The 227,754-nt window shown below is 67.9% G+C and carries 221 protein-coding genes, 2 pseudogenes and 2 riboswitches (2 of these 225 cut by a window edge); of the genes and pseudogenes, 105 read left to right on the plus strand and 118 right to left on the minus strand.

Annotation, left to right across the window (positions count from 1 at the left end; all coding sequences use genetic code 11):
- Nucleotides 1-412, plus strand: partial view of a class I SAM-dependent methyltransferase gene (locus tag W7S_RS12345; protein WP_014711602.1) — the 3' end only. 512 nt of this gene lie to the left of the window's left edge; the window shows 412 of its 924 coding nt (coding positions 513-924); its start codon lies beyond the left edge, outside the window; its stop codon occupies nucleotides 410-412.
- A gap of 18 nt (nucleotides 413-430) precedes the next feature.
- Here the strand turns inward: W7S_RS12345 and zwf are convergent, their stop codons facing one another.
- Nucleotides 431-1,930: a glucose-6-phosphate dehydrogenase gene (gene zwf / locus W7S_RS12350; RefSeq protein WP_008256619.1), complete on the minus strand. Its 1,500-nt coding sequence runs from the start codon at nucleotides 1,928-1,930 to the stop codon at nucleotides 431-433.
- Nucleotides 1,931-2,071: 141 nt separating this feature from the next.
- Between zwf and W7S_RS27160 the strand changes: the two genes are divergently transcribed.
- Entirely contained in the window at nucleotides 2,072-2,242 is a 171-nt protein-coding gene (locus W7S_RS27160; RefSeq protein WP_008256621.1) for a hypothetical protein, read from the plus strand.
- Between the two features lie 4 nt (nucleotides 2,243-2,246).
- Here W7S_RS27160 and W7S_RS12355 read toward each other — a convergent pair whose 3' ends face one another.
- The 3 genes from W7S_RS12355 to hrpA form a co-directional block, all read right to left on the minus strand.
- Entirely contained in the window at nucleotides 2,247-3,224 is a 978-nt protein-coding gene (locus W7S_RS12355; RefSeq protein WP_008256623.1) for a hypothetical protein, read from the minus strand.
- A gap of 96 nt (nucleotides 3,225-3,320) precedes the next feature.
- Entirely contained in the window at nucleotides 3,321-4,823 is a 1,503-nt protein-coding gene (locus W7S_RS12360) for an FAD-dependent monooxygenase (protein ID WP_036428870.1), read from the minus strand.
- A 117-nt stretch (nucleotides 4,824-4,940) separates the two neighbouring features.
- The gene (gene hrpA, locus W7S_RS12365; protein WP_014711603.1) at nucleotides 4,941-8,858 is read right to left on the minus strand and encodes an ATP-dependent RNA helicase HrpA; all 3,918 of its coding nucleotides are present in this window, start codon (nucleotides 8,856-8,858) and stop codon (nucleotides 4,941-4,943) included.
- A gap of 138 nt (nucleotides 8,859-8,996) precedes the next feature.
- Between hrpA and W7S_RS12370 the strand changes: the two genes are divergently transcribed.
- The 3 genes from W7S_RS12370 to W7S_RS12380 all read left to right on the plus strand — a co-directional run bounded on the left by W7S_RS12370 (nucleotide 8,997) and on the right by W7S_RS12380 (nucleotide 11,582).
- A complete protein-coding gene (locus W7S_RS12370; RefSeq protein WP_014711604.1) occupies nucleotides 8,997-10,019 on the plus strand; it encodes a YhjD/YihY/BrkB family envelope integrity protein in 1,023 nt (340 codons plus the stop codon).
- Between the two features lie 59 nt (nucleotides 10,020-10,078).
- Entirely contained in the window at nucleotides 10,079-10,852 is a 774-nt protein-coding gene (locus tag W7S_RS12375) for an enoyl-CoA hydratase/isomerase family protein (protein ID WP_008256631.1), read from the plus strand.
- A gap of 67 nt (nucleotides 10,853-10,919) precedes the next feature.
- Nucleotides 10,920-11,582, plus strand: coding sequence for a cutinase family protein (locus W7S_RS12380; RefSeq protein ID WP_162839936.1), 663 nt, complete (start codon nucleotides 10,920-10,922; stop codon nucleotides 11,580-11,582).
- Nucleotides 11,583-11,589: 7 nt separating this feature from the next.
- Here W7S_RS12380 and W7S_RS12385 read toward each other — a convergent pair whose 3' ends face one another.
- Nucleotides 11,590-12,264, minus strand: coding sequence for a hypothetical protein (locus W7S_RS12385; protein WP_008256633.1), 675 nt, complete (start codon nucleotides 12,262-12,264; stop codon nucleotides 11,590-11,592).
- Between the two features lie 26 nt (nucleotides 12,265-12,290).
- Nucleotides 12,291-12,848, minus strand: coding sequence for a general stress protein CsbD (locus tag W7S_RS12390; RefSeq protein ID WP_008256634.1), 558 nt, complete (start codon nucleotides 12,846-12,848; stop codon nucleotides 12,291-12,293).
- Between the two features lie 319 nt (nucleotides 12,849-13,167).
- On the opposite strand from W7S_RS12390, the gene W7S_RS12395 reads away from it, so the two are divergent.
- From W7S_RS12395 to W7S_RS12415, 6 genes are all read left to right on the plus strand, one after another.
- Entirely contained in the window at nucleotides 13,168-14,184 is a 1,017-nt protein-coding gene (locus W7S_RS12395) for a zinc-dependent alcohol dehydrogenase family protein (RefSeq protein WP_008256635.1), read from the plus strand.
- A gap of 45 nt (nucleotides 14,185-14,229) precedes the next feature.
- On the plus strand, nucleotides 14,230-14,484 hold the full coding sequence (locus tag W7S_RS12400; protein WP_008256637.1) for a hypothetical protein: 255 nt from the start codon (nucleotides 14,230-14,232) through the stop codon (nucleotides 14,482-14,484).
- A 219-nt stretch (nucleotides 14,485-14,703) separates the two neighbouring features.
- On the plus strand, nucleotides 14,704-15,192 hold the full coding sequence (locus tag W7S_RS12405) for a hypothetical protein (RefSeq protein WP_008256638.1): 489 nt from the start codon (nucleotides 14,704-14,706) through the stop codon (nucleotides 15,190-15,192).
- A gap of 14 nt (nucleotides 15,193-15,206) precedes the next feature.
- On the plus strand, nucleotides 15,207-16,442 hold the full coding sequence (locus tag W7S_RS12410) for a zinc-dependent alcohol dehydrogenase (RefSeq protein ID WP_014711605.1): 1,236 nt from the start codon (nucleotides 15,207-15,209) through the stop codon (nucleotides 16,440-16,442).
- Entirely contained in the window at nucleotides 16,417-16,665 is a 249-nt protein-coding gene (locus W7S_RS27555) for a DUF6480 family protein (RefSeq protein WP_101930839.1), read from the plus strand. The genes W7S_RS12410 and W7S_RS27555 overlap by 26 nt, the downstream gene beginning before the upstream one ends.
- 96 nt (nucleotides 16,666-16,761) lie before the next feature.
- Nucleotides 16,762-17,013 (plus strand): hypothetical protein, encoded by a 252-nt coding sequence (locus W7S_RS12415; RefSeq protein WP_014711606.1) that lies wholly within the window; start codon nucleotides 16,762-16,764, stop codon nucleotides 17,011-17,013.
- Nucleotides 17,014-17,021: 8 nt separating this feature from the next.
- Here the strand turns inward: W7S_RS12415 and W7S_RS12420 are convergent, their stop codons facing one another.
- Both W7S_RS12420 and W7S_RS12425 read right to left on the minus strand, forming a co-directional pair.
- Nucleotides 17,022-17,867 (minus strand): MOSC domain-containing protein, encoded by an 846-nt coding sequence (locus W7S_RS12420; protein WP_014711607.1) that lies wholly within the window; start codon nucleotides 17,865-17,867, stop codon nucleotides 17,022-17,024.
- 89 nt (nucleotides 17,868-17,956) lie between these two features.
- On the minus strand, nucleotides 17,957-19,354 hold the full coding sequence (locus tag W7S_RS12425) for a PPE domain-containing protein (protein ID WP_014711608.1): 1,398 nt from the start codon (nucleotides 19,352-19,354) through the stop codon (nucleotides 17,957-17,959).
- 463 nt (nucleotides 19,355-19,817) lie between these two features.
- Between W7S_RS12425 and W7S_RS12430 the strand changes: the two genes are divergently transcribed.
- Nucleotides 19,818-20,999 carry a glycosyltransferase gene (locus tag W7S_RS12430; protein ID WP_036428872.1) on the plus strand — a complete coding sequence of 394 codons (1,182 nt, stop codon included), beginning with the start codon at nucleotides 19,818-19,820 and terminating at the stop codon, nucleotides 20,997-20,999.
- Nucleotides 21,000-21,090: 91 nt separating this feature from the next.
- Complete coding sequence (locus W7S_RS12435; protein ID WP_369751750.1) at nucleotides 21,091-22,101, plus strand: class I SAM-dependent methyltransferase; 1,011 nt, start codon at nucleotides 21,091-21,093, stop codon at nucleotides 22,099-22,101.
- An 11-nt stretch (nucleotides 22,102-22,112) separates the two neighbouring features.
- Here the strand turns inward: W7S_RS12435 and W7S_RS12440 are convergent, their stop codons facing one another.
- Nucleotides 22,113-23,600, minus strand: coding sequence for an FAD-dependent oxidoreductase (locus W7S_RS12440; RefSeq protein WP_014711610.1), 1,488 nt, complete (start codon nucleotides 23,598-23,600; stop codon nucleotides 22,113-22,115).
- A gap of 61 nt (nucleotides 23,601-23,661) precedes the next feature.
- The gene (locus W7S_RS12445; RefSeq protein WP_014711611.1) at nucleotides 23,662-24,414 is read right to left on the minus strand and encodes a hypothetical protein; all 753 of its coding nucleotides are present in this window, start codon (nucleotides 24,412-24,414) and stop codon (nucleotides 23,662-23,664) included.
- A 159-nt stretch (nucleotides 24,415-24,573) separates the two neighbouring features.
- Between W7S_RS12445 and W7S_RS12450 the strand changes: the two genes are divergently transcribed.
- The 3 genes from W7S_RS12450 to katG all read left to right on the plus strand — a co-directional run bounded on the left by W7S_RS12450 (nucleotide 24,574) and on the right by katG (nucleotide 28,643).
- Entirely contained in the window at nucleotides 24,574-25,800 is a 1,227-nt protein-coding gene (locus W7S_RS12450) for an Ig-like domain-containing protein (protein WP_050989416.1), read from the plus strand.
- A gap of 111 nt (nucleotides 25,801-25,911) precedes the next feature.
- On the plus strand, nucleotides 25,912-26,352 hold the full coding sequence (locus tag W7S_RS12455) for a Fur family transcriptional regulator (protein WP_014711613.1): 441 nt from the start codon (nucleotides 25,912-25,914) through the stop codon (nucleotides 26,350-26,352).
- 50 nt (nucleotides 26,353-26,402) lie between these two features.
- Entirely contained in the window at nucleotides 26,403-28,643 is a 2,241-nt protein-coding gene (katG, locus tag W7S_RS12460) for a catalase/peroxidase HPI (RefSeq protein WP_014711614.1), read from the plus strand.
- 60 nt (nucleotides 28,644-28,703) lie between these two features.
- Here the strand turns inward: katG and W7S_RS12465 are convergent, their stop codons facing one another.
- On the minus strand, nucleotides 28,704-29,501 hold the full coding sequence (locus W7S_RS12465; RefSeq protein ID WP_041297836.1) for a DUF1906 domain-containing protein: 798 nt from the start codon (nucleotides 29,499-29,501) through the stop codon (nucleotides 28,704-28,706).
- Nucleotides 29,502-29,791: 290 nt separating this feature from the next.
- Here W7S_RS12465 and W7S_RS12470 point away from each other — a divergent pair, with 290 nt between their 5' ends.
- From W7S_RS12470 to W7S_RS12480, 3 genes are read left to right on the plus strand one after another with little or no spacing between them, the layout of a single operon-like run.
- The gene (locus W7S_RS12470) at nucleotides 29,792-31,042 is read left to right on the plus strand and encodes a glycosyltransferase family 4 protein (RefSeq protein WP_014711616.1); all 1,251 of its coding nucleotides are present in this window, start codon (nucleotides 29,792-29,794) and stop codon (nucleotides 31,040-31,042) included.
- Complete coding sequence (locus W7S_RS12475) at nucleotides 31,036-31,794, plus strand: class I SAM-dependent methyltransferase (protein ID WP_014711617.1); 759 nt, start codon at nucleotides 31,036-31,038, stop codon at nucleotides 31,792-31,794. The genes W7S_RS12470 and W7S_RS12475 overlap by 7 nt, the downstream gene beginning before the upstream one ends.
- A complete protein-coding gene (locus tag W7S_RS12480) occupies nucleotides 31,781-32,857 on the plus strand; it encodes a prenyltransferase (protein WP_014711618.1) in 1,077 nt (358 codons plus the stop codon). The genes W7S_RS12475 and W7S_RS12480 overlap by 14 nt, the downstream gene beginning before the upstream one ends.
- A 14-nt stretch (nucleotides 32,858-32,871) precedes the next feature.
- Here the strand turns inward: W7S_RS12480 and W7S_RS12485 are convergent, their stop codons facing one another.
- A complete protein-coding gene (locus tag W7S_RS12485) occupies nucleotides 32,872-33,534 on the minus strand; it encodes a class I SAM-dependent methyltransferase (RefSeq protein WP_014711619.1) in 663 nt (220 codons plus the stop codon).
- Between the two features lie 119 nt (nucleotides 33,535-33,653).
- Between W7S_RS12485 and W7S_RS12490 the strand changes: the two genes are divergently transcribed.
- The 4 genes from W7S_RS12490 (at nucleotide 33,654) to W7S_RS12505 (ending at nucleotide 36,839) form a co-directional block, all read left to right on the plus strand.
- Nucleotides 33,654-34,337: a cutinase family protein gene (locus tag W7S_RS12490; protein ID WP_232527320.1), complete on the plus strand. Its 684-nt coding sequence runs from the start codon at nucleotides 33,654-33,656 to the stop codon at nucleotides 34,335-34,337.
- 118 nt (nucleotides 34,338-34,455) lie between these two features.
- Nucleotides 34,456-35,028 (plus strand): TetR/AcrR family transcriptional regulator, encoded by a 573-nt coding sequence (locus tag W7S_RS12495; protein ID WP_008256689.1) that lies wholly within the window; start codon nucleotides 34,456-34,458, stop codon nucleotides 35,026-35,028.
- Between the two features lie 134 nt (nucleotides 35,029-35,162).
- Complete coding sequence (locus W7S_RS12500) at nucleotides 35,163-35,801, plus strand: carboxymuconolactone decarboxylase family protein (RefSeq protein ID WP_008256696.1); 639 nt, start codon at nucleotides 35,163-35,165, stop codon at nucleotides 35,799-35,801.
- A gap of 738 nt (nucleotides 35,802-36,539) precedes the next feature.
- On the plus strand, nucleotides 36,540-36,839 hold the full coding sequence (locus tag W7S_RS12505; protein WP_008256699.1) for a PE family protein: 300 nt from the start codon (nucleotides 36,540-36,542) through the stop codon (nucleotides 36,837-36,839).
- Nucleotides 36,840-37,179: 340 nt separating this feature from the next.
- On the opposite strand, the gene W7S_RS26920 is transcribed toward W7S_RS12505, so the two are convergent.
- A complete protein-coding gene (locus W7S_RS26920) occupies nucleotides 37,180-37,386 on the minus strand; it encodes a hypothetical protein (protein ID WP_131810880.1) in 207 nt (68 codons plus the stop codon).
- Between the two features lie 252 nt (nucleotides 37,387-37,638).
- Here W7S_RS26920 and W7S_RS12510 point away from each other — a divergent pair, with 252 nt between their 5' ends.
- On the plus strand, nucleotides 37,639-38,487 hold the full coding sequence (locus tag W7S_RS12510; protein ID WP_008256701.1) for a family 16 glycosylhydrolase: 849 nt from the start codon (nucleotides 37,639-37,641) through the stop codon (nucleotides 38,485-38,487).
- Between the two features lie 10 nt (nucleotides 38,488-38,497).
- Here the strand turns inward: W7S_RS12510 and W7S_RS12515 are convergent, their stop codons facing one another.
- Complete coding sequence (locus W7S_RS12515) at nucleotides 38,498-39,286, minus strand: SAM-dependent methyltransferase (protein ID WP_008256704.1); 789 nt, start codon at nucleotides 39,284-39,286, stop codon at nucleotides 38,498-38,500.
- A gap of 146 nt (nucleotides 39,287-39,432) precedes the next feature.
- On the opposite strand from W7S_RS12515, the gene W7S_RS12520 reads away from it, so the two are divergent.
- Nucleotides 39,433-40,167, plus strand: coding sequence for a hypothetical protein (locus tag W7S_RS12520; RefSeq protein ID WP_008256706.1), 735 nt, complete (start codon nucleotides 39,433-39,435; stop codon nucleotides 40,165-40,167).
- On the opposite strand, the gene W7S_RS26925 is transcribed toward W7S_RS12520, so the two are convergent.
- The 7 genes from W7S_RS26925 to W7S_RS12550 all read right to left on the minus strand — a co-directional run bounded on the left by W7S_RS26925 (nucleotide 40,140) and on the right by W7S_RS12550 (nucleotide 45,682).
- On the minus strand, nucleotides 40,140-40,412 hold the full coding sequence (locus W7S_RS26925; RefSeq protein ID WP_136244639.1) for a hypothetical protein: 273 nt from the start codon (nucleotides 40,410-40,412) through the stop codon (nucleotides 40,140-40,142). The two genes, W7S_RS12520 and W7S_RS26925, sit on opposite strands and share 28 nt — an antisense overlap.
- A gap of 358 nt (nucleotides 40,413-40,770) precedes the next feature.
- Nucleotides 40,771-41,130 (minus strand): hypothetical protein, encoded by a 360-nt coding sequence (locus W7S_RS12525; protein ID WP_232518772.1) that lies wholly within the window; start codon nucleotides 41,128-41,130, stop codon nucleotides 40,771-40,773.
- A complete protein-coding gene (locus tag W7S_RS12530) occupies nucleotides 41,130-41,447 on the minus strand; it encodes a hypothetical protein (protein ID WP_008256710.1) in 318 nt (105 codons plus the stop codon). Before W7S_RS12530 ends, W7S_RS12525 begins: the two co-directional genes overlap by 1 nt.
- 4 nt (nucleotides 41,448-41,451) lie before the next feature.
- Nucleotides 41,452-42,282: a phage major capsid protein gene (locus W7S_RS12535; RefSeq protein ID WP_008256712.1), complete on the minus strand. Its 831-nt coding sequence runs from the start codon at nucleotides 42,280-42,282 to the stop codon at nucleotides 41,452-41,454.
- A 136-nt stretch (nucleotides 42,283-42,418) separates the two neighbouring features.
- A complete protein-coding gene (locus W7S_RS12540; protein ID WP_008256715.1) occupies nucleotides 42,419-42,853 on the minus strand; it encodes a hypothetical protein in 435 nt (144 codons plus the stop codon).
- Nucleotides 42,854-42,875: 22 nt separating this feature from the next.
- Nucleotides 42,876-44,213 carry a phage portal protein gene (locus tag W7S_RS12545; RefSeq protein ID WP_008256717.1) on the minus strand — a complete coding sequence of 446 codons (1,338 nt, stop codon included), beginning with the start codon at nucleotides 44,211-44,213 and terminating at the stop codon, nucleotides 42,876-42,878.
- On the minus strand, nucleotides 44,210-45,682 hold the full coding sequence (locus W7S_RS12550; protein WP_008256721.1) for a terminase large subunit domain-containing protein: 1,473 nt from the start codon (nucleotides 45,680-45,682) through the stop codon (nucleotides 44,210-44,212). The genes W7S_RS12545 and W7S_RS12550 overlap by 4 nt, the downstream gene beginning before the upstream one ends.
- A 17-nt stretch (nucleotides 45,683-45,699) precedes the next feature.
- Here W7S_RS12550 and W7S_RS12555 point away from each other — a divergent pair, with 17 nt between their 5' ends.
- On the plus strand, nucleotides 45,700-46,290 hold the full coding sequence (locus W7S_RS12555) for a hypothetical protein (RefSeq protein ID WP_008256723.1): 591 nt from the start codon (nucleotides 45,700-45,702) through the stop codon (nucleotides 46,288-46,290).
- A 189-nt stretch (nucleotides 46,291-46,479) separates the two neighbouring features.
- Complete coding sequence (locus tag W7S_RS27710) at nucleotides 46,480-46,605, plus strand: hypothetical protein (protein WP_255348946.1); 126 nt, start codon at nucleotides 46,480-46,482, stop codon at nucleotides 46,603-46,605.
- A gap of 18 nt (nucleotides 46,606-46,623) precedes the next feature.
- Here the strand turns inward: W7S_RS27710 and W7S_RS27850 are convergent.
- The 11 genes and pseudogenes from W7S_RS27850 to W7S_RS12600 all read right to left on the minus strand — a co-directional run.
- Nucleotides 46,624-46,845: pseudogene (locus W7S_RS27850) on the minus strand (hypothetical protein); the annotation flags it as partial.
- Between the two features lie 27 nt (nucleotides 46,846-46,872).
- Nucleotides 46,873-47,058 (minus strand): hypothetical protein, encoded by a 186-nt coding sequence (locus tag W7S_RS12560; RefSeq protein WP_136244640.1) that lies wholly within the window; start codon nucleotides 47,056-47,058, stop codon nucleotides 46,873-46,875.
- A gap of 180 nt (nucleotides 47,059-47,238) precedes the next feature.
- Nucleotides 47,239-47,487: a hypothetical protein gene (locus tag W7S_RS12565; RefSeq protein WP_008256727.1), complete on the minus strand. Its 249-nt coding sequence runs from the start codon at nucleotides 47,485-47,487 to the stop codon at nucleotides 47,239-47,241.
- Nucleotides 47,488-47,499: 12 nt separating this feature from the next.
- On the minus strand, nucleotides 47,500-48,225 hold the full coding sequence (locus tag W7S_RS26930) for a helix-turn-helix domain-containing protein (RefSeq protein ID WP_136244641.1): 726 nt from the start codon (nucleotides 48,223-48,225) through the stop codon (nucleotides 47,500-47,502).
- The gene (locus tag W7S_RS12570) at nucleotides 48,222-48,419 is read right to left on the minus strand and encodes an AlpA family transcriptional regulator (protein WP_008256729.1); all 198 of its coding nucleotides are present in this window, start codon (nucleotides 48,417-48,419) and stop codon (nucleotides 48,222-48,224) included. The genes W7S_RS26930 and W7S_RS12570 overlap by 4 nt, the downstream gene beginning before the upstream one ends.
- A gap of 244 nt (nucleotides 48,420-48,663) precedes the next feature.
- Nucleotides 48,664-50,082, minus strand: coding sequence for a recombinase family protein (locus W7S_RS12575; protein WP_008256731.1), 1,419 nt, complete (start codon nucleotides 50,080-50,082; stop codon nucleotides 48,664-48,666).
- 178 nt (nucleotides 50,083-50,260) lie between these two features.
- Nucleotides 50,261-51,715, minus strand: a complete 1,455-nt coding sequence (locus tag W7S_RS12580; protein ID WP_008256733.1) for an aldehyde dehydrogenase — start codon at nucleotides 51,713-51,715, stop codon at nucleotides 50,261-50,263.
- Between the two features lie 111 nt (nucleotides 51,716-51,826).
- Nucleotides 51,827-52,237: a VOC family protein gene (locus W7S_RS12585; protein ID WP_008256735.1), complete on the minus strand. Its 411-nt coding sequence runs from the start codon at nucleotides 52,235-52,237 to the stop codon at nucleotides 51,827-51,829.
- 4 nt (nucleotides 52,238-52,241) lie between these two features.
- The gene (locus W7S_RS12590; protein ID WP_014711621.1) at nucleotides 52,242-52,694 is read right to left on the minus strand and encodes a helix-turn-helix transcriptional regulator; all 453 of its coding nucleotides are present in this window, start codon (nucleotides 52,692-52,694) and stop codon (nucleotides 52,242-52,244) included.
- A gap of 67 nt (nucleotides 52,695-52,761) precedes the next feature.
- A complete protein-coding gene (locus tag W7S_RS12595; RefSeq protein WP_014711622.1) occupies nucleotides 52,762-53,616 on the minus strand; it encodes a lysophospholipid acyltransferase family protein in 855 nt (284 codons plus the stop codon).
- Complete coding sequence (locus W7S_RS12600) at nucleotides 53,609-54,427, minus strand: class I SAM-dependent methyltransferase (RefSeq protein WP_014711623.1); 819 nt, start codon at nucleotides 54,425-54,427, stop codon at nucleotides 53,609-53,611. Before W7S_RS12600 ends, W7S_RS12595 begins: the two co-directional genes overlap by 8 nt.
- A 77-nt stretch (nucleotides 54,428-54,504) precedes the next feature.
- Here W7S_RS12600 and W7S_RS12605 point away from each other — a divergent pair, with 77 nt between their 5' ends.
- Complete coding sequence (locus tag W7S_RS12605) at nucleotides 54,505-55,074, plus strand: TetR/AcrR family transcriptional regulator (protein WP_008256739.1); 570 nt, start codon at nucleotides 54,505-54,507, stop codon at nucleotides 55,072-55,074.
- Nucleotides 55,075-55,122: 48 nt separating this feature from the next.
- Here W7S_RS12605 and W7S_RS12610 read toward each other — a convergent pair whose 3' ends face one another.
- Together W7S_RS12610 and W7S_RS12615 are read right to left on the minus strand one after the other, a co-directional pair.
- Nucleotides 55,123-56,025, minus strand: a complete 903-nt coding sequence (locus W7S_RS12610) for an NAD(P)-dependent oxidoreductase (RefSeq protein WP_014711624.1) — start codon at nucleotides 56,023-56,025, stop codon at nucleotides 55,123-55,125.
- A 62-nt stretch (nucleotides 56,026-56,087) separates the two neighbouring features.
- On the minus strand, nucleotides 56,088-57,272 hold the full coding sequence (locus tag W7S_RS12615; RefSeq protein ID WP_014711625.1) for an acyl-CoA dehydrogenase family protein: 1,185 nt from the start codon (nucleotides 57,270-57,272) through the stop codon (nucleotides 56,088-56,090).
- Between the two features lie 76 nt (nucleotides 57,273-57,348).
- On the opposite strand from W7S_RS12615, the gene W7S_RS12620 reads away from it, so the two are divergent.
- Nucleotides 57,349-57,729, plus strand: coding sequence for an NYN domain-containing protein (locus tag W7S_RS12620; protein ID WP_041298227.1), 381 nt, complete (start codon nucleotides 57,349-57,351; stop codon nucleotides 57,727-57,729).
- Nucleotides 57,726-58,691, plus strand: coding sequence for a nitronate monooxygenase family protein (locus W7S_RS12625; RefSeq protein ID WP_014711627.1), 966 nt, complete (start codon nucleotides 57,726-57,728; stop codon nucleotides 58,689-58,691). Before W7S_RS12620 ends, W7S_RS12625 begins: the two co-directional genes overlap by 4 nt.
- 12 nt (nucleotides 58,692-58,703) lie before the next feature.
- Here the strand turns inward: W7S_RS12625 and tpx are convergent, their stop codons facing one another.
- Complete coding sequence (gene tpx, locus W7S_RS12630; protein ID WP_008256756.1) at nucleotides 58,704-59,198, minus strand: thiol peroxidase; 495 nt, start codon at nucleotides 59,196-59,198, stop codon at nucleotides 58,704-58,706.
- A gap of 121 nt (nucleotides 59,199-59,319) precedes the next feature.
- On the opposite strand from tpx, the gene W7S_RS12635 reads away from it, so the two are divergent.
- Both W7S_RS12635 and W7S_RS12640 read left to right on the plus strand, forming a co-directional pair.
- Nucleotides 59,320-60,270 carry a GlxA family transcriptional regulator gene (locus W7S_RS12635; RefSeq protein WP_014711628.1) on the plus strand — a complete coding sequence of 317 codons (951 nt, stop codon included), beginning with the start codon at nucleotides 59,320-59,322 and terminating at the stop codon, nucleotides 60,268-60,270.
- A gap of 18 nt (nucleotides 60,271-60,288) precedes the next feature.
- Nucleotides 60,289-61,032, plus strand: coding sequence for a DJ-1/PfpI family protein (locus W7S_RS12640; RefSeq protein ID WP_008256759.1), 744 nt, complete (start codon nucleotides 60,289-60,291; stop codon nucleotides 61,030-61,032).
- Here W7S_RS12640 and W7S_RS12645 read toward each other — a convergent pair whose 3' ends face one another.
- On the minus strand, nucleotides 61,033-61,509 hold the full coding sequence (locus W7S_RS12645; protein WP_014711629.1) for a nuclear transport factor 2 family protein: 477 nt from the start codon (nucleotides 61,507-61,509) through the stop codon (nucleotides 61,033-61,035).
- A 59-nt stretch (nucleotides 61,510-61,568) separates the two neighbouring features.
- Here W7S_RS12645 and W7S_RS12650 point away from each other — a divergent pair, with 59 nt between their 5' ends.
- Nucleotides 61,569-62,339 carry an SDR family oxidoreductase gene (locus W7S_RS12650; protein WP_014711630.1) on the plus strand — a complete coding sequence of 257 codons (771 nt, stop codon included), beginning with the start codon at nucleotides 61,569-61,571 and terminating at the stop codon, nucleotides 62,337-62,339.
- Between the two features lie 7 nt (nucleotides 62,340-62,346).
- On the opposite strand, the gene W7S_RS12655 is transcribed toward W7S_RS12650, so the two are convergent.
- From W7S_RS12655 to W7S_RS12665, 3 genes are all read right to left on the minus strand, one after another.
- A complete protein-coding gene (locus W7S_RS12655; RefSeq protein WP_014711631.1) occupies nucleotides 62,347-63,024 on the minus strand; it encodes a hypothetical protein in 678 nt (225 codons plus the stop codon).
- A 134-nt stretch (nucleotides 63,025-63,158) separates the two neighbouring features.
- Nucleotides 63,159-64,391: an EstA family serine hydrolase gene (locus tag W7S_RS12660; RefSeq protein ID WP_014711632.1), complete on the minus strand. Its 1,233-nt coding sequence runs from the start codon at nucleotides 64,389-64,391 to the stop codon at nucleotides 63,159-63,161.
- 64 nt (nucleotides 64,392-64,455) lie between these two features.
- On the minus strand, nucleotides 64,456-66,300 hold the full coding sequence (locus W7S_RS12665; RefSeq protein WP_014711633.1) for a fatty acyl-AMP ligase: 1,845 nt from the start codon (nucleotides 66,298-66,300) through the stop codon (nucleotides 64,456-64,458).
- Nucleotides 66,301-66,499: 199 nt separating this feature from the next.
- On the opposite strand from W7S_RS12665, the gene W7S_RS12670 reads away from it, so the two are divergent.
- Nucleotides 66,500-66,964: an SRPBCC family protein gene (locus tag W7S_RS12670; protein WP_014711634.1), complete on the plus strand. Its 465-nt coding sequence runs from the start codon at nucleotides 66,500-66,502 to the stop codon at nucleotides 66,962-66,964.
- 58 nt (nucleotides 66,965-67,022) lie between these two features.
- Here the strand turns inward: W7S_RS12670 and W7S_RS12675 are convergent, their stop codons facing one another.
- The 4 genes from W7S_RS12675 to W7S_RS12690 all read right to left on the minus strand — a co-directional run bounded on the left by W7S_RS12675 (nucleotide 67,023) and on the right by W7S_RS12690 (nucleotide 72,230).
- Nucleotides 67,023-68,186 carry an LLM class flavin-dependent oxidoreductase gene (locus W7S_RS12675; protein ID WP_008256770.1) on the minus strand — a complete coding sequence of 388 codons (1,164 nt, stop codon included), beginning with the start codon at nucleotides 68,184-68,186 and terminating at the stop codon, nucleotides 67,023-67,025.
- A 168-nt stretch (nucleotides 68,187-68,354) separates the two neighbouring features.
- Entirely contained in the window at nucleotides 68,355-68,675 is a 321-nt protein-coding gene (locus tag W7S_RS27170; RefSeq protein WP_041298229.1) for a hypothetical protein, read from the minus strand.
- A 415-nt stretch (nucleotides 68,676-69,090) separates the two neighbouring features.
- Nucleotides 69,091-71,379 (minus strand): isocitrate lyase ICL2, encoded by a 2,289-nt coding sequence (aceA, locus tag W7S_RS12685; RefSeq protein ID WP_008256786.1) that lies wholly within the window; start codon nucleotides 71,377-71,379, stop codon nucleotides 69,091-69,093.
- Nucleotides 71,380-71,516: 137 nt separating this feature from the next.
- Nucleotides 71,517-72,230 (minus strand): MBL fold metallo-hydrolase, encoded by a 714-nt coding sequence (locus W7S_RS12690; RefSeq protein WP_014711636.1) that lies wholly within the window; start codon nucleotides 72,228-72,230, stop codon nucleotides 71,517-71,519.
- Between the two features lie 90 nt (nucleotides 72,231-72,320).
- Between W7S_RS12690 and W7S_RS12695 the strand changes: the two genes are divergently transcribed.
- From W7S_RS12695 to W7S_RS12710, 4 genes are all read left to right on the plus strand, one after another.
- Nucleotides 72,321-72,647 (plus strand): helix-turn-helix transcriptional regulator, encoded by a 327-nt coding sequence (locus W7S_RS12695; RefSeq protein WP_008256790.1) that lies wholly within the window; start codon nucleotides 72,321-72,323, stop codon nucleotides 72,645-72,647.
- Nucleotides 72,644-73,060 (plus strand): SRPBCC domain-containing protein, encoded by a 417-nt coding sequence (locus W7S_RS12700; RefSeq protein WP_014711637.1) that lies wholly within the window; start codon nucleotides 72,644-72,646, stop codon nucleotides 73,058-73,060. Before W7S_RS12695 ends, W7S_RS12700 begins: the two co-directional genes overlap by 4 nt.
- Before the next feature lie 36 nt (nucleotides 73,061-73,096).
- Entirely contained in the window at nucleotides 73,097-73,543 is a 447-nt protein-coding gene (locus tag W7S_RS12705; RefSeq protein ID WP_008256794.1) for an SRPBCC family protein, read from the plus strand.
- A 61-nt stretch (nucleotides 73,544-73,604) separates the two neighbouring features.
- The gene (locus W7S_RS12710) at nucleotides 73,605-74,222 is read left to right on the plus strand and encodes a YbhB/YbcL family Raf kinase inhibitor-like protein (protein WP_050989383.1); all 618 of its coding nucleotides are present in this window, start codon (nucleotides 73,605-73,607) and stop codon (nucleotides 74,220-74,222) included.
- Nucleotides 74,223-74,232: 10 nt separating this feature from the next.
- On the opposite strand, the gene W7S_RS12715 is transcribed toward W7S_RS12710, so the two are convergent.
- Nucleotides 74,233-75,801, minus strand: a complete 1,569-nt coding sequence (locus W7S_RS12715; protein WP_014711638.1) for an NAD(P)/FAD-dependent oxidoreductase — start codon at nucleotides 75,799-75,801, stop codon at nucleotides 74,233-74,235.
- Between the two features lie 103 nt (nucleotides 75,802-75,904).
- On the opposite strand from W7S_RS12715, the gene W7S_RS12720 reads away from it, so the two are divergent.
- From W7S_RS12720 to W7S_RS12750, 7 genes and pseudogenes are all read left to right on the plus strand, one after another.
- Complete coding sequence (locus tag W7S_RS12720) at nucleotides 75,905-76,504, plus strand: TetR/AcrR family transcriptional regulator (protein ID WP_008256801.1); 600 nt, start codon at nucleotides 75,905-75,907, stop codon at nucleotides 76,502-76,504.
- A gap of 191 nt (nucleotides 76,505-76,695) precedes the next feature.
- On the plus strand, nucleotides 76,696-77,088 hold the full coding sequence (locus W7S_RS12725; protein WP_014711639.1) for a tautomerase family protein: 393 nt from the start codon (nucleotides 76,696-76,698) through the stop codon (nucleotides 77,086-77,088).
- Nucleotides 77,089-77,096: 8 nt separating this feature from the next.
- Nucleotides 77,097-78,068 carry a nitronate monooxygenase family protein gene (locus tag W7S_RS12730; protein ID WP_193375028.1) on the plus strand — a complete coding sequence of 324 codons (972 nt, stop codon included), beginning with the start codon at nucleotides 77,097-77,099 and terminating at the stop codon, nucleotides 78,066-78,068.
- 104 nt (nucleotides 78,069-78,172) lie between these two features.
- A complete protein-coding gene (locus W7S_RS12735) occupies nucleotides 78,173-78,802 on the plus strand; it encodes a nitroreductase family protein (protein ID WP_008256807.1) in 630 nt (209 codons plus the stop codon).
- Entirely contained in the window at nucleotides 78,802-79,296 is a 495-nt protein-coding gene (locus tag W7S_RS12740) for an SRPBCC family protein (protein WP_014711641.1), read from the plus strand. The genes W7S_RS12735 and W7S_RS12740 overlap by 1 nt, the downstream gene beginning before the upstream one ends.
- A 227-nt stretch (nucleotides 79,297-79,523) precedes the next feature.
- Nucleotides 79,524-79,970 (plus strand): annotated as a pseudogene (locus W7S_RS27855) (hypothetical protein); the annotation flags it as partial.
- A gap of 136 nt (nucleotides 79,971-80,106) precedes the next feature.
- Entirely contained in the window at nucleotides 80,107-81,069 is a 963-nt protein-coding gene (locus tag W7S_RS12750; RefSeq protein ID WP_041297838.1) for an FAD-dependent oxidoreductase, read from the plus strand.
- A gap of 2 nt (nucleotides 81,070-81,071) precedes the next feature.
- Here the strand turns inward: W7S_RS12750 and W7S_RS12755 are convergent, their stop codons facing one another.
- Nucleotides 81,072-81,461: a phage holin family protein gene (locus W7S_RS12755; protein WP_008256813.1), complete on the minus strand. Its 390-nt coding sequence runs from the start codon at nucleotides 81,459-81,461 to the stop codon at nucleotides 81,072-81,074.
- A 215-nt stretch (nucleotides 81,462-81,676) separates the two neighbouring features.
- On the opposite strand from W7S_RS12755, the gene W7S_RS12760 reads away from it, so the two are divergent.
- The gene (locus tag W7S_RS12760) at nucleotides 81,677-83,071 is read left to right on the plus strand and encodes an HNH endonuclease signature motif containing protein (protein ID WP_014711644.1); all 1,395 of its coding nucleotides are present in this window, start codon (nucleotides 81,677-81,679) and stop codon (nucleotides 83,069-83,071) included.
- 74 nt (nucleotides 83,072-83,145) lie between these two features.
- Here the strand turns inward: W7S_RS12760 and W7S_RS12765 are convergent, their stop codons facing one another.
- Entirely contained in the window at nucleotides 83,146-84,213 is a 1,068-nt protein-coding gene (locus W7S_RS12765; protein WP_008256820.1) for an amidohydrolase family protein, read from the minus strand.
- Here W7S_RS12765 and W7S_RS12770 point away from each other — a divergent pair.
- Nucleotides 84,212-85,564 (plus strand): MFS transporter, encoded by a 1,353-nt coding sequence (locus W7S_RS12770; RefSeq protein ID WP_238535849.1) that lies wholly within the window; start codon nucleotides 84,212-84,214, stop codon nucleotides 85,562-85,564. The genes W7S_RS12765 and W7S_RS12770 overlap by 2 nt on opposite strands.
- Nucleotides 85,565-85,566: 2 nt before the next feature.
- Here W7S_RS12770 and W7S_RS12775 read toward each other — a convergent pair whose 3' ends face one another.
- Nucleotides 85,567-86,862, minus strand: coding sequence for a competence/damage-inducible protein A (locus W7S_RS12775; RefSeq protein ID WP_041297839.1), 1,296 nt, complete (start codon nucleotides 86,860-86,862; stop codon nucleotides 85,567-85,569).
- A gap of 34 nt (nucleotides 86,863-86,896) precedes the next feature.
- On the opposite strand from W7S_RS12775, the gene W7S_RS12780 reads away from it, so the two are divergent.
- Nucleotides 86,897-87,391: a macro domain-containing protein gene (locus tag W7S_RS12780; RefSeq protein ID WP_179300176.1), complete on the plus strand. Its 495-nt coding sequence runs from the start codon at nucleotides 86,897-86,899 to the stop codon at nucleotides 87,389-87,391.
- Here the strand turns inward: W7S_RS12780 and W7S_RS12785 are convergent.
- Nucleotides 87,388-87,693: an MTH1187 family thiamine-binding protein gene (locus W7S_RS12785; protein WP_008256827.1), complete on the minus strand. Its 306-nt coding sequence runs from the start codon at nucleotides 87,691-87,693 to the stop codon at nucleotides 87,388-87,390. The genes W7S_RS12780 and W7S_RS12785 overlap by 4 nt on opposite strands.
- Nucleotides 87,694-87,745: 52 nt before the next feature.
- Here W7S_RS12785 and dtd point away from each other — a divergent pair, with 52 nt between their 5' ends.
- Both dtd and W7S_RS12795 read left to right on the plus strand, forming a co-directional pair.
- Nucleotides 87,746-88,177: a D-aminoacyl-tRNA deacylase gene (gene dtd, locus W7S_RS12790; protein WP_014711648.1), complete on the plus strand. Its 432-nt coding sequence runs from the start codon at nucleotides 87,746-87,748 to the stop codon at nucleotides 88,175-88,177.
- A gap of 17 nt (nucleotides 88,178-88,194) precedes the next feature.
- Nucleotides 88,195-89,106 carry a class I SAM-dependent methyltransferase gene (locus W7S_RS12795; RefSeq protein ID WP_014711649.1) on the plus strand — a complete coding sequence of 304 codons (912 nt, stop codon included), beginning with the start codon at nucleotides 88,195-88,197 and terminating at the stop codon, nucleotides 89,104-89,106.
- 4 nt (nucleotides 89,107-89,110) lie between these two features.
- Here the strand turns inward: W7S_RS12795 and W7S_RS12800 are convergent, their stop codons facing one another.
- Complete coding sequence (locus W7S_RS12800) at nucleotides 89,111-90,136, minus strand: alcohol dehydrogenase catalytic domain-containing protein (protein WP_014711650.1); 1,026 nt, start codon at nucleotides 90,134-90,136, stop codon at nucleotides 89,111-89,113.
- A 22-nt stretch (nucleotides 90,137-90,158) separates the two neighbouring features.
- Complete coding sequence (locus W7S_RS12805) at nucleotides 90,159-92,096, minus strand: NAD(P)/FAD-dependent oxidoreductase (protein ID WP_014711651.1); 1,938 nt, start codon at nucleotides 92,094-92,096, stop codon at nucleotides 90,159-90,161.
- 253 nt (nucleotides 92,097-92,349) lie between these two features.
- Between W7S_RS12805 and W7S_RS12810 the strand changes: the two genes are divergently transcribed.
- Entirely contained in the window at nucleotides 92,350-93,480 is a 1,131-nt protein-coding gene (locus W7S_RS12810; protein WP_008256833.1) for a nitronate monooxygenase, read from the plus strand.
- Between the two features lie 26 nt (nucleotides 93,481-93,506).
- On the opposite strand, the gene W7S_RS12815 is transcribed toward W7S_RS12810, so the two are convergent.
- The 3 genes from W7S_RS12815 to W7S_RS12825 all read right to left on the minus strand — a co-directional run bounded on the left by W7S_RS12815 (nucleotide 93,507) and on the right by W7S_RS12825 (nucleotide 94,513).
- Nucleotides 93,507-93,728: a hypothetical protein gene (locus W7S_RS12815; protein WP_008256834.1), complete on the minus strand. Its 222-nt coding sequence runs from the start codon at nucleotides 93,726-93,728 to the stop codon at nucleotides 93,507-93,509.
- A gap of 78 nt (nucleotides 93,729-93,806) precedes the next feature.
- Nucleotides 93,807-94,097 (minus strand): hypothetical protein, encoded by a 291-nt coding sequence (locus W7S_RS12820; protein ID WP_014711652.1) that lies wholly within the window; start codon nucleotides 94,095-94,097, stop codon nucleotides 93,807-93,809.
- 11 nt (nucleotides 94,098-94,108) lie between these two features.
- On the minus strand, nucleotides 94,109-94,513 hold the full coding sequence (locus W7S_RS12825) for a hypothetical protein (RefSeq protein ID WP_008256836.1): 405 nt from the start codon (nucleotides 94,511-94,513) through the stop codon (nucleotides 94,109-94,111).
- Nucleotides 94,514-94,758: 245 nt separating this feature from the next.
- Between W7S_RS12825 and W7S_RS12830 the strand changes: the two genes are divergently transcribed.
- The 3 genes from W7S_RS12830 to W7S_RS12840 are packed head-to-tail and all read left to right on the plus strand — an operon-like array spanning nucleotide 94,759 to nucleotide 97,641.
- Nucleotides 94,759-96,045, plus strand: a complete 1,287-nt coding sequence (locus W7S_RS12830) for a cytochrome P450 (RefSeq protein ID WP_008256837.1) — start codon at nucleotides 94,759-94,761, stop codon at nucleotides 96,043-96,045.
- Between the two features lie 9 nt (nucleotides 96,046-96,054).
- On the plus strand, nucleotides 96,055-97,068 hold the full coding sequence (locus tag W7S_RS12835) for an alcohol dehydrogenase (protein WP_014711653.1): 1,014 nt from the start codon (nucleotides 96,055-96,057) through the stop codon (nucleotides 97,066-97,068).
- Between the two features lie 12 nt (nucleotides 97,069-97,080).
- The gene (locus tag W7S_RS12840) at nucleotides 97,081-97,641 is read left to right on the plus strand and encodes a YceI family protein (protein WP_014711654.1); all 561 of its coding nucleotides are present in this window, start codon (nucleotides 97,081-97,083) and stop codon (nucleotides 97,639-97,641) included.
- Between the two features lie 19 nt (nucleotides 97,642-97,660).
- Here W7S_RS12840 and W7S_RS12845 read toward each other — a convergent pair whose 3' ends face one another.
- The gene (locus W7S_RS12845) at nucleotides 97,661-98,797 is read right to left on the minus strand and encodes a hypothetical protein (protein ID WP_041297840.1); all 1,137 of its coding nucleotides are present in this window, start codon (nucleotides 98,795-98,797) and stop codon (nucleotides 97,661-97,663) included.
- A 630-nt stretch (nucleotides 98,798-99,427) separates the two neighbouring features.
- On the opposite strand from W7S_RS12845, the gene ag85B reads away from it, so the two are divergent.
- From ag85B to W7S_RS12885, 8 genes are all read left to right on the plus strand, one after another.
- Nucleotides 99,428-100,420, plus strand: a complete 993-nt coding sequence (ag85B, locus tag W7S_RS12850) for a diacylglycerol acyltransferase/mycolyltransferase Ag85B (RefSeq protein WP_014711656.1) — start codon at nucleotides 99,428-99,430, stop codon at nucleotides 100,418-100,420.
- 143 nt (nucleotides 100,421-100,563) lie between these two features.
- On the plus strand, nucleotides 100,564-101,094 hold the full coding sequence (locus W7S_RS12855) for a chorismate mutase (protein WP_041297841.1): 531 nt from the start codon (nucleotides 100,564-100,566) through the stop codon (nucleotides 101,092-101,094).
- Between the two features lie 105 nt (nucleotides 101,095-101,199).
- A complete protein-coding gene (gene rpfC / locus W7S_RS12860) occupies nucleotides 101,200-101,637 on the plus strand; it encodes a resuscitation-promoting factor RpfC (protein ID WP_014380156.1) in 438 nt (145 codons plus the stop codon).
- Between the two features lie 35 nt (nucleotides 101,638-101,672).
- Nucleotides 101,673-102,152, plus strand: a complete 480-nt coding sequence (locus tag W7S_RS12865) for an SRPBCC family protein (RefSeq protein ID WP_170320593.1) — start codon at nucleotides 101,673-101,675, stop codon at nucleotides 102,150-102,152.
- On the plus strand, nucleotides 102,149-102,979 hold the full coding sequence (locus W7S_RS12870) for an SDR family oxidoreductase (RefSeq protein WP_014711658.1): 831 nt from the start codon (nucleotides 102,149-102,151) through the stop codon (nucleotides 102,977-102,979). Before W7S_RS12865 ends, W7S_RS12870 begins: the two co-directional genes overlap by 4 nt.
- 12 nt (nucleotides 102,980-102,991) lie before the next feature.
- Complete coding sequence (locus W7S_RS12875; RefSeq protein ID WP_008256850.1) at nucleotides 102,992-103,414, plus strand: lipoprotein LpqH; 423 nt, start codon at nucleotides 102,992-102,994, stop codon at nucleotides 103,412-103,414.
- A gap of 55 nt (nucleotides 103,415-103,469) precedes the next feature.
- A complete protein-coding gene (locus W7S_RS12880; protein ID WP_014711659.1) occupies nucleotides 103,470-104,792 on the plus strand; it encodes a cytochrome P450 in 1,323 nt (440 codons plus the stop codon).
- 85 nt (nucleotides 104,793-104,877) lie between these two features.
- On the plus strand, nucleotides 104,878-105,321 hold the full coding sequence (locus W7S_RS12885; RefSeq protein WP_014384726.1) for a nuclear transport factor 2 family protein: 444 nt from the start codon (nucleotides 104,878-104,880) through the stop codon (nucleotides 105,319-105,321).
- A 412-nt stretch (nucleotides 105,322-105,733) separates the two neighbouring features.
- Here W7S_RS12885 and W7S_RS12890 read toward each other — a convergent pair whose 3' ends face one another.
- The 6 genes from W7S_RS12890 to bfr form a co-directional block, all read right to left on the minus strand.
- Complete coding sequence (locus tag W7S_RS12890) at nucleotides 105,734-106,849, minus strand: amidohydrolase family protein (RefSeq protein ID WP_014711660.1); 1,116 nt, start codon at nucleotides 106,847-106,849, stop codon at nucleotides 105,734-105,736.
- Between the two features lie 10 nt (nucleotides 106,850-106,859).
- Nucleotides 106,860-108,212 carry a glutamine synthetase family protein gene (locus W7S_RS12895; protein ID WP_014711661.1) on the minus strand — a complete coding sequence of 451 codons (1,353 nt, stop codon included), beginning with the start codon at nucleotides 108,210-108,212 and terminating at the stop codon, nucleotides 106,860-106,862.
- Nucleotides 108,213-108,269: 57 nt separating this feature from the next.
- Complete coding sequence (locus W7S_RS12900) at nucleotides 108,270-109,151, minus strand: TIGR03854 family LLM class F420-dependent oxidoreductase (protein WP_014711662.1); 882 nt, start codon at nucleotides 109,149-109,151, stop codon at nucleotides 108,270-108,272.
- A 110-nt stretch (nucleotides 109,152-109,261) separates the two neighbouring features.
- A complete protein-coding gene (locus tag W7S_RS12905) occupies nucleotides 109,262-109,756 on the minus strand; it encodes a carboxymuconolactone decarboxylase family protein (protein ID WP_009953008.1) in 495 nt (164 codons plus the stop codon).
- Between the two features lie 65 nt (nucleotides 109,757-109,821).
- On the minus strand, nucleotides 109,822-111,894 hold the full coding sequence (locus tag W7S_RS12910; protein WP_193375024.1) for an MDR family MFS transporter: 2,073 nt from the start codon (nucleotides 111,892-111,894) through the stop codon (nucleotides 109,822-109,824).
- 37 nt (nucleotides 111,895-111,931) lie between these two features.
- Nucleotides 111,932-112,411 (minus strand): bacterioferritin, encoded by a 480-nt coding sequence (gene bfr / locus W7S_RS12915; RefSeq protein ID WP_008256872.1) that lies wholly within the window; start codon nucleotides 112,409-112,411, stop codon nucleotides 111,932-111,934.
- A 339-nt stretch (nucleotides 112,412-112,750) separates the two neighbouring features.
- On the opposite strand from bfr, the gene W7S_RS12920 reads away from it, so the two are divergent.
- Nucleotides 112,751-112,936 carry a bacterioferritin-associated ferredoxin gene (locus W7S_RS12920; RefSeq protein WP_008256874.1) on the plus strand — a complete coding sequence of 62 codons (186 nt, stop codon included), beginning with the start codon at nucleotides 112,751-112,753 and terminating at the stop codon, nucleotides 112,934-112,936.
- A 15-nt stretch (nucleotides 112,937-112,951) separates the two neighbouring features.
- Here W7S_RS12920 and W7S_RS12925 read toward each other — a convergent pair whose 3' ends face one another.
- Genes W7S_RS12925 through W7S_RS12940 form a run of 4 tightly spaced genes read right to left on the minus strand, consistent with a single transcriptional unit; the run spans nucleotide 112,952 to nucleotide 115,846 of the window.
- Nucleotides 112,952-113,701, minus strand: a complete 750-nt coding sequence (locus W7S_RS12925; RefSeq protein ID WP_014711664.1) for an enoyl-CoA hydratase/isomerase family protein — start codon at nucleotides 113,699-113,701, stop codon at nucleotides 112,952-112,954.
- 18 nt (nucleotides 113,702-113,719) lie between these two features.
- Complete coding sequence (locus W7S_RS12930; RefSeq protein WP_009953013.1) at nucleotides 113,720-114,163, minus strand: TIGR03618 family F420-dependent PPOX class oxidoreductase; 444 nt, start codon at nucleotides 114,161-114,163, stop codon at nucleotides 113,720-113,722.
- A gap of 9 nt (nucleotides 114,164-114,172) precedes the next feature.
- Nucleotides 114,173-114,874, minus strand: a complete 702-nt coding sequence (locus W7S_RS12935; protein ID WP_014711665.1) for an EthD domain-containing protein — start codon at nucleotides 114,872-114,874, stop codon at nucleotides 114,173-114,175.
- Nucleotides 114,875-114,910: 36 nt separating this feature from the next.
- Nucleotides 114,911-115,846: a hydrogen peroxide-inducible genes activator gene (locus tag W7S_RS12940; protein WP_014711666.1), complete on the minus strand. Its 936-nt coding sequence runs from the start codon at nucleotides 115,844-115,846 to the stop codon at nucleotides 114,911-114,913.
- Between the two features lie 101 nt (nucleotides 115,847-115,947).
- On the opposite strand from W7S_RS12940, the gene W7S_RS12945 reads away from it, so the two are divergent.
- The 3 genes from W7S_RS12945 to W7S_RS12955 are packed head-to-tail and all read left to right on the plus strand — an operon-like array spanning nucleotide 115,948 to nucleotide 118,449.
- Nucleotides 115,948-116,535 carry a peroxiredoxin gene (locus W7S_RS12945; RefSeq protein ID WP_008256883.1) on the plus strand — a complete coding sequence of 196 codons (588 nt, stop codon included), beginning with the start codon at nucleotides 115,948-115,950 and terminating at the stop codon, nucleotides 116,533-116,535.
- 38 nt (nucleotides 116,536-116,573) lie between these two features.
- Nucleotides 116,574-117,110: an alkyl hydroperoxide reductase gene (locus W7S_RS12950; protein WP_014711667.1), complete on the plus strand. Its 537-nt coding sequence runs from the start codon at nucleotides 116,574-116,576 to the stop codon at nucleotides 117,108-117,110.
- Between the two features lie 10 nt (nucleotides 117,111-117,120).
- The gene (locus W7S_RS12955; protein WP_041297842.1) at nucleotides 117,121-118,449 is read left to right on the plus strand and encodes an alpha-amylase family glycosyl hydrolase; all 1,329 of its coding nucleotides are present in this window, start codon (nucleotides 117,121-117,123) and stop codon (nucleotides 118,447-118,449) included.
- Here W7S_RS12955 and W7S_RS12960 read toward each other — a convergent pair.
- A complete protein-coding gene (locus tag W7S_RS12960; protein WP_014711669.1) occupies nucleotides 118,446-118,883 on the minus strand; it encodes a DUF1810 domain-containing protein in 438 nt (145 codons plus the stop codon). The two genes, W7S_RS12955 and W7S_RS12960, sit on opposite strands and share 4 nt — an antisense overlap.
- Nucleotides 118,884-118,902: 19 nt before the next feature.
- Here W7S_RS12960 and W7S_RS12965 point away from each other — a divergent pair, with 19 nt between their 5' ends.
- The 7 genes from W7S_RS12965 (at nucleotide 118,903) to W7S_RS12995 (ending at nucleotide 126,036) form a co-directional block, all read left to right on the plus strand.
- Entirely contained in the window at nucleotides 118,903-120,162 is a 1,260-nt protein-coding gene (locus W7S_RS12965) for an alpha-hydroxy acid oxidase (protein ID WP_050989384.1), read from the plus strand.
- A 93-nt stretch (nucleotides 120,163-120,255) separates the two neighbouring features.
- The gene (lon, locus tag W7S_RS12970) at nucleotides 120,256-122,577 is read left to right on the plus strand and encodes an endopeptidase La (protein ID WP_008256893.1); all 2,322 of its coding nucleotides are present in this window, start codon (nucleotides 120,256-120,258) and stop codon (nucleotides 122,575-122,577) included.
- Nucleotides 122,578-122,626: 49 nt separating this feature from the next.
- Complete coding sequence (locus W7S_RS12975) at nucleotides 122,627-123,016, plus strand: nitroreductase family deazaflavin-dependent oxidoreductase (protein ID WP_014711671.1); 390 nt, start codon at nucleotides 122,627-122,629, stop codon at nucleotides 123,014-123,016.
- 7 nt (nucleotides 123,017-123,023) lie between these two features.
- Nucleotides 123,024-123,356, plus strand: coding sequence for a TfoX/Sxy family protein (locus W7S_RS12980; RefSeq protein ID WP_008256899.1), 333 nt, complete (start codon nucleotides 123,024-123,026; stop codon nucleotides 123,354-123,356).
- Between the two features lie 43 nt (nucleotides 123,357-123,399).
- Complete coding sequence (locus W7S_RS12985) at nucleotides 123,400-124,026, plus strand: hypothetical protein (RefSeq protein WP_014711672.1); 627 nt, start codon at nucleotides 123,400-123,402, stop codon at nucleotides 124,024-124,026.
- 6 nt (nucleotides 124,027-124,032) lie between these two features.
- Nucleotides 124,033-124,758, plus strand: a complete 726-nt coding sequence (locus W7S_RS12990) for a DUF72 domain-containing protein (protein ID WP_014711673.1) — start codon at nucleotides 124,033-124,035, stop codon at nucleotides 124,756-124,758.
- 45 nt (nucleotides 124,759-124,803) lie between these two features.
- Nucleotides 124,804-126,036 carry an NAD(P)/FAD-dependent oxidoreductase gene (locus W7S_RS12995; protein WP_008256905.1) on the plus strand — a complete coding sequence of 411 codons (1,233 nt, stop codon included), beginning with the start codon at nucleotides 124,804-124,806 and terminating at the stop codon, nucleotides 126,034-126,036.
- Here the strand turns inward: W7S_RS12995 and W7S_RS13000 are convergent.
- The 3 genes from W7S_RS13000 to W7S_RS13010 all read right to left on the minus strand — a co-directional run bounded on the left by W7S_RS13000 (nucleotide 126,010) and on the right by W7S_RS13010 (nucleotide 132,268).
- Nucleotides 126,010-128,169 carry an NAD-dependent epimerase/dehydratase family protein gene (locus tag W7S_RS13000; protein ID WP_014711674.1) on the minus strand — a complete coding sequence of 720 codons (2,160 nt, stop codon included), beginning with the start codon at nucleotides 128,167-128,169 and terminating at the stop codon, nucleotides 126,010-126,012. The two genes, W7S_RS12995 and W7S_RS13000, sit on opposite strands and share 27 nt — an antisense overlap.
- Before the next feature lie 112 nt (nucleotides 128,170-128,281).
- Complete coding sequence (locus W7S_RS13005) at nucleotides 128,282-129,766, minus strand: acetyl-CoA acetyltransferase (protein WP_014711675.1); 1,485 nt, start codon at nucleotides 129,764-129,766, stop codon at nucleotides 128,282-128,284.
- 93 nt (nucleotides 129,767-129,859) lie between these two features.
- Nucleotides 129,860-132,268 carry a CoA transferase gene (locus W7S_RS13010; protein ID WP_041297844.1) on the minus strand — a complete coding sequence of 803 codons (2,409 nt, stop codon included), beginning with the start codon at nucleotides 132,266-132,268 and terminating at the stop codon, nucleotides 129,860-129,862.
- Nucleotides 132,269-132,463: 195 nt separating this feature from the next.
- Between W7S_RS13010 and W7S_RS13015 the strand changes: the two genes are divergently transcribed.
- The 4 genes from W7S_RS13015 to W7S_RS13030 all read left to right on the plus strand — a co-directional run bounded on the left by W7S_RS13015 (nucleotide 132,464) and on the right by W7S_RS13030 (nucleotide 137,575).
- On the plus strand, nucleotides 132,464-133,387 hold the full coding sequence (locus W7S_RS13015; protein WP_008256912.1) for an undecaprenyl-diphosphate phosphatase: 924 nt from the start codon (nucleotides 132,464-132,466) through the stop codon (nucleotides 133,385-133,387).
- 101 nt (nucleotides 133,388-133,488) lie between these two features.
- Nucleotides 133,489-134,352 (plus strand): SDR family oxidoreductase, encoded by an 864-nt coding sequence (locus W7S_RS13020; protein WP_014711677.1) that lies wholly within the window; start codon nucleotides 133,489-133,491, stop codon nucleotides 134,350-134,352.
- Between the two features lie 30 nt (nucleotides 134,353-134,382).
- Complete coding sequence (locus W7S_RS13025; RefSeq protein WP_041297845.1) at nucleotides 134,383-136,755, plus strand: phosphoketolase; 2,373 nt, start codon at nucleotides 134,383-134,385, stop codon at nucleotides 136,753-136,755.
- A 61-nt stretch (nucleotides 136,756-136,816) separates the two neighbouring features.
- Nucleotides 136,817-137,575: a CPBP family intramembrane glutamic endopeptidase gene (locus W7S_RS13030; protein ID WP_041297846.1), complete on the plus strand. Its 759-nt coding sequence runs from the start codon at nucleotides 136,817-136,819 to the stop codon at nucleotides 137,573-137,575.
- A gap of 6 nt (nucleotides 137,576-137,581) precedes the next feature.
- On the opposite strand, the gene W7S_RS13035 is transcribed toward W7S_RS13030, so the two are convergent.
- The 5 genes from W7S_RS13035 to W7S_RS13055 all read right to left on the minus strand — a co-directional run bounded on the left by W7S_RS13035 (nucleotide 137,582) and on the right by W7S_RS13055 (nucleotide 142,258).
- The gene (locus W7S_RS13035) at nucleotides 137,582-138,610 is read right to left on the minus strand and encodes a zinc-binding alcohol dehydrogenase family protein (RefSeq protein ID WP_014711680.1); all 1,029 of its coding nucleotides are present in this window, start codon (nucleotides 138,608-138,610) and stop codon (nucleotides 137,582-137,584) included.
- 47 nt (nucleotides 138,611-138,657) lie between these two features.
- A complete protein-coding gene (locus W7S_RS13040) occupies nucleotides 138,658-138,957 on the minus strand; it encodes a GlsB/YeaQ/YmgE family stress response membrane protein (protein WP_008256923.1) in 300 nt (99 codons plus the stop codon).
- Between the two features lie 131 nt (nucleotides 138,958-139,088).
- Entirely contained in the window at nucleotides 139,089-140,207 is a 1,119-nt protein-coding gene (locus tag W7S_RS13045) for an alanine and proline-rich secreted protein Apa (protein WP_014711681.1), read from the minus strand.
- A gap of 140 nt (nucleotides 140,208-140,347) precedes the next feature.
- A complete protein-coding gene (locus W7S_RS13050; protein WP_014711682.1) occupies nucleotides 140,348-141,451 on the minus strand; it encodes a sulfate/molybdate ABC transporter ATP-binding protein in 1,104 nt (367 codons plus the stop codon).
- Nucleotides 141,452-141,460: 9 nt separating this feature from the next.
- Entirely contained in the window at nucleotides 141,461-142,258 is a 798-nt protein-coding gene (locus W7S_RS13055; RefSeq protein ID WP_170320594.1) for an ABC transporter permease, read from the minus strand.
- A gap of 228 nt (nucleotides 142,259-142,486) precedes the next feature.
- On the opposite strand from W7S_RS13055, the gene W7S_RS13060 reads away from it, so the two are divergent.
- Nucleotides 142,487-143,149, plus strand: coding sequence for a DUF2510 domain-containing protein (locus tag W7S_RS13060; RefSeq protein WP_008256930.1), 663 nt, complete (start codon nucleotides 142,487-142,489; stop codon nucleotides 143,147-143,149).
- A 36-nt stretch (nucleotides 143,150-143,185) separates the two neighbouring features.
- On the opposite strand, the gene modA is transcribed toward W7S_RS13060, so the two are convergent.
- Complete coding sequence (modA, locus tag W7S_RS13065; protein WP_008256932.1) at nucleotides 143,186-143,959, minus strand: molybdate ABC transporter substrate-binding protein; 774 nt, start codon at nucleotides 143,957-143,959, stop codon at nucleotides 143,186-143,188.
- Between the two features lie 187 nt (nucleotides 143,960-144,146).
- Here modA and W7S_RS13070 point away from each other — a divergent pair, with 187 nt between their 5' ends.
- The 4 genes from W7S_RS13070 to W7S_RS13085 all read left to right on the plus strand — a co-directional run bounded on the left by W7S_RS13070 (nucleotide 144,147) and on the right by W7S_RS13085 (nucleotide 147,867).
- Complete coding sequence (locus W7S_RS13070) at nucleotides 144,147-144,824, plus strand: SDR family oxidoreductase (protein WP_008256934.1); 678 nt, start codon at nucleotides 144,147-144,149, stop codon at nucleotides 144,822-144,824.
- A 57-nt stretch (nucleotides 144,825-144,881) separates the two neighbouring features.
- Nucleotides 144,882-145,805, plus strand: coding sequence for an LLM class F420-dependent oxidoreductase (locus W7S_RS13075; protein WP_172417579.1), 924 nt, complete (start codon nucleotides 144,882-144,884; stop codon nucleotides 145,803-145,805).
- A 99-nt stretch (nucleotides 145,806-145,904) separates the two neighbouring features.
- Entirely contained in the window at nucleotides 145,905-146,285 is a 381-nt protein-coding gene (locus tag W7S_RS13080; RefSeq protein WP_014711684.1) for a DUF4189 domain-containing protein, read from the plus strand.
- Between the two features lie 196 nt (nucleotides 146,286-146,481).
- A complete protein-coding gene (locus W7S_RS13085) occupies nucleotides 146,482-147,867 on the plus strand; it encodes an NAD(P)/FAD-dependent oxidoreductase (protein ID WP_008256938.1) in 1,386 nt (461 codons plus the stop codon).
- 50 nt (nucleotides 147,868-147,917) lie between these two features.
- Here W7S_RS13085 and W7S_RS13090 read toward each other — a convergent pair whose 3' ends face one another.
- A complete protein-coding gene (locus W7S_RS13090; RefSeq protein ID WP_008256940.1) occupies nucleotides 147,918-148,340 on the minus strand; it encodes a PaaI family thioesterase in 423 nt (140 codons plus the stop codon).
- A gap of 337 nt (nucleotides 148,341-148,677) precedes the next feature.
- Between W7S_RS13090 and W7S_RS13095 the strand changes: the two genes are divergently transcribed.
- From W7S_RS13095 to mbtN, 7 genes are all read left to right on the plus strand, one after another.
- Entirely contained in the window at nucleotides 148,678-149,097 is a 420-nt protein-coding gene (locus W7S_RS13095) for a BlaI/MecI/CopY family transcriptional regulator (protein ID WP_008256945.1), read from the plus strand.
- A 14-nt stretch (nucleotides 149,098-149,111) separates the two neighbouring features.
- Nucleotides 149,112-150,062 carry a M56 family metallopeptidase gene (locus tag W7S_RS13100; protein WP_008256947.1) on the plus strand — a complete coding sequence of 317 codons (951 nt, stop codon included), beginning with the start codon at nucleotides 149,112-149,114 and terminating at the stop codon, nucleotides 150,060-150,062.
- Between the two features lie 101 nt (nucleotides 150,063-150,163).
- Nucleotides 150,164-151,633: an NADP-dependent phosphogluconate dehydrogenase gene (gene gndA / locus W7S_RS13105; RefSeq protein WP_014711685.1), complete on the plus strand. Its 1,470-nt coding sequence runs from the start codon at nucleotides 150,164-150,166 to the stop codon at nucleotides 151,631-151,633.
- Between the two features lie 39 nt (nucleotides 151,634-151,672).
- Complete coding sequence (locus W7S_RS13110) at nucleotides 151,673-153,109, plus strand: GuaB1 family IMP dehydrogenase-related protein (protein WP_014384754.1); 1,437 nt, start codon at nucleotides 151,673-151,675, stop codon at nucleotides 153,107-153,109.
- A 54-nt stretch (nucleotides 153,110-153,163) separates the two neighbouring features.
- Nucleotides 153,164-153,418: an acyl carrier protein gene (locus W7S_RS13115; protein ID WP_008256950.1), complete on the plus strand. Its 255-nt coding sequence runs from the start codon at nucleotides 153,164-153,166 to the stop codon at nucleotides 153,416-153,418.
- Nucleotides 153,411-154,979: a long-chain-fatty acid--ACP ligase MbtM gene (gene mbtM, locus W7S_RS13120; protein ID WP_014711686.1), complete on the plus strand. Its 1,569-nt coding sequence runs from the start codon at nucleotides 153,411-153,413 to the stop codon at nucleotides 154,977-154,979. The genes W7S_RS13115 and mbtM overlap by 8 nt, the downstream gene beginning before the upstream one ends.
- Complete coding sequence (gene mbtN / locus W7S_RS13125) at nucleotides 154,980-156,155, plus strand: mycobactin biosynthesis acyl-ACP dehydrogenase MbtN (protein ID WP_014384755.1); 1,176 nt, start codon at nucleotides 154,980-154,982, stop codon at nucleotides 156,153-156,155.
- Here the strand turns inward: mbtN and W7S_RS13130 are convergent.
- The gene (locus W7S_RS13130) at nucleotides 156,122-156,745 is read right to left on the minus strand and encodes a GNAT family N-acetyltransferase (RefSeq protein ID WP_008256958.1); all 624 of its coding nucleotides are present in this window, start codon (nucleotides 156,743-156,745) and stop codon (nucleotides 156,122-156,124) included. The two genes, mbtN and W7S_RS13130, sit on opposite strands and share 34 nt — an antisense overlap.
- 311 nt (nucleotides 156,746-157,056) lie before the next feature.
- On the opposite strand from W7S_RS13130, the gene W7S_RS13135 reads away from it, so the two are divergent.
- The 7 genes from W7S_RS13135 (at nucleotide 157,057) to W7S_RS13165 (ending at nucleotide 167,205) form a co-directional block, all read left to right on the plus strand.
- Nucleotides 157,057-158,427, plus strand: a complete 1,371-nt coding sequence (locus W7S_RS13135) for a hemolysin family protein (RefSeq protein WP_009954823.1) — start codon at nucleotides 157,057-157,059, stop codon at nucleotides 158,425-158,427.
- Nucleotides 158,424-159,464 carry a hemolysin family protein gene (locus W7S_RS13140; RefSeq protein WP_008256962.1) on the plus strand — a complete coding sequence of 347 codons (1,041 nt, stop codon included), beginning with the start codon at nucleotides 158,424-158,426 and terminating at the stop codon, nucleotides 159,462-159,464. Before W7S_RS13135 ends, W7S_RS13140 begins: the two co-directional genes overlap by 4 nt.
- Nucleotides 159,465-159,776: 312 nt before the next feature.
- The gene (locus W7S_RS13145; protein ID WP_008256964.1) at nucleotides 159,777-161,972 is read left to right on the plus strand and encodes a malate synthase G; all 2,196 of its coding nucleotides are present in this window, start codon (nucleotides 159,777-159,779) and stop codon (nucleotides 161,970-161,972) included.
- A gap of 103 nt (nucleotides 161,973-162,075) precedes the next feature.
- Nucleotides 162,076-164,184, plus strand: coding sequence for a substrate-binding domain-containing protein (locus W7S_RS13150; RefSeq protein ID WP_014384757.1), 2,109 nt, complete (start codon nucleotides 162,076-162,078; stop codon nucleotides 164,182-164,184).
- A 350-nt stretch (nucleotides 164,185-164,534) separates the two neighbouring features.
- On the plus strand, nucleotides 164,535-165,425 hold the full coding sequence (locus tag W7S_RS13155; RefSeq protein ID WP_008256968.1) for an oxygenase MpaB family protein: 891 nt from the start codon (nucleotides 164,535-164,537) through the stop codon (nucleotides 165,423-165,425).
- Nucleotides 165,426-165,456: 31 nt separating this feature from the next.
- Entirely contained in the window at nucleotides 165,457-166,440 is a 984-nt protein-coding gene (locus W7S_RS13160) for an oxygenase MpaB family protein (protein ID WP_008256970.1), read from the plus strand.
- A gap of 120 nt (nucleotides 166,441-166,560) precedes the next feature.
- Entirely contained in the window at nucleotides 166,561-167,205 is a 645-nt protein-coding gene (locus W7S_RS13165) for a TetR/AcrR family transcriptional regulator (RefSeq protein WP_014711687.1), read from the plus strand.
- A gap of 20 nt (nucleotides 167,206-167,225) precedes the next feature.
- Here W7S_RS13165 and gcvP read toward each other — a convergent pair whose 3' ends face one another.
- The 12 genes from gcvP to W7S_RS13225 form a co-directional block, all read right to left on the minus strand.
- Complete coding sequence (gene gcvP, locus W7S_RS13170) at nucleotides 167,226-170,051, minus strand: aminomethyl-transferring glycine dehydrogenase (RefSeq protein ID WP_014711688.1); 2,826 nt, start codon at nucleotides 170,049-170,051, stop codon at nucleotides 167,226-167,228.
- A 179-nt stretch (nucleotides 170,052-170,230) separates the two neighbouring features.
- Nucleotides 170,231-170,328: riboswitch (glycine riboswitch) on the minus strand.
- A 59-nt stretch (nucleotides 170,329-170,387) separates the two neighbouring features.
- A complete protein-coding gene (locus tag W7S_RS13175) occupies nucleotides 170,388-171,017 on the minus strand; it encodes a MerR family transcriptional regulator (protein WP_008256979.1) in 630 nt (209 codons plus the stop codon).
- Nucleotides 171,018-171,272: 255 nt separating this feature from the next.
- Nucleotides 171,273-171,767, minus strand: a complete 495-nt coding sequence (locus W7S_RS13180; protein ID WP_008256980.1) for a bifunctional nuclease family protein — start codon at nucleotides 171,765-171,767, stop codon at nucleotides 171,273-171,275.
- A gap of 111 nt (nucleotides 171,768-171,878) precedes the next feature.
- Nucleotides 171,879-172,628, minus strand: coding sequence for a MerR family transcriptional regulator (locus W7S_RS13185; RefSeq protein WP_014711689.1), 750 nt, complete (start codon nucleotides 172,626-172,628; stop codon nucleotides 171,879-171,881).
- Nucleotides 172,628-173,101 (minus strand): glycogen accumulation regulator GarA, encoded by a 474-nt coding sequence (garA, locus tag W7S_RS13190; protein ID WP_014382626.1) that lies wholly within the window; start codon nucleotides 173,099-173,101, stop codon nucleotides 172,628-172,630. The genes W7S_RS13185 and garA overlap by 1 nt, the downstream gene beginning before the upstream one ends.
- Nucleotides 173,102-173,339: 238 nt before the next feature.
- A complete protein-coding gene (gene gcvH, locus W7S_RS13195) occupies nucleotides 173,340-173,738 on the minus strand; it encodes a glycine cleavage system protein GcvH (protein ID WP_008256987.1) in 399 nt (132 codons plus the stop codon).
- A 27-nt stretch (nucleotides 173,739-173,765) separates the two neighbouring features.
- The gene (locus W7S_RS13200; protein WP_369751751.1) at nucleotides 173,766-174,470 is read right to left on the minus strand and encodes a DUF881 domain-containing protein; all 705 of its coding nucleotides are present in this window, start codon (nucleotides 174,468-174,470) and stop codon (nucleotides 173,766-173,768) included.
- 132 nt (nucleotides 174,471-174,602) lie between these two features.
- Nucleotides 174,603-174,935, minus strand: a complete 333-nt coding sequence (locus W7S_RS13205; RefSeq protein ID WP_008256991.1) for a small basic family protein — start codon at nucleotides 174,933-174,935, stop codon at nucleotides 174,603-174,605.
- Nucleotides 174,936-174,987: 52 nt separating this feature from the next.
- Nucleotides 174,988-175,899, minus strand: a complete 912-nt coding sequence (locus W7S_RS13210) for a DUF881 domain-containing protein (protein ID WP_014711691.1) — start codon at nucleotides 175,897-175,899, stop codon at nucleotides 174,988-174,990.
- On the minus strand, nucleotides 175,892-176,521 hold the full coding sequence (locus W7S_RS13215) for a CDP-alcohol phosphatidyltransferase family protein (RefSeq protein ID WP_014711692.1): 630 nt from the start codon (nucleotides 176,519-176,521) through the stop codon (nucleotides 175,892-175,894). Before W7S_RS13215 ends, W7S_RS13210 begins: the two co-directional genes overlap by 8 nt.
- A gap of 94 nt (nucleotides 176,522-176,615) precedes the next feature.
- On the minus strand, nucleotides 176,616-178,940 hold the full coding sequence (gene secA2 / locus W7S_RS13220) for an accessory Sec system translocase SecA2 (protein ID WP_009957618.1): 2,325 nt from the start codon (nucleotides 178,938-178,940) through the stop codon (nucleotides 176,616-176,618).
- 37 nt (nucleotides 178,941-178,977) lie between these two features.
- Complete coding sequence (locus tag W7S_RS13225; RefSeq protein ID WP_014711693.1) at nucleotides 178,978-180,621, minus strand: acetolactate synthase; 1,644 nt, start codon at nucleotides 180,619-180,621, stop codon at nucleotides 178,978-178,980.
- Between the two features lie 87 nt (nucleotides 180,622-180,708).
- Between W7S_RS13225 and W7S_RS13230 the strand changes: the two genes are divergently transcribed.
- Entirely contained in the window at nucleotides 180,709-182,628 is a 1,920-nt protein-coding gene (locus W7S_RS13230; protein WP_014711694.1) for an ABC transporter ATP-binding protein/permease, read from the plus strand.
- Nucleotides 182,629-182,687: 59 nt separating this feature from the next.
- On the opposite strand, the gene W7S_RS13235 is transcribed toward W7S_RS13230, so the two are convergent.
- From W7S_RS13235 to W7S_RS13245, 3 genes are all read right to left on the minus strand, one after another.
- On the minus strand, nucleotides 182,688-184,181 hold the full coding sequence (locus W7S_RS13235; protein ID WP_014711695.1) for an FAD-binding protein: 1,494 nt from the start codon (nucleotides 184,179-184,181) through the stop codon (nucleotides 182,688-182,690).
- Between the two features lie 49 nt (nucleotides 184,182-184,230).
- On the minus strand, nucleotides 184,231-184,734 hold the full coding sequence (locus W7S_RS13240; RefSeq protein ID WP_014711696.1) for a VOC family protein: 504 nt from the start codon (nucleotides 184,732-184,734) through the stop codon (nucleotides 184,231-184,233).
- Between the two features lie 138 nt (nucleotides 184,735-184,872).
- Entirely contained in the window at nucleotides 184,873-185,556 is a 684-nt protein-coding gene (locus W7S_RS13245; protein WP_198346937.1) for a TetR/AcrR family transcriptional regulator, read from the minus strand.
- A 121-nt stretch (nucleotides 185,557-185,677) separates the two neighbouring features.
- Here W7S_RS13245 and W7S_RS13250 point away from each other — a divergent pair, with 121 nt between their 5' ends.
- Complete coding sequence (locus W7S_RS13250) at nucleotides 185,678-186,124, plus strand: nitroreductase/quinone reductase family protein (RefSeq protein WP_014711698.1); 447 nt, start codon at nucleotides 185,678-185,680, stop codon at nucleotides 186,122-186,124.
- 18 nt (nucleotides 186,125-186,142) lie between these two features.
- Here W7S_RS13250 and W7S_RS13255 read toward each other — a convergent pair whose 3' ends face one another.
- The 22 genes from W7S_RS13255 to W7S_RS13360 form a co-directional block, all read right to left on the minus strand.
- Nucleotides 186,143-186,820: a hypothetical protein gene (locus W7S_RS13255; RefSeq protein ID WP_014711699.1), complete on the minus strand. Its 678-nt coding sequence runs from the start codon at nucleotides 186,818-186,820 to the stop codon at nucleotides 186,143-186,145.
- Between the two features lie 94 nt (nucleotides 186,821-186,914).
- Nucleotides 186,915-187,850 carry a sterol desaturase family protein gene (locus tag W7S_RS13260; RefSeq protein WP_041297847.1) on the minus strand — a complete coding sequence of 312 codons (936 nt, stop codon included), beginning with the start codon at nucleotides 187,848-187,850 and terminating at the stop codon, nucleotides 186,915-186,917.
- A 31-nt stretch (nucleotides 187,851-187,881) separates the two neighbouring features.
- Nucleotides 187,882-188,598 carry an MgtC/SapB family protein gene (locus tag W7S_RS13265; RefSeq protein ID WP_008257013.1) on the minus strand — a complete coding sequence of 239 codons (717 nt, stop codon included), beginning with the start codon at nucleotides 188,596-188,598 and terminating at the stop codon, nucleotides 187,882-187,884.
- Between the two features lie 123 nt (nucleotides 188,599-188,721).
- Entirely contained in the window at nucleotides 188,722-189,039 is a 318-nt protein-coding gene (locus W7S_RS13270; protein ID WP_008257015.1) for a DUF732 domain-containing protein, read from the minus strand.
- Nucleotides 189,036-190,427 (minus strand): PPE family protein, encoded by a 1,392-nt coding sequence (locus W7S_RS13275; protein ID WP_020822608.1) that lies wholly within the window; start codon nucleotides 190,425-190,427, stop codon nucleotides 189,036-189,038. Before W7S_RS13275 ends, W7S_RS13270 begins: the two co-directional genes overlap by 4 nt.
- Nucleotides 190,428-190,592: 165 nt before the next feature.
- Nucleotides 190,593-191,837: a PPE family protein gene (locus W7S_RS13280; RefSeq protein ID WP_041297848.1), complete on the minus strand. Its 1,245-nt coding sequence runs from the start codon at nucleotides 191,835-191,837 to the stop codon at nucleotides 190,593-190,595.
- A gap of 287 nt (nucleotides 191,838-192,124) precedes the next feature.
- The gene (locus W7S_RS13285; protein ID WP_014711703.1) at nucleotides 192,125-192,448 is read right to left on the minus strand and encodes a DUF732 domain-containing protein; all 324 of its coding nucleotides are present in this window, start codon (nucleotides 192,446-192,448) and stop codon (nucleotides 192,125-192,127) included.
- Between the two features lie 61 nt (nucleotides 192,449-192,509).
- Complete coding sequence (locus W7S_RS13290) at nucleotides 192,510-192,836, minus strand: DUF732 domain-containing protein (RefSeq protein WP_081490105.1); 327 nt, start codon at nucleotides 192,834-192,836, stop codon at nucleotides 192,510-192,512.
- 56 nt (nucleotides 192,837-192,892) lie between these two features.
- The gene (locus W7S_RS13295; protein WP_014711705.1) at nucleotides 192,893-194,296 is read right to left on the minus strand and encodes a PPE family protein; all 1,404 of its coding nucleotides are present in this window, start codon (nucleotides 194,294-194,296) and stop codon (nucleotides 192,893-192,895) included.
- Between the two features lie 67 nt (nucleotides 194,297-194,363).
- A complete protein-coding gene (locus tag W7S_RS13300) occupies nucleotides 194,364-195,623 on the minus strand; it encodes a PPE family protein (protein ID WP_014711706.1) in 1,260 nt (419 codons plus the stop codon).
- 795 nt (nucleotides 195,624-196,418) lie between these two features.
- Entirely contained in the window at nucleotides 196,419-197,588 is a 1,170-nt protein-coding gene (locus W7S_RS13305) for a PPE family protein (protein ID WP_014711707.1), read from the minus strand.
- A 426-nt stretch (nucleotides 197,589-198,014) separates the two neighbouring features.
- Nucleotides 198,015-198,189, minus strand: a riboswitch (M-box (ykoK) riboswitch).
- Between the two features lie 84 nt (nucleotides 198,190-198,273).
- A complete protein-coding gene (gene eccA5, locus W7S_RS13310; RefSeq protein ID WP_008257033.1) occupies nucleotides 198,274-200,103 on the minus strand; it encodes a type VII secretion system ESX-5 AAA family ATPase EccA5 in 1,830 nt (609 codons plus the stop codon).
- Nucleotides 200,100-201,299: a type VII secretion protein EccE gene (gene eccE, locus W7S_RS13315; RefSeq protein ID WP_014380194.1), complete on the minus strand. Its 1,200-nt coding sequence runs from the start codon at nucleotides 201,297-201,299 to the stop codon at nucleotides 200,100-200,102. Before eccE ends, eccA5 begins: the two co-directional genes overlap by 4 nt.
- 19 nt (nucleotides 201,300-201,318) lie before the next feature.
- Nucleotides 201,319-203,142 carry a type VII secretion-associated serine protease mycosin gene (locus W7S_RS13320; protein ID WP_008257037.1) on the minus strand — a complete coding sequence of 608 codons (1,824 nt, stop codon included), beginning with the start codon at nucleotides 203,140-203,142 and terminating at the stop codon, nucleotides 201,319-201,321.
- Nucleotides 203,120-204,631 (minus strand): type VII secretion integral membrane protein EccD, encoded by a 1,512-nt coding sequence (gene eccD, locus W7S_RS13325; protein WP_008257040.1) that lies wholly within the window; start codon nucleotides 204,629-204,631, stop codon nucleotides 203,120-203,122. The genes W7S_RS13320 and eccD overlap by 23 nt, the downstream gene beginning before the upstream one ends.
- Before the next feature lie 267 nt (nucleotides 204,632-204,898).
- Nucleotides 204,899-205,801: an ESX secretion-associated protein EspG gene (locus W7S_RS13330; RefSeq protein WP_008257042.1), complete on the minus strand. Its 903-nt coding sequence runs from the start codon at nucleotides 205,799-205,801 to the stop codon at nucleotides 204,899-204,901.
- Nucleotides 205,802-205,908: 107 nt separating this feature from the next.
- Nucleotides 205,909-206,193: a WXG100 family type VII secretion target gene (locus W7S_RS13335; RefSeq protein ID WP_008254256.1), complete on the minus strand. Its 285-nt coding sequence runs from the start codon at nucleotides 206,191-206,193 to the stop codon at nucleotides 205,909-205,911.
- A 41-nt stretch (nucleotides 206,194-206,234) separates the two neighbouring features.
- Nucleotides 206,235-206,531, minus strand: coding sequence for a WXG100 family type VII secretion target (locus W7S_RS13340; protein ID WP_003874404.1), 297 nt, complete (start codon nucleotides 206,529-206,531; stop codon nucleotides 206,235-206,237).
- Between the two features lie 318 nt (nucleotides 206,532-206,849).
- A complete protein-coding gene (locus W7S_RS13345; protein ID WP_008257045.1) occupies nucleotides 206,850-207,149 on the minus strand; it encodes a PE family protein in 300 nt (99 codons plus the stop codon).
- A gap of 332 nt (nucleotides 207,150-207,481) precedes the next feature.
- Nucleotides 207,482-208,669 (minus strand): PPE family protein, encoded by a 1,188-nt coding sequence (locus tag W7S_RS13350; RefSeq protein ID WP_008257048.1) that lies wholly within the window; start codon nucleotides 208,667-208,669, stop codon nucleotides 207,482-207,484.
- Nucleotides 208,670-208,828: 159 nt separating this feature from the next.
- On the minus strand, nucleotides 208,829-210,055 hold the full coding sequence (locus tag W7S_RS13355) for a PPE family protein (RefSeq protein ID WP_008257050.1): 1,227 nt from the start codon (nucleotides 210,053-210,055) through the stop codon (nucleotides 208,829-208,831).
- Between the two features lie 475 nt (nucleotides 210,056-210,530).
- The gene (locus W7S_RS13360; RefSeq protein WP_008257052.1) at nucleotides 210,531-210,725 is read right to left on the minus strand and encodes a ferredoxin; all 195 of its coding nucleotides are present in this window, start codon (nucleotides 210,723-210,725) and stop codon (nucleotides 210,531-210,533) included.
- A 215-nt stretch (nucleotides 210,726-210,940) separates the two neighbouring features.
- On the opposite strand from W7S_RS13360, the gene W7S_RS13365 reads away from it, so the two are divergent.
- On the plus strand, nucleotides 210,941-212,104 hold the full coding sequence (locus W7S_RS13365) for a cytochrome P450 (protein ID WP_008257053.1): 1,164 nt from the start codon (nucleotides 210,941-210,943) through the stop codon (nucleotides 212,102-212,104).
- 59 nt (nucleotides 212,105-212,163) lie between these two features.
- Here the strand turns inward: W7S_RS13365 and W7S_RS13370 are convergent, their stop codons facing one another.
- Nucleotides 212,164-216,327 carry a type VII secretion protein EccC gene (locus W7S_RS13370; protein ID WP_009954152.1) on the minus strand — a complete coding sequence of 1,388 codons (4,164 nt, stop codon included), beginning with the start codon at nucleotides 216,325-216,327 and terminating at the stop codon, nucleotides 212,164-212,166.
- Entirely contained in the window at nucleotides 216,324-217,841 is a 1,518-nt protein-coding gene (gene eccB, locus W7S_RS13375; RefSeq protein ID WP_009954151.1) for a type VII secretion protein EccB, read from the minus strand. Before eccB ends, W7S_RS13370 begins: the two co-directional genes overlap by 4 nt.
- A 414-nt stretch (nucleotides 217,842-218,255) precedes the next feature.
- On the opposite strand from eccB, the gene malQ reads away from it, so the two are divergent.
- The 5 genes from malQ to W7S_RS13400 all read left to right on the plus strand — a co-directional run bounded on the left by malQ (nucleotide 218,256) and on the right by W7S_RS13400 (nucleotide 224,248).
- A complete protein-coding gene (malQ, locus tag W7S_RS13380) occupies nucleotides 218,256-220,439 on the plus strand; it encodes a 4-alpha-glucanotransferase (RefSeq protein WP_014711708.1) in 2,184 nt (727 codons plus the stop codon).
- Nucleotides 220,440-220,474: 35 nt separating this feature from the next.
- Nucleotides 220,475-221,356, plus strand: a complete 882-nt coding sequence (locus W7S_RS13385) for an LLM class F420-dependent oxidoreductase (protein WP_041297849.1) — start codon at nucleotides 220,475-220,477, stop codon at nucleotides 221,354-221,356.
- A gap of 4 nt (nucleotides 221,357-221,360) precedes the next feature.
- A complete protein-coding gene (locus tag W7S_RS13390) occupies nucleotides 221,361-221,831 on the plus strand; it encodes a nuclear transport factor 2 family protein (RefSeq protein ID WP_014384787.1) in 471 nt (156 codons plus the stop codon).
- A gap of 266 nt (nucleotides 221,832-222,097) precedes the next feature.
- Complete coding sequence (locus tag W7S_RS13395; protein WP_008257065.1) at nucleotides 222,098-223,873, plus strand: molybdopterin-dependent oxidoreductase; 1,776 nt, start codon at nucleotides 222,098-222,100, stop codon at nucleotides 223,871-223,873.
- A gap of 93 nt (nucleotides 223,874-223,966) precedes the next feature.
- The gene (locus W7S_RS13400) at nucleotides 223,967-224,248 is read left to right on the plus strand and encodes a LapA family protein (RefSeq protein WP_008257067.1); all 282 of its coding nucleotides are present in this window, start codon (nucleotides 223,967-223,969) and stop codon (nucleotides 224,246-224,248) included.
- 4 nt (nucleotides 224,249-224,252) lie between these two features.
- On the opposite strand, the gene W7S_RS13405 is transcribed toward W7S_RS13400, so the two are convergent.
- Together W7S_RS13405 and W7S_RS13410 are read right to left on the minus strand one after the other, a co-directional pair.
- A complete protein-coding gene (locus tag W7S_RS13405) occupies nucleotides 224,253-224,681 on the minus strand; it encodes an SRPBCC family protein (RefSeq protein ID WP_014382645.1) in 429 nt (142 codons plus the stop codon).
- 106 nt (nucleotides 224,682-224,787) lie between these two features.
- A complete protein-coding gene (locus W7S_RS13410; protein WP_008257070.1) occupies nucleotides 224,788-225,345 on the minus strand; it encodes a hypothetical protein in 558 nt (185 codons plus the stop codon).
- 225 nt (nucleotides 225,346-225,570) lie between these two features.
- On the opposite strand from W7S_RS13410, the gene W7S_RS13415 reads away from it, so the two are divergent.
- Nucleotides 225,571-227,259: a DUF4407 domain-containing protein gene (locus tag W7S_RS13415; protein ID WP_014711711.1), complete on the plus strand. Its 1,689-nt coding sequence runs from the start codon at nucleotides 225,571-225,573 to the stop codon at nucleotides 227,257-227,259.
- Between the two features lie 23 nt (nucleotides 227,260-227,282).
- Here W7S_RS13415 and W7S_RS13420 read toward each other — a convergent pair whose 3' ends face one another.
- Nucleotides 227,283-227,754, minus strand: partial view of an SAM-dependent methyltransferase gene (locus W7S_RS13420; RefSeq protein WP_008257074.1) — the 3' portion only. 353 nt of this gene lie beyond the right edge of the window; 472 of the gene's 825 nt are visible here — the last part of the coding sequence; the start codon falls outside the window, past its right edge; it ends in the stop codon at nucleotides 227,283-227,285.

A 227,754-nucleotide genomic window follows, 5' to 3' on the forward strand; every position in this document is an offset into this window, starting at 1 on the left:
GCGCGGCAGCGGTTTTGACGCCGACTCTCCAACCGCCTGGATCGCCGAGGGCCTACTGCCCTACCTACCGCCGGAAGCCCAAGACAGGTTGCTGGACAACATCACCGCGCTCAGCGCCCCGGGTAGCCGGCTGGCCACCGAGAACATCACCGACATGAGCGTGTTCACCGACGAGCGGGCCCGGGCGATGCGCAACAACTGGCGCCAGCACGGCCTCGACATCGACATCGCCGAACTCGTCTGGCTCGGGGAGCGCCGTCCGGCCGCCGAGCACCTGTCCGCGACCGGCTGGAACGTCACGCACTACCCCACCGAACAGGTGTATGCCGACTACGGTTTCGCGATGCCCGACAACGAAATCCTCAAGCGATTCCGTCACGCCATCAGTTACCTCAGCGCCGAGCTGAGCTGAGTTGATCCGGCGCCCGCGTCAGGGTCTGGCGTGGCGCCACTCCCGCTCGAACGGCAACCGCCAGGCGTTCGGCGCGATCAACTGGTGAATGGCGTTGGGCCCCCAGGTTCCCGGCTGGTACAGCTTGACCGCGGGTGGATCGGTGAGGAGCTCTTCCGAACGCTCCCATAAGGATTCGATGCCTTCCGCGGTATTGAACAGGGTGTGGTCGCCCCGCATCGCGTCGAGGATGAGCCGTTCGTAGGCCTCCAGCACATCGACGACCGTCTCGATCTCCTGCGAGGAGAATTGCATGGACAGCTTGTCCAGCTTCATGCCGGGGCCGGGCCGCTTGCCATAGAACGACAAAGACACCTTCGAGTTGTCGGCGAGGTCGAACGTGAGGTGATCGGGACCTTGGGTACCCACACCGGATCCGGGTGGGAACATCGTGCGCGGGGCCTCCTTGAACGCGATGGAGATGATGCGGATGCCCTCGGCCATCTTCTTTCCTGTCCGCAGGTAGATGGGCACCCCGGCCCACCTCCAGTTGTCGATGCCGACCCGGAGGGCGATGAACGTCTCGGTGTCGGAATCCCTTGCCACCCCGGCTTCGTCGCGGTACCCCTGGTACTGGCCGCGCACCACATTCGAGGGCTTGACCGGCAGCATCGACCGGAACACCTTGTTCTTCTCTTCGCTGATGGCAAAGGGTTCGAGCGCCGTCGGCGGCTCCATCACCACGAACGCCATCACCTGGAACAAGTGGGTGACCACCATGTCCTTGTATGCGCCGGTCTCTTCGTAGAAGCTCGCCCGTTGATCCAGGCCCAGCGCCTCGGGGATATCGATTTGGATGTGGTCGATGAAGTTGCGGTTCCAGATCGGTTCGAACAGACCATTGGCGAAGCGGAACGCCAAGATGTTCTGGGCGGCCTCTTTGCCCAAGAAGTGGTCGATGCGGAAAATCTGGGATTCCTCGAAGGTTTCGTGTACGAAGTCGTTGAGCGCCACCGCGCTGGCCAGATCGGTGCCGAATGGTTTCTCCATCACGACCCGTGAGCGGTCGACCAATTTCGCGTCGCGCAGCATGGTGATCACCGCGCGCGCCGCCTTAGGCGGCACCGACAGGTAATGCAGCCGCCGGGCGTTGGGGCCCAGGTTGGCTTCGGCCTCCGCCACGGCGGTGGCCAGCGCTTCGGGTCCGGCGCCCTGCGGGACGTAGGTCATGATCCTCGCGAAGTTCGCCCATTGGTCGGGTGTGAGCTTGTGCGTCCCGAACGAATCGATCGCGTTCTTGGCGAGCTCGCGAAATTCGTCGTCGGTCAAGTCTTCCAGCGAGGTGGCGACGATCTGAATGTTGGGTGCCAGCTCGGACTGGTCCAAGTAGGCCAGGCCGGGGATCAGCTTTCGCTTGGCGAGATCCCCCGTCGCGCCGAACAGGACGATGACGTGGGGGTCCAACGGATCGGGGTGGTGGCGACGCGGGCGTGCGTCGGGCGCGGGGTACGAGATGGTCTGAGGTTTTGCGGTGGCCACTCCTGCGATACTTCCACCGCCGCGGCGCTCTGTCGCCCCTGTTCTTCGGTTGCGGCCGGTTAGCGATCGCTCGATCGGGTATGGGATAGCGGCGGCCCCGGCATCGGGGTTCGCCGCCCCACCAAGCCAACGGAAAGCGACATGACAAAGCCCGACAAAGACCCATTGAGCCGCGCTCAGGAGCTGGAGAACATCGTCGATCGGCTCGAGGAGAAGGTCGCCGGGGACCGCGAAGCCGAAGACGTCCCCGGCAAGCCCAGCGAGCGGGAGCATGCCGCCGTCCGAGGCTCGGACAACGAGCCGCCGGACTAGCGAGTCATCCGCTCGGCAGATCTATGGCGTGAGCCTTCAGCGCCGCCAGCGTTTCCGGTGCCGGCCACTCGTTGGCTCGGTATCGCGCCGGGGTGATCCCCGCGACGGGCAGGATGCCCACCACGTCGACGACCGTGGCGAACGGCACGGTGAACTTGTCCGACACGTTCGACGGGTCGCCGACGAGGAACGTCACGTAATCGGTGTGGGGCAGCTCCCAAGCCGGGCCCTGCCCCCACGCCGTCGTGGTGCGCCGCCCCCACGGCGTGTCGATCACCTGGGCCTCGCCGACGTATTGCGGGAACAGTTCGCGCTCGTAATGCTGCCGCAGGTAGTCGGTCTGGTGTTGGTATTCCCTTGCGGCCAAGAGGCTTCGAGCCGCCAGGCCGTACCCGCGCAGCGGGTGCGGGCCGGCCTGATCGAACGGCACGATGATGGCGCCCGCAATGGTGTAGCCCTGCGGCGAGACAGGTTGTTCGGCCTCGAGGTACAGCTGCTCGGCGGCCTCGAAGAGTTCGGCCACCTGGCCGGGGGCGTCGGTGCCCAGCACCAGCGACCCGTCCCCGGGGAAGAACACCAGCGGTCGTGGACCGCCCGCTACCGCCAGCGAACCCAGCCACCCGGTGGCCAGAATCATCGAGTCGACATAGCTGGCACCGTCGGCGTCCTTCAACAGATACTTCTCGCCCGGTGTGAAGACCTGCTGACGCGCGGTCAGATTCTCCCGGGCCACGGCGAATGCCTGGTCGCCGGTAATGCCCCAGGCGCCGGTTTCGGCCGGCGTCACCATGGCCCGAACCGTGGGAAGGTCCACGACGACCATCTCGTTGATGTGCGGGAACACCGGACGGACCCAGGGCTGCGCCCCGTTGTTGACCAGCTGATTGGCGTAGCTTTGCGGCCGCAGCACCGGCCTCAGCAGGGGTTGGGCTTCGCCCCAATCCAGCGGCGGTGTCGACGATTGGTCGCTTGCCATGTCCACGGTGCGTGCTTCCTGCTCATGATCAGGGAACACGCACGATACACCGTGCGCCCCCCAAAACAAGTCACCCGATCGGTGGCCCGCGACCGGCGCCAATCACCCGGCCGGTGGCCCGAACCAGGCGGTGAGGGCATCACGCAGCGCCGGGTCGGTTCCCTCGCCGGTCCAGGCAACATATCCGTCCGGACGGATCAACACCGCTGTTGGGGCGCTCACCGTCCCCAGTGCCGGAAGTTCCCAATCCCCTTCGTGTTTCGCGTCGACCACACGCACCCGTCCCGCCCACGACGCGATGTCGATGCGCCCGGCCGAGCCGAAGTTGAGCAGGACGGGCCGGCCGTCCCGCAGGAGGGCAAACACCCGCAGCGGGCCGTCGGCGGTGATCAGGTCCAGGTCGGGCATGCGGCGCCCCAGCAGCGGGTGCCCGTCCCCGAGGTCGTAGCCGATGCCCAGCCCGGACATCATCGCGGCGAACCGTTTGCGAGGCTCCTCCATGCCCAGCAGCTCGCCCATCGTTTCTCGCAGCGCCTCGGTGCCGTCGTCCGCACGAAGAAGCGCCAGCTGCGCGATCGAGTTGCGCAGCACTCGCGCGGCGATCGGGTGCCGTTCGGCGTGATAGGTGTCGAGGAGGCTGTCGCGTGACGTGTTGTTGACCACCTGGGCCAGCTTCCATCCCAGATTCACGGCATCCTGGACGCCGGTGTTCAGACCCTGCCCGCCCACCGGGTGATGGACGTGCGCGGCGTCGCCGGCGACCAGCACCCGTCGGACGCGATAGGACGCGGCCTGCCGGGCGGCATCGGTGAAGCGGGAAATCCAACGGGGACTGTGGATTCCGTAATCCGTCCCGTAGACGGCGACGAGTGCCCGGCTCGCATCGTGCACCGTGGGTTCGCCGGAGGTTCGAAGGCGCTCCTCGGTGACCATGATCCGCACCGGCCCGCCCTCCTCGGTGGTGGACAAAGCATGGACTCCGAGCGCGTCGCGGCGGATACCCCACGGCGGCGGCTGGTCATCTTCGTAGTCCATGTCCGCCTCGGCGAGCAGATAGCTCGTCGTGGCATCCCACCCCGGAAATTCGATGCCGGCTGCCTTGCGGACCACGCTGCGTCCGCCGTCGCACCCGACGAGATAGCCCGCCCGCATCACCCGGCCATCGGACAGGCCGACGTCGACGCCGCTGTCGTCCTGGGCGAGGGTGGCCACCTCTGTGCCGCGATAGATGCGCACGCCGAGTTCGCCGACCCACTCGGCCAGGGTTCGTTCGATCTGGTTCTGCCACAGCGCCAGCCCGTACGGGTGGCGGGTGGGAAAGTCGCTGATGTCCAGCCGAATCTGGGCGAAACCCGCCACCTGCGCCACCTGTCCCTGCGACAAGAATCGATCGGCGATGCCGCGCTGATCGAGGACTTCGATGGTGCGGGCGTGCAGACCCCCGGCGCGCGATCCGATCAAATCCTGGTTGGCGCGCCGCTCGACGATCGCGACGTCGACGCCGGCCAAACCCAATTCGCCGGCGAGCATCAGCCCCGTGGGGCCACCTCCGGCGATGAGCACCGCATGCTCGACCTTCCTGCCCGAGCTCTGCGAAACAACCACGTCGATACCCCCCCGCTCTCCCGAATTTTGGTTTCGGACAGCGATTTTGCGACATCACCCCGGTCTTGCGGCAAGCCCCGGGGTGCGCTATAGGTTGAAAGTGGCGGGGAAAAACATTCAGCGACGATCGCGCACGGCGTCCATGGCGCGGTAGATCCGCTGCTCGCTGACCGGGCGCGGCGTGCCGAGCTGCTGGGCCCACAGGCTCACCCTGAGTTCCTCGATCTGGCGGGCGATATCGAGGACGTCGGGGGCCGTCCTCGCCGTTCGTGGCAGCTCACGCAGCAGTTCGTCGTAGGCGTCCTGCACGGCGTGCACCCGGTCCATCCGCTCCCGGTCGGCCTGGGCGCCGCGCGCCAGCCCGTCGAGCCGGCGACGGATCGCGAGCAGATAGCGGGTGAGATCGGCGAGGTGCGCCCGGCCGGTCGCGGTGACGAAGCCCGGCGGCAAGAGCCGGTCGAGCTGGGCGCGCACGTCCGCGATCGCCTCGGAGTGCGCGGGCGGCGGGTTGGCGGGCAGCAGGAGTCGCACGTCGTGGGCGGCGGCGAGCACCCGCTCGACCGCGCGGGCAATCTCGGCGGCCGTGGGCGCCAAGGTCTTTCCCAGGCGTTCTTGCAACGCGACGAACTCCCCCCGCGTCCACACCGGCGTCGGCATGAACGCGTCGGCCGCGGCGTCGGCACAGTCCTCCAGCAGCGCGGACAGGTCGCCGTCGGGGTTGGTGCCCAGCGTCAGACGGGTGCGCGGGTCAAGTTGTCGCGCAATGGCTTTCACCGGGGACGCAACGCTGAGTCGGACCAATCGCCGAAGGCCGGGACCGATCGCCCGGTACTGTTCGTCCGGCGCCGCCAACACGCGTAGGTCGACGGCGCCGCCGGTGTCGACGAACGCCGGAAACCCTCGCACGGTGCGCCCCTGCACGGCGCGTTCGATGACGCGCGGCAGTTCGTCGAGATCGTCGGGCCAGTCGCGCAACCAAGTGCGCTCGAGCTCGCCCGCGACCGCGTGCGCCACCGCGCGGCGGGCCGGCGTCATGAGTCGTTCCTGCAGCTCCTGCAGATCCTTGCCGCTGGCGACCTCGGCGCCGTCAGGGGACTCCACCGCGAACGTCACCCGCAGGTGCGGCGGCAGCTTGTCCAGGTCGAACGCCTCGACGGGCACCAAAACCCCGGTGCGACGGCGTAATTCGCGCTGCAACGCCGACAGCAGCGGCTCGCCGGCCGGCTCGATTGCGGCCAGCACCGCGCGTGCCGTGTCGGGGACGGGAACGAAGTTGCGGCGCAGGTCTTTCGGCAGTGAGCGGATGAGCGCGGTGACCAGTTCCTCGCGCAGCGCGGGCACCTGCCAGGCGAACTCGTCACCCCCCAGGCGCGCCAGCACGTCGATCGGGACGTGCACCGTGACCCCGTCGTCGGCGGCCCCCGGCTCGAACCGGTAGGTCAGCGGCAGCGCGGCGTCGCCCGTCCGCCACGTGGTAGGCCGATCGGTGGCGGCGTTGTCGTCGGTGCGCAGCAGGTCGGCGCGGGTGAACGTCAGCAGGTCGGGTGTCTTGTGCCGCTGGCGTTTCCACCACGCGTCGAAATGCCGCGCCGAGACCACCTCGGTGGGAATGCGGGCGTCGTAGAGCGCGTAGACGTCGTCGTCGCCGACCAGCAGGTCGCGGCGGCGGGCACGCTCCTCGAGCTCCTCGAGCTCGGCGCGCAGCCGGGCGTTGTCGCGAAAGAAGTGATGCCGGGTCTGCCACTCCCCTTCGACCAGGGCGTGCCGGATGAACAGCTCGCGCGCCACCACCGGCTCGATGCGGGCGTATCCGACGCGGCGGCGCGCCACCAGCGGCAGGCCATACAGCGTCACCCGCTCGTAGGCCATCACCTCGCCGCGCTTGGCGTCCCAATGCGGCTCGCTGTAGGTGCGGTGCACCAGGTCGCCGGCCACCCGCTCGACCACCTCCGGCTGGATGCGCGCGGCCGTGCGCCCATACAGCCGGCTGGTCTCGACCAGCTCCGCCACGACGACCCAGCGCGGCGGCCGTTTGGTGAGCACCGAGCCGGGCGCCAGCACGAAGTTCGCGTTACGCGCTCCCAGGTACTCGCGCGTGTCCTCGCGGCGCATGCCCACATGCGACAGCAACCCGGCGACCAGCGCCGCGTGCACGCGGGCCGGACCGGCGGGTTCGCCGGCGGTGTCTTCGACGACGCCCAGGTCGCCGGCGATGCTGCGTAGCTGGCCGACCAGGTCCTGCCACTCGCGGATGCGCAGGTAGTGCAGGAATTCGGACCGGCACATCCGTCGAAACGCGCTGCCGGATAACGACTTCCGTTGTTCGCGGAGATAGTGCCACAAGTTGAGGTACGACATGAAGTCGGAGTGTTCGTCGGCGAAGCGGGCATGCTTTTCGCGGGCGGCTTCCTCGCGATCGCTCGGCCGTTCCCGCGGGTCCGGGATGCTCAGCGCCGCGGCCAACACCAGCATCTCCCGCACGCATCCTTCGGTCTCGGCCTGCAGGATCATCCGGCCCAGCCGTGGGTCGACCGGCAGCCGGGCAAGGCGGCGGCCGAGCTCGGTGATCGCGCCCTGGCCGTCGAACGCGCCGAGCTCGACCAGCAACTGGACGCCGTCGCGGACGCTGCGCCGGTCCGGCGGATCGAGGAACGGGAACTTTTCGATATCGCCGATTTGCAGCGCCGCCATCTGCAGCAGCACGGCGGCGAGGTTCGTCCGCAGGATCTCGGGCTCGGTGTAGCGCGGCCGGGCCGCGAAGTCCTGCTCGGAGTACAACCGGATGCACACGCCGGGCGCGACCCGGCCGCACCGGCCGGCCCGTTGGGCGGCGGAGGCCTGCGAGATGGGCTCGATAGGCAGCCGCTGCACCTTCAGGCGGCGGCTGTAGCGCGAGATCCGGGCGTTGCCAGGGTCGATGACGTAGCGGATTCCCGGCACGGTCAACGACGTCTCGGCGACGTTGGTCGCGAGCACGACGCGACGCCCGGTATGCGGCGCGAACACCTTTTGTTGCTCGGCGGTGGGCAGCCGGGCATACAGCGGAAGCACTTCGGTGTGGCCCGGGCCGTTCGTCAAAAACGTCAAAGCCTCCGCGGTGTCACGGATCTCGCGCTCTCCCGAGAGAAAGACGAGGACGTCGCCGGGCGGCTCGGCTTCGAGTTCACGGATGGCGTCGACGATAGCCTCGATCTCGTCGCGGGTCTCGGTGCGGACGATCTCGTGGTCCGGATCGTCGGGATCGTCCGTGGATGCGGAAGGCACGGCGACCTCCAGTGGCCGATAGCGGATTTCCACCGGGTACGTCCGCCCGGACACCTCGATGATCGGCGCATTCTCGAAATGCGCGGCGAAGCGCTGCGGCTCGATGGTCGCCGACGTGACGATCACCCTCAAATCGGGCCGGCGCGGCAACAACTCGCGCAGATAGCCGAGCAGAAAATCGATGTTGAGGCTGCGCTCGTGTGCCTCGTCGAGGATCAGGGTGTCGTAGCGCAGCAGGCGGCGGTCGCGCTGGATCTCGGCGAGCAGGATTCCGTCGGTCATCAGCTTGATCAGGGTGCGGTCGCTGACCCGGTCGGTGAACCGCACGCTGTAGCCGACGGCCTCGCCCAGCGGGCTTGCCAGCTCGTCGGCGATGCGCTGGGCGACGGTGCGCGCGGCCAGCCGGCGGGGCTGGGTATGCCCGATGGTTCCGCGGATGCCGCGGCCCGCCTCCAGGCAGATCTTGGGCAGCTGCGTGGTTTTGCCCGACCCGGTCTCCCCGGCGATCACCACCACCTGATTCCCGCGGATCGCGTCGGCGATTTCCTGCCGCCGTGCGCTGACCGGCAGGTCGGGGTAGGTGATCGTCGGGACGGCGGCCTGGCGGGCCGCGACCAGCGGCCGCGCCGCCGCGACCTCGTCGGCGAGCCGCCGCAGCTTCTCGGGCGTGGCGGCGCGGAGGTTCTTCAGGCGCCTGCCGATGCGGGCGGCGTCGCGCAACGTCAGGCCGTCGAGTTGGTTGCGCAACTGCGCTGCAGACGGTTCGGCCACCCCGCACAGAATAGGCACCCGCCGCCGGTGGCGTCCCAAGCCCGGGTCGTCCAGCGCGGTTCACGGCGGCCCAATTCGGGTATGACCTGGCGAGCGCATCGAACGGGATGCGGGCTTGTGCGGGGGACGTGATCGGCGATGGTCGGTTGGTTAGACGAGCTGCAGCGACGGAATCGAACCGTGGGCGTGATCGTCGCCGTCATCTACAAATACAACGACGATCAGGGCGGCTACCTCGCCGCGCTGATCACCTACTACGCGCTGGTGTCCCTGTTTCCGCTGCTGCTGCTGTTGACCACCGCGCTGGGGGTCGTGCTGGCCGGCCGGCCCGATCTGCAGGCACAGGTGCTGCACAGCACGCTGAGCCAGTTCCCGGTCCTGGGCAGCCAGTTGCACCACCCCGAGGGGCTCAGCGGAGGCGCCGTCGGCGTGATCGTGGGCCTGCTCGGAGCGCTCTACGGCGGTCTGGGTGTGGGACAGGCGCTGCAGAACGCGATGGATTCCGTCTGGGCGGTGCCGAAACACAAGCGGCCCAACCCCATTCGGTCACGCCTGCGCAGCTTGCTGTTGCTGTTGGTGCTCGGCTCGGCGGCCATCGCGGCCACCGTGTTGGCCGCGGTCGGTCACGCCGCCGGCGCCGTCGGCATTCTCGAAACCACCGGTCTCGCGCTCGCCGCCGTCGCGATCAACGCGTTGATCTGCCTGGTTGCTTTTCGCGTGACAACCGCGCGGGCACTGACGTACCGGCAGGTGTTGCCCGGGGCGGTCGCCGCGGCCTTCATCTGGCAGATGCTGCAGTGGTTCGGGGCGGGCTATGTCGCGCACACCGTGAAACGGGCCAGCGCCACCAACAGTGTGTTCGCACTGGTGTTGGGGGCGTTGGCCTTTCTGTTCCTCGCCTCGGTGGCGCTGGTGTTGTGCGCCGAGGTCAACGTCGTCTTGGTGGAAAAGCTGTACCCGCGCGCCCTGCTCAGCGCGTTCAGCGACGACGCGGACCTCACGCCGGCCGACCGCAGGACCTACACCAAGAAAGTCAAGGCCGAACGCGTCAAGGCCTTCGAGCGTGTCAGCGTGCGGTTCGACGACGTCAGGCGTCTCCCCGCGAAAGCCGTTGGGCGCCTTAGGGTTTCCGACGACCCTCGCCGCTCCCGCACGCCGTGAGGTAGGTTCGCCCCCGGCTTATTGGTGGGTCCTCGCGCCCGGCGCAATACTCTGCAGGCATGAGTCTGGTCACCTATGAGCTGCAAGATCACGTCGCCACCATCACTCTGAATCGCCCCGAGGCGCGCAACGCCATCAACGGCGCGCTGCGCCAGGACCTCAACGCCGCATGGGATCGATTCCGCGACGACCTGGACGCCTGGGTCGGGATCCTGACCGCCAACGGCAGCGTGTTCTGCGCGGGCGGCGACCTCAAGGACGGCGAAGGCTCCGTCGGCACGTTCGGCGGCACCTTCTGGGAGAAACCGACGATCAACTCGTTCGAATCCGGCATGGAACTGTTCAAGCCGACCATCGCTGCCGTGCACGGTCCCTGCATCGGCTACGGGGTTACCGGGGTGTTGTTCTGCGACTTCGTCATCGCCAGTACCGAGGCCACGTTCTGTTTCCCCGAGGTCTCGATCGGGGTGCCCACCATCGTCGGGGCGATCCGGCTGCCGCAGCGGGTGGGCTGGGCCAACGCCATGGAACTGCTGTTGACCGGCAAGCCGATGAGCGCCGAGCGCGCCAAAGAGGTCGGCCTGGTCTGGAAGCTCGTCGAGCCCGACCGACTGCAGGCCGAGGCGCAGGCCTGGGCCCGCACCCTGACCGAGGCCGCCCCGTTGGCCCAGCGGGCGACCAAGGAGGTGGCCTGGCGGACCGCGGACATGGGCTGGATCGAGTCGGTGCGCTTCGGCGAGACGATGCGCAAGGTTGCCGGCGCGACCGAAGACGTGGCCGAGGGTATCCGGGCCTGGAGCGAGAAGCGCAAGCCGCAGTGGCGTGGCCGTTGACGTGCCACCGATGTCGCCGAACCGGCCACCGCCACCGTCGTCTTGGAGCATGTGTCAGGATTCGGGGATGAATGCACGCAGACTTGCTCGCTTCGTTGGTATCTCGACTGTGACGGCGTGGGCGCTGCTGAATGCACCCATCGGCGCCCCGACCGCCGCCGCCGATCCATGCTCGGACGTCTCGGTGGTCTTCGCCCGCGGCACCCACCAGGAGCCCGGCCTCGGCAACATCGGCCAGGCGTTCGTCGACTCGCTCACGTCACAGCTCGGCGGGCGATCCGTCGACGTCTACGCCGTCAACTACCCGGCCAACGACGACTACCACAACAGCGCGAACGCAGGCGCGGACGACGCGGCCACCCACATCCAGGACACCGTGTCCAGCTGCCCGAACTCGCGGATCGTGCTCGGCGGGTACTCGCAGGGCTCGACGGTGATCGACCTCGCCACCAACGCGCTGCCCGCCTCGGCGGCCGACCACGTCGCCGCCGTCGCCCTCTTCGGCGAGCCGTCCAGCGGCTTCTCCACCATGTTGTGGGGCGGCCAGCCGCTCCCCACGATCAACCCGGCGTACGGCGCCAAGACCATCAGCCTGTGCGCCCCCGACGACCCGATCTGCTCGGGTGGCGGCAACATCATCGCGCACGTCTCCTACATCGACGCCGGGATGACGGCCCAGGCCGCGACGTTCGCGGCCGACAAGGTCAACCAAGCCGCGCCCCGCGTCTGAGGCAGGTTCAGTCGTTCGCGCGCCGCTCTTGGCGTTCTTGCTTTTCGGCGGCCGCCAAATCCGCGACGCGATCCGCTTCGGCGCGCTTGTCGGCGGCCTCGCCTAGCTTGTCCTCGGCCTCATCGAGTTTGGCGGCGGAAGCCTTGGACGCGGCCCGCTCGGCGGCCTGAGTCCTGTTCTCCACCTGTCGTTTTGCCGATTCGACCGCGTCCTTCTGCTTGGCGGCCGCCTCGTCGACGCGCTGCTTTGCCGAGGCGCTGGCCTTCTGCGCCGACTGTGCCGCCTGCCGCTTGCGGTCCCCGGCGGCGTTGCGGGCCTCCGCGATCTCCTGAGCTGTTGCCGCCTGCGCTTGCTGGCGTTCCTCGATCGCCTCGTCGCGCGCACCCGCCAACTCCGCGTCGGCCTGCTTTTTCCTGGTCGCCGCCGTCGCGTCCAGCTGTGCGGCACGTCCGAGCGCGTCGCTGCGTTCCACGAGCGCCGTCCCCCGCTCGACCAGCCGGGGATCGCCGAGCGCATTCCCGATAGTGCTGTCAAGCATCCCGAGCGAGCGCTCATAGAGCAGCCGCGCACGCGCTTCCGCTGGGATTCGGGTAACGACCCGATCTTCGATCAACTGCAGTGGGAACCGGGCGAGTTGGTAGTGAAACCGCAGAACCGCCAACGGGGCGTCGGATATTTTCATCGTTTTCTCCTGTACGTGGCCCGCCCTCAGGGCAGGTCGGCTTCGTCGGACACGTTCTGGGCATGGTGGCGAAGGCGATCGGCCTCCGCCTTTTCGTTGGCGGCCACCTGCACCGAGGTTTGGTGCTGCGCGGCGGCATCGACGACGTCCTCCGTCGCGTCACCGATTTCCTCGCGTTCGTCGGCCTTGGCCCGTTGGATTTGCTGTTGTGCGTCGAGCTCAGCCCGCGTTTGTTCCGTTGCGGCGGTCTGCTGCGCCGCGCGCTCGGCCGCGCGCTTCTGCGCGGCTTGTCGGGCTTCGATCGAATCCTCCGTAGCCACCGCGCTGGCGTTCGCCGCCAGGCGCTGTCGGGCGCCATCCGCCTTGGCTTCGGCCGCGTCATCCCGCGCTTGCTTGGCCTGGGCCTCGGCGACGGCCTCGGTTGCGTTCGCTTCTTTGCGCTCGTGCGCCTGGGTTTGCTCGAGCTGCCCTTCGGCGGTCAGCGAATCATTGCCCGTCACGGCGCCGACGACCTCTTTGGCTTTGCCCTTGACCGAATCGATCAGGCCCCTACGCGCCTCGTCTGCCTTGTCGTGCTTACTCATCGAAATTCTCCTTGCGGCGTTGGCCAAGAACGTTCGTTCACGCAGGGGGATTCCACGGACTCGGTCGCTCAAACACGACGTGAACCGCGTCACTGATCGCCAGGACGTAATCGCCGCGGTCGGCGGGCGTGAATTAACAACTGCCGCAACATCGTTCGTGGCGGAGGCGCCTTGCCATGCGCGAAAGAGCGGCAGGGCGATACTCTTGCCGGCAGGGCCGTCGCGTCCGACTCGACGGATGGGCACGTCAAATGGCGTCGAGGCGCGGTTGAAACCCATCGATTTGGGTAGGGTCGGCTGGCACGGGAGGGAAGGCATCATGCGAGGAGCCGTCATTTACGGCGCCGGCGACGTCCGTTTCGAGGACATCGCGGACCCCGAGATCGTCGCCCCCACCGACGCCATCGTCCGCACCACCGCCACGTGCGTGTGCGGCTCGGATCTCTGGGATTACCGCGGCATCAACCCCGTTCCCGAGCCCAAGCCGTTCGGTCACGAATACTGCGGCGTCGTCGAAGCCGTTGGCAGCGAGGTCACCTCGGTCAAGCCCGGCCAGTTCGTCATCGGATCCTTCTTCGCTTCCGACGGCACCTGCCCGAACTGCCGCAACGGAGTTCAAACGTCGTGTGTGCACGGGGTACTGATGAGCGGTTGCCAGGCGGAGGTGATCCGCATCCCGTGGGCGGACGGCAGCCTGGTGGCCCTCCCCGGCCAACCCGACGGCGAATCGATTCCGGACCTGCTGACCCTGTCGGACGTGATGGGGACCGGATGGTTTGCCGCCGAAGCGGCCAACGTCGCTCCCGGCATGACGGTGGCCGTCGTGGGGGACGGCGCGGTCGGCTTGTGCGCGGTGCTCGCCGCCCGCGAAAAGGGCGCCGAGCGGATCATCGCGATGAGCCGCCACGAGCCCCGGCAGAAGCTGGCGCGCGAGTTCGGCGCCACCGACATCGTCACCGAGCGCGGCGACGACGGTGTGGCCGTCATCAAGGACATGACCGAAGGCGTCGGCGCCGACGCCGTGCTCGAATGCGTGGGTACCGGCCAATCCATGCAGCAAGCCATCCAATCCGCCCGCCCAGGCGCCTTCGTCGGGTTCGTGGGGGTCCCCCACGACGTCAGCATCACCGGCGAGCAACTCTTCAGGAGTCAGGTCGGGCTCCGCGGCGGCCCCGCCCCGGTCCGGCACTTCCTGCCCGACCTGATCGAGTCGGTGCTCGACGGGCGAATCAATCCCGGCAAGGTCTTCGACCTGCATCTGCCGCTTGAACAAGTCGCCGAGGCCTACCGGGCCATGGATGAGCGGCGCGCCATCAAGGCCTTCCTGCAGCCCTGACCGGGCCCCGGCCGCGGCGGGCGGACATCGGCTACGGTCGACGGTATGTCCAAAGCCTCCGGTAACGACCGCATCGACGACGTCACCCCGGGCGACATCATCGCCGTTGACCGCGGCTCCGGCGCACAGCCCTACAAGGTCGTGTTCAAGGACCCCACCGATGCGGGATTTCTCGTCACGCTGGAAAGCGACCGCGGGGAGACCTTTCAGCTCGACCTGGCCACCGGCACCACGGTGGAGAGGTCCCTCGAGGCGAAGTGGGAATCCGCGCAAAGTCCCACACCGAACTCCGAAAACTGACGACGCCGGCGATTCCGGCTCCATGAACGCGGCGGACCGCCAAAAGCCGTGGCCCGCAGCCTATTCGGTGACCGACCCGCCCGTCGGCCGCACCTTGTAGACGGCATCACCGGACGGCGATCCGGTGTATGGGCCCTTCGCGTCACCGGCCCCGCGCCCGCGGTCGGTTTGGGCGGCCCGTGGGCGGGTACCGCAATCCCCCGACGGAGGGAGCGCGCGGTGAGTTATCTCGGCTTCGCGAAAAACCAAGTGTTGGGCGCGGTGAACAGGGTGATCGACAAGGTGCCGCGACGCGCCAAGGCGCAAACGGTCACGATCGCGTGCCCCGTCGAGCGGATCGAACGTTTCTGGCGCGACCCCGACCAGTTGTCGGTGGTGCTCGGCGACATCGCCGACGTCGAATCCGACGGACGGAATCGCTATCGCTGGCGGTCATCGGCGGCGCCTGACGTGACCTGGGATTCCACGCTGGTCGAGGAATCCGGCGGAATCCGCTTCGTCGGCAACGGGAACCAGATCGTCGTCAAATACCGGCCCGCCCCGCGCGAGCTGGGCACCGAGGTCACGCTGTGCGTCCAGGCGCCCGCGCCCGCGTTGCTGTCCGGCGCGGCGGCCTTCAAGGTCCTCTACCGGCTGCGCGCCTTGATGCAGACCGGCGAGGTGCCGACCATCCAGTCCAACCCCAGCGCACGCGAGTCCGCGCGCTAAGCGAAAGGCCCAACATGCGAGCACTGTGCTGGAACGGGGTCAACGATCTCTCGGTGGAGACGGTCGATGACCCGAAGATCCTGAATCCGCACGACGCGATCGTCGAAGTCCGCCTCACCACGACCTGCGGATCGGATCTGCACTTCATCGACGGCTACCTGCCGGGCATGCGGGCCGGCGACATCTTCGGCCACGAATTCATGGGCGTGGTGGCGGAAACGGGCGCCGAGGTGCGCGACACCAAGGTGGGCGACCGTGTGGTGGTCCCGTCGTTCATCGCCTGCAACCGCTGCTGGTATTGCGATCACGAGTTGTATTCGTGTTGCGACACCACCAATCCCAACGCCGAGCTGCAGCAGCCGTTGCTGGGCTATCCCTCCGGCGGCATCTACGGATACACCCATCCGTTCGGGGGCTACGCCGGATCCCACGCCCAATACGTCCGGGTGCCGTTCGCCGACGCGAATTGCTTTGTGATTCCCGCTGACATCGCCGACGAGCAGGCGCTGTTCTTGTCCGACGCGGTGCCGACGGGTTTCATGGGCGCCGATTTCTGTGACATCGTCGGTGGCGACACGGTCGCGGTCTGGGGAGCCGGCGGGGTGGGCTTGATGGCGGCCCGCAGCGCGCTGCTGTTGGGCGCCGAGCGGGCCATCATCGTCGACCGCATACCCGAGCGGCTGGCCCTGGCGCGCAACGCCTTTGGCTTGGAAACGATCGACTATACCGCGGTCGACAGCGTGCACGAGACGCTTCGGGAGATGACCGGTGGCCGCGGCCCCGATGCGTGCATCGACGCCGTCGGCATGGAAGGTCACGGCACCGGCGTGCAGCAACTCTACGACCGGGCCAAGCAACTGCTGCGCATGGAGACCGACCGCGCTACCGCGCTACGCCAGGCGATCCTGGCCTGCCGCAAGGGCGGAGTCGTGTCGGTGCTCGGGGTGTACGGGCTGACCGACAAATTCCCGACGGGTGTCCTGACCAACAAAGGCCTGACGCTGAAGACGGCGCAGCAACACGGACAACGCTACATAACCCGGCTTTTCGATTATGTCGAGCAGGGCGACCTCGACCCGGCGAAACTGATCACCCACGACGTGCCGCTCGAGGAGGGCGTGCGGGCCTACGACTTGTTCAAGAACAAGAAAGACAAGTGCATCCGGGTCGCGATGCGGCCGGGCGTATCGACCGTCACCGGCGGCGAAAGGAGCGCTGTCCACCATGACCGCGCAACCTCCCGATCCTGACCCCGCACGAACCCCCGGGCTCGAGCCGGGAGGAGGAACCGCACCGGGCGCTACTCCCCCGGCCGCGCCCCAAACATCCGGTGTGTCCGAGCCGCAACCGCCGAACACCCGGCGATTCACGCCCAGCTGGGTGCTCACAGTGATCGCCGTCGGCATCTTCGTCGTGGCGTTCATCGCGGTAGCGGTGCTGCTGGTGATGAAAATGGTTGGGGCGACAGGCTAGCGGATCGGAAACGATGACGACATTTTCTGATTACCTCGGCCCCGGAGTGGGCATAGCCACATGCATGATCGACGGTTCGTCACAGCTGGACGGCTCATGACCATCGGGGCCGACGACGTTCGTCGGCTACTCGCCAGCCAAGAGCAGGACGCCGCACTCGTGGTGGTCGAGGGGCGCGCCGCGGTCGTCACGCCGGAAGACCTGAACTCTGCCGAATATCGAGGCGCCCTGCAGGTCGCCACCCGCCAGGAATTGGTGCAGCGCATCGGGCGCGCGGAGCTATCCGACCGTGAGCTGGCCGAGCAGGGCGAAGACCTCGACACGGCGGTGCGCAATCTGGGCGGCTGATGCCACGGCTACGGCCGGATGCCGACCGGATCACCCACGCGGATAACGCCTTTGGTCACCACGGAGAGGTAGGCCCCCGCGCAGGCCTGCGCCCCGTGACCGCCCGTGTTCAACCGGTTTTCCTTCGCGGGGATGCGAAGCGCTTGCGGGGCACGCGGCAGGGGGCCGTGTTCGAGCGTGGGAACCACGCACCGTGACGTGGCGGTCAGCACCCGCAGCCGCGCCTCACCGACGGTGATATCGCTTCCGACCCAATCGTTTTCGGCGTACGGGGGATAGTCCGGTGGTGTCGCGATCACCAGATTCGGCCGGTACCGCAGCGCCTCCACCCCGATGTGCTCGAGGGTCGCCGTGGTGATCGCGTGCAGCGAGGCTTCGTCGGTGAACGAGTCCCCCGGGGTGGCCTGGGCGATCCGCAGAATACGGCCGTCGACCTCGGCGTCGAGACCGAGTTCGAGCAGTTGCTCCGGATCGGGGCGAACCAGCGTGGCCCCCTCGGGCCGCTGGGCCACGAGTTGGACCCGTCGTCCGGTCAATCGGGAGATCAGCTCGTCGACAACGGGGTCGTCGAAGGCCACGTCCGTCCCGTCGGGCAGCCTGATGCTCACGCCGTCGGCGCCCGCGCGGGCGGTGCACGTCAAGAGGTCCCGCCAGAGCCGCGGATTCTTGGCGCTGGCCACATGGCCGGTCTCGCCGTCCACGAGCGCGAGCCGCCGGTCGCCTTCGGCGCCGCGCTCGTCGACCGCCAGGGCATCCACCGTTTCGCCGAGCATCGACTTCACCGGGTAGCGAAGCAGCGCCTCCACGCGCATCTGCACGGCACCGGGGCCGTTGCCGGTCGACGACGTGTCCATAGGCACCTTCACTCGAGCGTCACTGCCCACTGTGCCCCAAATCGCAGGGCGTCACCACTTCTCACAACGGCGGCAACGGAACCGCTGGGTCAGCCGGGGAGCAGCCGCTTCTTCTGCTCCTCGAATTCCTGCTGCGTGAGGATTCCGGCGTCGCGCAGCGATGCCAGCTCGCGCAGCTCGGCGGCGATGCTCGTGATCGGTCCCCCCGCCGACACCTGCGGGGTCGTTGCGGACTCGTCCGCCTTGTCCTTCTTGTTCGGGTCGCGCTTGTTCGGGTCGCGCGGGGATCTCGCCGTCTCGGCCCGGCTTCGCTCGCGACCCAACGCGCTCGTGCCGGCCATCGCGCGCCCGGCCATGCTCGCCACCGCCATCTCGCCGAACAGGCTCCCGGTGCCGCTGGGGGCGACTGCGGCCGCGGCTTCCGCGGCGGCGCCGACGCTGGTCGCCGGCAGCGCCAGCGCGGCCGGTCTGATCGCCGGGGCGGCGGCTGTCCACCCGGGCGGTACCGATAGGCCGCCGACGGTGTTGGCCTCCCCCAGCCCCGCTGACGCGAGAGTTCCGAATCCACCGGCCGGGTTAGTGATGACGGGGAATGGCGATGGCGGCACCGCGCCCGTCCCCGGGAACGACTGCACCCCGGCCCAGCCGCTGACGATGTCATCGGTGTGGAAACCGGTCAGGGCACCGGCGATGTCGTAGGGAAGGGCAATCGTAGCCGCGGGTGCGTCGACGAAAAACGTGACCAAGCTGCCCGGTGCGTCCAGAAAATACGTGATGAGATCGGCACCCACGTCCAGGGCTTCCACCGGCGACGGGTCGGCGGCCAAGGCGTTCGGTGCCAGGGACGCTCGGCTCAGCATGTTGGGCACCGCCGAGAGTGATTGCTGCGTAACGGCATTGCGTGTGCTCCCGGCGGCCGTGCCGGTGGCCTGGGCCACGGCTCCGGATTGGTCGGCGCCGGAGTTGGTGGTCTGATCGGGCTCGGCAAACGGTGTCAGCCTGGTCGCCGACGCCGTGGAACCCGCGTAGCCGAACATCGCCGCGGTATCGCGCGCCCACATCTCCGCATACTCGGTCTCGGTCGTGGCGATCGCCGGCGTGTTCTGGCCGAGGAAGTTCGTCGCGACGAGGGACGCCAGCAGGGTGCGGTTCGCAGTGATCACCGGGGGCGGCACCGTCTCGGCGAAGGCCGTCTCGTAGGCGAAGGCCGCGGCCCGGGCCTGGGTGGCGGCTTCTTCGGCCTGGGCGCCGGTGGTCCGCATCCACTCGAGATAAGGGGTGATCGCCGCGGTCATGGCGGCAGCCGACGGGCCGACCCACGGGCCGGAGGTGAGGGCAGTGATCTCCGCCTGGTACGAGTCCGCCGTCGACTGCAGCGCGGCGGCCAATTCGTCCCAGGCCATGGCGGCGGCCAGCATGGGTCCCGACCCCGGACCGGCGTACATCCGCGCGGAGTTGACCTCCGGCGGTAGTACTGCGAAGTCCACGTTCTCCTCCGATCGCTTTCATGGCCGCGAGGGCGTCGACGGCTCCGGTGCGCGTCGTATGGGGGTAGCCAGCCGAACAGCAAACAAATCGCATTCCTTCGGGCAGCGCCGGTACCGCGAAGGAAGGCGACCTAACGAGACCGTCCCGACTGCTGAGGGATCGGTCTCACACCTTCGCAAGTGTGGCCCAACGTTAACGAATACAGCGAAATTGTTGCGATGGGTTAACGATAGGTTACCGGCACATGACACAGGAAACTCACAAGGGTTTGGCGCGCGCCGCGCAAATCGTTTCGGCGCGTGGTCGGTGGGGCCGCAAGGGCGTCGCCGCATCGATTCGGGCACGGGGGCGTCCGCCGGGCACCGACAAAAGGCGTGGTCAGGTTGGGCTTCTCGCGCCCAGAAGGTTGGGCGCCGCCGGCTCTGCTTGGATTTGTGGCACCACCGCGAGTGAGGTCCGTTAATGAAATGTGTGCTGGCCGCCTACGGCAGCCGCGGCGACGTCGAACCCTGTGCCGCCGTCGCGCGGGAGCTGCAACGCCGGGGCCACGACGTCGTGATCGCGGTGCCGCCCGACAAGCTCGCCTTGGCCGAATCGGCCGGGCTTGCCGCGGTCGCCTACGGGCCCGACAGCCGCGAGCAGCTCGACACCGCCACCGACTTCATCCGCAACGTGCAGGATCCGATCAGCGCTTTGCCGCACCTCATGGAGCGCGTCACCAACATCTGGGCCGCAAAGAGCGAGACGCTGGCCCGCCTGGCGACCGATGCCGGCCTGCTGGTGGCCGGGATGAACGAGCAAAGGCTCGCCGCCAACGTCGCCGAGCGCTTCGGCATTCCGCTGGCCGCGCTGCACTTCTTCCCGGCGGCCGCCCTGGAACTCGGCTGGTTGCAGTCCCAGGTCACCAGCGCGGCCGAGAACGCGCAACGCCAAGCGCTCGGTTTGCCCGCGCAGGCCGTGGCGTCCACGGGGCCGACGCTGGAGATTCAGGCCTATGACGCGTTGTGCGTGCCCGAGCTGGCAAAGCAATGGGCAACCCCGCAGTACCGACGGCCCTTCGTCGGTTCGCTGACGCTGGGCATGCCGGGCGAGGCCGACGACGAAGTGTTGTCCTGGATCGCCACGGGGACGCCGCCCATCTACTTCGGGTTCGGCAGCACCCCCGTCACCTTTCCCGCCGAGACGGTCGCCGTCATCAGCGCGGCCTGCGCCCGGTTGGGCGAGCGGGCGTTGATCTGTAGCGGCCCAAACGATTTCACCGGCCTCCCGCCGGAAGATCACGTCAAGATCGTGACGGAGGTGAATCACGCCGCCGTGTTTCCGGCCTGCCGCGCGATCGCGCACCACGGCGGGGCCGGCACCACCGCCGCGGGCCTGCGGGCCGGAGTGCCCATGCTGATTCTGTGGCTCTGGCTCGATCAGCCGATGTGGGCCGAGGCCGTCGGCGCGTTGGAAGTCGGCGTGGCGCGGGCGTTCTCGGCGTCCACGTTGGACTCACTGGTCGCGGACCTGCGCTCGGTCCTGGATGCCCGCTACCTCAAACGGGCGCGCGAGGTCGCCACCCAAGTGACCGAGCCCGCCCAGAGCGTCGCCCGCGCCGCCGATCTCCTCGAAGACGCTGCCCGCACGGCGCGGCGGGACTGATAGGCGCACCGGCTTGGCGGTGGTGCAAAGCCGATCGGTCGTGTAGAAGGTTCTGGTGCACGAACCGCCGGAGGGATCATTCGACCCGTCGATGCTGCGCGAGGCGCTCATCCGGCGGATGTATCGGCGATCGTCGGCCGAGGGCCAGCTCCGGGTGCCGGCCGTGCCGGGCCTGATCGACGAGTACGTGCAATTGTGCGCCAACGTGTGCGCCACGCTGGGTGTCTGGTACACCCCCGAACAGTCCGCACAGCTGCGGGCCGCGCTGGAAACCGAGTTGGCGAAGGCGTTCAAGGCATCCCCGCGGTCCGACGTGGTCATCTCGTACCACTCCCCGTTCGGGTCGGCCGGTGTGAACTTCCGCGTCCAGGCCGACGCGCGGACGATCGAGGCCGACTACGAGCAGTGGGTTGCCGTGCGCCCGCCGCCGCTGTTCGGCACCGAACCGGACGCGCGCGTGCTGGACCTCGCCGCGCAGGCGGCCGATCCCCCCGCCTTTCGGGTGCTCGACGTCGGCGCGGGAACCGGACGCAACGCCCTGGCCCTGGCCCGCCGCGGCCACCAGGTCGATGCGGTGGAGATGACGGCGAAGTTCGCCGACGTCATCCGCGCGGAAGCCGACCGTGAAGCGTTGCGCGTGAACGTCATCCAAAGCGACGTGTTCACCGCCATGGAGGGTGCGCACGCCCGGTACCACCTGATGGTGCTCTCGGAGGTGGTGCCCGACTTCCGGACTCCGCACGAATTGCGCGGGATGTTCGAACTCGCCGCCGAATGTCTGGCCCCCGGCGGGCGCCTGGTCTTCAACACCTTCCTGGCCCGCAACGGCTACGTGCCCGACGACGCCGCGGTGCAACTCGGCCAACAGTGCAACAGCATGATCTTCACCCGGGAAGAGGTGAAGGGCGCGGCGGTGGGCCTGCCGCTCGAGCCCGTCGCCGACGACTCCGCCTACGAGTACGAGAAGGCGCGGTTGCCCGCCGAGGCGTGGCCGCCCACGGCGTGGTTCGAGGGGTGGGCCACCGGCATCGACGTGTTCGACGTCGAGCGAGACGACTGCCCGATCGAGCTGCGCTGGCTCGTCTTTGAGAAGGCGGGCTGAGCTCAGGCGGTCTACGCGGTCAGATCGCGCGTCGCCGGCCCCTCCAACAAGGTGCCGTCGGGCGCGAAGCGCGACCCGTGCAGCGGGCATTCCCACGCCTTGTCGGCGTCGTTCCAATTCACGATCCCGCCGAGGTGCGGGCACACCGGCGAGACGCGATGCTCCGTGCCGTCGACGCGGCAGCGGGCCTCGAGGTGCCATGGCGGGCCGCTCACCACGCCGCCCTCCCCGTCGGGGCTGCGACGGCCGATGCGTGCCGCCGGGGTGATCCAGCCCTTGGTCAAATTGAAGCCGACCTCGAGGTTGGCCTGCAGCGCCGTCGCCAGGCCGGTCAGCTCGTGCGGACTCCAGCTGGCGAACGCGCGCGCCCAATCCATCCGCCCACCCAGCATCCGGCTCGACAGCGCCAAGGCCGCCGCGGCGCCATTGGTCATGCCCCACTTGTTGAAACCCGTTGCAACAAAGATGTTTTCATTGTTCGGCAGGATGGGGCCCACATACGGCAGGTGGTCGATCGGCGTGTAGTCCTGCGCGGACCAGAAATGGGTCTGCACGGCGCCCGGAAAGTGCTTGCGCGTCCATGTCGCCAGCTCATCGAGCGCTTCGGACGGGCTCTTCTCGCGGCCCACGGTGTGGCCCGCCCCACCGACGATCAGCCTTTCCCCATCCGCGACCGGCGCGTAGCGCACCGAACGTGTCGGCGAATCGGTAGTGATCATCATCGGCCGGGTGATGTTGCCGGGAACCTTGAAGGCCAGGCAGTAGGACCGGCTGGGCTTGACCCGCGCGAAGTAGCCGCCGCGATCCAGGATCGGGATCCCGGTGGCGAGCACCAGCTGGCCGGCCTGAAGTTCGACGTCCTGCTGGGCGGCGTCGTTGACGTGCACGCGCACGCCCTTGCCGCGCGTGGAGACTCGTCGCACCCGGGTGCCCTCGACCAGCCGCCCACCCCGGTTGAGCAACTCGACGGCCAACGAGTCGAGGAAGGGCATCGGATCGAACTGGGCCTGGTCGGGCAGCCGCACGCCGCCGTGATAGTCGAACGGCACGTCAGCATCGTCTTCCCACACCGCCGGCAGGCCGGCCGCCTGACACGCCTTGAGTTCGGCGCGCGCCGACGGCACGCCGCGGGCCGACTGGGCGTAGGTGTAGGCGTCCTCGCGCTGCACCGCCACCCCGTGCGCCTCGCAGTGGCCCAGCACCCATTCCTGTCCCTCGCGATTGCCGTCGACGTACGCCCGGGCCACATCCCTGCCATGCCGCGGCAGTACCTTCGAGAGCTGACTGCCTTGCAGCAGGCTGATTTTGGCGGTCGTGTTCCCGGTCGCGCAGGCACCCACCGTGCGCGCCTCCAGCACCAGCACGTCCTTGCCCGCGCGGGCCAGCAGAACCGCCGTCATCAGCCCGGTGATGCCGGCGCCCACGACGATGACATCGGCGGATGCGGGGCCCCGGTCAAGCGGGCTTGCCGCCCACGGGCGTTCGGTTCGGTCGGTCATCCACAAAGAAGTCACGGCTGTGCTGATACCCCAACCCGGCACGAAGAAACGCCGCGCGGGTTCACGCCCGCTTCAGCCGGGCTTTCGCCTCAGTGAGCGAGTCGGCGGCGGCTCGGCTGGCTTCCTTGGCCCGCTCGTAATTGTGTTCGGCGCTACCAAGTTCGCGCTCGGCCGCCCGCAGCGCCCGCGCCGCCTCGTCACGGCGGCGCCGGGCCTCGTCGCGCTGGGCTTCCCGCTCGGACAACCTGTCGTCGGCTTCGGCTTTGGCCCGCTCGGCTTCGGCGACCGCCGCGCGGAGCTTCTCGACGCGCCCGCGATGGGGTTTCTCGGGCGCCGATTCCGGCGCCGCCTCCCCGAGGGCGCCGAAGCCCGACCACTGCTCGGGCCGCGTCAGTCGGCCCAGCCGCGCCCTCACCTGCGGGTCGGCGACGGCGGCTTGCAGGGTGCTGGTCAGATCCTCGCGCACGGACGCCGACGGCTGCTTCACCTCGGCGGCCCGCAACGCGTCGCGAGTGAGTTCGTCGATGAGCTTGTGTTGCTCGACCGACAGGTCGCGGATGCGCGCGCCGTCCATCGCGGCGTGCGCCGCCCGCAACCGCTCACCGAGGTCGGCCAGGCGCTCGCGGGTGTCCTTGCGCCGCAGGGCCAGCCGGTTGACGATCCACGCCGCCGTCGTCGGCTTGGTGGCCGCCGAAATGCGTTCGGCGGCGGCGTCGTCACCGCGCTTCCTGGCCGCGGCCGTCAGCCGGGCGCGTTCGGCGGTGAACTCCTTGGGCGGCACGCCATAAAGATCGTCGAGTTCCTCGTCGGCCATGAAGCCATGATCTCTCGCGGGCCGGGCGTCGGCATGATTCTTTGCGCCGGGCGTGTACCCACGGCGAGGGTCCGGCGATCTCCTCGCCCGCAATGCGCGTTCGGCCCAGGACACCTGCACGTTTACGGGCAGGGCGTCGCGGGTTATCAGGTGCACACCATGACAATCCCTTGGCCCCGCCGGCTCCTGCTGGCCGTGTTCGTCGTTGTCGGCGTGGTCGGCGCGATCCAGATCGCATCGCGGGATCATCACTCCGAAACCGCGGCGACGACGCCCGGGCCCGCGCACGTGACGTTCACCCCCGCCCCCGACGCACACGACGTCGACCCCGTCGCTCCCGTGATGGTCAAAGCCGAGGTGGGCACCCTGGCCGGGGTCGACATGGTCAACGAGACCGGTACGTCGGTCCAGGGCGTCATGACCCCGGACAACCTGGTGTGGAAGCCCACCGTCCCGTTGGGCTACGGGCGCACCTACACACTGACGGTCACCAGTCGCGGCACCAACGGTGTTGCGGCCAAACAAGTCTCGACGTTCACGACGTTGCGACCGTCCAACCAGACCAAGGTGTCGTTCACCACCACCGCGGAGGCGCCGCTGCGCGACGGCGGCACCTACGGCGTCGGAACGGTCATCGTCGCGCACTTCGACGAGCAGATCGCCGACCGGGCGGCCGCCGAGCGACGCCTGGCCGTGACCACCACCCCGAAGGTCGAGGGCTCATGGTTCTGGGTCGACGGCCAGAACGCGCACTGGCGCCCGGAGCACTACTACGCCCCGGGCACGCAGATCACGGCCGAGGCGCAAATCTATGGAATCGCTTTGGGCGACGGGCTATTCGGGCAAGACGACAGTCGGGTCTCGTTCCGGATCGGGGATGCGCACGTCTCCATCGCCGACGACGCCACCAAACAGATCAGCGTCTTCAACAACGGAGCGCTCGTGCGCACGATGCCCACCAGCATGGGAATGGGCGGCACCGAAGATGTCGGCGGCCGCAAGATCTCGCTGTGGACCCCGCCGGGCGTGTACACCGTGCTCGACAAGGGCAATCCGGTCGTCATGGACTCCTCGACCTTCGGGTTGCCCAAGAACTCCCGGCTCGGGTATCGCGAAACCATCAACTACGCCACCAAGATCAGCACAGACGGCATCTACCTGCACGAGCTCGAAGCGACGGTGTGGGCCCAGGGGCACCGCGACACGTCGCACGGGTGCTTGAACCTCAACGCCGACAACGCGAAATGGTTCTACGACTTTTCGGTGCCCGGCGACGTGGTCGAGGTCCGCAACAGTGGCGGGCCGCCGCTGGCGCTGGAGCAGAACGGCGACTGGACGCTGAGCTGGGACCAGTGGCGCGAGGGCAGCGCGCTCAAGCCCACCTGATATTCGCGCGACGTGATCCAGACGTGACGCAGCCCATTCGTTACCCGGAATTGTGCCCCACTTCACAGGAAACTCTTGACTCGTTCCAGATAAGTGCGTCATATTGGTGCGGTGTCATCGACGGCCGATTACGCGGACAGGTTGCGGATGGCCGATCTGCGGGTCACCCGCCCCAGGGTTGCCGTGCTGGAGGTCGTGGACGCCAACCCGCACGCCGACACCGAGACGATCTTCTCGGCGGTCCGGGTGGGCCTGCCCGATGTGTCCCGACAGGCGGTGTACGACGTACTCAACGCGCTGACCGCGGTCGGCCTGGTCCGGCGCATCCAGCCGTTGGGCATGGTCGCGCGCTACGAGTCGCGGGTCGGCGACAACCACCACCACGTCGTCTGCCGGTCCTGCGGGATCATCGGCGACGTCGACTGCGCCGTCGGCGAGGCACCGTGCCTGACACCGTCGGACGACGACAACGTTCTTGATGGCTTCGTTCTCGACGAGGCCGAAGTCATCTACTGGGGCCTGTGCGCCGATTGCTCGACTGCAGGCTCCTAGATCACAGCCCGTGATCGCAGCCCGATTCACCCACCCTCGAAAGGAATGCTGTGTCATCTGATACATCCAGTAGCCGCCCACCCCAACCAGACAGCGGGACGGCTAGCAAGAGCGAAAGCGAGAACCCAGCAATCCCTTCACCCAAGCCGAAGGCGCATGCCCCGCTGACCAACCGGGACTGGTGGCCCGACCAGGTCGACGTCTCGTCGCTGCACCCGCACTCGCCGCTGTCCAACCCGCTCGGCGACGACTTCGATTACGCCGCGGAGTTCGCCAAGCTCGACGTCGAGGCGCTCAAGGCCGACATGATCTCGCTGATGACCACGTCGCAGGACTGGTGGCCCGCCGACTACGGCCACTACGGCGGCCTGTTCATCCGGATGAGCTGGCACGCCGCGGGCACCTACCGCATCCACGACGGCCGCGGCGGCGCCGGCCAGGGCATGCAGCGCTTCGCCCCGCTGAACAGCTGGCCGGACAACGCGAGCCTGGACAAGGCCCGACGGCTGCTTTGGCCGATTAAGAAGAAGTACGGCAACAAGATCTCCTGGGCCGACCTGATCACCTACGCGGGCAACGTGGCCCTGGAGTCGATGGGCTTCAAGACCTTTGGCTTCGGCTTCGGCCGCGAGGACGTCTGGGAGCCCGAAGAGATCCTCTGGGGAGAAGAGGAGGAATGGCTGGGCACCGACAAGCGCTACTCGGGTGAGCGCGAGCTCGCGCAGCCCTACGGCGCGACGACCATGGGCCTGATCTACGTCAACCCCGAAGGCCCGGAGGGCAAGCCCGATCCGATCGCCGCGGCGATCGACATCCGCGAGACGTTCGGCCGGATGGCGATGAACGACGAGGAGACCGCCGCGCTGATCGTCGGCGGGCACAGCTTCGGCAAGACCCACGGCGCCGGTGACGCCGACCTGGTGGGCCCCGAGCCGGAGGGCGCCCCGATCGAACAGCAGGGGCTGGGCTGGAAGAGCTCGTACGGCACCGGTTCGGGCAAGGATGCGATCACCAGCGGCCTCGAGGTGGTCTGGACGCCCACCCCGACGAAGTGGGACAACAGCTTCCTGGAGACGTTGTACGGCTACGAATGGGAGCTGACCAAGAGCCCTGCCGGGGCGTGGCAGTTCACCGCCAAGGACGGCGCGGGTGCGGGCACGATCCCCGACCCGTTCGGCGGTGCCGGGCGGGCCCCGACGATGCTGGTGACCGACATCTCGTTGCGGGAGTCTCCGATCTACGCCGATATCACGCGGCGCTGGTTGGACCACCCCGAGGAGCTGGCCGACGCGTTCGCCAAGGCGTGGTACAAGCTGTTGCACCGCGACATGGGCCCGATCAGCCGTTACCTGGGCCCGTGGGTCGCCGAGCCGCAGCTGTGGCAGGACCCGGTCCCGGCCGTCGACCACGAGCTGGTCGACGACAACGACGTCGCGGCGCTGAAGAAGAAGGTGCTCGACTCCGGGTTGTCCATCCCGCAGTTGGTCAAGACGGCCTGGTCGGCGGCGGCGAGCTATCGCAACACCGACAAGCGCGGCGGAGCGAACGGTGGCCGGCTGCGCCTGCAGCCGCAGCGCAGCTGGGAGGTCAACGAGCCCTCCGAGCTCGACAAGGTGCTGCCGGTGCTGGAAAAGATCCAGCAGGACTTCAACGCCTCGGCATCCGGTGGCAAGAAGATCTCGCTGGCCGACCTGATCGTGCTGGCGGGCTCGGCGGCCGTCGAGAAGGCGGCCAAGGACGCCGGCTACGAGATCTCGGTTCACTTCGCGCCGGGCCGCACCGACGCCTCGCAGGAGAGCACGGACGTGGAGTCGTTCGCGGTGCTCGAACCGCGGGCCGACGGATTCCGCAACTACATCCGGCCGGGTGAGAAGGCGCCGCTCGAGCAGCTACTGATCGAGCGGGCGTACCTGCTCGGCGTGACCGGTCCGGAGATGACGGTGCTCGTCGGCGGGCTGCGTGCCCTCGGTGCTAACCACGGCAGCAGCAAGCACGGGGTCTTCACCGACAGGCCGGGCGCGTTGACCAACGACTTCTTCGTCAACCTGCTCGACATGGGCACCGAGTGGAAGGCGTCGGAGACCGCGGAGAACGTCTACGAGGGACGCGACCGGGCTTCCGGCGCGCTCAAGTGGACCGCGACCGCGAATGACCTTGTCTTCGGCTCCAACTCGGTGCTGCGTGGACTGGTCGAGGTCTACGCCCAGGATGACGCCCACGGGAAGTTCGTGGAGGACTTCGTCGCGGCGTGGGTGAAGGTCATGAACAGCGACCGGTTCGACCTCAAGTAACACCCGGATAGCGAGCGACACCCCGCGGGCCATCGGCTCGCGGGGTGTCGTGCGTTCGGATCAGCGCGGCAGATCCCATTGCCCGTAGTCGGGCGCGAGGACGTCGTCGACGTCCACGTTGATCCCGCCGAGCAGCGGGCCCGGGTTCGACGGGCTGTTGACGACGGCCTGGTAGAGCACCGCCGCCGGTTCGCGCTCCCCGTGCGACCACGACCGCGTCTGCCACGCCCACCGGTGTCCCGGCGTGCTGGAGTTCCCGATGACGCCGTCGCGGATGGCCCACCCGCATGCCCTGGCGTGCCCGTAGATGCCGGTGCGGCCGACGCCCAGCACCGAGTTGATCCCTCGAAACCAGTCGACGGCAACGCCATTCCAGGTGTTCTCGTCGATGTCGTCGTCGATGCTGAAGAAGATCGGCGCCGAATCCGGTCCCCCGGCCGCGGTGTGCAGGCGCATCGCCGTCTGGGCGTCGGCGACGCCCCCGTCGTGCCCGCGGGTGCAGTCCGACGGGTCGGGCCAACCCGGCTTGCCGTACTGGAAGTTGCTGACGATCTGCAGGCCCGCCGCGCGCAGCGAGTCCGCATACGGGCGGGTGATGGGCTTCGCTTCGAAGTTCGCGCCAGGCCGCGACTCCGACACGTAATTGACCACGCCGCCGTATCCCGCGGCCTTGATCTCGTCCGGCGCGATCCTCTTCTCGGCGAAATCGATCAGCGTCAGTCCGGCGGCCGCCGCCGTCGGTCCCTCGGCCATCGCGGCCGCCAGGCTGAGGATGGTCGGGGCGAACGCGTACCTCAGGACGTCGCGTCTGGAGACAGATCGCGGCGCGTGTCCCGCCGGTGCAGCCGAATCCCGCACCGCGCGATGGTAACAAAGGCCGCGGGCCGCTCATTTTCGCCGGTCAGCACCGGCAGGCCCCCGGCCGGAAAGCCGGCGGCCCTCCGCCAGTGGCATGATCTTTGCGTGTCGGACATCCCGGGGGCCGTCTCCGCGCGAGACGGAGGATTTCGGGCTCGTTGCGCTCGCTTAGGTGATCGAACTATAGTCTGGACACATGTCCAGTTTGCTGTCACGGAGTTCGGGAGCCCGTTGACCGCGATGGATTCGGCGCCTTTCCGCGGTCATTCTCCAGCAAAGAAGAGTTGAGTATGCGAATTGCCCTGCTGTCCTACCGTAGTAAGACCCATTGCGGCGGACAGGGCGTCTACGTGCGCCATCTCAGCCACGGTCTGGTGGAACTCGGTCACGACGTCGAGGTGTTTTCCGGGCAGCCGTATCCCGACCTGCTCGACCCTCGGGTCCGGCTCACCGAGGTTCCAAGCCTTGATCTGTATCGGGAACCCGACCCTTTCCGGGTGCCGCGGCCGAGCGAAATTCGCGACTCCATCGACCTTTTGGAATTGCTGACCACGTGGACCGCAGGCTTTCCCGAACCGCGGACGTTCACGATGCGGGCCGCGCGGTTATTGGCCGAGCGGGCAGCCGATTTCGACGTCGTGCACGACAACCAGAGCCTGGGCACCGGGCTGCTCACCATCGCGGGCGCGGGACTGCCGGTGGTGGCCACCGTGCACCACCCGATCACCCGCGATCGGGTGCTGGATCTGGCCGCGGCGCGATGGTGGCGAAAACCGTTGGTGCGCCGCTGGTATGGGTTTTTGGACATGCAGCAGGAGGTCGCCCGCCACATCCCCGACCTGTTGACGGTCTCGTCGTCCTCGGCCGCCGACATCATCAGCGACTTCGGCGTCTCGCCGGACCAGCTGCACGTGGTGCCGCTCGGGGTGAACACCGAGCTGTTCAAACCGGGCTCCGGCCGGCGAGAACCGGGTCGCATCATCGCGATCGCCAGCGCCGACACCCCGCTCAAGGGCGTCCGTACCCTGTTGCAGGCGGTGGCCAGGCTGCGCACCGTTCGTGATCTCGAGTTACGGCTCGTCGCCAAGGTCGAACCCAACGGCCCGACCCACAAGCTCATTGCCGAACTCGGGATCTCCGACATCGTGCACATCACCAGCGGGCTCTCGGATGCCGAGCTCGCGGCGTTGTTCGCGTCCGCGGAGGTGGCGTGCATTCCGTCGCTCTACGAAGGGTTTTCGCTGCCGGCCGTGGAAGCCATGGCCAGCGGCACCCCGATCGTCGCCAGCCGGGTGGGCGCGCTGCCGGAAGTCCTTGGGACGGACGGCGCTTGCGCCGAGCTGGTGCCGCCCGCCGACGTGGACGCACTGACCCACGCGCTCGCCGAACTCCTGGATTCTCCGGAAAAGCGCCGCCACCTCGGCAGGGCGGGACGAACACGCGCAGTCGACGTGTTCAGCTGGGAAGCCGTCGCCGCCCAGACCGTCCGGGTCTACGAGCGGGCGATTGCCCGTACCGCGCGGGGCCAGGCGACATGCTGACAGTCGATTTCGACCGCCTCGGGATCGGGCCGTCGAGCAAGGTCATCGACGTGGGCTGCGGCGCGGGCCGGCACGCGTTCGAAGCGTATCGACGCGGCGCCGACGTCGTCGCCTTCGACCGCGACGAGGACGAATTACGGTCGGTCGACACCATTTTGCGCGCGATGGCCGACAACGGCGAGGCGCCCGCCGGAGCGTCGGCGAAGGTGGTGGTCGGGGATGCGCTCACATTGCCCTACGCCGATCAGACATTCGACTGTGTCATCGCCTCGGAGATTCTGGAGCACATACCGCAAGACGACATCGCCATCGCCGAACTGATCAGGGTGCTCAAAGTCGGTGGCACGCTGGCGGTCAGTGTGCCGCGCTGGCTGCCCGAACGCCTGTGCTGGTTGCTGTCCGACGAATACCACGCCAACGAGGGCGGCCACGTCCGCATCTACCGGGCCAACGAATTGCGCGGCAAGATCCTCGATGGCGGAATGGAATTGACACATACCCATCACGCGCATGCGCTGCACTCGCCGTTCTGGTGGCTGAAATGCGCTGTGGGCGTCTCTAACACCGACCACCGCGCGGTGACCGCCTACCACAAACTTCTGGTGTGGGATCTGATGCAGCGACCCAAGATCACCCAGCTTGCCGAGTCACTGCTCAATCCGCTGGTCGGCAAGAGCGTGGCGATGTACTTCGTCAAACAGCAGGACGCCGATAGCCAAGCGAGCGCGGGATATTCAGTTGCATCGGTCTAAGCTGCCCGCGGTCGCCGGGGTGCTCACTCCCGAACAATGCCGACAGACCGCGCTGTCGATTGCCGCCGCACAGGAATCCTCGGGCGCCATCCCCTGGTTCGAGGGCGGCCACACCGACCCGTGGGATCACGTGGAGTGCGCGATGGCGCTCACCACCGCCGGACTGCTGGAGCCCGCACGGGCGGCCTTCGACTGGAGCCGCCGCACTCAGCGGTCCGACGGCTCCTGGCCCATCCAGTTTCGGGCGGGTGTGATCGAAGACGCCAATAGCGACAGCAACTTCTGCGCCTACATCGCCGCCGGTGTCTGGCACCACGTACTGGTCACGGGCGACGCCTCGTTCGCGGCCGACATGTGGCCGGCGGTGCGCAAGGCTATCGATTTCGTCATCGACATGCAGGTCGGCAACGGTGAAATCGCTTGGGCGCGAAGCGAGGCCGGTCTGCTGCCGGAAGCCTTGCTGACCGGGTGCTCCAGCGTGTTTCACAGCATCCGCTGCGCGCTCGCGCTGGCGGCCTTCGTCGAGGACCCGCAGCCCGAGTGGGAATTGGCGGTGGGCAGATTGGGCCACGCCATCACCGACCATCCGGAGGCGTTCACCGAAAAAGAGCGCTACTCGATGGACTGGTACTACCCCATCCTCGGCAGTGCCTTGCGGGGTCCGGCGGCGGACGCGCGCATCAAGCAGCGCTGGGACGACTTCGTCGTCGACGGTCTGGGCATCCGATGCGTCGGCGATCGCCCCTGGGTGACCGGCGCCGAGACCTGCGAGCTCGTGATGGCGCTGGATGCCCTCGGCCAGCGCTCCGAGGCTCACCGCCAGTTCGCCGCGATGCAGCACCTTCGCGAAAGCGACGGATCCTATTGGACGGGCCTGGTTTTCGCGGACGGGAAACGGTGGCCCGAGGAGCGCACCACCTGGACCGGCGCCGCGATGATCCTGGCGGCGGACGCCCTGTCGAATGTGACCGCCGGCGCGGGCATCTTCCGCGGCGACGCGCTGCCGATGGGCCTGCAGACCGACTTCGACTGCGAATGCGTCGCAACCGGGCCCGGCCGGTAGCGGGAGACTGTCCGCTACATCGGTTCCCCGGGCTGGCCGCTGACGCGTTCGAGCACGCGTAGCGATCCGGTGGCCGATACCTCCCGGAACTTCTCGGAATCGATTGCGCGACAGTAGATGTAGTACGGAGGCCGCCCACCGTCCTTGGGGTCGGGAAAGACGTCGTGGATGACCAGCGCCCCACCGGCGGCCACCCACTTGGCCCATCCGTCGAAGTCCTGGTTGGCGGCGTCCTCGCTGTGGCCGCCGTCGATGAACAGGAACTGCAGCGGCGCCCGCCATGCCCGCGCCACCAGTGGCGACTTGCCGACAATCGTGACGACGTGGTCGTCCAGCTGGGCGGTGTCGAGGGTGCGGCGAAACGTCGGCAGGGTGTCGAACAAGCCCGTGACCTCGTCGACCAGCGAGGCGTCGTGGAATTCCCAGCCCGCCTGATGTTCCTCGGAGCCGTGGTGGTGGTCGATCGTGTAGAGCACGCTCGCGGTTTGCTGCGCCGCCGCGCCCAGCAACAGGGTGGATTTGCCGCAGTACGTGCCGATCTCGACGCCGGTGCCGCCGCCGAGATAGCGCAGCGCGGCGTCGTACAGCGCGCGCCCCTCGTCGGCCGGCATGAAACCCTGTACCCGTTCGGCCAGGGCGAACAAGCGCTCGGGCGCACCCGCGTCGACGTGATCCATCAGCTGAACCTATCGCCTGGATCGGCGCCACCGTTACCGTGGTCGATGTTCGCGCTGAGCGATCACGCGAGGTCTGCGTGCAGGCCGGCCAGCGGGCCCGGCGGGATCGCTTTACCATCATGGGCGTGCGCGCCTTGCCTATCCGTAAATTCGCTGCCGTCGGCCTTGCCGCGGCGACCACCGCGGCCACCCTGGTGCTGGTCACCGCGGCCCTTCCGCCCGCGGCGCCATCGGCCGCCGCGGCCTGCCCGCCGGTGCAGGTCGTGTTCGCCCGCGGCCGCAACGAATCGCCCGGACCGGGCGTGCTGGGCAACGCGTTCATCAGCGCCCTGCGATCCAAGGTGAACAGGACCGTCGACGCCTATGCCGTGCGGTACCCCGCCGACACCGAGGTCGCGCAGGGTGCCAACGACATGAGCCACCACATCCAGGACATGGTCAACAGTTGCCCCGACACCCGGCTTGTGCTGGGCGGCTACTCGCTGGGCGCGGCGGTCACCGACGTCGTGCTCGCGGCGCCCGTCGGCGCGTTCGGTTTCGACAGCCCCCTGCCGCCGGGTGTCGACCAGCACATCGCCGCGGTCGCGTTGTTCGGCAACGGAAGTCAGTGGGTGGGTCCGATCACCAACTTCAACCCGACCTATAACGACCGGACCATCGAGTTGTGCCACGGCGCCGACCCGATCTGCAACCCGGCCGACCCGAACACGTGGAAGCAGAACTGGCCACAGCATCTCGCCGGCGCGTACATCGACGCGGGCATGGCCAACCAGGCCGCCGACTTCGTCGCCGGCAAGCTCTGAGCCAGGCGCGCAACAGGCAACGCGACAACCGCACGTCAGGAGACCGACGATTCCCGCCGTACGTCAGCAAAGCGATAACGCGCGGCGCCGCCATGCGCGGCGAAATGCCGACCGCAGCGTGTCCGACGCGCGCTGGCGAGACATTCTCAAGGGCGCCGCGCAAGTGTTCCGCCGGCAGGGGTTCGCCCGGGCGCGCCTCGAAGATGTCGCCAGCGAGGTGGGCATCAACCGTGCGTCGCTCTACTACTACGTCGGCACCAAAGAGGAATTGCTGGTCGCGCTCGTCGAGCAGCCGGCTTACGAGATGACCCGGCACTGCCGGGATGCGCTCGAGTCAGACGGGCCGCCCGCGGAAAAGTTGCGTCGCGCCCTGGGTGCCTACATCGGGGACCTTGTCACCCATCCTGAGCTCTTTGTGCTGTTCGCTGAAAGTCAGTACATCGCAACCATTCCCGAAGCACAAGGCATAGTCGAAAACGCCGACGTGTATGGCAAGACGCTGCTGGCGATCATCGAAGAAGGTGTCGCGGGCGGGGCTTTCCGTTCGGATCTGGACCCGCGGCTGGTGATGCTTGGTGTTCTGGGCATGTACAACTGGATTCACCGTTGGTATGTGCCCGAAGGTCGTAGCTCGCTGACCGAGATCGGCGATAACTTCGCGGACATGGTGCTCGCCGGCTTGCGCCCCTGATCGCGGAATGGACGGATCCCTCATCCGCGCTGGCCGTGAGCTGCGTCGGCGCCGCGGTGGAACTTAAGATTGATCGGCATCCTACGCAGACTGTCGTGTTGCCCGATCTGTGCCGCGACCTGAAAGGAGACGCAATGCCGCGTCTGAAGCCGATCCCGCGGAGTGAAATCAGCGACGAATTCACACTGAAGATGTACGACTTCATGTTCGGCGAGCGTGATCCTGTGCGCGAGCCGGGTGCGGTTGGTGGCACGCTCGGCAACTGGTGGACTGTGATGGCCCAGTCCCCCGCCGCCCTGCGCCACGCCGTCCGTGGCTTCCGCCTCTACCGCGAAGAGGTGTCCATCCGGGCCGATCACCGCGAGCTGGGCCAAGTCCGTGCGGGCTGGGTGGTCGGTAGCCAGTTCGTCTTCTCGCAGCACTGCAAAGCGGGCCGGTCGGCGGGTTTGTCTGAGGAGAAGATCGCGGCCATACCGTCCTGGCAGACCGCCGACTGCTTTGACGAGACCGAACGGCTGCTGCTGGCCTATACGGATTGCCTTGCGGGACAGCACGGTCGCGTTCCCGAGCGGTTGATAACCCAGTTGCGGGCGGTTTTCAGCGACGCCGAGATCCTCGAATTCACCTACACCACAACGATGTACGTGATGCACGCAATCATGTCCCGGGCATTGCGGCTAGAATTCGACGACGTCGACGACCCGACTGTCGAGGTCGATGATCCCGAAGGCGGCGGCGTGCTCGACATCGGCGCCGCGACGTCCGGGGCATGACTGACGATCGCTGAGAAATGATCGGCGGGGGCGCAGCGAACTGCTAGACGGTTTCGCGAGCGCGGCCGGGCGGCTCGATGGCCGCCCGGCGCCGCACTCGCAGCCCCGCATGGCCGAGAACAGGCTGACCCCGATTTCGCCGACGGCGGACAGCCAGGATAACCAGGTGACGTTGATCCGCGGTCCCGACGTAAAGCTGTCTTGGAAATCGGGGAGGAAGGTGGGCAACGCGCGCGTAGACAAACAAGGTCGCAGTGCCGAACCCCTCCATCGCCGACGCTACCGAACGCAGTGTTGTCACCGCATTCCAGTTCTCGGCCATCGGCTTCTCCCAACTAGCGGCTACTACGAACTGTAGTAGTTCTCGGAGCGTGTAAATGCCCCCCGGCGGCGCACCGCGTATGGCCGCCGTCGCGCTTAGGTCGACGAACCCTCGAAAGTCGCGCGGGTCAATGTCTGAACAACTATTCAAATAGGACACATATGTTCAGCGACAGTATATGTTTTCGCGCCGTGAACATATATTCCCATAGCAAATTCACCAGCTCCCGCCGTTGAGTTTATCGAACCATAGTCGGGCCAATTAAAATCAATGAGAGCGTGTACGAAAGGCAAAGTTCAGCCCTTTTTTAAGGCAGCGGACGCGTTGAACGTGTCGCTTCGCGATAAATACCGTCTCGGGGCAACCGGACACGTCGGCGTGTTCGTCCGGGGTCCAGTCCACTGAAGGGAAGTCAGATGTCGTCCGTATCTTCTGCTCCAGACAAGCTGTCGGCCGCGGCCGCAAACCTGCAATCGATCGGCGCGGCACTGAACGCCGAGAACACCGCCGCGGCGGCCCCGACGGTCGCGGTCGTTCCGGCCGCGGCAGATGAGGTTTCAATGTTGACCGCGGTGCGATTTGCGGCTCATGCTCAACGGTTTCAGGAACTGAGTGCGCGCGCGGCCGCGATCCAAGACCTGATGGTGGTGATGCTGGCCGCCAGCGCCGGCTCTTATGCGGCGACCGAGGCGGCCAACGCGTCGTCGGCGGAGTGAGCGTTCGGGCGTCCGGGGATCAGAACAGCGGACTGCTGCCGTCGCGGCGGCCAAGAACATTCGGTAACAGGGGCGCGCAAAACGCATTGGCGAGTGCCAAACTACGCTCAAATCAATCGACGACTATACCTCGCAATACATGATAATCGACAACGCTATTGTTTACGTCACGACATTCGTGAAAGGTTTGGGGCCCGCGGCCGCGGCGACCAAGCGATCGAGGACAAGAGGGTGATGCGCTGGACTCCGTCGCCGCCGCCCAGGGCGTATCTGCGGCGGGCCATGGGTAGCCGCGTGGGGTGCGCGTGATTTCCAGGCACCCAGCCAACCCGAAAAGGGATCAGGCCGGGGTGTTTGTGCTCGAGTAGGCCTTGAAATTGCGGATCAAGGGAATAACCGCATTGCCCGAGACCGCTGCGCGCTGACGGGTCCGAAACGAAGGATGGCGACGCATCGCCTCGCTACGTTCGCGTTCACGACGTTGGGCGGCGGCCCATACCGGGTGGGACTGAAGGAAAATAACCGTGCCTTCTTGGGTATTCGCCACGATCGTCACTCCTCTCAGACCACCCGCAAAGCTAGGACAGTGGTTATTGGATCGTGATCCCAGAATGCCCGCCGAATCCTGAGACCAAACCATCCCCCGAGATGAGAATTGGCCGTGAATTCCCAAATCTCATCCGGGTGCCCCTGCCGTGCCGCCGTCCGTGCACGGCCGACCGCGATTCGAACCGTAGCGGCAGGCTCCGACAATTCCCGTTTACCGTCGCGCACCGCCGGCTGCTAGGGTCCCTTGCTTATGCCGGAGATCGATCGCCGCCGCATGATTTTGACAACCGGGATCGGCGTGCTGGCAGCCGCGCTGCCGGCCCCGAAAACCTGGGCCTACCCGGCCGGACGGGATGAACCCGCCGGTCGGATACCGGCGCCCGCCGCGCCCAGCGGCCAGTCCGGGACCTACATATTCGCCGACGAATTCGACGGCCCTGCCGGTTCTGCACCCGATGCGTCCAAGTGGGTGGTTGCGAAAGCCCGCGAGACGATCAAGGACCCAACCTATTGGGAGCGACCCGAGAACATCGGCCAGTACCGCGATGATCGCCGGAACGTGTTCCTGGACGGCAAGTCCAATCTGGTCCTGCGCGCCGCCAAGGACGGACCCACTTACTACAGCGGCAAGGTTCAGAGCACCTGGCGCGGCGGGGTCGGCCACACCTGGGAAGCCCGGATCAAGCTGAACTGCCTGACCGCGGGCGCCTGGCCCGCCTACTGGCTGGGCAATGACGACCAGGGCGAAATCGATGTGATGGAGTGGTACGGCAACGGCAACTGGCCCTCGGCCACCACCGTCCACGCCAAAGCCAACGGCGGCGAGTGGAAGACCCACAACATCGCGGTGGACAGCGCATGGCACACCTGGCGATGCCAGTGGGACGAGGCCGGCATCCGGTTCTGGAAGGACTACGCCGACGGCGCGCAGCCCTACTTCGACGTACCGGCCAGTGCCCTGCCCGATTGGCCGTTCAACGGGGCGGGTTACACGACGTATCCGGTCTTCAACCTGGCGGTGGCCGGCTCGGGTGGCGGTGACCCCGGCCCCGGCACCTACCCCGCCGACATGCTCATCGACTGGATCCGCGTCTGGTAGACCGGCGCGCTCAGTGCGTCAGCAGGGCGGTCGCGCTCCAGGCCCGGCCACCCGGACGGCGGGGATCCGGCTGCGGCAGCCACGCGAGCGGGCGCATCACCAGCGGTAAGCGACGCATGCGGTGGGCGGCCAGATACAGCGCTTGCACGTCGACGGTGCGCCAGCCGAGGCTTTCGAAGTAGGCCAGCCCGTTCTCGGGTGCGAACTTGAACGGCGCGTTCTGCAACATGCCGGCCATCTTCTTGTTCATCAGCTTCTTCAAACCGGGCCCGGCGAAGTCGAGCATCCACCAGTGGACCTCGGGCCGCTTGATCGCCGCGGAAAGGGCGGTCACGTCACCGTCGTCCAGATACATGAGCAGGCCCTCGGTCAGCACCAGCGCCTTGCTTGCACCGTCGAGCGCCTCGTTCAGGAAGTCGTCGCGGGCCCGCGGGTCGGCGAGGTCGACGGCGGTGCGGGTCAACCGGCAGCGCGGCACCTGCTCGGCGAGCACCTGCGTTTTCTCGGAGAGCAGCTTCGGCAGATCCGCTTCCACCCACACGAAGTCGGGGGGAAGGTCCAGCCGATACGGCCTGGTGTCCAGCCCGGCGGCCAGATTCAGCACCCGGTCGCATCCGTCGGCGATCGCGTCGGCGATGGCGTCATCGATGATCTTGGTCCGCGCGACCAGCCACCAACCGCTGCGACTCGTGCGGGGCACGTTGTCGACGATCGCGCGGCCGTGCTCACCGGCCAGGAGTCCGGCAAACGGGTCGCTGAACAACGCGTCGGGGCGGGCCGATTCGGTGGCCCGGTGCAAGGCCGTCCACCGGATCGTCGGTAATCCGATACAGCCGCGCGATGAAGGGCTCAAAATCCCAAATGACAGCAGTGTGATTCACGCGTACCCTGGAAACCTTCGCCCGGTGCAATGCACCAGGGTGGAGTAACAGGAAGCACGACTACATGCAGATCCACCAACTATTCGTCGAGACACTCCGCGACATACGACAGAAGCTCGACAGCAACCCAACCGAGTATCAGCTGTTGAAGGTGTCGAGTCTGCTGCGGCAGATCCTATTGGAAAACTTGCTAGAAGATGCGAGCACGGCCACCTCCATGGAGGCCAAGTTCAAAGTCGTACTGCCGAAGCCGTATGTGCCCTCAGCCCAGTTAGACGCGGCGTGGGTGGCGATGCATGCAGTTCATCCCGAAGTCAAGCGCGTGAACGTTGGTGTGGGGATGCGTGGCGGCCTAATGAGTGGCGTGGCGTCCGAACCGGGCGACCAGGTGCTCGAACTCTTGCGGAAGGACTTTCTCGCCCACCCCATCGGTCTCACGCTGAGTGACGTTCAGTACTCCGTTGAGAGCGTGCTGCGCGTAGCAGCGAACAGCCTTGGTGGCACCCACAACGACGGTAAGCCCAACCGCAACAAAGAGGCTGAGGAACTGCGCAAGTACATGGAAAGCGGAGGAGCGCACTGGTTCGGCAGGTCTATGCCTTCGGCATTTGTGTTTGAGATTGCATGCTGCACTCTGCGTGCGTGTGAGCCACTGGCGGATGAACTTGAGCGTCTCGGGCTGTACTCACCAGCAGTGAGCGAGTGGGCATGGGACGGCAGCGGCACGGCGACATCAGGACTTTTCAGTGGAATGTCAGCGGGCACAAACCTTTACGTGGAATGTCTTCCCGTACCGTGACGAAAGCCGCCCGCCTCGTCGTGGAAGTCCTGGTAGGCGCAGGCACTTTTGATTGGGTACTCGTCGCGCTCTACTGGCGTAAGTCCGAAAATTCCTGACAGTATCGCCAACTGGTCAGGCGCGAGGTCGGGTGCGAGATCAGCCTGAGCCTGAGCCAGCGCCTCACTCTCGGGCGACAGCGGATAGAGCGGGACGGGGCCGCTTGTGTAGCGGTGGTCGTTGGGGTCTTCATCGGTGAACATCATGGGCCCTCACGATAGTAGGTTGAATATCGTTGCGTGACACCGCGATTAATACCGTCAAAGCCTGATCTCCGTCTACGCGGCGCTAGGACAGTGAAACGACGAAACCCCCCGGCAAGCCGAGGGGTTTCGGTGCGCACGAGAGACGGCGCGCAACGCCGGGTCAACACCAAGCCCGGCAAGTGTGGGTGGCCCCGCCCGTAACGCTGCCCATCCAAACAGCTAGGCGGGGCCGTTGGCGGCTTTAGGAGACCGCCCACTACTGAGCTGGCAGGGTGCATTTCCCTCGCGACAGGCGCGGCTCAGTGTGTTGATTGGTGCCGTTCGCTTTGGTGACAGCCATGCCACGAACGGCAAGTATTCAGTTAGCGATGTACGAGACCCAGCGGTAGCGCAGCGGTCGCCCCGAAAGGCTATGGGTGTCCGGCCATAGGCTTGGTCCGATCACCTTCAACCGCTGCCCGCCAATGGCGAGAATGTCGTTCGGCTGCAGCGTGATACCGGAAGCAATCGGGTACCCGACCATGCCCGCTGTGCTGACTACGTCGCCCCGTAGGCTGGCGTCCTGGGTGACGCTGCGGGTGGATCCGCTGTCGCCGCCGATGATTACATCGATGGTTCCGATTGGCGTTTCATCGACGCGGACGACGTTGCCGTCCTGGTCGATTGGGTCGCCGTGTGCGTCGCGGGCGTATGGACGAAACACAGTGCCGCTACTCATTATTGAGCCCTGATGCGATAACGATTGAGTACAAGGGTCTCAGCCAGCGACCAGCCGACGAACGCCGTCGCGTATGAAACCTGAGACGGACCCTCGACTTCTGAGTACCGAAGCCCGGTCGCGTTGGTGATCAGGCGGGCACTCGCGGTCAGGATCACCGACGCGATGTCCTCGTTCGGGCCTGCGTCGGTGAATCCCTGCCCACGGGTGTACGACTTCGCAAGGGAAGTGATCACCTGGATTACCGACGCGGCCTGAGCTGAGTCGACGGTGCGACCGAGGAACGCGCCCAGTGCTGTTGCGTCAGGCGCACTCATGGGGCTACGCCGCGTCGTAGAGACGAACCACGCCAGCCGGGTTGGCGAAACCAAAGCCGACGCGGGCGGTAGCTCGAACCTGCACCGCGTCCTCAGCGAACGCGGCTTCAGTCGAGCGGGTCACGGTGGTGCCGGTGCGCTGAACCACAAGGATCTGAGACGCGTCTACACCCCAGGCGTTCCCGCTGGCTACATCGACGCTCACGAGGACAGGCACGCCCGCCAGGGTGATTCCGTCCCCGACGTTGTCGAGCAGGCCCATGTTGGAGCCGGTCTGCTGCTTGGCCTTCGCCAGGGTCAGAGCCACGTCCGGCGACAAGACGAAGTGAGTCAGGTTGGCACCGTGCGCCTGGGCGGCGAACTTGGCGTCATGGAATGGGTCCAGCGAGGTCAGGGTAACGGTGCCGGTGTCGACAACCTGAATGCCGGAAAGCGAGAGAAGCCCGCTCGGGCCGTTGGTGGTCGTGTTCGAGAAGAACGCCGCGTCGATACCCTTCGCGACGGAGCGACCGAGGCGCTGCCCAACCTGATCGGCGACGGCGGGGTTAGTGTCCGCTGCAGCCTCATTCGAGATCTGAGTGCGACCGGCCACCTTCTTCGGAGTGATTACCAGCTCGTCAGTATCTGGGTCAGTCAGGGCGATAGTCGTGTTCTCGGCGTACCAAGCGACACTCGGATCGGCGGTCAACATCGGGAAGCGGATCGACTCGTTAGCGGTCGAGATCACCGTTCCGGCCTGGAAGGCGATACTCTTCGCGGCGACCACCGTGTCGATGAGCTTGCCGTAATCCTCAGGCGTCCACGCCTGGGCTAGGTTGCTGTCAAGAACAGCCATGATTGAAATCCTCTGGTGTATAGCGGTTTACGCGAACCGCCACCAGGGCGAATCATGGGAATGAGCACCAGGCTCGAAAGTTGAATAGCGTTGGCCACCAGGGCCGTTAGCTACTCTAATGGTATCACGGGACGGCTTATCGCAGCAGCGACGAGAAGTCCATCGGGCCAAAGCTGTTGCCGCGCTGCCCCTGTCCTACAGAGCCATTCGGCTTACGCGGCTTAGCCATGTGAGGCTTCGCGGCCACGAGGGCGTCCACGGCTTCGGCCAGCTTGTCGTCGTCCAGAAGATCTGGGTCATACGCGAGATCGGTTGCGTCGGCCAGCTTGTCGAGCGCGGATACCTTGAGGGCGAACAGTTCGCGGCTGAGTTCATCCACGCGGGCCTCTGCGGTCTTGGCGCGGTCGCGTAAGTTCTTGGCTTCGCGGCGAACCTTGGCCAGTGCTTCGGATTCCTGCTCGCCGTCTGTATCGCTCTCTACGGGCCCGGAGTCGTCCTCGGGTGTGGTGACTTCGGTCGGGTCTAGTTCGTCGTCGTGCGTGGCTTCTGGACCGGTGTCTGTGCCGCTCATGGCTCTCCTGTGGATTTGGGGGTTAGTAATTGTCCGCGCCCGAAAGGACTCGGCCCAGGGTGATGTCGCGGGCGTCGTTGGCTTCGGCCCTGATGTTCGCCAGCTCCTGCTCTACCTCGTCGTCGGACATCCCAAGCCCAGCGAGGATGGTGCGGCGACTCAACAGCCGTGAGCTGAACGCCTTTGTCGCAGCGTCCATCTCCTGAGCAACCGAACGAGTCGCGGCGCTGCTCCACTTCACCCTCAGCGGAAGCGTTGTCGGGTCGGTGCCGGGGTTATCGATGGCAATCAGAAGTCGACCCACCGTCTCCCAGGCCCTGCCAAACCGTTGTTGCTTCTGCTCACAGCGCGCCGTAAGTGAAGCTTCGCTCGCCCTCAGGCCATCGGCGCTGGGAACCTGACTGGCCGACAGCGGGTTTAGGTAATGGCTCGGTAGCGCAGACACAGCGGCGATCTGTGAAATAATCACCCGCACACCATCTTCGAACGCGCTTAGGTCAGCCGATGGCAAGGCTCCGAACTTGGTTTCGGGGTTCTCCGAAATCATGGTCTGCACCACGTCGATGTCATCGATGGGCGACACCAGGTCGACAACCGGCTGACCATCGTCGCTCAGAACAGGATCGCCGTTAGCATCAACTCGATTGCGCTCAACTAGCTCCAGGCCCGAGATCCAACGCCTACCTTTGCCAGCGGCCTCGGCTCCCACCATCATCGAAACCAACAGGTGGTTGAGCGCGTCGACCAAAGGCAGCAGATCACGGATCTCGCTGTGGCCGTTCTCGATTGGGACCAATGGAGGAACACCAAGGGGATTCGCCACAACATCCACTAAGCCAAACCCGGCAATCGGCGAGTCCGGCGACGGCGCTGAATAGTGCCGAATCTCCTGCGGTAGATACAAATAGGCTTCGGTTGTCGACTTGGTGTTGAACCTCTTCACCCCAGCGATAACGGACCTATCCGCAGGATCCCTCAGGACGTGGCACTGGCGCGGGCTCTCCACCGAGGCTACCGGCCTGCCGTCCTTCGTCCAGACCAACACGTAACCACAGGAGTACAGCAACGAGTCGGCCATGGCCTGCGCGGCAAGCTGATCAAGGTCTGTCTGAGTGAACAGATCCCACGCCCGAGGATCTGAATAGCCGACAATGCGCAGCCGCTCGACAATCGAATTTATCTGCAGTGCAGGTATATTCGAGGCCAGACGAGGCAGTCGGTTCCCGAGGGCCTTTCGGCTCTCGGGGCTAATCCAGGCTAGCTGCTGTTCGCCGCGCGCATACCGCTCAAGCTCGGTGTACCTTCCCTGCGGCGCGTCCAGCGCCTGTAGTGCCTCTTCCAAAAGATCGTTGTCGGTCAACGTGTTCCAATCGCTCGGTATTTCCGTTTCTGAGTGCCCAGCCAGGCGCAACGACTCGCGCACATGAGTAGGGCCGCCGCCGCGTCGACCTTGCCTGCTCCCCTGCGGCGGGAAGTCTTACCAATCCGAAGCCCACCGTTCGACTCGATGACCGTCGAGGCCAGCACATGGGCCGTCAGCGTCGGGTCACCGGAGTGAGTGAACTTGCCAGCCGTGGCCCAACTGAATAGCTCCGTCGTGGCCTTTGTCGTGCGGCTCGGACTCCACGGGAACTCAGAGACCTTTAACCCTTCTGACGACAGGATCTGCAATGTCCGTCCCCATCGAAACGGATCCGCTACAAGCTCTTTCACCCGCCAGCGGTTTCGTGCCTGGCGTATCGCGTTCTCCACGTCCAGCACCGGAATCCTGTACTCAGGGGTGCCGTCGTTGGCCCAGATCGCCAGGAGGTCATAGTGCGGCGTCTCCCCGATCTGCCCGACCACCAGGGCAGTTGCATCCGCATCCTTCCCGCCCCAACTGCCATCGAGGCCGATGACCACCTCAGCACCATCTGGAATCATGCGGCGATCCTCCAAGCCCTCCCACACCTCAGGCGCAATGAACGGAGACGTGTTCTCCGAAACCACCTGGCACAACCGCGACCGACGGAAATTGCCCTCAGTCGTCTGAGCCAGGAGGGCCCGCATGGAATCACGGGTCAGGAAGTCATCGAGACTCGGGCAGGCAATCTCCCAGCAGTGCTCGCAGGACGCCGGGTGATGCTGAAAATCGTCGGCGCTGAACTCCACCCACGCGAACGTTCGATCCTCAGGATGCTCCTGAGCATGCTTACGCAGATCAAGCAGAACCGAACTAGAGCTGTTCGGGGGTGTACCAATACCTATGGCCGTAGCACCCTGCTGCTTGCCCATGCCCAGCAGCAAGGTCTGCCACGTTTCCGGCGAGATCACCCCGACCTCATCGGCCAAGGCCAGCGTCCACGTGCCCAAGCCCTCTAGACGCTTGGCCTCGGCAGGTAGTGCCGTCAGGGTGCTCCCCTTGCTGGGAATCTTGATGTGGTCCCGGTAGACCTGGCAACGCGACGCCAGAGCCGGATTCAGCTCGACCATGCGAACGGCGGGCCTGAGCGTGAGACCGGCCTGACGCTCGTCCACGGCGACAATGGGAATCTCATTACCGTCTGGACCCAAGAACAGCTCATAGATCCCCAGAGCGGCCATCAGAGCTGTCTTGCCCGTACCGCGAGGACACATGATTCCCGCTACCGACGGGCGCGGGTTTGGATCCAGAATGGGACGCAGCATCTCAATCTGCCAGTCGCGCAACACGAATGGGGCACCCGAGCCCTTGCCCTTGGGCACGATCAAGTACTTCGCGCAAAACTCCGCAAAGCGCGCAGCGCCGACCGCCTCGGAAGCGAACGGCAACGGACTCGTGTCAGCTGCCCGCTTGGGTCCAGCAGCCATGAGATACTCCAATAACTATGGCGGATTGGGCGACCTGGGCACAGATTGCAGGTGTCGGCGGCCTGATCCTCGGCCTGTACAACGCGGGTCGCGGTATTCGCGAACCCGTGCGACTGCATCAACGTGAGCTACGTAAGCAACTGCGTGAGTGGATCTATGACGCCAACAAGGTGCTTAACGATGCCGATAGCCGCGTATTTGGGTACAAGGCGCTTGAGCCGTCGCACTGCCCCGACGCAATCGAACAAGCCGACAGTGAACTACGCAAATTCGAGTCGAACCTTCGGTCTCCCGGCGATGACCTGATAGTGGCTTACCGGGGCGTTCTCATGGGTGTGCGAATCGGGTGGTCCACCGTTGACCAGACTCCCGACGAAGAACGCCGTAGGACAACAATGTTCTGGACCACCAAGTTCGGCACGCAGGAATACACCAGCTACCCCAGTCACGCGGATTACATCCGCACCCTGCGAAGTGCAGTCAAAACGGGTGACGACATCACCGCCATAATCAATCGCATCGACAACGGGTCGTACTTCACCTACCTGCGTTACCGGACGCGACCCAAGGTATGGCAAACGATGTCGCGCCAACTGAAGCGGAAGTAATCGTCCCCGCGCTTTGCATGGTGTGTCCGGCAGGCGGTCGGCCCGGCCCCAACGCCCCGGTCGGCACATCTGCGCAGGTCAGCCGGTTTCGTGGTCGCGGCAAACGCGTTGGTTGCTGCCGTCGAGGTCGTTGGAACCGTGAGTTGTTGAGCTGCGGTGATGGGCCGCTGATCATGGACTCGTTGCGACGTGGGCGGTTCGTTGTTTGCGGGCGTTGATGGCGGCGTGCACGGCCTGGCGCTCGGCGTCGGCGCAGTGGTGCTGGCGTTGACCGTTGTGGAACCTGCACAGCACACGACAGTTGAGCGGTTCTAGTGCCAGCGTGGGATCTTCAGCTAGCGGGATGATGTGGTCGACTGTCAGGTCTGTTGTGGTCCCGCATTTTTCACAGAATGGTGATGTCTTGCGGAGTCGTGCCGAAAGTCGATCCCATGCCGAAGTGCGGTGTCGTTCTACCCGGCTGAGCGTGGTTGTCCGCTTGGGTTGGCAGTCGGCGCAGCGGGACGTACCGGGCTCGGCGTCCTCGCCGCATACGAGGCATGGCTTGGAAAGCATCAACACACCGGGATTGGTTGGATGTGCCTAGAGGCCTATTGCGGCGAGTTCCTGCGTCAGCTCAGTGATGGTTGCCTCACGGGCGGCGATGGTGGCGTCGGCTTCGGCGAGGAGCTGCCGAAGGTGGCGTGTCCTGATCTGTTCCTCGCGGAGCAGTTCTGCCGGATCGGTGGTTGGCTCGCTGGCGACGTACGGGAATGGTGTTGCGGCCATGTGCATCTCCTGGGATCGAGTAACTTCGGGGTCGAGTTGGTGCGCTGCACGCGGCTTGGACTTCACGTGATCCTGCGCTACTTAGCTGATGACAGTGCGTGCCGTTGCAGTGACAGCACCTGACGCGTATCCAGCGGCCACGCGTATCGATGAGTTCTGCGGCGCCATAGGCCCATTCGCTCACGCGTGCACCGGCTCATACAGGCGGTGATAGATGTCATCGAGCCACTTACGTGCGTCCTCGACCATGTAGCGCCATTCGTCGCTTAGATCCATGCCTTCGGGTGGCGTGGGCGGGATGTATTCCACACCAAGCCATTCGGCAACGGCCAGGGTGTCTCCGACCTGCCAGCATCGACGCAGCATCGCGATGGCCTTGTCTCGCGTGTACGGCAGCAGGCTGTACTTGCGGTAAGGGTTGTCACTCATCGCTTCTCACTCTCAGAACGGAGGTTCATCCTGTGTCCAGTGCTGCCCACTCGGTTCGTTCCAAACGGATTCGGCGGCTCCGACACTGGCCAGTGCGGGCTCGCGTACCCTGCCGCATGCGCGCCCGTGCCACTTGCAATCTGTGCAGTCGTCAGGCAGGAACTCATCAGGCGAGTCGTGGAACATCTGTGTTGTCACAATCCTAAGCGGCATCGACGGCGGTGAAACGGGCTCGAAGGAGTGTTCGCCAGCCGTTTCGCCGGGAGGATTTGATGTAAACGGATTTGTTAGAGGATCTGGTGAAGGATCTGATAGTGGGCGAGATTTCGCCGGTAGGTCTACGGAATCCTGCCGGTAGGTTGGCGAGATTTCGCCGGTAGCTTGCGGGATTTCGCCGGTAGGTACCTCGTTGGAATCGACCAACCGGCGAGATTCTGCCGGTAGCTCTGGCATGCCAAGCCCGTAGACAGTTGCGAACCCTTGGCCCTGGCCATTGCCGTGGCCGCGTGGACCCTTGACGAGATAACCATTCTCGGTCAGCCACTTCAGGTAGTCCCGTACTGAACGCGCCGACAGGCCCGTGTCGTCTGCCAGCCTCTGCTCGCCAGGGTGCGCATTGTTGCCGTACTCGTCGGTGTAGTTGAAGACGGCCAACAGCACTCGATACGCGCCGTTGCTCATGTCATGTCCACGCAGGCCCTTTAGGTAAGTCAGCTTGCTAAACACGTTGCTGCTCAACGGATTCCTCGCGTTGTTTCGGCGATGGCCCGTGCCACATGCGCATCGAGGTCGGACTGGTAGTAGTAGACCTTGCCGTGCCGCTTATGGCTGACGGGCGGGCGATCCTCGGATCGCAGCCGGTACAGGTGTGCAGGGCTATAGCCCAGGTAATCGGCAGCCTGCGGGAGGCTCAGCAACGTATCGGCGCTCATATCTGCTCCATGCGGGAAGGTTCGACCACGCGCGAATTATGTTGGTGCGCTGCGAATGCTGGTCAGGCTTCGAGGAGACGGCCCAATGGGCAATGTCCCTCTGTAGCTAACTATAGCAGGCCTTTGCCGATTTCCGAGTCGTCGCACGTCAAAAGCCTAAGAACGATTGCCAACCGTCTACCGGGAGAAAGCGGCGTGGGGTCTGCCGGGAGTCGCTATGTTGTCGAAATCTGCCTGACGAGCACTAGGTTCTAACTGGTGGAGGGATGACCACGAAGGGATCCTCAACGTCATCCGTTTTGATCGCGCGAAAGCGGTCACCGACGGTGACCTCATTCCGCCGCACAGCGAACTCAATACCGGCGTCGGTCAGCATCTTGCGCCGTTCGTCTACCGATGACTCGTCCCACGCCTGCGCCCACGTTCGGCCGGTGCCGACCTGTCCCCAATGCCCTTCAACCTGGGGCAGTGCGCTTAACCTGCCCAGCTCGGCCTCAACAGCCGCTAGCTGCTTCTCTAGGCGTTGCTTGGCTACCTCGGGCAGGTTTGTGGTGAGGCGTTCCGACAGTGCGTCGTAGCGGGCGACAGCGTCTTGCAGCGCGGTTGTGTGGTCCTCGCCCGGTATCCATTCCCGGCGCGTGATCTCGTCGTCGCCTTTGGCCAGCATCAGCGCCTGCTCGGCCAGCCGCTCCAACTGGTCGGCGCGCATGGCCGGGCGGTGATCGCACTTCGCACGGTAGTAGTAGCGGCGTCGCTTATCGCGGCCACGGCTGGACTCGTAACCCATCGCGGCACCACACTCGGCGCACCGCGCCAGCCCCGACAGCGGTGAGGCGTTCCTGCGGCTGCCCGCACCGTTGCCAGGAACTAGCGCGGCCTGCAACCGATGGAAGGTTTCAGCGTCGAGTAACTCGGGGCCGAACATGACCGGCTGGCCGTCGTCACCCAAAATCACCTCACCCTTGTGGACACGGTGCCCGCGCAACGCCGGAGAGCGCAGCATGTGACGCATAGAGCTGACTTGCCACTTGCCGCCCTTCGGGGCCGGTACGCCAGCGGAGTTCAATTCGCGGCAAACAGAGGCCATCGTGCTGCCGTCGAGTATGCGGCCAACGATCGTGTTCACCACGGCTGCCTTATCGGGGTCCGCGTCCAGCTTGCAACCCTTGCCATTCCTCACCACCCTGTAGCCGTAGGGTGGGTTCCCACCGGGCCAGCGACCCACCTGGCGAAGGTGGGCTTGTGATCCCGACTGTCTGGCCTGGATGGCTTCTAGTTCCATCTGGGCCATCCCGGCAAGGATCTGCGCGACCATCAGCCCCACAGTGCTCGACAGATCTAACGATTCTGTGATCGACACGACCGTCTTGGCGTTCGTCTTGGCCCACTGGAACAGGTCATTGAGGCCGAACATGTTGCGGGCGAGCCTGTCGAGTTTCCACGCCACTACCCCGTCGAACTCGGGATAGCGGTTCTTGAGCCAGTCGCCGAACTGTGGTGTATCGAACGGGGACAGCTTCCCAGACACGTCGATGTCTTCGGCCCACCCCACGATGGTGTGGCCGTGGACTGTGGCCCACTGAGTGATGATCTCGCGCTGGCGCTCGACACTGGTGGACTCATCCGTGAAGACCGACAGCCTGGTACGGGCAAGGAATCGCATGTGACCAGCGTAGACATGTGTCGGAATTAGCGCAATGTGGTCCACCGGGCCGTATCCGAGACATGGGTGATCGCGTGCGCTGGGCCAGCCATACGTTGCGTTATAGCACCTCGTTGCCGCCCTACTGATCGGCCCCGCCCGCGCGTCGGATTGCCCGCGGCGGGGCCCGGACTGGGATCTACAGCTGCGCCCAGACCGACTTCGTCTTCAGGTAGATCTCCAGGCCCTCTTTGCCGAACTCGTGGCCCCAGCCGGACTGCTTGTAGCCGCCGAAGGGCACATCGTGGTCGAAGACCAACTGGCAGTTGACCTGAACGCTGCCGGCCTGCAGCCGCCTCATGATGCGGTGGGCCCGGCCGAGGTTCTCCGTCCACGCGGTGGCCGCCAGGCCGTAGGTGGTGTCGTTGGCCAGGGCCACGGCCTCGTCCTCGTCGTCGAACGGCAGGATGGTGACCACCGGCCCGAAGATCTCCTGCTGGTACAGGCGCATACCCGGGTCCACGTTGGTCAGCACCGTCGGGTGGACGAAGTAGCCCTTGCGGTCCAGGCGGTGGCCGCCGGTGACCACTTCCACGCCGTCCTTCTTGCCTTCGTCGATGAATCCCATCACCCGGTTCAGCTGCTTCTGACTGATCAGCGGGCCACTGACGCAGCCCTCTTCGCTCGGGGCGCCCAGCTTGAACGAATTCGCCATCATCGCAATGCCTTCCACGACCCGGTCGTAGACCCCGCGCTGGGCGAAGATGCGCGACCCGCACACGCAGCCCTGGCCGGAGTGCACGAAGATGCCCAGCGACGCCATCATGATCGCGTTGTCCAGGTTGGCGTCGTCGAAGATCAGCACCGGCGATTTCCCGCCGAGTTCGAGCGTGACCTTCTTCAGGTTGTCCGCCGAAGCACGCACGATCTCCTTACCGACCTCGGTCGAACCGGTGAAGGCGACCTTCTCGACGTCGGGGTGCGCGGTGATCGCGGCGCCCGCGGTGTGGCCGTAACCGGTCAGCAGGTTGACGACGCCCTCGGGAACGCCGGCCTCGTGGATGAGCTTGTCCAACAACAGTGCCGACAGCGGCGTCTCCTCGGCGGGCTTGACGAGCAGGCTGCCGCCCGCGGCCAGGGCCGGCGCGAGTTTCGCGCTGGCGTTGAAGATCGGGCCGTTCCACGGGAAGATCAGCCCCACCACGCTGTAGGGCTCTTTGAGCGTGTAGGCGTGCATATTGACGTAGTTGTCGGTCGCGATGCCGTCGGTCTTGACGTCGTAGGCGACGCCGTTGATCTTCGAACACCAACCGGCGTAGTAGCGGAAGAACTCCGAACAGGTGGACATCTGTAACTGGGCCTGCATCAAGGGCATTCCCGTGTTCAGGGAGTCGAGTTGGGCGAACTCTTCGGCGTGTTCGTCGATCAAATCCCCAATCCGCCACAAGATCTTGGCCCGCTCGCGGCCGGGAAGCTCGGACCAGACACCCGACTCGAACGACGCCTTCGCCCGCGCGGCGGCCTCGTTGACCGCTTCCTGCCCGCAATCGGTGAACTCGGTGATCGTCTCCTCGGTCGCGGGATCGATGACCGTGATGACGTCACCCGTTCCGGGTCGCTTTCGAAGGTCGTCCAGTACCGCCTGCACCGTCATCTGATCCCTTTCGTCTTGCCAGTCGTCGCAACCAGCGCCGAATGCGCTCAGTGCTGAGCACTTGCTTAGCATTCTGCACACGGCTGGTCAAGCATTCGCAGGCGGATGGCCTCAGCGCAGTTCTTGGATACGAATGAGGTTGCCCGCCGGATCGCGGACGGCGCAGTCGCGAAGGCCGTACGGCTGGTCGGTGGGCTCCTGAACGATCTCGACGTCATTGCCCTGCAGCCGTTCGAAGGTGCCGTCTAAATCCTTGGTGGCCAGCAACAGTGTGGCGTAGCTGCCCTTGGCCATCATCTCGGCGATGGTGCGGCGCTCGTCGTCGGTGAGGCCCGGGTTGGCGGCCGGGGGGTTCAAGACGATGGAGGTGTCCGGCTGGTTCGGCGGGCCGACCGTGATCCAGCGCATCGCGCCCTTGCCGACGTCGAGGCGGACTTCGAAGCCGAGAACGTCGCGATAGAAGGCGAGTGAGGCTTCCGGATCGTCATGGGGAAGGAAGCTCGAGTGAATGGTGATGTTCATGCGGTCAGGCTAGGTCCGGCCCGGCGACGGGTGCTTCTCGATTCCTGATCGGTCTCGACACCTGTTTGGCCACGCATGGTGGTATGCCGGCCAGCGCATCGGTTGACTGCCGGCGATAGGTGCTGGGTGGTACACCCACCAATTCGGTGAACCGGCTACTGAAGGTGCCCAATGACGAGCAGCCGACCGCGAAGCAGACCTCGGTGACGCTCAGGTCGCCGCGGCGAAGCAGTGCCATCGCGCGCTCGATGCGTCGCGTCATCAAGTAGGAGTATGGCGATTCGCCGTAGGCAGAACGGAATTCGCGGCTGAGGTGGCCGGTGGACATGTGCGCGTCACGGGCCAGCGCTTCGACGTTCAACGGCTGCGTGTAGTCGCGGTCGATTCGGTCCCGGACGCGGCGCAACAGAACAAGGGTCCGCAGCCGCTGCGCCGTCGCGTCCGCTCTGCCGGTCACCCGCTCGATGCTGCCACCCCGGGCCGCAAATCGCCTAAATCCGTGCGTATCTGACCGTGTGTCGGGCTCAGGCCGTCGCGGCGCGGTGCCATGCCAGCGGGTTGAGCCCGCGGTAGGGATCCTTTTCCCGCAACCGGAGCAGCTCGGACAGTATGGTTTCCAGCTGCCGTCGGGTCCGCTCCTTGACGATGTCCACCCACTGCTCGTTCTCGACCCCCAGCGGTGTCGTCGTGTCGATCGGGGCGCCGAACCGCAAATACATCCGCTGCGGCCGCGGGATGAGTGTGGGGCCGATCCCCCGCAACAGCGGCATAGCCATGTCCGGGCGGCCATTCAATCGTCGACTCAGCGCCGCACTGAACTTCGCGTACGCGCTGTCGCGCGTGGTCCAACTGCGATAGACATCGTCGCCCCCAACCAGCCCGACCGGCACGATCGGGTAGCCGTTCGCCACCGAAACGCGAGCGAATCCGGAGCGTCCTTGCCAGCGCAGCGCGTACTCCTCACCCTTGAATTTCGCAATCTCGCGTCCGCCGCCGGGAAACACCAGGATGGTTTCGTCGTGGCGCATCAGCTCGCGGACGGTCTCGGGGGCGCCGATGACGCCACCGAACGCCGCCATCAGATCGGCGGGCAACCCCCGCAGCCGCCCGAAGTTCCGGTCGGCCAGCGGCCGCACCCGCGTTCCAACGCTGCGCCGAACCATGTCTGGGATCAGAAAGACCTCGGAGCCGAACTGAGTGTGGTTACCCACCAACAGGAATCGCCCGTCGGGCGGCAGATTCTCCAGGCCGTCGACGTACGGCCGGGACAGGTCCAGAACGGGTTGCAGCCGTTCGGTCACCACATCAAGCGCCCGGCGCAGCGACCGGACGCGGCTACTGGGTTGCATGATGCCGACCAGATCAGTTTCGTCACTCATGGTCGGCGGGTCCGTCCGGACGCGAGAACACAACGGCGTTCGACGGCATCCCAAGACGCCGCGGCGACGGCAGGACCTCGACCCGTATCCCCGGGCCGGCGGCGTGGCCGAGGGCCTCGAGCGCCGATGTGCTGTACGCCCGCAACGCGCTGATGAACCCGTCGTGCACGGACGGCGGTATCCAGGACCACGGCAATAGCGCGAGGTTCACCGGCAGCGCCATCACCGGAAACATCAAGGTGGCCAACGGCGTTCGCCTCTTGAGGTCAATGACCAAGAACCGCTTCCCGACCCGGGTGGCCTCGGCGATTGCGCGACAGGCGATCGCGGGCGGCAAGTGGTGAAAGGCCAACGCAAACACCACCAGGTCATAGCTGTCGTCCGGGGCATCAATGGCGGTTGCATCGATCACCTTGGCGTGCGCCCGAGGGTGAGTGCCGAGCTCGCTCGCGGTGATGTTGGCGACCGAGGTGGAGTCCACATCGGAGACTGTGACCGTGGCCGTGGGGTGCAGTTCGAGGATCTTGGCGGACAGCTTGCCGTGACCCGCACCCAACTCCAAAACACGGGGGTTGGGGATGTCGCCGACAACGTCCAACGCGAGCCGGGCGAAAGTCTCGTGCTGGTTGGTCAGGGTGCCGATGCGATCCAGCATCCCGATGACCTTCTGTTTGACCTCGTCGGAGACGTCGTCGCGGTCGAGGTACTCCAGTGCATCGGTCTCGAACCGACGATCCAGCCACGATGCGTCCGGGCCGCCCCGCGGCATTGTCGCAACAGCAGTCTGGTCGAGCGTCTTGGCCGTGCCCATCACAACGTCTCCTTCGGTTTACCTTGTGCTCCCACCACCCTAACAAACGAACCAGTTCGTCCGCCTATGATGACCGTGTGAGGACGACCACTGAGCTGCGCGGCGAAATCCTCGCCGCTGCGCGCGCGGAATTCGCGCAGTATGGGTTGGCGGGCGCGCGCATCGACCGCATCGCGCGGGCTGCGAGTGCGAGCAAAGAACGCCTGTACGCGCACTTCGGCGACAAGGAAACGCTCTTTCGCGGTGTGGTAGCGGCAGACGGCGCGGAGTTCTTCCGCGCGGTGGAGTTGCGTCCCGATGCCGTGCCCGAGTTCGTCGGTGACATCTTCGATCTCGCCCAGAACCGGCCGGAGCATCTGCGCATGATCACCTGGGCGCAGCTGGAGGGCTTCCCCCTCGACAAGCCGGAGTTCGAGGGCGAATCCCCGCCCGATGCGGCCATCGCCGCGCTGGAGCAGGCCCGGGTCGACGGCCACGTCGATCCGTGGTGGGACCCTCGCCAACTGCTGGTACTGCTATTCGGAATCGGGCTCTCGTGGGCCCACTGGCCCGACCCCGACGCGGCGACCACGGATGCGGACGTCATCGCAGAGCGCCGCGCGGCCGCGGTGGAGGCGGCGGCCCGCATCGTCAGCGCGCGAGCTTAGCCCGGCCGTCGACGAATACGTCGTCGAATAGTGGTGTGCTGCAACCTATTAAACGCCGACAAGTTCCGGGTGGAACTTGGCCGCCATGCGGCGAATTCCCTCCCGCCAGTCGACCGTGGTGCCCCCGATGAGCTCGTGCATCCGGTCGACGGTGGTGGGGTTGCCGCGCAGCGCTTGGTCGCTGGGCTCGAAGATCGGCGCTCTGCCGACCAGCGAGCCGAGGTAGTCACACCACTCCTGCAGGCTGACGGTCTGGTCACCGCACCAGTTGACGGTGGTAGCCGGGACCGACGCGACCTGAAGCAGCTTGGGGATGGTGGCGATGATGTCGTCCTCGTGAATCGGGTTGTAGCGGGCGGGTTCGCCGGGCGGGACCGGGATCGGGATGCCGGCCAGCATCATCTCCATGTGGTAGAACGGCCACCCGCCGTTGTCGCCGTAGGGGACGTTGAGCCGGGCGATCGTGGTGGGCAGTCCGATGACACGGGCCACCGAACGGGCGACCACCTCCCCGGCGATCTTGGAGATGGAATAGGTGGGAAACAGCGGCTTGTGGTTGTCCCCCAGGGCGGAGCGCTCGCTGCGGGGGTCGTCGTCCGGGGGGTCGTAGACGGCGGCCGACGAACAATGCAGGAACGCCTTCGCCTCGCGGCAGTGGGCCATGAGCATTCCCACAGACTCCGCGTTGGCCGCCAGATCCTTGTCCCAGCTGCCGCTCTTGGCCACCGCCAAGTTGAGGACGTAATCGAAATCCTTTGGGACACCGCTGAAGTCGCCGGAGGCCAAATTCACTGTCTCGCATCGAATTCCGGCCGCTTCGAGGCCTTGCCGCGCGGCGGGATCGGTGAAGCGGGCGATTCCCCACACTTCGTTGTCGGCCGCGAGCGCCCGGGCGATGGGGGTCGCGATTTGACCGGTCGGACCGGTGATCAGGATCTTCGAGCCGCGCATGGGCGCAATGCTAGCGAGGAGCCGTTGGGCCGTCAGTGGATCCGTCAACGTTGGCCGGCGGATCACAGCCCGGGCTGGTCGTCGATGATGCCCAGCCATATCTGCGCGGCGTCGATGGCCACCTTCTCGCTGATGAAGGCGTGCTGGGTTCCGGTGTAGATGTCACGGAAGGCGCGCTCGAGCCGGCTGCCCTCCCGGATCGAGGTGGTCCCGGCGACGAGATGGGCCCACTCGGCGCAGCTTCGGGCGGTGTCGGTGGCGAAGACGGCGGCCACCCGCATGTCGGCGCGCAGGGCCGGTGTCAGCTCATCCCCCGAGGCCACCGCCGCCTCGGCGGTGGTGAACGCGTCGAGCACCAGCAGCCGGGCCGCACGCCACGCCGCGCGGTGATGCGCCAGCCCCTTCTGGAAGGTCGGGCGGCTGGCCAGCGACGCCATGTCACTCATCCGGAATTTCGTCGCGGCCAGCTCCTGAACGTCGTCGAGCATGCTCTTGGCGACGCCCAGGGCCCACGACGCGTGCCCGGCCGCGGTGACGGGCATCAGGCCCATCCGGGTGGCCGGCGACGTTCCCCGGTGCGGCCGCCGGGTGAACAGTTCGAACGTGCGGCCTGCCGGGACGAACACGTCGGTGGCGCTGTAGTCGTAGGACCCGGTTCCCTTGAGCCCCTGGACATACCAGCCGTCGTCGAAGCTGATCTCGGAGCGGGGAATGACGGCGACCCGCATCTCGGGGAAACCTTCACTGATCCAGCGCATCTCGCCGTTGTCCATCGGCAGGAATCCGGCGGCAACGTAGTGCGAGTGCCCGATTCCCGAACCGAAGTTCCACGCCCCGGTGACGACGTAGCCGCCGTCGACGGCGGTTCCCTGTCCGTTGGGAAAGAATTGACCGCCCATGGTGACGCGGTTGTCGTGTGCGGTGAACACCTCGGCGAAGCCCTCGTCCGGCAGGTATGCGGCGGCGGCGAAGGACGACGGCAGATTGGCGATCCCCACCCAGCCGAACGAGCCGTCCTGCCAAGCCATTTCGATCCAGGTTTCGATCATCTCGGTGAAGGACGGCTCGACGCCGCCGGCGGCGACGGGGTTGAACGCCGACATCAGCCCGCTGGCCCACATCTCGTCGACGATCGCCGGAGTCAGGGTGCGCATGCGTTCGGATTCGGGGGCCTGGGCAGCCACCAGCTCGCGCATGCCGCGCGCGAGCGAGACGACCCGGTCTTCGGTGTCGGCGATCGACGTCATGGGGGTGACCGTATCAACCGGCCATGGCTTTGAGAACGAAATCGGCCGTCGCGGCACGTCGTTTACGGTGTGGGTTGTGCGCTGGATCGTCGACGGCATGAATGTGATCGGAAGCCGCCCCGACGGTTGGTGGAAGGACCGCGAGGGTGCGATGGTCGCATTGGTGGAGCGCCTGGATCGATGGGCCTCGAGTCAAGGAGAAACGGTGACAGTGGTTTTTGAGCGACCGCCGTCGACGGCGATCGCGTCGTCGGCGGTCGAGATTGCCCACGCCCCCAGGGCGGCCGCGAACTCGGCCGACGACGAGATCGTCCGGCTGGTCGCGGCCGACGCCGCGCCTCGCGACATTCGGGTGGTGACATCCGACCGCGCGCTGACCGAGCGGGTGCGAAGCCTGGGGGCGTCCGTCCATCGGTCGGAAAGCTTTCGTGACCTTGTCGATCCGCGGGACCGATGACCGCCGGCGCGCCGGGTCCCGTACCCAACCGGGTCTGCGCGCTCGCGCGCATCGACATCCCGATCATGCAGGCCCCGATGACCTACATCGCCGGCGCCCAGCTGGCCGCGGCGGTGTCGAACGCCGGGGGCCTCGGCATCATCGAGACCACCTCGGATCAAGGCCGAGCCGACCTGCGGCGGGTGCGCGACCTGACGGACGGCGCCGTGGGCGCCAACATCGCGCTGCTGTTCAACCGTGATCCCGCCATGCTGGATTTACTTGTCGCCAACGGCATTCGGTTCGTGACCACCTCGGCCGGGGACCCCGCGCTGTTCACCGATCGGTTGCACGACGCGGGCATCACGGTCTTCCACGTGGTGGGCACGTTGGCCGCGGCCCGCAAGGCCGTCGACGCCGGGGTGGACGGGCTCGTGGTCGAAGGCGTGGAGGGCGGCGGGTTCAAGAACCGCTTCGGCGCCTCCACCATGGTGCTGCTGCCGTTGGTGGCGGCCCACGTCGACGTCCCGATCGTGGCCGCCGGCGGGATCTGCGACGCCCGATCGATGGCGGCCGCTTTCGTCCTGGGCGCCGAGGCGGTGCAGATGGGCACGCGGTTACTCGCCTCGGCGGATTCGCCCGTGCACGGCAATCTCAAGCAAGCGGTCGTCGACGCCGACGAGACGGGCACGGTAATGCTCCCCCTCGACGGCAAACGGATGATGCGGGTCATCCGCACGCCCGCGGCCGAGCGGCTGGACGCCGCGACGTCTGCCGGCGAGGGCGCCGCGGCGCTGCAACGCGTGCAGCGGCTCTATTTCGACGGCGACCTGGACGCCAGCGTCGCCAACACCGGCCAGGTGGCGGGTCGTATCGACGACCTGCCCCCGGCCGCCGACATCATCGATCAGATGTGGAAAGGCTGCCGCGAGGTGCTGGCCGCCACCGCCGACCGCCTCGGGACGGTCGGCGGTGGCGCCTAGCGTTCCAGAAGGTCAGCCCGCCGCGGCCAGCGCCGCGTCGTAGTTGGGCTCCTGCGCGATCTCGGGCACCAGTTCGGTGTAGGCGACGTTGCCGTCGGCGCCGATCACCACGATGGCCCGCGCGAGCAGCCCCGCCATCGGGCCGTCGGTGAGGGTCACCCCGTAGTCCTCGCCGAAGCTGTCCCGGAACGCCGACGCGGTCTTGACGTTCTCGATGCCCTCGGCGCCACAGAATCGCGCCTGGGCGAACGGCAGATCCTTCGAGACGTTCACCACGGTCGCCCCGGCCCCGGCGGCGCGCTCGTTGAAGGTCCGCACGCTGGTCGCGCACACCGGCGTGTCGATGGACGGAAAGATGTTGAGCACCACGGGCTTACCGGCGAACTGCTCGCTGCTGACCGCGGCCAGATCGCCGCCGACCAGACTGAAGCCTGGGGCTTTGGATCCGACGGCAGGCAGCTCGCCGACTGTGTTGATCGGGTTTCCACGCAACGTTATCTGTGCCATGCGCACAGTCTGCCAACACTGCCGCGAGCGCAATGGGGCAGGGTGGGCGCAGGCCCGCGTGTCCTAATTAGTGGGGTGCATGGCGTAGACGCCACACCGTCGCGTGTCCAACACTGGGTTCATGCCTCGCAAGGTGGTGATCGCCGGTTATCCCGGCGTGCAGGCGCTCGATGTGATCGGGCCGCATGACGTCTTCACGACCGCGTCGCTGTTGACGGGCGGCAGCTACGGCGTCACCGTCGCCTCGGTCGACGCCCAACCGGTGTCGACGGGTACCGGGCTGGCCTTCGTCGCGGCGCCGTTGCCGGACCCGGGCGACTCGATCGACACGGTCGTGCTGCCCGGTGGCGGCGGCATCGACGCGGCGCGCGCCGATGCCGAGCTCGTCGCCTGGGTCAAGGCCGTCGCCGGACATGCCCGGCGCATGGTGACGGTGTGCACCGGCGCTTTCCTGGCCGCCCAGGCGGGGGTGCTGGACGGGCAGCGGGTGACCACCCACTGGGCCTTCGCCGAGCGGTTGGCGAGCGAGTTCCCCGCCATCGAGGTCGACCCCGACCCGATCTTCGTCCGGAGCTCCGAGACCGTGTGGACCGCGGCGGGGGTCACGGCGGGCATCGACCTTGCGCTCGCGCTGATCGAGGAGGACCACGGCACCGAGGTCGCGCAGACGGTGGCTCGTTGGCTCGTGCTGCATCTGCGCCGCCCCGGCGGGCAGACGCAGTTCGCGGCGCCGGTGTGGATGCCGCGGGCCCGCCGCGACTCGATCCGCGAGGTGCAGGAGACCATCGAGGCCGAACCGGGCGGTTCGCACAGCGTCGACGACCTGGCCCGACGGGCGGCGATGAGCCCGCGCCACTTCACCCGGGTGTTCACCGCCGAAATCGGCGAGGCGCCCGGCCAGTACGTCGAGCGCATCCGCACCGAGGCCGCGCGCCGGCAGTTGGAGGAGACCGACGACACCGTCGTCGCGATCGCCGCCCGATGCGGCTTCGGAACCGCGGAGACGATGCGCCGCAATTTCCTTCGCCGCGTGGGCATTTCGCCCGACCAGTACCGCAAGGCCTTCGCTTAGCCGGAAAGGACGGCACTCATGACCCAAATCGCCTTCGTGGCCTACCCGGGATTCACCGCGCTGGACATGATCGGCCCCTACGAGGTGCTGCGCAACCTGCCGGGCGCGCAGGTGCGGTTCGTCTGGCACGAGGCCGGACCGATCACCGCCGACTCCGGCGTGCTGGTCATCGGCGCCACGCACACCCTGGCCGAAACACCCTCTCCCGACGTGATTCTCGTCCCCGGAGGTCCCTCGACCCCGGTCCATGCCCGCGATGACGCGCTGCTCGACTGGCTGCGCCGCGCGCACCAAACCGCGAGCTGGACGGCGTCGGTGTGTTCGGGCTCGGTCATCCTGGCCGCCGCGGGCCTGCTCGACGGGCGGCGGGCGACGTCGCACTGGCTGACGATTCCCGCGCTGAAGGCCTTCGGCGCCATCCCCGTGGCCGACGAACGGATCGTGCACTCCGACGACATCGTCACCAGCGCGGGTGTGTCCGCCGGCCTCGACCTCGCGCTGTGGCTGGCCGGACAGATCGGTGGCGAAAACCGCGCCAAGGCAATCCAACTCGCGCTCGAATACGACCCGCAGCCGCCGTTCGACTCGGGCCACATGTCGAAGGCGTCTGCGACCACGAAGGCCGCGGCGACGGCGCTGCTGTCCAAGGACAGCGTGAAGCCCGCCAACGTCAAGGCCACGACGTTGCTGGCCTGGGAGCAGGCGCTGGGTAGGGTCCGGTCGCGGCGGCGCAGGCGCCAGCGGGATCTGTCGCCGGCCTAATTAGGCGCCCGGCTGCAGGATCTCGGTCGTGGCGAGCTGCCCGCCGGCCTGAATCCAGGCCGCGACGACGCCGGGCGCATCACGGTCGGGGTTGTAGATGTCCTCCTCGCTGGAGAACAGGCCGTCCCCGGCATAGACCAGCCGGGTCCAGTTGGGGAACCAGAACGGTTCGCCGTCCGGATCGGTGGGATGGTCCAGCAGGTTCTTGATCATGACGACGACGGCGTCGTTGTCCTCGTCGTGGGCGATCCAGTCGTTGGGAAAGCGCATGTGCGGGAACGGCGCCATCACCGCGACGATCCAGTCCCGTACCGCCTCGCGCCCGTGGAAGACGCCGTAGTGATGCTCGGTGTAGACGACGTCTTCGGTGAACAGATCCGCGAAGGGGCGCCAGTCGCCCGACCCGCTGCACCCCTCGACGACCTTGGTGTAGTTCTCGACGGCTTTGTCGATTTCTGCCCTGGTGAATTTGCCCATAGCGGACACACTAGAACGTGTTTCGGTTTCGGGTTGCCCGTTGCGAATAGGGTTATCGAATGAACGTGTGGGACCTGTTCGACTTGCGCGGCAAGCGCGCGTTGGTGACCGGGGCGTCCAGCGGCATCGGCAAGAAGGTGGCCCAGGCGTATCTGCAAGCCGGTGCCCAGGTGGCCCTTGCGGCACGGAATATCGAAGCCTTGCAACGCGTCGCCGCCGAGCTGGCCGCGAACGGGGAAGGCGACGTGGTGCCGATCCGTTGCGACGTGACCCAACCGGACCAGGTGGGCACCATGCTGGACCGGGTGACCGCGGAGTTGGGCGGCATCGACATTGCAGTGTGCAACGCCGGGATCATCGCCGCCACCCCGATGCTGGAGATGTCGCCGGAGGAGTTCCAGCGCATCCAGGACACCAACGTGACCGGAGTCTTTCTCACCGCCCAGGCCGCGGCCCGGGCGATGGTCCGCCAGGGACGCGGTGGCGCCATCATCACCACCGCCTCGATGTCCGGCCACATCATCAACGTCCCGCAGCAGGTCGGCCACTACTGCGCCTCCAAGGCGGCCGTCATCCACCTGACCAAGGCGATGGCAGTCGAATTCGCGCCCCACAACATTCGGGTCAACAGCGTCAGCCCCGGCTACATCCTCACCGAGCTCGTCAAGCCCCTCGAGGAGTATCACCGCCTGTGGGAGCCCAAGATCCCGCTCGGCCGCATCGGCCGGCCCGAGGAACTCATCGGCCTCTACCTGTATCTGGCCAGCGAGGCGTCCAGCTACATGACCGGTTCGGACCTCGTGATCGACGGCGGATACAGCTGCCCGTAGCGCTTCGTCACCGCTCGATCTCGCCGGAGATCCCGCGTTCGATCTTCGCCTGCGCAGTCGACGGCAACACCAAAAGGCCATCGAGTTCGCTGCGGGCAACCTCGTAGGCGCGCTGACGTTCGTGCGCCGCCGCCGCGGGGTCGGCGGCCACCCGAAGCAGACTCTGCGCGCGGGCAATCCGTTGCTGATCCGCCTGGGAAAAATCGTTGCGGCGTCGGCGCATCGCTTCGGCCTCCGCGGCGTTGAACGCGGTCGCGTAATCCTCGACGGCTGCCATGTATTGGGCGGCGGCTTCCCGATCGTCGAGCAGATCTTCGGCCTTGGCGGGCCGCAGGAAGTCGGCGCGGAGTTTGGCCTTGTGGAACGCGACCGTGAGCGCATCACGCATGTCGGTCATGAGCGGAAAGTCCAGCAGCTTGGCGACGTCGAGTTCGTACTCGAGCCAACGATCATCGGTGCGGTTGTGCTCGTCGAGGACGCGCCGGATCGCGCGCCACTGGGCCGCGTGGTTGTTCACGGCGGCCCCGCCGGCGGGCGCGTCGGGCAGTGGTGCCCGGTCGGCTTCCCGCGGCTGCTCGTCGGCGCGCCGCCGGTAGGCGCCGAACGCGCGCGCCGCGGCCACGATCGCGCCCGTCAGCGGCAGGATCACGATCAGCAGCTCCGCCAACCGGAATAGCAAGCCCACATGGCCAGGATGCCATCAGGACGGTCGGTGTTCGGTCACTCTGCGGGCGCACGCGCCGCCGAGCGTGGGGACTACGGACGAATCCGGTGCGGTTCGCGTCCCTGGGGCCCACACTCGACGCCGCACGAATCCGGTCAACTCTGTGGGCGCGCCCCGAGCACATCGCGAAACAACGCCTGCCGCAACGCGAGTTCACGGGGGTCGCTCCACAGGTGAAACCCGAGCCGGTTCATGACGTAGGCGAAGCCGATGCCGGTGTCGGGGTCCGCACATCCGAAGGAGCCGCCGAAGCCGGGGGTACCGAAGGCCTTGTCCGATGAACCGAATGTGAAGTGCGGCACCGGCTTACAGAAGCCAAGCGAATACGCCACGTCTACGTGCATCACCTTGTCGCGCACGCCCTGACTCGGCGAGATCGCCGGCGCCGCCAGGGACTCGAGCGTGGCGGCGCTCAGCCCCACCTCGGCGCCTCCGGCGGCGGCGCTGCCGTACATGCGCGCCACCGATCTGGCGGTTCCGATGCCGTTGACCGACGGGATCTCGACCGCCCGGACGTCGTCGCGGTTGTAGTCGCCGTTGAACGCGTTGACCCCCCGTGGGACTCCGACGGTGCGCGCCGTCAGGCCGACGGGATTGAGCGAGGCGCCGACGAACCCGGGGGGCATCACACCCAGGTGCAGAAGTGTTTCCGCCCGCACCCAATTGTGGACGTGGGCGACTCGCGTGCGGTCGACCGAGTCCGGCAGGCCGATGTGCAGGTCGAGTCCTGAAGGCGTGACGATCTCGTCGGCCAGGAACCGGCCCAGGGTGCGGCCGGCGGGGTCGGTGCGGCGGATCAATTCGGATTCGTACCAGCCCAGCGTGATCGCGTGGTATCCGTGCCGGGTGCCCGGTCGCCACGCCGGTGTCTGGGCGGCCAGGATCGGCGACAGCCGCTCCGGGTCGGCCACGTCGGCCAGCGTCGGCTTCGGTTTGAGCGCACACAGTCCGGCCTGATGTCCCAGCAGTTGGCGGACCGTGACATCCGCCTTTCCCGATTGGGCGAATTCCGGCCAGTAATCGGCGACCTTGGCGTCATAGGAGATGAGTCCACGGGACACCGCCACCGCCACGACGAGGGCGGCCACCCCTTTGGTCGTGGAGAACATGTTCACCATCGTGTCGGGCCGCCACGGATCCTTGGTCAATCCGTTCCGGTACCCGCCCCATAGGTCGACCACCTTGGCGCCGTCGCGGTAGACGGCGACGGCCGCGCCGACTTCCGCGCCGCCGCGAAGAGTCGCGCGGAAAGCGTCGGCCACCTTGCCGTAGCCGGCATCCACGTCGCCGCCGATCAAGTCCGGCGACACCGTCATCTTGAGAACCATCTGGCGCCTCCGAGTGGAGACTAGCCAGCCTGGTCCGTACGCGAGGCCGGTTTGGGCGCCCCGGTCAGTGGGCGCCGAGGCCGCCGCCGAGGTATTCGGCGCGGCATGCCCGACGGGCCAGCTTGCCGCTGGTGGTCCGCGGGATGGCGCCGGCCGGTAGCAGGCGCACGTCCGAGACCGCCAGGCCGTGTCGCCGCGAGACCGCTTCGTGGATCGCCTCGATCGCCGGCTGTGGGTCCTGACGGCTGGTGCCGGCGGCACGTTCGGCGACGACGACGAGCCGGTCGGTGCCCGGGTTGTTTTCGGCCGGTACGGAAAACGCCGTCACGTAGCCGCGCCGAATCATCGGGGACGCCTCGGCGACGGTGGCCTCGATGTCGTGCGGATAGTGGTTGCGGCCCTCGATCGTGATGAGGTCCGCCATCCGCCCCGTCACGTACAGCTCGCCGCCGAGGTACACGCCCAGATCGCCGGTGCGCAACCACGAGCGTTGGAGATCGGCGCCGTCGGCATGGCTGCCGTCGGTCCGTCGCGATCGCAGTTCGGCGCCGAACGCCAGCCGAGTCGCCTCGGGCAGGCCCCAGTACCCGCGACCAATGTTGTTGCCCTGCAACCAGATTTCGCCCACCTGACCGTCGGGCAATTCGGCTGCGTTGCCGGGGTCGACGATCACGGCCCATTCGCTGCGTGCCACCTGGCCACAGGACACCTGAGCGACGGCGTTGGGAGCGTCGGCGGGAACGCGTACCGCGTGCCCGGCGCCCAGTTGTTCGCGGTCGAAGTACACCGCCGTCGCTTCCGCCGTTGGGGCGATGGTCGCGACGAGCAGCGTCCCCTCGGCGATGCCGTAGGACGGTTTGAACGCGGTGCGGGGCAACCCGTATGGCGCGAACGCCTTGTTGAAGGTCCTGATCGCGTCGATGCTGACCGGTTCGGAGCCGATGATCATCACCACGTTGCGCAGATCGATGTCCTCGCCGCCGGTGGGCAGCCCACGCTGCGCCGCCCACTCGTAGGCGAAGTTCGGCGCGGCGGTGACGACGTTGCCCTGCCGCGAGCCGTCGGACAGCGCCTGGATCCACCGCAATGGCCGGCGCACGAACGCGGCCGGAGACATCAGCGTGGAATGGCCGCCGTAGACGGCGGGAAAGCCGATCATCGACAAACCCATGTCGTGGTAGAGCGGTAACCAGCTGACGCCGTGCGTGTTTCGGTCCAAGAGGTCGATCGACAGGATCATCTGCACCAGGTTGGTGCCGACGGCGCGGTGGGTGATCTCCACGCCGACCGGCGGCCGGGTGGATCCCGACGTGTACTGCAGGTGCGACACGTCGTCCATGCCGAGCTCGGTCGCCTCGAACGACTCGCCGGCCGAATCGGGGATCTGGTCGATGGCGATCACTTCCGCCCGGCCCAGGTGGGGGTGGTCGGCCAGGAATTTCGCGACCGCGCCGTGCGCGGCGGTGGTTGTGAGCAGGGCCGTGGGCTCCGAGTCGCGCAACGCGGTATCCAGGCGCTCGGCGTGCCCGGGCAACTCCGGGGCGAACAGCGGGACCGCGATGGCTCCGGCCTTGACCGCCGCGTAGAACCCGGCGACGTAGTCGATGCCCTGCGGCGCGAGGACCGCGACGCGCTCGCCGCGGCTCGCGACTTGCTGGATGCGCGCGCCGATGGCTTCCAGCCGGACACCGAACTGGGTCCAGGTCACCTCGTCGGCCTTGCCATCCCCCGGGCCGCTGTAATCGAGGTAGCGATAGGCGACGGCGTCACCGACGTTGGCGATGTTGCGGTCGATCAGGGATATCAGGTTGACGCCGGGTGGCAGCGCGATACCCCCGTCGCCGTCCAGGCAGTCCTCGATTCGGAGCAGCCCGGGGACACCGGCGTCGCGCCGGGAACCGTGATCCATGCCGCCAGTCTAGGCAAGCCGATCAGGCGGGCCCTACGCCGACGAATCGGGAAACGCCAAGAGCGGCGGCCGCATTCGCTCATTCCGTGAGGTGTAGGTGGCCCCGTGGCCGGGTCCTGGTCGGGCGGGCGGTAGCCTACCGGCGAGCGGCGTCCAGGACCGTCGAAGGCCGTAGGGTTTGCTATCACCAGGAGTTGTCATGTCGGGCCGGAAGTTCTCCTTCGAAATCACCCGTACCAGCAGCGCTCCCGCCGAGACGCTGTTTCGGCTCGTCGCTGATGGCGCTAACTGGTCGCAGTGGGCCAAGCCGATCGTGTTGCGCTCGAGTTGGGCCCGCGAGGGCGATCCCGCACCGGGCGGGGTCGGGGCCATCCGCAAGGTGGGCATGTGGCCCGTCTTCGTGCAGGAGGAGACCGTCGCGTACGAACCGGATCGCCGCCACGCCTACAAGCTGGTGGGGCCGCCTACCCCGGCCAAGGACTACGCCGGCGAGGTGGTCTTCACGCCGAATGCGGCCGGCGGCACGGACATCCGCTGGACCGGCTCATTCACCGAGGGCGTTCGCGGAACCGGCCCGGTGATGCGCGCCGCGATGGGCGGGGCGGTGCGGTTCTTCTCCGGCCGCTTGGTGAAGGCGGCCGAGCGCGAGTCGACCGGGCGTTAGTCAGCGCGAAATATGCGGTCCGCGAAGCACACTCGCGGGCGGTTGGGTCGGTAAGCCGTTACTTGGACTCGACCTCGTCCTGATACTTCTTGGTCATGTGCGCGACCGCATCGAGCTGCGACTGCGCCAGGCTCTCCCGCGCCTGCCCGGCGCGCGCCGCCGCGTCCAGCGTCGGCTGAGCCTGGCCCTGAAAGTGCGGCATCACTTCGGCGGCGAACAATTCGGCGGATCGCCTGGTGGCGGCCGGATTCGCCCACTCGTGACCCATCTGCAGCATGCAACCGAACCCGCCGGACTGATCCCACAGCCTTTGCACCTGCTCGCGCGCCCGCTCGGGCGTGCCGATCACGCCCGCGCCGTTGTCGTTGATGACGTCGATCATCTCGTCGAGCTGTTCTCCCGGCATCGTCATCTGCGGGAACGCGGCCACCTTCTGGAAGTACCGGAACCATGGCTCGATGCCGAACTTGACCTCTTCGCGGGCCTGCTTTTCTGTCTCGGCGAGATGGAACAGGCCGACCAGGCTCCAGTTGCGGCGATCGACCTGCGCGCCGAAGGTCGCCGCGCGCTCCTCGACGATGTCCCAGTGGTACGACAGCGCGTTGAAGCCCTCGACGGTCAGCGTCGCCCCGATGGACAGCAGCCCGATGCCGTGCTTGCCGGCCAGCCGCGCCCCCGTCGGCGACGCGACCGCGGCGACCGACAGCGGGATCCCGCCATCGGAGTACGGGGCGAGCTGCAACCTGGCGTCGAACAGCTGATGGGTTGCCGTTTTGGCGCTGACCGTCTCCCCCGCCAGCAGCCGCACGACGATGTCGAGGTTCGTTTCCAGCAACTCGCGCGTGTCGGTGGGGGTGAGTCCGATCATCGACGAGTCGCTGGGCAGCGAGCCCGGTCCGACACCGCCGATGATGCGGCCGTGGGTGAGATGGTCCAGCAGCATCAGCCGATCCGCGACCCACAGCGGATTGTGATACGAGAGGGAAATCACCCCGGTGCCGAACCGGATTCGTTTTGCACGTTCGGCGGCGGCGGCGATGAAAATCTCCGGGGAGCTGATGATTTCGCTTCCTGCGGAATGGTGCTCGCCCAACCAGACTTCGTCAAAGCCAAGGGCGTCGAGATGCTCGATGAACGAGAGATCACGCTGCAGGGCCAGTGTCGGATTGGTGCCCGCGCGATGAAAGGGGGCGATGAAGTATCCAAACCTGAGCTTGCCCATGGGATCCCTTTGCAGTCGAGTCCCCCGAACCATAGCTCAACGGGCGCTGCGGGAACCCAGAAAAAACTTGAGAGTTATCAGCCGGTGGGGCCAGGTAACCATGGCCCCACCGGCTAGCGAAACAAGTTTGGGACTTCGAACTAGAACGGGCTCAACGCCAGTGGCTGATCACGGGTAGCCGCCGCAGACGTTGCCGACGCACCCGCCGCCGCCGCCCGGGCCACCGCCGCCACCGCCGACGCCGGGGATGCTGCCGCCGCCGCCACCGGGACCGCCGCCGCCGGTCGGGCCGCCGGGCACGCCGCCGCCACCGGGACCGCCGCCGCCCTCACCGGGCGCAGTGGAGGGCGCGACGCTCGACGAGGGCGTGGTCGTCGGTGTGGTGGTGCTGCTCGGGCCCTCTTTATGACCGCCGCCGCAGCCGACCGCCAGTACGAGCATGGCCGCGCCGCCGAAAAGGGCGACCGTTGTCCTCGGTCCAGATCCCATCAGATCCCCCAATCTCCACTTGCGCCACACCGCGGCGCCCACTGTTTCTTACCCAGGGGCGTCGGCGCGCAAACTACTTCCGGCGCCGAGATTGCGACGGGAAAGGGTGGCCGTCACGCGGGTGGGGCGCCGCCGGGAAAGTGGAGCGTGCGCGATCCCGTGGGCGTAGCCGCAGCGGCACAAGGGAATCTGGCGAACGCGGGAACATGACCATCGAGGCCTTTAAAAGCCGATGGCCCATCTCGGGCCTATGGACCATCGGCGAAACAAATCGTATCCGGGTGCGGGCCTTCCCGTGGGCGAAATGTCTGACTCGTAAATTAGAAAATTCCTTATATTCACTAAGTAGACCGTCCTCCGATCGGGCGTTGGCGGCCGCGCAAGCCTGTGACCAGGGCCGCAGCCGAAACCGCGGCTACCCCTCCTTGGTGATCAGCTTGCGCAGCGCCACGCGGTCGGGCTTGAGCAGTTCGGCGATGCGGGGCTGATTCACCTCGGCGACGATGATCTCGCCGACCTCCTGGTAGACCTCGCTGAAGATGCCGTGGGATTTCATCTTCGAGGTCTGATAGAGGTTGTCCTCGGTCGGCGTCACATAGATCACCCCGTCGGCCTTGAAGCGGTGCACCAGCCAGAGGTGGATCAAGGTCATCAGCCGCTTCTGCCGGAGCTTCTCCGCGAAGGTGTTCTGGTCGCGCACCTGAAGGATGCTGCGGCCGTGCCGGTCCTTGATCGGGTCGACGACCACGTTGGCCAGCTGCTCGTCGTCGTTGCCGTAGATGCCGAGTTCGAGCACGTCCGAGCCGGCCCGGCGGGGCCGCAGTTGCACCCGCAGTTTCTCGCCGAGGTCGTAGTTCTCGCTCCACATCGCCAGCCACTCCTCGAGCAGCTTCTTCGGCACCTCGGTCTGCACCAGGTGCTGGTGCTGGGTCGAGCCTTCGCCCATCGACTTGGTGGTGGCGGTGCGGCCCGAGGAGGCCGTGAGCGCGGCGTCGCTGCGCGGTCCCCCGACGAGGGTTTGCGGTGTGCGGTAAGGAGATTCGACCAGGCGCATCTTGCGCTGCAGCCGGGCCAGCGCCAACATGCCGTCCTGTTGCAGCGAGGTGGCGAACTCCTCGGCGGCGACGCCGTCGATCTGGTGTCCGCCGTAGGTGATGAAGTTGAAGACGAAACCCATCTTGCCCAGTTCCTCGGGGAACTGCTTCATCTGCTCGTCGGTCATGCCGGTGGTGTCCCAGTTGAACGACGGGGACAGGTTGTAGGCCAGCATCTGGTCGGGGAACTTGGCGTGGATGGCGTCGGCGAACTGCCGGGCGTCGTCCAGGTCGGCGGTCTTGGTCTCCATCCACAAGAGGTCGGCGAATGGCGCGGCCGCCAGCGATTTGGCGATGGCGTACGGGATGCCGCCGCGGATCTGGTAGTAGCCCTCGGGCGTCTTCGAGAGTTCGCAGTCCCAACCGGGGTCGACGCCCAACTCCTTCGCCTTGGCCCTGGCCGAGTAGAGCGAGGCGGTCGCGGCGAACTCCCGCCACTCCTCGGCGCTCATATCGGCCGGTTCGCCCTCGCTGGCGGCGAACGCGAGCACATCGGCGACGGCCTCGCCGTAGGTCATCAGGCCGGCGTCGTCCTCCCAGGCCGCCACGAACCGCGACTCGACTTGGTCGAACAGGTCGTCGATCGACTGTTGACCGTCCTCCCGCCAGGCGTTGACGGCGTCGGAGACCAGGCCCTGGATCCCTTGGCGCTCAAGCCAAGCTGTGGCCTCGGCGTACTCCCCTTCGGGCAGCGCGTACAGCAGGTGGCCGTTGAGGTCTTTGACGCCCAGCTCGTAGAAGCGACGCACCAACGCCAGGAAGCACGACTTGTAGGACGGGATCTTGAGGTTGGTGGCTCCGAGCAGGAACGGCTGGTCACGCTCGTCGGCCCGGCTGTCCAGCAGGTTGGCGGCCTCGGCGTCGGTGCGCGCGACGATGATGCCCGGCACCTTCATGATGTCGAGCTGGAAGCGAGCGGTGTTGAGCCGTTTGATCTGTTCGTCGGACGGCACCAACACCTTGCCGCCCTGATGGCCGCACTTCTTGGTGCCGGGGCGCTGGTCCTCGATGTGGTAGCCGGGCACGCCGACCTCGACGAACCGGCGGATCAGGTTGCGCACGTGCGGGTCACCGCCGTGGCCGGTGTCCGCGTCGGCGATGATGAACGGCCGGTAGTCGTAGACCGGGGCCGCGGCGCGCTGCTTTTCGCTCATCTGCAGGCGCTGGTATTGCTGGTTGCGGTCGGCGGTCAGCAGGGCGCGCACCAGCACCGCGGCGTCGTCGGGCACCTGGCTCAGCGGGTAGCTGGCGAGGTCGGGTCCGGGATCTTCGGTGGTGGACCCCTTGGCCGAGGTGGCCCAGCCGCCCAGATAGATCCCCTCGATGCCCATCCGCTTCATCGCGACCGCCTGGCCGGGCGAGTACGGGCCGAACGTCGTGATGCTCTTCTTCTGGGCGAACAGCTCGCGCAACCGCTCGTAGAAGGCCGCCGCCGCGTTTCGTGCCACGGTGTAGTCGGTCGGGATGGTGCCGCGCTGCTCGGCTACCTGGCGGGCGGTGTACAGGCGGGTGATCCGGGAAAAGCGCGGATCGTCGAAGTATTGCTGCGTGGCAGCGACCTCGTCGTCGAACGATGGCCGGACTTGTGTGTCCTTGTCGATGATCGCCATGTCTTACGCCCCTCTCCGGCACGACTCCACTGAACGTGAGTCTATCCCCGCGGAGGGCGGTTCAATCAGGAGTCGAAAGACTCGGCTGAAACGGTCGCAAAACCACTGGGGCGCAGCGCATTTCGATGGTCCACCGATCACGGGACGCCTCCGCGCCGGGCAAGCCAGTCCCGCTGACGGGCCACGAATGCGGCGTCGACGACCTTGCCGTGGCCCGGGACGTAGATGGCGTCGGGTCCGCCGACAGCGAGCAGTCGCCCGAGGGTAGCCGGCCAGGCCGCCAGGTCGGAATCGGCGTCGATCGCCGGGTCGGCGGACTCCTCGACCAGGTCACCTGTGAACACCACCATCCTGTCGCCGGCGTTGGTCGCGGGCGCGATCACCACCAGGTCGGAGGCGGTGTGGCCGCGCCCGAGGTGCGTGATCGTCACCGTCCGGTCCCCCAGATCGACGCTGGCGTCGTAGACCCCGCGGCGCGGAGGGCGTAACGCGGCGATCGCCGCGTCCACCTCGGTGGCGTCGGCGCCGTACCGCAGCGCCTCGGCGCGGATCTGGTCGGTCGCCGAGCTGAGGTGCCCGGCGACCTCGGGCGCGCAGTAGATCTTCGCGCGGCCGAAGAACGATGAGCCCAGCACGTGGTCGAAGTGCTTGTGCGTCAACACGATATGGCTCACCGGCAGCCCGGCAAGCCGTCGGACGTCGGCGTCGATGGCGGCGGCCTCGGCCAGCGTGGTACCCGAGTCGACGAGCAGCGTTCCGGTGCGGCCGCGCACCAGGCCGATCGTGACGTCGCAGAACGGGAGCCGGCAGCGGTGCACGCCGCTGGCCAGCGTTTCCCAGCCGAAATGCACACCAGCAACGTAGCGGCCACGCGTGGGCTGCGCCGGCGGTGGCCGGGACAATGTGTCGGAAATAGTTGACATGTCGGGATTGTTCGACATATGTTGTCGATCGTGACTGGCGTCGATCGCGTCTTTCTCGCCTTGGCCAACCCGGTGCGGCGTGAACTGCTGGAGATCCTGTTCCGGCAACCATTGTCGGCCGGGGAACTCAGCGAGCGGTTCGAACTCAGCCGGCCCGCGGTCGCCGAGCATCTCAAGGTGTTGCGTGACGCGAAGCTGGTGGCCGACGAGCCGCGGGGGCGCCATCGGATCTATCACCTGACCGCGGAGCCCCTCGCGGAGCTGGGTGAGTGGCTTCATCCGTTCGAGAAGTTCTGGCGTGCCCGGCTTGCCCGGCTCGCCGAGGTGGCAGAGGAGCTGGAATGACCGCAACGTCACGGTTCGCGACGATCCGGGTGGATCAATTCGTCGCGGCGCCACCGGAGAAGGTGTGGCGGTTGCTCACCGAACCCGCACTGATGAAACTCTGGTGGGCCGAGGGGCAGGTGGCCGCGGTGGTGGGACACACGTTCACGCTCGACATGCCGGGCTATGGCCAGCAGCCCTGCACGGTGCTCGAGGTCGACGCGCCGCACCGCTTCGTCTATACGTTCACCGCCGCCTGGACGCTGACCTGGCGGCTGGAAGCCGAAGGCGCCGGCACGCGAGTGTTCTTGGAGCACAGCGGCTTTGACCTCGACGACGGCCGTATGGCGCAGGCCTTTGAACGCATGGGACCCGGCTGGCGCGACGTGGTCCTCCCCCGGCTCACGCGGGCTGTCGCTCACGTGAGCCCCTAGGGTTTCGAGCCACGTCGCACCGGCTATCTCCCCGAGATGGCTATCACCGATTCCCGCGAAGTCGTCATCGAAGCGACGCCCGACGAAATCCTGGATGTGCTGTTCGACCTCGAGTCGTTGACCGAGTGGTCGTCGGCGCACAAAAAGGTCGAGGTGCTCGAGCGGGACGACCAAAACCACCCGACCAGATCCAGACAGGTGGTCAAACTCGTCGGCGTCAGCGACGAACAGGAGCTCGCCTACACCGTTCACGACGATGGCGTCGGCTGGACCCTGATCAGCTCCAAACAGCAACGCGCTCAGGAGGGCCGGTACACGTTGACTCCCGAGGGGGACTCGACCCGGGTCCGCTTCGACCTCACCGTCGACCTGGTGGCGCCCGTTCCCGGATTCCTGGTCAAGAGGGGTGCCAAAGCCCTCATGGACACGGCCACCGAGGGATTGCGCAAGCGGGTGCTGGAAGTCGAGAAGCGCGCCAAGTAGCCGCGGCCTCGCCCCGAAACGGGTGCTTCCGCGGCGCGCCCGCGCGGGTCAGACTGTTTTCATGGACTCGTCTTTCATGGACTCGTCGCACGTGTTTCGCCGAACCGCAGCGCTCATCGCAGCAGCGGTGCTGCTGGGGCCGCTGACCGGCTGCGGCGGAACTGGGGATAGCCACCCGACGTCATCTCCGGCGCCGAAGGTCACGACGCTGGGCAAGACGGCGCCCAAGGCGCCCGCCGGAGGCCCATTGGCGATCAGCAGCCCGGCCTTCGCCGACGGTGCGCCGATTCCGGTGCAGTACACCTGCAAGGGCGCCGACGTCGCACCGCCGTTGGTGTGGTCGGCGCCGCTGGGTGCGGCCCTCGTCGTCGACGACCCCGACGCCCCGGCCGGGTTGTACGTCCACTGGGTGGTGATCGGAATCGCCCCCGGACCCGGCAGCACGGCCGAGGGCCAAACCCCCGCCGGCGCAACCACTCTGCCGAACACGGCCGGCCAGTCGGCGTATCAGGGTCCCTGTCCCCCGAACGGAACAGGCACGCATCGTTACCGGTTCACCCTCTATCAGCTTCCCAATGACTACCAGCTGCCCGGCGGCCTGGCGGGCGTGCAGGCCGCGCAGACGATCGCCGGCGCCGCGACCGCACAGGCGCAGCTCGTCGGCGCGTTCGGCGGCTGATCGGCTCGCCTCAGGACGCGTCGTCGAGCACCTGGTAGCCGGCGTTGTACCCCGGGGTGAAGGTGATGCCCGGTCCGCCATGGCAGCCGGCGCCGGCGAGGTAGAGACCGTCGATCGGAATGGGTAGATCGAGGAAGCCGCGCGGTCCGGGTCGGTTGGGCCCCATCAGGTCTGGGTGCAAAAGCCCGTGGCAGAAGTCGCCGTCGGGCGCACCGAACATGGTGTTCATGTGGTAAGGCGCGAACGTGATGTGGCGTATCACGATGTCCTTGAAGTTCGGTGCCAACCTGGTGATCTTGTCGATAACCCGTTGCGCCATCTCATTTTTGAGGCGCCCGTGCTGACCGCGGTCGGATTCGACCGGAAACGCGTAGGCGAACGCGCTCGCCGCGTGCTTGCCCGGCGGCGCCATGGCGGGGTCGTGGACCGACGGGATCTGCATGCCCATCGACGGATTGTCCGGGACGATGCCCCGCCGGCAGTTCTCCCAGTGCAGCTGTTGGGATTCGGGCGACCCGAAGATGCCGATGGACTGTTGCATGCCGTCGTCGTTGAGAAACTCGTACGGCGGGGCGAATTCGGGCAGCCCGTCCAGGGCGAAATGGATCTGCACGAACGAGGCGCGGTGGTCGCGGCCGGATACCCGCGAGACGAGCTCCGCGGGAACGTGTTCGGGTGCGATGAGGTCGGTGAGGGTGACATCGGGTGACAGGTTGGACACCACGATCGGCGCCGAGATCGTCGACCCGTCGCGCAGCCGCACGCCGGTCACCTTCTGCCGGTCGACGAGGATCTGCTCGGCCTTGGTGCGGAAGCGGATCTCGCCGCCGTGGGAGACGAAGAGCTCGCGCAGGTGCTCGGTGAGGGCGCCAATGCCGCCCTTGAGCTTGGTCATCATCGCGGTGCTGCCGTCGGGCACCGCCAGCGCGAACGCCAAACATGTTGCGCTGCCCGGTGTATACGGACCGCGGTAGGTCGAGTTGACGGCCAGGAACGCCAGCATCCCGCGCATGACCGCGTGCTTTTCCCGGTCGGGCAGATAGCGGTCGATCACGTCCATCGCCGAGCCGAAGAGCATGTCGTGAATGGCACGGCGTTCGGCGTCGTTGGTCGCGCAGGCATACATTTCGTCCAGGGTCTTCGGCCGTTGGCGGACGTCGAAGCGGCCGAGCGCCCTCGCCGGTGCCTGGCTCCAGCCGATCAGGTCGGCCATGCCCGTGACGGCCTCGACTCCGTGTTTCTCGCCCAGATGCGTCATCAGTCGCATCGGGTCGCGATAGAAGATCATCGGCTCTTCGCCGTGGTCGCCGATGTTTGTCGACATCACCTCGGGCTCCACCGCCGGCAGCGTGTCGAGGCCGAGGTCTTTGGTGAGCTGGCTTGCCATCGGGAACTGCACCGACCCGGCGATCTCGTATCGGAAGCCATCGATCAATTCGACCGTCGCGGCCATGCCGCCCGCATAGGTATTGGCCTCCAGGCACACGGTGCGCAGTCCCGCGCGTTGCAGGATCGCCGCCGCGGTCAGCCCGTTGTGTCCCGCCCCCACCACGATCGCGTCGTAATGATTTGTGCTCATGGTTCTCGCCTCCGTCGGGTACCCCGTGCAGAATATGTCAGTACTGACATAATTGGAAGATGTCAGTAGTGACCACTTCGGCTGGGATACCATCTCCCCTGAGATGACCGCCCCGGGCAACCGTCATGAACAACGACGACGATCGACGCATGAGGCCCTACGTCGCGCGGCGTTGAAGAGCTTCGCGCGCAAGGGCTTTGCGAATGTCACCGTCACCGAGTTGGCGCGCGAGGCCGGCGTCACCGAGCGCACCTTCTTCCGGCACTTCCCCACCAAGGAAGCCGTCCTGTTCCAGGATTACGAGACGCAGCTGGAATGGCTGGCCGAGGCGCTCGCGCAACGCCCGTCGTCGGAGTCGTTGTTCGATGCGGTGCTGGCGAGTGTTTCGGCGTTCCCGCACGACCTCGAGGTGGTTCGCCAGGCGGCGACGGCGCGCGCGGAGCTGATCAGCGCCGAGCGGATCGCGGGCCACCTGCGAGTGGTGCAGTCCTCGTTCGCCGGCGTGCTCGCCGACTTCGTCAGGAAGCGCAATCCGGATACGGCGGACATCGACCTGGCGGCCGAGGTCGCGGGTTCTGCGCTGGCCGCGGCCTTGGTTGCGGCAGTGGAGAATTGGGGCCGCAAGGGTTGTGCGGGCGACCTCGGCGCAGACGTGGCCGCAAGCCTGGATCTGGTGCGCTCCGGTCTGGCGCGGCTCGCCTGAGCGACCTTAGCAGTTCCCGCGCGCTATTCCCCGCCTCGACAAAGCGGCGCGGCACGGCGTAGCGACCGCTTCGAAGACGCGAGTTCATGAGCGCTGTGTCGCAGCACGCATCTCACGAGGGATTTCCACGGGCCTACCGTCTGTTGGAGTAGACGTCGAGATCCACGATCCACTCCGGCGATGGAGGACACATGCCGCTGTTGTACATCGACCTGATCGAGGGCCGCTCGCCGTCGGAGGTTCGGGCGCTGCTGGACGCGATCCACGAGACCGTGGTCGAAGCGTTCGGTGTTCCCGAGCGTGATCGCTATCAGGTGGTCCGCACTCATCCGGCCCACGAGGTCATCGCGCTGGACACCGGTCTCGGCATCGACCGCTCGGCGCGGCAGGTCATCCTGCACGTGGTCAGCAGGCGACGTCCGCGCGAACTCAAGCAGAAGTTCTACGAACTGCTGGCGTCCCGCCTCGCCGACCGGTGCGGACTCGACCCGGCGGACTTGATCGTCTCGGTCACCGAAAACAACGATGAGGACTGGTCTTTCGGCCACGGCCGCGCACAATTCCTCACCGGTGAGCTGAAGTGAGCGACACCGTGCCGTTGCGGACCCGCCTGACGGAATTCTTCGGTATCGAGCAGCCCGTCCTGCTCGCGCCGATGGCCCTGGTCTCCGGGGGTCGGCTCGCTGCGGCGGTGACCGGGGCGGGCGGCCTGGGCCTGCTCGGCGGGGGCTACGGCGATCCCGAATGGCTGCAGCGCGAATTCGACAACGCCAACAGCGCCCGGATCGGATGCGGGTTCATCACCTGGAGCCTGGCGGGCAACCCGCGGGCGCTCGACATCGCGCTCGCCCACCAACCCGCGGCGATCATGTTGTCTTTCGGCGACTTACGGCCGTTCGCCGATCGCATCCACGCGGCCGGCGTCCCGCTCATCGCTCAGGTGCAAAACCTCGACCAGGCGCGCCGGGCCGTGGACGCCGGGGCGGAGGTCATCGTCGCGCAGGGCAGCGAAGCCGGCGGACATGGAATGAGCGGGCGGACGACGTTCACGTTGGTGCCCGAGGTGGTCGATTTCGTGGCCGAGCGCTCACCCAACACGCTGGTGGCGGCCGCCGGAGGCGTCGTCGACGGCCGCGGATTGGCGGCCGCGCTGGCGCTGGGCGCCGACGGCGCGGTCGTGGGTAGCAGGTTGTGGGCGTCGCCGGAGGCATTGGTGTCACCGCGTGCGCAGCGGCGGGCCGTTGCGGCCTGTGGCGACGACACCGTGCGCACCCGGGTCTATGACGTTGTGCGCCGCCTCGATTGGCCCGCCGGATACGACGCGCGGGCGCTGGGCAACGCGTTCCTCGACACCTGGCACGGTCGCGAACCCGAGCTGTCGGCCCAGCTGCCCCAAGCCGTCGCCGACTACGAAAAAGCCGTTGCCGCAGAGGATTTCAATACCGCGGCCATCCTGACCGGCGAAGGCGTGGGACGCGTTCGCGACGTCCGTCCCGCCGCTGACATCGTCGCCGACATGGTCGCCGAGGCCGCACACATCCTCAATCGGCGGGCGAGGGCCTAGACAGCCGAGCTCGGGGTCTGGTTTGCTCAGCTCGATACCTCAACTTCACGTCGCGATGATGGGCCGCACCATTAACCACCCCCGCCGACACATCTAAGGATCCCATGGACATCGCCACCGTCGACGAACTGCTGAGCACCACCCGGTCGGTGCGTAAACGGCTCGACCTCACCCGGCCGGTCGGCCGCGACGTGATCCTGGAGTGCATCCAGCTGGCGATGCAGGCGCCGACGGCGAGCAACACGCAGGACTGGCGCTGGCTGGTGATCACGGACCCCGACAAACGCGCGGCCATCGCCGAGATCTACCGCAGCATCGGCGCGCAGTACCTGGCGTACGCGGCCGACAACGCGACGGATCCGCAGACGCAGCGGGTGTACCAGAGCGCGATGAGCCTGACCGAAACGCTCGGGCAAGTCCCGGTGCACGTCATCCCCTGCCTCAACCAGCGCATCGACACCGCGGAACCGGGCATCGCTGCCGCGGCGTGGGCGTCGATCATCCCGGCCGGCTGGAGCTTTCTGCTGGCGCTCCGCTCGCGCGGGCTGGGATCGGTGTGGACGACGATGCACCTGTTCAAGGAGCGCGAGGTGGCCGAGCTGCTGGGCATCCCACCCACCGTCACGCAGGCCGCGCTGTTCCCCGTCGCGTACACGATCGGCACCGACTTCCGGCCGGCCGCACGCCCGCCGGCGGCGACCATCACGTTCTGGGATGGCTGGGGAGAAGGCTGATGCAGTCCTACACCGTGCGATTCCACATCGACGCTCCGCCGCGGAAGGTCTGGCGGGCGCTGCATCCGCCGGCCCCGCCGAACGCCCCGCGCCCCCGGGTGCTCGAGTGGCCGACCGGCAGCATGGAAATTCTCAACGAGGGCAACGAGGCCGGTGAGGGCCTGGTCCGCACATGCGTCTTCGAAGTGCCCAAATACCTGCTCACCGGCGGCCGGGCGCGTTCCTGGGAAACCGTGACCGAAGCCGAGCTCGACAAGCTGTCGCGTTACGTGGCCGTCGGCGCGCCGCTGTGGTCGCGCGCCGAGGGGTATCACCAGCTCGAGGAGCAGCCCGACGGCACCACCGTGCTGACGTTCCACGAGACGTATCGCGCCTACAACCCCGTGCTGCGCTTCCTCCTCGAACGCCCGGTCTACGCGAAAATTTCCCGTGACAACCTCGAGACGTACGAGCATGCGCTCGCCCGCGCGGGCCGGGTCCGGCGTCTCGTCTAGCCGTTCTTTGCTGCCGGGTTCATTTCACAACGACATGAATTAGGTACTTGGCCCCGGTACCCTCGATTTCTATGGGTGGAGTAGCTACTGCGGCGCGACTGGCCGCCGCGGGTTTGATTGTCGCGGGGTGGGCCACGTCGACGGTCGTTGCCAGCGCCGATCCAGACGAGACACGGGGGCCCGCCCCGGGCCCCGCGGCCTCGCCAGCACCGGCCGCGTCGCCGGCACCGGCACCAGCGCCTTCGGCAGCACCCGCACCGGCCGCGTCGCCCGGGGCCTCGCCGGCACCCGCCCCGGCGGCGTCGCCCGGGGCTTCGCCGGCACCCGCCCCGCCGGGGCCGAAGACCAGCATCGACAAGGACGGCATTTACGCCGTGGGGACCGACATCGTCCCGGGCATCTACAGCTCCGGTGGCCCCGTCGGCAACGGCACGTGCTACTGGAAACGGACCGGCAACCCCGACGGCGCGCTCATCGACAACGCCATGACCAAGAAGGCGCAGGTCGTGCAGATCGACCCGGGTGACAAAGCCTTCAAGACCTCGGGCTGCCAACCCTGGCAGCTGACCCCGGACGCCGTTCCGCCGTCACAAACGCCGCCCGCGGGCGTGCAGGGCACGCTCGGCATCCTCAACGGTCTGTTGGGCGGAAACGCACAGCGGCCTCCGCAACCGTCGCCCGCTCCGCAAGCGCCCGCACCTGCACCGGCGCCGGCCTCGCAAGCGCCGGCGGCCCCGCAAGCCCCGGCAGCCGCGCCCGCAACTCCGGTAGCCCCACAAGCCGCGCATTCCTGATCGGCCCGCCGGCGCCGTGGCCAGTACGCACCAGATCGTCGTGGTAGGGGCTGGCGTCAGCGGGTTGACGTCGGCCATCTGCCTGGCCGAGGCGGGCTGGCCGGTGCGGGTCTGGGCGGACACGATGCCCAAGCGAACGACTTCGGCGGTGGCGGGCGCCGTGTGGGCGCCCCCGCGGCCCGCGGAACGCGCCGGCGCGACGCTGCGCTGGACCGAGCACTCTTTACAGGTGTTCCGTGATCTTGCCCGCGATCCCGACTCGGGTGTGTTGCTGGCGCCGGCGCTGGCCGTCGGCGAGCTGACCGCGACCGAGGCGATGTCAACGGCGGCCGCGCTGATACCCGACCTGCGGCCCGCCGACCCGGCCGACGTTCCGCCGGGTTTCGGCACCGGATTTCGCGCCACCGTGCCGATGATCGACATGCCGCACTACCTCGACTATCTGACCCGACGGCTCGCGGCGGCCGGCTGCGAGATCGAAGAACACCCCGTTCGATCCCTGGCCGAGGCCGCCGACACCGCTGACATCGTCGTCAACTGCACTGGTCTCGCCGCGGGCGCGCTCATCGACGACCACACCGTGCGGCCGCTCTTCGGCCAGCACGTGGTGCTGACCAATCCCGGTCTGCAGCAACTGTTTCTGGAATTGAACGACGGCCCCGAGTGGACCTGTTTCTTCCCGCATCCACAACGGGTGGTGTGCGGCGGAATCAGCATCCCCGGTCGCTGGGACACGACCGCGGAACCCGACGTGACAGAACGCATCCTGCAGCGCTGCCGACGAATCGAGCCGCGACTCGGTGACGCCGAGGTGATCGAGGTCATCACCGGACTGCGTCCCGACCGTCCGTCGGTGCGCGTGGAGGCCGAACCGCTTGGGCGGGCGCGTTGCATCCACAACTACGGTCACAGCAGCAACGGCGTCACCCTGTCCTGGGGCTGCGCGCGTGACGTGGTGGCCCTGGCCGGCGGCCGCTGATCTCAGGCGCCGGTGCGGCGAATTATCAAGGACAGCAACCAACTGACGATCGACAAGACGATCGCCGCCCAGATGGCGGTCCACCAAAAGTGGTCGATCTGCAGCCCCCAGTGCGTGGTGTGCTCGGTGATCCACGCCGTGATCCAGAGCATCAGCGCATTGATGACGACATGGAACAGACCGAGCGTCACGATGTAGAGCGGGATCGACAGGATCTGGACTATCGGCTTGATGAATGCGTTGACCAGACCGAAGATCACGGCGACGACGAAGATGATGCCGACCCGTTCCAGCCTCGTGCTGCCGCCCACGAAACTCAGGCCGTGCACGAAAAGGGTGACGATCCACAACGCAAAGCCGGTCAGCGCGGCGCGCACCAAAAATGGGCCCATGCGCCTAGATCCTGCCATCCGATCGGCCGGGAAGGTAAGCAAATCGGCGCGGGCGAGTTCCGACCGGGTGACCGGCTGCGACCGTCGGTTCTCGCGCCTACACGCGGGCGCGGTTTCGGATATCGGAAACGGATATTGAATTCCCTTGTGTCACTGTGGTTTCTGTGGTCACAATGCGGGGTTTTGTGTCGGTGGCGCTTCGTAATGTCTGCGGTATGGGTTCGGGCGGCATCATCGATCGGGACGCGATCAGCGCGGCCTTCGACGCGCTCGATGCCGCGATCGAGAGTGTGGGGGCACTGAGTTTCGATGCGCTGGCTCCTCGGGAGTGCCTGGCGCTGTTGGAGCGCTGCGAAACCGTGCGCCGCCGGCTGCCGGTCCCTGAGCATGCGTTGATCAATCACCTGGCACGCCAAGCCAGCATCCAAGAACTCGGCGCCAAACTCGACCACGCGATCGCCGACCGGCTGCGGATCAGCCGCGCCGAAGCCGCCCGGCGGGTCAAAGACGCCGCCGATCTGGGCCCGCGCCACGGCCTGACCGGTGAACCCTTGCCCCCGGTGTTGGCGGCCACCGCCGCCGCCCAGGCCCGCGGTGAGCTGGGTGCTGCCCATGTGGCGGTGATCCGCAGATTCTTTCGCCGGCTGCCGGGCTGGATCGATCCGGTGACCCGCGAGCGGGTCGAGGCGGAGCTGGCCGGTCACGCCGCGTATCACCGGCCCGACGAACTCGACGGCCTGGCCCACGTCCTGGAAGATTGCCTCAATCCCGACGGTCTCTTCACCGATGAGGACCGGGCCCGTAGCCGCGGGGTGACCCTGGGGCGCCAACGACCCGACGGCATGTCGGAGTTGCGGGGCCTGATCACCCCCGAGCTACGGGCCACCTTCGAGGCCGTGGAGGCCAAACTCGGTGCCCCGGGCATGTGCAACCCGCTTGATGAGATGCCGTGTGTGGATGGCGCGCCCAGCCAGGCCGCTATCGACGGTGATACGCGCTCGGCTGCTCAGCGCAACCACGACGCCCTGCTGGCGGCGCTGCGCGCGATGCTGGCCTCCGGGGAGTTGGGTCAGCACAACGGGTTGCCGGCCTCCATCATCGTCACCACCACCCTGGCCGAGTTGGAGGCCGCCGCCGGGCGGGCCCTGACCGGTGGGGGCACCATCGTGCCGATGAGTGAGGTGATCCGCCTGGCCCGCCATGCGCATCATTACCTGGCCATCTTCGATAAGGGCAAGGCCCTGGCGTTGTACCACACCAAGCGGCTGGCTTCGCCGGGGCAGCGAATCGTCTTGTATGCCAAGGACCGCGGCTGCACCGCCCCGGGCTGCACGGTGTCGGGCTATTACTGCGAAGTCCACCACGTCACCGACTACAGCAAGTGTCACAGCACCGACGTCAACGACCTCACCTTCGCCTGCGGCCCGCATCACCGCATGCTCGACCCCGGCGGCTGGACCACCCGCAAGAACACGCGCGGCGACACCGAATGGAAATCCCCACCCCACCTCGAGCGTGGCCAACCCCGCACCAACACCTACCACCACCCCGAAAAACTCCTCCACCACGAACACGACGACGAAGAAGCCGACAATCCGGGGGCGGCATAACACTTTTCGCGATCGCCGCTAGATCCGATGGCGCCGACCCGCTTCGCCCGGCTGCGCCGCGCTCGCGATCGCCGCTAGTTCAGGTTGTAGAAGCGCTGCGCGTTGCGCCCGCCGATCTTCTCGCGGGCCTCCTCGCTGATATCGGCGCGAGTGCGCAGGTGCTTGGTGCTTTCCGGCCACTCGCCGTCCCAGTGCGGATAGTCGCTGGCGAACATGATGAAATCGGCGCCCAGCACGTCGATCACCCCGGGCAGGATCGGCTCCTCCGGTTCACACGTCACCCAGATGTTTCCGGCGGCCAGATACTCGTGCGGATCGCGACGCCAGCCGCGCTCCACCCAGTCGCCACGCTTCTCGTAATGCTCGTGCAGCCGATCGATAAAAAACGGAACCCAGCCCGCACCCGCCTCGAGGAAGGCCACCCGCAACTCCGGATGACGCTCGAAGACGCCGCCGGAAACCATCGCGGTCATCGCCGTCATCTGGTCGAACGGGAAGCTGATGCAGTGCACCTGAATGTAATTCGTGAAACGGTCTACCCCGATCTTGGGCAGATGAATGCCGGGCGCCCCATGCACCCCCAGCGGCATCCCGAGTTCGACGGCGGCGGCATAGAACGGGTCGAGGTCGGGGTGGTCGAGGTTGCGTGTCTTGAGCGCCGGCGGCACCAAAGTCGCCACCAGCCCAAGGTCTTTGGCTTCGGTCATGACATCGATCGCCAGCCGGCCATGTTCTATCGGAGCCACCGCGACGCCGCGGAGCCGCCCACCCGAAGCGGCGCAGTAATCGGCGATCCACTCGTTGTAGAGGCGAGCGAATCCGGCCGCGAATTCGGGGTCCTCGAGACTCGGCGCGCACAGTCCAAGGCTGGGATAGAGCACCATCGTGTCGATGTGATCGCGGTCGGCGTCACCCAGCACGCCTTCGGCCGACCGGCAGTTGATATCGGCCGCGCTACTGATCCCGTGTTCGGGCGGGCAGCCCGCGCCCGGGCCGCGGTCCTCGGGGTAGTTGCGTCCTTCAAGGGTCAACCCGAGCCGCCCATGCCTGCCGGGTCTGACGTGCTCCGGCCACCGCTGCATCGCTTCGACTGCCAGTGACGAATTTTCGGCGACATGGCCGTCGGCGTCGATGATCCGCATGCATCCGGAACTTACTCCCGCACGACGGGCGGCGAAACAGGTCGCGCCGAAGCCCTCGGTACGCCACGATGCTGACGTGACTACACAGAGCCCTCGACAGAAGTTGACCGCCGACCAGCGAAACTCCTTCATCGCCGCCCTGTTGGGCTGGACGATGGACGCCTTCGACTACTTCATCGTGGTGCTCGTCTACGCCGACATCGCAAAGACGTTCCACCACAGCAAGGCCGAGGTCGCGTTCGTCACCACCGCCACCCTGATCATGCGTCCCGTCGGCGCATTGCTGTTCGGGCTGTGGGCCGACCGCGTCGGCCGGCGGCTCCCCCTGATGGTCGACGTCATGTTCTACTCCGTGGTCGGGTTCCTGTGCGCCTTCGCACCCAACTTCACCGTGCTGGTGATCCTGCGCCTGCTGTACGGCATCGGCATGGGCGGGGAATGGGGGCTCGGTGCCGCGCTGGCCATGGAGAAGGTTCCGGTCCAGCGACGCGGGTTCTTCTCCGGGCTGCTGCAGGAGGGTTACGCGTTCGGCTACCTGCTGGCCAGCGTCGCCGCCCTGGTGGTGATGGATTGGCTCGAGCTCTCGTGGCGCTGGTTGTTCGGCCTGAGCATCGTTCCCGCACTGATCAGCTTGATCATTCGCTACCGGGTGGAGGAATCCGAGGTGTGGGAGGCCGCCCAAGACCGGATGAGGCTCACCAGCACCAGAATCCGCGACGTGCTGCGCAGCGGCGCGATCATCCGGCGCTTCATCTACCTCGCGTTGCTGATGACGGCATTCAACTGGATGAGCCACGGCACGCAGGACGTCTACCCCACCTTCCTCGGCGCGCACGCCAACCAAGGCGCCGGGTTGTCGAGCACGACGGTCAGGTGGATCGTGGTGGCCTACAACGTCGGCGCCATCATCGGAGGGCTCGTCTTCGGAACGCTGTCGCAACGACTGAGTAGGCGCTACACGGTCGTCTTCTGTGCAATTCTGGCGCTGCCGATCGTGCCGCTGTTCGCATACTCACGCGGCGCGGCCATGCTGTGCCTGGGCTCGTTCTTGATGCAGCTCTTCGTGCAGGGCGCGTGGGGCGTGATTCCAGCCCACCTCACGGAGATGTCGCCGGACGCCATTCGCGGCCTCTACCCCGGTGTGACCTACCAACTCGGAAACCTGTTGGCGGCGTTCAACTTACCGATTCAGGAACGTCTCGCCGAATCCCACGGCTACCCGTTCGCCTTGGCGGCCACGATCGTGCCGGTGCTGGCCGCGGTGGTGGTCCTGACGCTGATCGGAAAGGACGCGACGGGAATCCGCTTCGGCACGACGGAAAGTTCTTTTCTCGCAACGGAAGCGACGTAAAGCTAGCCGGGGTCGGCCAGCAGGCGCCGCAGCAGGTGCATGGCCACCGTCGTCGAGCGTTCCCGGATATCGGACCGGTTGCCCGGAAGGCGCAGGGTGCGAGTGTCCGTGCGGCCGCCCGCCGCCTTCACGCTGAAGCAGACCGTCCCGACCGGCTTGTCTTCCGTGCCCCCGCCCGGTCCGGCGATGCCGGTGATCGCGACCGCGGTGTCGGCGCCGAAGCGTTGCAGCGCGCCCGCGGCCATGGCCTCGGCCACCGGCTCCGACACCGCGCCGTGCGCCTCGATCAGCGCCGGGTCGACGCCGAGCACCTCCGCTTTCGCCTCGTTCGAATAGGACACCACCCCGCCGGCCACGTAGTCCGACGACCCAGGCCGATCGGTCAGCCGCGCCGCCAGCAGTCCCGCGGTGCACGACTCCGCCGTCGCGATCCGGTGCCCGGTGAGAAGCTGCGCGACCAGATCGTCGACACGCGAGCCGTCTTCGGAGTACAGCTGATGCCCGTGCCTCTCGCGCAGCAGCTTCGTCAGTTGCGTGTACGCGTCGGCGGAGTCCGGCTCGTAGCGGGTGACCATTTCGATCTCCCCGCGCCGCAGGCAGGTGGTGATCTCGAGCCGGTCGAATCCGGGCACGGTCTTTTCGGCGTCGCGCAGCGTCTCGGCCAGCCCCGACTCGGGCAGGCCGAACATCCGCAGCATCTCCTGCCGATAAATGGTCCGGCCGGCGATCGCGTCCTGCGCCGCCGGTGTTTGGATGGCCGTGTGCCACATCGGCTGCAGCTCGCGCGGGGGTCCGGGGAGCACGATCACCGCGGGCTTGCCCGGCACCACGACGCCGGGCGCGGTGCCGACCGGGTCGAGCACCTGCGCCCCAGCCGGGATCATGGCCTGCTTGCGGTTGGCGGCCCGCAGCGACTCGAAAGTGCCGGGGTCCAAGGCGGATTGGAAAGCGGGATTGCGCCCCATCAGCTTCTTGAGGATGTTCGCGATCTTCTCTTCGACCTCGGCGTCCAACACCAGCTCGCGCCCGCAGAAGCGCGCCACCACCTCGACGGTCATGTCGTCGGCCGTGGGCCCCAGGCCGCCGCTGGTGACGATCAGGTCCACGCCTTGATCGGCGAGAAACCGCAGCTGGGCTTCGATGTCGGCGGGCCGGTCGCCGCAGATCGTGATGTGCGCGAGCTCGACACCAAGCTCCAGGAGGCGATCGGCGATCCAGGGGCCGTTGGCGTCTTGGACGCGTCCGGTGAGGACCTCGGTTCCGGTGACAACGATGCCTGCACGTGCGCTCACCGCCATGAGCCTACGCATGGGCCTGCGGGACAATGAGCCGATGATCGAGTTAGAGGTGCTTGCGGCCGACGTGACCAAGCTCGACGTGGACGCGATCGCCAACGCCGCCAACACGCAGCTGCGGCACGGTGGCGGCGTCGCCGCGGCCATCTCGCGCGCGGGCGGGCCCGACGTGCAGCGCGAATCGACCGAGAAGGCGCCGATCGGACTCGGCGAAGCGATCGAGACCACCGCCGGCGACATGCCCGCGCGCTACGTCATCCACGCGGCGACCATGGAACTCGGTGGGCCAACCTCGGCCGAGATCATCGGCGCCGCCACGGCTTCGACATTGCGCAAGGCCGACGAACTCGGCTGCCGCACGCTGGGGCTGGTGGCCTTCGGCACCGGTGTCGGCGGTTTCCCGCTCGACCAGGCCGCCCGGCTGATGGTCGACGCCGTCCGGCGGCACCAGCCTGGCTCGCTGCGCAAGGTGGTGTTCGCCGTGCACGGCGACGCGGCGGAGCAAGCGTTTCGGGCCGCGCTGCGGGCCTAGCTCTCGGAGAGGTAGCGCTCGACGGAGGCGACCTTCTGCGTCATCGCGTCGTTGGCCCCGGTGCGCCAATCGGCCTTGATCACCGTGCTCACCCGCGGCGCCCGGGCCGCCACGGCCTCGACGGCGCGCTGCACCACCGCCATGACCTGCTCCCACGTGTCGCCCTCGATCACCGTGAACATCGAGTCGGTCTTGTTGGGCAGGCCGGACTCGCGAACCACCCGAACCGCCTCGGCGACGATCTCGCCGACACCCTCGCCCACCCCCATCGGGGTGACGGAAAACGCGACGAGCACGGACACCCTGTCGAGCGTACCCACCCCCGCCCCGGCCGGTCTGGCACCATCGAGGCCCATGCGGGTGTTGGTGCAACGGGTCTCGTCGGCGACGGTGTCGATCGACGGCGCGGTGGTGGGAGCGATCCGACCGGATGGCCAGGGGCTGTTGGCATTCGTCGGCGTCACCCACACCGACGATCGCGACAAGGCGCGCCGGCTCGCCGAAAAGCTCTGGAACCTAAGGATTCTCGCCGAGGAGCGGTCCGCGGCCGACGCAAGAGCCCCCATCCTGGTCATCAGTCAGTTCACCCTGTACGCCGACACCGCCAAGGGCCGCCGCCCGTCGTGGAATGCGGCCGCGCCCGGGCCGGTGGCCGAGCCGCTGGTGGCGGAGTTCGCCGCGACGCTGGAGCGGCTGGGCGCCGAGGTACAGACCGGGGTGTTCGGCGCGAACATGCAGGTCGAGTTGGTCAACGACGGCCCGGTCACGGTGCTGCTCGAACTCTGAAGGGTACGTTGGCCCCCGTGGGCACGACACCTGAATTCGGATCGCTCCGCTCCGACGACGACAACTGGGACATCGTCAGCAGCGTCGGCTACACCGCGCTGCTCGTGGCGGGATGGCGTGCGCTGCACGCCGTGAGCGCGCAGCCGCTGGTGCGCGACGAATACGCGAAGGTCTTCATCGCCGCCTCGCGGGACCCGTATCTGGCGGGGGTCCTCGCGAACCCGGGCAGCACCGAGGACGAGACGGCCTTTCCGCGGCTGTATGGCGTGCAGACCCGGTTCTTCGACGACTTCTTCGTCGCCGCCTGCCAGGCGGGCATACGCCAGGCGGTGATCGTCGCCGCCGGCCTGGATTCGCGGGCGTTCCGCCTTGAATGGCCCGACGGCACAAGGGTCTTCGAGGTCGACCTGCCGAAGGTCCTGGAGTTCAAGGGGCGTGTGCTCGACGAGCAGGGTGCCGCGCCGAAGGCGAACCGGATCGAGGTCGCCGCCGACCTGCGCACCGACTGGTCGCGGCCCTTGGAGGCGGCCGGGTTCGACGTCGAGAGCCCGAGCGCCTGGTCGGTGGAGGGGTTGCTGCCCTACCTGACCGACGAGGCGCAACACGCGCTGTTCACCCGGATCAGCGGGCTCAGCGCGCCGGGCAGCCGGATCGCGATCGGCGCGCTGGGGTCGCGGCTGGACCATGACCAGCTCCACGCCTTGGAGGCGGATCACCCCGGGGTCAACGTGTCGGGCAACGTTGACTTTTCGGCCCTGACGTACGAACCGCAGTCCGATCCCGCGGAGTGGCTGACCGCGCACGGGTGGGCCGTCGAACCCGTCCGCAACACGCTCGAATTGCAGGCCGGTTACGGCATGACCCCACCGGAGGTCGACGTCAAGATCGACAGTTTCATGCGGTCCCAATACATCACGGCCACCCGGTGAAGGCCTAGGGCTGCAACAGGATCTTCACATCGTCGCCGGAGCGCGATTCCGCGGTCGCATAGCCCTTGGCCGCGTCGTCCAAAGGCATTGTCGTGGTGAAGATGCCGTCGACATCGAGGCGGCCGGACTGCAGCAGCGGGATCAATTCCGGCCACGTTCGCTGCACCGGCGCGGTGGTCATCCGCAACGTGATGCTGCGGATCAGGCAGCCCAGCGCGTTGAGCGGAAACGGATTCATGTCGTGCACACCGACGACCGAGACGGTTCCGCCCGCCCGGACGGCGTTGAGCGCCTCGGTCAGGGATGCGTCGGTGGCGACGGCGTCGATCACCGCGTCGACGCCGCGGCCGCCGGTGGCGGCGAGGATCTCCTCGAGCGCCGGCGCCTTCACGGGTGTCGCCCCCCACTGCGCGGCGCGCTGTAGCCGGCCGTCGACCTGATCGACGGCGAAAACCGTTGCCGCGCCCTGAAAAAGCGCGCTGCGCAGCGAGCACAGGCCGACCGCTCCGAGGCCGATCACCGCAACGGTCCCGCCGAACGGAATGTCGGCGCGCTGTGCCGCGGCCCAGCCGGTGGCGAGATTGTCGGTGAGTAGCAGCGCCTGCTCGGTGCTGATGCCCTCGGGCACCTTCAGGAGCTGGAAATCGGCGGCGGGCACCGCGAGCAGATCGGCCTGCGCGCCACCGAGCACTCCGCCGCCGAAGATCTGAAAGCCGGAGTGGCACATGACCGGATCGCGGGTGGCGCACCCCGCGCACGCGCCGCAGCCGGCGACCGACGACACCATGACCTGATCGCCGACCTTGACGTTGCGCACCTGGGGCCCGGCGTCCACCACCGTGCCGATGGCTTCGTGGCCGAGGGCGATGGGATCGGGCATCGGGAAGTCGGCCTCGTAGAAGTGCAGATCCGAGCCGCAGATTCCGGCGGCGGTCACCTCGACGATCGCTCCGTCCGGGCCCGGCAGCGTTGGGTCGGGGCGGGTGTCGACCCGGATGCTGCGGGGCCCATCGACGACTACCGTGCGCATATCGGTGTGCTCACTTCCCTTGTCACACTTGATCTTTCTGGCGCACTACAAATTGTGACCAGTCTGGTTCACGCACCGCCGACCAGTACTCGTTGAGGCGCCACGGGCTGACGGTGTGAATCTCGCCGTCGGCGTTTTTGAAATACGAGTGCTTCACCGCCGGGTGTGACCACACCATCTTTTTGATCTGGGTCTGCGTCCGCCGGTGCCAGTCCGTGGCGGCGTCGGGTTTCGGCTCAACGGAATGCACGTCGGCCTCGGCCAGGCGCGCCAGGCACTGGTCGATGTAGCGCATCTGCAGTTCGGACTGGAAGATCAGGCTCCCCCCGTGGGCCAGGTGGGTTCCGGGCCCGTAGACGATGAAGAAGTTCGGGAACTGCGGGACGGTGATCCCGAGGTAGGCATACGGCCTGCTCCCCCACATCTCGTGCAGGTCAACGCCGTTGCGGCCGGTGATCTTCAGCGGCCACAGCACGTCGGTGTGCCGGAACCCCGTTGCGTAGACGATGACATCGACGTCGTGCGTCACTCCGTCCTCGGTGACGATGCCCTGCGGCGTGATCCGCTCGATGGCTGTGCGCACCAATTCGACGTTGTCGCGCTGCAGCGTTTTTAGCCAGCTGCCGTTGTCCTGCAGGGTGCGCTTGCCGCAGGCGGGATAGTCCGGCATCACCTGGGCCAACAACGGCGAGTCTTCGCCGACCTGGCTGGTGATCCACTGGGAGAACATCATGTGCGCGCCGGCGTTGATGTCGCTGACGGCGTGGTCCTGATCGGCGTAGTTCGGATCGCCTTCGGCGGCGTCGAGGCCCTTGTCCGAGCCGGGCCACAGCACCAGGAAGCGGTACCACCGGCCGTAGAACGGCAGGTGGCGCATCGCCCAGCGCACACCGTCGCCGACCTCGTCGTGATACATCGGGTTCGGGAACATCCACTGCGCGGTCCGCTGGAACACCGTCAGGCGCTCGACCTCCTCGGCGATGGCGGGCGCGATCTGGAACCCGCTGGCGCCGGCGCCGACGAGCGCGACCCGCTTGCCTTCGAGGTCCACCGAGTGATCCCAGGCCGCCGAGTGAAACGACGGGCCCCGGAAATTCTGTGCTCCGGCGAATTCGGGAATGTTGGGCCTGTTCAGCTGGCCCACCGCCGTGATGAGCGCGCGTGCGCGCAGGGTCGACGTGCGGCCGTCGGCTGATCGCAGCGACACGGTCCAGGTGCCGTCGTCGTCGTCCCATTTGGCCGCGAGAACCTCGGTCTGCCAACGTATCCGGTCGGCCAGGTCGTGTTCGTCGATGACCTTGGTGAAATAGTCCTGCAGCTCGTATTGCTCGGCGAAGAAATGGGTCCAGTCGTTGTTGGGTTCGAAGCTGTAGCAATAGAAATGGTTCGCGACGTCGACCCGGGCGCCGGGATAGCGGTTCTCCCACCATGTTCCGCCCGGGCCGGCGTTCTTCTCGACGATGGTGAACGGAATGTTGGCCTGCTTGAGGCGCACGCCGGCAAGGATGCCGGATTCGCCGCACCCGACGACCAGAACCGGAAGCTGCGCCGCGCGCTCGGCCGGCAACGCGGCCGGCCGCCGGGGGTCGACCCCTTCGAGGTCCAGCTCTTCGGACACCAGGGACAGATAGTCGTCGGGAACGTGCTCACACGCCGCCCAATCCATCATTTCCCTGATGAGCTCCGGGCTCAGCGGCGCCGGTTCGGGGCAGCCGCGATCCCGATACTCGGTGATCACCGTCAGCGCCTCGGCGCGGGCCCGCGCCTTGTCCTCCTCCGACATGAACCCCTGGACCTCGTTGAGGAAGATGCCCATCTGCTTGTAGTCGCGGATGAATCGGGGGTCGCCGGTGATGTGGACGAGGGAGAGCAGCAGCGTCGGGACGCTGACATCCTCTAGGGCGGCGGCGATCTCGGGCGTGGATGTGGTGAAGGGATCGCCGGCGTAGCGGCTGCGCATCAAGGCGGATCCTCTCGGTGGTTTGGAAGCCAATTACGCTACGCGTAGTTTCGTAATTGGCAGCACTACGCTACCCGGTCGCTCCGTGCGGGATCAAGGGATCGAAGGCGGTGGCGGGCCGAACGGCGTCGCGGCCGGCTCGGCGGCGACGGGCCGTAGTGATGGGGCGCAGCTCAGGACCCGCTGGCCACGTCAGTGACGTCCGTACTAAACTAGAACACGTTCCAATTCGGCGAGCATCCCAGGAGTTGTAATGCACACCCCTATTTGCGACGAACTCGGCATCGAGTTCCCGATCTTCGCCTTCACCCACTGCCGCGACGTCGTCGTGGCGGTCAGCAAGGCTGGGGGGTTCGGCGTGCTCGGGGCCGTCGGCTTCACGCCTGAGCAGCTCGAGATCGAGCTCAACTGGATCGACGAGAACATCGGCGACCACCCCTACGGCGTCGACATCGTCATCCCCAACAAGTACGAGGGCATGGACTCGCACCTGTCCGCGGAGGAGCTGGCCGAGACGCTGCGCAAGATGGTGCCCCAGGAGCACCTTGACTTCGGGAAGAAGATCCTCGCCGACCACGGCGTGCCGGTCGAGGACAGCGACGGCGACACCCTGCAGCTGCTCGGCTGGACCGAGGCGACGGCCACACCCCAGGTCGAGGTCGCGCTCAAGCACCCGAAGGTGAAGATGATCGCCAACGCGCTGGGCACCCCACCGGCCGACATGATCAAGCACATCCACGAGGCCGGACTCAAGGTGGCCGCGCTGTGCGGCTCCCCCTCGCAGGCCCGCAAGCACGCGGACGCGGGCGTCGACATCATCATCGCGCAGGGCGGCGAGGCCGGCGGGCACTGCGGCGAGGTGGGCTCGATCGTGCTGTGGCCGCAGGTCGTCAAGGAGGTCGCCCCGGTTCCGGTGCTGGCCGCCGGCGGCATCGGCAGCGGTGAGCAGATCGCGGCCGCGCTGGCGCTGGGCGCGCAGGGCGCGTGGACCGGATCGCAGTGGCTGATGGTCGAGGAATCCTCGAACACCCCGGTCCAGCAGGAGGCCTACGTCAAGGCCGGCAGCCGCGACACCGTCCGCAGCCGGTCGTTCACCGGCAAGCCGGCCCGCATGCTGCGCAACGACTGGACCGAGGCGTGGGAGGCCCCGGAGAACCCGAAGCCCCTCGGAATGCCGTTGCAATACATGGTGTCCGGCATGGCGGTTCGTGCCACGAACAGGTACCCGAACGAATCCGTCGATGTCGCGTTCAACCCGGTCGGTCAGGTCGTCGGGCAGTTCACCAAGGTGGAGAAGACGTCGACGGTCATCGAGCGCTGGGTGCAGGAGTACCTGGAAGCGACCAACAGGCTCGACGAGCTCAACGAGGCCGCCTCCGTCTGACGGCGGGGCTTGCCCGGCCGGCGGGGCTAGACGTCGTCAACGTCCTGCCGGCCGGTGAACACTTCCTTCGTCCGGTCCAGGGCGTACGTGCCGATGTCGATGGAATTCTGAACGATTCCGCTGGCACCGCCGGCGAGGTCACCCCGGATGATGTCGCTGGCGTGCTCGACGATGTCGGAGGCTTTCTCGACGGCGTTGGTCGCGATGTCCCTCGCCGCGTCGACCGCATCTTTGGGATTGAAGGCCATCTCGAGTCTCCTTTGTCGCAGGTTCGTTGCCCTGAACTCTAGACGGGACGAGGCCCCATTTCTCGGCGGCGGTGGGCTTCAGTAGTGCACGAGGGTGCGCCAGTAGTCTTCGGGAATTTCGGCCCCCGAGCGCAGTATTCGGGCCAGACCGATGGCCATCGCGATGCCCAGCAGCCCCAACCACAGCCCTGCCACCGCGATGACGCCCCACAACGCGGCGGTAACCGCGGGCCACGGCGAAAACACGGCCAGCACGGGCGCGAAGAAGAATCCGGTGCCGATGTACCACGCCGACCCGGCGCGATCCGAGGCCAGGACGAAACGCAGCCAGCGGGGCACGGGCGACGCGCCTTGCTCACCACGCTTCATCGTCGTACCGATCAGTCGGAGGGCGGGAAAAACCCTGCGCCGGTAAACCATCCGGGCTGCCACCCCTGCTCCCCCAGGCACAGCATCGGAAGCCCGTCCGGAGTCTGCGCCGCCGCCTGCGAGCCCGGGCATTTCGCGCCGGTCTGCTGGACCCCGTAGAGCGGATAGGAAGCGACCCAGTAACCGGTGGTGGCCGCCGGGAACTGGTTCGGCGGCGGGAAATGACAGGCCTCGGCCTGGCCGCTGGGCCCTCGTCCGAAGATGAAGCGCTCGTAGTTGTCGCACGGGGCGCCCAGCGAAGCTTGATAATTCATGCCCGGGACGTCGCCGTCGTAATGCGGGTCGGCGGCCGCGCATGGCGCCATGCCGATCGTGATGCCCGCTATCGAAGCGGCGCTCAGCAATTCCCGAATCATGTTCCACCCCGCCTGTCGTCGCCGGTGACCTGCACCAAAGCATATCGGTCGGGCCGCGGGCCACAAGACGATTTCGGCGCTCGGCCGCGATCCTCGCCGCCGCACGACCGTGGCCGACAAAGCGCACCCGCGGAACACGTTCCAATTTGCCCTCGACGATCTTGCGTCAATGCTTCCCAACCGTGGTCCGGCAATGGTTTCCTTGCACAAGGACGCCTAGACGACTTCGTATCGAGGAGTGCGCCATGTCAACCGTCGAGCCCAGCACCAAGCCGGTCCCCAATCTGCCTCCAGGCTTCGACTTCACCGATCCGGACATCCACGCCGAGCGATTGCCGGTCGAAGAACTGGCCGAGCTGCGCCGCACGGCGCCGATCTGGTGGAACGAACAACCGATCGGTGCCGGCGGGTTCGACGACGGCGGCTTCTGGGTGGTGTCCAAGCACAAGGACGTCAAAGAGGTCTCGCTGCGCAGTGACGTGTTCTCCAGCCTGCAGAAGACCGCGCTGCCGCGCTACAAGGACGGCACGGTCGGCGAGCAGATCGAGCGCGGCAAGTTCGTCCTGCTCAACATGGATGCCCCGCAGCACACCCGGCTGCGCAAGATCATTTCGCGGGCGTTCACGCCCCGGGCCATCGAGCGCCTGCGCGAAGACCTCGCCGAGCGGGCCCGCCACATCGTCGAGCAAGCGGCCGCCGAGGGCCGCGGCGACTTCGTCGAGCAGGTGTCGTGCGAACTGCCGCTGCAGGCCATCGCCGGGTTGATGGGCGTGCCGCAGGAAGAACGCAAGAAACTGTTCCACTGGTCCAACGAGATGGTCGGCGACCAGGACCCCGAATTCGCCAACAACGACGCCATCACCGCCTCGGTCGAACTCATCATGTACGGCATGCAGATGGCGGCCGAGCGGACGAAGAATCCGGGGGAAGACCTCGTCACCAAGCTGGTCCAGGCCGACATCGACGGGCACAAGCTTTCCGACGATGAATTCGGCTTTTTCGTGATCCTGTTGGCGGTGGCCGGAAACGAGACCACCCGCAACTCCATCACCCAGGGCATGATGGCCTTCACCGACTTTCCCGACCAATGGGAGCTGTTCAAGAAGGAGCGCCCCGGCACCGCCGCCGACGAGATCGTCCGGTGGGCCACCCCGGTCACCTCGTTTCAGCGCACCGCGCTCGAGGACTACGAACTGTCCGGTGTGCAGATCAAAAAGGGTCAGCGGGTCGTAATGGTCTACCGCTCAGCCAATTTCGACGAGGACGTCTTCGACGATCCGTTCACGTTCAACATCTTGCGCGATCCCAACCCGCACGTCGGGTTCGGCGGAACCGGCGCCCACTACTGCATCGGGGCGAACCTGGCACGCATGACGATCGACCTGATGTTCAACGCGATCGCCGACGGCATCCCCGACCTCGAGTCCATCGGCAAGCCCGAACGTCTGCGGTCGGGCTGGCTCAACGGGATCAAGCACTGGCAGGTGGACTACCACACCGATGGCAAAGCGAAAGCCCCTGCCGCGCACTAAGCTAAGCCGATGCCCAAACATCAAGCTGTCCGGATCCAGTCCGCAGGCGGCCCCCTAGAGCTGGCCGAAGTCGAAACCCAATCACCCGGCCGCGACGAGGTACGACTGACGGTCGGCGCGTGCGGGATCTGTGGCACCGACGCGCATTTCGTCAACGGGGGGTTCCCGGGCATCTCGTGGCCCCTGACGCCCGGACATGAGATCGCGGGCAAGGTCGCCGAAGTCGGTGACGGCGTGCAGGATTTCGCGATCGGCGATCGCGTCGCGGTCGGTTGGTTCGGCGGATGCTGCTACCACTGCGATCAATGTCGCAAGGGCCTCTTCATTCACTGCGCGAACGGGAAGGTGCCGAGCTGGCAGTATCCCGGCGGATACGCGGAATCGGTGACCGTCCCGGTGAGCGCCCTGGCCCGGATACCGGCCGAGCTCTCCGACGCCGAAGCCGCTCCCATGGGGTGCGCCGGCGTCACCACCTACAACGCGTTGCGTCACACGAAAGCGTTGCCCGGCGATCGCGTGGCGATACTGGGCGTCGGTGGCCTGGGGCACCTCGGCGTGCAGTTCGCCCGGGCGATGGGCTTCGAGACCATCGCGATCAACCGCGGCAGCGGCAAGGCCGATGACGCCCGAAAACTGGGCGCCCATCACTACATCGATTCCACCACCAACGATCCCGCCGAAGCGCTGAAGGACTTGGGCGGCGCGACCGTCGTCCTGGCCACCGCGGGCAATTCGGAGGCGATGGCCGCCACCGTCGGCGGCATCGTCCCGCGGGGTGAACTGGTCACCATCGGCGTCACGCCCGAGCCGCTGCCGATCAGCCCCGTACAGCTGATCACCCCCGGCGTCAGCATCGTCGGGCATCCCTCCGGTACGGCCAAAGATGTCGAGGACACCATGCATTTCGCGGTCCTGTCCGGCGTTCGGGCGTGGATCGAGGAGTTGCCGCTGGCGCAGGCGGCCGAGGGCTATGCGGCGCTGGAACAGGGGCGGGCGCATTACCGCACCGTCTTGACCATGTGACAGCGTCGGCCCGTGACTTCTGAGAAGGGCGCGACGTGGACGATCGGCCCGCCCGACGGTGAACTGTTGCTCCACACCGGTGTTGCCGGGCGAGCGGCGCGGATGGGCCACCGCCTCACCATCGTGATGTCGCGCTGGCGTGCCACCGTGAATTGGGCGGGTTCGCGACCCGTCAGCGCCGAACTTGCGGTCGACGTCGGTTCCTTCGCCGTGGTGAACGCCGAGGGCGGCATCAAAGGGCTGTCCGCGACCGAGAAGGCGCAGGTGCGCTCCAATGCATTGAAGTCGTTGGACGCCAAGCGATTTCCCGAGATTCGCTACAGTGCGGATGTCATCGAGCGGGTCGGCGACGGGTACCGGCTCACCGGCGCGCTCGAGATCCATGGCACCTCGCGAGACCATGTCGTCGACGTCCGCACCGAAGATCTCGGAAACGCGTGGCGCATATCGGGTGAAACCGCCGTCCGGCAAACCGATTACGGCGTCAAGCCCTACTCGCTGCTGATGGGCTCGGTCCAGGTCGCCGACGACGTGTCATTGACGTTTACCGCGGTTCACGCCAAGGACGGGTGAACAAAATTTCCGGGCGAGATCAGGGCTGCCCGCCCGCCGCGCGCGGCGCCGAATCGGCCGCGTCGCCCGCGTCCCCGGGGATGTGCTCGAGCACGCGGGTCAAGTAGGGCTGCCCGTTACCCGGATCCGGCTGCCGATCGCCACCGACGCCCGGTTGCTCTTCCGGCGCGGCCGGCTCGGCAGCGGACTCGCCGGCGGCGGGCGGCTGGGTGGGTCGCTTGACTGGTGGGGGCGCAGGAAGCGGCGCGACGGCCTTGGCCGCCTCGGCGGCCTGGGGCGTGGACGGGTGGGTGGTGTGCTTGGACGCGGGCGCGCTGGCCGGCCCCACGTGGATCCCCACCGCCAGCGACACCGAGCCGACGAACGTGACCGCACCGGCGGCCAACGCCGTGAGGGCCCCGGCGTACGACAGGTGCCGCTGTCGTGCCGGCGCTGAGGAAATGGGTTCGCTGTGGTGCGCCACCAGCTGTTCGTCGGTGAACTCGGTGCTGCGGGCCGCGGACAGCGCCGCGCCCCGTGCGATCGTCACCTGGGCCATCGATTGCACGAAAACCGGTACCGGCAAGGCCTTTTCGAGTTGCCAGGAGAAACCGTCGATGTCGCGATGTGCGCCGACGACGACAACCCCGCCGGGTTGCCATCCGTCGCGGTCGAACATGCCGGTCAGCCACCGGGTCAAGCCGTCGAGGCCGCCGCGCACCTGCTTGGTCGCCGTCTGGGTCTCGCCGTCCTGGGTGTCGACCATGACGGCGGTCGTGGCGTCATGGTCGAGAATGCAGACCGCGGTCTGTTCGTAACCGATGACGGGTGCGATGGCCTGCGCCAGGGTCTCAATGGCCTCGAGGAACCGGACCGGCACGACGTTGTCGAAACCCGCGTCGGTCAACGCCTCCAGCACCAGTGCCGCCTGAGCGGCTGCGTCGTCGTTCCAGGTCACCCCGATGACGCGCAATCGTTGATCGCTCGCGGCCGCCACCGTGTCGACCCGCAAGACCTCGTCGACGACTTGCTCCGCGGTGTTCACGGCGCGGACACCCCGGCCGGCGCGCAGCGCCAACTCCTGGTGATCCAGGATGGTGCCGTCTGCGCCGTGTCCCTCAGCGAGGACCCAGCCGACGGCGGTCGGCGTCACTGACAGGCCAAGTACCGTGTCCAAATCTATGCCCCAATCGGTCCCGCGCCTCGGCTCCCAGACGCACCGAAGCGCACCATCAAACCGCTGGTGCGGAGGTTCGTGAGGGCCGGAACAGACACGGGATAGCGTGGTCTTCATCGGCTTGCTTCGACAGAGCCTACGCGGTCGGCGCAAACCGGGCGGCGCCGGTCCACATCGCCTCGCGACACGCCGATAATCCCAATTGGGTTGATCGGAAGGGGACGCCGCGCCGTTCTCATCGGATATGCACACAATTCCGGTGTCGCTGTGCACCCGATGCCCGATTCAGACGGTCGACGGCGCGACACGCACCGCCGCTGACCGTCCGCCGAAAGCGCATCTGGGTCGATCGGGCGCGCGCTGTGTCTATCGCGCGGTCTCAAGGGCTTTCGGCGCCGCGCACACCGGTGACCCGCCGCCGGCCGGCGACTTTTGCGGCGGCTCGGTTAGGCGGACGCCGAGCGGGTACTCGCCGATGGTCGCCGCCCGGATCCCCGGGTGGCGAAATTGCGAGGTAAAAGCGATACGAAACCGAGACGCGTCCGCGTCCCAATCGACATTTGACGGACTTACACGGTAAATTCCTGTGAGACCGCGATCACATTCGATCACATCCGACAAGGGGCAGGTATGACAGATCTGAGCGAGAAGGTCCGGGCCTGGGGGCGCCGACTTGTGGTCGGTGCAGCCGCGGCTGCAACGCTGCCGGGCCTGATCGGTATTGCCGGCGGCGCGGCGACCGCGAATGCGTTTTCGCGTCCGGGCCTGCCCGTCGAGTACCTGCAAGTGCCGTCCGCGGGAATGGGTCGCGACATCAAGGTCCAGTTCCAAAGCGGTGGCAACGGCTCCCCCGCGGTCTATCTGCTGGACGGGCTGCGGGCTCAAGACGACTACAACGGCTGGGACATCAACACCCCGGCGTTCGAGTGGTACTACCAGTCGGGTCTGTCGGTCATCATGCCGGTCGGCGGTCAGTCCAGCTTCTACGCCGACTGGTACCAGCCCGCGTGCGGGAAGGCCGGCTGCTCGACCTATAAGTGGGAGACCTTCCTGACCAGCGAACTGCCGCAGTACCTGGCCTCGAACAAGGGCGTCAAGTCCACCGGCAGCGCCGCGGTCGGCATCTCGATGTCCGGCTCCTCGGCGATGATCCTGGCCGTGAACCACCCCAACCAGTTCATCTACGCCGGATCGCTCTCCGCGCTGCTGGACCCGTCCCAGGGCATGGGCCCCTCGCTGATCGGCTTGGCGATGGGAGATGCCGGCGGTTACAAGGCGGACGCCATGTGGGGCCCGTCGAGCGACCCGGCCTGGCAGCGCAACGACCCCAGCCTGCAAATCCCGGCGCTGGTCGGTAACAACACCCGGCTCTGGGTGTACTGCGGTAACGGGACACCGTCGGAGCTGGGCGGGGCGAACATGCCTGCCGAGTTCCTGGAGAACTTCGTGCGCAGCAGCAACCTGAAGTTCCAGGACGCGTACAACGCGGCCGGCGGCCACAACGCCGTGTTCAACTTCAACGCCAACGGAACACACAGCTGGGAGTACTGGGGAGCCCAGCTCAACGCCATGAAGCCCGACCTGCAGAGCGCGCTGGGCGCTTCCTCGGGCGGCGGCGGATAACCCATTCACCTGACGCCACTACTGCGCTTGACGACACGTCAGGCGCAGTAGTGCGTTAAGGGGCGGCGATTCACGCCAGAATCGTCGCTATGCCCCGCAGCGCGCGCCCGCACCGCGTCCGTCTCGTTCCCCTGTGTGTCGGCATGGTCGGCGTCCTGGCGGTGTGGGCGGCGCCGGCCCGCGCCGACGACGCGAATCCGCTGACCCCGTTGGTCGACGCCGCCGCGCAACGGCTACAGGTTGCCGACCCGGTGGCCGCCTATAAATGGAACACCCACGGGGCAATTGAGGACCCCGTTCGCGTCCGGCAGGAATTGGCAAAGCTCGGCGACGACGCCGCCGCCGCACGCATCGACCGCAACTACACCACCCGGGTCTTCGGTGACCAGATCAACGCGACCGAGGCCATCGAATACGGCCGGTTCGCGGATTGGAAACTCAATCCGGGTGACGCCCCGGCCGACTCCCCGGACCTCGCGGCCTCGCGGTCGACGATCGACGGCCTCAACCAGGCGATGCTGGCGCAGATATCGGCCAACTGGGACGTGCTGCACTCGCCGGCGTGCGCGGGCCAGCTCGACGCCGCCAGGGGCGCCGTCGTCGCGAGTCGTCGGCTTGACGGCCTCTACCGACGCGCCCTCTGGTCAGCGACGCAATCGTATTGCCAGCAATAATTTAATTTTTCCTCACCATTTCCTAACCGTCGAATTTGGCCTGGCGATAACGCGATTTCCGCAGATAGAAGGCATATCTCGCACCATTTTCGAATAGGTAACGCTTTGGCCACACGCGCCGAAAACCTTGACATGAAGAATCTCTGCAAGCTTCTCGTCAAGTCCATAGCGGTCGGCGGGTTCGTTGCAGCATCGATGGCTTCGTCCACGGGTGTGGTGAGCGCGGACGCCGCTCCCAACTGGGACGCGATCGCTCAATGCGAATCCGGCGGCAACTGGCACGCCAACACCGGAAACGGCAATTACGGTGGACTGCAATTCAAGCCGGCCACCTGGGCGCGTTACGGCGGCGTCGGCAACCCGGCGGCCGCCTCCAGGGAGCAGCAAATCGCCGTGGCCAACCGGGTTTTCGCGGAAGAGGGCGTGGAGCCCTGGCCGAAGTGCGGCGCGCAGTCCGGCCTGCCGATCGGTTGGTACTCGCACCCGGCGCAGGGCATCAAGCAGATCATCAACGGGTTGATCCAGGCGGCCGTCCCGCACTGATGACACGCCCGCGTGGTCTATGACCCGGCACGAAGCTGTGTTTGGATCAGCCCATGGAAGGTTCGGCGACTGTTCACATGGCGGCGCCCGCGGCCAAGATCTGGGATCTCATCGCGGACGTGCGCAACACCGGACGGTTTTCCCCGGAAGTTTTCGAGGCCGAGTGGCTGGGCGATGCGACCGGCCCGGCCCTTGGCGCGAAATTCCGCGGCCACGTCCGGCGCAATGAAATGGGACCCGTGTATTGGACGACCTGCAAGGTCACCGCGTGCGATCCGGGCCGCGAATTCGGCTTCACCGTGCTGCTCGGTGATCGGGAGGTCAACAACTGGCACTACCGCTTGGCGCCCAGCGGCGGCGGGACCGACGTCACCGAGTCGTTTCGGCTCAACCCCGCGCCCTGGCTGGGCGTGTACTGGTTGTTCGGCGGATTTCTGCGCAAGCGCCGCAACATCCGCGACATGACCAAGACGCTGAACCGCATCAAAGACGTGGTCGAGGCCGACGCGTCGTGAAATCGGTCTTCATTACCGGCGCCGGCAGCGGCATGGGCCGCGAAGGCGCAAAGCTGTTCCACGCCAAGGGCTGGCGGGTGGGCGCGGTGGACCGCAACGACGACGGCCTGACCACGCTGCAGCAAGAATTGGGCGGCGACCGGCTGTGGACCCGCGCCGTCGACGTGACGGACAAGGCGGCCCTGGACGGCGCCCTGGCCGACTTCTGCTCCGGCAACGCCGGCGGCCTCGACATGATGTGGAACAACGCCGGCGTCGGCGAATCCGGGTGGTTCGAGGACGTGCCGTATGACGCCGCGATGCGCCTCGTCGATGTGAACTACAAAGCGGTGCTGACCGGCGCCTACGGCGCGCTGCCTTACCTGAAGAAAACCCCCGGCAGCCTGATGTTTTCGACGTCGTCCTCGTCCGCGACTTACGGCATGCCCCGCCTCGCGGTCTACTCGTCGACCAAGCACGCGGTCAAGGGCCTGACCGAGGCGCTCAGCGTGGAATGGCAGCGGCACGGGGTGCGCGTCGCCGACGTGCTGCCCGGTCTGATCGACACCGCCATCCTCACCACGACGACCAACCACTCCGGCGACGCCGCCGCGCCGAGAACCGCCGAGGAGTTGCGCGCCACCGCCCCCAAAAGAGGCCCGCTGCGGCTGATGCCGGCCAGCAGCGTCGCCGAAACCGCGTGGCAGGCCTACCACCATCAGAAGCGGCTGCATTGGTATGTGCCCAAAAGCATTCGCCTGATTGACTTCTTCAAGGGCCTGAGCCCCGAACTCGTGCGACGCAGTATCGTCAAGGCCCTACCCGCGCTAGCGCCGAAGCGGCAGTAAGGAGGTCGGCTGGTGCAAAACCGCTTGCCCACAGTCGCTTTGATCCTGGCGGCGGTCGTCGTCGGCGTGGCGGGGTGCAGCGCGGCGCAGACGACGCCCCGCCGCGCCGCCCGCCTGACCATCGACGGCGCCACACATACGACACGTCCCCCCGCGTGCCGGCAAGACCAGATGTACCGGACCATCAAGATTCCGGACCACGACGGCGGCGTCGAGGCGGTGATGCTGCTCAGTGGCTACCGGGTCATGCCGCAGTGGGTGAAGATCCGCAACGTCGACGGCTTCACCGGCAGCTTTTGGCAAGGCGGCGTGGGAGACGCGCATGTCGACCTCGCCCATGACGCGTACACCATCACCGGCAGCGCGTACGGCATCAACAGCAGCAATCCCAACAAGGTGGTGACCACCGAATTCAAAATCGTCGCGGAGTGCTGACTCCCCCGATGCGCGCGGCCTACGCTCGTAGCGACACCTGAGCGAGGGAGGGCCGGTGAAGGAACGACTGCACTGGTTCGCGATGCACGGCTTCATCCGCGGCGCCGCGGCGTACGGCGCGCGCCGGGGTGACGTCCAGGCCCGGTTGATCGCCGATCCGGCGGTGGCGGCCGATCCGGTGCGCTTCTACGACGAGGTCCGGGCCCGGGGCAAACTGGTGAAGGGTCGCGTCGCCTACCTGACCGCCGATCACGCGCTGGCCCACGAGCTGTTGCGGTCCGACGACTTCCGGGTGGTGATCTTCGGATCGAATCTGCCCGCGCCCTTGCGATGGCTCGAGCGCCGCACCCGCGACGACCTCCTGCACCCCCTGCGTGCCCCTTCCTTGCTGGCCGTCGAGCCCCCCGACCACACCCGCTACCGCAAGACCGTGTCGGCGGTGTTCACGCCCAGGGCGGTCGCCGCCCTGCGTGAGCGCGTCGAGCGGACGGCCGCCGACTTGCTGGAGCAGTTGACCGGTGAGTCCGGCGTCGTCGACATCGTCGGGCGCTACTGCGCGCAACTTCCGGTCTCGATCATCAGCGAGATCCTCGGCGTTCCCGAGTCGGACCGGCCGCGGGTCCTGGAATTCGGTGAGCTGGCCGCGCCGAGCCTGGATATCGGGTTGCCGTGGCGGCAGTACCGCAGCGTGCAGGACGGGATCGCTGGCTTCAGTTCCTGGCTCGCCGAACACCTGCAGCGGCTGCGCCGGGAACCCAGCGACAACGTGATGAGCCAGCTGATCCAGACCGCCGAAAGTGGCTCCGCGGAGACCTATCTCAACGAAAACGAGCTTCAGGCGATCGCCGGACTGGTGTTGGCGGCGGGCTTTGAGACCACCGTGAACCTGCTCGGCAACGGGATTCGCACGCTGTTGGACGCGCCCGAGCACCTCGACGCGCTACGGCGACGACCGGAGCTGTGGCCCAACGCCGTCGAGGAGATCCTGCGGCTGGAATCGCCGGTGCAGCTGACCGCCCGGATGGCGCGGGGCGATGTCGAGATCGCGGGGCACCAGGTCGCCCGAGGCGACCTGGTGCTGGTGTACCTGGCCGCCGCCAACCGGGATCCGGTGGTGTTCAGCGACCCACACCGCTTCGACATCGAAAGACCAAACGCCGGGCGGCATCTCGCCTTTTCCGGTGGCCGGCACTTCTGTCTCGGGGCGGCGTTGGCACGCGCCGAGGGCGAAGTCGGGCTGCGGACGTTCTTCGACCGCTTCCCCGAGGTGCGCGCGGCGGGCGCCGGCAGCCGGCGCGAGACCCGCGTGCTGCGGGGATGGTCGTCGCTGCCGGTGGCGCTCGGGCCGGCCCGGTCGATGGCCGCCGCCGAAAGCTGACCGATCGCGATTGCGGCGCGAACGGCCGCAGCAGTTGACACCGGCGCGGCAACCGAGTTTATTTGCCGGTATGACAGAGGTATCTATGATCGCGGTCGAGGATGTCGTCCGTGGGCTGTGGCAGGCCCTTTCGCGCCGCGACTGGGAGGCGATCCCGACATTCTTGTCCGACGACTGCCTCTACGTCGACATGCCGGTTCCGGCCTTGTCGGCCCGCGGCCCCGAGGGCATCGTCAAACGACTCAAGATGGGTCTGGAACACCTGGCGGGCTACGAGAACCACACCGGCGTGCTGGTGTCCAACGGTTCCGACGTGCTCTACGAGCACTCGGAGACATGGACATTCGCGACCGGCGAACAGGGCGTGTTGCGGTTCGTGACCGTCCACAAAGTCGTCGACGGCAAGATCACCGTCTGGAAAGACTATTGGGACATGAACAGCCTCGTCGCGTTCGCTCCCCCGAACCACTTCGAGGGCTTGGCGAACGGCGATGTGAGCTGGGTGTTTGACGCGTCAGCATTGGTCTGAATCACACGTTCGCGAATTGCGCCGCCGCGCAACGTAATGCGCCGGCTTGGCACGCGCTGCCGTGGAATGCCGGCATGGCCACCCCTCATAGACCATTCCGGCACTCCCTCGGCACAACGGCGATAGGGCTTGGCTACAACCCGCCCTGGTGCGGATATGACACGTAGTCACCAGAACTGGTGGCGTGGCGACCCCCACTGCGTGACGCGTAGGGCGGAGGCGCCGAAGCGGCGACGGTAACGATGGCTGCGTCGACGAACGCAGCGCGGGACAACATGTGCCCAAACCTCCTTGTTGCCTCAGTTTGGTGACGTTGCCCGATTCGTCTCCCGAAGCCTATGCGCCCCGGCGGCGGGTTACATCGGAATTTGTGAAAAATGTCGTGGCCGCGCTTTCGCGGCCGATGACCGGGCTACGCGAGGTCGTAGATCCTGCGGGCGTTCTCGCGGGCGATGAGATCGACCACCCGGATGGCGTCGCCCTCGCCCCAGTCGCCGCGGTCGACGAATTCGCGTAGCACCCGGTGCAGGCCCCGGCGCCACAGGACCGCCCCGAGAAAATGCAGTTCCGCGGGACCGAAACCGTCCGACGAGTAGAGGATCTTGGAAAAGGGCGCCAGCTCCAGCAGCCGCCCAAGGAACGCCGGCGACCGCGCCCCCAAGTGGTTCACGCTCAGTCCGCCGTCGAGGTAGACGTTGTTGAACGCCTGCGCCAGATAACCGGCCTCACGCTCGTAGGGGTAACAGTGCAACAGCACGATCGGGACGTCGGCCGACCGGCGCAGAAAGTCAAGCAGCAGGAGCGGATTGGCCTTGTGCAGGTCGCAGTCCCGATCGCCGAACCCGACGTGGAATTGCAATGGCTTGCCGAGTCGCAACGCCTGATGCAATCCGAACCGCAGCAGGATCCGGTCCCGCAATCGCGTCCCGCCGCGCTCGCGCCACCGGTCGGCGGCCTCGGCGACCTCCGTCGTCGACGGCTCGCTGAGGTCACCCTCGAAACCGCCCCGGTAGGCCAGGATCGATTTGGTGCCCACGGCGTCGGTCGCGCGCCGATGCAGGATCTCCTCGAACGCCGCCGCATAGTCACCCGCGGCTTGGGCGGCCTGTTCGGCCACCTCCTCGAGACGCACGATTTCGTGCGCACGGCCGCCCGACAACCGGGCGATCTGCCCGACGCCGGCGACCCCGCCACCGCCGATCCCGGTGTCCACCAGCCAGTCCCCGACGCCGGCGGCCGATAGGAACACGCGAGCCAGTTCGTCTTCGGCGAACTGGCGACGACGGTCCCAATAGGCCTGCGGGTCGACGTGCTCGGGTAGGCCGAGGGCGGGGGCGCAGTGCGCGCGCACTGCGAACCCGAGTTGGGAGTCGAAACCCGAATCGGCGATGAGCTCGGTGTTGGCCTCGTTGAGTGCGTTCTCGAATCGCCGTCGGTCGCCGGCCGCCAACCAACAACCGTGGACGTGCTGATCGATCAGCGACACCGCGCCGATGTGCTCGGCCAGGTCGCGGGTGTCGGCGCTCATCACCGGCCCGTCACAGACTCCAGGCCATGCGGAATCGGTCCGCCAGCTGCTCGGGGCCCAGATCGCCGTAGCGTTCGTGTTCCAGTCGGCGAACCGCGACCACCATGTCGACCGCCGGATCGCCCAGGATGCACCGCATGCGCTCCGAAGCGTCCAGCGCCGCAATCGCCTCGGCCTGCGAATCGGTCAGGCGCACCACGCCGTCACGCGCGCGGTCGGCATCGGAGCGGGCCGCCGGGTCGACCGTGACCTCCGGCGGCAGCGGGGCCCCGGATTTGATGCCGTCCAGCGCGAGCCCCAGGATGGCCGCCGATGCCAGGTACGGATTGGCCGACGGGTCGACGATCTTGACCTCGACGTTTCCGCCGCGCGGGCTGGCGGGTCCGCCGGTGACGAATCGCACTGCGGCCTCGCGGTTTTCGGTGCCCCAGCACGCGTAGGCGCCGGCCCAATTGCCGGGCCGCATCCGCAGACCCGAGACGACCGATCCGCACAGCACGCCCTGGGCTTCCCGCAGACCACCAACCACGCCCGCCACCGCGCTCTCCCCCGCCGGCGTCATGCCCGCGGCGCCCGCGCCGTCACAGAACAGCGGTCCTTCCGGCGTCGTCAGCGAAAAATGTTGGTGCGCACCGGATCCGACGGCACCGGCGAACGGGGCGGGTGACAAGCTGATGCGCAGGCCGTGGCGGCGCGCCGCGCGGCCGATGATGAGCCGCATCAGTATCAGCTGATCGGCGGCGGCGACCGGCGGTTGCGGCGGCAGCGAGATCTCGAACTGGTTGGCGCCATACTCGGGGTGGAATTGTTCGATCGCGACGCCGGCTCCCGTCGCCGACCCGATCACCTCCCGGATGAACGCTTCACGCTCCAGCACGCCGGCGAGGCCGTACGGGGCCCACACCGCCGACGGCAACCGGCCGCCGTCCGGCGCGACCAACAGGAATTCGATTTCGTGCCCGACGGCCGCCTCGATGCCGGCGTCGTCGAGCGCCGTTTCTATGCGCCGCAGCGTTCCCCGGCCGCACGTGGGGACCGGCGTGCCGTCCTGGGAGAAAAACGCGGCGGGCGCCCACGCCAGGCCGTCGCCCACGATGCGCAACGCGGACAGGTCGATCCGGAGCCGCTGGTCCCCCACCACGCCGACGTCGGCGGTGAAGGCGATGCCGGTCTGGTCGATGGCGAACGCGTGCCAGGAGGGGCTGGCGCCCAAGCCGGGATCGGCGAAGGTGTTCGTCTGGCGGATCGGAACGGCCTTGGCCAGGGTGAGCCCGGCGGAATTGACGACGGTGCCGATGACCGTGTCGACGCCCTCGCCCTCCAGCTGGGCAATCGCCGCGGCGGCAAGCGGTGTGCCGGTCATGGCAGTCATTCTGCAGCCTCGTGGTGGTGCGGTCGGGTAATCGTCCCGCGTGGCCGGTCAGTTCTGGCGGCCGACGAGTTCGTAGACGAAGCGATCGAGGAATCCGTCCACGGGGGCCCGACCGGCCGGCCGGATGACGAATTTCGTCAACCCGGCCTCCAGGTACGCGTCCAGTTGGCGGTGCAGCTGAGCCCACCCGGCGGCGATCAGCTCGCCGGGGTCGAGGTCCGGTCGGCGCTTGCGGACCGCCGCGGCCAATTCCGCGGGCAGCTCGCCCTCGGTGACGGCCAGCGAGATCCCGAAGTGGTCGGGTTCGATGTGCCGGCCGGCCCGCTCCGCGGCCCGTTCGATCGCCTCGCGCCCGGTCCTGGCCTCCGCCGGGGTGAGGAAGCTGCCCAGCCAGCCGTCGCCGAGCGCTCCGATACGCCGAAACGCGGCGGGCGCCGAGCCGCCCAACCAGATGTCCAGCGGCGGCACCGGTTTCGGGGCGATCGCCGCGCCGGTGACGGTGAAGTATTGGCCCGTGAACGTGGCCGAATCCCCTTCCAGGGCCGCGCGCAGCACCCGTAGCGACTCGTCGAAGACCGCCGCCCGCTGACCGTCGGGAACCACGAACACCTCGCGCTCGGCCGGTATCGCCGATCGCAAGCCGAACACCGGAAGGACCCGCTTCGGGGCGACGGCCGCCAGCGACGCGAGCTGCTTGGCCACCAGCACCGGATGCCGGCCCGGCAGCACCGCCACCGAGGTGCCCACCTTCAGCCGGCTCGTCCGGGCGAGCGCGTACGCCATCCCGACCGTGGGATCGACGGCCGGCGAGTACACCAGCTCGGAAAACCACAGCGAATCCACGCCGTTGGCCTCGAGGTGGTCGACGATGGCGGCCAGCTGATGTGGGGCGGTGTCCGCGCCCAGCCCGACGCCGAAGCGAACCTTCACCCGAGCCTCCTCCTGCGTGGTCTCACCCGTCGCGCAACGCCGCGGCGCCCCGTTTTGTGCCCGCGGCGCGCGTCATCGCCTGCTGCCCGGAGTTCGGAGGGCGCAAACGGCTATGCGCGGCTGGGAATGGTGAGCTTGCAGGCCTGGCCGATGTCGAGGGTCCGCAACACCCGGCCCATGCCCACCCACAGCGCGCAGGACAGCGCCAGGTCGGCCAGCAGCTCGTCGGAGAAGTGTTCGGCGCAGCGCGTCCAGAAGTCTTCGTCGTCGCGCAGGCCGGTGTGGTCGGTGGCGAAGCGGTCGGCGAACTCGGCCGCCAGCCGCTCCTGGTCGCTGTAGCCGGGCCAGGTGCGCCATTCGTGGACGTGGTCGTACAGCTCCTCGTCGACACCCGCGGCGGGTCCGTCCTCGTCGCGGGTGTTGACGCAGACGACGCATTCGTTGCGGTGAGCGATCACGGCGCGCGCCAATTCGCGCGTGCGTAACGGCAACCGGTTCTTGGTGTAGACCGCCTGGCTGAAGGCACCGAGCGCGCCGCCGATGTCCGGAGACTTCACAAACCAGCCGGCCAGGTCGTCGTCAGCAAATGTTCCGATTCGGCTCATGGCGTGATGGTACGCCCGCCTAAGGACCTGGGTCGCGGTTGTCGCGAAACGGGTGGAGCCACCGGCTAGCGAGCGGCCGGACCGATCGCCGCGGTTGGCGTTTCCTCATGCCAATCACGTTGGGCGAGAACCCGATGCGCCACACGTTCGAGCGCGGCCTGCACCGCGCGGCGGTCCGGGCGGCCCTCGAAGCCCGGCGAGCGGGCGAGCTTGTCCACGAGCCAGGCCACCAGCAGCGAGTGCACGTAGCCGACTTGCTGGGCCCCGGCCGGGGTGAGCGACAGTTGTTCGCCGTCGCTTCGCGCGTAACCGCCGGCGGCCAGGCGCGCGAAGGTGGGCTCGAGAACCTCGAACGGTATCCGGTGATAGTCGGCCATGTCGGTGAGACGGGCGGTCCCGTACATCTGCGTGTAGCGATTGATGCGCAGGACCCCCCACAGCCCGGCCACGTCGAGCCGGCAATCGGGCCGCATGGCGATGCTGCGCAACCGCATGCCGGTTTCGCCGCGCAACATCCGTGCGATCGCGTTCTCCAGCATCTGGTCCGGCGTCTCGGAGGTCGGCATGCCGAACGCGTCGCCGAGATCGACTGTGCTGGCGTGGATATCCCGCAGCGGGACCTCGCGCAGGAACAGCGCCAGGACGAAACCGACCACGGCCACCGGCGCCGCCCACAAGAAAACCTCGGTCAGCGAATCGGCGTAGGCCGCGACGATGGGCGCGGCCACATCGTGCGGCTGCCGGTGCAGGGCCCCGGGCGAGCTGACCGCGTCGGGCGGCGCGCCGCTGGCCGCCAGGGCCGGACCGATGCGGCGGTCGAGGAAGTTCACGAACAGCGAGCCGAATATCGCCGCCCCGAAAGAACTTCCGATGGTGCGAAAGAACGTCACACCCGACGTGGCGACGCCGAGGTCTTCGAAATTCGACGTGTTCTGCACGATCAGAACCAGCACCTGCATGGACAATCCGATCCCGGCGCCCAGGATGACCAGGTACAGCGACTGGATCAGGGCGGACGTCGACGGCTCCATGCGCGACATCAGCAAAAACGCCAGCGCCATCAGCGCGGTGCCGGTCACCGGGAAAACCTTGTAGCGGCCGGTGCGGCCGACCAGGGTTCCGCTGCCGGTCGAGGTGATCAGCATCCCGACCACCATGGGCAGCGTGCGCAGACCCGAGGTCGTCGCCGAGACCCCGTTGACGTACTGCATATAGGTCGGCAGGAACGTCAGCGCGCCCAGCATCGCAAAACCCACGACGAAGGACAGCACGCAGCACACGGCGAACACCGGACTGGCGAACAACCGGATGGGCAGGATCGGCTCGGCGGCGCGACGTTCCACCACCACGAAAACGCCCAGCGCCACCGCGGCGCCGACGAACAAGCCGATGATCGTCGGCGACCCCCACGCATACAGCGTCCCGCCCCAGCTGGTGGCGAGCGTCAGGCCCGCCGCGCCCAGGCCGACGAATACGATTCCGGAGTAGTCGATGATCGGCTTGGCGGACGCGCCCAGCGCTGGAATCGCCGCGGCGGCAACGAAAATGACGACCACGGAGATCGGCACGTTGACCCAGAACGCCCACCGCCAGGTCAGGTAATCGGTGAAGTAGCCGCCCAGCAACGGCCCGATCACCGTGGTGACGCCGAAGACCGCCCCGAGGATGCCCTGGTACCGGCCCCGCTCGCGCAGCGGGACGACCTCGCCGATCAGCGCGCTGGCGGTGACGGTGATGGCACCGCCGCCGATCCCTTGCAGCGCACGCGCTCCCACCAGCATGGCCATCGACTGGGACAGCCCACACAACGCCGATCCGACGACGAAGAAGACGATCGCCGCCTGGAACACCCGCTTGCGCCCGTAGGAGTCCCCGAGCTTGCCGGCCAGCGCGGTGACGACGGTCGATGCGAGCAGATAGCTGGTGACGACCCAGGACTGATGGCCGGCGTCGCCCAGGTTGGCGACGATCGTCGGCAGCGCGGTGGCGACGATGGTCTGGTCCAACGCCGCGAGCAGCATCCCCAGGACGATCGCGACGAAGATCAGGTTGCGCCGTTGCGGGCTGATCAGCTCGCCGCTGGGCGCGGAATTCGCCGCCGGGGTCGCCTGGGTCACCGCTGCTCTCGGGCTCGTCATGCCGGCCCGACGTTACCTACCTTGCCCGCCGCCCGCGTCAGCTGGGTGGCCGCGAGACGCACTGCGCCGAGTACAGCTCCACGCCCAGCTTGTCCATCAACTCCAGCTGCGTCTCGAGGTAGTCGATGTGCTTTTCCTCGTCGGCGACGATGTCCTCGAACAGGGTGGCGGTGGTGGAATCCTGCTTGTCCCGGCATAAGACGATGGCCGGCTTGAGGCGGTCCATCACCTCGTATTCGATGGCGAGGTCGGCCTCGAATTGCTCGCGCAAGGTCTGGCCGATGCGCAGCGAGAAGAGGCGCTGGTAGTTCGGCAACCCGTCGAGCAACAGGATGCGGTCGGTGATCGCCTCGGCGTGTCGCATCTCGTCGAAGGACTCCGCGCGGGTGTGCTCAGCTAACTCGGTGAAACCCCAGTTGTCCTGCATCTTGGAGTGCAGGAAGTATTGGTTGATCGCGGTGAGCTCGCTGGTCAACTGCTCGTTGAGCAGACGCAAAACTTCCGGATCCCCTTGCATTTTCACTCCTACGGTGTCTGCTGCTGGCATGTTCGGCCGCGATCCGTGCGCTGGGCTGGAGCGCACAAACCCGGCCTGTAGCAGCACTTTGCCACGGCCGCCGCAAATGTTCTAGCAAGGTTTGGCTGCACTCAGTGCGTTGTCGAGCTAGTCTAAGCACCCGGTTGTTAGGTTAGACTGCACTAAGCAGGTTAGGTTAGACTCCACTAATATGCGGCTTGTTCGTTTCGCACCTCCGGCCGGGGCCCCGAGTCCCCGGGAGGTCAGGCGCGGGAGCGGCATCGGGTCGCTCGAAGGACCCGTCGACGAAGGGGACGCCCACATGCGGGAGGTGCGCTGATGTACGTGTGCCTGTGCGTCGGGGCGACCAGCCAGACCGTGTGCGACGTCGTCGCGCAGGGCGCGTCGACCTCCAAGGAAATCGCCGCGGCATGCGGGGCGGGCGGTGACTGCGGTCGCTGCCGGCGCACCCTGCGCGCGATCCTCGCCGACGCGGCGAAGTTAGAGACAGCGCCGTCGGCCTGACGCCGGAACGCCGTTTCAGCCCTTGTTGAAATCAGCCAGCGCCGCGGCGTTGGCCTGCGCGCCCATGAGCTCGGCGAAGTGCGCGTGTTCCCGCGCGGTGGCCGCCGTGATCTCGGGGCGGACCGGCTCCATCATCGTGTGTTTGACGGCCATCAAGCTCGAGATCGGCCGGGAGGCAAGGATTTCGGCGTGGTGGCGGGCCTGCGGGAGCAGCTCGTCCGGTTGGCACACCCGCCAGACGAGGCCCATCCGCAGCGCCTCGTCGGCGTCGACCCATTCGGACGACATCAACAGCCACGCGGCGTTCTGCCGGCCCACCAGCTGCGGCAGCAGATAGGACGACGCCGCTTCCGGGGCTACGCCCAGGCTGGTGAACGGGCACTTCAACCGGGCCGTCGACGACATGAACGCCAGATCGGCATAGCCCAGAATCGTGGCGCCGATCCCCACGCCGACACCGTTCACCGCGCAGATCAGCGGCTTGGGAAAGGCGCTGAGCGCGTTGATGAGTCCGATGAAGCCATGCTTGCCCGGAGTGAAGCCGGGGTCGGTGATGCGCGCCTGCATCTCGCCCAGGTCGGTACCGGCGCTGAATCCGCGACCCGCTCCGGTCAGCAGGACCACGGCCACCTCGGGATCGTCGGCGGCGGCCAGCAGCGCCTCGGCGGTGGCGTCATAGAGGGCTTCGTTGAAGGCGTTGAGCGCCTCCGGGCGGTTCAGCGTGAGGGTGCGCACCCGCTTGTCGTCATCGATCTGCAGCGTCACCCCCGCAGCGTAGCGAGGCTAGCCGTTGCTGTAGACGCGGGTCGGAGCGATCAGCACCACGGCGCGCCCCTCGGAAGCCATCACCCGGTCGTACTCGTCCCAGTTGTCGTGGGTACCGCCCGCCGCAACGAACACATCGCGCAGCAGGACTCGCAACCGATCGGGATCGGTCAGCCACGGCTGGGTGTCGTCGGGGCCGACCAGCTCCGCGCGGCCCTCGACCGTCGCCCACTGCCACCCGTTACGGAAGGTGATGGCCAACTGCGGCCGGGCCCGCAGGTTGGCCAGTTTGACTCTTCCGTAGGTGGTAAACCCCAGCACCGGTTGACCATTCGCCGGGTGCGACAACAGGCCCACGTTGACCAGTGACGCCTGCACGGTCCCGTCAGCCCGGACGGTCGATACCACCGCCAATCCGTTCTCCGCCGCGGCCAATGCCACGGCGTCGCGCAGTGTCGTCATCTGGTGTCCTCAGTCCGTGAACGGCGTGCTGATGACGTAGCGGCTCGTCGGCACGGTGTCGATGTTCTCGTTGGCGCCAAAGGCCGTCGTGCTGGCCACCATTCGTCCTAACCGGTGTTGGAGATCGTTGTCGTCGGCGGCTCCGAAAAATGCCTGAAGATCGGTGATCGCCTCCGCGGGAAACAACTCCTCGACGATGCCGGCGATTCCCGGCGCGTCTTCGGTGAGCGCGCGCACCACCCAATTCTGGGTGTAGCCGAACGTCGACTGTGTCTCGATGGCTACCGGTGTATGGTCGCGTTGCCAACGGGTCAGCCACGTCGCCTGGTCCATGCCCGCGGGCCGGCGCAGCAACGCGATGTTGGCCAAACCCGGTGTGCGGGAACCGGACTCGACGACGGGCGCGCTCAGCGGGACCGATTCCGTCACCAGGTACGCGGCGAGCTGCTCACACTCCTTTGCCAGCAGCTCGAGCGCGGACGTCATCTGCTCGCCGTAGCACTGCTGGGTCCACATGCTCACCACCGCGGCGACCGGTGGGTCCAGCGTCGTGAGCGTCATCAACGACTGGCGCACGGCGTCGTCGCGGACGTTGACCGACAATCCGGGCACACCCAGCTCCAGCAGCGCATCGGCGACCGGCCCCCGCTGCCGGGCGCACCAATCGTCGTCGGAGTCGGCGCGCATGAGCACCGCGATTACCTTTTCCATAGGCCGAACCTACCGGTGCGGGCCCGCCGGATAGGCCTACTTCACCAGGCGCACCTGATGCTGGCTGCTGATCAGCTTCCCGATGAGCCCGGCCAGCTGACGGTAGGACTCGTCGCGCCCGCTCGACGAGCGGTAGACCAAGCCGATTCGCCGGCCCGGGCGCGGCGCCGCGAACTGCGCCAGGCCCAGGCGGCTTCTCGAGGCCTCGACGGGCACCGCGCTCTGCGGAATCAGCGTGACGCCCAACCCGCCCGTCACGCATTGCACCGCTGTCGCCAGTGAGGCCGCCCGTGTGTTGGCCAGCTCCGCCCGGACCCCGGCCTTGCGGCAGACATCCAGCGCCTGATCGCGCAGGCAGTGCCCCTCGTCCAGCAGGAGCAGCGGCAGGTCGGCCAGCGCCGTCGCCGGAACCCGGCGCTTGCCCGCCAGCGGATGGCCGGGGGGCAGGGCGAGGACGAAATCCTCGTCGTAGATGGGGATCGCGCTGACCCCGGCGCCCTCGGCGGGCAGGGCGATCAATGCCGCATCCAATGCCCCTTCGCGCAAGACCGCCAACAACCGCTCGGTCTGGTCTTCGGTCACCCGCAGGGCCAGCCCCGGAAGCTGCTCGGCCACGCCGGCCAGCACGGTCGGCAGCACGTAGGGCGCCACCGTGGGAATCAGGCCCAGCCTCATGCCGGCCCGCAACGGATCCGAGGCGCCCGCCGCCGCGGCGGTGAAGGCGTCGGTCGCCTCGACGACGGCCTGGGCGCGCGGCAACAGCTCCGTACCCTGGGGTGTCAAGAAGACACGCCGTGTCGAGCGCTCGACGAGACGGGTGCCCAGGCCCGCCTCCAGCGCCGAGAGTGCCTGCGACAACGTCGACTGGCTGACGCCGAGAGCCGTTGCGGCACCACTGAATTGATGCTTCTCGGCCACCGCCACGAAGGCGCGCAGGCCGGCGATCGTGGGCTGATAACTCTTATCGGTCATACCTATAAGTGTAGTGGGAAATATCACCTTTACTTCAACCAGGGTACGCGGCAACATGGTGGAAGAAAGCTAATCTTGAGTAAATCCAGATAAGGAGCGATATGCCTCTGCTGACCATCGGCGACCAGTTCCCCGCCTACGAGCTCACCGCGTTGATCGCCGGCGATCTGTCCAAGGTCGACGCCAAGCAGCCCGGCGACTACTTCACCACCATCACCAATGAGGACCACGCCGGCAAATGGCGCGTGGTGTTCTTCTGGCCGAAGGACTTCACCTTCGTGTGCCCGACCGAGATTGCCGCCTTCGGCAAGCTCAACGACGAATTCGCCGACCGCGACGCGCAGGTTCTGGGTGTGTCGATCGACAGCGAGTTCGTCCACTTCAATTGGCGCGCTCAGCACGAGGACCTCAAAAAGCTGCCCTTCCCGATGCTCTCGGACATCAAGCGGGAGCTGAGCCTGGCCACCGGCGTGCTCAACGCCGACGGCGTGGCCGACCGGGCGACCTTCCTCGTCGACCCCAACAACGAGATCCAGTTCGTCTCGGTCACCGCGGGTTCGGTGGGCCGCAACGTCGAGGAAGTGCTGCGCGTGCTGGACGCGCTGCAGTCCGACGAGCTGTGCGCGTGCAACTGGCGCAAGGGCGACCCGACGCTCGACGCCACCGAGCTGCTCAAGCAGTCGGCCTGATCCGGGGCTGATCCCGTAGGGTCTGAACAGGAGGCGAGATGAGCGTAGACAACCTCAAGGAAGCGCTGCCGGAGTACGCCAAGGACCTCAAGCTCAACCTGGGTTCGATCACCCGCACGACCGAGCTCAACGAGGAGCAGCTGTGGGGCACGCTGTTGGCGAGCGCCGCGGCGACCCGGAACACGCAGGTGCTCAGCGAGATTGGCGCGGAGGCGGCCGATATTCTGTCCGCCGAGGCGTACAACGCGGCGCTGGGAGCCGCATCGGTCATGGCCATGAACAATGTGTTCTACCGTGGCCGGGGCTTCCTCGACGGCAAGTACGACGACCTGCGCGCGGGATTGCGGATGAACATCATCGCCAATCCCGGTGTGGAAAAGGCGAACTTCGAGCTGTGGTGCTTCGCAGTGTCGTCGATCAACGGATGCCCGGATTGCGTGGCGGCCCACGAGCACACGCTGCGCGAGGCCGGTGTCAGCCGCGAAACCATCCAGGAGGCGCTGAAGGCCGCGGCGATCGTTTCCGGCGTGGCCCAAGCGATCGCCGCTTCCCAGACGCTGGCGACCGTCGGCTGATCGCGCCGTCGTGACCAGCGCCGTGTCCGGACCCGACTGGGTCCAGCACGCCATCTGGTGGCAGGTCTACCCGCTGGGGTTCGTGGGCGCGTTCCCCGTACCGCAGTCAAACGAGCCGCCGCAACCGCATCAACACCGGTTGCGGCGGCTCGTCGACTGGTTGGACCACGCCATCGAACTCGGGGCGTCCGGCATCGCGCTGGGCCCGATCTTCGCCTCGCGCACACACGGTTACGACACCACCGACCACTACCGCATCGATCCCCGGCTCGGCGACGACGCCGATTTCGACCACCTCGTCGCCGAGGCGCACCGACGTGGCCTGCGCGTCCTGCTCGACGGCGTGTTCAACCACGTCGGCGTGGATTTTCCGCGCCACCGCGAGGCGGCCGAGGACGACGCCGCCGCGCGCTGGTTCCGCGGACGTCCCGGGCGCTTTCACACGTTCGAAGGCCACGACGGGCTGATCACCCTCAACCACGACAACCCCGCCGTCGCCGACTACACCGTCGAGGTGATGGCGCACTGGTTGGGCCGCGGCGCCGACGGCTGGCGCCTCGACGCGGCTTACGCCGTGCCACAACACTTCTGGGCCTCGACCCTGCCCCGGGTGCGCGAGCGCTATCCGGACGCCTGGTTCGTCGGCGAACTCATCCACGGCGACTACGCCGCGGTCGTCGAGGCCGCCACCTTCGACTCGGCCACCCAATACGAGCTGTGGAAGGCGATCTGGAGCAGCCTCAACGACGGCAATTTCTTCGAGCTGGACTGGGCGCTGCAGCGCCACAACGACTTTCTGAGCCGCTTCCCGCCCCTGACCTTCATCGGCAATCACGACGTCACCCGCATCGCCAGCCAGCTGGACAACCCCGCGCACGTGGCCCACGCGCTGGTGCTGCTGCTCACCATCGGCGGGGTGCCGAGCGTCTACGCCGGCGACGAACTCGGGTTCCGCGGCGTCAAGGAAGAACGGTTCGGCGGCGACGACGCCGTGCGCCCCGAATTCGGCTCTCCCCCACTGCAACTGGATGACTTCGGCGTCCAGACCTGGGGGCTGCACCAGTACCTGGTCGGGCTGCGACGGCGCCACCCCTGGCTGCACGCGGCGTCCACCACCGCGTTACGGCTGGAAAACCGGCACTACGTCTACGAGGCGCGCAACGGCGACGACGCCTTGCTGGTGGTACTCAACATCGACGACGAACCGCTGCACGTGTCGCTGCCGGAGCTGGGCACGGGGCGCGCGCAGGTCATCGGCGGATCGGCGGCCCCGCCGCCGGAGGTCGTCGACGCAGTTACGGTCGAGCCGCACGGGTGGCGGATCCTAAGCTCGGTCTAGGGCCCGGTCAGCCGGTCCAGCGTCGGCTCGTCGTACCGGCCGCCGTAGTACTTGTCGAGCACCGCGACGAAGTCCTCGTCGTCCTCGGTGGCGTGGGCGAACAGGGTCATCGACGAGCACAGTTTGAGGTCGTCCGGCGAGCCGAAGATCTGCCCGATCGAGCGCCCCTGCACCGCGGTGACCAGTCGCGCGCACTCGCGCAACCGCGGCCCCAGCAGCTCATGACGCAGGTACGCCCGCGCCTCGTCCAGCGAGGAGATGCCGTAATGGACCGCGGTCGGGCTGCCGCCCAGGCCGCGCAGTTGGGGGAAGACGAACCACATCCAGTGGCTGCGCTTTCGTCCGGCCCGCAGCTCGTCGAGGACGTCGCCGTATACCGGCTCCTGCGCGTCCACGAAACGCTGGAGATCGAACGGGTCGCCTGCAGATGTCACCTGACTACGGTTGCACATTATGGAACTCGAAAGACGGAAGGCCGTTCGCCGACGAGTACCCAAAGTGCGCGATCTCGCCCCGCTCATGCAGTTCAAGCGGCCCGAGCTGAACGCGACCAAGCGGCGGCTCGACGCCGCCTACACCATCGAAGACCTGCGGCGCATCGCCAAGCGGCGCACCCCGAAGGCCGCGTTCGACTACACCGATGGCGCGGCCGAAGACGAGCTGTCCATCGAACGCGCCCGACAAGCCTTCCGCGACATCGAATTTCATCCGACGATCCTGCGCGACGTCTCCCAAGTGTCCGCGGGGTGGGATGTGCTAGGCCAGCCGGTCGTGCTGCCGTTCGGGATCGCGCCGACCGGATTCACCAGGCTGATGCACACCGAGGGCGAGATCGCGGGCGCGCAGGCGGCGGCCAGGGCGGGGATCCCGTTTTCGCTGTCCACGCTGGGTACCTGCGCGATCGAGGACCTCGTCACGGCCGTGCCCCGAGGCCGAAAGTGGTTTCAGCTCTACATGTGGCGGGACCGCGAACGCTCGATGGAGCTGGTCAGACGCGCCGCCGAGGCCGGCTTCGATACCCTGCTGGTCACCGTCGACGTCCCGGTCTCCGGCGCACGGCTGCGCGACAACCGCAACGGCATGACGATCCCGCCCACGCTGACGCTGCGCACCGTGTTGGACGCGGTGCCCCACCCGAAGTGGTGGTTCGACCTGTTGACCACCGAACCCCTGGCGTTCGCGTCGCTGGACCGCTGGCCCGGCACGGTCGCCGAATACCTGAGCACGATGTTCGATCCCAGCCTGACCTTCGATGACCTGGAGTGGATCAAGGAGCAGTGGCCGGGCAAGCTCGTCGTCAAAGGGATTCAGACGCTTGACGATGCCCGCGCGGTCGTCGACCGCGGTGTCGACGGGATCGTGTTGTCCAATCACGGTGGGCGCCAACTGGATCGGGCCCCGGTGCCGTTTCACCTGCTGCCGACAGTGGCGCGCGACCTGGGTCAGCACACCGAGATCCTGGTGGACACCGGCATCATGTCGGGCGCCGACATCGTCGCGGCGATCGCGCTGGGCGCCCGGTGCACGCTGGTCGGTCGGGCCTACCTCTACGGCCTGATGGCCGGCGGTGCGGCGGGGGTGAGCCGCGCGATCGACATCCTCGCCGAGGGCGTGATCCGCACGATGCGCCTGCTCGGCGTCACGTGCCTCGAGGAGCTATCGCCGCAGCACGTCACGCAGCTGCGGCGCCTGGGGCCCGTGCCGCCGGTGTGAGGCCGGCCGCACCCCCGCGATGGCCGGGACGCGCGGGAACAAACCGGCGCCCGGCTGGGTTAAGCGCATCAGACTCAACTTTTGGAGGATTTGATGGCTGAAGCCAAGTCGGTGCCGGTGCTGTTTGTCACCGACACCATCGTGCTGCCCGGAATGGTGGTGCCGATCGCGCTGGACGACGCGGCCCGCGCGGCGATCGACGCCGCCCAGGCCAGCGAGTCGGGACAGCTGCTGATCGCCCCCCGGCTCGAGGACCGGTATCCGTCGCACGGTGTGATCGCGAAGATCCTGCAGGTCGGGCGCATCGCCGGTGGCGGCACCGCCGCGGTGGTGCGCGGCGAGCGCAGGGCACAGATCGGGGCGGGCGCATCCGGCCCCGGGGCGGCGCTGTGGGTCGAGGTGACCGAGGTCCCCGAGGCCGAGGCGACCGACGAGGTCAAGGCGCTGACCGCGGAGTACAAGAAGCTGCTGCTGGCCATGCTGCAACGACGCGAGGCCTGGGAGATCATCGATTACGTCAACCGGCTGTCCGATCCGTCGGCGCTGGCCGACACCTCGGGGTACGCGTCCTACCTGAGCAACGCGCAGAAGCGCCAGCTGCTGGAGACGGTCGACGTCGCCGAGCGGCTGCGCGTGCTGATCGACTGGACCAGCGACCACCTCGCCGAGGTCGAGGTCAGCGACAAGATCGCCGAGGACGTGCGCGAGGGCATGGAGAAGACGCAGAAGGAGTTCCTGCTGCGTCAGCAGCTGGCCGCCATCCGCAAGGAGCTCGGTGAAGGTGAGCCCGACGGGTCCGATGATTATCGGGCCCGCGTCGAGGCCGCCGAGCTGCCCGAGAAGGTGCGCGAGGCCGCGCTGCGCGAGGTCGGCAAGCTGGAACGCTCCAGCGACCAGAGCCCGGAGAGTGGCTGGATTCGCACCTGGCTGGACACCGTGCTCGACCTGCCGTGGAACGTCAAGACCGAGGACTCCACCGACCTCAAGGCGGCGCGGGAAGTCCTGGACGCCGATCACCACGGGCTGGACGACGTCAAGGATCGCATCGTCGAATACCTGGCCGTCCGGGCGCGCCGCGCCCAACGCGGGCTGCAGGTCGTCGGCGGCCGCGGCTCCGGTGCGGTGATGGTGCTGGCCGGTCCCCCGGGCGTCGGCAAGACGTCGCTGGGCGAGAGCGTGGCCCGGGCGTTGGGCCGCAAGTTCGTGCGCGTCGCCCTGGGCGGTGTGCGCGACGAGGCCGAGATCCGCGGGCACCGGCGCACCTATGTCGGCGCGCTACCGGGCCGCATCGTGCGTGCGATCGGTGAGGCGGGATCGATGAATCCCGTTGTGCTGCTGGACGAAATCGACAAGGTCGGTTCCGACTACCGCGGCGACCCGAGCGCGGCGCTGCTCGAGGTGCTGGACCCGGCGCAGAACCACACCTTCCGGGATCACTACCTGGATCTGGACCTCGACCTGTCCGATGTGGTGTTTTTGGCGACGGCCAACGTGATCGAGAACATCCCGTCGGCCCTGCTGGACCGCATGGAGCTGGTGGCCATCGACGGCTACACCGAGGACGACAAGGTCGCCATCGCGCGGGACTACCTGCTGCCCCGGCAGCGGGACCGCGCGGCGCTGACCGAGGACGAGGTGGCGGTGAGCGACGCGGCGCTGCGCAAGATCGCCGCCGACTACACCCGCGAGCCCGGTGTGCGACAGTTCGAACGGCTGCTGGCCAAGGCGCTGCGCAAGGCGACCACCAAGCTGGTTGACGATCCGCGACCGATCACCATCGACGAGCCGGATCTGGTTGACTACCTGGGCCGTCCGCGGTTCATGCCGGAATCGGCCGAACGCACGGCGGTGCCCGGTGTGGCCACCGGCCTGGCCGTCACCGGCCTCGGTGGCGACGTGCTCTACATCGAGGCCGGCTCCACCGACGGTGACCCGGGCCTGCAACTGACGGGTCAACTGGGCGACGTGATGAAGGAGTCGGCGCAGATCGCGCTGTCCTACGTGCGCTCGCACGCCGCCGAGCTCGGTGTGGATCCCAAGACGCTGGACCGGCGCATCCACGTCCACGTGCCCGCGGGGGCGGTGCCCAAGGACGGCCCGTCGGCCGGTGTCACCATGGTGACCGCCCTGGTCTCGATGGCCACCGGACGCCAGGTCCGCTCCGACGTCGGCATGACCGGAGAGGTCACGCTGAACGGCCGGGTGCTGCCCATCGGCGGGGTGAAGCAAAAGCTGCTGGCCGCCCAACGTGCCGGGCTGTCAACGGTTTTCATTCCGCAGCGCAACGAGCCGGATCTCGATGACGTGCCCACCGAGGTGCTCGAGGCGCTGGACGTGCGGCCCATGACCGACGTCGCCGAGATCGTGGCCCAGGCGCTCGAACCGGCGGCCTCGGCCGCCACGGCCGCGGCCTGATCGGGGCGCCGGGCGTGACCCGGGGCTTTCCCCGCGGTCACGCCCGGCGTTGAATGAAGCCGTGACTCTCAAACGACAAGTGGTCCACCGTGTTCAACGCCTGCTGGTCAACCCGGTCGGCCGGCAGCTGCCGATGACCATGCTCGAGACCACGGGACGCAAGAGCGGGCAGCCGCGGCGCACCGCGGTGGGCGGGCGCGTGGTGGACAACCAGTTCTGGATGGTCTCCGAACACGGCGAGCACTCGGATTACATCCGCAATATCAAGGCCAATCCGGCTGTGCGGGTGCGCGTCGGCGGCACGTGGCGCAACGGCACCGCCCACCTCCTGCCCGACGACGATGCGGTGCAGCGCCTGGGCAACCTGCCGCGGCTGAACAGCGCGATGGTGCGCCTGATGGGCAGCGACCTGCTCACCGTCCGGGTCGATCTGGACTGACCCGCGGATGGCCTACGACGAAGACCTGGCCAACCGGGTCCGCGAACTTCTCGGAGGCCAGCCGGGCATCGACGAAAAGCGCATGTTCGGCGGCCTGGCGTTCCTGGTCAACGGCAACATGTCGGTGGCCGTCAGTGGCCAGGGTGGACTGTTGGTGCGGGTGCCGCGCGAGGACACCGACAAACTCGCCGGGCGCGCGCACGTCAGCCCCATGGTGATGGCCGGGCGGGAGGCCCGGGGCTGGCTGCGCGTCGAGCCCGCCGGCGTGCAAACCAAACGCCAGCTTCATAGTTGGGTCAAACGCGGGGTCGACCACGCGCGCAGCCTGCCGCCCAAATAGCGGGCGCGGTTTGCCGTGGCGGCGTGGGGGTACGCGGTGCGGTATGGACAAGCGGGTGCGACGACTGCTCGACGTGGCCGGCACGACCTACGCGGCGCAGGCGCGCATCACGCTGAGCGACAAGCCGATGCCGCTGTTCCAGCTTTTGGTGCTGTGCATGCTGGCCAGCAAGCCGATCGATGCGACCATCGCCACGGCCGCCGCGCGCGAACTCTTCAAGGCGGGCCTGCGGACCCCCGAGGCCGTGCTGGCCTCGGACCGGCAAACCATGATCGACGCCTTTGGGCGCGCGCACTACGTGCGTTACGACGAGAGCTCGGCCACCCGGCTCACCGATATGGCCGAACGACTTCGCGACGACTACTCCGGCGACATGCGCGAATTGGCCGATCGCAGCGGGCATGACGTGGCCGCGGCGAAACGGATGCTCAAGCAGTTCAAGGGAATCGGCGACACGGGCGCCGACATCTACCTGCGCGAGGTGCAGGACGTGTGGACCTGGGTGCGGCCGTATTTCGATGACCGCGCCACCGGGACCGCCAAGCGGTTTGGCCTGCCCGCCGAACCGAAGAAGCTGGGAAGCCTTGCGCCGCAGGCCAATGCGCGACTGGCCGCCGCGTTGGTCAGGGCGTCGTTGGACGCCGATGTGCGTCAGCGGGTGGCCGGCTGAGCCGCGGTGGCCATACGAATCGGTACCTCGGGGTGGTCGTACAACCACTGGATCAATGTGCTGTATCCGCCGGGAACGCCGTCGGCGCGCCGGCTCGCCCGCTACGTCGAGGCGTTCGACACCGTCGAACTGAACGCGAGTTTCTACCGGTGGCCCAAGCATTCGACGTTCGAGGGTTGGCGCGATCAGCTGCCGGACGGCTTCACCATGTCGGTCAAGGCGCATCGCGGCTTGACGCACTACCGCCGGCTGGCCTCCCCCGAACCGTGGATCGAACGATTCGAACGCTGCTGGCAGCTGCTGGGTGATCGCCACGGCGTGCTGCTGGTGCAGCTGCACCCCGAACAGCAGCGCGATGACGCGCGCCTGGATTCGTTCCTGCAACTCATGCCCACGTCGATCCGCGTCGCCGTCGAACTGCGGCACCCGTCGTGGAATGACCCCGCGGTGTTCGAGCTGCTGGAACGCCATCGCGCCGCGTATGTGGTGATGAGTGGGCTGGGGCTCGAGTGCATTCCCCGCGCGACGACCGATCTGGTGTACATCCGGATGCACGGGCCGGATCCCGAGGCGAACTACGCCGGTTCCTACACCGCCGACGATCTGCGCCGCTGGGCCGAGCGGCTCACCGCTTGGGACGGTGAAGGGAAAGACGTGTGGATGTATTTCAACAACGACCTGGGCGGGCACGCGGTCCGCAACGCTCTCGACCTGCGCGAGCTGTTGGGCTGAGCGCCCGCGAGTAGGCTGAAAATTCCACAGAACGGAGCCCCATCCATGGCCAACTCGACCAGCTTCGTCATCATCGGTGGCGGACTCGCGGCCGCTAAAGCCGTAGAAGCATTGCGCGACAACGATTTTGATGGGCACATCATTGTGTTCGCCGACGAGGAACATCTGCCCTACGAGCGGCCGCCGCTGTCGAAGGAGTATCTGGCCGGCAAAAAGTCGCTGACCGATTTCACCGTGCAGAACTCCGACTGGTACCGCGACCACAACGTCGACCTACGGCTCAACACGCGGGTGGCCTCCCTGGACGCCGCCGGCCACACCGTCGGGCTGCCCGACGGCACCACCGTCGGCTACGACAAGCTGTTGCTGGCCACGGGATCGGCCTCGCGCCGGCCCCCGATACCGGGGTCGGACTCCGCCGGTGTGCATTACCTACGCACCTACGAAGACGCCGTGGCATTGAACGACGTTCTGTCCGAAGGCGCTTCGCTCGCGATCGTGGGCGCCGGGTGGATCGGGCTGGAAGTGGCCGCGGGTGCGCGCCAGCGAGGTGTGAACGTCACCGTGGTGGAAACCGCCAGGCAGCCGCTGCTGGCCGCGCTGGGCGAGACCGTCGGCGAGGTGTTCGCCACCCTGCACCGCGAGCACGGCGTGGATCTTCGCCTCGAAACGCAGGTCGAGGAGATCACAACGGCCGACGGCTCGGCCACCGGCCTGCGGATGCGGGACGGATCGACGGTGGCCGCCGACGCCGTGCTGGTGGCCGTCGGCGCCAAGCCCAACGTCGAACTCGCCGAGCAGGCCGGGCTCTCCCTGGGCGACGGCGGGGTGCTCGTCGACGCCTCGTTGCGCACCAGCGATCCCGACATCTATGCGGTCGGCGACATCGCCGCCGCCGAACACCCGCTGTTGGGCACCCGCATCCGCACCGAGCACTGGGCCAACGCGCTCAAGCAGCCCGCCGTGGCGGTGGCCGGGATGCTGGGCACACCAGGCGAATACGCGGAGCTGCCCTATTTCTTCACCGATCAATACGACCTCGGGATGGAGTACGTCGGACACGCCCCCAGCTTCGAGCGGGTGGTGTTTCGCGGCGACGTCGCCGGTCGGGAGTTCGTCGCGTTCTGGCTCGACGGCGACCACCGGGTGCTGGCCGGAATGAACGTCAACATCTGGGATGTGCTCGACGACGTCAAAGCGCTGATCCGGTCGAAGGCCGCCGTCGACCCCGACAAGCTGGCCGACCCGCGCTCACCCCTGGGCGAGCTGCTCGGCTGAGCCATCCTCGGCGGTGGTCCCGGCGCCCGGGCCGTCGGGGCTGTGCGGGACCGGCGCCCAGGCCCCGTCGATAACGTCGGGTGGGAACTGCGCCTGCAGGCGTTCGCGTTCGGTGCGGCGGCGTTTGATCCGCAGCCGTGCGTCGCCCGGCATCGTGACCAGTTCATTGCACGTCAGGTAGTACATGTCGTCGACGGCGTCGATCAGGTCCGCCTCGACGCGCAGAGATCCCAACGCGCGCAACGTCATCCGCAGCTCGTGCGTGAACCGCATCGTGGTGTCGTGGGCCAGCTCCCGCGAACCGCGCGCGTTGGCGGTGAGCCGCTCGGCCAATGTGGCGGGCGTGGGCTCGGGGGGTGCGGCCGCCGCCGCGGCGGTCAGCAACATCGTCGGGTCGTCGGCGAAGGTCGTGCTGGCCAGTTCGGCCTCGCCCGGACCGCGGTGCCCGATGCGTGCGACGACCGCGTCCAGGGTGGCAGCGGTCTTGGGCGACAGCGCACGAATGCTCGCGAGGTTGCCCTCGGCGGCCAGCGCGCGCAACGGCGGGTCGGCCCGCAGCGCCGACGCCAGCTCGGCGGTCTCCGCCGCGACGAGTCCGCTGTCGGTGATCATGCTGATCCCGGGCACGCTGTGCCCCGCCTGGCTGCGCGGCAGCGCCGCGGCGGTGACGCCGGTGTCGATCAACCAGAGCGCGTTGAGGATCCAGCCCTGGTGGATGCGGTCGCGCAACAGCCGCAGCCGCACTTCCAGGGCCGCTTCGGGCAGCAACGCCAGTTGGGCGGCATCGAGGTGCTCGGCTTCCGCGGCGGCGCAATACGCCCGGGTGTCGGCCCGCAGGTGACGCAGGAGCGCGACCGACCGCCCCGCGGCGACGGCCTTGGCGACCGAGCCGAGCGCCCCGGCCGTCCAGGCCGGCTCGCCGAACGGCAGCGGATCGCCGACCTGGGGCTGGCCGACGAGGGCGTTGCGGGCGACGGCGTCCTCGTCCCAACCGGGCAGCTGGCTGGCCGCGACCATGTTGACCGACACGCCGACGTAGGCGCGGTGGCCGAACACCGCGATGGCCCTGCTGCCCCATTCGGCATCGGCGACGCCGCCGAGGGCGAGCGCCTGTCCCAACACCCGGCTCGCGGTGCGCAGCCCGCTCAATTGGACGTCCAGCGTGATCGGGGTGAGCGGTCCGGGCAGCGCCTCGGCCAGTGCGGCGCCGCTGAAAACCGGGAACCGCGAATCGATCTGGTCGTCGAATTCGCCCTCCATGCCTTCCGGCGCGGCGGTGCGCACGTCGTCACCGGCCGGTCGCCGAGATTGCGGCAGCACCTCGACGGGCAGCGCGAGCCGTCCGCCCTGGTTGATCGCGCCGGCGGTGTCCAGCCGGCGCCCGACGAGTCCCCGCGCGGTGTCGGCGACGGCGTCCAGCGCGTGCCAGCCGTATGAGAACATCCAGTCCTCTTGTGCCGCAGCGACATCGAACTCCGGCGTCAGCTGGGCCCAATTGCGCACCCGATGCGGCCGGATGCGCGGGTCGGCGGCTCGCAATACGCGCCAGGCGGTGACCATGTTGACGGTGTCCGGGCTGGCGAGGTCCACCACACCGGTGCGGTCGGTGTCCATCGCCAGGACCAAAAAGCGCATCAGGTCGTCGAGGTGCAGCACGCGCATGGGCTGCGCGGACACCTTGCTGCGCAACAGCGTGGCCACGGTGCGGCACACCATCCAGTCGAGCTGGCGCCCGACCGGTGGCGCGATCCGGATGACCGCGGTGGGTCCCCAGCTCGAGGACACCAGGTCCTCGGCCGGCCGATACAACTCGGGCCGTCCCGCGGCCTGCGACACGAACACCAGGCGGGAGCCGGCGCGCGCGGCCGCATCGGTGACCCGCGCCAGCCCGTCCATGCCGGCGCTGCCGGGCGCGGTGGGGTCGATGGGTGCCAGGTGGATGACCGCGTCGGCCTCGTCGGTGAGCTCCCGCAAGACGCGGTCGCGCAGCGATGCGCAAACAAATTCGACGTTGCGGTCGAGGCAGGGATGCGGGAGCTCAGCAATGCCGGTGACCGTGTGCCCGGCAGCGATGAGCTGCCCAGCGACCAGGCGCCCGACTGCGCCGGTGGCGTCGGTAACCAGGATGTGCACCTGGGCTCACCTCCCCCAACCCTCAGCACTCAACAATAGGCAAGTCGGCATAGGCTACGCGACCGTTACCCAGGATCGGCGCCGCTGACCTGGCGCCATACGGGTGACGGGGCTACCGCAGAGTCGCGCTGCCGTCCGCGGCGACGGCGACCTTGGCGCCACCGAGATCTTCACGCACCGAGGCCTGCACCGCGTCGGCGTCGGTGACCACGGCCAGCGCGCGCGACCCGTCGGGGGTGCGCACCGCCAGAAAGGCCTTTTCCGGCCGTCCCTCGCGGTCATACGGCGTCGTCCACGCCTCGAGGGTGCCCACGCCTTCCCATTCCACCACCGCGTCGGTCGTCGGCTCCGCGTCGACCTCTGGTTGCGTGTCCTCCCAACGGAATTCGGCCGGCGGTTCGGTGCCGTAGACACCGAAGCTGTGTTTGGTCAGGTAGCCGCCGTTGGCGGTGATCAGACCGCGCCGGCCCGGATTGGCCACCAGCAACTCCGCCATGGTGGCTATCGAATGCATCACGTAGTTGCTCCACGGGCCGCCGGCGAACGTCAGTCCGCCGGTCACGGTCAGCGGGCGGGCGGGGTCGTCGACGCTCAGCCCGAGTTCGGCCGCCGCGACTTGCACCGCGGAGGGAAAGCACGAGTACAGGTCGACGTAATCGATGTCGTCGATGCCCAGGCCGGCCAGCTCGAGCGTCCGCGCGCCGGCGATCCGGATGGCCGTGGACCGGTGCAGTTCGTGGCGCTCGGCGATGGACGGCGTGTCGTGCGCGTCGGTGCCCGCGTGCGGGTACACCCAGCGTTCGGCGGGGATCTTCAGCCTCCTGGCCTGCTCGACCGAGGTCAGAACGAGCGCCGCGCCCTGGTCGACCATGTTGTTGGAGTTCATCAACTTGGTGTAGGGCCAGCTGATCATCCGGTTCCGCGGGCCCACCCGGCGGATGTCGTCGGCACTGGACGGCGTGCGGATCCACGCGTGCGGGTTGTCCACCGCCACCGCGTTGAACCGCGCCCACAGCTCCCCGATCCGCCGGAGGTGATCGTCGATCGACTCGCCGCGCGCCACCCGCAGCGCCTGCTCGAACAAGGGGTAGACGTAGGCCGGGCGGTCCAGGGAAATCCTGATCTCGGCGTCGCCGGCCATCGGGACGTCGTCGCCGCTCACCTCGGCCATCGGGACCGAGCGGTCCTGTTCGGTCCACACCAGCTTGCCGCCCTGGGCCCGCAGACCGCGCCTGGTGCGCCAGGTTTCGGCGCCGGCCAGCAGCACGACGCCAGCGCGGCCGCCCTGGATGTCCAGGCAGGCCTGGTTGAGCAGCGATTGCGGCACATTGCCGCCGACCGGGCTGTACAGCGTGGTGAAATCCGAGGCGCCGATGCGCTGGCCCAATAACAGCCCGGGATCGCGATACTGGGCCGACAGGATGTTGACCACCCGGATCGAGTCGACCGCCTCGATCACCGCGGCGTCGGCGGCCCGCTCGACCGCGGCGACCATCAGGTCCATCGGTTCGACGGACCGCGTGGCCGGATCGATCTCGTTGCGGTGGTTGACCTGGCCATAGCCGATCAAAACCGGGGTCCTGGGGTCAGCGGTCATGCGTCGAACCTATCGGACCCCCGGCGTGCGGCTCGCCGCACAGTGGGGCGCGAGGGCGCGGCCGGCCGCACATTCGGGCGATCGCGGGGCGGCTCAGGCGTCGGCGGCCGGGCCGAACAGCACGCGGTCGTCGATCAGCCGCTGGATGTCGGTGGTGTTCATTCCCAGCACGTTTCGGCAGATCTCGACGGTGTCCTGCCCGGGCTGAGGCGCCGGGGCCCGCCGGGCCGACGGAATGTGGCGGTAGGGCGCCGGTCCCGTCTCGGCGGGCAGCGGGTTCTCGATCAGCGGATGAGCCATGGCGCTGTAGACGTTTCGCGCGATCAGCTGAGGGTCCTCGAGTATGTCGGGCGGACGGTTCATCGGCCCGGCCGGAACACCCGCCGACTGCAGCAGTTCGGCGGCCCGCAGCGGGGTGCGGGTGCGGGTCCACGCCGAGACCCGTTCCACCAATTCGTCCCGATTGTCCAGCCGCGCTTCGCCGGTGGCGAAGCGCGGGTCGTCCGCCCATTCGGGATGGTCGAAAACCGAAGCGGCGCGCCGCCATTCGTCGTCCGTTCGGATCGAGATGACGCACCATTCGTCGTCACCGGCGCAGGGATAGACCGCGTGCAGGCTGGTGTCCTGGCGGATCCGGTCGATGCCCGCGGCCAGCGCGGCTTGCGTGACATACAGGGTGTCGAGCTGGTTGACCACGACTTCGGCCTGCGAGATGTGGACGTGGGCTCCGTTGCCCGTCCGGTCGCGGTGGATCAGCGCGGCCAGCGCGGCGATCGCGGTGACCCGGCCGACCACGTGGTCGGGGAACACCGTCGTCGCGTCGTAAAACGCGTGCCGCGCCGCCTCGGTCCCCTCCCCCGGGCCGTCGCTTGTCCAGAGCCGGGTGACGCCGGTCGTGGCCCGCACGAGCGGGCCGTACCCCAGCCGCGCGCTCCACGGCCCCGTGTCGCCGAACGCGCTGCTCTCGGCGAGCACGATCCGCGGGTTGAGGGCGCGCAGCTCGTCGTAGGAAAACCCCAGTGCGGTAAGGGTTCCCGGCTTGAAGTTGGCGAAGACCGCGTCGGCCTCGGCGACGAGCCGGCCGAAGATCTTCTTGCCCTCGGCGCTGCGCAGGTCCAGCCCCAAACCGCGGTTGTTGCGGTGCGTCCAGGCGAAGGACTCGCTCATGGCCTCGCCGACGCGGGCCTGCCGCAATCCGTCGGGGTAATCGGCGCTCTCGATTTTGATCACGTCGGCGCCCAGGTCACCGAACAGCCGGCTCAGCTCACCGCCGGCGACGATGATGCCCAGATCCAAAATCCGCAGTCCCGCAAAGGGATAGTCGCCGAGACGGCCCGACGCCGACGGCACCACCGACGGATTGCCGCGCCAGTACGGTTCGTCGTGGCCCGCGGCGGGCACCGGCGTGCGGAAACCCGCGCGCCGGCCGTCGACCACGAAATACCCGGTCGGCACGGCGGTCCGCACGCCCGGGGCGAGCTCGGCCTCGGTGATCGCGCCGACCGCCTGGAAGTGATCCGAACCCAGAATCCGCGCCGGCGTCAGCACCGCGGCGATGGGCACCCCGTGCGCCTGTCCGGCGGCCACCAGATCCTTCATGCTCTGTCCGGCGAAGAGCTTCTCCAGCAGCTCGCTGATCTGCGGCCACACCGCGAATCGCGCGCCGATCACGTCGTATTTGGGATCTTGGAAGTCTTCCGGCTCCCCCAGCCAGCGCCGCAGGCCGCGCCACTGCCGGGGCGCCATCACGCACAGCCGGACGTAGCCGTCCCGGCAGGGGTAGATCGGGTAGGCGTCCTGGTTCTTCGGACGGCCCCGCCACCGCCCGGTGCGCCGGACGCCGGCGGCGGCCTGCCCGTGCGCGCCGAAGGCCGGGTCGAGGGCCATGACGACCGCGTCGAACCACGAGAAGTCGATGTAATCGCCGGTGCCGCAACGCAATCGGTTGTAGTACGCCGCGAGCGCGGCCCACGCCGCCTGGACGGCCGCGGTGGCCGACGCGATGCCGTCCGGCGGCAGCACCGGGGTGCCGGTGGTGGGGCCGGACCGCGACAGCGCGCCGCACATCGCGTACAGCACCGGATCCGTGGCGCGCCACGAGGACCGCGGGCCGGTCGCGCCGAAGTCGGTGATCGACAGCACCACCAGGTGCGGGTAGCGGGCGGCGAGCTCCTCGCCGGAGGTTCCGAACATGGCGCCGCGCTCGTCGGCGCCGGTGTCCACGACGATGTCGGCGTCGGCGGCCAAATCGAGGAAGCGGGCGCAGTCCTCGTCGTCGAACGGGTCGAGCACCGCGCTGCGCTTGTTGGCGTTGTGCACGGCGAACGGGATGCTGGCGCCGCGCAGCGTCGGCAGCGCGTCACGCGCCAGGCAGCCGCCCGGCGGTTCCACCTTCAACACGTCGGCGCCCAGATCGGCGAACAGACGGGTCACCACGTCGGCGACCCCGCCCGACAAGTCGAGGACTCGCACGGCATCGAGCAACCCGTCGACCATCTGCACACCGTACCTGCCTGGTCAGGGCGCTGCACGGCGGGCGCTCGCCCGCCTGACGGGGCGAGCATGCGGCCAAAATGCCGGGTGGGCAAGCGGATTCGGCGCTCATCCCCTCGGGTCGGCCCGAACGGCCACTCGGGGACTCGCGTGGGCTATCCTCACAGGCCGACCGCGACCCGTCGTCCGATGGAGGCACCCACTATGACCGCGCACTTGAGCTACGTCGAGGCCGTGGTGGTCGGCGCGTTCCAGGGCGTCACCGAGCTGTTCCCGGTCTCGAGCCTGGGGCACGCGGTGTTGGTGCCGGCACTCGTCGGCGGGCGGTGGGCGCAGGACCTCAGCGTCTCGGCCCCCCACTCGCCCTACCTCGCCTTCATCGTCGGCCTTCACGTCGCCACCGCCGCCGCCCTGCTGCTGTTCTTCTGGCGCGACTGGCTGCGCATCCTGTCGGGGTTCTTCTCGTCGCTGCGGTATCGCCGCATTCAGACGCCCGACGAGCGGCTGGCGTGGCTGATCGTGGTGGGCACCATCCCGGTGGGCCTGGCCGGCCTGGCGCTCGAGCAGCTTTTTCGGACGACGCTCGGCAAACCGATCCCGGCGGCGACGTTCCTGTTGCTCAACGGCATCGCCCTGTACGTGGGCGAGGTGCTGCGCCGCCGCATCGCGCCCGCGCCCGCGCCGGGACAGCCGGCACCGTCCGATGCGGAGCTCGAACACGGCGACGAGGCCTCGGATCAGCGGCTGGCCCAGCTCCCGCTGCCGCGCGGCCTGGTGATCGGGGCCGCGCAGATCCTGGCCCTGTTCCCCGGTATCAGCCGGTCGGGGATCACGATCGTCGCCGGCCTGTGGCGCGGCCTGTCGCACGAGGACGCCGCGCGCTTCTCCTTCCTGCTCGCGACGCCGATCATCCTGGCCGCCGGGGTGTACAAGATCCCGGAGCTCTTCGGGCCGCTGGGCGCCGGCATCGGCGGCCAGGTGCTGGCGGGCAGCGTCGCCTCGTTCGTCTGCGCCTACCTGGCCGTGCGCTTCCTCACCCGCTATTTCCAGACCCGGACGCTGACCCCGTTCGCGATCTACTGTGCGCTGGCCGGCGCCGCCAGCCTGGTGTGGCTGGCCGTGCGCTGAACCTCGCCCGGTCCGACCGGCTGTTGCGCGGCCGGACTTCGAGTGCTGTGCTTACCGGATTGTCTAGTTGACACCCGTCAAGAATCTGGAAGGCACCGAACATGGCAGACACGGGTTCCCTCGGCCTCAAGGCCGTCCGCGGAAAAGTTCGCGACAAGGTGGTAGTCATCACCGGCGGAGCGCGGGGAATCGGGCTGGCCACCGCGACCGCGCTGCATAACCTGGGCGCCAAGGTCGCCATCGGCGACATCGACGAGGTGCGGGTGAAGGAGTCGGGCGCCGACCTGGGCCTCGACGTGTACGGAAAACTCGACGTCACCGACCCGCAGTCGTTCGCCGATTTCCTCGACCAGGTCGAACGCCGGCTCGGCCCGATCGACGTGCTGATCAACAACGCCGGCATCATGCCGGTCGGCCGCATCGTCGACGAACCGGACGCGGTCACCCGGCGGATTCTGGACATCAACGTCTACGGCGTGATCCTGGGCAGCAAGCTGGCGGCCCAGCGCATGGTGCCCCGCGGCACAGGCCACGTCATCAACGTCGCCTCGCTGGCCGGGGAGCTCTACATCGTCGGGCTGGCGACCTACTGCGCCAGCAAGCATGCGGTGGTCGCGTTCACCGACTCGGCGCGGCTGGAGTACCGCTCGGCCGGGGTGAAGTTCTCCGCGGTGTTGCCGACGTTCGTCAACACCGAGCTCACCGCGGGCACCAAGGGGGCCAAGGGGTTCCGCAACGCCGAGCCCGCCGAGATCGCCGACGCCATCGTCAAGCTGGTGGCCCACCCCAAGCCGCGGGTGCGGATCACCAAGGCCGCGGGGGCGATGGTGGTGTCCCAGAAATTCTGGCCGCGCCGCATCGCCGAGGGCCTCAACCGGATGCTCGGCGGCGATCACGTCTTCACCGACGACGTCGACGTCGAAAAGCGGCAGGCGTACGAAGCCCGCGCCCGCGGCGAGGAGTAGCGGGAGGGATCGGTGGGAACAATCGGTGAGATGACCCACGCAACCGCGCTCTCCGACGACGAACTCGCGCTGATCGACAAGTACTGGCGTGCCGCCAATTATCTGTCGGTCGGGCAGATCTACCTGCTGGACAACCCGCTGCTCACCGAGCCGCTGACCATCGATCACGTCAAACCGCGGTTGCTGGGTCACTGGGGCACCACCCCCGGGCTCAATCTCGTCTACGCGCACCTGAACCGGGTCATCCGCCACCGCGACGCCGACGTCATCTACGTGACCGGGCCGGGGCACGGCGGACCGGGGCTGGTCGCCAACGCCTACCTCGAAGGCACCTACAGCGAGGTCTACACGGGCATAGAGGAGGACACCGAGGGCCTGCGCAAGCTGTTCCGGCAGTTCTCCTTCCCCGGCGGGATCCCCAGCCACGTCGCCGCCCAGACGCCGGGATCCATCCACGAGGGCGGCGAGCTCGGCTACGCGCTGGTGCACGCCTACGGCGCCGCCCTGGACAACCCGTATCTGGTGGTGGCCTGCGTCGTCGGTGACGGCGAGGCCGAAACCGGGCCGCTGGCCGCCAGCTGGCACTCCAACAAGTTCCTCAACCCCGTCACCGACGGCGCCGTGCTGCCGATCCTGGCGCTCAACGGCTACAAGATCGCCAACCCGACGGTGCTGGCCCGCATCCCGCACGCCGAACTGGAATCGCTGCTGCGCGGCTACGGGTACCGCCCGATCACGGTCGCCGGTGACGACCCGGCCGATGTGCATCGGCAACTTGCCGCCGCCCTCGACGACGCCTTCGACGACATCGCCGCCATCCAGGGTGCGGCCCGCGGCGGCAACGGGGTCGAGCGGCCCGTGTGGCCGATGATCGTGCTGCGTACCCCTAAGGGCTGGACCGGGCCAAAGATGGTGGACGGCAAGAAGGTTGAGGGCACCTGGCGCTCGCACCAGGTGCCGCTGGCCGCGACGCGCGACAACCCCGAACACCGTGCCCAGCTCGAAGAGTGGCTGCGCAGCTATGGGCCCGGGGAGCTTTTCGACGAAAACGGCCGGCTGCGGCCGGAGCTGCGGGCGCTGGCGCCCAGCGGGGATCGCCGGATGAGCGCCAACCCCCACGCCAACGGCGGGGTGTTGCTGCACGACCTCGACCTGCCCGACTTCCACGACTACGCCGTCGCCGTCGAGCGACCGGCGGCCGTCACGCACGAGGCGACCCGGGTGCTGGGCGGGTTCCTGCGCGACGTGATCGCCCGCAACAAGGACCGATTCCGGCTCATGGGGCCCGACGAGACGGCCTCCAACCGGCTCGACGCCGTCTACGGATCGACCGACAAGGTGTGGCTGTCCGAGATCGAGCCCGACGACGAGCACCTGGCGCCCGACGGCCGCGTCATGGAGGTGCTGTCCGAGCACCTGTGCCAGGGCTGGCTGGAAGGCTACCTGCTGACGGGGCGGCACGGCCTGTTCAACTGCTACGAGGCGTTCGTGCACATCGTCGACTCGATGCTGAACCAGCACGCGAAATGGCTTGCCACCAGCCGGGAATTGCCGTGGCGGCGGCCGATCGCGTCGCTGAACTACCTGCTGAGCTCGCACGTGTGGCGCCAAGACCACAACGGGGCGTCCCACCAGGACCCGGGGTTCATCGACCTCGTCGCCAACAAGCGACCCGAGCTCACGCGGGTGTACCTGCCGCCGGACGGCAACACGCTGCTGTCGGTGGCCGATCACTGCCTGCGCAGCCGCGACTACATCAACGTCATCGTCGCCGGCAAGCAGCCCGCGCTGGCCTATCTCGACATGGATGAGGCCATCGCGCACTGCACCCGCGGCCTGGGCATCTGGGAGTGGGCGAGCACCGCCCAATCTGTGGGCGACGACCCCGACGTGGTGCTGGCGTGCGCCGGGGACATCCCGACGCTCGAGACGCTGGCCGCCGCCGACATCCTGCGTTCCGAGCTGCCGGAGCTGGCCGTCCGGGTGGTCAACGTCGTCGACCTGATGCGGCTGCAGCCCGACACCGAGCACCCGCATGGCCTGCCGGACCGCGAATTCGACGCGTTGTTCACCCCGGACAGGCCGGTGATCTTCGCCTACCACGGCTATCCGTGGCTGATCCACCGGCTGACCTACAGCCGCACCAACCACGCGCATATGCACGTGCGCGGCTTCAAGGAACGCGGCACCACGACGACGCCCTTCGACATGGTGATGCTCAACGATTTGGACCGCTTCCATCTGGTCATGGATGTCATCGACCGGGTCGACGGATTGGCCAGCCGCGCCGCCATGCTGCGGCAGCGCATGGTCGACGCCCGCCTGGCCGCGCGGATGTACACCCGCGAGCACGGGGAGGACGACCCGAAGATTTCGGGGTGGACCTGGGAGCCGAGTGACTGAGATTCGCGTGACGGCAATCGCATTGGCCCGTCGCGCCGTGGGCCGCCGGTAGACTGGCCGGATGCATGAGGCCGGCACAGTCGACGTTCACCCTGTGGCGTCCGAGCTTTCGGCGCTGCACCGGTTCCGCATCCACCTGGACATCGCCGTCGTCGTGGTGGTTCTGGTCCTGACGGATTTGATCGCGCATTTCACCACGCCGTGGGCGAGCGTCGGCACGGTCCCGGCCGCCGCCGTCGGGCTGGTCATCTTGATGCGGTGCCGCGGTTTGGGCTGGGCGGATCTCGGCCTCGGCCGCGAGCACTGGAAGCCGGGACTGGGCTATGCGCTGGCGGCCGTGGCGGTGGTGGCCTCGGTGATCGCGGTCGGCGTGCTGCTGCCGGCGACCCGGCCGATGTTCCTGAACAACCGCTACGCCACGATCTCGGGCGCGATGGTCGCCTCGATGGTCATCATCCCGCTGCAGACCGTCATCCCCGAAGAGCTGGCGTTTCGGGGCGTCCTGCACGGCGCGCTCAACCGGGCGTGGGGTTTTCGCGGGGTCGCGCTGGCGGGCTCGCTGCTGTTCGGGCTGTGGCACGTGGCCACGTCGTTCGGACTGACCAGCAGCAACGTGGGCTTCACCCGGCTGTTCGGCGGCGGGATCGTGGGAATGCTGACGGGGGTGGCCGGCGCCGTGGTGGCGACGGGAGCCGCGGGGTTCGTCTTCAGCTGGCTGCGCCGGCGCAGCGGCAGCCTGATCGCGCCGATCGCCTTGCACTGGTCCCTGAATGGGCTCGGTGCGCTCGCCGCCGCGTTCGTGTGGCACCTGTCCACCTGAGAACGGTCACACCAGCAGCACCGCCGCGCCCGCGATGCGCCCGGCGCTCAGATCCGTCAACGCCCGATCGGCTTGTCCGAGAGGATATTCGGGCGTGGTCACCTCGATGTGGTGCTCGCCCGCGAAATCGAGGAAGGCCCGCGCGTCGGCCCGGGTGTTGGAGGTGACCGACCGGACCTGGCGTTCCTGAAACAGGTGACGCTGGTAGTTCAACGCCGGGATATCCGACAGGTGGATCCCGGCGATCGCCAGCGTGCCACCGCGATCCAGCGCCTGCAGCGCGGGCAGCACCAGATCACCGACCGGGGCGAACAGGATCGCGGCGTCCAGCGGCGCCGGGGGCGGATCCGCCGCGTCCTGCGCGGAGGCGGCGCCGAGTTCCAACGCCAGCTCGCGGGCCCGGGCTCCGCGCGTCATTACGTGCACCTCTGCGCCCTGCGCGAGGGCGACCTGCGCGGTGATGTGCGCGCTGCCGCCGAAACCGTAGAGGCCTAGCCGTCCGCCGGGCGGCAGCTCGGCGCGAAGCAGCGAGCGGTAACCGATGATGCCCGCGCACAACAACGGGGCGAGTTCGCTGTCGCTGTACCCGCCGGGCAGGGGGTGCGCGAAAGCGGCCGGGACGGTGGCGAATTCGGCGTAGCCGCCGTCGGCGTCCCAGCCGGTGTAGCGGGATTTCGGGCACAGGTTCTCGTCGCCGCGGCGGCAGTACTTGCACACGCCACAGGTGTGGCGCAGCCAGGCGATACCCACCCGGTCCCCCACCCGGAACTTGTCGCCGGCCTCGGCGCCTAGTTCGACGACCTCCCCCACCACCTCGTGCCCGGGCGTGACCCGTTCGCGGTGGACGGGAAGGTCGCCTTCGGTGACGTGCAGGTCGGTCCGGCACACCCCGCACGCGCGCACGGCCACCAGCAGTTCGGACGGGCCCGGCCGCGGCACCTCGGTGGTGACCTGCTCGAGCGGGCCGGTATCCATCGGCCCGGGTCGACGAACGCGCCAGGCGCGCATTGCCGTGGTGGTCACCGGTGATGCCATCGCTCCATCATGCCGCTAACCACCACGGCCGCAACGGGTTCGGCCTGCTAGGTCCTGCGTACCATGCCGACGATCCAGAGCAGGAGCAACGAGCCGAGCAGGGCGGTGAAGAAGGTGAAGAAGTAGCCGCCGCTGGCGGTGTCGACGAAGAAGCTCAGGATGAAACCGCCGACCAGCGCGCCCACGATGCCGATCACGATGTCCATCAGGATCCCGGCTCCGCTACCGCGGATGATCTTGCTGGCGATCGCACCGGCGATACCACCGATGATGATGTAACCGATCCAGCCGACGCTGGTGAGCGTGCTTGATCGAGCGAGGAATTCCGTAGCTGCCATGATGTCCATTGCGGGTCTCCTTGCAATCGCTGGCAAAGCCCAGCGCTTTGCTGGGCCGTCACTTCGGTATACCCAGTTTGGGTCACGAAACGAGTGCCGAATCGGAGACGGTTGACCAACCGATTTTCCGTCGGCCTATGTCAGGCCGAGCGAGTTTGCTGCGGTGCCGGCGCGGGGGTGGGGCTGACCTCCACGGCCGGCGCCTGGCCCGGGACCGGTGCCGGTGCCCCCGGAGCCGCCGGCGCTGCGGGAGCCCCCGGTGCGGGTGCCGGCGGGGGCGCCCCAGGAACCGCCGGTGCCGGCGCGGGCGCACCCGGAGCCGGCGGGGCTCCCGGAGCCGCTGGCGGAGCCGCCGGCGGTGTCCAGGCCTGGATCGACTCGGTGAGCGCCTTGGCCGCGCCCCGGTCCACCGGGTCGTTGGAGGTTCCGAGCCACACCACAAACCAGCGTTGCGCGTTCCCGCCGTTGGCCGAGCCGATCACGCCCGTCCAGATCTGGCCGTTCGGCTTGGAGGCATCACTGAATTTGACCTCGTAGTACGACCCGCTCCCGGTGCTGCCGTTGGCGCCGGCGAGCGGGGTGCTCTCCTGGTTGATCCGCGTTCCGGGATAGGGCATGAAGAACTCACCCATGTCCGAACCCAGCCGCACCGCGGCCTTGGCGTTGTCGGCTTCCGCACTGGCGTAAAGCTTTTGGTCGAGGCGGCCCATCACGATGCGGGTGTCGTTGGCAACCTGCGGCGGTTGGTCGGGCATCGGTGGCGGGCCGGTCACCTTGCTCAGCAGCGCCGAGCCGTAGTCCAGGTGGGAGGCGTCCGACTCGACCCAGCCGGCGGGCAGGACGTAGCTGAATCCACCCACGGCGTTGTTGATCCGCCCCGCGTTCGGGTCGACGGGCGGCGGTGGCGGCGCGTTGGGGTCGACGGGCGGTGGTGGGGGCGCGTTGGGGTCGACGGGCGGTGGCGGTGCCCCGTTGGGGGCCACGGCCGGTGGGACCGCGTTGGGATCACCCGGTGCCGGTTGCCCATTCGGCGCCGGAGCCGCAGGTGGCGCCGGCGCGGCGGGAGCGGCCGGAGCCGCGGGTGGCGCCGGCGCGGCCGGAGCGGCCGGGCTCGGCGGGACGGGGGTCGGGACTTCGGGATCGGCGCTCGAGGTCGCCGGCAACGCGATGGCGAGTGCGCTGGCACCACTCATCGTGGTGATCGCCAGCGTCGTCCACAGTCCTTTGCGGCGTGTCGAAATCGGTTCCACCTGCTCCATGGCGACGAACCTACCGTGTTACGGCTGTGACGCAAGGAGCTTTGCGGACTATCGCAGCGCAGTTGTGTCGATGTTGCCAATGTGCAACCTGCCGACTGCCCCGCGGACGGCGGACGCCGCCGGGCACTCCGCCGGTGGGCTCAGTGCGCGGCCGGATACAGCGTCACCTCATGGGCTTTCACGGAGAACCACACCCGGTCCCCCGGTGCCAGCCGCAACTCCGCGGCGGCGTCCGCGGTGATCTCGGCGGCCAGGCCGGGGGCGCCATCGGGTTGCTGGGCGCCGCGCACCAGCACCGCCGACCCGCGGACATCCATCTCGGCCACGGTGACTTCCACGGCGTTGCGGGGGCTGCCGTGCGGCCGGTCGCGATAGACGGCGACCACCGTGGGCGGGAACACCGCGATCGCATGCTGCTCCGGTGAGACCAGTTCGCCCCGCTCGGGTGCGGCGGCGTACCAGCGGTCGCCGCCGTGCGCGACCAGCGAGCCGTCGCGGTCGACCGTCCCATTGACCAGGTTGACACCGGCGATGCGGGCCGCGAAATGGCTGCGCGGCGCGGTGAGCACGTCGGGCACCGGCCCGATTTCGGCGACCTTGCCGGATTCGAGCACCAGCACCCGATCGGCCAACGTGAACACGTCGAGCAGGTCGTGGGTGACCAGGATCGCGGCGCAGCCGCTGCGGGTGACGACCGCGCGCAGCACCGCCCGGATCGCCGCGGCCGCGGCGACGTCGAGCCCGGCCAGGGGCTCATCGAGCAGCAACACGTCGGGTTCGGCCGCCAGCGCCCTAGCAATGGCGACCCGCTGAGCCTGCCCGCCGGAGAGCTGTCGCGGTTTGCGGTCGGCGAGCCGCTCGGCGTCCACCTCGCGCAGCCAGCGGGCCGCCGTCGCTTTCTGCGTCGCGCGGCCCGGACGCAGGCTCGCGCGACGATTGTGCGGTCCGAACGCGACGTTGGCGGCAACCGTCATGTGGGGGAACAGCAATGCGTCTTGCAGCAGCAGCCCCACTCGGCGGTCGTGCGTCGGGACGTCGATCCCGGCCGCGGTGTCGGTCAAGACCCGATCGCCCAGCCGCACCGTCCCGTGGTCGGGTCGAAGGAGGCCCGCGATGACATGCAGGACAGTCGATTTGCCCGCGCCGTTGGGCCCGAGCACCGCAAGCACCTCCCCCGCGGACACCGAGAACTCCACATCCACATGGCGGTCGGCGACGACCGCGCGCAGCTGCAATTCGCTCATGGCCCGGCCCTACCTCGCGTCCGCCCCGGTCAGCCGGCGTGTGCCCAGCCCCACCACCACCAGGGCCGCCACCACGACCAGCAGGAGCGACAACGCCACGGCCGCGTCGGCGTCAGTCACCCGCTGCAAATAGATCTCCAGCGGCAGCGTGCGGGTCACCCCCTGCCGCGAGCCGGCGAAGGTCAGGGTGGCGCCGAACTCCCCCAGCGAGCGGGCGAACGCCAGCACCGCGCCCGAAGCGACGCCCGGCGCCAACAGCGGCAAGGTGACGCGCCACCAGACCGCGCTGGGCCGCGCCCCGAGCGTCGCGGCCACCACCTCCAAGTCGGCCCCCGCGGTACGCGCCGCGCCCTCGAGGGAAATCACCAGGAACGGCAGCGAGACGAACGTCTGCGCCAGCACCACGGCGGTCGTGCTGAACGCGATGCTGATGCCCGCGGCCTGCAGGTACTGGCCGAGCAGTCCGAGCCGCCCGAACGCATAGAGCAAGGCGATGCCCCCGACGACGGGGGGCAGCACCAGCGGCAGCAGGATCAACGGCCGCAGCAACCGCACCAGTCGCGCCGTGCTGCGCGCCAGCACCAGCGCCATCGGCACGCCCAGCGCCACGCACAACACCGTGCTGGCGGTCGCGGTCCGAAGGCTGAGCGCCAGCGCGGTGCGCGACGAGGGGCTCGTGATCAGCGACCAGAAATGCGGCCAGTCGACCTTCACCGCGACGGCCAGCAATGGCAGCCCCACGAAGACGGTCCCGACGGCCGCGGGCAGGTACACCCAGCGGGGCAGATCCGTGCTGTGCGCGCTAATACCTAGCCTCCTGCCGACGGCCACCTTGACAAGTCCGCGGAACCCGCTCACCCGCTCCTCGCATTACACCGGAACGGCGTGCGCGGCGCGCCGCAGTGGGGCGGGACCCGCCGACGCCGGCGGTAAGTGGTGGCCCGGTGACTGGTGGTCAGCCGGTGCGCGAGAATGGTTTTGCGCGGCCATCGCCGCGGGTAGCCGGAAGGTCACCGTCAGGACGAAGGTGCTTGGATGCCATCTGAACAGGCGCCGCCCCCGCCCAAATCGGCGCCGGGCTGGTACCCCGATCCCGCCGGGGTAGGCCATGGGCTGCAACGGTATTTCGACGGGACCAATTGGACCAGCGAATGGGCCTTCGCCACGGAACCGCCCAAGAAGGGCCTTTCCGGGAAGGTGGCCCTGGCGCTGTCTGTACTCACCGTGCTGGTTCTCCTCGTGATCGTCGGCAAAAGCTGGGGATTCGAACGAAACGACAGCCAACTGCCCTCGTCCGCACCGTCGACACCGACCGAGGCGGCGCCGTCGACGCCGGCCGGTCCCAAGAAGCCCGACGGCGTCACCTTCACGACCACTCAAGGCCCGGACGGCGAAATCGTCGACGCTCGATTCGCCATTCGGGACAACTACACCGAGCTGCTGATCAAAGACGGTGCGCGGCTGGACACCATCGACATTCTCAGGTACGCCCGAGCGACCTACCCCGATGCTTCCGCGGTGAACGTTCAGGGCACGTTCCCGATGACCGACCCGTACGGCAACACCTCGACCCAGGTCGCCATCGACCTCACCTACTCGCGGGCGACGTTGAACAAGATCAACTTCGACGGCGTGACCAAGAACAGCATCTGGGAGATCCGCGATTCCGGCTCGATTCTTCCGGCCTTCCAGCCCTAGCCGAGGGCGTTCGCCGCGTTGCGGTGAGGACGAAGGTCAGGGCTTGGCGAAGCCGGCCTGGGCCAGGATCTGCTGGCCGGCCGCGGAGGTCACCAGGTCGACGAACTTCCGCGCCTGGGTGGGATGGGCGGCCTTGTTCAGCACCGCGATGGGATAGACGTTCACCGCGCCGGCGGCCTCGGGGAAGGTCACGGTCGCGACCCTGCTCCCGGCCGTCTTGGCGTCGGTGACGTAGACCAGCGCGGCGTCGGCCTGGCCGCTGGTGACCTTGTTGAGGGCGTCCGTCACGCTGAGTTCCTCGCTGACCGGGTTGAGGCGCACCCCGGTGCTGTCTTCGACGCGATGGGTGGCCGACCCGCACGGCACCGGCCGCTGGCAGGTCACCACGTTCAGCCCGGGCTTGGCCAGATCGGCGAAGGATCCGATCTGCTTCGGGTTGCCCGGCGCGGTGACGATGACCAGTGTGTTCGACGCGAAGGTCCGCGGGGCGCCGCTGAGCAGGCCCGCCTTGTTGACCGTGTCCATCTGCGCGGTGTCGGCCGACGCGAAGACGTCGGCGGTCGCGCCCTGCGTCAACTGGGTGGCCAGCTCGGAGGAGCCGGCGAACTCGAATTCGACGCCGCTGCCCGGGTTTTCGGCCGTGAACTGCTGGCCCAGCCGGGTGAACACCGGCTTGAGCGACGCGGCGGCGAACACCATCACTTTCCCGGACGCCTGCGGCGACTGCGCCGGCGGCCGCGTGGACCCACACCCGACCACCGCCAGCAACACCGCCGAAAACAACCCGGTCAGGAACCCGATCCGACACATGGATGCACCCTAGCCCGCCGACGATGCGGACCCCCTGGCGGCCGAATCGCCGCAAAAAGTGACGCACAAATAGTTACCCAAATGATCCGCGCGTCGCGGCGGCAAAAATTTCGCCAGCTAGCTACTGTCCAGTAACATATACGGGGATTGACGCCATAACGCGCTGAGGTCCCAGGCAGAGGAGGTCATGGCAGTGGAGGTACTGGTTACCGGCGGAGACACGGAGCTGGGACGCGCGGTGGCCGAGGGCTTCCGCGACGACGGCCACAAAGTGACCCTCGTGGGCGCGCGCAAGAGCGATCTGGAGATCGCCGCCAAGGAGCTCGAGGTGGAGGCGATCGTCTGCGACACCACCGACCCGGCCAGCCTCGAAGAGGCTCGCCCGCTGTTCCCCCACCACCTGGACACCATCGTCAACGTGCCGGCGCCCACCTGGGAGGCCGGCGACCCGCGCACCTACTCGATCGCCGACACCGCCAACGCGTGGCGCAAAGCGCTTGACGCGACGGTGCTTTCGGCGGTGCTGACGCTGCAGACCGTGGGCGATCATCTGCGCTCGGGCGGGTCGATCATCAGCGTGGTACCCGAGAACCCGCCGGCGGGCAGCGCCGACGCCGCAATCAAAGCGACGCTGGCGAATTGGACCGCCGGGCAGGCGAGCGTCTTCGGCACCCGTGGAATCACCGTCAACGCCGTCGCCAGTGGGCGCAGCGCCCAGGCGGGCTACGACGGTCTCACCCGCACCCCCGCCCCGGTGGCCGCCGAGGTCGCCCGCCTGGCGCTGTTCTTGACCACATCGGCGGCACGCCACATCACCGGTCAGACGTTGCACGTGAGCCACGGCGCGCTGGCTCAGTTCGCCTGAGGCGTAACCCGCGCCCGTCGCAAACCCTTCTCCCGTGCCCGGCCGATCGCTACGGTGATCAGCGTGGCTATTCGACTTGGTTTGCAGATTCCCAACTTTTCCTACGGCACCGGGGTAGACCAACTCTTCCCCACCGTCATCGCCCAAGCGCGCGAGGCCGAATCCGCCGGATTCGACTCGGTTTTCGTGATGGACCACTTCTACCAACTGCCGATGCTGGGATCGCCCGATCAGCCGATGCTGGAGGCCTACACGGCGCTGGGGGCGCTGGCCACCGCCACCGAGCGGGTGCAGCTCGGCACCTTGGTGACCGGCAATACGTATCGCAACCCCACCCTGCTGGCGAAGATCATCACCACGCTGGACGTGGTGAGCCAGGGCCGCGCGATTTTGGGTATCGGCACCGGGTGGTTCCAACTCGAGCACGACCAGTTGGGATTCGAATTCGGCACCTTCACCGACAGATTCAACCGGCTCGACGAAGCCCTGGAGATCATCCTGCCGATGATCAAGGGCGAGCAGGCGACCTTCTCGGGCAAGTGGTATCGCGCCAGCGAGGCGTTCGCCAATCCCCGCTTCCGAAACCACATTCCGCTGATGATCGGCGGAAGCGGCGAGAAGAAGACAATCCCGCTCGCCGCGCGGCATTTCGACCACCTCAACGTGATCGCGGGCTTCGACGAGCTGCCCGGCAAGCTGGAGGTGGTGCGGCGCTCCTGCGAGGAGGTGGGCCGCGACCCGGCCACGCTGGAGACCAGCACGCTGACCACGGTGCTGATCGACGAAAACGCGGGACTGGACCAGATTCCCGCGGAGATGAAGCAGCGCATGGTGGTCGGCACCCCGGACTCGGTCGCCGATCAGATCAAGACCAAGGTGATCGACGCGGGCATCGACGGCGTGATCATCAACCTGCCGTTCTACACCCCGGGCGTCGTCGAGGCGGCCGGCGCGGCGCTGCGCCCGCTCGTCGGGCTCTAGGCCCTACGCGGCTCGCGAATTCGTCGTGGCGCGGTAATACTTCCCGAATAGCGTTTACCTGCACCACAGTCGCGCAGCGCAGAAGAAGCCGGGGAGGCCATGAAGAAACGAGCATGGGCCGCGCTTGCCGTCGGCGTGACGTTGGCCCCGGCCCCCCTCGCGCATGCTGACGACAACTGGATCGCCATGGCGATATCGGACTCCACCGGGCACATCAGCATCGCCGATGGCGCGGCCAGCCAGGGCGCAGCCGAAAAGGCGGCCATGGATACGTGCCGCAAGAGCATCAGCGACTGTCGTCTGCTGGCCAGCGGCCAGGGCGGCTGCATGGCGCTCGCCTTGAACGGCGCCAAATCCCGATATTTCGGGGGCTGGGGTCCGACCCGCGAGGACGCCGAGGCGGCGGCGCTGGCGCGCGCACCCGGCGGAATGGTCCAGGCCGGCCACGACCACTGCGCGGGAGAAGGCGCCCCTCAGTGACGGCCACGCGATGCGCGGCGCTGCTGTCTCTGCGGGATTGATAACTTCACCACAGTGCCGGTCGACGACCAGGCGTGATGCGCACGGTGTGGTTGATTACACATGTTGCGAGTTAGGTTGCGGGGTATCCGCCTGACTAGCGTGGTTGCTAGTTGCAATCGCGCGTCCAAAAGCCTTCGTCAGGAGCAGCGGAAACATGAGCCCCCAGCCAGGTAACGCAGCTGGACCGAAGCGTCGCCACCAGGTCGTCATCATCGGGTCGGGCTTCGGGGGGCTCAACGCTGCCAAGAAACTCAAGCACGCCAACGTCGACATCAAACTGATCGCCCGCACCACGCACCACCTCTTCCAGCCGCTGCTGTACCAGGTGGCGACGGGCATCGTGTCCGAAGGCGACATCGCCCCGCCCACCCGGGTCGTGCTGCGCCGGCAGCGCAACGTCCAGGTGTTGCTCGGCGACGTCACGCACATCGACCTGGCGGGCAAGTTCGTCGTGTCGGATCTGCTCGGCCACACCTACGAAACCCCTTACGACAGCTTGATTGTCGCCGCGGGCGCGGGCCAGTCGTATTTCGGCAACGACCATTTCGCCGAGTTCGCCCCGGGCATGAAGTCGATCGACGACGCGCTCGAGGTCCGCGGGCGGATCCTGAGCGCCTTCGAACAGGCCGAACGGTCCCGTGATCCGGAGCGACGTGCCAAGCTGTTGACCTTCACCGTGATCGGGGCGGGACCCACCGGCGTCGAAATGGCCGGGCAGATCGCGGAATTGGCGACCTACACGCTCAAAGGCTCGTTCCGCCACATCGACTCCACCAAGGCGCGCGTGATCCTGCTCGACGCCGCCCCGGCGGTGCTGCCGCCCTTCGGTGACAAGCTGGGCCAGCGGGCCGCCGACCGGCTGGAAAAGATGGGCGTGGAGATTCAGCTGGGCGCCATGGTCACCGACGTCGACCGCAACGGCATCACCGTCAAGGACTCCGACGGCACCGTCCGGCGCATCGAATCCGCTTGCAAGGTATGGTCCGCCGGCGTTTCGGCCAGCCCGCTGGGCCGCGACCTCGCCGACCAGTCGACGGTCGAACTCGACCGGGCCGGTCGGGTCAAGGTGCTGCCCGACCTGTCCGTGCCGGGCCACCCCGACGTGTTCGTCATCGGCGACCTGGCCGCGGTCGAAGGCGTGCCGGGAGTCGCCCAGGGCGCCATCCAGGGCGCCAAGTACGTGGCCAGCACGATCAAGGCCGAGCTCGACGGCGCCAACCCGGCCGAGCGGGAACCGTTCCAGTACTTCGACAAGGGGTCGATGGCCACGGTGTCGCGGTTTTCCGCGGTGGCCAAGATCGGGCCCGTCGAATTCAGCGGCCTATTCGCCTGGTTCGCGTGGCTGGTGCTGCACCTGGTCTACCTGGTCGGGTTCAAGACCAAGATCAGCACGCTGCTGTCGTGGACGGTGACGTTCCTGAGCACGCGACGGGGCCAGCTCACCATCACCGAGCAGCAGGCGTTCGCCCGCACCCGGCTCGAACAGCTGGCGGTGCTCGCGGCGGAGACCAAGCGCCCCGTCGCCAGGCGGGCGAGCTAGCGAAACTCGTTGCCCTGCAGCGGGATTCGACGCAACCGGGCGTCCTCTGCTCAGCCCTCGCGAAGCTCGAGATTCTGCAGGCGCACCTGGCCCCGGGCGACCACGCGGTCGTCGTCGTCGGTGATGGTGACCAACCACAACTGCTGGCTCCGGCCCCGGTGGATCGGTTCGACCCTGCCGTACACCATGCCCGAGCCGATCGAGCGCAGGAAGTCGGTGTTGTTGTTGACTCCCACGACATTTCCGCCGCCGCGGGTGGCCAGCCAGGTATAGGCCGCCACGCTGGCCATGCTTTCGATCATCGAGCAGTAGACGCCGCCGTGCACCAGCCCCATCGGCTGCAACAGCTTGGGCGTCACCTCGAGTTGGGCGCGGGCGCCGTCGGGGCTGAGTTCGGTGAACTGCAAGCCGATCTCGCGGTCGAACGGCGCGGAGAAATGCGGCGGGATGATCGTTTCCTGCGGCTCTGGCACGTCCCTGTGTCTACACCATCGCGTGCGGGACGGGTTTGGCGGCAGCACAACTCGCGGGACACACCCCGAAAACGGCTGAGCCCCGTGCACAGGGCACGGGGCTCGCCGATCGAGTAAGACCGGGGGTCACTGCAGCCCTCAGGACTCTCACGCGGTCCGCTTATCGCTCGACTCGATTAGCATAGGCAAGGCTGCCCTAACTTTGCAAGGGGTATGGTTCGACTTGTTCGCGACGGGGCGTGCGCGGTGGCCGGCACAGAGATTTGTCAGCTTTCCGTACGACGGTCGGTAGTAAGCGGGAGTAGTCTGGTTTCGACGCTCAGGAGATGAACGAACTATGGCCAAACTGACACGGCTGGGGGATCTGGAACGGGCCGTCATGGACCATCTGTGGTCCGCGCCCGAGCCTCAGACGGTGCGCCAGGTCCATGAGGCATTGTCGGCGCAGCGCGACCTCGCCTACACCACGATCATGACCGTGCTGCAGCGGCTGGCCAAGAAGAACCTGGTCTCCCAGATCCGCGACGACCGGGCACACCGGTACGCCCCCGTGCACGGCCGCGACGAACTCGTCGCCGGCCTCATGGTGGACGCGCTGGCCCAGGCCGAGGATTCCGGCGGCCGGCAGGCCGCGCTGGTGCACTTCGTCGAGCGCGTCGGCGCCGACGAGGCCGAGGCGCTGCGGCGCGCGCTCGCCGAACTGGAAGCCAATCAACGCAACAACTCGCCATCTGCTGGCGCAGGCCCGGAGGGCTGAGAGACACTAACAGTGTGTCCGCGCTGGCTTTCACCATTCTCGCGGTGCTACTGACCGGTCCCGTGCCGGCCATGTTGGCACGCGCGCGGTGGCCGCTGCGCGCCCCCAGAGCCGCCATGGTGTTGTGGCAGGCCGTCGCGCTGGCCGCGGTCCTGTCGGCGTTTAGCGCCGGGATCGCGATCGCCACCCGGCTGCTCATGCCCGGTCCCGACGGGCGACCCACGACCAGCATCGTCGGCGCCGCCGACCGGCTCGGGTGGCCGCTGTGGGCGGCATACATCGGGGTTTTCGCGTTAACCGTGCTGGTCGGCGCCCGATTGATGGTCGCCCTCGCCCGAGTGGCCATCGCCAATCGGAAGCGGCGGGCCCACCACCGGATGGTCGTCGACCTGGTCGGGGTCGGCCACGACGCGGCGCTGTCGCAGTCCTGCACCCGCACGCGCGATCTGCGCGTGCTGGATGTCCCGCAACCGCTCGCCTACTGCCTGCCGGGCGTGCGCAGCCGGGTGGTGGTCAGCGAGGGAACGCTGAGCACGCTCGCCGACGCCGAGGTCGCGGCCATCCTCACCCACGAGCGCGCCCACCTGCGGGCGCGGCACGACCTGGTGCTGGAGGCGTTCACCGCGGTGCACGCGGCCTTCCCGCGGCTGGTCCGCAGCGCCAACGCGCTCGGTGCCGTCCAGCTGCTGGTCGAGTTGCTCGCCGACGACGCCGCGGTGCGTGCCGCCGGCCGCGCTCCCCTGGCCCGGGCGCTGGTCGCCTGCGCCTCGGGGCGGGCGCCGTCGGGCGCGCTGGCGGCGAGCGGTCCCAGCACGGTGCTGCGCGTGCGCCGGCTGGGCGGGCGCGGCAACAGCGCCGCGCTGGCGGCGGCCGCCTACCTCGCCGCGGCGGCGGTGTTCGTGGTGCCCACCATCGCGCTGGCCGTGCCCTGGCTCACCGAGCTGGAACGCCTGTTCAACCTCTGACGCCGCGCAGGGCCGATCACCCGGGGCGCGCATTCCTGCGCTGTGCCACAGTGTCACCGAAAGCTTTTGCCGAAACGTTCTCCCGATTGAGAGGCGAAGACATGAGTTCGTCGGACACCCAGGCGGGTTCCAAGACCGGCACCGCGCAGATCGGCGTCACGGGCCTGGCCGTGATGGGGTCGAACATCGCCCGCAATTTCGCCCGGCACGGCTACACCGTGGCGCTGCACAACCGGTCGATCGCCAAAACCGACGCGCTGCTCAAGGAGCACGGCGGCGACGGCAAGTTCGTGCGGTCGGAGACCATCGCCGAGTTCCTCGACGCGCTGGAAAAGCCGCGACGGGTGCTGATCATGGTCAAGGCCGGCGATCCCACCGACGCCGTCATCAACGAACTCGCCGACGCCATGGAAAAAGGCGACATCATCATCGACGGCGGCAACGCGCTCTACACCGACACCATCCGTCGGGAGAAGGCGATGCGCGAGCGCGGTCTGCACTTCGTCGGGGCGGGCATCTCCGGCGGAGAGGAGGGCGCGCTCAACGGGCCGTCGATCATGCCCGGCGGCCCGGCCGAGTCGTACAAGTCGCTGGGCCCGCTGCTCGAGGAGATCTCCGCGCACGTCGACGGTGTGCCGTGCTGCACCCACATCGGTCCCGACGGGGCCGGGCACTTCGTCAAGATGGTGCACAACGGCATCGAATACTCCGACATGCAGCTGATCGGCGAGGCCTACCAGCTCCTGCGCGACGGCCTCGGCAAGACCGCCGGCGAGATCGCCGACGTGTTCGACGAGTGGAACTCCGGCGACCTGGACAGCTTCCTCGTCGAGATCACGGCGCAGGTCTTGCGCCAGACCGACGCCAAGACCGGCAAGCCGCTCGTCGACCTGATCCTCGACGAGGCCGAGCAGAAGGGCACCGGCCGCTGGACGGTCAAGTCGGCCCTGGATCTCGGCGTGCCGGTCACCGGCATCGCCGAGGCCGTCTTCGCCCGCGCGCTGTCGGGGTCGGTGACCCAGCGCAAGGCCACCACCGGGCTGGCATCGGGCAGCTTGGGCACCAAGCCCGGCGATGCGAAGCAGTTCACCGAGGACATCCGGCAGGCGCTGTACGCGTCGAAGATCATCGCTTATGCCCAGGGCTTCAACCAGATTCAGGCCGGCAGCGCCGAATACGACTGGGGCATCACGCCCGGCGACCTGGCCACCATCTGGCGCGGCGGTTGCATCATCCGGGCTAAATTCCTCAACCGGATCAAGGACGCCTTCGACGAGGACCCCGACCTGCCGACGCTGATCGTGGCACCGTACTTCCGCAGCGCCATCGAGGACGCCATCGACGGCTGGCGCCGTGTCGTGGTGACCGCCACCCAGCTGGGCATCCCGATCCCCGGGTTCTCCTCGGCGCTGTCGTACTACGACGCGCTGCGCACCGAGCGGCTGCCCGCCGCGCTGACCCAGGGGTTGCGGGACTTCTTCGGCGCGCACACCTACGGCCGCATCGATGACGACCCCGACAAGCGCTTCCACACGCTGTGGAGCGGCGATCGCACCGAAGTGCCCGCCTAGCTGGGCCACACTGGAGGGCGTAAGGGGGTTCGCGTTGCGATGAGGTTCCTCGACGGGCACCGGCCCGGATACGACTTGACCTACAACGACGTCTTCATCATGCCCAACCGCTCGGAGGTCGCGTCGCGGTTCGACGTCGACCTGTCCACCGCGGACGGCTCGGGCACGACGATTCCGGTCGTCGTCGCCAACATGACGGCGGTGGCCGGCAAGCGGATGGCCGAGACGGTGGCGCGCCGCGGCGGGCTGGTGATCCTGCCGCAGGACCTGCCGATCACCGCGGTCGAGCAGACGGTCGAGTTCGTCAAGGGCCGCGACCTGGTTCTCGACACCCCGGTGGTGCTCGAGCCCGACGACTCGGTGTCCGATGCGATGGCCCTGATCCACAAACGGGCGCACGGGGTCGCCGTGGTGGCTTTCGAGGGCCGTCCGCTGGGGTTGGTGAGCGAATCGTCCTACCTGGGTGTCGATCGGTTCACCCGGGTGCGCGACGTCGCGATGACCGACTTCGTCACCGCCCCGGTGGGCACCGAGCCGCGCAAGATCTTCGACCTGCTCGAGCAGTCCCCGATCGGTGTCGCGGTCGTCACCAACGCCGACGGCACGCTGGCCGGGGTGCTGACCCGCACCGGCGCCATCCGCGCGGGCCTGTACGCGCCGGCCGTCGACGCGCGCGGCCGGCTGCGGGTGGGCGCGGCCGTCGGCATCAACGGCGACGTCGGGGCCAAGGCGCGGTCCCTGGTCGAGGCCGGGATCGATCTGTTGGTGATCGACACCGCACACGGGCATCAGGTCAAGACGCTGGAGGCGATCCGCACGGTCGCGTCGCTCGACCTCGGCGTGCCGCTGGCGGCGGGCAACGTGGTCTCGGCCGAGGGAACCCGCGACCTGCTGGGCGCCGGGGCGAGCATCGTCAAGGTCGGCGTCGGGCCGGGCGCGATGTGCACCACTCGGATGATGACCGGGGTCGGGCGCCCGCAATTCTCGGCCATCGTCGAATGCGCTTCGGCGGCAAGGGAATTGGGCGGGCACGTGTGGGCCGACGGCGGCATCCGCCATCCCCGCGATGTGGCGCTGGCGCTGGCCGCGGGCGCGTCCAACGTGATGATCGGGTCATGGTTCGCCGGCACCTACGAGTCGCCCGGCGACCTGATGCGCGATCGCGAGGACCAGCCGTACAAGGAGAGCTACGGCATGGCGTCCAAGCGGGCCGTGGTCGCCCGCAGCGGCGCCGACACCGCGTTCGACCGGGCCCGCAAAGCGTTGTTCGAGGAGGGCATTTCGACGTCGCGGATGGGGCTGGACCCCGCCCGCGGCGGTGTCGAGGATCTGCTCGATCACATCACCTCCGGGGTGCGCAGCACCTGCACCTATGTCGGCGCCGCGAACCTGGCGGAACTGTATGAGCGGGTCGTGGTCGGGGTGCAGTCGACCGCGGGCTTCGCCGAGGGGCATCCACTCCCGCTGGGGTGGTGACACGCGCAGGGTAAGGCTAGCCTTGCCTAATAGGGCCTGCTAGCCTACTGCGCCATGACCTCCTCTTCCCCCACCGTCAGCGCCGAGCTGCTGAGCATCCTGCGCGAGGACCTCAACGTCGACGCGTCCCGCCTGACCCCCGACGCCCGACTGGTCGACGACGTCGGGCTGGATTCGGTGGCCTTCGCCGTGGGCATGGTGGCCATCGAAGAACGGCTCGGTGTCTCGCTGTCCGAAGAGGAACTCCTGAACTGCGACACGGTCGGCGACCTGCAGGCCGCGATCGCCGCCAAACATCGCGATGAGTGAGCTGGCCACGGCGCTGACGGTCGCGATGCGCGGCGGCACCAGCGATCTGGTGGTGTTCGACCGCGAGGCCTCGGCCTGGCACCGCCACCCCTGGCCCGAGGTGCACGGGCTGGCCGAGAGCGTCGCCGCGTGGCTGCTGGACCGGGGCCGGCCGGCCGCGGTGGGACTGGTCGGCGAACCGACCGTCGAGTTCGTCGCCGCCATTCAGGGTGCCTGGCTGACGGGCGCGAGCGTCTCGATCCTGCCCGGGCCGGTGCGCGGCGCCGAGGGCCGCCGGTGGGCCGATGCGACGCTGACCCGCTTCCGCGGCATCGGGGTGCGCACCGTCCTGAGCCACGGCTCCTATCTGGACGGCCTGCAATCGCTCGATCCCGCGGGCCTCGACGAGGACATGGTCGTCGAAGACGTTGGGCCCGCGGCGCGCACGGGCCGCACGTGTGGCGAGCCGCCGGCCCGACGCGAGAATCCCGCGATCCTGCAGGGCACGGCGGGCTCGATCGGCTCGCCCAAGACTGCCGCGCTGTCGCCGCGGGCGGTGCTGGCCAACCTGCGCGGCCTCAATCACCGCCTCTCGGTCACCCCCGCGGACGTCGGCTGCTCGTGGCTGCCGCTCTACCACGACATGGGCCTGTCCTTCCTGCTCGCGTCGTCGCTGGGCGGCATGTCGGTATGGCTTTCTCCCACATCGGCTTTCACCGCCTCGCCGTTTCGCTGGTTGAGCTGGCTGTCGGAAAGCCGCGCGACGATCACCGCGGCGCCGAACTTCGCCTACAACCTGGTCGGCAGGTACGCCCGCCGGGTCTCCGACGTGGACCTCGGCGCCGTGCGGGTGGCGATCAACGGCGGGGAGCCGGTCGACTGCGAGGGATTCGAGCGCTTCGCCGACGCGATGGGCCCCTTCGGGTTCGACGCCGGCGCCGCCACCCCGTCCTACGGGCTGGCGGAGTCGACGTGCGCGGTGAGCGTGCCCGCCCCCGGCACCGGGCTGCGGTTCGCCGACGTCACCGACGAGGCGGGCTCGCGCCGCCACGCGATGCTGGGCGAACCCATCGCAGGCACCGAGATCCGGATCTCGCCGCGCGACGACACGCACGGCGACATCGGTGAGATCGAGATCCGCGGCGCGTCGATGATGGACGGCTACCTGGGGCACGACCCCGTCGACCGCGAAAGCTGGTTTCCCACCGGCGATCTCGGCTTCATCGCCGACGGCGGCCTGGTGGTGTGCGGCCGGGCTAAGGAGCTCATCACCATCGCCGGACGCAACATCTTCCCGACCGAGATCGAGACGGTTGCCGCCGGAGTCCGCGGGGTGCGCGAAGGCGCCGTGGTGGCGCTGGCCACCGGCGAACGTTCCGCGCGCCCCGGCCTGATCGTCGCCGCCGAATTCCGGGGGGCGGATCAGGCCGGCGCGCGCGCCGACGTCATCGCGCGCGTCGCATCCGTGTGCGGCGTCGTTCCCTCCGACGTCATCTTCATGGCGCCGGGGTCGCTGCCCCGAACGTCGTCGGGCAAGCTGCGCCGCCTGGAAGTGCGGCGCTCCCTAGAGGCGGTGGATTAAGTGACGGCAGTGCCTGAGACAACCCCGACGAGCCTCGACGGCTACCGTGGCCTGCTGGCCGACGCGTTCAACGAACAGGTCCTGGCGTGGACGACGGAAGCCGAAGCGCGCCAACAGTTTCCGCGTGAACTGATCGAACACCTCGGTGCGCGCGGTGTCTTCAGCGAAAAATGGGGCGACGGCGCGCTGCCCGACGTCGGCAAGCTGGTCGAGCTCGCCTTCGCCCTGGGCAGGTTGTCCTCGGCCGGCATCGGGGTGGGGGTCAGCCTGCACGACTCGGCGATCGCCGTCCTGCGCCGGTTCGGCAAGTCCGACTACCTGCGGGACATCTGCGAACGGGCGATCCGGGGGCAGGCCGTGCTGTGCATCGGAGCCTCCGAGGAGTCCGGCGGCTCCGACCTGCAGATCGTCGAGACCGAGATCTCCTCTCGGGACGGGGGTTTCGATGTCCGCGGGATCAAGAAGTTCGTCTCGTTGTCCCCCATCGCCGATCACATCATGGTGGTGGCGCGCAGCGTCGACCACGACTCGTCCAGCAAGTACGGCAACGTCGCGCTGATCGCGTTGCCGACGGCCCAGGTCGGCGTGCAGCGGCCCTACAACAAGGTCGGCGCCGGGCCGCTGGACACCGCCGCCGTGCACATCGACACCTGGGTCCCCGCCGACGCCCTGGTCGCGCGGGCCGGCACCGGGCTGGCGGCCATCAGCTGGGGGCTGGCCCACGAGCGGATGTCGATCGCCGGTCAGATCGCGGCGTCGTGCCAGCGGGCGATCGGGATCACGTTGGCGCGCATGATGACTCGTCGCCAGTTCGGTCACACGTTGTTCGAGCACCAGGCGCTGCGGCTGCGGATGGCGGATCTGCAGGCGCGCGTCGACCTGCTGCGGCACGGCCTGCTCGGCATCGCGGCCCAGGGCCGGCTGGATCTGCGCGCGGCCGCGGGTGTCAAGGTGACCGCGGCCCGCCTCGGCGAGGAAGTGATGTCGGAATGCATGCACATATTCGGCGGCGCGGGTTACCTCATCGACGAGACGCCGCTGGGTGCGTGGTGGCGCGACATGAAGCTCGCCCGCGTCGGCGGCGGCACCGACGAGGTGTTGTGGGAGTTGGTCGCCGCCGCAATGGCGCCCGATTACGCCGGCTACGCGTCGGTGGTGGGGGCTTCCAGCGCGTAGAGCGCCATGCGCCGGTTCGTCGTGTCGTGCTCGCCGAGGAACTCACATCCGACGTACTCGCACAGCCTGCGGGCGGTGGTGTTGCGGTGATCGGGGTCGAACATGATCCGGCGGCACCGCGGCTCCGCCGAAAAGGCGCTGGCCACGATCCGGGGCAACAGCATCGGGCCCAGGCCCCGGTTCACCAGCTTCACGTCGGCGATGGCGGCGTGCAGCCCCAGATCGTACGGCGCGGCGTCGTAATAGCGCGAGATCAGATCCTTTGCGCCCCAATACAGTTCGAGGTAGGCGATATCCCTGCCGCGCACACTCCCGATCAACGGCAGGGAGTAGGTGCCCTCGAGTTGGGCGTCCAGGTGCTGCCGCCAGCGCGGGGTCGGCCAGTCGTACTCCCACGCCTCGGCCAGGTGCGGCCGGTTCATCCACTCGGCCACCATGTCCGCGTCCTCGAGCTGGGCCGCGCGCAGCCCGAAGGGGGCATCCAGGGCGGGCGTGGGTGGCCGGGGGATCTGTGCGACCTCGTCGGCGATGTCGAAGCGTTCGCGCGGCAGGATCTGGACGGCAGGCGTGTCCGGTGGGGCGTCGGGCATAGTGCGCAGAGCGTACCTGAGTAAGGGTAGGCATACCGTAGTTGCCCTCGGTCAGCGGCGGTTTCCGGCGCCAACCCGCGGCGCCGCCGCGAGCGGTCGGCGCCGCGGCGCCGTCGCCCGGGCTAGCATTAGGCAGCAAAGACGGAAGCAACCGCGTCCGCTCGGTCACCAGGCAGCGAAAGGATCGACGTGCCGCAGGCACCCGCGCAGGCCATCGGCTTGCCGGCGCACGGGCCGTCGGACGAGCCGCCCGATGCGGAGCCTCCCCCGGTCACCGGCCCACCACCGTCGACCCGCGGGCGGCGTAATTCATGAACGTCACCGTCACCGTGATCAGCATTGTGGCGATCGCGGTGCTGATCTTCGGCAACGCCGTCTTCGTCGCCGCCGAATTCTCGTTGACCACCCTGGACCGCAGCGCCGTGGAGGCAAACGCCCGCGGCGGCGGCCGCCGCGACCGCTGGATCCGCCGCGCGCACCAGCGGCTGTCGTTTCAGTTGTCGGGCGCGCAGCTCGGGATCTCCGTCACGACGCTGGCGGCCGGTTACCTGACCGATCCGATGGTCGAGGACCTGCCTCACCCCTGGCTGGACGCGCTCGGCATCCCCGACCGGGTCGGCGACGCGATCATGGCCGCGCTGGTGCTGGTGATCGTGACGTCGGTGTCGATGGTGTTCGGTGAGCTCGTCCCCAAATACCTGGCGGTGGCGCGGCCGCTGTCGACCGCGCGCGCCGTAGTGGGGGCTCAGGTGCTGTTCTCGCTGCTGTTGACCCCGGCGATCCGATTGACCAACGGCGCGGCGAACTGGATCGTGCGCCGGTTGGGCATCGAGCCCGCCGAGGAGTTGCGGTCCGCACGGTCCCCGCAAGAGCTGTTGTCGCTCGTGCGTTCGTCGGCGCGCAGCGGCGCCCTGGACGCCTCGACGGCGGCGCTGGTGCGGCGATCGTTGCAGTTCGGCACGCTGAGCGCCGAGGAGTTGATGACGCCCCGCTCCAAGATCGTGGCGCTGCAGACCGACGACACGGTCGCCGACCTGGTGACCGCGGCCGCCGAGTCCGGGTTCTCCCGCTTCCCCATCGTCGACGGCGACCTCGATGAGACCGTCGGCATCGTGCACGTCAAACAGGTGTTCGCGATCCCGCGCGCCGACCGCGGGCGCACGCTGCTGACCACGGTGGCGCAACCCGTCGCGGTGGTGCCCTCCACCCTCGACGGGGACGCGGTGATGGCCGAGATCCGGGCCAACAGTTTGCAAACCGCACTCGTCGTCGACGAATACGGCGGCACCGCGGGCATGGTGACCCTCGAGGACCTGATCGAAGAGATCGTGGGCGATGTCCGCGACGAACACGACGACGCCACGCCCGACGTGGTGCCCGCCGGCACCGGCTGGCGGGTGTCGGGCCTGTTGCGCATCGACGAGGTGGCCGCCGCCACCGGATTCCGGGCGCCCGAGGGCCCCTACGAGACGATCGGCGGATTGGTGCTGCGCGAGATCGGTCACATCCCGGCGGCCGGTGACACGGTGAAGCTTCCCGGCCTGGACGCCGACGGCTTGCTGGACGCGGTGACGCGCTGGCAGGCGCGGGTCATCCGGATGGACGGCCGCCGGATCGACTTGCTCGAATTGACCGAACTGAGCGGTCACGGCGACATTCCCGCGCCGGAGGCACACCGATGAGCGACACCATGGGCGTGCTGCTGGCGTGCCTGCTGATCGCGGTCAACGCGTACTTCGTCGGGGCCGAGTTCTCGCTCATCTCGGCGCGGCGCGACCGCCTCGAAGCGCTGGCGGAACAGGGCAGAGCCGCCGCCGTCACGGTGATCCGCGCCGGGGAGCAGCTGCCGTCCATGCTGGCCGGCGCGCAGCTGGGCGTCACGGCCGCGTCGCTGCTGCTCGGCCGGATCGGTGAGTCGGCGGTCTCGGACCTGCTGCGAACGGGGCTCGGGCTGACCGCGATTCACCCGGCGCTGCTGCACACGCTGTCGTTGGCGCTCGCTCTGGTCATCGTGGTGACGCTGCACGTGCTGTTGGGCGAGATGGTGCCCAAGAACATTGCGCTGGCCGGTCCGGAGCGCACGGCCATGCTGCTGGTCCCGCCGTACCTGGCCTACGTGCGGGCGGCCCGGCCGTTCATCGTGTTCTACGACAAGTGCGCCAGCGTGGTGGTGCGCGCGCTCGGGGTCGAGCGCAAGGAGGAGCTGGAGATCACGGTCTCCCCCGGCGAGCTGAGCGCCATGATCGCCGAGTCCGCGTCCGAGGGGCTGCTGGACCAGGAGGAGGGCACCCGGCTGGCGCGTGCGCTGCAGATCCGCCACCGGGTGGTCGGCGACGTCGCGGTGCCCCTGTCCGGGGTGCGCGCGGTGCCGGTGGCCGGCGCCGGCAAGGGCCCGACGGTCGCAGCGGTCGAGGAAGCCCTGGCCCAGAGCGGCTACTCCCGCTTCCCGGTGGCAAACGTCGACGGCAGCTTCGTCGGTTACCTCCACATCAAGGACGTGCTGACGCTCGACGACGATCCCGAGACGGTGATCGATCTGGCAAAGGTGCGGCCCCTGCCGGGACTGCCGAGGTCGCTGCCGCTGGCCGAGGCGTTGTCGCGGCTGCGCCGCAGCAACAGCCACCTGGCGCTGGTCATCGACGAGATCGGCGCCGTGGTGGCCATGGTGGCGATGGAAGACCTGGTCGAAGACTTCGTCGGGACGATGCGCGAGGCCTAGCGAGACTGGCCCGGCGGGCCCGACCGCGCGCAGCCCGTATGATCTTTCACGGCTACCAGTTAAGAAAGTGCTGGAGGGCGCCGGAGGGCACAGTGCCGCTTGCGCACGGAATGTGCGTTGCTGGACATCGATTCCGGTTACCACCGCAGCATCATTCTTGGGGCTGTCAGCGCGTCCTGACCTGCTGTGGCAGGTCGGCGAATAACGCTCGCCAGGCTGTGCTCGGTAGGCTGATGACATTGCCAATCTGGGCCTTTCTGGTCCCTCGACGGCCCATGGAGGGTCCAGGGCGGCCCATGACGGAGGAGAATCATGACTGATCGCGTGTCGGCGGGGAACTTGCGCGTCGCCCGGGTGCTTTACGACTTCGTGAACGAAGAGGCCTTGCCCGGCACCGATATCGACCCGGACAGCTTCTGGGCCGGCGTGGACAAGGTCGTCACCGACCTCACCCCGAAGAACCAGGATCTGCTGCGCCGGCGTGACGAGCTGCAGGCCCAGATCGACAAGTGGCACCGGCAGCGGGTCATCGAGCCGCTCGACATCGACGCCTATCGCGAGTTCCTCACCGAAATCGGTTACCTGCTGCCCGAACCCGCGGATTTCACGATCACCACCTCGGGCGTCGACGACGAGATCACCACGACCGCGGGCCCCCAGCTCGTGGTGCCGGTGCTCAACGCCCGGTTCGCGCTGAACGCCGCCAACGCCCGGTGGGGTTCGCTCTACGACGCCCTGTACGGCACCGACGTCATCTCGGAGGACGACGGCGCCGAAAAGGGGTCGAGCTACAACAAGGTGCGTGGCGACAAGGTCATCGCCTACGCGCGCAAATTCCTGGACGAGGCCGTGCCGCTGGAATCCGGCTCGTGGGCCGACGCGACCGGTCTGTCCGTCGAGGACGGCCGCCTGAAGGTCGCGACCGCCGACGGTTCCGCCGGCCTGGCCGACCCGGACAAGTTCGCCGGCTACACCGGCGAGCTCGGCTCCCCCAGCTGGTCGGTGCTGCTGGTCAACCACGGCCTGCACATCGAGATCCTCATCGATCCGGACTCGCCGATCGGCAAGACCGACGCCGCCGGCATCAAGGACGTGATCCTGGAATCGGCCGTGACCACGATCATGGACTTCGAGGACTCGGTGGCCGCCGTCGACGCCGACGACAAGGTGCTCGGCTACCGCAACTGGCTCGGCCTGAACAAGGGCGACCTGTCCGAGGACGTCGACAAGGGCGGCAAGACCTTCACCCGGGTGCTCAACCAGGACCGCACCTACTCCACGCCCGACGGCGAGGGCGAGCTGACCCTGCCGGGCCGCAGCCTGCTGTTCGTCCGCAACGTCGGCCACCTGATGACCAACGACGCGATTATCGACGCGGAGGGTCACGAGGTGTTCGAGGGCATCATGGATGCGCTGTTCACCGGGCTGACCGCGATTCACGGGCTCAAGACGAGTGAGGCGAACGGGCCGCTGGCCAACAGCCGCACCGGGTCCATCTACATCGTCAAGCCCAAGATGCACGGGCCCGACGAGGTCGCGTTCACCTGCGAGCTGTTCAGCCGGGTCGAAGACGTCCTCGGGCTGCCGCAGGGCACCCTCAAGGTCGGCATCATGGACGAGGAGCGGCGCACCACCGTCAACCTCAAGGCCTGCATCAAGGCCGCGGCCGACCGGGTGGTGTTCATCAACACCGGCTTCCTCGACCGCACCGGCGACGAGATCCACACCTCGATGGAGGCGGGTCCGATGATCCGCAAGGGCGCGATGAAGGGCACCACCTGGATCAAGGCCTACGAGGACGCCAACGTCGACATCGGCCTGGCCGCCGGGTTCAAGGGCAAGGCGCAGATCGGCAAGGGCATGTGGGCGATGACCGAACTGATGGCCGACATGGTCGAGCAGAAGATCGGCCAGCCCAAGGCCGGAGCCACCACCGCGTGGGTGCCCTCGCCGACGGCGGCCACCCTGCACGCGATGCACTACCACTACGTCGACGTGGGCGCCGTGCAGGAGGAGCTGGCGGGCAAGAAGCGCACCAACATCGACGAGTTGCTGACCATCCCGCTGGCCAAGGAACTGGCCTGGGCTCCCGAGGAGATCCGCGAGGAGGTCGACAACAACTGCCAGTCCATCCTCGGCTACGTGGTGCGCTGGGTCGCCCAGGGCGTCGGCTGCTCGAAGGTGCCCGACATCCACGACGTGGCGCTCATGGAAGACCGTGCGACACTGCGGATTTCGAGTCAGCTGCTGGCGAACTGGCTGCGCCACGGTGTGATCACCGAGGAGGACGTGCGGGCCAGCCTCGAGCGGATGGCCCCGCTGGTGGACGAGCAAAACGCCAAGGATGCGGCGTATTTGCCGATGGCGCCCAACTTCGACGACAGCCTGGCGTTCCTGGCGGCGCAGGACCTCATCCTGACCGGAACGCAGCAGCCCAACGGCTACACCGAGCCGATCCTGCACCGCCGTCGGCGCGAGGCCAAGGCGCGCGCCGCGCAGTCGAATTGAGCCTGCGCTGGAATCGGGTTCGCACGTGTAATAGTGCCGCGGATGACTAAAATCGGCGGCGAGTTCATTCGGATGGAACGACGGAAAGGCCGCGGGCACTGCTATGGGTAGGCACAGTGCGCCCGACCCTGACGACTCCCTCGACGAGCCTTCTCGCGACGACGTGGTCGACGAGCCGTCCCGAGGTGACGACGCAGGACATCAGCAGCGGGACGCCGGCGAGGCGGCCGATTACTACTCGGACGCCGACGACGACTACGCGGACGAGGACTACTACTCGGACGAACGTCGCTATCCCGACGACGATGAGCCCTACGCCGACGACGAGCCGTACGCCGCGGGCGACGCGTTCGCCGACAGCACGGCCGACGAGTACCCGGAGTTTCCGCCGCGCCAGGGCGGACCGGCGAGTTCGGAACCGCCGGCCGAATCCCCCTCGCTGTTTCGCGGCGGGCACCGGGGGCTCGCCGACTGGCGGGGCGGCCATCGCAGCGAGGGCGGTCGCCGCGGCGTCAGCATCGGGGTGATCGTCGCGCTGGTCGCCGTCGTCGTCGTGGTGGGATCGGTGATCCTGTGGAGCTTCTTCGGCGACGTGCTGTCCAAGCGGTCGCACAAGGCGGCCGGCCGTTGCGTCGGCGGTCAAGAGACCGTCGCCGTCGTCGCCGACCCGTCGATCGCCACGTCCGTTCAGGAACTCGCCGAAAGCTACAACAAATCGGCGGGACCGATCGGCGACCGCTGCATGGTGGTCAACGTCAAGCCGGCCGACTCCGACGCCGTGCTCAACGGTTTCATCGGCAAGTGGCCGGCGGAACTGGGCGGCCAGCCGGCGCTGTGGATCCCCGGCAGTTCGATCTCCGCCGCCCGGCTGGCGGGAGCCGCGACTCAGAAGACGATCAGCGAGAGCCATTCACTGGTCAGCTCCCCGGTGGTGCTTGCCGTGCGTCCCGAACTGGCACCGGCCCTCGCCAAGCAGAACTGGGCGGCACTGCCCGGGCTGCAGACCAACCCGAACGCGTTGGCGGGGTTGAACTTACCCGCGTGGGGGTCGCTGCGACTGGCGCTGCCGATGGGCGGCAACGGGGACGCATCGTTTCTTGCCGGTGAGGCGGTCGCGGCCGCGTCCGTACCGCCCGGCGCGCCGGTGCCCCAGGGCACCGGCGCGGTGCGCTCCCTGTTGAGCGCGCAACCCAAGCTCGCCGACAACTCGTTGACCGAGGCGATGAACATGCTGCTGAAGCCCGGTGACCCGGCGACCGCGCCGGTGCACGCCGTGATCACCACCGAACAGCAGCTGTTCCAGCGCGGCCAATCGCTCCCGGATGCCAAGAGCGCCTTGGCTTCCTGGCTGCCGCCGGGTCCCGCGCCGGTGGCCGACTATCCCACCGTGCTGCTCAGCGGTTCGTGGCTCACGCGCGAACAGGCCACGGCGGCCAGCGAGTTCTCCCGCTTCATGCACAAGCCCGATCAGCTGGCCAAGCTGGCGAAGGCGGGCTTCCGGGTCAACGGGGTCAAAACCCCCAGCAGCCCGGTGACCACCTTCCCGACGCTGCCGTCCACGCTGACCGTCGGCGACGACCCGATGCGCGCCACCCTTGCCGAGGCCATGGCCGCCCCGTCGACCGGGCAGGCCACGACGATCATGCTCGACCAGTCGATGCCCGGCCAGGAAGGCGCGAAGTCCCGGCTGGCGAACGTGATTGCGGCGCTTCAGGACCGGATCAAGGCCCTGCCCGCCAGCGCCGTCGTCGGCCTGTGGACCTTCGACGGTCACGAGGGCCGCTCCGAGGTGGCCAGCGGCCCGCTGGCCGACCCCGTCGGCGGCTCCAGCGGCCAGCCACGCTCGGCCGCACTATTGGCCGCCCTGGACAAGCAATACTCCTCGGGCGGCGGCGCGGTGTCGTTCACCACGCTGCGCATGATCTACCAAGACATGCAGGCCAACTACCGTGCGGGCCAAACCAATTCGCTTCTGGTGATCACCTCCGGACCCCACACCGACCAAACCCTGGACGGTCCGGGGCTACAGGATTTCATCCGCAAGAGCGCCGACCCGGCCAAGCCGATCGCGGTGAACGTCATCGATTTCGGGGCCGATCCGGACCGATCGACGTGGGAAGCCGTCGCCCAGCTCAGCGGCGGCAGCTACCAGAACATCGCAACGTCGGCGTCCCCGGAGCTCGCGACGGCGGTCAACGCCTTCCTGGGCTAGCCGGCCCGGCGTCGGTCACGATGTGGCCGCCGGCATCGTGCACGGAAAACCGGAAAATTCGGACACCGTCTATCCAATCGCGGTCGGCTGTGCCACACTCGTGATAGAACAAACCGTTCTTTCTATCAACGTTGATCCAGGAAGACGCAGCGCAACGATGTCCTCTGCACCGCTGGACGCCGCCGCGACACCGGCCTTGCGCCCGACCGGACCCCCTTCGGCGACCCGGCGACGCGGGAGCGCCTGGCGCGCCCTGCTCGGCGGCCGCGCGGCACCCGGGCGCGCCCGCCTCCCCTTCGCGCACCGCACCGAATCTCGTTGAGCCGTTGGCCAACCCAGGAAGGCACCCCATGGCCCAGCCCCTGCCCACCGACCCGGAGGACGTCCCGGCCGGACCCGAGCGGCGCGACCGGCGGGCGGACACGGATTCCGCCGACACCTCGTTTCTCGCCGAGGAGATATCGCCGTGGCTGTCCCCCGCCTACGGCGCGGCGAACGTCGTGATGCAGCTGGCGAATTCCGGTGTGGCCTATGGCGTGATGGAAAGCAAGGTGGACAGCGGCAACCTGTACAAGCATCCGTTCAAACGCGCCCGCACCACCTTCACCTACATCGCGGTGGCCATCGCCGGCAACGCACGGGACCGCCGTGTGTACCGGGAGGCCGTCAACGCCGCACACGCCCAGGTGCGCTCCGGCCCGCAAAGCCCGGTGCGCTACAACGCCTTCGACCCGCAGTTACAGCTGTGGGTCGCCTCCTGCATGGCCGCGGTGTTCGAGGACACCCGCAGGCTGCGGGGCGGCCGTTCCCGACGCGACCCCGACACCATCCACCGGGCGGCGTCGGTGTTCGCCACCACATTGCAGGTGCCGCCGGAAATGTGGCCCGCCGACCGCGAAGCCGCAGACCGGTACTGGCAGGAGCAACTCGACCGGCTCGACTTCGACGACCGCATGCGCAGCTACCTGATCGGCATCGCGCGCCTGGATTTTCTGCCCGCCCCCGTCTCGGCGCTGTTCGGCGGGTGGAACCTCTTCATGACGCTGGGGTACCTGCCGCCGCAGCTGCGCGAAAAGCTCGGGTTCGGCTGGACGGCCGCGCAGCAACGCCGGTTCGACCGCTGGCAGCGCCTCCTCGGGGTCCTGGACCTGTTCACGCCGCGGTTCTTGACGCGCCTCGGCGTGCAGGCGGTGGTGTGGGACATGCGTTTGCGGCACCGGATCGGGGCGACCGTCGTGTGACGGCCCACCGACGCGCACAAGGAGGAACGGGATGACGATGACAAGCCGAATCGACCGGCGCGGCAACGCTTCCGCGGCGACGTTCGTGCCCCCCGAAGCGGAATGGAATTCCGCGCACCGGGCGCTGGCCGACGACGTCAGGTGGTTCGCCGGGTCGCCGCTGGCCGCGGCGTTCGGCCGCCTGGCCCTCGACCAGGTCGCGCATCGCGAAATCGCGGCCGCGGTGGACCGCAGCGGACGCTTCGCCGACAACTTCACCGACCGTGGGATCCGCAGTGCGGCGTTCACCGCCCTCGCCGCCTTCGGTGACAGCTCGGACGTGAAGGCGTCGCGGGACGATCTCAAACGGTTGCACCGCGACGTCCGCGGCACGGGAAAGGACTCGTTCAGCGACACCCGCTACAGCGCGCTCAACCCCGAGGTGTGGACCTGGGTGGCCGTGAGCGGTCTCAACCTCTTGTACCAGGGTTATCTGCGGGTGTGCGGGCGTCGCCTCACCCTCGCGGAGAAAGAGGTCGTCTATCAGACCCTGCGTTCGGAACTGCAGTTTCTGGAGCTGCCCAGCAAGCAGGGGAAGCTGCCGGCGACCCTGCACGACATGCTCGAACATTACGACGCCGTCGCGGCAAAAGAGTTGGCCGACAACGAGTTTCTGCAATTCGCCAATCGCAGCTTCGTCGCCCCGCCGATCCCGAAGCTGCTGGTTTCCCGGCAACTGCGGCCCGTGCTGCAAGTGGTCTGGCCGGTGCTGACCACTCTGGCATCGCGCCCGGTGGTCGTGTGTTCGGCCGCCGTCGCCCACCCCACGATGCGCCGGCTGCTCAAGGTGCGGTGGGGCGCGCGCGAGCAGGTCGAGTTCGTCGTCTACGTCGCCGCGTTGCAGCTGGGCTGGCGATGGTTGCCGCGCCGGCTGACGTTGGAACCCCTGGCCTACAACCGCTACCAATACGAGCGGCTCCGCGACCGCTACCGTTCGGTGCTGCTGGATTCCTTCGTGGCGCCCGAGCGGAATTGACCCGCAAGCCCGGCTTTCTCGCGGTGGTGGCGGCGCACCCGCACCGGCGCGCCGCGAATGCCGGTGAATACGCTGATGGAGCGCAGAATTGACCTGATACCCCAACCGGCTGGAGGGCAGATGTCAGACCCCGCGATGCTGCTCGGCGCGCTGCCCGACGGCCTGGCCAGCCTCGATCCGACCGCCCGCACGATCGTCACCGCGGCACGCACCTGCTTCACCGAGCGCGGATTCTCCAACACCACCATGCAGGACATCGCCGACACCGCCGGTGTCGGCGTCGCCACCGTCTACCGCCGGTTTCGGCACAAGCGAAACCTGGTGCGGCTGACCATCATGGACGAATCGCTGCGGCTGAGCACGCTGGTCTCCGAGGTCGCGGGTCGCGCGGGATCACCGGAAGAAGGGATCGCCGAAGTCTTCGCCGCGTTCGTGCACGAGGCCTCCGCCCCCAAGTTGTTGACCCGAAGCATCCGCGAATCGCCCGCCGCCGGGGAGCTGTCCGCCTACCTGACCGACGAGCACCTGATCGCCATGACGCGCGGCTACATCGCGACGTGGCTGCGCCGCTGGCAGGAGCGTGGCGAACTGGCCGCCGACCTGGACACCGAGATCGTCGGGGAGATGATCGGGCGCCTGATCATTTCGCTGATCAAGACGCCCGAGTCCGTCATCCCGATCTACAACCCGAACGAGGCCCGCGACTTCGCCCGCCGATACCTGGTGCCGCTGGCGTTGCAGTCCCCGGCGCGAACGCCGGGGTGATCCCGCACCAGACCCCGCCGTCAGGCGAACGCCTCCACGGGCGGGCACGAGCAGACCAGGTTGCGGTCGCCGTAGGCGCCGTCGATGCGGCGCACCGGCGGCCACACCTTGGGCCGGAAGTCCTTGCCCAGCGGATAGGCGGCCTCTTCGCGGGTGTACGGGTGGTCCCACTCGCCGATGACCAGGCACTCGGCCGTGTGCGGGGCGCCGCGCAGCGGGTTGTCGTCGACGGACCACTCCCCTGCACCCACCCGATCGATCTCGCGGCGAATCGCGATCATGGCCTCGCAGAAGGCGTCGACTTCGGTCAGGGTCTCGCTCTCGGTGGGTTCCACCATCAGCGTGCCGGCCACGGGGAAGCTCATCGTGGGCGCGTGAAAGCCGTAGTCCGCCAGGCGCTTTGCGACGTCGTCGACGGTCACGCCGGTGTCTTTGGTGATGCCGCGCAGGTCCAGGATGCACTCGTGGGCCACCATGCCGTTCTCGCCGGTGTAGAGCACCGGGAAGTACTCGTCAAGGCGACGGGCGATGTAGTTGGCCGAGGTGATCGCGGTCAGCGACGCCGCGCGCAGACCTTCGGCGCCCATCATCCGGATGTAGGCCCAGCTGATCGGCAGGATCGAGGCGGACCCGTACGGCGCCGAGGACACCGGATGCCCGTGGGGCAGCTCGGGGGCGTGCGGGTGCCCGGGCAGGAACGCCGCCAGATGCGAACGCACGGCTACCGGCCCGACGCCCGGCCCGCCGCCCCCGTGCGGAATGCAGAACGTCTTGTGCAGGTTCAGGTGGCTGACGTCGCCGCCGAACTTCCCCGGCCGCGCCAGGCCGACCAGCGCGTTGAGGTTGGCGCCGTCGACATAGACCTGGCCCCCCGCGTCGTGCACCGCGGCACAGATGTCGGCGATGTCGTGCTCGTAGACGCCGTGCGTGGACGGGTAGGTGATCATCAGGGTCGACAGCCGCGCCCCGTGTTCGGCCACCTTGGCGCGCAGGTCGTCGAGGTCCACGTCGCCGTTGGAGTGGCAGGCCACCACCACCACCCGCATCCCGGCCAGCGCCGCCGACGCCGCGTTGGTGCCGTGCGCGCTCGACGGGATCAGGCAGATGTCGCGGTGCGGTTCGCCGCGGCTGGCGTGGTAGTCGTGGATGGCCAGCAGGCCGGCGTATTCGCCCTGCGAGCCGGCGTTGGGTTGCAGCGAGACGGCGTCGTAGCCGGTGATATGCACCAGCCAGGTCTCCAGGTCGGCGATCAGACGCCGCAGCCCGGGGGTGTCGGAGGCCGGCGCGAACGGATGCTGGCGGGCGAATTCCGGCCAGGTGATCGGCTCCATCTCGGCGGCCGCGTTGAGCTTCATCGTGCAGGAGCCGAGCGGAATCATGCTGCGGTCCAAGGCGATATCTTTGTCCGCCAGGGTGCGCAGGTAGCGCATCATCGCCGTCTCGGTGCGGTACTGGGTGAAGGCCGGATGGGTCAGGAACTCCGAGGTGCGGGTGATGATGCCGGCGCACACCGGCTCGGCCGGTTGCACCCCGAAGGCCTCGAGCACCGCGGCGACGTGTTCGTCGGTGGTGACCTCGTCGCAGGCCACCGACACGTGGTCGTCGTCGACACGCCACAGGTTGATGCCCTTGGCTTTGGCCGCGGCGATCACCTCGGCGGCGCGGCCCGGCACGCGGGCCAGCACGGTGTCGAAGTACTTGTCGTGCACCAACGCATCACCGAGCGCGGCGGCGATCGCCTCGGCGTGAGCGTGCACGCGGCGCGCGATCGCGGTCAGCCCCTCGGCGCCGTGGTAGCTGGCGTACATCGCGGCCATGACGGCCAGCAGCACCTGCGCGGTGCAGATGTTGCTGGTCGCCTTGTCGCGGCGGATGTGCTGCTCGCGGGTCTGCAGCGCCAGCCGGTAGGCCGGGTTGCCGTCGGCGTCCAGCGAGACCCCCACCAGCCGGCCGGGCAGTTGGCGCGCGTGGTTGGCGTGCACGGCCAGGTAGCCGGCGTGCGGTCCGCCGAATCCCATTGGCACACCGAATCTTTGGGTGGTACCGAAGGCGACGTCGGCGCCGAACTCACCGGGAGGCGTGATCAGCGTGCACGCGAGCAGGTCGGCGCCGATCGCGACCAGCGCGCCGCGGTCGTGGGCCTGCTGGACCAGAGCCGTCCAGTCGGTGACCCGGCCGCCGGCGCCGGGCAGCTGGGCGACGACGCCGAAGAAGTCGCCGTCGGGCAGGCCCTTCCGCAGGTCGGCGGTGACGAGCTCGATGCCCAGCGGCTTGGCGCGGGTGGCCAGGATGGCCGCGGTCTGGGCGAAGACGTCGGCGTCGACGGCCAGGCGGTTGCTCTTGCCGCGGGCCGCGCGGTGCATCAGCGTCATGGCCTCGGCGGCGGCGGTCCCCTCGTCGAGCATGGAGGCGTTGGCGACCTCGAGGCCGGTCAGGTCGGCGACCATCGTCTGGAAGTTCAGCAGCGCCTCGAGCCGGCCCTGGCTGATCTCCGGCTGATACGGCGTGTACGCCGTGTACCAGGCGGGGTTCTCCAAGATGTTGCGCAACAACACCGGCGGCGTGAGCGTGTCGTAGTAGCCCTGACCGATCATGGAGACGGCCACCGTGTTGGCGTCGGCCAACGCCCGCAACTCCGCCAGCGCCTCGGTCTCACTGGCCGGTGCCGGCAGGCGGTCAAGTCCCGGCGCGGCGCCGTTGTCGGCGAGCCGATCCAGGATGCCCGTCGGGACCGCCTTGGCCGCCAGCTCGTCGAGGGAGTCGACACCGATGACGGCGAGCATGGCCGCGATGGCCTGGCTGTCCGGGCCGATGTGCCGGGCGGCGAACGTGGACTGATCGGGCACTGGAAACTCCTGGGTAGGCGGGCGACGACGGATCGAGGCAGAGGACGAACGGCCCTCTCCCTCTGTCTTCACCCTGCGCCGGGCGCCTGAGAGATTCGGCGCCGGATGCTTGTCCCGGGCGCCTTTCCCCATCGGCGGGTGTCGACCGGCCGGGTCGTCACCGCTTTCCAGAGGCATCATTGTTTCGCGCGGTCCGGGTGCCTGAGAGGTTGACGGAGAGGTGTTGCTCCTTCGGCGTCCGTGACTGGCCGTCACGGAACTCTCCCGCTCGAATACGATGCGCGGCCCAGTTTACTCGGCCACGGGTGCGCGCGGTCGCGCTGTCGGGGCGCGCCGTCAGCCGATCTTGCGGTCGCGGTGCTTGCGCCGGGACGCCAGCTCGTCCTCGGGTTCGGCGATCGACTCGCCGCCGTCGGCCCGCTCGCCCGGGAAGTCGGCGATGACGCCGGTCAGCTCGCGCATGGCGCCGGACACGGCGATGCCGAACACGCCCTGCCCGCCCTGGAGCAGGTCGACGACCTCTTCGGCCGACGTGCACTCGTAGACGGTGGTGCCGTCGGAGAACAGGGTGATGTTGGCCAGATCCTGAACACCGCGCTGACGCAGGTGGTCGACCGCGACGCGGATGTTGTGCAGCGAGATGCCGGTGTCGAGCAACCGCTTGACGATCTTGAGAACCAGGATGTCTTTGAACGAGTAGAGCCGCTGGCTTCCGGAGCCCGCCGCGCTGCGGATCGACGGGACCACCAGCGAGGTGCGCGCCCAGTAGTCCAGCTGCCGGTAGGTGATGCCGGCGATCTGGCACGCGCTGGGACCGCGGTAGCCGACGAGTTCGTCGGGCACGGAGTCGTCCGGGAAAAGTCCGGGCTGCACGGGGGGGCCGGCCGCGGTGATGCTGCGGTCGCTACTCGCGTCGGTGCCCTGCTCAGCTAGGTTGAGCTGCTCTTGGCGTGGCTGCTCGCTCACGGTGGTTCCTCTCCGCGATCGCGCTCTCGTCGTTAGCTGCGTTGTTGGCTGCACCGCAGCCACGTCTGCTCAGGCCCGAGTGCTAGTGAGCTTACGCTTTCCGATAGCCGCCGCGCCTGAAGTCGTGATCAAAGTATGGCCGCCCCGGGGCCAACTGGGCGGGCTATCCGCCAGCGTGTCGACATCACGTTGCCAGTTGAGACGGATCCGTGATGTCCCCACCAGGCTAGTCGAGCGCGATCCGCCCGGCGCGCGCTAGGTGGCTTTGAAATCGTCGGGAGACACGCTGTCGAGAAATTCTTTGAACTTCTCCACCTCGTCCTCGCGGACGGCGGTGCCGCCCTCTTCGTCGGTCTCGTCGGGGATCAACAGCCCGGCCTGGGCAAGCACGGGCTCCTCGACGTAGATCGGGACGCCGACGCGCAGCGCTATCGCCACCGAATCCGAGGGCCGCGCTGACACGGTGATGTTGCGGTCGAACACCAGGTCGGCGTAGAAAGTGCCTTCCTGCAGATCGACGATCCGCACCTCTTTGAGCGAATGCCCAAGCGCGGCAATGACATCCCTGATCAGATCGTGCGTCAGCGGACGAGGCGGCTCGACACCCTGCTGCTCGAGGGCGATGGCGGCAGCCTCCGACTGGCCGATCCAGATCGGCAGGTAACGGTCACCGTCGGTTTCGCGCAGCAACAACACCGGCTGGTTTTGCGGCTGCTCTACGCGAATGCCGACAACACGAACCTCACCCATTTGTGTCTGTCCTCCGCATTCGTGGCGCCGGTTGGATTGGCATTCCCAGCGGCGGCGAGGTCAAAAATCCGCCCTACCGCCGAAACCAAGCTGTCGACCGAAGTCTAGTCCTCAGCGATCCAGAACGTCGCGAACGGCGGATTTGATCAACGACGTGTGCAACGTGATGGCCAGCGCCGCAACTTCACGCGCCAAATCGTCGGCTCGATCCCGGGCACCGGCCTTGTTGGCTTTGACTACCGGCCCGGCGATTTGGGCGATCAAATCCGACTGCCGGTCCGCCGCCGACCGGAATGCGCGCAGATGCCGCGGCTCGACGCCGTAGTCCGACAGCGCCCGCGCGCATTGCAGGATCACGACGGCGTGCTCGTCGAAGAAACCCGCGGGCCCGGTGGTGATGACGCCGGCCTTGAGCAAGGCCGTCAGCAGGTCGTCGTCCACGCCCGCACGCGCCAGTAGGTCTTCGCGGCTCAGCCGGACGTGCGTGGCCGCCACCGCCGAGGTGTCCGCTCCCGCGTCCGCGCCGGCCTCCCCGGTTCGGTTCACCGACACCAGGCGCGGGACGGCATAGGAGGTGTTGAACGGCGGTAGCTCGCCGTCGGGCTGGGCGTCCAGTTGCGCCCGGATGACCTTCAACGGCAGGTAGTGATCACGCTGCGCGGTAAGGATGAAGCGCAACCGCGCGCAGTCGTACGCGGTGAACCTCCGGTAACCCGACGCGGCCCGTTGCGGCGTCACCAGCCCCTCGGCCTCCAAGAAGCGAATCTTGGAGATGGTGACATCGGGGAAGTCCGGCCTCAACAATTCCAGGACCGCCCCGATCGACATCCCGGCCAGTGCCGAGCTATCGGGTGCGCTCACTAGCCCGAAGATCCTCCATCCTCACCCTGCTTGGGTCCGGTCAGAAACACCAAGCGGAACTTGCCGATCTGCACTTCGTCGCCGTTGGCCAGCACCGCGGAGTCCACGGGCTCACGGTTGACGTAAGTGCCGTTGAGACTACCAACGTCGACGACGCTGAATTCGTTGTTTTCCAACCTGAATTCGGCGTGGCGGCGGCTGACGGTCACGTCGTCGAGGAAGATGTCGCTGTCCGGGTGCCGGCCCGCCGACGTGGTGGGCTGGTCGAGCAGGAACCGCGATCCCGCGTTGGGACCCCGTTTGACGACCAGCAGCGCCGAACCCGCCGGGAGTCCCTCGACCCCGGATACCGCGCTTTCCGTGCCCGCCTGCGCGGGTGCGTCGAGCTCGTTGAGGAAGTCGGCGCGAAAGACAGAGGTCGTCTCTACCGTGACTTCGTCCGAATTCTGGTCTTGCTGACTTCCTGAGTCCATGTCCGTCACGCGCTGCTCCTCACTGGCCGCTGTGGCGTTGTCTGTCCGGGCCGCTCGGCCGGCCTCCGCACCAGGTCTTGTTGCCCGGTATGCCGGTCTTCAAAAGGTAGATCTGTCGACGGTACCGCGCACCGGCCTGCAATGCGCCCACCACTTGGCGATCCGAAACGTCGGTTCCCCCACGTGCCGGCTGCACCGTCGGCCTCGCCGTGCGAGGCTGCAGGGACATTAGCAATCGTCATTCGGTGAGTGTTCCGCGGTAGGCCTCCGCGTCGAGCAACGACGAAATGGCGGACTCCACTTCGGCGACGTCGGATACCTGCACATCCAGCAACCACCCGGCCCCGTACGGATCGGAGTTGACCAGTTGCGGGCTGCCTTCCAGATCGGTGTTGACGGCCGACACTTTGCCCGAGACCGGGGCGTACAGGTCCGACACCGATTTCGTCGATTCGACCTCGCCGAAGGATTCACCGGCGGTCAGCTCCGCGCCCACGTCGGGCAGCTGAACGAACACGACATCGCCCAACGCCGACTGTGCAAAGTCGGTGATGCCCACCCGCAGTGTGTCATCGCCGCTTCGACGAACCCATTCGTGTTCGGCGGTGTAGCGCAGATCGGGCGGGATATCGCTCACGAGTGATCCTGTCTGTTCGGGAATTGCTCACTTGACGGGCTGAGCGTATTGGTGCGGTTTTGGTTGCCGCAAGGTGGTCACGTCCACCCGGTCGGCCTGCTGGACGGACATCCGCGCCCCGACGCGCTTGACCGTGTCCTGCGCGCCGCCGGGAATGTTCATCGCCGCGGCCAGGGTGGGCGGATCACCAATCGCCAGAATCGAATACGCGGGCGACAGCGTTTTGGAGTCGACGGTCAGGGACCCGGGCGCACCCGCGACCCACGTGTCGACGCCCACCCGCACGGACTGGTGGGCGTCGTTGACCTCGATCGCCTCCGCGCCCGCCGCGCGCAACTCGTTGATCACGTCGAGCATCGCCTCGGGGGAAACCCCCGGCCCGGGGTCCTCGATCGTGACGGTGACGCCGGGCCCGGTGGCGCCCACGGCGCCGACCAGGATGGACAGCGCCGCCAGCCGGGATTGGGCGGACTGGATGGCGGCCTGGTCGTTGTTGCCGGACGCCTGCAGCGAATTCAGCGTGTTCTCCAGCTCGTTCACCTCGCTGCGGAGTGTGCCCTCGCGCTGCCGCAACGAATCCAGCAGCACCAACAGGTCGGCGGGGCGTGCCGTGTCCAGCGAGTCGCCCGATTCGGTCTGGCGGACCTGGGTGACGATGGCGATCCCGAGAAGCAGACACAACAGGACGGCCAGCGTGCCGAAACCCAGGCGGGAGCGGCCGCCGCGCAGCATGCCGGACAACCCGCCGCGGGGGTGTTTCCCGCGCTGTTCGTGACGCCCGTGTGGCGCGGCCTGATCCGGCGCCGCGCCGGGGTCGCGATCCGTCGGATCCTGACTCACGCTGAGCTCGATCGGGTCATGGCGTCACGCCCCGAACAGCCGGCGGCGCAGGGCCGCCGCGTTGCCGAAGATGCGGATACCGAGCACGACGATGATGGCCGTCGACAACTGGGTGCCCACCCCCAATTGGTCGCCGACATAGACGATGAGCGCGGCCACGAAGACGTTGAACACGAACGAGATCACGAAGACCTTGGGGTCGAAGATCCGCTCCAGATAGGCACGCAACCCGCCGAACACGGCGTCGAGCGCCGCGACCACCGCGATCGGCAGATAGGGCTGCACGACTTCGGGCACCGAGGGGTGAAAAACCAGGCCCAGCGCGATGCCGATCGCCAGCGCCGCGATACCGATCATGCGGGGTTTCCCGTCTCGCACAGGCGAAACTGTGTGTTCGGGACTTTTCTCACTATGGCCCAATCTGCTTGGCGAACTTGACATCCCGGACGGATCCGGCGGGCAGCGAAAGACCGTCGGCGATATCCACCGTAACCACCACACCGTAGGAAATCTCCAGCAGCCTCAGGCGCTGCAGCCCCGGGCTGTTGTCGAAGACGTCGCGCATCGACCGCGGCGGCCCGATCGCCAGGATGGTGTACGGACTGCTGGTCGGGTTGTTGTCGACGAGGATCGCGCCGCCGGCCTGCCGGATGGTCACGTTGGGCCCGATCCGCACGCCGCCGACCGAGATCGCCTCGGCGCCGCTGGCCCACAACGAGTTGACCACCAGCTGCAGGTCGCGGTCGAGGATGATCTGCCTGCTGCCGCCGACCCGCTGTTTGGACACGTCGGACAGGTTCGGGCTCGCGCCCGGATCGGTCACGGTCAACTTCAGGCCGGGACCGATGATCGCCGTGCTGGCGGCCGCCACGCTGAGCGCGTCGAGCCGCTTCAGCAACCGCTGCCCCTCGGCATCGTCGGCCAGCACGCGGCGCTGCACGTCGTCGAGTCGTGTCGAGAGCTGGTTGCGCCGCTGCGCCAGCTGCGTCGCCGAGCCTTCCATCGCCCGCACGTTGCCCAACAGCAGTTGCTGGGCGTCGCGCACCCCGGGGGCGACCGAACGGGCCTGCGCGACCGCGGCGGCGAAGACGGTCGCGATGAGGAGCGCGGCCAGGGCCTGCCACAGCCAGCCGAACGCGCGCTGGCGTCCTTCGGTGGTAGCTCGCCTGGCCGCCGCCGCGGCGTAGCCGGGATCCAGGTGCTCGGACAGCAGCGCGCGCAACAGCGAGGGCACCGGAATCTGTTGCGGCCGGGCCGCCACGTGCGCACTGTGACCGGCGTTGGGGTCATAGCCGCCGAGCCGGCGGTCCACGTCAGCCATGGTCGGTCGCCTTCGCCACGGCCGGCGGGCGCGACCCGCGATCGACCTTGGGCATGCGGCGCAACACCAGCGTCATCTGGACCGCATACTGCACGAACGCCCACAGGTAGCCGTACAAGCCCCAGATCAGGAAGGCCCACCCGCAGGCGCCCACCACCCGGCTCCACAGCGCGTCCCACGTGCCCAGCAGCACCAGCGGAAAGCCCGACATGAGGGCGAACGTCGCCGCCTTGCCGATGTAGGTCACCGGCAGCGCCGAGAGTCCGCGGCTCCACAGCAGCGGCAGCGTCGCGGCCAACAGGCCATCGCGTGCGAGCAGGATCGCGACGAACCACCACGGCACGATCCCGCTGAACGCCATCACGACGGGAACGGCGACCATGTAGAGGCGGTCGACGGCGGGGTCGAGCAGCACGCCGAGCCGCGAGGACTGATTGAGCAGCCGCGCGATCTTGCCGTCGGCCCAGTCCGAGGCGCCGCTGAACATCAGGATCGCGACCGCCCATCCGTGGGCGTGCGCGACCAGCAAGGCGTAGATGAACACCGGAATGAGCGCCAGGCGGATGGCGCTGAGCGCGTTGGGGACCGTCAGCACCCGGTTGGGCGGAAGCACCGGCTCCATGAGCCGTGACCTTAACGCGACTCCACGCCGAACGCCCGGCTGGGCGCACACTCGAACGCGAACGCCCGGCTGGCCGCACGCTCGGCGAGTGGGTCTAGCGGAACACGCCGGGCAGGCTCAGCGTGGACAGCGTGTCATCCGACAGCGGGTTGTCGTTGACCATGTACGTCCACGTCGACGTCGGCCGCGCCAGCTTGGACAGGTCCAGTCCCGGCTCCTCCTCGAGGACGTTCGCGGTCTCGAAGGTCTGCTGGGCCGCCTCGATCGCGTCGGCGGCCAGCGACGCGAACGCGTCGACGGCCAACCGGTGAAACTCGTCCAGCGGGTTCTGCCGGCCCAGCGCCCGCAGGTGGATGCTCTCGCGGATGTCGGCCAGGTAGGCCAGATGGTCGGCCCAGCCGCGGTCCAGGTGATAGAGCATGATCTGCCGGCAGATCGTCTCGAGGCGTTCTTCGGAGATCTCCTCGGCCAGTTCCTCGTAGCGCTTGGGCGCCAGCTCGGCGAGCTCCTCGCGCGCGGTCGCGGTGCGCAGCAACGTATTTCGCCGATCGACGATGATGGCGCGCTGCTGGGCGATCAACTGGTTGTAGCGCCAGGTGTTCGCGTGCACGTCGAGCATGCGGCCCTCGGCGACCCGCTGGGCGTGGTCGAGGAGCCCGGCCGCCTTGGGGCTGACGATCCGGCCGTCCTCGTCGGTCTCCATCGGCAGTTTGTTGTGGTCCAGGTTGGCCGCCACGACGTCGTCTTCCCAGCTGGAGAAGAACACCGACGACCCCGGGTCGCCCTGCCGCCCGGCGCGGCCCCGCAGCTGGTTGTCCAGCCGCTCGGTGTGGTGCCGGCCGGTGCCCACGACGTGCAGCCCGCCCAGCTCGGCGACGCGGTCGTGGTCGGCCTCGTCGGAGCCGCCGAGCCGAATGTCGGTGCCGCGCCCGGCCATCTGCGTCGACACGGTGACCACGCCGAACTTGCCGGCCTCGGCGATGACCTGGGCCTCCTCGGCGTCGTTCTTCGCGTTGAGCACCACCGCGGGCACGCCGCGGCGCAGCAGCCGTTCGTGCAGGTCCTCGGACTCGGCGACATCGCGGGTGCCGACCAGCACCGGCTGCCCGGTCTCGTGGACGTCGGCGATGTGCGCGACGATCGCGTCGTTCTTGGCCGCGCCGGTGATGTAGACCCGGTCGGACTCGTCTTCGCGAATGTTGGGCTTGTTCGGCGGGATCGGCGACACACCGAGCTTGTAGAACTGGCGCAGCTGCTCGCCGGCGGCCAGCGCGGTGCCGGTCATGCCGCACACGGTGGCGTAGCGGTTGATCAGCGCCTGCACGGTGATGGTGTCGAGCACCTCGCCGGTTTCGGTGGTCTCGATGCCCTCCTTGGCCTCGACGGCGGCCTGCAGCCCGTCGGGCCAGCGCTGCAGCTGGGCGATGCGTCCGCGCGAGGAGTTGATCAGGTGCACCGCGTCGTCGCGCACGATGTAGTGCACGTCGCGCTGCAGCAGCACGTGCGCGTGCAGCGCGACGTTGACCTCCGTCAGCGTGGTGCCGACGTGCTCCTCGGAGTACAGGTCGATGCCGCCGAGCGCCTTTTCGACCTTGCGCGCGCCGGCGTCGGTCAGGTGGACGTTGCGGCTGTCGGAGTCCGTGTCGAAATCGGTGTCGGCGTTGAGTTCACCGACCAGCTTGATGATTTCGAGCCGCGGGGTCTCCCGATGCGTGGTTCCCGCCAGCACCAGCGGCACCAGCGCCTCGTCGACCAGCACCGAGTCGGCCTCGTCGATGAGGGCCACGTCGGGGTTGGGCGACACCAGGTCGTCGACGTCGGTCACCAGCTGATCGCGCAGCACGTCGAAGCCGATCTCGTTGACCGAGGCGTAGGTGACGTCGCAGCCGTACGCCGCCCGGCGCTCCTCGCTCGTCGACTCGGCGGTGATCCAGCCGACCGACAGCCCCATGGCTTCGATCAGCGGACCCATCCATTCGGCGTCACGGCGCGCCAGGTAATCGTTGATCGTCACCACGTGCACGTGCCGCCCGGCGATCGCGTACCCGGCGGCGGCGATCGCGCCGGCCAGGGTCTTGCCCTCGCCGGTAGCCATCTCGATCACGTCGCCGGCCAGCATCCGCAGCGCCCCGAGCAGCTGAACGTCGAACGGCCGCAACCCGCTCGCCCGTTCGGCGGCCTCGCGGGCGATGGCGAGGAATTGCGGGATGTCCTCGGAGTCGGCGAGGTCCTCGAGGTTGAGCAGCCCGGCCGCCTTGCGCAGCTGCTCGTCGCTCAGACCGGCCGCCTCGCCGTCGTATTCCGAGGAGTCGTTGACCTGGGTGAGGGAGCGGCTGCGGTCCTTTTCGGTGCTGGCGCCGAGCAGCTTCCAAAAGCGGCTGCTCAGCCGGCCGGGTTGAGCGCGGGTCGTCTTAGGCACAGGTCAACGGTACGCGGTGGGCCGCCCCGCCCACTCATCACGCGAGGTTGGATCGGCGTGGATAGGCGATGTCCGGGTCGGTGAGCACGTTGACGACGGCGGGCAGTCCGCTGGCGAAGGCCCGCTCCAGGGCGGGCCGCAGCTCGCCGGGTGCGGCCACCAGCTCGCCGTGGGCGCCCAGGGCGCGCGCCACCTCGTCGTAGCGGGTCCCCGGGCGCAGTTCGGCCACCACCGAATAGCCGTACAACGCTTCCATCGGGTGCTTTTCCAGGCCCCAGATGCCGTTGTTGCCGATCACGGACACGACGGGCACGTTGTGCCGGACCAACGTGTCCCATTCCATGCCGCTGAAGCCGAACGCGCCGTCGCCCTGCAGCAGCACCACCTGGCGCTGCGGCCGGGCCAGCTTGGCGGCCAGGGCGTAGCCGGGCCCAGAACCCAGGCAGCCGAAGGGGCCGCTGTCCAGCCAGCACCCCGGCAGGTAGCTGTCGATCACCCGGCCGGCGTAGGAGCCGAAGTCGCCGGCATCGATGACGACGATGGCGTCGCGGTCCAGCATGGGCGCCAACTCCGCGTACACCCGCATGGGGTGCAGCGGGACGCGGTCGTCGGCGAGCTCGGCGTTCTCCTTGGCGCGCGCGGCGGTCTCGGCCGCCCGGAGTTCCTCGACCCAGTCTCGGTGCCCGGCGCCCCCGGCGGTGGCCAGCGCCGCCAGGATCGTCAGCAGGTCACCGTAGAGCTCGGCCTGCACCGGCCGCGGATGGCGGCGCTCGGGTTGGACACGGTCGACCACGACGAGCTGGGTCTGTTGCCCGAACACCGCGCCGAAGCCGAGCCGGAAATCCATCGGCACGCCGACGATCAGCGCAACGTCGGCCTCCCCCAACGCTTTTCCGCGAACCCGGGAGAACGCCAACGGGTGGTCGGCCGGGACCGCGCCGCGGGCCATCCCGTTCATCAGCACCGGAATCTGGAGTTCCTCCGCCAGGCGCAGCAGTGCGGCTTCGCCGTGTCCCCACCACACGTTGGTGCCGGCCATGATCACCGGGCGCTTCGCCGCGGCCAGGAGACCGACGGCCCGGGTCAGCGCCTGGTCATCGGGTGCGGGTCCCGGCGGCACGTCGATAAGCGCCCCGGGGCGCGGGTCGTCGTCCGACATGGAGAACACGTGGTCCATCGGGAAGTCGACGAATCCCACGCCCGACGGCGCGCCGACCGCGGCGCGCAACGCGTCATCGACGAGCCGCCCGGCGTCGGCCGCCGATTGCGCGGTGGCGGCGAAGCGGGCCAGCGGCGCGACGAACGGCACGTGGTCTATCTCCTGCAGCGAGCCCATCCCCCAGCGCTGGGCCGGCGCCCGGCCGCCCAGCACCACGAGGGGCGACTGGTTCTGCTGCGCCGCCGCCATCGCGCTCATCCCGTTGGTGACGCCCGGCCCCGCGGTCAGCGCCGCCACGCCCGGGACCCTGGTCACCTTCGACCAGCCCTCGGCGGCGAAGGTCGCGGTCTGTTCGTGGCGGGTGTCGATCAGCCGGATACCCTCGTCGCGGCAGCCGTCGTAGATCGAGAACAGGTGACCGCCGGACAGCGTGAAGACGGTGTCGATTCCGCTGGCTTTGAGCCGGCGCGCGACGAGTCGGCCGGCATGTACGGTCTGGCTGGACGGAGCGTCGATGCTCATCTGCGCAGCCTATCGACAACCGCTCGGGTAGCTTGCGGGCTCGGGTAGCTTGCGGGGAAGTGCCGACCTCAGAAGGAGACGCCGAAATTGGACTCGAAGCTCTTCAAACCGTCCATTGATTGGTCGTCGGCATTTCAGGACTCCCTGCGGTGGCTCGCCATCGCTTGGGTCATCGGTGCCGTCTGTCTGCTGGCCGCGCTGGTCGCCGCCAGGTACCTGACCCCGTGGGGCCGTCAATTCTGGCGGATCACGCGCGGCTACTTCGTCGGGCCGACCAGCGTCAAGGCGTGGCTGGGACTCGGTGTGCTGCTACTGCTGGTGCTGTTCTCGGTCCGGCTCAACGTGCTGTTCAGCTATCAGAGCAACGACATGTACACGGCTTTGCAGGTGGCACTCAAGGGGCTCGCCACGGGCAACGAGGAAGTCAAACACTCCGGGATCCACAACTTTTGGGTCTCGCTCGGGATTTTCATCCTGCTGGCGGCCATCTTCATCGCCCGGGTGATCCTCGACATCTATTTGACGCAGCGGTTCATCATCGCCTGGCGCATGTGGCTGACGGGCCATCTCACCGACGACTGGCTCGCGGGCCGGGCCTATTACCGGGATCTGTTCATCGACAAGACGATTGACAACCCCGATCAGCGCATCCAACAGGATATCGACATCTTCACCGCGGGGGTGGGCGGCACCCCGAACATCCCGTCGAACGGGACGACCAGCACCCTGCTGTTCGGTGCCGTCAACGCGGTGGCATCGGTGATCTCGTTCGCCGCGATCCTGTGGAACCTGTCCGGGGACTTCAATCTGTTCGGTGTGAACGTGCCGCGTGCGATGTTCTGGACCGTCCTGGTCTATGTCTTGATCGTGACGGTGGTCGCGATTTGGCTTGGGCGCCCGCTGATTTGGCTGAGCTTCAACAACGAGAAACTCAACGCCGCGTTCCGTTACGCCCTGGTGCGGTTGCGCGACGCCGCGGAGGCGGTGGGCTTCTACCGTGGCGAGCGCGTCGAACGTACCCAATTGTGGCGGCGCTTCACGCCGATCATCGACAACTACCGCAGGTACGTCCGCCGGACCATCATCTTCAACGGATGGAACTGGTCGGCGACGCAGACCATCATTCCGCTGCCGTTGGCGATTCAGGCGCCGCGCCTGTTCACCGGGGAGATCGCCTTCGGCGATGTTACCCAGACCGCGCAGGCGTTCGGCAACATCAACGACTCACTGTCGTTCTTCCGCAACAACTATGACGCGTTCGCGGCCTTCCGGGCGGCGATCATCCGGTTGCACGGCCTCGTCGACGCCAACGACAAGGGCCGCGCGCTGCCCACCATTCTCGTCAAACCCAGCGAGGAGACCGCCGTCGAACTGCGCGGCATCGAGGTGCGCACGCCGGAGGGCGACCAGCTGGTCGACTCGCTGGACATCCAGCTCGACCTGGGCGACAGCCTGGTGATCACCGGACGCTCCGGAGCGGGCAAGACGACGCTGCTGCGCAGCCTGGCCGAATTGTGGCCGTACGCCTCGGGAACGCTGTGCCGTCCGGATGGCGACAACGAGACGATGTTCTTGTCGCAGTTGCCATATGTGCCGCTCGGCACGTTGCGCACCGTCGTGTGTTACCCGAATTCGCCGGACGGCGTCGCCGATGACCAACTGCGCGACGTGCTCACCAAGGTTGTTCTGGCGCCGCTCATCAGCCGGTTGGACGAGGAGCAGGACTGGGCCAAAGTGCTGTCCCCCGGCGAGCAGCAACGCGTCGCGTTCGCGCGCGTCCTGCTCACCCGGCCGAAGGCGGTCTTCCTCGACGAGGCGACCTCCGCGCTGGACGGCGGCCTGGAATACGCGCTGTACCAACTGGTTCGGGCGGAGCTGCCGGAATGCGTGCTCGTGAGCGTGAGCCATCGGCCCGCCGTCGAGCAGCACCACGAGCAGCAGCTGCACCTGCTCGGCGGCGGCGCGTGGCAGCTGGGGCCGGTCGAAAAGGAGCCCGCGCAGGTCTAGCGGCTACGCTGCCCCGGCCCGCCGCGCCGCGTGCGCTCCGGCGCTGGGTCGTCGCGCGCCTACGCTGCCCCGGCCCGCCGGGCCGCGTGCGCTCCGGCGCGGCGCCCGAAGAACGAACCCTCACCCAGCTGTGTCCCGCTGGCGTAACCCTTGCCGTCCTGGGCGAGGTTGGACGCGCAGGCGCCGGCGGCATACAGGCCGGGCACCACGGTGCCGTCGTCCCGTTGCACCTCACCGTCGACGGTCACCGCGAGGCCGCCGATCGTGAAGCCCGAGTACATCGCGCGCCCGAGCGACAAATCGAACACCGCCCACGGCCCATTGTCTTGCGGCGCAAGGAATTCCGGCTGCTTGTGGAAATCGGGATCCTCACCGGCGGCGGCGAACTCGTTGTAGCGGTCCAGCGTGGCCGCGAGGTTGCCGGCCGGGATGCCAAGCGCGGCTTCCATTTCCGCGATCGTCTCGTAGCCATCGAGGAAACGGATCAGCGGCATCGCGGGCATCTCGGTGTGCGCCTCGTCGACGATCAGGTAGGCGGTCTGCTCCGGCTGCTCGAGCACGAACGCCGAGGTGCGCGAATGGTAGGAGTCCTCGGCGACGAAGCGCTTGCCCTCCTTGTTGACGATGACACCGGTCAGCAGGACTTCGGGCGGGTAGGCCGCCGCGGTGATGAACAGCTCGTCCATGTGCTTGGTGGCCCCGCCCGCCGAGACCCCCATCCGGATGGACAGCCCGTCGTCGTTGGGGTTGCCCAGGATGTAAGGCGCCGCCAGCCCGTGATGCTTGGTGCGCCGCGGCTGGCCCAAAGCGGGAGTGTGCTCGGCGACCATCTCCGGATTCATCGCGAAACCACCGGCCGCGATGATGACGGCCTTGGCCTTGATGGCGCCCGTTTCGGTGAAGTGCTTCCAGGCGACGCCGACCACGGCGCCGTCGTCGTCCAGGATCAGATTGGTCGCCCCGGTCTCGTAGCGGGTCTGCACGCCCAGGGCGTCGGCGCGTTTCACCAGCAGGTCGATGACCATGGCCGCGCCGCCCAGCTCGCCGGGGACCGGCACGGAGTGCCCGCGCGGCGCCGGCTTGGCCCGCTCGCAGAAGGGCCACACCTTTTCGTTGCCCGTGTAGCTGAGGCCCTCGGTGCCCGGCGGCACGACGACTTTGCCCGGGTAGTAGCTGCGCTCGAACTGAAAGCCCAAGTCTTCCAGCCAGTTGAAATGCTCGACGCTGCCGTCGCAGTAGGCGCGGATCTTGTCGAGTTCGGGCTCACGCGACACCTCGACGAGGTACTTGTACATCTCCTCGGCGGAGTCGTCCTGACCGGTCGCCTGCTGCACCGCGGTCCCGCCGCCGAGGTAAAAGTGCCCTCCGGCAAGGGAAGTGGTTCCGCCGGCCGCGGCCGCGCGTTCGAGCACCAGCACCCGCGCCCCCTCGGCCGCCGCACTGACCGCGGCGCATCCGCCGGCGATGCCGAAGCCGATCACCAACACGTCGACCTCGTCGGACCACGACGTCACGTCGTTGGCGCTGACTGTTGGCGGTATCTCGGTGCTCATTGGCGCCACTCCTCCTCATCGCTGCGCTCTGCATCGTCGCCGGCGCTAGTCATCGCCGCTGCTCCTGTTTGATGTAGTCGTAAAACGCCCTCATTTCGGGCGCGATGTATGCGAACTCCACAAACGGCACTCCCGCCTGCGGCGCCGCGACGTAGGCGAATTGGATTCCGCCGGGCATCACGCCTTGCTGCACGACCGCGGCGCCCCGCTCGGCGGCCTGGACCAGCGCCGCCTCGAATTGCTCGGGGCCCTCGGCCTCCATGCAGATGTGGTGCAAACCGGCCCCGCACTCGCGCAAAAAGTCACTATAGATGTTCTCGCCCCGCACCGGTTGGATCAGCTCCAGCTGCATGTCGCCGAGATAGCTCAGGGAGATACTGGCGATGAAATCGGCGGGCTTGCCGTGATAGCTGCAGGCGTCCGGAGCAAAGTGCACGTCGGGGATGCGTACCCACTTCCTGACACCTAACAGGCCGGTGAGCGCCGTTTCTGTCGCGTCGAGGTCGGTGGTAACCCAGGCGATCTGCGTCGGCGACTCGAGAAGAGGGGTCATCGTCTCGCACAATAGTCCAGCCGCCGGGCCGCCAGAAAGGGGCCGAACGACTTTGCCATGCCGAATCGTTCCGCGCCCGAAATCCCGGGGTGAACACGTTCTAATTCGCTGCCCCTGTCCCGCCGGCGCTCCAAGGCGTCAATGCTGGGCGAGCACGTCCACCAGCAGTCGCACCTGGGTGTCGAAGATCGCTTCCGGGTCGGTCAGGGTGTCCGCGCCGTATTGCCCGAACACCTCCAGGCTGATGGCACCGAGCACCCCGGCCCACAACAAAAAGCACTTGGCAAGCACCTGATCGTCACCGGGAAATCCGAATTCGTGCCGGATGCGTTCGAAGTCCGACGACATCGGTTGCGGCGCAAGGTCATTGGTCAGGCGGATGTCCCCGGTGGCGATTCCGGCCGCGACGGCGTCGAACAACGCCGCGACGACCCGGGTGCCGACGGCCACCGTGCGCTCCGGAGGCGCGTGATAACCGGGGACCGGGCTGCCGTATAGGAGCGCCCAGCACGCGGGGTGCGCGACGGCCCACCGCCGGGTCGCCCGCGCGATGGCGATGACGTCGTCGCTCCACAGTTCTCTCACGGTTTCGCGGGCGCGTTCCACGGTGTCGGCCAGGTCGGAATAGGCGTCGACCAGCAGCAAGGTCAGCAACTCGTCGCGGCTGGCGACGTACCGGTACACCGCCGAGGACACCATGCCCAGGTCGCGGGCTATGGCGCGCACCGACAGTCCGGCCGCACCGCGTTCCACCAGCTGGCGGCGACCGAGTTCGATGATGCGCGCCTCGATCTGTTCCCGCGACTGCTGGCGTTTGCCCACGCGGTCAGTCTGACACAACCGAGAACGCTGCTCTTGCTTTCCGAACCGGGGTGTGGCAGCGTCATCAAAGCGAGAGCGCCGCTCTCGTTAATTCCGAGGAGCTTCGCCGGAAGGACCCGCCATGCCCACGCGTTATGAGGAGCCGAACCGGGCCGCCCGCGCGGCCAACGTGGTGATCCGCTGGCTTGCCGACGCGGGGATCAGCATCGCCGGCACCCGTGCGCTGCGCGTTCGCGGCCGCAAGTCGGGCAAGCAGCGCGCGGTCGTGGTCAACCTGCTGACCGTCGACGGGGTGGACTACCTGGTCTCGCCCCGCGGCAACACCCAGTGGGCGCGCAACGTCCGGGCCGCGGCCGTCGTCGAGGTGGGTCCTCGGTGGCGCCGGCACCGCGTTTGCGCCACCGAGGTCGACGACGCGGCCAAGCCCGATCTGCTGCGGCGCTACCTGTCCCGGTGGTACTGGCAGGTCAAGGACTACGTCGCGGGGCTGACGCCGGACAGCAGCGACGAGGAGTTCCGCGCCGCGGCGCCCACGATTCCGGTATTCGCGCTGGCCAAGGCGCGCTGACGGCGTCCGATCGGGGCCCTAACGCGCGTTGTCCCGCGCCCCGAGATCCTCGCGAACCTGCTGCGAGGTGGCCCCCCACGACACCGCCGCGGGGAAGTCCCCCCACACGCTGTTGAAGATCCCGACGAGCTGTCCCGGGCCGCCACCGGGCGCCAGATACACCGGCCCGCCGGAGTCGCCGTTGTGGCTCTGCACGCCGTTGGACATGGTGAACCAGCCGTTGTTCACGCTCTGCACCGTCCCGCAGGTCTCCCCGGTGATCACGCCGTAGTGACAGATCGGCTGCCCGGGCGCCAGCGCCAGTCCGGGGTCGGAGACCAGCGGACGACCACTCGGCAGGATGTTGTTCGCCGTGACGTCGTTGTCCAGCACGATCGCCTCGTAATCGTTGATCACCTGGCTCGTGGACACCGTCGTCCCGCTGGGGGTGTTGTCCCGGAAGGCCGCCAGGCGGCCGATGACGGTGCCGCCCCGATCCGTCACCACTCCGCCCCCGCCGCGGCAGTGCCCCGCGGTGAACGCGACCTTCAGGGCCGGGTCGACGTATCCCAACGTGCAGACGCGGTTGTCCTGGCGTATCTCCATGCCCGGATACACCAGGACATCGGCCTTTGTCGGCGCGGCCGGCAGCAAGGAGGCGAGCGCGGCGACAGTAACCGACGCGGCGAAGGCGCGCGTTGCCAGGCGATGCACCATGAACTCCGATCCATCGGGCGGACACCGACGGGAGGTCGAGGTTACGGCGTAACCGTCCTCCACGTTCAGCTTTTCGCGCCGCGCAGCGCCGATGTTACAGAGAGGTCACGAGCGTGGCGGCGGCATCGGTCGGGCCGGCCGTGCGCGGGGCCCAGCCGGGCGGGCCGAACACGTAGCCCAGCCGGTCCCGCAGCCGGGTCGCGGTTCGCCAGTCGCGGGCGATCGCGACGTATTCGCGCGTCTGCAGCTTCCAGATGTTGAAGGTGTCCACCTGCTTCGTGAGGCCGTAGTGGGGGCGGAACAGCTCGGGCTGGAAGGTGCCGAACAGCCGGTCCCAGATGATGAAGATGCCGCCGTAGTTCTTGTCGAGGTACACCTTGTCCATTCCGTGGTGCACCCGGTGGTGCGACGGCGTGTTGAAGACGAACTCGAACGGCCGCGGCAGCTTGTCGATGTGCTCGGTGTGGATCCAGAACTGGTAGATCAAGTTCACGGAGAAGCTGAAGAACACCATCCATGGCGGAATTCCCAACAGCGGCAACGGGATCCACATCAAGATCTCGCCGCTGTTGTTCCACTTCTGGCGCAGCGCGGTGGCGAAGTTGTAGTACTCGCTGGAGTGGTGGGCCTGATGGGTCGCCCAGATCAACCGCACCCGGTGGGCGATACGGTGGTACGCGTAGTACAGCAGGTCGACGCCGAGAATCGCGATCACCCACGTGTACCACGTGGCCACCGAAAGGTGCCACGGCGCCACGTAGGCATAGATCGCGGCGTAGCCGAGCAGGGCCAGGGTCTTCCAGCCGGCGGTGGTGGCCACCGAAACCAGCCCCATCGAGATGCTGGTCAGCGAGTCGCGGGTGCGGTGCGCCCCCGACGGGGGCCGCGCGGCGTCGGCCGCGAGGTGTTCCAGCTTGCGGGCCGCGGTCCATTCGAGGGTCAGCAGCAGCAAGAAGAACGGGATGGCGAGCAGCACCGGGTCCCGCATCTGCGGGGGCAAGGCGGACAGGAAGCCGGAGAGGGCGCTCACACCGGTAAGACTACGACGACCGCCGCGCCGCTCAGCGACGATCGTCGGTCTGCACGTCGTTGCCGGCGTACCACTGGACCGCGCGAACGCCGGGCAGCAGGGATAGCTCGGCCACCAGCCGCTCCAGCCGGGCGGGGGCGTCGCCGTCCATCAGCAGGTGGGCGGTCAAGGTGATCTCGTCGTCGGCCGGATGCCCGGTGTGGATCCCGCGAAGCGTGATGTCGTTGCCGCCGGCGTGCTGGACGATCTGGGCGCGCGCGTATTTCTCGTGCTTGGGGCGGCAGACCACCTGCACCAGATAGGGCAGCAGGCTTTCGTCTTCGTCAGCACTGTTGTCGCGGTCGATCAACCGGCCGAGAGGGCGCCCCAGCACGTGAATGCCGATGACCGTGCCGGTGCCGATCAACGCGAAGACCAGGTGCCCGGAAGCGGCCAGCACGCCGATGGCCGCCGAACACCACAGGGTGGCGGCGGTGTTGAGGCCGCGAACGTTGACGCCCTCCCGCAGGATCACGCCACCGCCGAGGAAGCCGATGCCCGACACCACATAGGACGCGACCCGGGTCGGGCTGGAATCCGACGTGGCCGCGGCGTACAGGACGAACAGGGTTGCGCCGCCGGCAACCAGCGCGTTGGTGCGCAGGCCGGCCCGACGGGCCCGCCACTGCCGTTCCAGGCCGATGAGGGCGCCGCAACCCACGCCGACGCCCAGGCGGAGCGCGAAATCGACGGCGCTCAGCGTTTCCACGACACGCTCCTTCCCGGTGGCTCGACGGCGAAGGGAGCTAACCAAATCCGGATTAACCGCAAGTGGAGCCCAACCGAACCGCCGACGTCGGGAGGTATCCTCCCGCGGGCGGCGAGTCTCAGGCTAACCGGCTTTGGGCGTGATGTGGTGGGGGCAGTAGGCGCTCGAGGCGAGGGCCGCGAACTTGGCGGCGGCGTCCATCGTCATCCCGGGGTTTTGATCCTTGATGTCGCTGACGACCTGCAAACCGGTTTCGCCGCGGCCCATCAACCCGCACACGGCCTTGGCGGACGTGATGACTTGGCTGGGGCTGCTATAGGTGATGCCGGAACTGTCGAGGTTGGCCAAAAACGCGGCATCGTCACCCTCCGGCTCGGCGTGCGCGGGCGCCGCGAAACCGATCACGCCGACGGCGCCGAGCAGCGCAGCGAAACGTTTCATGCCGATCCCGCCTTGCCGAGCCGGGCGTCGGGCAACGTCACCTTCGGCTTGTCTCCGCTGGACACGTGCACCGCGTGGATGCCGGGCTTTTTCGACAATTGGTCGAGCAGATCGTCGAGTCCGGCCTTGTCGACGTTCCAGTGCTGCACGGCTTCCGGTTGTTTTTGCAGCTTGGCGATGACGTCGTCGAGTTTCACGGGCTCGGCGGGCTTCGTCGCTCCCCCGGCGCGGGCCCGCACGCCCCTGCCGCTCACGACCTGCGGCGTGACGGCGCCGAGGGCACCTCCGGTCAGGCTGCCCAGCGCCATCTGACCGAGCAGGCTGCCCGGGATTGCGGCCGCGGGCGCCGCGGCGATGCCGGCGCTCGGCGCCAGGCCGCTGGCCAGCCGGATCGCCGGGGTGGCCGAGGCCCAGGCCGGTGGCACCGACAGCTTGCCCACCACGTTCGCCTCACCCATGCCCGCCGATACCGCGCTCGTCAGGCCCGCGCCGGCCGACCGCATCCCGAGACCGGCCCCCAGCGCGGACTTCGGGATGTCCAGGCCCTCGACCGGTAGGTTGTAGAACATCTTGAACTCGGTCATGGCGAGGTTGATCGGGCTCATGCTGTCGTTGGCGACGGTGCTGAACCGGCCGATGTCGGCGAGGATCCCGAAGGTGTTCTGCCACGTCGTCCCGGCCAACGGCGACCCGGTCAGGGTGTTGAGCACCTGGTCCCAGAACTCCATGTAACCGCGGGACGCGTTGCCGATGGCCTCGAGCAGGTCACTGAAGATGCCCGACGGCGGGGCCGCCGCGTCCGTGGCCGCGGCGGTGCCGCTTGCCTCGCCCAGCGCGGCCGCCTGCGCGGCGATCCCGGTTTCGTTGGTGGTCTGGGGCGGCTCGGTGAACGGTGCCAGTCGCGTGGCGGCCGCCGACGCGCCGGCGTAGGCGTACATCGCGGCGGCGTCCTGGGCCCACATTTCCGCGTATTCGGCCTCGGTGGCGGCGATCGCGGCGGTGTTCTGCCCGAAGGCGTTGGTTGCCAACAGCGTTGCCAGCCGGACGCGGTTGGCCGCGATCTCGGTCGGCGGCACCACCGCCGCGAAGGCGCTCTCGTAGGCGCCCGCCGCCGCCGTGGCCTGCACGGACGCCGTCTTCGCCTGCGCCGAGGTCTCCGACATCCAGGCCACGTAGGGCGCGGCCGCGGCGGCCATCGCGACCGCCGACGGGCCGGCCCACGCCTCGTTGGCCAGGCCCTCGACGATCGCACCGTAGGACGACGCCGTGGACTGCAGCTCGGCGGCCAACGCCTCCCAGGCGGCGGCGGCCGCCAGCATCGGTCCCGCCCCAGGGCCGGTGTACATCTGGCCGGAGGTGATTTCGGGTGGCTGCACTGCGAAATTCATCGGCGTGCCCTTCCCGCGCCACCCGGGCCGCTGGCCGCCGACGAACCGGGAGTGCTGGCAAACATGCCGTGAATCGCCGACGTTTGCGGCGGTGAGGTCACCGAAGACATCGGTCGTCCCCCGCGGTCCGCTGGATCAATGCCATTGGTGTCATGTCAAGGCCCATCAATCCGCCGGCACCACGATGATCGTGGCGGTGGTCGCGACGCCGTCGGTGGCCGCCGCGGCGACGCCGGTCGTGCCGTTGCTGACGGTGCGCACACCCGCGCCCGCCAGCGCGCGTCCGGCCACGCTCGCCATGGCCATCTCGCCGAACATTGCGCCCTGCGACGTGGCGGTCATCGCCGGGGCGGCTCCCAAACTCGCGCCCGGCAGTACCGACGCGACCGTCTTCATGACGGGGGCGGCGGTGGCCCAGCCCTGCGGAACCGACAGGGATCCGACCAGGGTCGCGCGGCCCATCGACCCGGCCACGCCCCCGAGCTCCGGTGTCACCGCGGCGACGTAACCGCCCCGCAGCGGCGCAAGCGGCGACAGCCCCCCGGCGATGGCCCTTCCGCCGCCAAGCAGTTCGGCGACGCCCGGCGCGTTTTGGGACAGCCCCAGAGCCTGCAGCGACAGCAGCCACCATCCGCCGGGCACGATGATCGCGCCAATGGGGCTGTACGCGCCGGTGACGGCCGCGAAGAAGGGCCGCAGGGCGGCCGTGATGGGGTAAATGGCTTCGATGATCGATGCCGCCGGCGTCGCCGCCGCGGCCGACGGGGTCGCCGCAAGTCCTTGCAGCATCGTCGGCGTCACGTTGATCAAGGCCGACAGCTCGGACGGGATGTCCGAGGCGGCACTTTGCGCGATCGCCGCGGATTGTCGTGCCACCGCGGACGAATCGGTGGTCCGCGGCGGCTCGGTGAAGGGCGTCAGCCGCGTGGCCGCGGCCGACGAGGCGGCGTAGGTATACATCGCCACGGCATCCTGGGCCCACATCTCGGCGTACTCCGCTTCGGCCGCCGCGATGGCCGCGGTGTTCTGGCCGAGGATGTTCGTGGCGATCAGCGTCATCAAGAGACTGCGGTTGGCAGCGATCACCGGTGGGGGCACCGTCGCCGCGAACGCGGTCTCGTAGGCCGCGGCGGCGAGCCTGGCCTGGGTCGCCACCTGCTCTGCCTGGGCGGCCGTCGCCGTGGCCCATGCCACGTAGCGCGCGGCCGCGGCGCTCATCGACGCCGCCGCCGGTCCCAGCCAGGACCCGACGGTCATGCCGGCGATCGTCGAGCTGTAGGCCGCCGCGTAGGAATACAGTTCGGCTCCCAGCGCATCCCATGCCGCGGCGGCGGCCAGCAGGGGCCCCGATCCGGCACCCACGTACATCCGTCCTGAATTGACCTCTGGTGGCAGCGCCCCGAAGTCCACCCGTTGCCTCCCGTCCTCCTCTGGCGCCAGGGTAGGAGCGAATATGCGGCCTTCCCGCAAACAAGCCACGGCTCAAATGGAATTCATGAGATTCGCCGGTGGAGCATATGTGTATTCCATGTGTTGCACCGGCGCCGCTCCAACGCGTCCTTCGACTGAGAAATTCTCAGGATCGGCATTCGGCGCCGGGGCCGGCTCCACCGACCTCGGACGCCCGCGGCGTGAAGGTTCGCTAAGCGCAAGGGATTTCGCGTCTGAGATGCGCAGGGAGGCCGCCTGCTACGGGGCTACCTTCTGTTAAGTTGCTGCGGGCAATAGAATTTCGCCGCAATCGCCAAGAACGACGTCGCGTGGTCGTCGGTGAGTCCGGGGTTTTGGCTCTTCAATTCGTCCACCATTTGGGGACCCAACTCGCCGTTTGCCATCGACACGCACACGGCTTTGGCGAACTTTATCGCCCCATCCGGGGTCGAGTACGTGATGCCGGCGCCGCGCAGCGACGCGAGAAAAGCGGCCTCGTCGCCGCCGGTCGTCCCCGGGTCGCTGTGCGCGAGCGGGGTCAGACCGAGGGCGACCGAAACGCCGACGCCCAGCGCCGCCAGCAGTCTCATGACTCGTGATTCTCCCATGCGGCGGCGAGGCGTTCGGCCGCCCAGGCGGACGGCCGACGGGTCAGGCCTTGGAGAGTTGGTTGGGGCAGTAGAACTTCGCGGAAAGCAGGGCGAAATTGGATGCCATCTCCATGTCCATGCCGGGGTTGTGGGTTTTCACGTCGTGGACGACCTCCAGGCCGGGTTCGCCGTTGTTCAAACACGAGCACACCGCCCGCCCGGCGGCGACGGCCGAACCCGGCGTGGCAAAGCTGAAGCCGGCTTGGTGGAGCGCCGCGATGAAGCCTCCGTCGTCACCACTCGGTTCCGGCCCGGGATCGGCGTAAGCCGGCGCGGCAAGGCCAATCGTCGCGAAGGCACTCAGGAGCGCCAGTAGTCTTGTCATCACTGTCCACCTTCCGTCCTCACGCGCGGTCGCTGCGTGAACATCGATTGCCTTGTCCCCTAACCCAACTGGGCATCCGTCGGCAGGACTTTGGACTTGTCCCCCTTCTTCAGATGCACCGCGTGGATGCCGGGCTTCTTGGCCAGCTGCTCGAGCAGCGCGTCGAGGTTTTCCTGATCGACGTTGTGGTGCTGCACGCTTTCGGGTTTCTCCGAGATCTGTGCGACAAGGCGTTTCAGCTGTTCGGGTGATTGCTTGTCCTTGAGGTCCTTGATCGCGGCCATCCGGTTGCGCACCCCGCCGCGGACCACGGTGGGCCCCCCGGAGCCCAGCGCGCTGCCCAGCATCCCGGCCAGGCCCATCGAACTGAACAGGCTTCCCTCGCCCAGCGCCGCCGCCGGCACGGCCTCGGTCCCGGCGGCCGACAGGGCGGCGGCGACGGTCCTGACCGACGGCGTGGCCGTGGCCCAGCTGGGCGGGATCGACAGCTTGCCCACCAGGGTGCCGGCATTGCCCATGCCGGCGATGGGGTTGATCGCGCTGTACAGCGTGCCCCGACCGAAGCCCAACGCCCCGAGCCCCGCGCCGAGAGCGTCCTTGGGCAACGCACCGTACGCGATGGGAGGGGCGAATTTGAGCCACTGCGACAACGGAAAGTTGACCAACAATCCGACGTCGTTGAACTGGGTGGTCAGGCCCAGCGGCACCTTCACGGCGTTGTACGTCGCGGTATAGAAGCTCGCCCCGCCCGGGACGGTGTTGAAGAGATTGGTCATGAACGTCTGATAGAGGTACGCCAGGTTCGCCGCGCCGGAGAAGGGCCCGCTGTAGGGCAGCGTGGTGGTCGCCGCCGTCGCCGCGGCATTCGCCACGTTGGCGGCGGGGGTGCTGGCGGCCGACGTCACCGCGGCCGCTTGCATCGGTTCGGCCGCCGCGCTGGTGGTCTGGGGAGCCGGGCTGAACTCCGTCAACTTATTGGAAGCGGTCGCCGAGGACGCGAAGTAGGTGTCCATCGCCGTGGCGTCCTGCGCCCAGAACTCGCCGTATTGGGCCTCGTTCGCGGCGATCGCGGACGTGTTCTGCCCGAAGAGGTTAGTCGCCACCAATTGCACCAGCAGCGCCCGGTTTTCGGCGATCACCGCCGGCGGCACATGGGCGGCGAAGGCCGTCTCGTAGGCGGTTGCCGCCTCGGTGGCCTGGGTCGCGGATTGTGCTGCGGCCGCGGCGGTTTGCTGCATCCAGGTCACGTACGGGGCCGCCGCGGACGCCATGGCAAACGACGACGGACCCGCCCAGGGCCCGGCGGTCAGGCTCGAGATCGTCGCCGCATAGGACGTCGCGGTGGACTGCAGTTCGGTGGCCAGGCTCTGCCAGGCCGTCGCCGCGGCCACCAGCGATCCCGCGCCCGGACCGCTGTACATCCGGCCCGAATTGAACTCCGGCGGAAAGGCTCCGTAAAACATCCCTGCTACCCCCTGCCTCGGCATTCGAGCGAAAGCACCTGGCTGCCATGCGGTTTGGTCATCGCGGTCATTCCTCGATGCATGGGATCACGATGATGGTGGCCGCGGCCGGATCGGCTTCCGCGGCAACACCGCCCAGCGCTCCCATCGCCGTCGCGGCGCCCCCGACCGGACGGGTTGCGGCGGCGGCGACGGCGCGTCCGGCCAGGCTGGACAGGGCCATCTGGCTGAACACGCCCTCCTCGCCGGCCATCGCCGCCGGCGCCGCCGCCAGGTTCGTCGGCAACCCCTGGGCGAGCGTCCGTATCGCCGGGGCGGCTTCCGTCCAGCCCTGCGGCACCGACATGCCGCCGACCAGAGCGGCTTTGCCCATCGATCCCGACACCTGCCCCGCCCCGATCGCGGAGCTGAGCATGGGCTTGACGGCGTTGGCGCCACTGGTGAGCGGGGCCAACGCGCCCGAGATGGCTTTCGGCCCAGCCAGATAGGCGGCCGCACCCTGCCCGTTCTGTCCCCAGGCGTACGCCTGGCCGAACGACAGGAACGGGCCGCCGGGGATGGTGGTCCACGACTGCGGCGAGTACACCCCGGTCACCACCGACCAGAACTCGTTCCAGTTGGTGATGAAATTCGGCGTCGTCAGTTCGGCCGATGACGTTGCCGACGAGCCGGCGTTCGCCACGGATTGCGCCGCAGGCTGCAGCGTGCCGCTCAGCTGCGACAGCTGGGTGGCGGTGTTGGAACCGGACTGCCCGCTACTCTGGGCGACCGCGGCGGCTTGGGCGGGCCCGGCCGAATCGTTGGTGGTGCGCGGTGGCGGTGCGAACGGTGTCAGCGCCGACGCGCTCGCCGAGGACGCCGCATACCCGTACATTGCGGCGGCGTCCTGCGCCCACATCTCCATGTAGTGGGCCTCGGTCGCGGCGATCGCCGGGGTGTTCTGGCCCAGGATGTTGGTGGCGACCAGCGTGGCGAGCAGGGCGCGGTTGGCCGCGATCACCGGCGGTGGCACGGTGGCCGCGAATGCCGTCTCGTAGGCGCCGGCGGCGAGCTTGGCCCGCGCGCCGGCCTCCTCGGCCTGCGCCCCGGTGGCGTGCATCCACGCGACGTACGGGGCGGCCGCGGCCGCCATCGCCAGCGACGAGGGGCCCGTCCAGGGGCCCGTCGCGAGGGTCTCGATGGTCGAGCTGTACGACGCGCCCGTCGTCTGCAATTCCGCGGCCAGCTCGTCCCAGGCCGCGGCGGCGGCCAGCAGCGGGCCCGATCCCGCGCCGACATACATCCGGGCCGAGTTGTATTCCGGCGGATACGCGCCGAAGTCCAGCATTCAGGTCCTCCTCGAGTCTCGGCCACGCCCAGCGCGGCATCGCGGGCTCGACAAACTCGCGCCTGGAAGGGAATTCACGAAACAAGCCTTCGAATGCGGACGCACATTCCATCGGTTGGAAGACAGCAAGCCCTACTCTCCTAGCTGCAAACCGGCGCCATAAAGGGCGGATGAATGAGTAGTCAAGCCACGCTGCTATCGCAATAAAGATGTTGCACCGTTGGTATTCAGGCGGCGTTCCCGCCAGGTAAAGCCGTGTAAAACATCGATGTCGCGGCCTTCGGGACCGGTGTGAGAACGGCGCATGACAGCCTTTCGATTAGTGGCGCATATCACCCGGTATGCGCGCGACGGGCGGGGTTGGCGTGCTGATGTATTGCTTCGACGGTGTCCGCATTGAGACGCAACGCGACGGCCAAAAACTTTCTTTATCGACGATGAGTTCCGGCTTTCGGAATTGCCAAAGGCGCGATTCCGCGCCATTTCCGCGAAATGCGATTAAGCCCCGGTTCGAGCCGACGGCGTCGTCATCGCCGAACTGGGCGGGTGTGGTCACGCTGTGTCGTAGGGTCCGTTCATACCACTAGACGCGGCCAGTCTGCTGTGGCGCTGGTGGGCCACTGACAATTTCCTGTGGGGCGAATTCCCGTAGGGCGCAGCGGCTTTCGGGCGTGACACAGACCTCTCGGCGCACGGCGGCGCTGCGATCGGCACCGCGAATTTTTCCATGCGCCGTTGTAAAGATCCGGGCGGTAACGGTTTTCGGCCGAAGCCAACGGCGCGCGTGCCCGAGAGCTACCCGGCGGCGGGCGGGCGCACCACGAAGTTCGGCCGGAATCCGTACTGCGGGACGGCGCGTCCGAGTCCGTGGTTGCCCATGGGGCTGAACGGCATGCCGGGCATGCCGGCCGCCATCGCCGGGGGCGGGGCCACCATCGGGGTGCCGCCCAGCGCCGACGGCAACGGACTGGCGACCGGCGCTGGCGGGGCCCAGCTCGGCGGCACCGACAGCGGGCCGACCAGGGACGCGCGGCCCAGTCCTGCCGAGACCGACGCGCCGGCATTGCCCACGCCCGCCAACCCCGACAGTCCCTGGGCGCTTGTTCCGATGCCGGTCGTCACCGGCGCGCCGCTCGCCAGGTCGTTGAGGGCGCCGGTGCTGGCGCCGATCAGCGTCGAACTCGTTACGGTCTGCACCACCTGCGCCGGGTCGAGCGCGCCGGTCGACGTGATCGTGTTCCAGAAATTGCTGTTCGGGTCCAGGATCGACGACAGGCCGGACGTCGATCCGGTCGACGATTCCGTCGGCGACGACAGGGTCTGCAGCGCGTTGGGCACGGCGGTGTTCAGCTGCGACACGGTAGCCTGCTGGTTTCCCGCGGAGGTGCCCGTCGCCTGGGCGACCGCGGCGGCCTGGCGGGCTTGGCCGTCCTGGCTGGTGGTTTGCGTGGGATCGGTGAACATGGGCAGGCGGGTGGCGGCGGCCGAGGAGCCGGCGTAGCCGTACATGGTTGCCGCGTCCTGGGCCCACATCTCGCCGTACTGCGCCTCGGTGGCCGCGATGGCGGGCGTGTTCTGGCCCAGCACGTTGGTGGCGATCAGCGTCGCCAGCTGCGCGCGGTTGGCCGCGATCGCCGGCGGTGGCACGGTGGCCGCGAACGCGGCCTCGTAGGCCGCGGCGGCGGCTTCGGCCTGGGTCGCGGCCTGCTCGGCTTGGGTGGCGGTCGTGCTCATCCACGCCACGTACGGCGTCGCGGCCGCGACCATCGCCGCCGATGCCGGGCCGTGCCATTCCTCGCTGGTCAGCGCAGAGAGCGCCGACCCGTACGACAGTGCGGCCGAACGCAATTCCGCGGCCAACCCGTTCCACGCGGACGCGGCAACCAGCATCGGGCCCGACCCGGGCCCGGCATACATACGCGCGGAGTTGATTTCGGGTGGGAGCGTTGCGAAGTCCACGAACATTTCGGGCCCCTCCCCTAGCCGGTCGCGATGGTGTCGGCCAGCGCCCGCGCCCTCGAGGTGCGGCACATGGCGTCGATGCTGAATTGTGTTGCTGCTAACACTGCTAACTGGCAGCACGACATGGGAAACGACATCGGAATTCTCCTCACAGCAGAGACCGAACTCAGCCGTGGTTCGCCCGAATCAGGCTAATTCCGCGCACACTCGCGCACGCACGCGTAATGCGTTGGCGTGCGCGAGAATATGTGGAAGGAGCCGATTCAGGCTACGAAAGGTGGCCGGGGTCGGATCGCAACGAAATGGTCATCGATCTGGGATACGGACTATCACCGGGACTCATTCCGCTCTCACCTCCTCGCGGCCAGGGCATACGGGGATGCCATACGTTGCACGCGGGGATAGGCACCCAACGCGAGAATCGTTGGGCGCGCACCCCTCTCGTCAGAGCTTCGGCACCACACGGCGTATCCGGTCACCAGAGCCGGAAGCCACTTGGGCTCAACCCTTAATCCGGGAGGAGCTGTCCTGACCCTGGGCGTCTCTCGACGTTCGAGGTCAGTGGCCTATGTCCGTGCAGACGCCTCACCTAGCGAGGTGCTTGCACAGGCCATGGTGGCACTCGGCCTACGCCGAGTCAAATTGACGTGCAACACAACCGCGCACCAGCGCGTAGCCGCCTGGCCGGCTAGTTCGCCTTCTCGGCGACCGCCGCGTTCAGGCCCTCGGCGAGATCCTCGCGGGTCAGCTCCTTGAACCGCAGCAGTTGGCGCTCGCTGAATTCGGTCACGTCGCTGGCCAGGACCGCATCCAGGTCCTCGTCGTCCAGGCGGAAACTGCGGTGATCGCGGGCCTTTTCCACCACGTTGCGCACGAAACCGGCATTGCCCAGCGTGTCGATGCCGCGGATGAGATCGCCGTCTTCCGAATACGTTTCGTCGAGATAGAACTTGGTGTAGGACGGCAGGAGGGCCTGCGCCGATTCATCGGTGATGACGTCTTCGTTTTCCTGGCCCATCAACCGGGTCAGCGCGACCAGTTCGTCCGGGGTGTAGCTGAAGAACTCGATCACCGTCGAAAAGCGCCGCCGCAGACCCTGATTCACTTCGAGCATCTTGTCCATGGCCTTGGCGTAGCCGGCCCCGAAGACGACCAGCTCGTCGCGGTGGTTCTCCATGTACAGCAGCAACGTGTTGATGATCGCGTTGCCGTAGGGGTCGCCCTGCTGGTAGCCCTTTTCGTGCAGGGTGTGCATCTCGTCGAAGAACACCGCGCCGCCCAGGGCGCCCTCGAGCATCTCCTCGGTGTTCTTCTCCGCGTCGGCCATGTACCGGCCCAGCAGCTTGGTGCGGCTGGTCTCGACCACCACCGGTTTGCGCAGCACCGTCAACCCACACAGCTGCTTGCTGAAAGCCCTTGCCACCGAGGTCTTTCCGGTTCCCGGCGGACCGAGCAGCAAGGTGTGGCGCGACGTCACCGGCACCGGCAGGCCCATCTTGGCGCGCGCCAGGTTCACCTTCGTCGTCGACTTGATCAACTTGATCTCCCGCTTGGCCCGCTCCATGCCCAGCATGGCGTTGAGCTCGGCATCGCCCTCGGCCAGGTACTTCGCGGCCTCCTCGGCGTGACGGGCGGCCTCCGCCTCAGCGCGGGTGGGCGCGCTGTCGGGGTCCCACGGGTCGGTGCGGGCCTCGATCGTCTCGGGGTCGGTCAGGATCAGGCGATAGTTCGGGTTGTCCAGCGCCTCGCGCGCGGGGGTGAACTTGGGATCACGCGAATAGACGCGCCGCAGCAGCTCGACGGCCTCGTCCTCGCGGCCCAGGTGGCGCAGGCACATGCCCTGCGTGTACAGCGCGATGTTGGCCGCGCCCGGTACCCGGTCGCCTTCGATGGCGTCCTGGCCGCGGCGCAACGCCTCCTCGAACACGCCGAGCGAGGCCAGGGCGGTGGTGGCCATCGCCGCCCCCGCGGCCTTCAGCTCGGGCTGACGCCACCCCTTGCCCTCGGAGAATTGGTTGAGCACGTCCGGCCACCGCCCGGTGCGGAAGTACAGCACGCCCCGCACGTAGCTGACCAGCTCCTCGTCGAAGGCCTGGCGGGGTTCGACGCCGTCGAGCAGCTTCGCCGCTTCCGCATAGTGTTTGGCCTCGGCAAGCACGGCCGCGTAAGCGCACGCCAGCGACTCCACGCTGGTCACCGCCAGCCGCAGGAACAGCCCGTCGGAGACCTCCGGGCGGAACTGCAACTCGGTGACCCCGAGGCGGCGGGTCTCCCACCCGAACGTCCGGATCGACGACCAGGCACCGGCGAGCACGTCGAGGCTCTGCTCCCCCGCCAGCATCCGCGCCAGCCAGGCGTCGCACATCGACGGGTCCAGGTTGGTCGCCGTGGTGAACATCTGCGACGCGACCTGCGGGTTGTGGCTGGGTTGCAGCCCGTTGACCGACACGCCCGACGCCAACAGGCCGGCGACCATCGCGTTACGGGCGCCTTCGGCGGTTGATTGGGGCCTCGTCATTGCGCTACAGGTACGCCCGCCGAGCTCCCTCGCAGCTGGTCGACGGACAGCGAGAGCTCATCGTCGTCGGCGCGCAACGGACGGCTCGGCACGGATAGCAGCGGGCGGGCCGTCGGGGCGGGCAGGCTGGCCCGCACCGCGGCCAGCTGACGACCGGTGAGGCGGTTCAGCCCCGACGACACGTTTCGGCGCAGCCGCTTCTCGGTGTGATAACGCACCCACGCCGACACCTGCGGACGGCCGCCGCGAGACGTGAGCCGGATGGTCAGCACCGTGGCGAAAGTGTCGTCCTCCCAAAGCTCCTCGAGCTTGTCGGTGGTGATGTCCGACGGCGTCAGCCACAGGCTCGTCACGAACCCGTTGAAGTGCTTGAGGCGGCGCCATCCCGGACGGCTCCACGTCGGCTCCAGGTCGGCGAGCACCGCGCGGTCGACTTCGGCGAGCTCCTCGGCGGTCAACGGCCTTGCCGCACAGGTCAGCCCGTCGAGATCTTGGGCGAGCCGTTCGGTGGCCGCCACCAGGGTCGACGCCAGCGAATCGCGGGCCGCCACGGCGGCCACGTTGCGCTGCGGGTTCATCCGCAGCACCAGCCAGGTCCTGCGCACGTAGGAGGTGGGCTGATCGTTCGCCACCTCCCATTCCTCGGGGCCCCAGTCGTCGAGCTTGGACAACTCGGCGGCATTCCCGCCGCGGCGCACCTTCACCGACACGATGTCGATGTCGTCGAGGTGGATGTCGAACTGGCGCAGCCCCGAGGCGACGGCCTGCACCAGCAAGGTGGGCCGGGACGACCGGTGGCGGTGGCGCGACGCCGGGTCGTCCTCGCCGCCGTTGACGGCGATCACCGTGACGAGCTGGCCCTGGTACTCGCGCACGCCGACCTTGTCGCGGCCGAATCTGCGTTGGTGATCGATCGCCGGGGTGCAGCCGGCGGCCAGCGCGGAGCCCGGGTCGGCGGACCAGTCCCACAGCCAGGTCGCAATCCCCGACGTCACCGTCAGGCCGTGGTAGGTGACCAGCGACAGCAGCGCGACCAGCACGGCCAGACCCACCCCCACCCAGAACGCGATGCGGTAGGTGCCCTGCCAGGACTCCGGGCAGTGGCTGGCCACCGCCATGATCACGACGTCGACCAGGAACACCGTGGTCAGCCGCGACCACGACAAAGACAACCCGAACCTGCGCTGTGCCTTCATGAGTGCTGCTGCTCCGCCCCTATTGCTGTTTCCGTGATCGCTTCATCAGCATCGCCGTGCCGAACACCCCGCCGCCGATGAGCAGCGCCACGAACAATCCTCCGGCGGCGACCCATACTGGCACCATATCCCGCGGCGGGGCGGGTTTCGGAACGGTCAGCGGCGCCGACAGCTGCTGCGGCGGCTTCACCGGACCGTCGGGCACGTCCCAGGTCAGCGCCGCGACCGGGTCGACGACCCCGTGGCCGACCTGGTTGTCCACTCCGCGCGCGGGCGCGCGGGCGGTGCGCGTCAGCCGGTTGATGACCTGATACGCCGACAGCTGCGGGAATTTGGCGCGCACCAGCGCCGCCACCCCCGACACGATCGCCGCGGAGAAGCTGGTGCCGGACGGAACCAGCAGCGTGTTGTCCGGTCCGTCGATCGCGTTGATGAGCCCGTCGTCCCGCGGCGACAGCCCGACGACGTCCGTCCCGGGCGCGGCGATGCCCACCCACGGCCCGGCCACGCTCGTCGACGCCTGGCCCTGATTGCCCTGGCTCAGCGGGCGCCCTTCTTCGTCGACGGCGCCGACGGTCAGGACGTAGTCGCTGAACCAGGACGGCGTCACGACGGTGGTGACGGCATTCCAGTTGCGAGGATCGTTGGGCTGCAACGGATCATGAGGCGGGTTCTGCTTGCAGTCCTTTTTGCTGGTATCGCCGGCCGCGGCCACGATGACGACGTTCTTGTCGACCGCCGCGTAGCGGACCGCGGCGCCCAGCGAGCGCTGGTCGATGACGTTGCGCGCGCTCATGCATGTCACGTCGGAGATGTTGATGACCGACGCGCCCATGTTGGCGGCGTGCACGATCGCCCGCGCCATCGTCTGGACGTTGTCGATCTTCGCCGACGTCTGCGGATCCTCATCGCCGGTGTAGGCGTCCTTGAGGCCGAAGGCCTGGCTGGACTGCCGGATCGCGATGATGTCGACGTCCGGCGCGATCCCGCTGAACGCGTCCGGTCCGCCCTTGGTGGGTGCGGGTGGCGGCGGTGCCGGCGGCGGCGGGTCGAGCGGGCGCGGATTGTCGACCGTGACCACGTGCCCGCCACCGGAGTAGCCGGGGATGGTCACCGTGCCGGTTCCGTGGTTGCCCGCCGGGGCCTGCCCACCTTGGGGCGGCCCGGGGGGCGGTCCGCCGGGCTGCGGCGGCGCCGGTGGCGGCGGGGGCGCCCCGAAGGGGCCTGGAGCAGGCTGCTCCTGGGGCGGCGGGGGCACCATCGTCACGGTCTGGGGCAGCGGCGACAGGGTCACCGTCTGCGGCGGCGGCGCTTTCGGCGGCGGCTCCGTGGTCGGAATGGTGACCGGCTTGCGCGGTGCCGCCGGCGGTACCCCGGCGCCGTTGGCCGGCGCCGCGCCGATCATCGACGCCACGAGGGTGCCGTGCGCGTCGCAGTCGGACAGCCCGTCGCCGGACATGATGTAGTCGCCACCCGGGATCAGGTGCGGAAACCGCGGATGCGGCGTGACGCCGGTGTCGATGACGGCCACCTTCTGGCCGGCGCCGCGACCGAACTGCCACGCCTCCTGCAGGTTCAGCATGTCCATGTATTTGGGCTGCAGCCGAAAGTCGGTCCCGGGCAGCACGCCCACCTCGGTGCAGTACGAGTTCTGCTTCATGGGCGCGCCCGGCCCGGGTGGGCCGTCCGGCGGCACCGCCGCCGCGTCGATCGTCGGAGGCGAAATCGCATAGGCGGGCGGCAGATTCGCCAACGCGCCCGAGGCGAGCAGGGCAGCGGCGACGGTCGCGGCGGTCGCGCGGCCACGCCACACTTTGCGGTCAGCGATAGCGGATTGCTGCATAGACATTCATCAACCACAATGCCAGCGGGAAAATCGGCATCAGGCAGAGGTATTCAATCCATTCCACGAATTTGCGGAATAGCGGGCTGTAGACCGTGTTCGGCACCACGGCCGCGGACGTCAGCCCCGCCGCCGGCACCAGAACCAGAATCGCCGCGCAGATCGAGACCGCAAGCGAAGACTGCAACACGAGCGCGTACCGCACCACGACGGCACCGACGATCAGCACGCCGGTTCCGGCCAGGGTGATCGCCTGCCAGCGGTCGACGTACGAGCGGCCGCGCAGCAACAGGAATCCCGCGCTGAAGCCCGCCAGCAGGACCGGCAGCCAGCGCTGCCCGGTGTGCGGGTCCGACAGGGCGGTCAGCGAGACGACCATCAGCACGCCGAGCCCGATCAGCAAACCCGACAGGAAGGAGCGGGCGCGTTCGGCCTGCGTCAGGACGTCGCGGACCGAGGCGGGTCCCTCCAGAACGGGGGGGCCGCCGTCGTTGCGCACCACGGTGGTGGGCAGGTCGGGCCGGGCCTCGAACACCCATCGGCTGGTGGCCGACGGGAAGACGGGCAGGCGGATGCCGGCCAGCCGTCGTGAGATCGCCGGTGCGCTCTGGTAGATCAGAACCGATACGAGCACGACGCAGGTCAGCAGCGTCACGGCGCTGGTCATGGCCACCATCCGCGCCAACGCGGCCACCGCCGCGATCGAGCTGACTGTGACGATCGCGGTGTAGATCGACAGCCGACGCCCGGTGAAACGCAGCGCGAGGATTGCGGCGATGGTGAGCACGCCGAAGCCCAACACCGCGTGGGGCGACCCCACACCGCCGGGCGGCGCGGCCGCCGCTGCCACCGACACCGGCGCGAGGCTGCTCAACAGCATGGTGTCGGCGACGCGCCGCTCCTGCAGGGTGGTGGCCCGCATCAACAGCAACAGCGAAACGCCCAGCATCAGCGCGCCGATCACGCCCGCGTAGACGGTCGGCAGCCACGAGTTGTGGTGCCAGCGCCACCAGCCCAGCAAACCGGTCGCGGCCGTCACCCCGATGGCCACCATCGACGCACCGACCTGCACGGCAACCACCGGGTCGATGGCGGCGAAGCGCTTGCTGAGGTTCGCCGCGACCGCGGTGGAGATGTGCTCGATGACCTGCGAGCGGTGCTCGGTGTCCGGGATGAACCGGATCCACAACCGGTCGCCGTCGTAGACGTCCTGCTCGCTCAGCGATTGGGTCGCCCGCAGCGGCGAGCCGTCCACCAGGCACAAGGCCCACCGGCCGCGGCCGGTGGCCTCCAGCGGGGCCTCGCCGAGCTCGCGGAGCCGGCTGTTGACGACCTTCAGCAACGGGTCGGTCATCACCGAGACGGGGGCGTTCGCGTCCAGCAGGACGCCGATCTGGACGCCCGTGCCGGCCATCACGCCGACGACGACCGCCTGGGGCTGTGAGATGCCCTCTACATCAGGCTGTGGTACTTCAACGACCGCAGTCATCGCCTTGCACTCCCTACCGTGATGAATGTGTGAGCCCGTGCCGCCGTTCGCGTGCCGGCCGGCGCCGGTGTTCTCGCCGAGGTGCTGCGCTCCCCCGCGCAGCGCATTCCTACTAATTGGAATTCCATCTGCCTCGCCTTGCGATTAAGAGTTGTGGTTGACACCGGTTTTCAGTTTGCTGATGCCTTGACAGAAGTATGCCGTGTTCGCAGCTCAACCGCATGTTGAGTGCGACCACATTGATGAAATCTGTGTTTCGCGCGAAGGTCACACCCTGCTGTGAGTTTTCCACTCGCCGTAGGGAAGGGTGTCGAGCACGGTTTTGACGCCGACCTGCACCAGCTGCGGGGTTGCCGGGCAGATGGCGAGCCACGCCTCCCCCGAACCCGCGGTCCGGGCTTGCTGGTAGAGCGCGATGCGGCCGCCGGAGCCGTCTTTCAGCGACAGCACGGACGCGCTGGGCCCCTTGGCGTCGTCCTGGTACTGGCGGGCGTACACCGCGACCTCGGCGGCGGGGTCCGACAACGCCTGGCCCAGCGCGGCGACGGTGGCGGCGCTGATGCCCATCCGGCGCAAATCTCCGCCGGAGAACACGTTGAAACCCGACTCCTGCCAGGACTTCGTCGCTTCCAGCATCTCCTCCAGCGGCACGTTGACCGCGTTGATCGCGGCGGGCTCGGCGTGGTGGATGGACTCCAGCGCGTCGATCACCAGCGACGCGATCGAGGCGCTGTCCGCGACGGCGACGTCGTCGACGGTGATCTCGCCGCCGACCCGAACCGCCGACACCCAGTGCTGGCCGCGACGCGCCAGGACCACCCGAAACTCGTTGTCGGGGATGTCGCGCGAGCCCGGGGGCTGGTTCTCGTCGTCGAGGACGCCGTAAGCCAGCTTGCCCCGCGACAGCAGCGCGACGACCTCGAGGTCGGGCGCGGCGAGCACCTTCATCCGGGCGGCCACGTGCTCGTTGACCTCGTCGTTCTCGACGATGCCCTGCTCGCGCATCACCGCCATTCCGGGATGCTCGTTGAGCCAGTCGTTCGAGTCGGTGGAAACGTAGGGCCGGCACCGCAACTCCGGGGCGACGTGGCGAATGTCCAGCAGCGCCTGGAGCATCCAGAAGCCGTCGACGTTGACGGTGATGTCGGTGCGGGTGCTCTGTTGGTCCATCAAATCCTCAACTGGTCCCTGGGTAGGTCAAGCTCACACTGCACGGTAACCGCAGGACGCGGCAGCACACCGACGGGTGGTGTGCTGCCGCGCCTGTGGTCGAGGCGTCAGGCCCAGCTGGACCCGACGGCGCTGTCGGTGCTGGCCATGTTGTTGCCCGCGGACTGAACCTTCTGCCCGTGGGAGTTGGCCTGCTCGTAGATCACCTGGAAGTTGCGACCCAACTGGGTGATGAACTCCTGGCACGCGACCGAACCGGCACCGCCCCAAAAGTCGCCGGCAGCAAGCACATCGCGAATGATGGCCTGGTGCTCGGCCTCCAAGGACGCGGCCTGGGCGCGGATCAGGGCGCCGTGGGCGTCTACGTCGCCGAACTGGTAGTTAATGCTCATTACATGGCTCCTTAAAAGTGTTGGGCAGCAGCAGTTCTGGGCTAGCTGCTGAGGATCTGCTGCGAGGCCTGCTCTTGCTGCTCGTAGTTGTTCGCGTCGCGGATCAGCCCGTCGCGCACCCCGTGGAGCATGTTGACGATGTTGCGGAAGGCCTGGTTGACCTGGCCCATGGTGTCATACGACGTCGCCTGCGCCTGGCCGCTCCAGCCCGCGCCCGCGATGTTCATCGACGACGCCCACATCTTGCGAGCCTCGTCCTCGACGGTCTGGGCGTGGACCTCGAAACGGCCCGCCATCGCCCGCATCTCGTGCGGGTCGGTCATAAAACGTGTTGCCATGTCGGCTGTCTCCTTATTTAGGTAATGAATGGGTGATGTGCTTTAAGACGGTGGCCGGATCGTTTACGGATTACGCAACCGCCGTGCCGAACAGATAGAAATAACCCCCCCTTTCCGTCAGCCGGCGGCCACCGGGCGTTGTCACGGTGAGACGGACGTCAGACCCGAACCGCGGCGTTTGAGTTGACGGAGTGCGTGTTGCTGTGGGGGATGCTGCGCGGGACCGTTCCTGCGGCCCCGCGCTCGGCCCCCGATGGGCGGCTACGTTGGAACCCACGTCGGTGACAATCTGCCCCAAGCCCGAACCGCCGATACGAATCAGCCGGCGGCGGCCGCGTTGGCTGCCTCGGTCGCAGCGTACGAACCGGAGCTGGTGGACAGGGTGTTGACGAACGCCTCGTGAATGGCCTGGGCCTGGGCGCTCACCGCCTGGTACATCTGCGCGTGCGCGGCGAACTGAGCCGCGGTCAGGGCCGACACCTCGTCGGCAGCGGCGGGTACCACCCCCGTCGTTGGGGCTGCGGCGGCTGCGTTCTGGGCGCTCAAGGTCGACCCGATAGCCTGCAGATTCCCGGCCGCCGCGGCCAAAGCCTCCGGCTGTGTGGTCACGAACGACATATTTGTTTCCCTCCTAGTTCATTCCCCGACTCTGCGAGAGTAGATGACTGCGACCCCTGAGGCCGGGGTGGACGCAGCGTGTTTGCAATTGTTCACGTGGTGGTACTGCGAATTCACTTTCGTTAACGACACAGTAACAGCGTCTGACCTCGACCGCAGCCCTTCGCTCGACAGCCGGAACAAACGGCATCTGCCCCGGGTCGAAAAAGTTGCTGGTGGCCCCCGACGGCGACGAACTCGTCGCACCGGCGGGCGCGATGGTCTTTGCCGATAGCGCGTCCCTCGAACCTCCTTTCGTCCGTTTCAGCTGGTCGATCACCTACGGCCGCGGCTCAGCCCGCGAAGGGTGGTCGGGCCATGACGGTGGGTCGGAAGCCGTATTTGGGGCCGGCCACGCCGTGTCCGCCGGCGCCGGCACCGGCCAGGGGCATCCCCCCGAGCAGGTTTCCGGGCCCGCCGGCGGCCTCGGGAGCCGCGCTGATGGTGCTGACCGGGATCGCATGCCCGAGCGCGGGAGCGGCCGCCGGTGCCCCCGACCAGGCCACCGGCACCGACAACTTGCCCCCGATCGAGGCCGCACTGCCCAACGCCGCCACCGGATGCGCCGCGGCCGCACCACCACCGAGCATCCCGCCCAAACCCCCCAACGCGGGCAAGGCCTTGGCCGCCGCCGGGGCCGCACTACCGATCAACCCCAGCGACTTGGAGATCTGCACAAAGTTGTTCCCCATACCAATGCTGAAGTACGGCAAACCCTCAGTGCTATAGAAAATGCTGGCCCAAGGGCTATAGCCACTGGCAAACGAGGACAACGACGAAGACGCCGACGACCCCGACGACCCCGAGGAGGATCCCGAGGAGGAACCCGAGGAGCCCGAGGAGGATGTGGCGGGCTGCGCCAGCGACTGCAACACCTTGGAGGTATTGGTCGCCGTGGAATTCGTGGTCGCATTGGCAGTCGCCGCTTGCTGGTTGGCCTGCCCCGACGGATTGGTGATCTCAGGCGCCTTCTGAAACGCCCGCTGCTTGGTCGCCGAAGACGACTGACCCGCATAGCTATACATCGCGCCCGCATCCTGGGCCCAATACTCGCCGTACTGGGCCTCCAACTGCGCAATCAACGGCGTGTTCTGCCCCAACACATTGCTGGCCTGCAACTGCGTGACCTGCACACGATTCGACGCCACCAACGGCGGCGGCACCGACGCCGACAACGCCGCCTCATAAGCCGCCGCCGCCGCCCTCGCCTGAGTCGCGGCCTCCTCAGCCTGGGTAGCCGCCGACGTCATCCACGCGATATAAGGAGCCACCGCCTGAGCCATCGTCGCCGAGGCCGCCCCCAACCACTCCTCACTACTAAGCGCGCTCACCACCTTCTCATAACCCAACGCCGCCGAATTCAACTCCGCCGCCAACGCACTCCACGCCGACGCCGCACCCACCAACGAACCCGACCCCGGACCCGAATAAATCCGCGCCGAATTGAACTCCGGCGGAAAAGCCCCGTAATCCAACATCATTGACTCCTTAACCCGTTGCGGCCGGGTTGGCCGCCTCAGTCACCGCATCGCACCCGGAGCTCGTGCTCAAGGTGTTGGCGAACGTTTCGTGGATCACGCGGGCATCGCCTCCGTGGTGTCGACTGGTCGTGGTTGGCACAAGTTCATCTCGGCTCTCTGTCATCCGGCGGAGAGGGGACGGGACAGCACGCTGTAGCGGAATCCGTATTTGTTGACATAGCCGGCGGTGGCGCCCCGACGACCCAGAGCCCCGACGGGCATGCCACGCAGCAACCCGTTGGGCGATCCACCGGTCGTCCCCGTCGCCGCGGCGGCCTGCGCGGGCGTGGCCTCCACCTCCGACACCGCCGGGCTGACCGCCGAGGTCAGCGTCGCCCAATGCTGGGGCACCGACAACGCCCCCACCCGGGCCGCCTGCCCGGCACCCGCGGTCACCCCACTGAGGTGGCTCAGCCCGCCACCGAGGTTGCCCAGACCCAAATTCGCGAACTGCGGAGTGGGGAACCACGCACCACCCGCACCCGCCGTGCTACCACCGGGACCAAAGGTCAGCTGCTGGGCGATCGACGACGCGAACTGCCCCATACCGTTCGAGAAATACGCCAGACCCCAGGTGTTTTTCATAATCGTGGTGTAGGTGGTCGAGGAGACCGAACTCGACGTCGAAGTCGAGGTCGAGGTCGCCGCCTGTGACGTCATGTTCGCCGCCCCAGCCGTCGACGCGTGCTGCACCGCCTGAGATGCATTCAGCGACAACGCTTGTGGCGAGGCCAGCTGTGACGTGCTTTGTGCCGTGTTGCCCGCGGGCTCGGCGACGGCCTTGGCCACCGCGGCGCCCTGCTTGCTTGCCGCGTCCGGAGTCGAGGTCTTCGGCGGCGCCGTGAACGGGGCCAATACCGAGGCGCTCGCCGACGATGCGGCATACCCGTACATCGCGCCGGCATCTTGGGCCCACATCTCCATGTACTGCGCCTCGGTGGCCGCGATCGCGGGCGTGTTCTGCCCGAGGAAGTTGGTCGCAACCAGATTCGCCAACAACACCCGATTGGCCGCGATCACCGGCGGCGGCACCGTCATCGCAAACGCCGCCTCGAACGCCGCCGCGGCCACCCGTCCCTGGCTGGCGGCGTCTTCGGCCTGCGCGGCCACGGCACTCAGCCAGCTGACGAACGGGGTGATCGCGGAGAGCATCGAGATCGATGCGGGCCCCACCCAGGGCCCACTGATGAGCTCCGTGACCACCGAGTTGTAGCCGCTGGCCGCCACGCCCACCTCAGCCGCGATCTCGTCCCAGGCCGCGGCCGCGGCCATCATCGGCCCCGAGCCCGGCCCGGCATACATGCGACCGGAATTGATTTCGGGCGGTAACGCACCGAAGTCAAGCACCTATCCTCCTCAGTCGGCCGAGCCCGCAGGCGATTTCGGCTGGCACATGGGAATCAGTGGTGGCGGTAATCACGGCTCTGTAAACGACCCCACCGGTCGATCGCTGCGTCCGCGGGAGGCCGTCTGCGGCCCTTCGGCCGGCCGGGCGGGCCGGCGCATACTGACCAAGGGGCTGCGCCCGGAAAGGTGGTCTGCCACCACGCTTCTCGGACGTCTGGTCAGGAACGACATGCACCTTCTGCCTCGGCCAATCCCGTTTTCAGCAACCGAGCGACAGCTCCATGTCTCCGAACTGCCGCCCGGCACTGAGATTAGTTCGTTACGGGGCAAACGCCGACACGCAAAGGGCGCTGTTTATTAATGGCCAACCACTGTTCATTCCCGGTCGGCGGCAGTTCATATAGGGCAACGGTTTGTTCATTCACCGTTTGCTTGCCACCGCGCCGGACCGCCTCAGCGCAGCCTCGGTGCGGGCTCAGTCCTCGTCGAGAATCAGCGCCATCTCGGGGCAGGAAGCGACGCCATCGCGAGTCACTTGCTCGTCTTCGGGCCGGACATCGTGCTCCTGAAGAATCGAATAGCCGGACTCGTCGATGGGAAAAAGGTCAGGGTCGACGGCGTAACACTGAGCGTGGCCCACGCATTTCGACTGATCCAGACGGACCCTCACGAAGTTCCTCCCTAGGCGGCCCGATACGGCACTTACGGTCCGATACCCAGGTTAGTCGGTCGGTAAAGTATCGGAGATGTTCGCTATCGAGGCCGAGTGCCGGATTACTCGGGTGGGGTCAGGTCTGCGGATCCGTGTTCCTTTGCCGCCCATGCAATATCGATGCGCCCGCAGACGTTGACGCCGGCAATGATTAACGTGCGAGACCGAAGCGCATGAGCGACGCTCAATACGGCGCGTTCCATTTACCCCGGCTGGAATTCGCCAAACTGCCGATGAGCGTTGATCGCGGGCTGGGGTGGAAGACACTGCGCGACGCGGGGCCGGTGGTCTTCATGAACGGCCACTACTACCTCACCCGCCGCGACGACGTGCTGGCCGCGCTGCGCAACACCAAAGTCTTCTCCTCGACGGTGCTGCAGCCGCCCGGCAACCCGCTGCCGGTGCTGCCGCTGGCTTTTGACCCGCCGCAGCACACCCGCTACCGCAAGATTCTCCAGCCGTATTTCAGCCCGCACGCGCTGAGCAAATCCCGTCCCGCCCTACAGCGCCACGCCCGCGACATGATTGCGGCGCTGGCCGGCCGGGGCGAGTGCGAGGTGATGGCGGATCTCGCGAGGCTGTACCCGTTTCAGGTGTTCCTGGACCTCTACGGTCTGCCCCTCGAGGATCGCGATCGCCTGATCGAGTGGAAAGATTCCGTCATCTCCGACAAGCCTTTTCTCACCCAGGCCGATATGGCGAAGGGCCAGCAGCTGCTGCAATACCTGGTCGACGCCATCGCCCAGCGCCGGCAAAACCCGGGTTCGGACATGTTGTCGCAGGTGATGACCGGTGACGGTGATTTCAGTGACATCGAGCTGCTCGGCATGAGTCACCTGCTGATCCTCGCAGGCCTGGACACGGTGACCGCGGCGATCGGATTTTCGCTCTTCGAGCTGGCGCGCCGGCCGCAGCTGCGCGCGCAGCTTCGCGACAACCCCAAGCAGATCAGGGTTTTCATCGAAGAGATCGTCCGGCTGGAACCGTCGGCGCCGGTGGCGCCGCGGATCACCACCGAGTTCGTCGAAGTCGGCGGCATGACGTTGCCACCGGGCACCTCGGTTCGGCTCTGCATGGCGGCCGTCAACCGTGATGACAGCGACTCGATGTCCACCAACGAGCTCAACATGGACGGAAAGGTGCACCGGCACTGGGGGTTTGGCGGCGGTCCGCACCGCTGCCTGGGCTCGCACCTGGCGCGCATCGAGCTGACGGTGATCGTGGCGGAGTGGCTCACCCAGATTCCGGATTTCGAGCTGCCCGCGGACTACTCCCCCGTAATCAACTACCCCTCACACAGTTTCGCGCTCAAGGAGCTGCCGCTGCGCTGGGGCTGAATCCCGGGTGCATCCGGGTACGGGCCCCGGCGCAGCGGCCATCGGTCCCTGCGACCGTATTACTTGCGTATCTCCGTCGCCGCGACCTGAACGAACACGCCCGTGTCCTCGGCCATCAGCAGGCCACGACCGCGGGGCAGCGGACCGCCCTTCATCTTGCCGCGGATGAATCCCTCGTCGGGGTCAGCGTCCATCACCAGCAGGGGCGCGTTCGCCTGGGCCAGCGCCCGCAACATCGGGTCGCTGCCCGCCGACGACCAACCACCGAACGTCCGGGTGACGATCACGTGCAGGCCGACGTCGGCGGCCCGGGTCACCCACGGTGCGGCCTTGTGCAGCGGCGAATCGAAACCGGCTGGCAGCTGCTGGATGTCGTCGACGATCAAGAAGATCTCCGGTCCGCTCCACCACGACCGCGACAGCAACTCTTCGGCGGACAGACCCGGCGGTGGCTCGCGGCCGGCCAGGACCGCGGCCAGTTCGCCCATCATCGCCTGCACGCCGTCGAGGTTGTAGGCGAACTTCTCCACGTAGTCCGAACCCAGCGTCGTCAGCAGCTGACGCCGCGGGTCCACCAGCCACACCTGCGCCGAGGGTTGCCCCGCCGGCGGCTGCGGGGCGCTGGTGGCTCCCGGCGCGTACAGCCGCCCGATCTCGGACATGATGGTGGCCAGCGTCGTGGTACGCCCACATTCGCGGCGGCCGGTGACCATCAGGTGCGCGTTCTCGGCGAAGTTGAGGTAGACCGGCGACAGGTCCAATTCCGAGATGGCCCAAGCGATTCCGCCCGCACCGACGCCCTGGCGGGTGTCCTGGGCGGCAATCTCGCGAAGCTGATCGATGCCGAACGTCGCCGGCAACCGGCGCACCGGCGGGGCCTGGCCGCTCGCGACGCGGCTGACGGCTTCGACGATGCTGTCGGACTCGAACCGGTTGTCCGGCGTGCTCGCCAACGCGGGCCGGGCCACGAGCGTGTGCAGACCGGACTGCGGGTCGGCGTCGAGGCGGACGTAGTTGACCGCGACCATGCCGCGACCCGGCTTGACCGGAACATCCTTGGCGAACCGGGACCGCACCAGCTTGGCGTCTTCGACGGCGGCCAGCCGCAACTCGACCCGGGAGCCGAAGCCGCTGCGCACCGGCGGCCGCAGCTCGGATTCGCGATCGGCGGTGACCACCACGTGCACCCCGAACGAGGGGCCCTGGTTGATGATCACGTTCACCTGCTCGATCAGCACCTCGTTCTCTTCGGCCAGCGCCCGGTAGTTGTCCACCACCAGGTAGACGTCACCGAACCCGTCATTGGGGACCGGCCCGGGCTCGCCGCCGAACCTCCGCCGCCGGAACACCTCCATCGAGGCGATCCCGTACTCGAGGAAGGTGCGCTTGCGCTCCCGCACCAGGGCCAGCAGCTCGGCCACCGTGCGGCGCACGCCGTACGGGTCGGTCGGACCGGCCACCTCGCCGACGTGGGGCAGCCCGGCGACCGTGGTCAGGGCGGTGCTGCTGTAGGCCAAGCAGTAGAACTGGATCTGCTCGGGTGTGTGGGTCAGCGCCGCCGCGCAGATCAGGGTCTGCAGCGCGGTCGTTTTGCCCGAGCCACCGGCCCCCAGGATCAGGACGTTGGCACCGGGACCGGACGTGTCGACGGTCCACGGCGGCTGGTCGTGCTTGAACGGGCGGTCGATGATCCCGATCGGGAAGACCAGATCCCGCGCGGTGCCGTAATCCTGCTGCCACGGGCGGCCGAGGAACCGGTTCACCAACTCGTCGATCGCGACGGGCTGGTTCAGCGGCGGCTGCCACAGCCGGTAGGGCTGGAAGTCGATCTTGCGCAGCTGATCGATGATGACCGTGCCGACCTTCGGCGTCCGGATCCCTTCGACGTCGTCGTCCGGTCCCTCCACCTCCGGCAGGTCGCCGTCGGTGGGGATCGCCGGGGTGTTGACCTCGGGCCCCCCGACGCTGACCTCCAGCGGGGTGAACGAGTTCGTGAACAGCTGCGGGCGCACGTAGTCGATGCTGTGCACCAACGCCGGCGCCTCGTCCCCGTCGTCGGTGAGGCCGCGCGGAAAGTAGTCCCGCCAAAGGAATTCGGCCTGGAACCGGACGATGTCCTCCAAGCTGCGGCGGAAGTACCCCAGGCCCGCCTGGGCAGGCAGGTTGACCGCGTTCGGCACGCCGGCCGCCTGCGCCGCACCGGCGGTACGCGCCTTGAGCACCAGCCGGTAACCCATGTTCTCCATGAGCTTTTCGGCGCGGCTCTCGATGGTCTGCGACGCCATCATCAGGTGGATCCAGTAGGCGCGGCCCTGACGGCCGATCGAGTCGAGGACGTCGACCGCCGTCGGCATGATGCGGAACCATTCGTAGAACTCGTCGATGACGACCACGAGCATCGGCAGCGGCGCCATGTCCTGGCCGCGCGCCCGCATCCGGCTGCGCACCGAGTTGTATTCCTTGGCGTCGTCGACACCCGCGCTGTCGCAGATCGCCTTACGACGCGCTATCTCGCCCCACAGCGCGTCGAGGAAGCGCTCCATCAACGCCTGGTCCTCTTCCAGGTCGGTGATGATCCGGGACACGTGCGGCACCCCGGCGAACGGCTTGACCGCCGACCCACCCTTGAGGTCGGCCAGCACGAACTGCAGCTCCTCCGGCGGGTGGCTGAGCATCAGCGATTCGATCACCGTCCGCACCAGGGTCGACTTCCCCGAACCCGTCGTCCCGGACATGACGCCGTGGGGGCCGTCGCCGCCTTCGTCCAGCGACTTCATGTCCAGGAACAACAGCTCGCCGTTGTCGGAACGCACACCGAACGGGGCCCGCAACCGCGACCGGCCCATCGAGTCGTTGCGGCTGCCCCACAACGCCTCGAAATCGATGTGGCCGGGATCGTCAATTCCGTAGTAGGACATGATGTCTCGGGCGCCGATGTGCGCCACCCGCTGGCCGATCTCCTCGTACGCCTCGGCGAGCCGCCAGCGCGCCAGCTTCTGCGCGAACTCCTCCGCCTCGGCGACGCTGATGTGGTCGGTGAGGGCGAAGAACCACGGCTTCTCGTCGATCACCATCCAGGTGTCGCGGTCGCGGGGCAGCGCCTCGATCACACCCATCTTGTCGAACCGCAGGGTCCGCTCCGGCACCGCGCTCCACATCGGCGAGCCGGTGAGATCGAAGAACGTCACCCCGTCGACGCCCTCGCCGCTGATCACGTACTCCCATTGGGGGTCAACGGCATCGGCGATGATCACCGTGTGCGGCGTCGGGGTCTGGGCGGCCGAGCTGGCGTGGCGGGGGGTGAAAGACCCACGGCCGGCGAACAATTCGGCCTGCTCGGCGGCGAACTCGCGCACCGAGCTGTACACCATGCGCGCGTTGCCCGCCGCGTCCTGGCGGCGCGGATCACCGAAGTGGGGCAGCCATTTCACCCAGTCCCATTCGTCCACATCCGAACTGACCACGATCATCCGAACATGGTCGGGGCCGTGGGAGAACGCCAGCTGGCAGACGATCGCCCGCATCAAACCCAGGACCTGCTCGCGGTCCCCGGCCAGCGAGTACCAGGGTTCGACCAGCACCGAGATCATCTTGGGCAGGTTGTAAACGACGCTCTGATAGCGCCCGAACTCCTGAAGCGCCTTACCGGTCACCGGCTCGAGCTCGATGTCGGTCGGCATGTTCTGGGGCTCGCCCCAGGTCACCTCGGGACGTGTCATGCCGACGCCGACACGGACCACGCCGAAGTTCAGGTCCTTGCCGTCGGGCTTGCGTTCCCACATGCGCGAGGATCCGACCGCGGCGGCCAGCGTGGTGGGCGCGGGGTGGAACCACCGGTAGTTGGCGTCCATGCTGTCGGCCGACTCGTGGGCGGTCTCGCGCAGCATGTCGAGCATCAACATGAACTGGGCGCGCATCGAGTCCAGCTTCGGCCGGCTCATCTGCTGCTGGCCGCCGAACCGGCCGCCGAACATCATCATCGCGACGCCGCCGATCATGAAGATCGGGAAGATGGCGCCCGCGCCACCGAACACGTGCGAGCCGCTGGCGAACGTCATGCCGACCATGCCGATCAGCAGGCCGACCACCAGCACACCGACCACCACCAGCCACCAGGGCTTGCCCTCCGGCGGCGGAATGCTCAGCGGGGTCGGAAGGACGATGTTCTCCGGCTTGATGACCGGGGGCTTCTCCGGTGTCGGCCGGGCAAATCCACGTTTCACTTCGGTACCGTCAACTCTCCTGGGGACATATCCATCGGCAGCGTGTCGTGCTGCACCAGCGCATCCGAGCGCGACAACGTCGGCCCCTGCGGCAGCAGCCGCAGCGCCACCCACGGCGCCAGGGCCGGTTTCGTCTTCAGGCCCAACGCTTCTCGGACTTCACGGGTGTCGTCGACCCCGAACCGGGCGCCCGCGTCCGTGAGCCACCACAGCGATTCGGTGGTCTTGGCACCGGGATCGTTTCCGGTGACGGCGACGAAGTTCGCGTAGTCGGGCCCGAAGAACACCTGGTCGGCTTCGCGGCCGGTGGTGTCCGCCTTGACCAGCGACACCACCCGGTTGACGTCCTTCGTCTCGACCGGGATGGTCGCGCCGGAGATGACCTGCACGCGGGCCCGGTTTTCACCGGAGGTCTTCTGCCACCACCAGCAGGTCGCCGGGTTCTCGCGGATGTCCATCACGTTCAGGGGCGCATCCGGGTAGGACGACAGGTCCAGCTTGTTGACCACCGGCATCTTCGCCAACGCGGACGGTTCCACCGTCACGGGTTTGGTGTTGCCCGGTCCGGCGTTCTGCAGGATCTGGGCCACCAACGGCGGCAGCGTCTGCACACCGTCGGCCAACACCAGCGAATACTGTTGCGGCCCACTGATTTGCGGGGTGACGATCACCGTGCCGATCGGTCCGGGCGCCCCCGGGAAGGACGCGCCGGCGCCCGCGTTCTGAATCTGGGGCACCGTCAGTTCCGGACCCACCGGCAACGCGTCGTAGAGGGCGCGGCTCATTGGCTTGGCCATGCTGACCTGCTCGGGGGTCAGGCCCAGCGGCAGCAGCACCGACCGGTTCGCGGCGTCGATGCGCGAGCGGCGTCCGTCGCGGATCACCCAGGCGTCGCCGCCGTAGTTCAGCACCACCGCGTCCGTCCCGGTCAGCACCCGCCGGTGGTGGCTCAGATCGGGATTGCCGTCGATGACCGTGACCGTCACGCCGGACGGGGCGCCCGCGCCGGTCGAGTTCGCCACGGTGTCGCAGACCAACCATGACGAGGCGCCCGGGCTGGTGGGGTGGAAGCTCGACGGCGCACCCGGGATGCCCACCATCGGGCCGCGCGGCAGGCTGGCGATCTGGCTCGACCGAACCAGGTGCGGATTGTCCGGGCGGCCGGTGATCAGCCGCGCCGACGCCAGGTTCAGCGCGGGATACAGCCGGTCCCCCACCCGGACGTACAGGGCGCCCGAGTCGCGGTCGGCGATGATCGGCGACTCGTTGATCTGGCCGGCCGGGCTGATGAACGAATAGAGCAGCGCGCCCAGGCAGATCACCAGGGCGGCCGAAATCGATGCCACCACGGCGAGGTTCTGCCGTCGGCCGGGCTCGACCTCCATGCGCACGCGCCACCGGGTCAGCGCTATCGCGGTCCGGCGGGCAAGGAACTGATAGCCGGTGACCTGGGTCCGCGTCGACAGCCCAAGGCCGTACCCCGACCCGCGCTGCCCGCGACTCTCTTCCGCCACTAATTCACCATCCGGGTTGCTCGAACGCCTGGATTCGGCCCCTGTGAACCGATCCAGCGCGAATTACATGACAACGGTAAGGCACCTGCACGGACCTCGCCATGCGGCGCCGAAGCGCATTCACTTCTGCCTCTGCTCATCGCGCCCGGATCCGGCCCGTTCACCGCGCCGGCGCCCCCGCGCGGACGGCCCCGACCGGCGCCGTTGAGCTGGCAGTTTCTGTTCCCCCAAGACCAGCCACCGAATCCCCTCACGGCATCGTAGTGGCCCATCGCGCCGGCGTCCTGTCGAGCGCGCGGGGCGGGTCACCGACGGGCGGGGCAGATGAACGGAAGGCGGCCGTCCAGCAAAGAAAACGCCAACTGCGTCGGGTCCGGGTCGCCGGTCGGCGAATCCTGGCAGCAAGATGGCCCTATGACCGAACTCGCACCGTCGCTGATCGAACTCGCCCGGAGGTACGGCATCGCGACGGAGTACGAGGACTGGAGCGGCAGGCGGGTGCGGGTGTCGGAGGCGACGCTCAAGGCCGTGCTGGCCGCGCTCGGCGTCGCGGCCGACGACGAACAGGAACGCAACCTCGCGCTCACCGCCAAGCTGCGGTCGCACTGGGCGCGGCGGCTGCCGGCGACCATCGTCGGCCGCACCGGTGAGCAGATCCGGTTTTGGGCCCACGTCACCCATGGTGCTCCCGCCGAGGTGTGGTTGACGCTCGAGGACGGCACGGTGCGCGGCGACGTCGCGCAGGTCGACAACTTCACCCCGCCGTTCGACCTGGACGGACGCTGGGTCGGCGAGGCCAGCTTCCTGCTGCCCACCGACCTGCCGCTGGGGTATCACCGGGTGCACCTGCGGTCCGGGGACTCCGAGACCAGCACCGCGCTGATCGTGACGCCGGATTGGCTCGGGCTGCCGGAGCGGCTCGGCAACCGTCGCGCCTGGGGCCTGGCCGTTCAGCTCTACAGCGTGCGGTCCCGGCGGTCCTGGGGCGTCGGCGATCTCACCGATCTGACCGACCTCGCGGTGTGGTCGGCGTCGCGCCACGGCGCCGATTACCTTCTGGTCAATCCGCTGCATGCGGCGGCGCCTGCGGGTCCGAAGGGCCGGATGGAGCCATCGCCGTACCTGCCGACGTCGCGGCGCTTCGTCAATCCGATTTATCTTCGCGTCGAGGCGATCCCCGAATTCGCCGACCTGGGCAAGCGCAGCCGGGTCCGCCGGCTGCGCGCGGACGTCCAGGAGCGCGCCGGCCGCGTCGACACCATCGACCGCGACAGCTCGTGGGCGGCCAAACGGGCCGCCCTCAAGCTGCTGCACGAGGAACCGCGGTCGGCGGGCCGGGAGCTGTCGTACGCGGCGTTCCGCGACCGGGAGGGCCGCGCGCTCGACGACTTCGCGACCTGGTGCGCGCTGGCCGAAAAATACGGCGATGACTGGCATTGTTGGCCCGAATCGCTGCAACATCCCGACGCGTCCGGGGTCGCAGACTTTGTCGAAAAACATTCCGACACAGTCGATTTCCACCGCTGGTTGCAATGGCAAATCGACGAGCAGCTCGCCGCGGCCCAGTCCCAGGCGATCCGGGCCGGAATGTCGTTGGGCATCATGGGCGACCTGGCCGTCGGCGTGCACCCCAACGGCGCCGACACCTGGGCGCTGCAGGATGTGATGGCGCTGGGCGTGACCGCCGGGGCGCCACCGGACGAGTTCAATCAGCTCGGCCAGGACTGGTCGCAGCCGCCGTGGCGGCCGGACCGACTGGACGAGCACGAGTACCGGCCGTTTCGCGCGTTGATCCGCGCGGTGCTGCGGCACGCCGGCGGGGTGCGCATCGACCACATCATCGGGTTGTTCCGGCTCTGGTGGATCCCGCGGGGTGCATCACCCACCGAGGGCACCTACGTCCGCTACGACCACGAAGCCATGATCGGCATCGTCGCCCTGGAGGCACACCGGGCCGGCGCGGTGGTGGTGGGCGAGGACCTCGGCACGGTCGAGCCGTGGGTGCGTGACTACCTGTTGTTGCGGGGGCTGCTGGGCACGTCGATCCTCTGGTTCGAGCTGGACCGCGACGGGAACGGCGGACCACTGCCGGCGGAGCGCTGGCGGGAGTACTGCCTGTCCTCGGTCACCACCCACGACCTGCCGCCGACGGCCGGCTACCTGGCGGGCGACCATGTGCGGCTGCGTGACTCGCTGGGATTGCTGACCCGGCCCGTCGCCGAGGAGCTCGAGTCCGACCGTGCCGAGTTGGCGGCGTGGCTGGCCGAGTTGCGCCGGGTGGGGCTGCTCGATGAAGGCGAAGACGACCCGCAGCAGGTCGTCCTGGCGCTGTACAAGTACCTGGGCCGGACGCCGTCGCGGCTGCTGGGGCTGGCGCTCACCGACGCCGTCGGTGACCGTCGCACCCAGAACCAGCCCGGCACCACGGACGAATACCCCAACTGGCGGGTCCCGCTGACCGGTCCGGACGGGCGCGACGTGCTGCTCGAAGACGTGTTCACCGACCCCCGGGCCGCCACGCTGGCCGAGGCCGTGCGCGCCGCGATCGCCCCGGCCGCCTCGGAAAGCTCGGAGAGCGTTCAAAGCGCGGCCCGCTGACCGCGCGACCGGTCGGCTTGTTAGCTTCACCAACCATGAAGGTCTCAGTGGTGGCCCCGGTCGCCGACGGTGTCACCGCGGACCCCGAGTGGATGGTGGCCTTCGCGCGCCACCTCGAAGCCTGCGGATTCGAATCGATCGTCGCCGTCGAGCACACGGTCCTGCTCACGCGCTACGACAGCGTCTATCCCTACGACCGTTCCGGGCGGGTCGGGCTGGCCCCCGACTGCCCCATCCCGGACCCGCTGGATCTGCTGGCCTTTCTGGCCGGCCACACCACCAGCCTCGGGCTGGCCACCGGGGTGCTGGTGCTGCCCAACCACCACCCGGTGGTGCTCGCCAAGCGGGTCGCCACCGTCGACGCCCTCTCCGGTGGAAGGCTGCGGCTGTGTGTGGGCGTGGGCTGGCTCAAAGAGGAGCTGCAGGCGTGCGGCGCGGACTTCGACAATCGGGGCAGGCGGGCGGACGAGCAGCTGGCGGTGCTGCGCGCGCTGTGGGCCGACCGACCCCAGGGGGCGTCCTTCCACGGTGACTTCTTCAGCTTCGACAATGTGATGAGCTATCCCAAACCCGTTGCCGGGGAACGGTTTCCGGTGCACATAGGCGGCCACAGCCGAGCGGCCGCACGCCGTGCGGGGCGCTTCGGCGACGGGTTCCAGCCCCTTGGCGTCACCGGTCCGGCGCTGGCGTCGCTGATCGGGCTCATGCGCGAGGAGGCATCGGCGGCAGGCCGCGACCCCGCGGCACTGGAGGTGTCGCTGGGCCACAGTGTCACCAAGATCGACGCCGAGCGCGCGGCGGGCCTGGTCGACCAGGGCGCCGACCGGCTGGTGCTGGCCATGCCGCCGACCGCCGACCTCGAGGCGGCCAAGGACGCCCTGTCGGCGTGCGCGCAGCGGCTGTCGCTGGTTTCGTGAACCGATGACGCTTTCCGCCGACGAGCGAATGGCGCTCAGCGATGTGGTTCACCGGTACGCCGCCCACGTCGATGACCGTGAATTCGGCGCCGTCGCAGAGCTTTTCACCACCGAGGCCGAGTTGGTCGTGCCCTCGCCACCGGCCGATCTGTTGCCGACAAATGCGCATCGCGGCCGCGACGCCATCGCGAGGGCCGTCGGGGCCGTGGCCGCGGTCGCGCGCACCGAGCACGCGATCGTCGGCGAGGTGTACGAGGCGGCCGGGCGGCGGGGGGCCGCGCGCGGGCGCGTCGCGTGCGTCGCCCACCACTGGAACCCGCGGGGCGACGAGGTGGTGGATGTGGTGTGGCACCTGCGCTACGACGACGCATACGAGCTGACGGCCGCCGGCTGGCGGATCGCCCGCCGCGCGCTGACGATCAACGCCCTCGAGACGCGCCCGGTGCGCCGGCTGTTACCGCGCGACACCGCCTAGCCTCGTCTGCTAGGAGGTTGGGAGAGAATTCACAGCAATCGCCAAGGAGCCGTGTTTGCGGAAAGAATTGAGCGTTCCGTAGGCAGTTGCGGCAACCGGCGTTCGAGCCGGAGCGGATTCCGCCCCCTGGCAACTGTTGCCGACGATCACACGACGGGACACGACGCGCCACGGAAGGATTTTTTCCAATCAAACTTGGATTTATCCAGGTGTTTTGGTGTATTTTCAACCCCGTGACGCATGCCGAAAGCAAACGTATTGACCCGGTGGGGAACGGCTCAGTCTCGACGTTGGCGGTAGGCACGCCGCTGACATCCGATCCTGGTTATCGGCACGAGATCCATACCGCCCACGACACCATCGATGTCGAGGAGTACGGCGGCGGGTTCGATCTGACCAGGCGGGCGACCGCCCCGAAGTTGCGCGTCGGCCGTGACCGGTGGTTCAACCTTCTGTGGTTGATCCCGATCGGCTTTGGACTGCTGATCGCGTCGGTGGCGATCGGCAAGGGCCTGCACAACATGCCGGCCATTCAGTCGTTCATCGCGCGCTACCCCGGGACCGATCCGCACAGCGGTGCCCCCGACGGGCTGCCCGCGTGGATCGGTTGGACGCACTTCTTCAACCTGTTCATGATGATGTTCATCATCAGGACGGGGATTCAGATTCTCTGTGACCATCCCCGGCTCTATTTCAGCCGCAACGCCACCCCGGGCAAGGACGAGTGGCTGCGGGTCGGCCCGCCGGTGCCGGACGACGAGCTGTGGACCGCCAACGCCGACACCGTCGCCCTGCCGCCGCAATTCGGCCTGCCCGGATTCCGGCACTCCATCGGGCTGGCGCGATGGTGGCATCTCGGCGTCGACGTGTTGTGGCTCCTCAACGGGGCGGTCTTCTACGTGTTGCTGTTCACCACCGGGCAGTGGCGCCACATTGTGCCGACCAGCTGGGACGTCTTTCCCAATGCCGCGTCGGTCGCGATTCAGTACATGTCGCTGGACTGGCCGACCGACAACGGCTGGGTCGCCTACAACGGCCTGCAGCTGCTGTCGTACTTCACCACCGTCTTCATCGCCGCGCCAGCCGCGTTGATCACCGGCCTGGGGATGTCGCCGGCGCTGTCGCAGCGCGTGCACTGGCTGAGCAAGCGCCTGAGCATTCAGCACGCGCGGTCGCTGCATTTCCTGGTGCTGGTGTACTTCCTGTTCTTCATCCTGGTGCACGTGACGATGGTGTTGACCACCGAGGCACTGCGGAACCTCAACCACATGTTCGCCTCCCGCGACGACAACAGCTGGATGGGTTTCTGGATCTTCGCCGCGGCCATGGTGCTGACGGCCGTCGCGTGGGTGTGGGCCACCCCGTTCACCATCAAGCACCCGCGGGTCGTTCAGCGGGTCGGGTACGCCCTGGTCGGGCCGTTCCAGCGGGCGCTCGAACGGCTGGACCCCAAGCCGGGCGCCTTCACCGAAAAGGACATCTCGCCGCACCACTGGCGCAACGGCCGCCTCCCCGAGACCGTCGAATACAAAGAGCTCGAGCGCGACGACTTCAAGAACTGGCGGCTGAAGGTCTACGGCCTGGTCGAGCACCCGATGGAGTTCTCGCTCGAGGACTTGATGGCGTTGCCCTACCACGAGCAGATCAGCCAGCACTTCTGCATCCAGGCGTGGTCGGGCGTCGCCAAATGGGGTGGCGTGCAAATGAAGACGATCATGGACATCGTCAAGCCGCTGCCCGAGGCGAAGTGGGCGGTGTTCTATTCGATGGGTCTGGGCGCCACGGGGGGCATCTACTACAACGCCCATCACATCGGTCAGATGGACCACCACATGACGATGCTGGCCTACAACATGAACGACCAGCAGCTGCCGTACATGCACGGCAGGCCGCTGCGGCTGCGCAACGAGCTGCAGCACGGATTCAAATTGGTGAAGTGGATCAAGGGAATCGAATTCGTCGCCGACTACCGCGACATCGGAAGCGGCTATGGCGGCTACAGCGAGGACCACAAGTACTTCGGGCGGCACCAGACCCTGTAGCGGCCGTCGACTCCGCCAAGTCGTTTGTCCAGCCGGTGTTTTGGGTAGCTCCACTGCATCGGCCGGACGGAAGCGACAGCAGAGGAGACGCCCATGAGGCACAGCCCTGTCGATGATGATCGGACCGTTGCCCGCCGCGGCGACGACTCGATGCATGATGCGGCGCAGACGCCCGGATTGGTCGTGGTCTGTGCGGCCGCGCTGGCGTTCGTGGTGTGCGTGGCGAACTTTGCCCTGGGACAGGCTCACGCGGGCGTCGTCGCGGCGATCGTCGCGATGCTCGCGTTCGGGGCGGGCCTGGCGTGGCTTGCGATGGACCGCAGGCGGATTCGCCAGGCGCAGCGCGAATGGGTGATCGGTCACCCGGGCCGATAGGTCCCTACCGCAACGACGCGAGGTTGTTCACGGACTTTTGCACGTCCGATCGCAGCACCCTGGCGACCAGTCCCCCGATCGGCCCGCTGAGCAGGCCGCCTTTGAGGTCGGCGGTGAGGTGAAAGGTCGATCCCGGGTCGTTCGCCGACACGGTCATCTCCACATTGAGCCGGATTCCACCACGGCCGCGGCCTTGCAGCTCAATCGATTTCGGCTCGTCGTACCGGGTGACGGTCCAATGGATGACGTTGCGGAAACCCTTGACCTTCACGCACGACGAGACACAGGTGCCTTCCTCGATCGTGTCGGGAACGGGGCTTCGCCACCCAGCGAAGATCGTCATCCACTCGTCGAACCGGTCCAGGTCCGACGCCAGCTTCCAGGCCGCTTCCGGCTCCACCTTCGAGGACACCGAAACATCTACTCGAGCCAAGGCGTTCCTCCGCTCCTCCCCGATCCCAAGCGCCGCCACCCACGTGGTCAAACGCACAACCGTGGGTGGGTACCCCAACACCGCCGGCGCTATTCGTGGGGCAGCCTCAGGGCCACGCCTGTTCGAGTTGCGCAGCGACGTCGATGATCTGTGCCGCCTGCGACGCCGGCGCGTCGATCTCGGCCGCGACGTACTGCGCGATGAATCGCCGGATCTCGCCGTCCACCCCCGCCAGGATCCGCAGCACCTCGCCGCGGATGGAATTCGACGAGACGTTGACGGTGATGTCGGAAGGCCTCGGCTTGGCGACGTCGACGATCAGCAGCAGCGGTTCGGCCGCGCGCGCGGTCGCTCGCAGGGCGATGTCACCCGAGACCACGAAGCGCTGCTTGTCGAGCCACAGGTCCACGAGCAGGTCGATCGACAGCGGTATGTGGATGACGAAGGTGATGCTGTCGCCCAGCCGGCGGGTGACGCGGGGCTCCTGGATGGAGACATTCGCACTGACTTTGGCGATCTTGCCCGGTCCCTGCGCGATCGGCTCCATGGCGAACTCGCTGCCGGCGATGTCGGCGAACGCGGCGGCGACACGCTCGGGGGTGACGGCGACCTCGAAGAACCTGCGACCGAATTCCTCGTAGGTGACAAAATCGTGATTCGACATAGGCTTATACCGTCTCACGTCACCTGCCCGAACGACCGCTGATCCGCTCGCGTCGCAGGAATTACGCGCCCGTTCCCGTCCCGTCGCACCGGGCCCGCCCGGCCGACGCCCGGCTGGTGATGCGTCCATCCCGCCGGCCTGTGAGGCCCGCCACACGTGGCGGCTTCGATTCGATGCGTCGGCCCCGGGCCTGGGAGGCTTGACCGCGGAGGTGTTTTCAGTCTCATGCCCCAGGAAGTAATCGACCGCCGCCCGGGCCTGGCCAGGGTCGCGGAAGCGCTCATCTGGCTCGGCGGCGGACACGGCCGCGAGGCCGGCGAACGCCACGAGCGGTCCGCCCACGGCGTGGCCGGCGCCGTCGTGATGCTGGGAGCCGCGCTGGCCTGGCTGGTCGCGGCGCTGGCAGTGGGCGGGTCGGCCCGCGCGACGAGCGTTGCCGTCGTGCCGCTGACCGTCGCCTTCGGCCTGCTGGCCGGCGCGGTAACCCGCGCCACCGTGCCGGGCCCCCACCGGAGCCGCCCGGGCCTCGTGGGACGCGCCGCGATGGCGGCCGCGGTCGGCGTCATCGTCGGCGAACTAGCCACGTTGGTGATCCTGTCCGGTTCAATCGACCGGCGCCTCGACGAACGCGCTGCGCGCGCCGCGGAATCGGCGCCCGCGGTCGCGCAGGCATCGGCATCGCTACAGCGCACCGAGGAGGCGCGCGCCGCGCTCGAGCGCGCCGTCACGCAGGCCCGCGATCGGCAGGACAGGGCCCTGGTCGTCGCCCGCTGTGAATATCACCCCACTCCCGGTTGCCCGCAGACCCGGATCACCGGCGTTCCGGGCCCCGGACCCGAAACCCGCACTGGCAACGAGCTTCTCAACGACGCCCAGCATGAACTCGACGCCGCGCTGTCCGCGCGGGACAGCCGCGCGCCGGCGTTGGATGCCACGATCTCGCGACAGGAGCAAGACCTGCAGGATGCGCGGCGCGGCGTCATCGCCGACGCCGGCCGGGGCCTGGGCGCACGGTGGGTCGCGATGAATGACCTCGCGTGGAACACCGCGGGGGCCCAAGCCCTGCGTGTGCTGACCGTCGGGGCGTGCGTGCTGCTGTACCTGGCGCCACTGATCCTGGGGTTGTGGCGCGGGCAGACAACTTATGATCGCCACGCCGCCGCGCGCGCGGAGCGCGACCGCGCCGAACTCGACGCGGAGACCGCCATCGCGATCAAGCGGGCCGAGGTCCGCCGCGACGCCGAGATCATGTGGGCCGAGCACCAATTGACCCAGGCCCGGCTCGCCATCGAGGCGCAGACCGAGATCGACCGCGAGCATCAGCGTCGCCGTGTCCTGCAGGCCCTCGAGAGCCCGGTGCACGCGCCGTCGCGGCGGGCCGTCGAACCGGTCGAGGACGGCGGGTATCTGCCGATCGCCGCCGAAGCGGAGGCGGCCAGCCGGGCGATCGCCCAGCGGCCCGCGCCGGAGGCGGGCGACGAGATCGCGCGCCCCGATGAGCGAAACGCGCCGTTGATCCCGTCGCTCCCCGAGGCGACCAGGGCGGCCGCCCGCTGGATCAGGCCGCTGGTACCGCCGTTCGTGGCGCGGGTGATCGACACCACGACCCAGCCGCTACGCACCGCGCGCCACGTGTTCGAAGGGGTGCTCGAAGAGACCGAAGAGATCACGTTCGCGCTCAAGCGAACCCGCACGGTGACCGTCAACTCCGAGGCGTCGAGCGCCGAACTGCCCGCGGGCGAAGGTGGTGCCGAAACGCCGTCTGACCGGGCGGAATTCGTCACCTCATCGCGCTACACACCCGGCGAGGGTCGCCTGCCGGCCGCCGGACACGCACCGGAGTTGGCGACGCGCGGAGCGCCGCGGGATTTGGGTATGTCGGAAGGCCCGCGCCAACTGCCGCCGCCGAAATAGCCTGGCGCTATTGCGGACCGAAGCTAGGCCTTGACCGCTTCGACGAAGTAGCCGCGCGGTATTCCGGGCACGTCGAGCGGGACCACCGGGTGGTCCCAGCGATTCCACTTCGTTCCAGGCTCGGCGACATCGGTGACGTGGGCTGTCCAGCCGTGCCGCTCGACGAGGGACGCCGGTGCGTCAGTACCGAACGTCCATGGCGCACCGAGGCGCCGCATGAATTCCAGGGTGGGCTGCAGGAATTCGGCTTCCAGCAACGTCGCCCCGACCAGGTCATAGAGCACCCGCGAACCCGGCGCGGACAACGCGTCAATTCTGGCGAACAAGGCGTCGACATCCGATGCATCGAGGTACTGCAGCAGACCCTCGACTAGCCACACCGCCGGTGCGGACGACGAAAACCCCTGGGAACGCAGCGCCTTCGGCCAATCGTCGGTCAGATCGATGCCCACCGCAACCCGCTGGCACCGGGGTTGCTCGCCGGCGAGCCGTTCG

Source organism: Mycobacterium sp. MOTT36Y (assembly GCF_000262165.1).
GTDB classification, from domain to species: Bacteria; Actinomycetota; Actinomycetes; order Mycobacteriales; family Mycobacteriaceae; genus Mycobacterium; species Mycobacterium intracellulare.

Coding starts and splice junctions, on each gene's coding strand:
- W7S_RS12965 (WP_050989384.1), top strand. CDS start 118,903: ATGGAACTCGAAAGACGGAAGGCCGTTCGCCGACGAGTACCCAAAGTG.
- W7S_RS12885 (WP_014384726.1), top strand. CDS start 104,878: ATGATCGCGGTCGAGGATGTCGTCCGTGGGCTGTGGCAGGCCCTTTCG.
- eccE (WP_014380194.1), bottom strand. CDS start 201,299: ATGAAGGCACAGCGCAGGTTCGGGTTGTCTTTGTCGTGGTCGCGGCTG.
- W7S_RS13235 (WP_014711695.1), bottom strand. CDS start 184,181: ATGAGCACCGAGATACCGCCAACAGTCAGCGCCAACGACGTGACGTCG.
- W7S_RS12505 (WP_008256699.1), top strand. CDS start 36,540: ATGTCGTCCGTATCTTCTGCTCCAGACAAGCTGTCGGCCGCGGCCGCA.
- W7S_RS12430 (WP_036428872.1), top strand. CDS start 19,818: ATGAAATGTGTGCTGGCCGCCTACGGCAGCCGCGGCGACGTCGAACCC.
- W7S_RS12705 (WP_008256794.1), top strand. CDS start 73,097: ATGGCTATCACCGATTCCCGCGAAGTCGTCATCGAAGCGACGCCCGAC.
- W7S_RS12615 (WP_014711625.1), bottom strand. CDS start 57,272: ATGACGTCGATCGCCGACACCGAAGACCGGGTCGTCTCGCTCGCGCGC.
- W7S_RS13135 (WP_009954823.1), top strand. CDS start 157,057: ATGAACGTCACCGTCACCGTGATCAGCATTGTGGCGATCGCGGTGCTG.
- W7S_RS12375 (WP_008256631.1), top strand. CDS start 10,079: ATGAGTCTGGTCACCTATGAGCTGCAAGATCACGTCGCCACCATCACT.
- W7S_RS12890 (WP_014711660.1), bottom strand. CDS start 106,849: ATGAGCGCCGACACCCGCGACCTGGCCGAGCACATCGGCGCGGTGTCG.
- W7S_RS12835 (WP_014711653.1), top strand. CDS start 96,055: ATGCCCAAACATCAAGCTGTCCGGATCCAGTCCGCAGGCGGCCCCCTA.
- W7S_RS12415 (WP_014711606.1), top strand. CDS start 16,762: ATGACCATCGGGGCCGACGACGTTCGTCGGCTACTCGCCAGCCAAGAG.
- eccA5 (WP_008257033.1), bottom strand. CDS start 200,103: ATGACGAGGCCCCAATCAACCGCCGAAGGCGCCCGTAACGCGATGGTC.
- W7S_RS13200 (WP_369751751.1), bottom strand. CDS start 174,470: ATGCTGCGCGGCGGCCGCTCCCGCCTGGGTTTCGGCACGCTGGCCGTC.
- W7S_RS26925 (WP_136244639.1), bottom strand. CDS start 40,412: ATGATGTTCACCGATGAAGACCCCAACGACCACCGCTACACAAGCGGC.
- W7S_RS12905 (WP_009953008.1), bottom strand. CDS start 109,756: ATGAGCCGAATCGGAACATTTGCTGACGACGACCTGGCCGGCTGGTTT.
- W7S_RS13400 (WP_008257067.1), top strand. CDS start 223,967: ATGAGGCACAGCCCTGTCGATGATGATCGGACCGTTGCCCGCCGCGGC.
- W7S_RS13005 (WP_014711675.1), bottom strand. CDS start 129,766: ATGACCGCTGACCCCAGGACCCCGGTTTTGATCGGCTATGGCCAGGTC.
- W7S_RS12585 (WP_008256735.1), bottom strand. CDS start 52,237: ATGAACATCACCATTCACTCGAGCTTCCTTCCCCATGACGATCCGGAA.
- W7S_RS12805 (WP_014711651.1), bottom strand. CDS start 92,096: ATGCGCAGCCGCTACGCCGGCGATCCCTTCACCACATCCACGCCCGAG.
- W7S_RS12710 (WP_050989383.1), top strand. CDS start 73,605: ATGGACTCGTCTTTCATGGACTCGTCGCACGTGTTTCGCCGAACCGCA.
- W7S_RS13030 (WP_041297846.1), top strand. CDS start 136,817: ATGCATGAGGCCGGCACAGTCGACGTTCACCCTGTGGCGTCCGAGCTT.
- W7S_RS12595 (WP_014711622.1), bottom strand. CDS start 53,616: ATGAGTGACGAAACTGATCTGGTCGGCATCATGCAACCCAGTAGCCGC.
- bfr (WP_008256872.1), bottom strand. CDS start 112,411: ATGCAAGGGGATCCGGAAGTTTTGCGTCTGCTCAACGAGCAGTTGACC.
- W7S_RS12945 (WP_008256883.1), top strand. CDS start 115,948: ATGCCTCTGCTGACCATCGGCGACCAGTTCCCCGCCTACGAGCTCACC.
- eccD (WP_008257040.1), bottom strand. CDS start 204,631: ATGACTGCGGTCGTTGAAGTACCACAGCCTGATGTAGAGGGCATCTCA.
- W7S_RS12610 (WP_014711624.1), bottom strand. CDS start 56,025: ATGCGCGGCTCGAAGATCCTGATCACCGGTCCGACCGGTCAAATCGCG.
- W7S_RS13020 (WP_014711677.1), top strand. CDS start 133,489: ATGGCAGACACGGGTTCCCTCGGCCTCAAGGCCGTCCGCGGAAAAGTT.
- W7S_RS12555 (WP_008256723.1), top strand. CDS start 45,700: ATGGCGGATTGGGCGACCTGGGCACAGATTGCAGGTGTCGGCGGCCTG.
- W7S_RS12420 (WP_014711607.1), bottom strand. CDS start 17,867: ATGGACACGTCGTCGACCGGCAACGGCCCCGGTGCCGTGCAGATGCGC.
- W7S_RS12980 (WP_008256899.1), top strand. CDS start 123,024: ATGGCCTACGACGAAGACCTGGCCAACCGGGTCCGCGAACTTCTCGGA.
- W7S_RS12550 (WP_008256721.1), bottom strand. CDS start 45,682: ATGGCTGCTGGACCCAAGCGGGCAGCTGACACGAGTCCGTTGCCGTTC.
- W7S_RS12770 (WP_238535849.1), top strand. CDS start 84,212: ATGCATCCGGAACTTACTCCCGCACGACGGGCGGCGAAACAGGTCGCG.
- W7S_RS13330 (WP_008257042.1), bottom strand. CDS start 205,801: ATGGACCAACAGAGCACCCGCACCGACATCACCGTCAACGTCGACGGC.
- W7S_RS12560 (WP_136244640.1), bottom strand. CDS start 47,058: ATGGCCGCAACACCATTCCCGTACGTCGCCAGCGAGCCAACCACCGAT.
- W7S_RS13240 (WP_014711696.1), bottom strand. CDS start 184,734: ATGACCCCTCTTCTCGAGTCGCCGACGCAGATCGCCTGGGTTACCACC.
- W7S_RS12935 (WP_014711665.1), bottom strand. CDS start 114,874: ATGGAAAAGGTAATCGCGGTGCTCATGCGCGCCGACTCCGACGACGAT.
- W7S_RS12910 (WP_193375024.1), bottom strand. CDS start 111,894: ATGACGAGCCCGAGAGCAGCGGTGACCCAGGCGACCCCGGCGGCGAAT.
- W7S_RS12370 (WP_014711604.1), top strand. CDS start 8,997: ATGGTCGGTTGGTTAGACGAGCTGCAGCGACGGAATCGAACCGTGGGC.
- W7S_RS12985 (WP_014711672.1), top strand. CDS start 123,400: ATGGACAAGCGGGTGCGACGACTGCTCGACGTGGCCGGCACGACCTAC.
- W7S_RS12800 (WP_014711650.1), bottom strand. CDS start 90,136: ATGCGCACGGTAGTCGTCGATGGGCCCCGCAGCATCCGGGTCGACACC.
- W7S_RS13110 (WP_014384754.1), top strand. CDS start 151,673: ATGAGGTTCCTCGACGGGCACCGGCCCGGATACGACTTGACCTACAAC.
- W7S_RS12720 (WP_008256801.1), top strand. CDS start 75,905: ATGACCGCCCCGGGCAACCGTCATGAACAACGACGACGATCGACGCAT.
- W7S_RS12410 (WP_014711605.1), top strand. CDS start 15,207: ATGCGAGCACTGTGCTGGAACGGGGTCAACGATCTCTCGGTGGAGACG.
- W7S_RS12635 (WP_014711628.1), top strand. CDS start 59,320: ATGCCTCGCAAGGTGGTGATCGCCGGTTATCCCGGCGTGCAGGCGCTC.
- W7S_RS12470 (WP_014711616.1), top strand. CDS start 29,792: ATGCGAATTGCCCTGCTGTCCTACCGTAGTAAGACCCATTGCGGCGGA.
- W7S_RS12665 (WP_014711633.1), bottom strand. CDS start 66,300: ATGGATCACGGTTCCCGGCGCGACGCCGGTGTCCCCGGGCTGCTCCGA.
- W7S_RS13140 (WP_008256962.1), top strand. CDS start 158,424: ATGAGCGACACCATGGGCGTGCTGCTGGCGTGCCTGCTGATCGCGGTC.
- W7S_RS12510 (WP_008256701.1), top strand. CDS start 37,639: ATGCCGGAGATCGATCGCCGCCGCATGATTTTGACAACCGGGATCGGC.
- W7S_RS13045 (WP_014711681.1), bottom strand. CDS start 140,207: ATGGAGCAGGTGGAACCGATTTCGACACGCCGCAAAGGACTGTGGACG.
- W7S_RS13080 (WP_014711684.1), top strand. CDS start 145,905: ATGAAGAAACGAGCATGGGCCGCGCTTGCCGTCGGCGTGACGTTGGCC.
- W7S_RS13115 (WP_008256950.1), top strand. CDS start 153,164: ATGACCTCCTCTTCCCCCACCGTCAGCGCCGAGCTGCTGAGCATCCTG.
- W7S_RS12475 (WP_014711617.1), top strand. CDS start 31,036: ATGCTGACAGTCGATTTCGACCGCCTCGGGATCGGGCCGTCGAGCAAG.
- W7S_RS12650 (WP_014711630.1), top strand. CDS start 61,569: ATGAACGTGTGGGACCTGTTCGACTTGCGCGGCAAGCGCGCGTTGGTG.
- malQ (WP_014711708.1), top strand. CDS start 218,256: ATGACCGAACTCGCACCGTCGCTGATCGAACTCGCCCGGAGGTACGGC.
- gndA (WP_014711685.1), top strand. CDS start 150,164: ATGAGTTCGTCGGACACCCAGGCGGGTTCCAAGACCGGCACCGCGCAG.
- W7S_RS13130 (WP_008256958.1), bottom strand. CDS start 156,745: ATGCCCGACGCCCCACCGGACACGCCTGCCGTCCAGATCCTGCCGCGC.
- W7S_RS12700 (WP_014711637.1), top strand. CDS start 72,644: ATGACCGCAACGTCACGGTTCGCGACGATCCGGGTGGATCAATTCGTC.
- W7S_RS12580 (WP_008256733.1), bottom strand. CDS start 51,715: ATGACGGTGCAGGCGGTACTGGACGACCTTCGAAAGCGACCCGGAACG.
- W7S_RS12670 (WP_014711634.1), top strand. CDS start 66,500: ATGTCGGGCCGGAAGTTCTCCTTCGAAATCACCCGTACCAGCAGCGCT.
- W7S_RS13350 (WP_008257048.1), bottom strand. CDS start 208,669: ATGATGTTGGATTACGGGGCTTTTCCGCCGGAGTTCAATTCGGCGCGG.
- W7S_RS12520 (WP_008256706.1), top strand. CDS start 39,433: ATGCAGATCCACCAACTATTCGTCGAGACACTCCGCGACATACGACAG.
- W7S_RS12830 (WP_008256837.1), top strand. CDS start 94,759: ATGTCAACCGTCGAGCCCAGCACCAAGCCGGTCCCCAATCTGCCTCCA.
- W7S_RS13050 (WP_014711682.1), bottom strand. CDS start 141,451: ATGAGCGAATTGCAGCTGCGCGCGGTCGTCGCCGACCGCCATGTGGAT.
- W7S_RS13035 (WP_014711680.1), bottom strand. CDS start 138,610: ATGGCATCACCGGTGACCACCACGGCAATGCGCGCCTGGCGCGTTCGT.
- W7S_RS13415 (WP_014711711.1), top strand. CDS start 225,571: ATGCCCCAGGAAGTAATCGACCGCCGCCCGGGCCTGGCCAGGGTCGCG.
- W7S_RS13215 (WP_014711692.1), bottom strand. CDS start 176,521: ATGGAGCCGGTGCTTCCGCCCAACCGGGTGCTGACGGTCCCCAACGCG.
- W7S_RS27160 (WP_008256621.1), top strand. CDS start 2,072: ATGACAAAGCCCGACAAAGACCCATTGAGCCGCGCTCAGGAGCTGGAG.
- W7S_RS13015 (WP_008256912.1), top strand. CDS start 132,464: ATGACCGCGCACTTGAGCTACGTCGAGGCCGTGGTGGTCGGCGCGTTC.
- W7S_RS13225 (WP_014711693.1), bottom strand. CDS start 180,621: ATGAGCATCGACGCTCCGTCCAGCCAGACCGTACATGCCGGCCGACTC.
- W7S_RS13145 (WP_008256964.1), top strand. CDS start 159,777: ATGACTGATCGCGTGTCGGCGGGGAACTTGCGCGTCGCCCGGGTGCTT.
- W7S_RS13335 (WP_008254256.1), bottom strand. CDS start 206,193: ATGAGCATTAACTACCAGTTCGGCGACGTAGACGCCCACGGCGCCCTG.
- W7S_RS13365 (WP_008257053.1), top strand. CDS start 210,941: ATGAGCGACGCTCAATACGGCGCGTTCCATTTACCCCGGCTGGAATTC.
- W7S_RS27170 (WP_041298229.1), bottom strand. CDS start 68,675: ATGGGATCTGGACCGAGGACAACGGTCGCCCTTTTCGGCGGCGCGGCC.
- W7S_RS13205 (WP_008256991.1), bottom strand. CDS start 174,935: ATGATCGGTATCGCGGCGCTGGCGATCGGCATCGCGCTGGGCCTGGTT.
- W7S_RS12450 (WP_050989416.1), top strand. CDS start 24,574: ATGACAATCCCTTGGCCCCGCCGGCTCCTGCTGGCCGTGTTCGTCGTT.
- W7S_RS12855 (WP_041297841.1), top strand. CDS start 100,564: ATGGTCGGCGTCCTGGCGGTGTGGGCGGCGCCGGCCCGCGCCGACGAC.
- W7S_RS12765 (WP_008256820.1), bottom strand. CDS start 84,213: ATGCGGATCATCGACGCCGACGGCCATGTCGCCGAAAATTCGTCACTG.
- W7S_RS13070 (WP_008256934.1), top strand. CDS start 144,147: ATGGCAGTGGAGGTACTGGTTACCGGCGGAGACACGGAGCTGGGACGC.
- W7S_RS12675 (WP_008256770.1), bottom strand. CDS start 68,186: ATGGGCAAGCTCAGGTTTGGATACTTCATCGCCCCCTTTCATCGCGCG.
- W7S_RS13155 (WP_008256968.1), top strand. CDS start 164,535: ATGGCCCAGCCCCTGCCCACCGACCCGGAGGACGTCCCGGCCGGACCC.
- W7S_RS12950 (WP_014711667.1), top strand. CDS start 116,574: ATGAGCGTAGACAACCTCAAGGAAGCGCTGCCGGAGTACGCCAAGGAC.
- W7S_RS12440 (WP_014711610.1), bottom strand. CDS start 23,600: ATGACCGACCGAACCGAACGCCCGTGGGCGGCAAGCCCGCTTGACCGG.
- W7S_RS12565 (WP_008256727.1), bottom strand. CDS start 47,487: ATGAGTGACAACCCTTACCGCAAGTACAGCCTGCTGCCGTACACGCGA.
- W7S_RS12755 (WP_008256813.1), bottom strand. CDS start 81,461: ATGGGCCCATTTTTGGTGCGCGCCGCGCTGACCGGCTTTGCGTTGTGG.
- W7S_RS12760 (WP_014711644.1), top strand. CDS start 81,677: ATGGGTTCGGGCGGCATCATCGATCGGGACGCGATCAGCGCGGCCTTC.
- W7S_RS13060 (WP_008256930.1), top strand. CDS start 142,487: ATGCCATCTGAACAGGCGCCGCCCCCGCCCAAATCGGCGCCGGGCTGG.
- W7S_RS13340 (WP_003874404.1), bottom strand. CDS start 206,531: ATGGCAACACGTTTTATGACCGACCCGCACGAGATGCGGGCGATGGCG.
- W7S_RS12735 (WP_008256807.1), top strand. CDS start 78,173: ATGGACATCGCCACCGTCGACGAACTGCTGAGCACCACCCGGTCGGTG.
- W7S_RS12575 (WP_008256731.1), bottom strand. CDS start 50,082: ATGCGATTCCTTGCCCGTACCAGGCTGTCGGTCTTCACGGATGAGTCC.
- W7S_RS12395 (WP_008256635.1), top strand. CDS start 13,168: ATGCGAGGAGCCGTCATTTACGGCGCCGGCGACGTCCGTTTCGAGGAC.
- W7S_RS12715 (WP_014711638.1), bottom strand. CDS start 75,801: ATGAGCACAAATCATTACGACGCGATCGTGGTGGGGGCGGGACACAAC.
- W7S_RS12640 (WP_008256759.1), top strand. CDS start 60,289: ATGACCCAAATCGCCTTCGTGGCCTACCCGGGATTCACCGCGCTGGAC.
- W7S_RS12535 (WP_008256712.1), bottom strand. CDS start 42,282: ATGGCTGTTCTTGACAGCAACCTAGCCCAGGCGTGGACGCCTGAGGAT.
- W7S_RS12815 (WP_008256834.1), bottom strand. CDS start 93,728: ATGGCCTTCAATCCCAAAGATGCGGTCGACGCGGCGAGGGACATCGCG.
- W7S_RS12525 (WP_232518772.1), bottom strand. CDS start 41,130: ATGAGTAGCGGCACTGTGTTTCGTCCATACGCCCGCGACGCACACGGC.
- W7S_RS13305 (WP_014711707.1), bottom strand. CDS start 197,588: ATGTTCGTGGACTTCGCAACGCTCCCACCCGAAATCAACTCCGCGCGT.
- W7S_RS13025 (WP_041297845.1), top strand. CDS start 134,383: ATGACCCACGCAACCGCGCTCTCCGACGACGAACTCGCGCTGATCGAC.
- W7S_RS12570 (WP_008256729.1), bottom strand. CDS start 48,419: ATGAGCGCCGATACGTTGCTGAGCCTCCCGCAGGCTGCCGATTACCTG.
- W7S_RS12810 (WP_008256833.1), top strand. CDS start 92,350: ATGCACACCCCTATTTGCGACGAACTCGGCATCGAGTTCCCGATCTTC.
- W7S_RS12725 (WP_014711639.1), top strand. CDS start 76,696: ATGCCGCTGTTGTACATCGACCTGATCGAGGGCCGCTCGCCGTCGGAG.
- W7S_RS13085 (WP_008256938.1), top strand. CDS start 146,482: ATGAGCCCCCAGCCAGGTAACGCAGCTGGACCGAAGCGTCGCCACCAG.
- W7S_RS12645 (WP_014711629.1), bottom strand. CDS start 61,509: ATGGGCAAATTCACCAGGGCAGAAATCGACAAAGCCGTCGAGAACTAC.
- W7S_RS13390 (WP_014384787.1), top strand. CDS start 221,361: ATGACGCTTTCCGCCGACGAGCGAATGGCGCTCAGCGATGTGGTTCAC.
- W7S_RS13270 (WP_008257015.1), bottom strand. CDS start 189,039: ATGAAACGTTTCGCTGCGCTGCTCGGCGCCGTCGGCGTGATCGGTTTC.
- W7S_RS12695 (WP_008256790.1), top strand. CDS start 72,321: ATGTTGTCGATCGTGACTGGCGTCGATCGCGTCTTTCTCGCCTTGGCC.
- W7S_RS12660 (WP_014711632.1), bottom strand. CDS start 64,391: ATGGTTCTCAAGATGACGGTGTCGCCGGACTTGATCGGCGGCGACGTG.
- W7S_RS13210 (WP_014711691.1), bottom strand. CDS start 175,899: ATGGCTGACGTGGACCGCCGGCTCGGCGGCTATGACCCCAACGCCGGT.
- W7S_RS12930 (WP_009953013.1), bottom strand. CDS start 114,163: ATGACGACACTGCGCGACGCCGTGGCATTGGCCGCGGCGGAGAACGGA.
- W7S_RS13295 (WP_014711705.1), bottom strand. CDS start 194,296: ATGTTTTACGGAGCCTTTCCGCCGGAGTTCAATTCGGGCCGGATGTAC.
- W7S_RS12995 (WP_008256905.1), top strand. CDS start 124,804: ATGGCCAACTCGACCAGCTTCGTCATCATCGGTGGCGGACTCGCGGCC.
- W7S_RS12895 (WP_014711661.1), bottom strand. CDS start 108,212: ATGACCGGCACACCGCTTGCCGCCGCGGCGATTGCCCAGCTGGAGGGC.
- W7S_RS12435 (WP_369751750.1), top strand. CDS start 21,091: ATGCTGCGCGAGGCGCTCATCCGGCGGATGTATCGGCGATCGTCGGCC.
- W7S_RS13275 (WP_020822608.1), bottom strand. CDS start 190,427: ATGAATTTCGCAGTGCAGCCACCCGAAATCACCTCCGGCCAGATGTAC.
- lon (WP_008256893.1), top strand. CDS start 120,256: ATGGCTGAAGCCAAGTCGGTGCCGGTGCTGTTTGTCACCGACACCATC.
- garA (WP_014382626.1), bottom strand. CDS start 173,101: ATGGACTCAGGAAGTCAGCAAGACCAGAATTCGGACGAAGTCACGGTA.
- W7S_RS12390 (WP_008256634.1), bottom strand. CDS start 12,848: ATGAGTAAGCACGACAAGGCAGACGAGGCGCGTAGGGGCCTGATCGAT.
- W7S_RS12490 (WP_232527320.1), top strand. CDS start 33,654: ATGGGCGTGCGCGCCTTGCCTATCCGTAAATTCGCTGCCGTCGGCCTT.
- W7S_RS12625 (WP_014711627.1), top strand. CDS start 57,726: ATGACCGCCGGCGCGCCGGGTCCCGTACCCAACCGGGTCTGCGCGCTC.
- dtd (WP_014711648.1), top strand. CDS start 87,746: ATGCGGGTGTTGGTGCAACGGGTCTCGTCGGCGACGGTGTCGATCGAC.
- W7S_RS13345 (WP_008257045.1), bottom strand. CDS start 207,149: ATGTCGTTCGTGACCACACAGCCGGAGGCTTTGGCCGCGGCGGCCGGG.
- W7S_RS12530 (WP_008256710.1), bottom strand. CDS start 41,447: ATGAGTGCGCCTGACGCAACAGCACTGGGCGCGTTCCTCGGTCGCACC.
- W7S_RS13180 (WP_008256980.1), bottom strand. CDS start 171,767: ATGGGTGAGGTTCGTGTTGTCGGCATTCGCGTAGAGCAGCCGCAAAAC.
- W7S_RS13320 (WP_008257037.1), bottom strand. CDS start 203,142: ATGCAGCAATCCGCTATCGCTGACCGCAAAGTGTGGCGTGGCCGCGCG.
- W7S_RS12540 (WP_008256715.1), bottom strand. CDS start 42,853: ATGAGCGGCACAGACACCGGTCCAGAAGCCACGCACGACGACGAACTA.
- W7S_RS13250 (WP_014711698.1), top strand. CDS start 185,678: ATGCCCACGCGTTATGAGGAGCCGAACCGGGCCGCCCGCGCGGCCAAC.
- W7S_RS12940 (WP_014711666.1), bottom strand. CDS start 115,846: ATGACCGATAAGAGTTATCAGCCCACGATCGCCGGCCTGCGCGCCTTC.
- W7S_RS12445 (WP_014711611.1), bottom strand. CDS start 24,414: ATGGCCGACGAGGAACTCGACGATCTTTATGGCGTGCCGCCCAAGGAG.
- W7S_RS12825 (WP_008256836.1), bottom strand. CDS start 94,513: ATGATTCGGGAATTGCTGAGCGCCGCTTCGATAGCGGGCATCACGATC.
- W7S_RS12380 (WP_162839936.1), top strand. CDS start 10,920: ATGAATGCACGCAGACTTGCTCGCTTCGTTGGTATCTCGACTGTGACG.
- W7S_RS13255 (WP_014711699.1), bottom strand. CDS start 186,820: ATGGTGCATCGCCTGGCAACGCGCGCCTTCGCCGCGTCGGTTACTGTC.
- W7S_RS12600 (WP_014711623.1), bottom strand. CDS start 54,427: ATGGGCACGGCCAAGACGCTCGACCAGACTGCTGTTGCGACAATGCCG.
- W7S_RS13095 (WP_008256945.1), top strand. CDS start 148,678: ATGGCCAAACTGACACGGCTGGGGGATCTGGAACGGGCCGTCATGGAC.
- W7S_RS12775 (WP_041297839.1), bottom strand. CDS start 86,862: ATGGCGGTGAGCGCACGTGCAGGCATCGTTGTCACCGGAACCGAGGTC.
- W7S_RS13410 (WP_008257070.1), bottom strand. CDS start 225,345: ATGTCGAATCACGATTTTGTCACCTACGAGGAATTCGGTCGCAGGTTC.
- W7S_RS13385 (WP_041297849.1), top strand. CDS start 220,475: ATGAAGGTCTCAGTGGTGGCCCCGGTCGCCGACGGTGTCACCGCGGAC.
- W7S_RS27555 (WP_101930839.1), top strand. CDS start 16,417: ATGACCGCGCAACCTCCCGATCCTGACCCCGCACGAACCCCCGGGCTC.
- W7S_RS13300 (WP_014711706.1), bottom strand. CDS start 195,623: ATGCTGGACTTCGGCGCGTATCCGCCGGAATACAACTCGGCCCGGATG.
- ag85B (WP_014711656.1), top strand. CDS start 99,428: ATGACAGATCTGAGCGAGAAGGTCCGGGCCTGGGGGCGCCGACTTGTG.
- aceA (WP_008256786.1), bottom strand. CDS start 71,379: ATGGCGATCATCGACAAGGACACACAAGTCCGGCCATCGTTCGACGAC.
- W7S_RS12920 (WP_008256874.1), top strand. CDS start 112,751: ATGTACGTGTGCCTGTGCGTCGGGGCGACCAGCCAGACCGTGTGCGAC.
- W7S_RS13285 (WP_014711703.1), bottom strand. CDS start 192,448: ATGAGACTGCTGGCGGCGCTGGGCGTCGGCGTTTCGGTCGCCCTCGGT.
- W7S_RS12400 (WP_008256637.1), top strand. CDS start 14,230: ATGTCCAAAGCCTCCGGTAACGACCGCATCGACGACGTCACCCCGGGC.
- mbtM (WP_014711686.1), top strand. CDS start 153,411: ATGAGTGAGCTGGCCACGGCGCTGACGGTCGCGATGCGCGGCGGCACC.
- W7S_RS13165 (WP_014711687.1), top strand. CDS start 166,561: ATGTCAGACCCCGCGATGCTGCTCGGCGCGCTGCCCGACGGCCTGGCC.
- W7S_RS13150 (WP_014384757.1), top strand. CDS start 162,076: ATGGGTAGGCACAGTGCGCCCGACCCTGACGACTCCCTCGACGAGCCT.
- W7S_RS12500 (WP_008256696.1), top strand. CDS start 35,163: ATGCCGCGTCTGAAGCCGATCCCGCGGAGTGAAATCAGCGACGAATTC.
- W7S_RS12485 (WP_014711619.1), bottom strand. CDS start 33,534: ATGGATCACGTCGACGCGGGTGCGCCCGAGCGCTTGTTCGCCCTGGCC.
- W7S_RS12740 (WP_014711641.1), top strand. CDS start 78,802: ATGCAGTCCTACACCGTGCGATTCCACATCGACGCTCCGCCGCGGAAG.
- W7S_RS13160 (WP_008256970.1), top strand. CDS start 165,457: ATGACGATGACAAGCCGAATCGACCGGCGCGGCAACGCTTCCGCGGCG.
- W7S_RS12820 (WP_014711652.1), bottom strand. CDS start 94,097: ATGAAGCGTGGTGAGCAAGGCGCGTCGCCCGTGCCCCGCTGGCTGCGT.
- W7S_RS13040 (WP_008256923.1), bottom strand. CDS start 138,957: ATGGACATCATGGCAGCTACGGAATTCCTCGCTCGATCAAGCACGCTC.
- tpx (WP_008256756.1), bottom strand. CDS start 59,198: ATGGCACAGATAACGTTGCGTGGAAACCCGATCAACACAGTCGGCGAG.
- W7S_RS12780 (WP_179300176.1), top strand. CDS start 86,897: ATGATCGAGTTAGAGGTGCTTGCGGCCGACGTGACCAAGCTCGACGTG.
- modA (WP_008256932.1), bottom strand. CDS start 143,959: ATGTGTCGGATCGGGTTCCTGACCGGGTTGTTTTCGGCGGTGTTGCTG.
- W7S_RS12385 (WP_008256633.1), bottom strand. CDS start 12,264: ATGAAAATATCCGACGCCCCGTTGGCGGTTCTGCGGTTTCACTACCAA.